Genomic DNA, 227,550 nt, shown 5'->3' on the forward strand with positions numbered 1-227,550 from the left:
GGGTGACCGAACCGCTCTTCACCATTCCGCTCTGGGCGGACCTGCTCGGCGTCGGCCTCGGCGGAGTGCAGGGCGCGATGTTCGCCTCGGGTTTCCAGGGGCAGCGACGACTCGACTGGCTCGGCGTCGCCATCATCGGGATCATGATCGGCATGGGCGGCGGACTCATCCGCGACATCCTGCTCGGTCAGACGCCTGCGACCCTGCAGAGCAACTGGTATCTGCTGACCGCGACAGGCGCCGCGCTGCTCGGGATGCTGCTTGCGGGGCTGTTCAACCGCCTGAACACCGTGATCGTGGTGCTCGACGCCGTGGTCATCGGGATGTTCGGCGCCTTCGGCACGAGCAAGGCGATCGCCTTCGGGATCCCGCCGGTGCCCGCGGTCTTCATCGGTGTCTGCGCCGCCGTCGGCGGCGGCGTGCTGCGCGACATGCTGATGGGCCTGCCGACATCGATCATGCACGTTGGTTCGCTGTACGCGGTCGCCGCCGGTGCGGGCTGCGTGTTCATCTCGGTCGCGAACGGACTCGGGATGCCGATCCCCCTGGCGGCCGTGATCGGCATCGTCGTGACCGCGATCATCCGCGTGCTGGCGGTGAGCTTCGACGTGTCACTGCCAGAGCAGCGCCGCCTCTACCGCCGCAAGGTCGCAGCCGAGACCGGCGCCATCGCGATCGTCAAGCCGTCGGTGGACCGGTAGGCCGAAGCTCGTCGCTGCGCTGCGGACCGCTGCTCGATCACTGAGCCTGTCGAAGGACCGAAGCAACGCTTCGACAGGCTCAGCGACCGACGAGGTCAGACCGCCGCGAGCTCCTGCTGGCGCGTGCGGATCGAACGGTTCACGCCAGACACGATCGCCTTGAGCGATGCGGTCGAGATGTCGCCGTCGACACCGACGCCCCACAGGCGCTGGTCGCCGACCTGCAGCTCGACGTAGGCCGCGGCCTGCGCGTCGCCACCGGCGCTGAGTGCGTGCTCGACGTAGTCGTACACCGTGATGTCGAAGCCCTGACCGCGCAGCACCTCGACGAACGCCGCGACCGGACCGTTGCCGTTCCCGGTCACCGAGACCTGCTGATCGTCATCGCGCAGCACGACGTCGAGCGCCACGTCGCCGGACATGTCGCTGCGGGTCTGCGTCGCGAGCAGCTCGAAGCGGCCCCACTTGGCTGCCGTGTCGGCAGCCGGCAGGTACTCGTCGTTGAAGATCGACCAGATCTGCTCACTGGTGACCTCGCCGCCCTCGGCATCCGTCTTGGCCTGCACCACACCGGAGAACTCGATCTGCAGCTTGCGGGGCAGGTCGATCGCGTGGTCGGCCTTCAGCAGGTAGGCGACACCACCCTTGCCCGACTGCGAGTTGACCCGGATCACGGCCTCGTACGAGCGGCCGAGGTCCTTCGGATCGACCGGCAGGTACGGCACGGCCCACTCGATGTCGTCGACCGTGACGCCCTGGGCCTCGGCGCGAACCGCCATGGCCTCGAAGCCCTTCTTGATCGCGTCCTGGTGCGAGCCGCTGAAGGCGGTGAACACCAGGTCGCCGGCCCAGGGGCTGCGCTCCGGCACCGGCAGCTGGTTGCAGTACTCGACCGTGCGCTTGACCTGGTCGATGTCGCTGAAGTCGATCTGCGGGTCGATGCCCTGCGTGAACAGGTTGATGCCCAGCGCGACGATGTCGACGTTGCCCGTGCGCTCACCGTTGCCGAACAGGCATCCCTCGATGCGGTCGGCACCGGCCATGTAGCCGAGCTCGGCCGCGGCGATCGCGGTGCCGCGGTCGTTGTGCGGGTGCAGCGACAGGATCACGTTCTCACGGTGCGCGAGGTGGCGGCTCATCCACTCGATCGAGTCCGCGTAGACGTTCGGCGACGCCATCTCGACCGTTGCGGGCAGGTTGATGATGACCTTGCGCTCGGGTGACGGCTCGAAGACCTCGATCACCTGGTTGCAGATGTCGACGGCGAACTCGAGCTCGGTGCCCGTGTAGCTCTCCGGCGAGTACTCGTAGAAGACCTGGGTCTCGGGGATGGTCTTCTCGAACGTGCGGCACAGGCGGGCGCCCTCGAGCGCGATGTCGATGATGCCCTGCTTGTCTGTGCGGAAGACCACCTCGCGCTGCAGCACGCTGGTCGAGTTGTACAGGTGCACGATCGCCTGCTTCGCGCCGGCGATCGACTGATAGGTGCGCTCGATCAGATGCTCGCGCGCCTGCGTCAGCACCTGGATCGTGACGTCGTCGGGTATCAGGTCCTCTTCGATGAGCTGACGCACGAAGTCGAAGTCGGTCTGGCTCGCCGAGGGGAAGCCGACCTCGATCTCCTTGTATCCCATGCTCACGAGGAGCTCGAACATGACGCGCTTGCGCTCGGGCGACATCGGGTCGATGAGTGCCTGGTTGCCGTCACGGAGGTCGACCGCGCACCAGCGCGGAGCTTCGGTGATGCGGGCATCGGGCCACGTGCGGTCAGGCAGGTGGACGGTGATCTGCTCGTGGAACGGCCGATACTTGTGGATCGGCATCGCTGACGGGCGCTGAGTGTTCTGCATGATGGGGCTTCTTCTCTTCGTCAAGATAAACGGGCCAACACAAGCGCCGCGACGAGGAAGGCCCTAGCTCTTAGGACTCGTCGCGGCAGCTAAGAAGAAGCAGACCGCCGAAAGGCATGTCGTCATGCTAGCAGGGAAGCCCACCCACGTCAGACTGTGTTGAGACGATCCTGCGACGGCTGACACTCCGGGGTATGAGCACACTGCAGCGTCGCCTCGTCCTCGCCTCGGCATCCGTCGTCGGGCTTCTGGTGCTGAGCGCCTGCGTCGCGGGGCCCGGCGGCTCCCGCGCACCGACGAGCACGAGCGCTCCTGCCGGTCAGGGGATCGAATCGGCAGGACCGGGCCTGCCGGACGGCCGAGTGATCGCGACAGGCACGGTGCTGGACGTCGCCGGCGACGTGCAGCTCTGCCTCGGAGCTGTCGCCGAGTCGTATCCGCCGCAGTGCAGCGGCCTCCCGCTGGACGACTGGACCTGGGACGGCGTTGACGGCAGCGAGACCAGCGGTGAGGTGACCTGGGGAACATATGCCGTGTACGGCACATACGACGGCGATCGCTACACGAACACCGATCCGCCCATCCTGCTCGCGCTGTACGATCCGATCGCGCCGGCTGACCCGACGGGCGGCGTCGACGGCGAAACGGACGATGCCGATCTCACCGGGGTGCAGGACGACGTGACCTCCCGCCTGGGAGCCGATGCCCTGACGGTGCGGACGGATCGCGGCTACGTCTGGCTCCAGGTCGTGTGGGACGACGGCACGATCCAGGATGCTGCGGATGCCCAGTACGGCGATGACGTGGTCGTGGTGACCTCAGCGCTCCGCGAGATTGACTGACTCACGGGATCAGCGCGAGCTTGCCGCCCGGATGGCCGGTCGACAGGAGACGATGCGCTGCGGGTGCGTCGTCGAGCGGGAACGTCCGAGCGACGGGCACGATGAGATCGCCCTTCTGCGCGAGGGCGGTCAACGTTCCGCGGACGTCATCGCGGAACCGTGCGCTGTCGGGCATCGATCCGGCGATGGCTCGGATGCCGGCGGCCGAGGCGCGCCCGAACGCGGCGATCGTCACGATGCGAGATCGGTCGGCGACCAGAGCGAGCGAGACGTCCACGGCTTCGTCCGTGCCGACCGCGTCGAGGGAGGCGGCGATCGGAGCGCCCGCGGCGTCGCGGATGCGCTTCTCCAGACCCGGCCCGTAGACCACCGGGATGCCGCCGAACCGCTCGACCTCGTCGAATCGACGTTCGCTCGCAGTGCCGATCACTCGGATGCCGCGCAGCCGCGCCTGCTGCAGCACGCTCACTCCCACAGCACCCGAGGCGCCGTGCAGCAGAATCGTCTCGCCGGGCGCAGCGCCGGTGACTGCCAGCATCTCGGCGGCCGTCGTGCCGGCGAGCAGCAGGTTCGCCGCCTCCGGATGGGTGAGCGTCGACGGTTTCGCGAACACCTTCGATGCCTGCACCGTGATCTCGGTGGCGTACCCGCCGTACACGCGGAAGGCGATCACCTCGTCACCGATCGCCGCAGCGCCGGAGCCGATCTCCGTGTCAGGACCGATCGCCGTGATCTCGCCGGAGATCTCGTACCCGATCGGCACCGGCAGCTCGAGGTCGGCGCGCGGAGCCGCGACATGCTTGGCGTCCGCGGGATTCACGCCGGCGGCGTGGACACGGATCGTGACCTCTCCCGAATCCGGCGCGGGAACCGCGTCCTCGACGAGCTCCCAGGTCTCGGGCGCACCCCACGTCGGGGCGATCCAGTGTCGTGCGGTCATCACGGTCCTGCTTCCGTCTTCCGGTCAGCGTCGCACGCCGACGTCCACTCCCCACAGTCGATAGCCCGCGAGCGTACGCACCTCGGCGATGCCGACCGTGGTCTCCACGCCGACGATACGCCCGGACTCGGTGGAGATCAGGAGCACGTCGTGCGAGTCGGCATCCGCGGACGGAACCTGCACGCCAGCGACGGCGCGTCCGAACCGGTCGACCGCGTCGCCGACCGCGGTGACACCACCCGCCTCGACGACCAGGCCGAGCATCGCGGCATGCTGCACGTTCGTGAGCGTCCACTGGTCGAGTGCCGCCGTGATCGCGTGGACCACGTCACCGGTGGTCGGATCGTGCGGCATTCCGTACGCGTGGAGCAGCTCGGTCACCCCGGCGAGGGAGTCGCCGGGGAGATCGACGAACGGGCTGTCGAGCCCTCCGACAGCGATCGTCTGCTCCTCCACGACCCCGCCCGAGCGGAATCCGTCGCCGGTCTCGGTCGGAACGCTGGCGAAGCGCAGGAGCTCGCCGGAGAGGTCCTGGTTCCAGGTGAGCTCGGAGATCTCCGGCTCGAGCGTCGCATCATCGGCGGACGCGGCCCAGGCAGCCACCTGCACCGTGCGCACTGGCTCGTCCGGACCAGCGCCGGCCTCGAGGTCGGCTGCGGCATCAGCCATGATCTGCTCGATCGTCTTGGAGCCGGCGAACTCGAGAGGCGCGGCGACAGGCGATGCATCGGTCTCCTGCGGCATCAGCACAGCGGCCGCGAAGACGGCCGATGCGATCAGCGCCGACGCCACCGATGCCCACGCGACCGCCCGGGAGCGCGTGCGCGACGGGGTTCCCGACGGCGAATCCCCATCGGCTCCGTCTGAGCGCGCGCGAGCAACGCTCGCTTCTTCTGCCACCATGATCAGTCGCCCCCTCCAAGGCTCAGCGCATCCCACAGTCGTCCTGATGCGCATCACCGGGACATCCGCGATTCGGTCGGCTTCCGTCGATCCGGTGATCTGGGTTCAGTCTGGCAGAGGCGCAGCACCCTGCACACGCGCACGTCGAACAAACATCGCGCGCATGCTCTGTTCCAGTCGAGAGAACCGACGCGGGGCGGGTCAGAACCCGAGCTTGCCGAGCTGCTTCGGGTCGCGCTGCCATTCCTTCGCGACCTTCACGTGCAGGCCGAGGAACACGCGCGTGCCGAGGAGCTCCTCGATGCCGACGCGCGCTCGCGCACCCACATCGCGCAGGCGCTTGCCCTTGTGCCCGATGATGATCGCCTTCTGGCTGTCGCGCTCGACGACGATCTGCGCGTGCACATCCGTGAGGTTGCTGTTGTCCTCGCGCACCGACACCTCGTCGATGATCACGGCAATCGAGTGCGGCAGCTCATCGCGCACGCCCTCGAGGGCCGCCTCACGGATCATCTCCGCGATGCGATCCTCGTCGGACTCGTCGGTGGTGATGCCCTCGGCGTAGAGCGCTGGGCCCTTCGGCATCAGCGTCAGCAGCTCGTCGGCGAGCACCTCGAGCTGATCGCGGGTGAGCGCGGAGAGCGGCACGACCGCAGCCCAGTCCTCGCGGAGCGCGTCGACCTCGAGCAGGCGCTCGGTGATCTCGTCGCGGCCAGCGGCATCCGTCTTCGTGACGATCGCGACCTTCTTCGCGCGGGGGTATCCGTCGAGCGATGCGGCGATGCGGCGGTCCCCCGGGCCGACCTTCTCGGTGGCCGGCACGCAGAAGCCGATGACGTCGACGTCGCCGAGCACCTGGTCGACCAGGTCGTTCAGGCGCTCGCCGAGCAGCGTGCGCGGCTTGTGGATGCCGGGGGTGTCGACGATCACCAGCTGCCCCGCGGGGCGGTTCACGATGCCGCGGATCGCGCGACGCGTGGTCTGCGGCTTCTCGCTGGTGATGGCGATCTTCTCGCCGACCAGGGCGTTCGTCAGTGTGGACTTGCCCACGTTCGGGCGTCCGACGAACGTCACGAAGCCGCTCCGTGTCTGGTCAGTCATCGCGTCCATCTCCCTCATGTTCAGTTGCATCCGTGTCGATGGCCGCACGTTCGACGAACACCGTGGCGATTCCTCGCCCGCGTCCTCGCGACGCACCCCCGGTCAGGACCAGGCCATCGACGACCGCGGTCGCACCGGGCTGCGGAACCTGTCCGAGCGCCTTGCCGAGCAGTCCGCCGATCGAATCGACTTCCTCGTCCTCGAGTTCGAGGCCGAACAGGTCGCCGACGTCTTCGAGCGACAACCGTGCACTCACGCGGTATCGCCCGTCGCCCAGATCGACGAACTCGGCGGACACCTGATCGTACTCATCGGAGATCTCACCGACGAGCTCCTCGATCAGGTCTTCGAGCGTCACGAGGCCCGAGATCCCGCCGTGTTCGTCGATCACGAGACACACGTGCACGGCGTCGCGCTTCATCTGCTGCAGCAGGGTCTCGGCGCGCATCGACTCGGGAACGAACGTCGCCGGTCGCGAGATCGGCCGGATGGATGCCGTGCGCCAGGCGTTCTCGTCGCGGAACGCGAACTGCACCAGGTCCTTGAGGTACAGCACGCCCACGACATCGTCGGCGTCGTCGTCGACGACCGGCATGCGGGAGACGCCGCGCTGCAGGAACAGCGCCATGGCCTCGCTCGTGGTGGAGGTCGCGTCCACCGTGACCATCTCGGTGCGGGGCACCATGACGGCGCGCACGAACTGGTCGGTGAAGTCGAAGACCGAGTGGATCAGGTCGCGGTCGTCAGCCTCGATCAGGTCGTTCGAGGCTGCCTCGTCGACCATGCTCAACAGCTGCTCCTCCGAGCTGAACGAGCTTCGGCCGGTGCCGGGCGTGACACGGTTGCCGAGCACGACGAGGCCCTGGGCGAGCGGTCCGAGGATCATCCGCACGCCGCGCACGATCGGCGCGTTCGCCCGAAGAATGCCGTCGGCGTGCTGCCGACCGAACTTTCGAGGGCTCGCACCGACCAGCACGAACGAGATACCGGTCATCAGCACTGCTGCGGCGAGCATCGCCCACCAGATGTTGTCGATCAGGAACATGAACGCGACGGTCACGAGCACCGCGGCGGCCGTCTCGGCGAGCACACGGATGAACGCGACCGCGTTCACATGCGCCTCCGGGTCGGCGGCGATGCGCGCGAGCTGGGCCGCGTTGCGACCCTCCGAGCCCATCTCCTCGAGATCGGATCGCGAGTTCACGCCGAACGCTGCGTCGATCGCGGCCATCAGGCCGCCGAACGCGACCAGCAGGACCGCGCCGGCGAGGAGGAAGACTGCTGTCATCGGCGGCGTTCAGCCACAGCGAACCCCTGGATCAGCTCCTTCTGCAGCCCGAACATCTCACGCTCCTCATCGGGCTCGGCATGATCGAATCCGAGCAGGTGCAGCAGCCCGTGCGTCGTGAGCAGGATCAGCTCGTCCATCAGCGAGTGACCGGCGGCCTGCGCCTGTGTCTCGGCGACCTGCGGGCAGAGCACGATGTCGCCGAGCAGGCCGGGAGCGGTCGGACGGTCCTCGGTGCCGGGCCGCAGCTCGTCCATGGGGAAGCTGAGCACGTCCGTCGGACCGGGCTCATCCATCCACTGCACGTGCAGGGCTTCCATCGCACCCTCGTCGACAAGCACGATCGCGACCTCGGCATCGGCGCTGACATGCAGCTGCTCGAGGTTGTGGTCGGTCAGTCGCTGCAGCACTGTCTCGTCGACATCGATGGCCGACTCGTTGTTGATCTCGATCATGAGAGTCCTCGTTTCGGCATCCGGTCACGGGGTCCGGGTCTGGGGGCGCCGCCTCGACGCTCGGCGCGATTGGCGAACTCCGCCGCCTGCTCGCGCTCGAACCGCTGGGCGGTGCGCTGCTCGTCGTACTCGCTGTACGCATCGACGATGCGGCCGACCAGCGAGTGGCGGACCACGTCTGCGCTCGTCAGGCGAGAGAAATGGATGTCATCGATGTCGCTCAGCACCCGGGTCACCGTTCGCAGTCCGGAGGCGCCGGCCGGAAGGTCGACCTGCGTGATGTCGCCGGTGACCACCATGCGCGTGCCGAACCCGAGCCGGGTCAGGAACATCTTCATCTGCTCCGGCGTCGTGTTCTGCGCCTCGTCGAGCACCACGAAGGAGTCGTTGAGCGTGCGCCCGCGCATGTACGCGAGGGGTGCGACCTCGATGGTGCCCGTTGCCATGAGGCGCGGCACGATCTCCGGGTCCATCATCTCGTTCAGCGCGTCGTAGAGCGGGCGCAGGTACGGGTCGATCTTGTCGGTCAGGGTGCCTGGCAGGAACCCGAGCCGCTCCCCCGCCTCGACGGCGGGACGCGTGAGGATGATGCGTGTGACTTCCTTGCGCTGCAGCGCCTGCACGGCCTTCGCCATCGCGAGATACGTCTTGCCGGTACCGGCCGGACCGATACCGAACACGATCGTGTTCTCCTCGATCGCGTCGACGTACTCCTTCTGACCGAGGGTCTTCGGACGGATCACCTTGCCACGTGTGGTGAGGATGGCTTCGCCGAGCACCTCGCTCGGACGAGGCCCGCCTTCCACCCTCAGCATGCGGGCGGAGCTGGCGACATCGCTGGGTGCGAGGTTCTGGCCGGCTCTGGTCATCTCCAGGAGCTCGTCGACCAGCTGCCTGGCCTTCACGACATCGGCGCGTGCTCCGCTCAGCGTGATCTCGTTGCCGCGCACGAGCACCTGCACATCGCCGTGTTCCTTCTCGAGGATCCGCAGCAGACGATCCTGCGGTCCGAGCAGCTGGACCATCGCGACGCCGTCGACGGCGATCCGGTCGACGGCTTCGGGGGCAGGACCGTTCAGCGTGCGCTCCTGCGGCTCACGGACCTCGCCGTCGCCGGTGTCTGGGATGGTGTTCTCCGGCATGTCGTGGTCAGGCACCGACGCTCTTCTCGGTCAGTCCGCCGCCGAGGATGTGGGCGTGGACGTGGAAGACGGTCTGTCCCGCGTTCGCGCCCGTGTTGAACACGAGGCGGAAATCGCCGTCATCGGTATGCTGTGCCGCCAGCTCCTTCGCGAAGGCGATGAGCTCGGCGAGGAGGGCTGGATCGCCGGCAGCCAGCTCGGCGACGTCACGGTACTCGGCGGTCTTCGGAACCACGAGCAGGTGCACCGGAGCCTGCGGTGCGATGTCGCGGATCGCGAAGAGACGCTCGGTCTCGCCGAGGATCTCGGCGGGGATCTCACCGTTCAGGATGCGCGTGAAGATCGAGGTGTCCGTCATGAGTCCAAGTCTACTGACCGGTGCAGACGCACGGCCGTCGAGGATGCTCCGACAGGCTCCGCGAGCCAGTGGCCGGGTCCCTCAGGAACCCGATGCCCGGGTCCCTGAGCCTGTCGAAGGGTCCCAGCCCCGAGCGCACGGGTCACCACCGGCCGAGGGCGACCGAGAGCACCGCGATCGCCGCGGGGCCGGCCGTCGACGTGCGCAGCACGGTGTCGCCCAGGAGGACCCGCTCGGCACCGGCATCCGTCAGCCGGGCGAGCTCCTCCGGCGCGATGCCGCCCTCGGGACCGACGACCAGCACGAGGTCACGGCCGTCCGGCGCGAGCTCCGACAGCCGTGTCTCGGCGGTCGGGTCGAGCAGGAGCAGTCGCTGGGTCGCCGTACGCGTCGCAAGCTGCGCGGTCGACACCGGGGCTGCGACCTCGGGCACCCACGCTCGATGCGCCTGCTTCGCTGCCTCTCGCACGATCGAGGCCCAGCGCTCACGGCCCTTGACGGCCTTCGAACCCTCCCAGCGCGAGATGCTCCGGCCGGCCTGCCACGGCACGATCTCGTCGGCGCCCAACTCGCATGCCGCCTGGACCGCGAGCTCGTCACGATCGCCCTTCGCCAGCGCCTGCACCAGCACGATGCGCGGCTCCGGCGCTGACTGCACCGTGCGTTCGGAGATGCGCACGTCGACCTGCGACGGAGACACCGCCTCTGCGACGCCGGTGAGCCAGACTCCGGCCCCGTCGCCGATCGTGATCGCCTCGCCGACGCGCAGTCGACGGACGACAGCGGCGTGCTTCGCCTCGGCCCCGGTCAGCGACACGAGGTCGCCGACCGCGGCGTCAGACGAGGACTCGACGAGGAAGTGCAGCGCCATGACTCAGTGCGAACGGAACCGGTCGCGGAGCTTCGAGAACAGCCCCTGCTGGAACTGCGCGAGCTGCGGCTCCGGCGCCTTGGCCTTCTTCGCGAAGTCCTCGATCAGGGCACGCTGTGCGGAATCCAGCTTGGTCGGCGTCACGACCTGCACACCCACCCGGAGGTCTCCGCGCTGCGATCCACGCAGCGGCGTGATGCCTCGCCCCTTGATGGTCAGCACGTCACCGGACTGCACGCCGGCGCGGATCTCGAGATCCACAGCGCCGTCGAGGCCCTGGATCTCGGTCTCGGTGCCGAGGATGGCGTCGGTCATCGACACCTCGAGCGTCGCGAGCAGATCGTCGCCGTCCCGGCTGAACGCCGCGTGCGGATTGACCGTCACCTCGACGTACAGGTCGCCGTTGGGGCCACCGGCCTTCCCGACCTCGCCGGAGCCGGGGAGCTGCAGGCGCAGTCCGGTCTCGACGCCGGCGGGGATGTCGAGCGATACGGTCCGACGCGAGCGAACGCGTCCCTGGCCGCCGCAGGTGCCGCAGGGGTAGGGAATCGTGGTGCCGTAGCCCTCGCACGTTCCGCAGGGCTGCGAGGTGACGACGTTACCGAGCAGGCTGCGCACCTGGCGCTGCACGTGACCGGAGCCGCCGCAGATGTCGCAGGTCACGGGCGAGGTGCCCTCCTGGCAGCAGGAGCCCTGACAGGTCTCGCACAGCACGGCGGTGTCGACCTCGATGTCCCGATGCGCACCGAACACGACGTCGCCGAGATCGAGGGTCACGCGCACCAGCGCATCCTGGCCGCGCTCGCGCCGGGAACGAGGCCGGCCGCCGCGTCCGCCGCCCTGTGCTGCGCCGAAGAAGGTCTCGAAGATGTCCCCGAAGCCGCCGAAACCACCGAAGTTGCCTGCGGCGCCGTCTCCGCCGCCCATGTCATAGCGCTGACGCGAATCGGTGTCGCTCAGCACGTCGTACGCGTGCGTGACGAGCTTGAACTTCTCCGCGGCATCCTCTCCCGGGTTCACATCCGGGTGCAGCTGCCGGGCCAGTCGCCGGTAGGCCTTCTTGATCTCGTCGATGGACGCGTCCCGGGACACCCCGAGAACCTCATAATGGTCCGCCACAATCGCCTTTCTGCGTGTGTCTGTCCGGAGAGCCGCGTCAGCGGCTCGCCTCGTCTTCGTCGAGCATCCGCGTCAGGTAGCGGGCCACAGCCCGCGCCGCAGCGAGATTGCTCGGGTAGTCCATGCGCGTCGGACCCATGACGCCGACGCGTGCCATGCCGCTGGGTGCGGCGTAGTTGCTGGTGACGATCGACGCCTCGCCGAGTCCGAACGAGGCGTTCTCGGTGCCGATGCTCGCGGCCAGGCCGTGTTCGTCGGTCACCATCTCACTCATGAGCCGCAACAGGGTGACCTGCTCCTCGATCGCCTCGAGAAGCGGGTGGATGCTGCCGCGGAAGTCGTGTTCGCGCCGTGCGAGGGTGGCGGCGCCCGCCATCACCAGACGCTCCTGCCGGAACTCGCCGAGCTCGTCCATGACGACGCCGGCGAGGGTGCGGAGCGCCCGTTCGCTGGGCAGCTCCTCGCCGTCGAGCAGCGACTGCAGGCGATCGGACGCTTCGCCGATCGCCCGACCGGTGATCATCTCCGACACGCGCGCGCGGAGCTGCGCCAGCCCGCTCTCGTCGACATCGACCCCGAGCTGGGCGACGCGCTGGGAGACGCCGCCGGCATCCGTGACGAGCACGATCAGCAGGCGGTTCGGCGCCAGGGCGACGAGTTCCACATGCGTGACGCGCGCACGCGCGAACGACGGATATTGGGCGAGCGCGACCTGGCCGGTCAACTGGGTGAGCACTCGCACGGTCCGCACCATGAGATCGTCGAGGTCGGCCGGCGTGCCGAGGAACGATTCGATCGCAGAGCGCTGCGCCGTCGACAGCGGGCGAAGCTGTGCGAGGTGGTTCACGAAGACGCGGTAGCCCTTGTCCGTCGGGACTCGACCTGACGATGTGTGCGGCGCGGTGATCAGCTCTTCGTCCTCGAGCAGCGCCATGTCGTTGCGAATGGTCGCCGCGGAGACGCCGAAGGAATGCCGGTCGACGATGGAGCGGCTTCCGACGGGTTCGTGGGTCTCGACGTAGTCCTGCACGATCGCGCGGAGAACCTGGAGTCCTCGATCTGTGACCATCGCCTTCCCTTCCGCTGGCACTCGGACGTTCAGAGTGCCAATCCTACCCCGTACAGCCGCAGAACCTCCGAACTGTGCGCGGCCGACTCTAGGATGGCGCTCATGGCCGACTCCCCCACCGTCACCCTCTCCTCCGGCACGATCAGGGGATCCGCGCACGGCGAGATCGTCCGGTTCCTCGGCGTCCCGTATGCCGCTGCACCGTTCGGGGAGAACCGGTTCCGCGAACCGCAGCCGGTCACGCCATGGACCGGCGTGCGGGACGCGCTCGAGTTCGGCCCGACCGCGCCGCAGGTGCCGTACGCCGGCGCGATCGGCGAGCTTCTCGGCTCAGTGCAGATCGCGGGCGACGACATCCTCACCGCCAATGTCTGGGCACCGGCGGATGCCGCCGGGGCACCGGTGCTGCTGTGGATCCACGGCGGGGCGCTCGAACGGGGCACGGCGGCGCTCTCTCTCTACGACGGAGCGGTGTTCGCTCGCGCGGGCATCGTGTTCGTCTCGATCAACTACCGACTCGGCGCCGAGGGCTTCTCGGTGCTCGAGAGCGCGCCCCGCAACCTCGGGCTGCGAGATGCGGCCGCGGCACTCGAGTGGGTGCACCGCGAGGTGTCGGCGTTCGGTGGAGACCCGGAGCAGATCACGGCGATGGGCGAATCGGCCGGCGGCGCGATCGTCGCCGCTCTGCTGACGAGGGATGACTCACGAGGACTGATCGCCCGCGCGATCATCGAGTCCGGGCCGCTCGAGGCCCAGACACCTGCAAAGGCGGGGCGGGTGACTGCCCAGATGGCGAAGCGGCTCGGCGTCCGTGCGGATCGTGACTCGTTCACGGCGGTCCCGCCGCACCAGCTGCTCGAGACGCGTCGCCAGCAGTCGGCCGGCTCGTCACCGCTCGGCGGCGCACCGGGCTACCAGCCCGCGATCGACGCGGACAGCATGCCGCGGTCGCCGCACGAAGTGCTGGGAGCGATCGACACGCCGCTGCTCATCGGCACCAACACCGATGAGTATCGGCTGTGGTTCCCACCCGAAGCGCTCGAGGGCATCAGCAGGCTCAAGCTCTTCCTCGCGACACTCGCACTGCGCATCCCCCGCAGAGCAGTCGCGGCCTACCGCGCGGAGTGGCCTGACGCCTCCACGGGCGAGATCTTCGGTCAGCTCGCGACCGATGTGCTGCTCCGCCGCGCACTGACGCGGGTCGCCCTGTCGCGGCCATCGACGACCCACGTCTACGAGTTCGCCTGGCCGAGTCCGGTGCGCGACCTGCGCGCGGCGCACGCACTCGAGCTGGGATTCGTGTTCGATCGACTCGACGACCCGGAGACGCAGCGCCTGGCGGGGCCTGATGCACCGAAGGCGCTCGCGGACGAGATGAACGCCGCGTGGATCGCATTCGTCACGACCGGCGACCCCGGCTGGCCGGTCTACGGCCCGTCTCGACTGACGCGGCTGTTCGACGACACCAGCTCGACCGTCACCCAGCGTCGAACCACAGGGCTGGATCTGCTCCCCGGGTGACTGCTGCCATACCGGGAGCTCAGTCGGTGAGTTCGCGCACCACGGCGTCGGCGAGCAGTCGTCCTCGCAACGTGAGCGTGATCCGACCGCGCAGGGCGGCCGCGGGATCGACCAGCCCGTCGGCGATGAGCCCGGCCACGCGCGAACGGTTGGCCTCTGGCAGCTCGGCGATGGCGATGCCCTCGGCGAGGCGGCTCAACAGGAGCACCCGTTCGAGCAGGTGGGCCTCCGGGTCCGGTCGCTCCGTGCCTGCGGCCGGGGATTCGGATGCCGCGAGCCGCTGCGCATAGGCCGCAGGATGCTTCACGTTCCACCAGCGGAGCCCGGCGACGTGGCTGTGCGCGCCAGGACCGAAGCCCCACCAGTCGCTCCCCCGCCAGTAGGCGAGGTTGTGGCGGGAACGGTTGTCCGTGGCGCTCGCCCCGACTCCGGCGCCTGCACCTGTCGAAGGGCGCGCCCAGTTGCTGACCTCGTACCAGTCGAATCCGGCCGCGGCGAGACGCGCATCCGCGAGCTCGTACATGTCGGCCTGCAGATCGTCGTCCGGCGTCGGCACCTCGCCTCGGCGGATCTGCCGGGCGAGCTTCGTGCCGTCCTCGATGATGAGCGCGTACGCGGAGATGTGGTCGGACTCGAGCGCGAGGGCGGCATCGAGCGATGCCTCCCAGTCCGCGAGCGACTCCCCCGGGGCTCCGTAGATCAGATCGACGCTGACCGCGAGACCGGCGTCCTTCGCCGCGGCCACCGCGGTGCGGACGTTCTCCGGCTGGTGCGTGCGGTCGAGGGCAGCGAGCACGTGCGGCACGGCCGACTGCATACCCACGGACAGGCGGGTGACCCCCGCGGCCGCGAGCGTGCGCGCGACCTCCGGCGTCACAGTGTCCGGGTTCGCCTCGACGGTCACCTCGGCGCCGTCGACCAGGCCGAAGGTCGAGACGGCGGCGTCCAGCATCCGAGCCAGGTCGCCGGCCGGGAGCAGTGTCGGGGTGCCGCCGCCGAAGAAGACGGTGTCCATCGGGCGCAGCGCGCCGACCTCGCCGAGCACCCGTCGTGCCAGATCGATCTCGGAGATCAGAGTGGTGGCGTAATCCTCCTGCTTCGCGCCGCGCAGTTCGCTCGACGTGTACGTGTTGAAGTCGCAGTAGCCGCAGCGCACGCGGCAGAACGGGACATGCAGGTATGCCGAGAACGGCACGTTCGTGTCGATCGGCAGATCGCCGGGAAGTCGCCCGTCGGTCGGAGCCGGGTCACCCAGGGGAAGCGGTCCCGCCATCAGACGGGGGTCGCGTACAGCGGGGAGATCGCGCGGAGGTATCGCGCGAAGAGCTCACGCCGCCGGCGCTTCACGAGCGCTGGGACCGTGCGGTAGAGCAGGGATGTGGGCGCGTCGAAGGCGCGCACCGTGAACCAGACCTCGTCGTTGTCCTCGCGCCAGTCCAGGTCGAAGGACTCCTCACCGCTGACGACCGAGCCGCCGACCGTGCCGAGCACGAAGCCGATCCGACGGGTCTCCTCGGTGACCGAGATGACGCGCAGCTCGGCGTCGGCCCGCATGCTGCCGACGCGTCCACGGAGGTGCAGCGTCATGCCGGGTCCGACGAAGGGCATGCCCTCTGCGTCGTAGCGAGGCTCGACCTCGCGCTTGCTCGGAGCGATCGGGTTGCCCTCGGCGTCGAAGCTGACGCCGGCGTAGGCGGGCCCTGGCGCCGGGCGCACGTCTTCCACGCTCAGTCCGGATGCACGCTGCGCGGTCCACGACAGCAGCGCGTCACCGGCGGTCTGGAACCGTTCGAGTCCGCTGCCGATGCGCCACGAGTTCTCCGCCGGGATGCTGCGCTCCGGCGGGTAATGCATCAGATCGGGGGCGTGGGTCGCACCCACGGCCGCATAGTCCACCGTGCCGTCTCGGAAAGTCCCGCGCCGCATGAGATCCAGCCTACTTGGGGTTGCCTGAGTGAACACCCTCACTCGCCGTCCACGGTCACATCGATGCGTTCAGGACGCAGGGAGATGTGCAGGATGCCGGGCGGATGCGGCCGAAACGTCCGGCATCCATCCCTTCTCCCTGCGACGCGCGCCGCCGCATCAGCGGACCGATCCGGCAGCGTCCTCGACGATGCGCATGTACCGCCTGAACACGGACCGCTGCAGGAGTCGCAGCGCCGGGGTACCGCACCGCCAGAACCAGTTCGACGGGCAGGAGACGGATCGGGCGGTGAACACGCCGTGCTCGTCGAGCACGAACGACTCCTCGCCGTACAGCGGATGCCCTGGCCTCGTCTCGTAGCCGAAGCCGCACTCATCCGCCCAGACCACGCGAACCGGCTCAGCGAATCGGATGCCGAGCAGACGCGTCGCGAGCACGCCATCGTCGCCGGGGGACGGCGCCCCGGACGGGACCTCGAATCCGGCACGGCGCTTGAACTCCCAGCTGCTGACGAGCGCCGCGACCGCGGCCCTCGCCTCAGTCGGCACGGTCACCGAGCGCTCGGCTCCGCGCAGTCCGCCCGGGACCGAGACGAGCGGTCGACGCGTCATCCCTCGCTCGTACGCCGGGAACGGCATCCCTACTTCTTGTCCTTGCCCTCGACGTCGCCGGAGAGCGCTGCGATGAACGCCTCCTGGGGGACCTCGACGCGACCGACCATCTTCATGCGCTTCTTGCCCTCCTTCTGCTTCTCGAGGAGCTTGCGCTTGCGGGTGATGTCACCGCCGTAGCACTTGGCGAGCACGTCCTTGCGGATCGCGCGGATGGTCTCACGAGCGATGATCCTGGCACCGATGGCCGCCTGGATCGGCACCTCGAACTGCTGGCGAGGAATGAGCTTTCGCAGCCGCTCGGCCATCATCGTGCCGTAGGCGTAGGCCTTGTCGCGATGCACGATCGAGCTGAAGGCGTCGACCTTCTCGCCCTGCAGCAGGATGTCGACCTTCACCAGGTCCGCCTCCTGCTGTCCGGAGGGCTCGTAGTCGAGCGAGGCGTAGCCCTGCGTCTTCGACTTGAGCTGGTCGAAGAAGTCGAACACGATCTCACCCAGCGGCATGTTGTAGCGCAGCTCGACGCGCTCCTCAGAGAAGTACTCCATGCCGAGCAGCGTTCCTCGGCGGCCCTGGCAGAGTTCCATGACCGTGCCGACGTAATCCTTGGGCAGCAGGATCGCCGTCTTCACCATCGGCTCCGAGACCGAGCCGATGCGGCCGTCCGGGTACTCGCTGGGGTTCGTCACGGTGACCGTCTCGCCGGTGTCCGAGGTGAGCACCTCGTAGATCACGCTGGGAGCGGTCGTGATGAGGTCGAGTCCGAACTCGCGCTCGAGGCGTTCGGTGATGATCTCGAGGTGCAGCAGACCGAGGAATCCGCAGCGGAAGCCGAAGCCGAGCGCGACCGAGGTCTCCGGCTCGTAAGCCAGCGAGGCGTCGGAGAGCTTGAGCTTGTCGAGTGCCTCGCGCAGTTCGGCGTAGTCGCTGCCGTCGATCGGGTAGAGACCGGAGAACACCATGGGCTTCGGGTCGGTGTAGCCCGGCAGCGCCTGGGTCGACGGCTTGCGCGCCGTCGTGACGGTGTCGCCGACCTTCGACAGGCGGACGTCCTTCACGCCGGTGATGAGGTAGCCGACCTCGCCGACGCCGAGCCCCTTGGACGGGACGGGCTCGGGGCTGGAGACGCCGACCTCCAGCGCTTCGTGGTTCGCGCCGGTCGACATCATCTGGATGCGCTCGCGGGGCGACAGGCTGCCGTCGACCATTCGGACGTACGTCACGACCCCGCGATAGGCGTCGTAGACCGAGTCGAAGATCATGGCGCGGGCCGGAGCATCCGCATCGCCGACCGGAGCCGGGATCTCCTTCACCAACCGGTCGAGCAGTTCCTCGACGCCGACGCCGGTCTTCCCCGACACGCGGAGGACATCCTCGGGCTTGCCGCCGATGAGGGATGCCAGTTCCTTGGCGTACTTCTCCGGATCGGCGGCAGGCAGGTCGATCTTGTTCAGCACCGGGATGATGTGGAGGTCGTTCTCGAGTGCGAGGTAGAGGTTCGCGAGCGTCTGCGCCTCGATGCCCTGCGCGGCGTCGACGAGGAGGATCGCACCCTCGCACGCGGCCAGCGAGCGGGACACCTCGTAGGTGAAGTCGACGTGGCCGGGGGTGTCGATCATGTTGAGCGCGAAGGTCTCACCGTCGATCTGCCACGGCATCCGCACGGCCTGGCTCTTGATGGTGATGCCGCGCTCGCGCTCGATGTCCATCCGGTCCAGGTACTGGGCGCGCATGTCGCGGTCCGAGACCACGCCCGTGATCTGCAGCATGCGGTCGGCGAGGGTCGACTTGCCGTGATCGATGTGGGCGATGATGCAGAAGTTTCGGATCTGCTTCGCGGGCGTGGCGGCAGGCTGAAGCGGAGTGAGGGCGCGTGGTGACATGTCCACTCGATTCTACGGTGAGGCGATGCTAATCATCGATTCGCCCGAAGCGGTGATATTCTCCCGAAGTTGCCCGGGAGCAATTCGTGACACCGAATCCCGTGGGCGATAAGACTCCGTCACAGACCAAGTGGGGCGTCGCGTCGCGCAGAACGGCAGATGGTGATTGACTGTCTTCCCCGGCTCAGCGTTGCGTCGGCAGAACCGCGCGCGTCTGTAGAAGAGAAAGAATCATCACCTTGATCAAGTATCTCGTGCGCCGCACATTGGGCTGGCTGCTCATGATCGTGGTCGCGACCAACGTCACGTACTTCCTGGCCTGGTCGTTCCTGGATCCGCGGAGCAACTACGTCGGTCGACGCCCACCGCTCAGCACCGATGAGATCACACGGATGCTCGAGCCGCTGAATCTCAGCGACACGGTCCCGCTCCTGGAGCGCTGGTGGGTGTGGTTCAGCGGGATCCTGTTCCGGTGGGACTGGGGCCAGAGCCCGGTCGGCCAGTCGGTGAACGACCAGATCGCCTATCGGGCCCTGATCTCGGGCGAGCTCGTGATCGGCGCGACGATCCTCGGCGCCGTGCTCGGCATCGGCCTCGGCGTCTACACCGCATCACGCCAGTACAAGCTCGGCGACCGCATCGGCCAGGCCACGTCGATCATCACGATGAACATCCCGATCGTCGTCGCGGCCCTCGGCATCGTCCTCCTCGCGATCTCCTTCAACGAGTGGGTCGGCGTGCGGGTGTTCTACGTGACAGGGGCAGGCAGCAAGGGCGTCGAGGGATTCTTCCCGGTCCTGATCGACAAGCTGCAGCACATCACGCTGCCGACGATCGCCCTCGTGATCACCGGATACGCGAGCTACCACCTGCTGCAGCGGTCGCTGCTGCTCGACAACATCAAGGCGGACTACGTCCGCACAGCGCGCGCGAAGGGCCTGACCAAGCAGCAGGCCATCCGCAAGCACGCGCTGCGCCCCTCGCTGATCCCGGTCGCCACGCAGCTGGCGTTCACGATCCCGACGGTGTTCACCGGAGCGATCCTCACCGAGACGATCTTCGGCTGGAACGGCATGGGCAAGTACTTCGTCGACACCATCGGCAAGAACGACGTGCACGGCGTCGTGGCGATCGCGGCCTTCGGCGCCGTGCTGACCGCCATCGGCGCGATCCTGGCGGACATCGCCGTCGTGGTCCTCGATCCTCGAGTGAGAGTGAGCTGACATGAGCACCGAAATGATCGACCCCACGCTCCACCCGCAGGCGGATGTCGCCGCGCCCGTCATCGCGCAGCGCAAGCGGACCTCGGTGTTCGGGCTCTACTACCGCCGGTTCATGCGCAACCGCCCTGCGGTCTTCGGCGTCTTCATCTTCATCGCCCTGGTCCTGTTCTCGATCATCGGCCCGATGGTGGCGAAGTACGACCACATCTACCTCGACTTCCTGAATCTCGGCACCGGGCCCTCGTCCGAGCACTGGTTCGGCACGACGCCCGCCGGAAACGATCTGTTCGCGCAGGTGTCGATCGGCCTGCAGCGCTCCCTCATGATCGCCGTGACCGTGTCCATCGGAACCACCGTGATCTCGGCGATCGTCGGTACCGCTGCCGCCTACTTCGGTGGCCTCCTCGAGCGCTCGACCCTCCTGATCATCCACTTCCTGATGGTGATCCCGACTTTCCTGATCCTCGCCCTCGTGTCCAACAGCGCGGGCGGCGACTGGCGGGTCATCGCACTCGCACTGATCTTCGTCGGCTGGTTCTTCCAGGCCAGGGTGATCTGGACGATGGCGCTGTCGCTGCGCGAGCGCGAATACGTGCACGCGGCCCGCTACATGGGTGTGCGCGGCATGAGGATCGTGCTCCGGCACCTGCTCCCCAACATCGGCTCGCTCCTCGTGATCAACTTCACGCTCGGCGTCGTCGCTGCAGTGATCACCGAGACCGGGCTCTCCTTCATCGGCTTCGGCGTGAAGATCCCGGATGTCTCACTCGGCTCGCTGATCGGCAGCGGCGCGAACACCATCACGAGCGCACCATGGGTCTTCTACTTCCCCGCTGCCGCGCTCACCCTGCTCACCGTGTCGATGGCGCTCGTCGCCGACGGTCTGCGCGATGCGCTCGATCCCACTTCAGCGGCTGGAGGCCGCGCATGAGCACCACACCTGCATCCACCGTCCTGTCCGTCCGCGACCTCCACGTCAGCTTCCCCTCCGAAGCCGGTCGTGTCGACGCCGTCCGCGGCGTCTCCTTCGACCTGCAGGCGGGCAAGACCCTCGGCATCGTCGGCGAATCGGGGTCGGGCAAGTCCGTGACCTCGCTCGCGATCATGGGGCTGCTCGACGACAACGCGAAGGTCACCGGTTCGGTGGTCTTCGACGGTCAGGAGCTGCTCGGCAAGACCGACAAGCAGATGTCGATGATCCGCGGCAACGGCATGACCATGGTCTTCCAGGACCCACTGACCTCGCTGACCCCGGTCTTCACGATCGGCGACCAGCTCATCGAAGCTCTGACAGTCCATCGCAACCTGTCCAAGAAGGACTCCTGGGATCGCTCGGTCGAGCTGCTCTCCCTGGTCGGCATCCCCGAGCCGGAGAAGCGCATGAAGGCCTTCCCGCACGAGTTCTCCGGTGGCATGCGCCAGCGCGTGGTGATCGCGATCGCGATGGCCAACAACCCGAAGCTCATCATCTGCGATGAGCCCACCACCGCACTCGACGTCACGATCCAGGCGCAGATCCTCGACCTGATCGAGAAGGCGCAGGGCGAGACCGGCGCCGCGGTCATCATGATCACGCACGACATGGGTGTGGTCGCCAGGACGGCCGACGATGTCATCGTGATGTACGCCGGCAAGCCGGTCGAGCATGCGGAGGCCCGCGAGCTCTTCCACCGCACGCGGATGCCGTACTCGATCGGTCTGCTCGGCGCGATCCCCCGCGTCGACAAGGCCGAGAAGCAGCCGCTGGTGCCGATCAAGGGCAACCCGCCGCTGCTGATCGGCCTGCCGGATGCGTGCCCCTTCGCCGATCGCTGCCCGATCGTGATGGATGCGTGCCTGACGAAGGAGCCCGAGCTCCTGCCCGTGTCCACTGGCACCACCGCAGCGCACAGCGCGGCCTGCATCCGCGCGAACGAGATCGAGGACGGCGGCCTGATCGGCGGACTCCCCGTCTATCCGGTCCCGGTGATCCCGGAGAGCGAACTCACGCGGACGCCGCGCGAGGAGCGCCCCGTCACGCTCGAGGTCCGCAACATGACCAAGTCGTTCCCCCTCATGAAGGGCGCGGTGTTCAAGCGCAAGGTCGGCGAGGTGCACGCGGTCAAGGGCATCAGCTTCGACGTGCGCGAGGGCGAGACCATGGCCATCGTCGGCGAGTCGGGCTCCGGCAAGACGACGACGCTGCTGCAGATCATGGACTTCGAGAAGCAGGCGGACGGCGACATCGTCATCGCAGGCACCAGCGTCGGCGACATCACCAGCGGCCGCCAGGAGCGCGCACTCCGTCGCGACATCCAGATCGTGTTCCAGGACCCGATGGCGGCGCTCGACCCCCGCATGACGGTGGCCGACATCATCGCCGAGCCGATGATCGCGATCGGGACCTCGCGCGCCGATGCCTACGTGCGCGTGCAGGAGCTGATGGATCTCGTGGGGCTCAACCCCGCACACCTCGATCGCTTCCCGAGCGCATTCTCGGGCGGGCAGCGCCAGCGCATCGGCATCGCCCGCGCACTGTCGACCAACCCGAAGATCGTGGTGCTCGACGAGCCGGTCTCGGCGCTGGACGTGTCGATCCAGGCCGGCGTGATCAACCTGCTCGATGAGCTGAAGGTCAAGCTGGGGCTGTCGTACCTGTTCGTCGCCCACGATCTGTCCGTGGTCCGGCACATCGCCGACCGCGTGGCCGTGATGTATCTCGGCGAGTTCGTCGAGCACGGCGACGTCGACGAGGTGTTCGACAATCCGCAGCATCCGTACACGAGGGCGCTGCTGTCGGCGATCCCGGTTCCCGACCCTGATATCGAGCGCACGCGCCAGCGTGTCGTCTTCGATGCCGCGACCATGACGACGCAGCCGCTCGTCTCCTGAGTCTCCCTGGTCACCGTCCGGTAACGGTTAAGCGATATTCACTCGCACCCCCGAGCCTTTCGGTCGAAAGCGAACTAACCTCCCCTTTATGACTACGCCGAAAGGCGAAAGGAGCACCATGAAAAGCACCACGAAGCTGACGGGCATCATCGCCCTCAGCGGCGCTCTCGCACTCGTGATCAGCGGATGTGCGGCGGGCGGCGACAACGGCGGCACCGATGGCGGCAACACGCCCCAGGAGACGAAGCAGGCGGACTACAACCCGCAGCCGCGCGAGAACCTGAAGGAGGGCGGCGAGGTCCACTTCGGCATCAACGAGGTCACGCCGCAGATGAACCCGTTCAACGGCAACGCGAGCGCCGACACGACGCGCCTTGCCCAGTGGTACAACCCGCAGGTGTTCCTGATGACGCCCGAGGGCGACGTCTCCGCGAACCCGGCCTACCTCGACGCGTGGGACATCACCACGGAAGACGGCAAGACCGTCATCACGATGAAGGTCAACGAGAAGGCGGTCTGGAACGACGGCACGCCGATCGACTACACCGCGTTCGAGACCACGTGGAAGGCCAACAGCGGCGAGGACGAGGCCTACGAGACGAGCTCCACCGACGGCTACAAGGAGATCGAGTCCGTCACCAAGGGCGCGACCGACAAGGACGTCATCGTCACGTTCAAGGGCGAGTTCGCCTGGCCGAAGATGCCGTTCCTCAACGGCATCCTGAACCCGGCGGTCAACTCGCCGGAGGTCTTCAACACCGCCTACATCGAGAACGCTCACCCCGAGTGGGGCGCGGGCCCGTACAAGCTCACCGACTTCGACGTGAACGGCCAGTCCGTCACGTTCGAGCCGAACGAGAAGTGGTGGGGCGACAAGCCGCTGCTCGACAAGGTGACCTTCACGGGTCTCGACGCAGCCGCGTCGATCAACGCCTTCAAGAACGGCGAGATCGACATCGTCGGCACGAACACGAAGGACCGCCTCGCGCAGGTCGCCGACATGGAAGACGTCGTCACCTACCGCTCGCAGCAGACGGCCAAGACGATCGTGATCCTCGACGCCGAGAAGCCGCAGCTGAAGGACCTCGACGTCCGTGAGGCGTTCTTCATGGCGATCGACATCGACCAGCAGAAGCAGATCGCGTGGAACGGCCTCGACTACGAGGAGGCTCCAGCGGGATCGCTGAACATGTACGACTTCCAGGACGGCTATAAGGACTCGTTCGCCGAGGCCGGACTGAAGTTCGACGTCGACGGCGCCAAGAAGCTGCTCGAGGACGCCGGCTGGACCGAGGGCGAAGACGGCATCCGCGAGAAGGACGGCGTGAAGCTCGAGATCGTCTACCCGGTGCACAGCGATGACCCGACGATCGAGGCCCTGGCCAAGGCGCTGCAGCAGCAGGAGAAGGCCATCGGCATCGACCTGCAGATCGAGAAGCGCGCTCCCGCGGACTTCTCGACCGACTTCAGCACGAAGAACTGGGATGCGTTCTCCCTGCGCTTCACGGACTCCGACCCGTTCGGACCGCTGTACTTCTGCCAGCTGTACTGCTCTGACAGCAGCCTGAACCTCTCCGGTACCGGAACCCCCGAGATCGACGAGAAGATCAAGGATCAGGTCGAGTCGACCACGACGGCCGCTGACTGGACCGCCGCGACGATGAAGCTCGAGCCGGAGATCATCAAGGAGACCTGGGGCGTCATCCCGCTCTACAACGGCCCCTCGATCTTCACGGCGAAGACGGGCCTCGCCAACCTGACCCCGGAGCCCTACGTGGGCCTCGACCTCTTCGGCGTCTCGCCGGTGGAGAACGTGGGCTGGGAGAAGTAAGCACTTCTGTCTCATCCGAAGCGGGGTCGGTGGTTCATCCACCGGCCCCGCTTTCGTATGCTTGGCGCGTGAGTGTTCAGGTCGTTCTCGTCCACGGCATCCGTACATCCGCCACCATGTGGCGGTCGCAGGTCGAGCATCTCGAAGCGCACGGGTACGACTGCACCGCCGTCGACCTCCCCGGGCACGGCACGCGCATGCATGAGGACTTCACGCTGGACGCAGCCCTGCACGCGATCGATGACGCCGTGCGCGCCGCCGCGGAACGTGGTCCGGTGCTGCTCGTCGGACACTCGATGGGCGGGCTGCTGTCGATCGCCTACACCGGCGGTGCTGCGGCGCCGCCGGTCGCCGGCCTGCTCGCCGCGGCATGCACCTCGCTCCCCCGCGGGGCCGGGCTGTCTGCGTATCGGATGCTGTTCCGCGCCGTGAAGTCGCTGCCGGGCAGCGGCATGTGGATCACCAGGGGCATCCTCACCACGACGGTGCCGAGGGAGACGCGGGCCGATTTCGGCGCCGGCGGCTACGCCCTCGACGTGCAGGATCGAGCGCTGGCGAGTCTGGCCGAGCTCGACATCCCGGCGGCGCTGCGACGGATCAGCGTCCCGCTGTGGTTCGTGAACGGCCAATACGATCAACTGCGCGTGAACGAGCGGCTGTTCCAGCGTCTCGCCCCGCACGCGGAACTCGTCATCGTGCCGCGGACGACGCATCTCGTCACCGTCATGCGCCCGCGCATCTTCAACGCCGCGATCCGACTGGGCGTCGCGACGATCGAATCGGATGCCGGATCAGCGGCGGGCGGGTTGCCTCGCGCACGCGGTGAGCGCGCCGCCGAGCACTGAGAGCACCGCCGCTGCGACGAAGACGAGCCAGAATCCGCCGACGAGGGCGACCAGCAGCGCGCCCAGCACAGGGCCGATGAGCTGTCCGAGTGCGGCCGTCACGTTGACGATGCCGAGGTCGCGGGCGTGGTCCTGCTCATCCGGGAGCAGATCTGCCGCGAATGCGAGGCCGACGGTGGAGAAGGCGCCGTAGCCGACGCCCATGAGCGCGGCCGCGACCATCGTCATCTCGAAGGTCGGCACGATCGCGATCGCGACGCCGGAGGCAGCCTGCACGAGCGTGGCCGCGACTGCGAGGCCTCGCCGGTTGCCGGTGCGGTCGGAGATGATCCCGGTGAGCACCGAGGCGATCACCACGAACAGGGTGTAGACGACGATCAGCAGCAGCAGGTTGTCCTGGGCGACGGCGCTCGGCTGACCGAGACCGTGCAGCAGGAAGAACAGGAACAGCGCGGTTCCGAGGGCATTGCCGATGTTCGTGACCAGGCGCCCGGAGAGCATCCAGGCGAAGTCTCGATCCCGCAGCGAGGCGAGTCTGCGACGCTTCACGCTGGGCGGACGCATCGCCGCGGTTCCTGCGGGGTCGGGCAGCAGCAGTGCGGAGGCCGTGCCGATCACCAGGATGATGCCGGCGAGCAGCAGATACCCGGTCTGGATGTCGAGCCCGAGCAGCACGACCAGCCCGACGCCGAGGACGATGCCGACGGCCTGGCTCGATCCGACGGCAGCGGATGCCGCGCCACGCTGCGTCGACGGAAGCTGATCGGCGATGAGTGCAGTGAAGGCGGCGGACGACACGGCCACGCCGATAGACACCCCCACCCAGCCGAGGCCGACGGCCCACGGTCCTTTCGCGAACCCGGAGAGCACGAGACAGACCGCAGTGAGCCAGACGCCACCCAGGGCCCACGGGCGGCGTCTGCGCTTCCCAGCGGCCGCACGGTCGGAGAGGGCGCCGGCAGCTGGCCCGGCGATGACACCGGCGAGGCCGCCGATGCCCAGCACGACGCCCGACGAGACGACGCCGCGGATCCAGTCGTCTTCGGGGGTGTCGAGCTGCAGCGGCAGCAGCAGCTGCACGGGTGTGAGCTGCACGGTCCAGATCGCGAGCCAGGCGAGGGTGAAGATCGACATCCACCTGGCGCCGACCCTGGTGGTGGCCGTCACCGGAACGCTGCCATCGACACCACGCGGTCGATCGAACGGCGACGGGCGCCCTCAGGCAGCCGGAACCTCGGGCAATCAGGGCTCATGTCGCTCCTTGACGTCGATGTCGGATAGACCTGATTCTGCACCCGGTGCCGCCGTCTGCGCGACCGAGTTTCTCGGATCCGCGCATGCAGGCGCCGCACCCTGCAGCCGTTTCGCGGGAACCGGCCGACTGCTGGTAGAGTTGTTTCTTGGCTTGCGTGTGGGTTCTTCCCTCACGATCGCTGAGCAGCAGCCCTCTTCTGCTGCCGGCATTTCCGAATCACTCCTGTACAGAAAGCGTCCACACGTGGCAAACATCAAGTCGCAGATCAAGCGCAACAAGACCAACATCAAGGCGAACGAGCGCAACAAGGCCGTCAAGAGCGAGCTCAAGACCCTCATCCGCTCCACCCGCACGGCAGTCACCGCCGGCGACAAGGCTGCGGCCGAGGCCACGCTGAAGAAGGCGTCCGCCAAGCTCGACAAGGCCGTCAGCAAGGGTGTCCTGCACAAGAACCAGGCGTCGAACCGCAAGTCGGCTCTCGCCAAGCACGTCGCTTCTCTCTGAGTCGCAACAGCTGAGAAAGGCCCGTTCCGGTTCGGAGCGGGCCTTCTTCGTTTCCGAGGCAGTTCGTTTCCGAGGCAGTAAGGGCCCTCCCCGGTTTCGCTCGGGCGCCGGTGTCAGGCGGGCTCTTCGCCGAACGGCTGTCTGGTCGCGATGACCGTGACCATGCGCTCCAGCGCGAAGATCGGGTCTCTGGCGGCACCCTTGACCTCGGCATCCGCCCGTGCGGTCGCCTGTACCGCCATGCCGAGCGAGCGCTCGTTCCAGCCGGCGAGGTCGCGCCGGGCACGGTCGACCTGCCAGTCCTTCATACCGAGGCGCTGGGCCAACTGGCGGCTGGGCTCACGATTGCCCGCGACGCGCGCCATGGTGCGCAGCTTCATGGCGAAGGCCGCCACCATCGGCACCGGGTCAGCGCCGGAGGCCAGTGCATGCCGCAGCGCGATCAGCGCCTCGCCGTAGCGGCCGGCGATGGCGGTGTCGGCGACGACGAACGCCGAGACCTCGACGCGTCCGCCGTAGTACTTCGTGACGATCTCTTCCGAGATGTCTCCCTCGACGTCGCCGATGAGCTGCTGGCAGGCCGCCGCGAGTTCGGTCAGGTCGTCCGCGAACGCCGAGACGAGTGCGCGGAGCGCTGGCGGAGCGATGCGCTTCTTCGCGGTGCGGAACTCCCCCGCTGCGAAGTCGACGCGGTCGCCGTCCCGCTTGATCGCGGGGCAGGCGATCTCGATGCCGCCGCCGGTTCCGGCACGGATCGCATCGAGGAGCTTCTTGCCGCGGACGCTCGCTCCGGTGTGCCGTAGGACGACCGTCGCTCCGTCCTGTGGGTGGTCGAGGTAGGAGACGGCCTCCTGGATGAAGGCGTCGGAGCACCGTTCGACACCGGACACCCGAACGAGACGGGGCTCGCCGAACAGCGACGGCGAGGTGAGCGCCAGGAGCGTGCCGGGCGCGTAGTCGTCGGCTCGCACGTCGGTGACCTCGAGAGCCGGATCCTCGGCGCGCAGATAGTCGCGTACGCCGGCGATCGCACGCTCGGCGCAGATCTCCTCCGGCCCGGACACGAGCACGACGGGTGCGGGACGCGGCTCGCGCCATGACACCTGCGGGACCTTGGTGGGCTTGGCTCCGCCACGGGAGGAGGAACGCGGAGCTGCCATGCTCCAAGACTACCGGGGGCGTCCGACGCTCGCCTCGGTCCAGACCCGCAGCTCCCCGTCTTCCATTCGGACCAGGATCCGGCCCTGTTGGTCCGTTCGGAAGACGTGGGCACCGGTCGCGCCGAGCAGATCGAGCGTCTCCGCCCGAGGATGCCCGTAGTCGTTCTCCATGCCCACGGTGAACAGTGCGATCGTCGGACGGAGCGCCTGATACAGCGCCGGCTCCTGATCGGCACTCCCGTGATGGGCGACCTTGACCACGGCGTAGCCGCCGATCAGACGGGCGGTGCGCAGGAGCATCCGCTGCGGTGCCGCTGACAGGTCCCCGAGGAACATCGACCTCGGCACGTCTCCCCCGCTGAATTCCACGACCACGCTCGCATCGTTCCCTGTCGGGAAGGCGACGGATGCTCGTTGCGGCCACAGCACCCGCCAGCTGGTCGCGCCGAGCTGCCCCCGCAGCCCTGTCTCACCCTCGGTCAGCGCCGCACCCGCTGCGGCCAGCTCGTCGAGCGCCCGTTGATCGTCCGGTCCACCGGGTGGGCCGTGCAGCACGACGCCGACCTTTCCCCGCACAGCGGCCACACCCCCGACGTGATCGAGATCGAAGTGGGTGAGCACGAGCAGGTCGATGCGCTCGATGCCGAGCGAGCGAAGGCACTTCGTGAGCGGTTCGGGCTTTGGTCCCGTGTCGATCAACGCGACGGCGCCCTCCGATCGCACCAGCAGGGCGTCGCCCTGCCCGACGTCGCACGCGGCGATCGACCAGCCTTCGGGCGTGCTCGCCGTCGCGAGGGGACCATCGAGCAGCGCGCGGGACGCACTCAGGGACAGCACGACGATCAGCGCGGCTGCAGCGGCGCGTCGGAGATTCCGCATCAGGGGACGCTCGGGGGTCGCCTCATCGACGCGCGGTCGCAGGATGACCAGCGCGAGCGCGATACTCACCCCCAGGACGAGCAGAGCGCTGCCGATGCCGGCAGGCAGCAGGATCTGCGCGATCGGGAGGTCGGCGGCGGTGGTCGCAGTCGTGGCGATCCAGGCAGCAGGCAGCCATGCTGATGCCGCGAGCAGATCCGCGAGCGGCGGGATGGGAGCCGTCAGGCACGCGAGCAGTCCGATCACCGTCGCGATCGGTGCCGCCGGCGCCGCCAGCAGGTTGGCGGCGATGCCGACCAGCGACTGCTGTTCGGCGAACAGCGCGATGATCGGACCGCAGGCGAGCTGGGCGGCGAGCGGAACGGCGATCGCGAGCGCGACCGGCGCCGGCATCCATCGCCGCATTCCACGCGTCAATGGCGGGGCGAGGAGGATCAGTGCCGCCGATGCCGCCACCGACAGCGCGAACCCCGGAGTCGCAGCCAGCCATGGATCGACGATAAGGATGCCGACGACGCAGAGGGCGAGCATCCCCGCGCCGGCCTGGGGACGGCCGAGCAGGACCGTGAGCATCGCGACGCCCGCCACGACCGCGGCTCTGATCACGCTGGGTTCCGGCGTCACGAGCACGACGAAGCCCGTCAGTGACGTCGCTGCCACGATCACACGCAGCGCTCGGCCGCCGCCGCACAGCGCCGTCAGCCAGAACATCGCGCCGACCACGATCGCGCAGTTCGCTCCGCTGACGGCGGTGAGGTGGCTGAGTCCGGTCGTGCGCATGTCATCGTTCAGCGTCTCGGAGACGGCACGGGTGTCACCGACCGCGAGCCCTGGCAGCAGACCGGCGCCAGGCTCGGGCAGCCGGGTCGAGCGCGCGATGAACGCCCGTCGCGCGTCCGCCGCCACCCCGAACACCCCCGACGCGGGGGCCTCGACTGCCGCGGTGCTCGCGAAAACGACGAGGGCCGACCTCTCCGCCGGATCCGTCGTTGCCGCCTCCCCCGTCACTCTGACGTTCGCGCCGAGATCGAAACCGTCAGCCGGGTCGATGCCGATACGCACGGGCGCCGACGCTGCATGCACCGCCCCCGGCGAGCCGATCCCCGTCAACCGCACCTCCATCCAGAGGCGCCCGTCCCGACCGACCGACGCTGACGAGGTGACCTCCGCCGTCAGCTCGACCACACGGCCGTCCCAGGATGCGGCGCTGTCGCGGGCGGGCAGCGCGTTCAGAACGGCGATCGACACAGCAGCCATCCCGGCGAGCAGGACGACCATGAGCGCGGCACGGGATGCCGCGCGATCAGCACGTCGCAGCACGACCGCAGACACGACTACCGTACCGAGGACACTCACCAACGCACACCATCCCGCTGCAGCAGGCACGAACACGCATACGAGCGCAGCCCCCCACACTCCGCCGGCGATCGGCAGCAGCCTCAGGTCTCGCCTCATTTCCGGCTAGCGTCACAGACCATGCTTGACGTCCGTCGCATACTCCGGCTCGTTGTGGACGCATCCATCCGTCGAACCTAGATCGCGACGACTCGGCATCTGCGCCCCTGCTCCGCACGCTGTGGACAGGAGTGACCGACTTCGATGTGTGGAGGAACGGCGTGCGCAGCCGCTTCCTGTACAAAAGCTCCCGAACGACGCGGAAGCCCTGTGCTCCACCCTCCTCGAGAGCGAGGGAGTCGTATCGGCTTAGAACTGGGCGGTGATCTCCGAGACGCTGCCGAATCGGACGCCTTCCGCGCTGATGGGGAGGTTCACCTGCCAGAGTTCGACGCCTTGCTCGACTGCGGCGTGGACGGCTGCGGCGACCTCGCTGTGGCGGACGCTGGGCGTGACGACGAATCCCGGGTTGTCGTAGAGGAAGCAGGTGAACAGCACCGCCCGTTCATGTGAGGCGAGGCTGGTGGCGAGTTCGCTGACGTGGCGCACCATGCGGTCCGTGGAGTCGAACGGCGTCACCTTCTTCTTGGCAAGCGCAGACGGCATCGGGAGCTGGATCGTCTGCAACGGTGTCTTGACCTCGACGTAGGTGTCGCCGTTCACGAGGAAGTCGAGGCGGGATGATCCGAGCTTCGCCTCCCGGCGCACGTCCGAGACGGGCACGACGTCATCGAGCGCTCCGGCGGTCAGTGCCGCTTCGACGTAGCGGTTCGCCGCGTTCTGATTGATGCCGAACCACTGCGGCTGCGCCCCTGGTTCTCCCAGACCGATGGCCTCGACCGTGTATCGGGTCTTCCGGGTCGTGCTGTGGCTGTCAGAGACGAGACATTCGAGCCCGTCAAGGACGAAGTCACCGATCCGTCCAGTCGTCGGGCAGTGGCAAGCCTGGACGTCACCGTCGATATCCACCTCGATGATGAATCGGTTCGGACGTCGGACGATCCGGGCACGGCGGAGCGGTTCTTCGAAGGTCACGAGCAGGTCGGAGGTCATCGTTGAATATTAGCTGACGTGAATTGTCATCTATCTTCGGCATAATCGACTCATGAGATCCGATCGTCTACTGGCCATGCTGCTGCTACTGCAGACGCATGGGCAGATGTCCGCATCGAAGCTCGCTGAGACGCTCGAGGTGTCGGTGCGCACGGTGTACCGCGACATGGAGTCGCTGTCGTCGGCGGGCGTGCCGGTCTACGCAGAGCGCGGGCGCGCCGGCGGCATCGCGATTCTGCCCGACTTTCACACGGACATGACCGGACTCACCACCGACGAAGCGCGTGCCCTGTTCGTGCTCGTGAACGAGAGCGCTCATAGCGATCTCGGGTTCGGGGATGCGCTGAAGTCCGCGCTCCGCAAGCTCATGGCCGCGTTGCCCGATGCGCACCAGGATCTCGCCGAACGCAGCACCGAGCGGATCATCATCGACGCCAACCGGTGGGGCGAGCGAGCCGCGGCGGTCCCGCACCTGAAGCCCGTGCAGGAAGCCGTGCTGACGGACCGACGTCTTCGCATCGCCTATGAGCAACGTGACAGCGAGCAGCTCGAACAGCTCCCCGTTGTCGATCCACACGGTCTCGTGCACCGCGGAGGCAACTGGTACCTCATCGCCACGATCAAGAGCATCGATCGCCAGTTCCGAGTCGACCGCATTCGTGAAGCCGAGTTGCTCGACTCGACCACTCGAAGGCCGAAAGGCTACCAACTCTCGGCCGCCTGGACGTCCCTCAACGAAGCGTGGCAGCGTGACTACTCCGCTGTCACTGTCACCGTGCGCGTGCACCGTGACGCACTCGGACTCTTCGAACGCACGGTCGCAAGCGAGCTCCTGGATCCGATCGATCGGTTCTCACGAACACCGGAGGAGTGGACGACGCTGCGTGTCCGGATGCGGTCGTTCGGCCACGCGCAAACCCTCTTGAGCTACGGAACCCAGGTGGTGGTGACCGAGCCCGCCGAGCTGGTGGCTCACCTCGCTCAGGTCAGCATGCACCTGGCCGCGCAGTACAACCCGAGCTCAGGCTGACGCTTCCGACCCTTCTCACCTGTCGCGCAAGGAACGCATTGAGGGCGTGGGCGACGTCGTATCGTACCGACTCCGCCGCGCTTATCAATCTCCTCGGAAAGGCCAGTGCATTCCCTGATCCGGTGTCTGCGGCGACGTTACTCTGGGCCTCCGCGGCTCAGGTTTCCGCGTGAATGGAGAGCAATGTTCCTTGTTACAGGTGCTTCAGGACACATCGGACGCGGGGTGGTTTCCGGCCTCGTTGCCGCAGGTCAGAACGTTCGGGCAGTGAGTCGACGCCCGCTCGAGGGCGATGCACAGAAGGCTGTGCACGTCGTCAACGTTGATCTTCAGGAGCCGCTCGCTGACGCCACGCTCTTCGACGACGTCGCAGGGCTCTTCTTGAACTCGAGCGCGACGATGGACCAGACCGGGGGGTTCTTGAAGACCGCTGCCTCGTCGGGGGTGTCGCATGTCGTGCTGGTCTCGTCGGTCTACGTCGAGGACGGTCTCCCGGCCGATGGGCAGCGAGATGCGATCGCGGGCATGCATCGATCGATGGAGGAGTTGGTCGAGAAGTCGGGGATGGCGTGACGCATCTGCGCGCTGAGGAGTTCGCCACGAACACACTGTTCCAGGTCGGTCCGCAGATCGCTCACGGTGATGTCGTCCGCGGGGCATATCCCGACGCTCAGTCGGCCACGATCCACGAACGCGACATCGCTGACTCCGTGGTCGCAGTGCTGCTCGAGGGCCCCGATGCTCATCGCGGCAAGACATATCTACTCACGGGTCCGAACGCGGAATCTGAGCGAGAACGAGTTGAGATCGTTGGAGCCGTCATCGGACGATCCTTGACCTTTGAAGAGGTCACACCTGCCGATGCCGTCTCAGCGATGGTCTCCAGTTACGTGCCGGAACCGATCGCTCTTGCGGCGATGGACGAACTCGCCCGGCGCACCGCCGAGCCGCCCAGGATCACCGACCACGTCACGATGCTCACCGGAAGGCCCGCACGCACATACACGCAATGGGTGACCGATCACGCAGCAGAGTTGGTGACCCGATGACCGCTCCCTCGTCTACGCGCGAGAACAGTCCGCAGGTTGCGATCATCACCGGTGGCGGGCGCGGCCTCGGCGCAGAGATCAGCAGATCACTTGCCGCTACCGGCGCTCAGATCGTCCTCGTCGGTCGAGACTTCCGGACCCTTCAGCGACATGCCTCAACGCTGCCGGGAGCACCCGTGCTGATCGCAGCGGACATGGCAGACGCCTCGGCGCCAGCCATGATCATCGATGAGGTTCTCCCCCAGACCGGGCGGATCGATGCGTTGGTGAACAATGCAGGGCGCGCTCACTTCGGGCGAAGCCAGGATCTCACGACTGTCGAGTTCGATGAACTCATCGGCTTGAACCTTCGTGGACCGCTCATGCTGACAGGTCTCGCCGCAACCCACATGGCGCAGAGCGGCGGCGGCAGTGTCGTCAACATCTCTTCCGTCTTCGGCGCGGTCGGATCCGCACACAGCAGTCTGTACGCCGCGAGCAAAGGCGCAATCGATGCCGCCACTCGAGCTCTCGCAGCCGAATGGGGACCCTCCGGCGTGCGCGTGAACGCGATCCGCCCGGGTCTTACGCGATCAGACGCCACCGCCTTCGCCATGGGCGATGAACGGATCAAGCGATCCTACGAAGCCGGCGTCCCCTTGGGGCGCGTCGGCGAAGGCGCAGACGTCGCGGAGTTGGTCACCTTCCTCCTGTCGACGGCTTCGTCGTACATCACCGGACAGGTCATCAACGTCGACGGAGGGGTGTCCACCACGAGCCCATCGGTCGGTGGGTGATCGAAAACCTCTCTAATACCTGACGTTACTTGTCAACTATGAGGAACGAGAATGGATCTGCAAGCATTCGCAGTGAGAGGAACACCACCATGACCACTTCCACACCGATCTCCATCGCAACGACCTACTTCGAGGCCGGGGCACGCGGCGACCTCGACACACTGATGAGCGTGGTCTCGGATGACGTCACCGCCGAGAGCCCCGTCGGGCCCATCGAGGGAGCAGCGGCGTTCCGCGCATTCTGGGAGAACTTCGGCCGGATGTACAAGCAGATCGACCTCGTCGGAGCCTACGGCGACGACGACACCGCTGCGCTGTTCTACAACGGCACCTCGGACCTGGGTACCCTCCCGTCGAGCGAACGTCAGAGCATCGTCGACGGCAAGATCGCACACGTCGTCTTCATCTGGGACATGGCACCCTTTGCAGGCGCTGGCGGACCCCGCTAGGCAGAGCTCACGTATCGGCGTCGCGCAACTTCCCGAGTTGCACGGCGCCGATTCGCGTACCGACCTCCACTGATCGGGACTCACCTTGCCCCGCCCGGGTGACCGGCTGCGCTCGCCCACCTCCTTCGCGATCTGTGTCTCCGCTGACGGCGGTGAGGTGGCTGAGTCCGGTCGTGCGCATGTCATCGTTCAGCGTCTCGGAGACGGCACGGGTGTCACCGACCGCGAGCCCGCGCCAGGCTCGGGCAACCGCGACGAGCGCGCGATGAACGCCCGTCGCGCGTCCGCCGCCACCCCGAACACCCCGTCAGCCGGACGAACCACCTCCGCCTCGGTCGCGTAGATCACGAGGGCCGCCCGCTCCCCCGCATCCGTCACCGCCGCCTCGCCGACCACGCGCAGCCCGGCCCCGAGGTCGAAGCCGTCGCCAGGCTCGACCCCGATCCGCACCGGCACCGAGACCGGGCGCCCCTCACCCCGGAGCCCGATGCTGGTCGTCTGCGCCTCGAACCACAGGCGCCCGTCCTGCCCCACAGATGCCGACGATGTCACGGTCGCCGCAACCTCCACCACCCGCCCAGCCGACTCCGCCGCCTGCCCCCGCACCGGCATCGACATCCCCACCGTCACAGCCACCGCAGCCATCGCCGCGAACAGCAGCATGACGAGCCCGACTCCCGGCCGCGTTCCGTCCCGCCGCCGACGCACGTCGGCAACAGCGAGCACCACTCCCGCACAGAGCGCGCAGCCCCCTGCGATCCACCACGCTCCCGCCGACCAGAACACGCACGCCAACGCCGCACCCCACACCCCGACAGCCAGCGGAAGCAGCCGCAGATCCTGACGCCTCATGCGCACGCCATCCCGGAGGCCTCGGGGACGCTCGGTCTCTGCAGCAGCGGCATCCGGCCACGCTAGAAGCCACGCGCGGCGCGACAGCACCGACGGAACGGCCACTCGGGAGAACTCCGCTCCAGCCGCCGCCGTGCAAACCAGGCCCCTGAACCGCGCTCACGAACCCGCTTCATCTCGAGGGCTGTCGGTGCAGCGGTGGCGGCTGCGTCGACGCTGCAGCTGATCCGCGGCTCGATCGCCTCCGTCGCCTGGATCGCCTTCTACCCCTGGGCGAAGCTGAAGCGCCTCCAGCAGCTCGAAGCAGACGCCGCGGCCGGCCCGGAGCAGTCCGAGTAGACCCCGAGAAGATCGACTGCGACAGCATCGAGGTCTGCCAAGATATCCTCATGAGCGAGACTCTCAAGGTGCGTCCGAAGGTCTGGATCGGACTCGCGATCTACATCGGCTACGTGATCGTCGTGTTCGTCGTGCAGCGATTGAGCGGCATCCCGTACACCGACCTGGGCGAGAGCGGCGGCAACCTGTTCCTCGGCGCGGGCCTCTCGCTGATCATCGCCGCCGTCCTGCTCGCGATCACCACGACGCTGCTGGGGTGGTGGCGGCCAGCCCTGTTCGAGCAGAAGCGCAGCATCCGGTGGCCGATCATCGCCCCGATCCTGATGGTCATCGCGCTCCTGATCAATCTGGCCTCGACCGACTGGGGATCGTACGACGGCGCCTTCTTCGCCGCATCCGTCGTGCTCATCCTCGTCGGGTTCACCGAGGAGCTGACCACCCGAGGGCTGCTGCTCACCGCCCTGCGTGCCAGGCTCAGCGAAGTCTGGGTATGGTTCCTCACCTCGGCGCTGTTCGCGCTCATGCACCTGATGAACGCGCTGGGCGGCCAGGCGATCCTGCCGACGCTCCAGCAGGTGGGAGCGGCCTTCCTCGGGGGCACCATCTTCTACATCGTGCGACGCACGACCGGCAGCCTGATCTGGGCCATGGCGCTGCACGGGCTCTGGGACTTCTCCACCTTCGCAGTCGCACACGGCACACCAGGACCATTCGCCGGGTTCGGTACGATCCTGTACCTCATCGCCGGAGTGCTCGCTCTTGTCTCCGTCGCGTTCGTCATCCGTGGAACGCACGAGCGGACCGAGGCCGTGCAGGCACCCCAGCGATAGATCCAGAACCTGCGCCGAGGTGCCTTGATCGCGCAGCCGTCGTGAGACGATGCCAGGGATGGATGCCGCGACCGAGGAAGAACTCCGCAGACTCCGTGCCCGCGCGTACGGCCCGACCGCGGATATCCACCAGGATCCCGGAGCGATGCGCCGCCTCCAGGAACTGGAAGCGTTCCGTCGCCGACGCAGCGCCGCCGGCCCCGAGGTCGAGGCGACAGCGGAGGCGGAGCACGATCCGGAGCGCGATGAGACCCTCACCGACCTCGGCCTGCAGCCATCCCCCACGACCGACAGCGAAGACGAATCGCCCGCGCCGTCCGACCGATCCCCGCGCAGGCGAACCGGACGCTGGATCTTCGCGGTCCTCGCGTCGGCGGCGTTGGCGGCGGGAGCCACCGCCGCTGTGATCTGGGTCATCCCCGTCCGTGTCTCAGCGGGAGCGCCGCAGGTGGCCACGTTGGAGCCCAGCCTGACGCTGGAAGTACCACCGCAGTGGTTCGGGGCCGCTCCGGACGCGGCGGTGTTCGAGTTCTACGGGCTGACGCTCTTCGAAAGCGAATACTCTCCGAACTCCGGCATCCTCGGTGGCGAGGACAGGTGCTTCAGCGTCGTCAACAGCGACCAGGTACCCACGAAGGAGGACTTCGACGCATCTTCGTGGAGCGTGGACGGACAGATCTACTCGGACTGCAGCATGGGCTCGTTCCCGGCGACGGTCGAAGTCCCCATCGACGGGGACTCCCCGGACTCGCTTCGGGCACGGTACCCGGAAGGCACCGCAGTGCAGTTCGTGCTCGATGGCGACCGCATCGGCGTCTTCCTCGACAGGTCCTAGCCCTCCGACGGTCCGTCTTTCGCATCGCTGAGAAATCCGATGGACTGGGCGGATGCAGTCCGAGTATCCGATTCCCGGCAACCCATGGCCCCGCGAGATGCTGATCACGGTCGAGGACCGGCCGACGACGCTCCTCGAGCTCCTGTGGATCCGTGAGACGTACGCGCTGCATCCGCCCGGTGACGACCTCCCGCCCATGCTGGAGCTGACCCCTGCTCGTGCCGCGGTCCAGCTGGATGCGGCGACCCGGAACGAATGGGAGAACACCTGGGCGCGGATCTGGCAGGGGGCTGCCGCGCATGCATGTCGCGAGCACGACCCGGCACTGTTCGAGCAGTTGCAGGGCACGCCACCCGGTTCGACGGAGCGAGAAGCACTGCTCCGACAGTTGTTCGGCCCGGACTGGGGCGACGAGATGGGGCGAGGCGCGTTCGATGATGCGTCGTACACTGCCTGGGAACAGACGATGTCCGACGCGCACATGTCGACCAGGCTCGAACGGCTGGAGGACAGCCCCGAGTGGCGAGCCGTCAGCGCGCTGACGACGGCATGGCGCGGCGGACTGACCAGGATCGTGACGATTCCCTGCCGCGGCGAGCACACCCGACGACTCACCCCGCATGGGCTGCTCCTCACTGCTGCGACGCGGACCGACCTCGCTGCGTACGAGCGGGCGCTCGCCCCCTCCTGACGGCCGCTCGACGCTCAGACTCGTGCTGCGTCCCTGATCCCTTCCAACAGCTTCTCCCCGATGCCGGGGACCGCGAGCAGGTCGTCGACGGACTGGAACCGGCCGTTCTCCTCGCGCCACGCGATGATCCGCTCGGCGATCGCCGGTCCGATCCGTGGGAGCGTCTCCAGCGCCGCCTGGTCGGCCGTGTTCAGGTTGATGCGGTCGTCGCCAGGTGCGGCTGCGCCGGGAACGGTTCCGGCCGCGCCCATCACCGGCACCACGATCTGCTCGCCGTCGGTCAGCAGGCGCGCGAGATTCACCGAGGCCAGGTCGGCGTCATCCGTCGTTCCGCCCGCAGCAGCCAGGGCGTCGACCAGCCGCGCGTTGAGGTCGAGCACGTACAGCCCCGGGCGCTCGACCGCTCCGAGCACGTGCACGTACAGCTCGCCCGAGGGCTCCGGAGACGCGGCCGTCCCGGTCACCGGCAGGGACTCGACGGGCGCCGCCTGGCCCCGGAGGATGCCGAGTCCGACCGCAGCCGAGAGCACGACCAGCGCCAGCACCACGGCCGCACCGATGCTCAACGACAGTCGTCGTGAGCGAGGCGGCTCGGCCACAGGAGGAGTGGGCTCGGACGAAGGCATGCCGCAACGCTAGGCCGCACCGGCCGCAGCATCCGACCAGCGCATCGGCGCCAGTGCACAACAGATCTCTCACTGTCCTCGTGCAGAGTCAGTGCCGCATCGCAGAGGCAACGAGAGGCAACGAGAAGGCGGTCGGCCCGTGCGAACACCCTGACCGACCGCCTCCGGAACGTCTGCTCAGCCCTTGACGACGAAGCTCACGATCTTCGGCGCACGCACGATGACCTTGACGATCTCCTTGTCGCCGAGCGCGCGGATCACACGCTCGTCGGCGCGAGCCAGGGCTTCCAGCTCGGCCTCGCCGATACGGGCGGGCACGTCGAGCTGTGCGCGCACCTTGCCGCCGATCTGGACGACGGCGGTGACCGAATCCTCGACGAGCAGCGCTGGGTTCGCCGAGCGCCAGGTGACGAGACCGACGGAGGGCTCGTGACCGAGGATCTCCCACATCTCCTCCGCCGTGTGCGGAGCGATGAGGTCGAGCATCACGGCGATCGTCTCGGCGGCCTCACGGACGGCGGGGTCGGCCGCACCGGCCTGGCCGTCGATTGTCTTGCGGGTGATGTTCACCAGCTCCATCAGACGCGCGACGAGCACGTTGAACTTCGTCTGCTCGACGAGTGCCGGCGCCTCGGACAGCAGCTTGTGCGTGGCGCGGCGCAGCGCGGCATCCCCACCGTCGAAGACGACGTCGACCGCACTCGAGACCTCACCGGCGATGCGCAGTGCGCGTGCCAGGAACTTCTGCGCGCCGGTCGTCGAGACGTCTGCCCAGTCCTTGTCGTCCTCCACCGGACCGGCGAACGCCAGACCGACCCTGAGCGCGTCTGCACCGTAGGCGTCGAGCTCCTCTTCGAACAGCACCAGGTTGCCCTTGCTCTTCGACATCTTCGCGCCGTCGAGCAGCACCATGCCCTGGTTGATCAGGTTCGAGAAGGGCTCGGTGAAATCGATCAGCCCCATGTCGAACAGCACCTTGGTGATGAAGCGCGCGTACAGCAGGTGCAGGATCGCGTGCTCGACACCGCCGATGTAGGAGTCCACCGGCGCCCAACGGTCAGCCTGCGCAGGCTCGAAGGCGACCGTCTCGCTGTTCGGCGACAGGAAGCGCAGGAAGTACCAGGAGCTGTCGACGAACGTGTCCATGGTGTCGGGATCGCGCAGCACCGGATCGCCGGATGCCGGGTCGACGGTCTGCACCCAGCTCTCGGCGGCGCCGAGCGGCGAGGTGCCCTTCGGCTTCAGGTCGAGTCCCTCGACGCTCGGCAGCTTCACCGGCAGCTGGTCCTCCGGCACCGGGATGATCCGGCCGTCCTCGGCGTGCAGCATCGGGATAGGCGTGCCCCAGAAGCGCTGACGCGAGATGAGCCAGTCGCGCAGGCGGTAGTTCTTGGCAGCACGACCGGTACCGGTCGCGACCAGCTGCTCGATCGCGCGAGCGATCGCGTTGCGCTTCGAGAGACCGTTGAGCGGGCCGGAGTTGATCATCCGGCCCTCGCCGGTGAGCGCGACACCGGTGGATGCCGGGTTCTGCTCGTCGAGCGCGGCATCCGGGTCGATCGGCACGCCGTCGTCATCGACCTCGATGACCTGCATCGCTCCGGTGATGGGTGCGGTGGTGTCGACGACGACCTTGACCGGCAGGTCGAAGGCGCGGGCGAAGTCCAGGTCGCGCTGGTCGTGCGCCGGCACGGCCATGACCGCGCCGTGTCCGTAGTCGGCCAGCACGTAGTCAGCCGCCCAGACCGGCAGCTTCTCGCCGTTGACCGGGTTGATCGCGTAGCGCTCGAGGAAGATGCCGGTCTTCGGGCGGTCCGTGGACTGCCGGTCGATGTCGGTCTCCTTCTGCACCTTCGCCAGGTACTCCTGGAAGCGCTGACGCACCTCGTCCGGAGCCTCCGCTGCCAGCTCTGCTGCCAGGTCGGAGTCGGGGGCGACGACGAAGAACGTGGCGCCGTGCAGGGTGTCGGGGCGTGTGGAGAAGACCGTGACCGGCTCCTCGCGTCCCTCGATGCGGAAGTCGACATCGGCGCCGACGGAGCGGCCGATCCAGTTGCGCTGCATCTGCAGCACCTTGTGCGGCCAGAAGCCCTCGAGCTGGTTCAGGTCGTCGAGCAGACGGTCGGCGTAGTCGGTGATCTTGAAGTACCACTGCGTGAGCTTCTTCTTCACGACCTCGGCGCCGCATCGGTCGCAGCGACCGTCGACGACCTGCTCGTTCGCGAGCACCGTCTGGTCGTTCGGGCACCAGTTCACAGCGCTCTTCTTGCGATACGCGAGACCGCGCTCGTGCAGCTTCAGGAACAGCCACTGGTTCCAGCGGTAGTACTCGGGGTCGGACGTGTGCAGCACGCGCGACCAGTCGAAGGAGACACCGTACGACTGGAACGCCTTCTTCTGCTGCGCGATGTTCTGGTACGTCCACTCGCGCGGGTCGGCACCCTGACGGATCGCCGCGTTCTCGGCGGGCAGACCGAAGGAGTCCCACCCGATCGGGTTCAGGACGTTGTGCCCGCGGTGACGCCAGAACCGCGCCACGATGTCGGAGTACAGGTAGTTCTCCGCGTGCCCCATGTGCAGATCGCCGGAGGGATACGGGAACATCGCAAGCACGTAACGACGAGGGCGGGTGTCGTCATCGCCGCCCGTGAGGAAGGTCTCGTTCTCTGCCCAGTACTTCTGCCATTTGGCCTGGATGGCATGCGCCGACGACGACTCGTCCTCGGCAGGAGCTGTGGACAGGTTCTCAGACAACGAACACACGACCAATCTGAAGGAAAAAACGGGATCAGTTCAGGATATCGGAACCCCAGAGCACCGGCAGGACGGCGCCGAGGGCGGCCAGCGGTGCCGCCGCCTTCGTCGCGACCTCCGCGACCTCGGCATCCGGCTCCGATCCCCAGGTGATCCCGCCACCGGCGCCGACCACGGCCCGGTGCTCCTCGACCACGATGCTGCGGATCACCATCGCGAGGTCGAGCGTCCCGTCGACGCCGATGTACCCGAAGCAGCCGGCGTAGATGCCACGTGGTCCGCCCTCGAGCGCGTGCAGCCGGGTCATGGCCGAGAGCTTCGGCGCACCGGTCATGCTGCCTGCGGGGAACGCGGCCTGGAACAGCTCCCCCACCGTCGCGCCGGCGACCGCGGTGCCGCTGACGGTGCTGACGAGCTGATGCACTGCCGGATACGTCTCGACGACCCAGAGACCGTCGACGCGGATCGACCCCGGCACGCACACCTGCGAGAGGTCGTTGCGCATGAGGTCGACGATCATGACGTTCTCGGCGCGCTCCTTCCGGTCCACCGCGAGCTCCGCGGCGAGCGCAGCGTCGTCCGCAGGGGTGGCGCCGCGCGGTCTGGTCCCCTTGATCGGACGAGTCCGGATGACGCCGCCTTCGGCGTGCAGGAACTGCTCGGGACTGGCGCTGAGCAGCGTCCTGTCCCCGATGCGCACGAAGCCTCCATGGTGCGCGGGCGTCGCAGCCCGCAGACGGAGATAGGCGGCGACGGCATCGTGCTGTCCCGGCACGGTGAAGCGCGTGGTGAGACACAGCTGATAGGCGATGCCGGCCCGGATCAGGTCGCGGCACTCCTGGATGAGCCCGGCATACGCCTGCGGGTCGTGCCTGGCCACCGCGATGCTGGTCGGCGCAGCATCGAGGTCGGGAGCCGCTGCAAGGTCGCCATCGACCGCCGACACCCAGGCGTCCAGCTCCGCTGCTTCGGCGAGCGCCCAGACTCGCTGCCCGACATGATCGATCGCGATGACGTGTGTCGCCCGCAGCCAGGAGGGCCGGTCGTCGTCCTCGGCCGTCACGGGTGCCCCGGCGTCGCGCGCTCCGCTCTCATAGTCACGCCAGCCGATCCATCCGCCGCGGAACGGCGGCAGCCCGTCATCCACTGTCGGCCCATCGATCCGCACATCCGTCGGCAGCGCCGACACCGTCCCCGTGCCGATGAAGCTCCACCCCTCGGTGGCGCCGTCACCGGCATCCAGCCAGAAGACATCCGCGGCCCGCGCTTCGAGCATGCGGAACACGTCGAGCGGCTCGACCCAGGCAGGGAGCAGACGGGCGCGCAGATGATCGGGCACCTGCTCAGCCTACGACCGCCGCGCTCCCGTATTCTCGGAGGGGTGGATGACCTGCTGCTGTGGATGTTCGACTTCGTGCAGTCCATCGATCCGGTCACCCGTACGCTGATCGCCGGATTCGCTGTGCTGCTCGAGACGAGCGTGCTGATCGGCCTGGTCGTTCCCGGGGACACGATCGTGATCATCGCCTCCATGGGGGTCACCTCCCTGCTCGAGGGCGTGTTCATGGTCATCGCCGTGGTGATCGGCGCACTCATGGGTGAGAGCATCGGGTTCCTCCTCGGACGCTGGCTCGGTCCGCGTATCCGTCACTCCTGGCTGGGTCGCCGGATCGGCGAGCACAACTGGGTGCGAGCAGAGCGCTACCTGCAGCGCCGCGGCGGTGTCGCGATCTTCCTCTCTCGCTTCCTCCCGGTGCTGCACTCCCTCGTCCCGCTCACGGTCGGCATGAGCCACTACTCCTACCGGCGCTTCCTCGCCTGGACCGCACCGGCGTGCCTGATCTGGGCCACCGCCTACGTCTCGGTGACGTCACTCGCCGCAGGTGGATTCCGCGAGCTCGTCGACCGCGTGCACTTCGCCGGCTACATCTTCGTGGGCGTGATCGCCCTCTTCCTGCTCCTGATCTTCGTCGGCAAGAAGCTGATCACCCGACTGGAATCGCGTCATCTCGACCCGGCCGACACACAGCCCGAGAGCGACGTGAAAGACTGAAGCAATGGCTTCCGCTCCCTCGGCGCCCCGGATTCACTGGTTCGCCCGTCTCGAACACCGCTTCCACGTGTGGCGTGAAGGCCGAGCGCGCCGTCGCGGCCGCAACGCCACGATCGTCCCCTTCCCCGGGTACGGCGGCCCAGGCTGGGTGCGCGTCGTCGGTCGGGTCCTCATCGTCCCCACGCAGCGCCGCACCGAGGACGGCGAGCTCGCGAGCGTGCGCGGCTGGCGCAGCTTCGTCGGCATCCCCGTGAGTTTCGCCTCGGTCGACGTGCACATCGGCGACACGACGCATCACGTGGTCGCCGATCGTGGCGGCGTGGTCGACATCCGCATCGCGGCAGACCTCGAACCCGGCTGGCAGACCTTCCGGATCTCGGTCGACGGCCAGGACCCGGTGGAGGCGCGCGCCTTCATCGTCGCCGAGTCCACGACGTTCGGCGTGCTCTCCGACGTCGACGACACCGTGATGGTGACGGCGCTCCCTCGCCCGTTCATCGCCTTCTGGAACTCGTTCGTCCTCGACGAGCACGCCCGCATCCCGGTGCCGGGCATGGCCGTGCTCCTCGACCAACTGCTGCGCCAGCACCCCGGTTCCCCCATGGTCTACCTCTCCACCGGAGCCTGGAACGTCGCGCCGACGCTCTGGCGCTTCCTCGGACGCCACCTGTTCCCAGCCGGCTCCATGCTGCTCACCGACTGGGGGCCGACGCACGACCGCTGGTTCCGCAGCGGACGCGATCACAAGCTCACGAACCTCCGTCGTCTCGCCGCGGAGTTCCCGAACGTCAAGTGGCTGCTCATCGGCGACGACGGACAGCATGACGAGTCGATCTACACCCAGTTCATGGACGAGCACCCCGAGGCGGTCGCGGGTGTCGCGATCCGTCGACTGCTGCCGGCCGAGGCCGTCATGGCCGGAGGCCGTGCCGGTCGTGAACCCCACTCGCCGGACACCGCGCCATGGGTGAGCGCCGAGGACGGCGCCGGGCTGCGCGACCTGCTCGGTGAAGCCGGCATCCTGCACTGACATGACCCTCGATCGCAGCGACTGGCTGGTCCGCGAGCAGGCGCATCAGGAACGAGCGGATGCACTGACCGCAGAGCACCGCGAACGCGCTCGCCGCGGCGAGAAGCATCCGGTGTGGGACTTCCTCTTCACGTACTACGGCTACAAGCCGGCACAGCTGCGACGCTGGCATCCCGGCGCCGGCGTCGAACTGGCCGATGCCCCGGAGCGCCTGGAGTGGCGCTGGTACTCCCCGGGCACCGAACCGCACGCTGTCTTCCCGGATGCTGCACGATTCGCCGCCGAGAAGTCGGAGCTGGCAGGACTCATCGAGCGGATGCTGCGCCGCACCGCCTCCCGCCCTGGACAGTTCGGCTGCTTCGGCCTGCACGAGTGGGCCATGGTCTACCGGGGCGATGAGCACCGGCATGCCGTGCCGCTGCGCCTCGGCCAGGCCGGCACCGACGCCGTCGTCGAGAATCACGATCTCCGCTGCACCCACTTCGACGCGTTCCGGTTCTTCACGCCAGAGGCGGTGCCGCGCAACCGTTCGCCGCTGACCCGGGACGAGCAGTCGCTCTTCGAGCAGCCCGGGTGTCTGCACGCCGGCATGGACCTGTACAAGTGGGCGACCAAGCTCGGCCCGCTGATCTCCGGCGAGCTGCTGCTGGCATCGTTCGAGCTCGCCCGCGACATCCGCCTGCTCGACATGCAGGCCGCCCCCTACGACCTCAGCGCCTGGGACGTGACGCCCGTCGCGATCGAGACGCCAGAGGGCAAGGCCGAGTATGTGCGTCAGCAGCGCGGGTTCGCCGACCGTGGCGCCGCGCTGCGTGCATCGCTGCTCGAGGCCTGGCTCGGGGAGTCCGCGGTCTCGCACGCGGCCTGAACTCCCGCCCCTGCGATCAGCCTGCGGGTCGGCACTCGGCGCACACGGTCCAGTCCGAGGTCGCGGTGGAGCCTTCGAGACGCAGCGCCAGGACGCGTGTCGCCGCCTCGGCGAGGCGATCCGCCGGCAGCGCGCCGCTCTCGACCGCCGCTGCGATCCCGGTCGCCATCTCCCCGGCTGTCGCCGCCGTGGAGCCTGCGATCATGAGCACGAGATCATTCCCGGCCGCGACCGACAGCACCGCGTTGCGCACCGGGTCGGAGTACTCCGACATGCCGGACGAGAGCAGCATGCCGAGATCGTCCGTCACGGTGACTCCATCGAAGCCCAGCTCGTCCCGGAGTATCCCGTGCCACGTCGGAGACAGCGTGGCCGGCAGCGGGTCGACCGCGGTGTAGGACAGATGCCCCAGCATGACGAGTGAAGCGCCGGCGCCGATGCCGTCGACGAAGGGCACCGCATCGGCCGCACGCCACTCGTCCAGGCTCATCCCGGTGCTCGGGATCGAGCTGTGCGAGTCGCCCGGAGCAGCGCCGTGCCCCGGGAAGTGCTTGAGCGTCGAGGCGACGAAGGGCTCCTGCGCGGCTGTCGCCGCCGCGACGTGTTCACCCGCTCCCGCCGGATCCGTGCCGAGCGCACGACCGTAGATGAAGGACTGCGGGTCGGCCGTCACATCCGCGACGGTGCCGAAGTTCACGGAGATGCCGCCGCGCGCCACGAGCGAGGCGCGAGCCGCGAAGGCCGCCGCCACATCGGCATCCGATCCGTCCTTCAACGACGTGGATGCCGGGAAGTCGTCGCCGTGCAGGCGCGACACGATGCCGCCCTCCTGATCGACCGCGATGAGCGGCGGCAGCGCCGGGTCGATCGTGAGCGCGTCCGTGAGCGCGCGGAGCTCGGCCTCGGTTTCCGGGATGTTGCCGCCCATCAGGATGAAGCCGCCGAGCCCCGACTGCATGTACGCACGGAGCGCCGTGGCATCCGTCCCGCCGATGTGGCCCATCACGATGCTGGTCGCCTGTTCGACCGTGGTCATCTGCGCGACCATCTCGGCGGCCTGCTCGGCCGCCCGCTCGGTGGCCGGATCGGTCGTCGCAGGAGCGGCGGCAGCGACCGCGCCCACCCGGGGTGCGGGGGCAGCGGCGGCCGGGCCGGCGAGCACCGAGACGGAGATGACCGTCGCCGCGCTCGCAGCCCAGACCCGCCGCCACCGCATCCGCCGTCCTTCGATCTCAGCCGGCGAGGGCGTCGGCGATCGGCGCGCTCGAGTCGGCCGTGCCGTTGCCGAAGCGGATGGTCCGCCCGATCGTGCTCGCTTCGGGCAGCGCGGCCGCGATGACGGCGGCGACGTCTGCGCGCGCGACCTCCCCCTTGCCCTCGGGGTCGATCTGGATGCGGCCGGTGGGGTCGTCGAACGTCAGCGTGCCCGGAGCGAGGATCGTGCCCTCGAGGTCCGTGCCGCGCAGGTGCTCGTCCGCCGCCCACTTGGCATCGGCGTACGCGAAGAACGAGTCGTCCGGCGAGACACCGTGATCAGCGGTGGAGCCGATCCACGAGACCAGCAGGTAGCGGCTGACGCCCGCCTTCGATGCGGCATCCATGGTGCGGATCGCCGCGTCGCGGTCGACGGCGTAGGTGCGCTCGGCAGACCCGCCGCCGGCGCCGGCCGACCACACGATCGCGTCGTGGCCGCGGATGATGTCGGCGAGTGCGTCCACATCGAGCTGCTCGATGTCGGCGACGAGCGCGGTCGCTCCCCCCGTCTCGACCTCGTCGACATGGTCGGGGTTGCGGATGACGGCGGTGACCTCGTCACCCCGCTCCACGAGCAACGGGGCCAGGAGCAGTGCGATACGGCCGTGGCCGCCGAACACGATGATGCGTGACATGGTTTCCTCCTCTGTTCGCCCGGCTGTATCTCAGCCGGGCGTCTGCGAGCTGTCGATCACGAATGCCTGCGGGTGTCCCGGCAGGTAGCGCACGACCACCGGTTCCCCGGTGGGGATGGACGCATCGCGATCCGGGTAGACCGCCGGGGTGAAGAAGTTGCTCTCGAGCGTGTACTCCACTCCCTCGGCGGTGGTGAAGGTGACCCAGTCCCCATCGATGGTGCCTGTGGTGGGTCGACCGTTGTCGTGGATGTACGCCCGTGTGACGGGAACGCCGGTCAGGCTCAGGATGCCGATCACGAGCGAGCACAGCATGAGGAACGCGAGCACGCGGAACAGGATCCGCAGGACACGTCCGCCGACCTGCCCGGTGGCGCGCTGACCAGGGTGCAGCAGTCCCTCACGCTCGCGGATGCGTCTCAGCGCACTGCCGGAGGAGCCGACGCCGCGTGCCGACAGCAGGAAGAGCCCGAGGATCGAGAAGCCCGCGATGAACACCATCGCGTAGCCGTGCGCCGCCGGGAAGTTCAGCAGCCAGATGAGCGTGTCCATCGGGTTCATCGCGCGGCTCCCTTCTCCAGCGTCACGGCGATGGTCTGCGGATCCTCACGTCGGTAGAACGCCCAGATCGGTGCCCCGACCTGGAAGCGCGAGATCACATCCGGGAAGACGAACGCGGTCGTCTCGGCCTCCCACGTCGCAGCGCCCTCCGGCGCCATCAGCACACGCAGGGCGAGTTCGCTCTGCCCCTCCTTGCGACGACCGGTCGGCCGCACCTCGAGCACGGATGCCGGCACCGCAGTCCCCGTCGTGCGCGCCCTGACCTGGCTCGGGTGGATCAGTCCTCGGTCGATGCGCCACGCGAGCATGGCGTCGATCACGGCCGGATCGGTCGGGTCGGCCATCTGCACGGTGTCCTGATCCGTGAGGCTGTACCGCACCGGGAGCGGGAGATCGACCTGGAGCGCCCCGACGTCGGTCGGATCGACGAGCATCCGCAACTGTCCGATGAACTCCTCGGCGGCTCGAGGAGTCACGCGAACGAACAGGTCGTACTGCGGCACGTCGTTCACGGTGAGGCCGGTGCGCGAGACCTCGACGATGCGTCCGACGCCGATCTCGGTCTCGCCGCGCAGCTTCCTCCCGCGCCCGAGGCCCGTGAGGCTGCCGCCGAAGGTCAGGAGCAGTCCCCAGGCGACGCCGATCACGATCGGTGCGCCGAGCGTGTCCTCGCCCGAGAACGGGAGGATCGACTCGCGCTGGTTCACACCGAAGAGTCCTTCGCCCACCCAGATCACCAGCCAGGCCGAGAGCAGCAGCCAGATGATCGTGAACAGGATGCGGACCATGTCTTCAGCGTACCGACCGCGACCAGGAGCGAGGAGGGCGCACGTCTCAGACGGTGGTCCGCACGGGCGCGTCGCTGACCGCAGCGAGCGCGCGCTGCACGCCCTTCGCCGCCGAGCGTCCGGCGCGGTTCGCGCCGATCGTGCTGGCCGACGGGCCGTAGCCGACGAGCTGGATCCGCGGGTCCTTGACCGCCGTGGTGCCTCGCCCGTCGCGGTCGAGCTGGATGCCGCCCGCCGCGCTGCGCAGATGCAGCGGTGCGAGGTGACCGATCGCCGGCCGGAAGCCGGTGGCCCAGAGGATGACGTCGACGCGTTCGAACGAACCGTCAGCCCAGCGCACGCCGTCCGGCTCGATCCGCTCGAACATCGGTCGACGTGCGTCGTACGCGCCGAGGCGCTCCGCCTCGCGCTCCTGCGGGCGCAGCATCAGCCCTGTGACGCTCACCACGCTCTGCGGCGGGAGTCCCTGCGCGACCCGCTGCTCGACGAGCGCCACCGCCGCGGCTCCGGCTTCGGGCGTGAAGTCGTCGTTGCGCCACACGGGCTCGCGGCGCGTGACCCACAGCGTGTCGGTCAGCGGGGCGAGTGCGCCCAGGAACTGCACCGCCGACGCACCACCGCCGACCACGAGCACGCGCTTGCCGAGGAAGTGCGCAGGGCCCGGGTAGTCGACGGTGTGCAGCTGCTCGCCGAGGAACGTCTCCATGCCCGGGTAATGCGGCAGGAACGGATGCGTCCAGGTGCCGGTGGCGTTGACCAGCGTGCGGGTACGCCATTCCCGGTCCCCCGCCCGGACCACCAGGATGCCGTCCTCGTCGTCCACCCGGTCCACCGCGACGGGTCGGACCAGCGGCAGCCGATGCTCATGCTCGTAGGCAGCGAAGTACGCAGGAACAGCGACGTTCGCGCGTGCACCGTCCCGGGGCGGCGCAGTGTCGCCGGGCAGCTCGGCGACGCCGTGCACGTCACGCATCGTCAGCGCATCCCAACGATGCCGCCAGGCGCCACCCGGTTCGTCGTCGGCATCGAGCACGACATGCGGGATCCCGAGCCGGGACAGGTGATACGAGGCAGACAGTCCGGCCTGGCCTGCGCCGATCACGATGCTGTCGAGGATGCTCACATCGAGAGGAACGCCGTGCGCCGTTCGGTTGTTCCACGGTCCGTACGGCACGCCCGGGATGCCCGTCCGGATTGGTGCTCACGACGATTCGTGTAGTACTCTTTTCAAGTTGCCCCGCGGTACTGGGGCACAGTTTGGGCCTGTGGCGCAGTTGGTAGCGCACCTGCATGGCATGCAGGGGGTCAGGGGTTCGAATCCCCTCAGGTCCACAACGAAACCCGCGAGTGATCGCGGGTTTTTCGTGTTCTCGCCCCGCGCTTCGTCATGAGCATCCGATTCGGCCTCCTGACCTAGGGTGAGTGGATGCAGTCGACAGGCACCGGCCACCGCAGACGCCGGAGCTGGCTGCTGGTCACGGTGGCGCTGACCGTCGTCGTCGGCCTGACCACCCACGTCCTGGGCAGCGGACCACTGGCAGACCTCGCCGGCGACATGCTGTACGCCGTGATGGTCTACGCCGCCCTCGCATTCGTGTTCCCACGCGCGAGCGTGCTCGTCGTGAGCCTCAGCGCCCTGGGCATCTGCGCGCTGATCGAGCTCTTCCAGCTGACCGGCCTCCCGGCCGTATGGGGCGAGACCTTCTGGCCGATCCGGCTCGTGCTCGGTGCCGGTTTCGACGCCGTCGACCTCATCGCATACGCGGCCGGCGCAGGGCTCGCGGCGGCCAGCGATCTCGCGCTCACTCGCCGCGCACGTGCTTCCCGTCGCGTCTGACGCGGCGCGTGTCAGGCAGATTCGCCGTCACCGGTTGCTAGGTTTGACAGTCACGGCGCGAACGCGTCGTTGATGTGGAAGGGCGCGCAATGGGACTGTTCCGACGACCGGAGTTCATCATCACGAGCCCCGACACCCCCGCCACCCCCGGTCTGTGGTCACGCGGGTTCGGATTCGTGGCGACCCGCAGTCTGCAGACGCTGATCGTGCTCGCCCTCGTGGCGGTCGCGGTGTTCGTCATCACCCAGCTGTCACTGGTGTTCATCCCGGTGACGATCGCGCTGATCCTCGCCTCCGCCATCCACCCGCTCGTCGCGCTGATGCGCCGCAAGGGCATGCCGTCGATCCTCGCCACCTGGATCGCGCTGATCGGCATCCTGGCGATCCTCGGCGGGATCGTGTGGGTCATCGTCCTCACGGTTCGCTCGCAGTGGGACGACCTCGTCGACTCCGCCACCGACGGCATCACGCAGGTGACCGACTGGCTCGACACGCTGCCGTTCGACTTCGGCTCGATCGACCTCGATGACGTCTGGGCGAGCGCCGGCGACTTCCTCACGAGCGCCTCCTTCGGTCAGGGCGCACTGGCCGGCGTCTCGGCCACCGCGAGCTTCTTCACGGGACTCGCCCTGATGATCGTCGTGCTGTTCTTCTTCCTCAAGGACGGCCCGCGCATCTGGGAGTTCCTGCTGCGTCCGTTCACCGGCGAGGGCTACGAGCGTGCACGCCGTGTCGGCGACAAGACCGTCGACGTGTTCGGCGGCTACATCCGCGGCACGTCGATCGTCGCAGCGGCCGACGCGCTCGGCATCGGCATCGGTCTCGCGATCCTCCAGATCCCGCTCGCCATCCCGCTCGCGGTCATCGTCTTCCTCACGGCATTCATCCCGCTGGTCGGAGCCACCGCAGCCGGCATCCTCGCGGCCCTGGTCGCCCTCGTGACGCACGGCCCGGTCGCCGCCCTCATCGTCGTCGGCATCGTCGTGCTCGTCAACCAGCTGGAGGGAAATTTCCTGCAGCCGGTCGTCATGGCCCGATCCCTCAAGCTGCACGCCCTCGTCATCCTGCTCGCTCTGACCGCCGGCACCATCCTCGGCGGTATCGTCGGCGCGGTGCTGTCGGTGCCGCTCGCCGCCGTCGCCTGGGGCATCATCACGGTGTGGGACGGGCCCGACACCCCGGCACGTCCGTTCCGCAAGAAGCGCCCCGAGACCGTCTGAGCGCCGATAGCGCGATCCGACGGCACCGTCAACCGCCTCGTCTCCCCCGGCGTCGTGGACGTAGCGTGAGCGGCATCCGACAGAAAGGATCCGATCATGTCCACACCCATCCCACCGATCGTCCCGTTCCCGGAGGACGACGACGAGACCACGACCGACGGTGTTCCGACGCGCGAGGTCGACGGCGAGCAGACCATCGACCCTGACGCCGACGACAGCCAGATCAACAGCGCCGACGCCGACCGAGTCGCCGCCGGTGACGAGGCGGTCTGAGCGCACCGCACGAACGACGGCCACCTCATCGTCGAGGTGGCCGTTCGTCGTCTCAGCGCCCTTTTCGCGTCGCCGGCATAGGTGGCAGGTGGGGAATCGGCACCGGCCGAGTCGCTCGGCTCGTCGAGAGCAGACGATCGACGTCGGCGATGATCGACTCGGTGCTGTCATAGGAGATCGCGAGCGGGAGATCACGCAACCACGTGACCTCGAACTCCGTCGGAGCGAGCTCGTAGACCCGGGCGACGAAGCGCCGAGAGTCGCCGGGCGGGTATCGCAGGTCGTTGACGACCCACTCCGATGCGCCGACGCGATGCATGGAGCATCGTGGACTCGGTACTTCACCCATCTCGCAGCCCTCCCAGACTTCTCTCCCCTCGGGAGAGTCTGCGGGGGTGGCCCGGATTCCGACAGCCCCTTGACAGGTCGGAGCCGATCGACGAGGCGCTCTAGTTCTCGGTGGCGCCTGCGGTCGCGACCTGCGCCCGCCACCACGGCGTCTCGATGAACCCTCGTTTCATGAACACGAGCTCCATCGCGGCGTTCCACCCTCGCACGCCTTTGAGGTGCGCGATGGTGCCGGTGAGGAAGTCGTGCAACGTCTCGGTCGAGGGCAGGATGATCTCGCAGTAGAGCGAATTCTCCTCCAGCACAGCTGCGAGGAAGCGCACCGAGACATGCTGCGACAGCGTCTTCGCGACCGCGGCGAGACGAGACGGCTCCACACGGAGCATCAGCAGCGTCTCGGCGCTCATCCCCAGCGCGGACGCCGGCACCATCGTGACGGTCGTCAGACAGCCGGCGTTCCGCATCCGCTCATAGCGGCGACGGACGCTGCTCTCGTTCATGTCGAGCTTCGCGGCGATCGAGAGGAAGGAGGCGCGCCCGTTGACGCTCAGCTCCTCGACGATCGCGTGGTCGGCGTCGTCGAAGTGCGTGGGATCGCACGTGTTCGGCGCCGGCATGTACGACTGCGGGTCCGGCGTCGGCTCCGCGTGCGAGTCGTACAGCTGACGACCCCAGTCGAAGCTCACCTTGTAGGTGTGCACGACGAGGTCGCTGCGCCACCGCTCGACACCGGGGATGCCCTGCAGCTCGGTGAGCACGTGCGCGTAGGTCGCCGCGTCCCCGGGGATCACGACCTCCGCGAAGATGTCGAACTTGCCGGTGACGAGCGTGACGAACCGCACGAAGGGCGAGCCGATCAGCGTCTCCGCGACGCTCAGCTGCGATCCGGGCGTGCAGTTGATCCGCACGAAGAAGCTCTCGACGTGCCCGGCACTGCCCAGCGTCGGCACGATGCCCACGCGCACGACGCCCTCGGCCAGCAGCTGCTGACCTCGACGGGTCACGGTCGACACCGATGCCCCGGCGAAGTCGGCGATCGAGGTCCAGCTGGCCCTGCCGTCCTGCTGCAGGGCGACCACGATGCGGCGATCGAGATCGGTCACTTCGCGCGCCGAGCGCATGATGTTCACACCGTCGATGGGTACACCTGATGCAGGAACGTGCGCACGGTCGTGGTCCACGCAGCTGCCTCCTCGATCTGGGGTGAATGTCCGGATTTCTCGAACACCACCATCTCGGAGTCCGGAATGAGATCGGCGATCACCTGGCTACACGATACTGGCGTGATCCAATCCGTCCGTCCCACGGTGATGAGTGTCGGCACAGTGATCTCGTGCAGCCGCGGCTTGAGGTCGTAGTTCGGGAGGTTCACCGAGAAGGCGTAGTTGTGCGCACGGTAGCGGTACGGCGTGGCCTGCACCTTGCGCTCGGTGGCCTCCGGGTCATACACGAAGTCATACAACGGCAGGATCTCGCGCCAGCAGTCCTTGAGGTCCTCGTCGTCGCGGACCTGACCGACGTCGATCCGATCGAACTTCTCCATGTCGATCGTCACGCGATCCGATGCCAGCGCGTTCTCCCGGGCGAGGTGCGCGTTGCCGTTGTCCGGCGACGTGTCACGCAGGACGACGGCAGCGACGCGATCGGGGTAGCGCAGCGCGTACTCCATCGCCATGAAGCCACCGTACGATCCGCCGGCCATCACGATCGTCTCGGCCCCGATCCACTCGCGCAGGCCGTCGATGTCGGCGGCCCACTGCTCATGGCTGTACGTGCCCTCGCCCTCACTCACGCCGCTGCCGCGCGCATCGAACACGACGACGCGGTACTCATCGGCCAGACGCCCGAAGCTCGCGCGGGGCTCGGCTCTCGAGCCGAGGCCCGGCGCGCCGTGGTGCGTGATGATCACCGGCGCACCCTCCGGACCGAGCACCTCGACCGCGAGGTGGTTGCCGTTGATCTCGACCCATTCGTAGTCGCTCGTCGCCGCGGCGAACTCGGGCGATACCGGTGGGGTGGATGTCATGTCGTCCTCTTTCTCGAAATCGGGGTCTGGAACGCCGCAGCGCTCACAGCGCGATGATGCAGTCGTCGAGGCTGCGCTGATAGGTCGTCAGGGCTTCGGCGCCGCTCTCGGTCACCAGCATGCTGTCGCTGATCCTGTAGCCGGCATGGCCCGGCACGTAGATGCCCGGCTCGTTCGAGACGACCATCCCGGCCTCGAGCACCGTCGCATCGCCGTCTTCCAGCCACGGCGCCTCATGCATGCCGAGGCCGATGCCGTGCCCCTGGCGGTGCCGGATGTATTCGCCGAGCCCTGCATCGCGGATGACGTCGAGACACAGCCGGTTCGCCTCGCGGCACTCCACCCCGGCCCTGATCGTCTCGCGACCGAGCTGCTGCGCGTCGCGGATCGTGTCGTGGTAGCGGCGCTGGTCCGCCGTCGGCTCGCCGAGCACGAAAGTGCGCTCCCCTTCGATGAAGCGGCCGCCGACCGCGCACCCGAGCGAGAGCATGAACGTGTCGCCCGCCTCGAGTCGGTTGACCGATGGCAGCCCGTGCGGGAACGCCGAGTTCGCGCCCGAATACACGAGTCCGCCGGCGAGCAGCGAGGCGACGACGACGTTCCGGTGCTCGGCGTACATCAGCCCGGTGCCGGTCGAGGTCACGTGCCGCTCCAGCTCCGCCTCGGTGGGCAGCGCTCCCCCGGCGGCCACCGCGTCCGCCACGAGCTGCACGCCGGCCTCCAGCATCCGATCGGTGATGCGCGCGGCTTCTCGGTGCAGCACGACCTCCTCGGGGAACTTGACGTATCGAGCGCGGGTGACGAGGTCGGAGCCGACGAACTCGGTCGACGCCATCGCGGCTCGCAACGCGCTGAGCCGCTGGAACGTCATGGTCGAGGCGAAGCCCACCCTCCTGGCCGGTCCGACGGCGTCCGCCAGCACGGCGAACGGGGCGACGACGCCCGGATACTCGAAGAAGGCCACGAGCTCTGCGCGCGCGGACTGCGACTCGGCGTATTCGCGTTCGAGCTCCGGCAGCAGCATGCGAACGCGTCCGCTCGCGTCGAGCCAGATGGCGACCGGTCGTTCCGAGGGGTGGTGGAAGAACCCGGTGAGGTACGCGATGTCCTCCGGGCTGTCGGTGACGAAGGCGTCGAAGCCCTCGTCGGCCATGCGCTCCTGCACTCGGGCCTGCACCCGGTCGAAGAACGCGGGGTCGAGTCGCTGATCGAAGTCGGCCATGTCGTCTCCTAGCGGGCGAGGTGACGCGGGTTGCGTGCGTCGTTGTAGGCGATCGAGAGCAGCGTGGCCGAGAGCACCAGGATCAGGATCGCGATCGACGGGAACAGTGTGAGCCACCAGGCGCTGACCATCGCGCCGGCCTGCTGCGCCTCGTAGAGGATGCGTCCCCACGACCAGGTGGTCGGGTCGCCGAGCCCCAGGAACGCCAGACCGGCGGCCGAGAGCACGGCACGGGAGGCGGTCACCACGACCGAGACCACGACCACCGGCGTCACCGCCGGCAGCAGGTGGCGCGTGATGATCCAGAACGGCGACGTCGTCATGAGACGAGCGGCGTCGACGTACGGCAGACCGACGACCGTGAGCGCCTGCGAGCGGACGAGGCGCGTGACCTCCGGCCACGAGAACGCCGCGACCACGAAGATGATGGTCGAGGTGCTCGGTCCGACGAGGGCCGCGATCAGGATCATCAGCGGCAGCACCGGCAGCGAGAGCGTCATGTCGACGATCACGCTGATGAAGCTGTCGAGTCTGCGGAAGTAGGCGCCGATCACGGCGATGATCGTGCCGAACACGATCGCGATCACGGATGCCGCCACGGCGACCAGCACGCTCTGCTGCGTGCCCCAGATGACCTCGGAGAACACGTCGCGGCCGAGCGCATCGGTGCCGAACCAGTGGCCGGCTCCTGGCGGGCGCAGCACGTCGGGTCCGTAGCTCGCCGGGTACGGCGCGATCAGCGGAGCCGCGAGCGCGACCACGACCAGCAGGATCAGCAGCGCCAAGGAGATCATGCCGAGCGGATCCCGACGGAACGCCCGCCAGGTGTGAGCGCTCGCGCGCTCGCTCCCCGCTGCGGTCGGCTCGGTCGGGACCAGGGGCACGGATGAGGGCAGTGGAGCGGTCATGACGTCTTCACTCTCGGGTCCAGGTAGCCGTAGATGATGTCGGTGATGGTGTTCGCGACGACGACGGTGATCGCGAGCATCAGGAACGCGCCCTGCAGCACCGGGAAGTCGAGCTGCGTCACCGCCTCATAGATGCCTCGACCGATGCCGGGATACGCGAACACGGTCTCGGTGAGCACGGCGCCGCCGACGAGGAAACCGAGCTGCAGGCCGATCAGGGTCGTGGTGGGCAGCAGCGCGTTGCGCAGTGCGTGCTTCCAGAGGATGCGGCGGCTGCGCAGCCCGTTGGCCTTCGCGAGCAGGATGTAGTCCTCGCCGAGCGTCTCGATCAGCGTCGAGCGCATCGTCAGCACGTACGAGCCGACTTGGATCAGCATGAGCGAGACGGCGGGGAGCACGAGGTGCTGCGCCACGCTCAGGTACCACTCGAAGCCGTAGGTGTTGTTCGTGTACGCGCCGCCGATCGGGAACCAGCCGAGGTTCAGTCCGAAGACGAACAGGAGCAGGATCGCGACGCTCGGCACGAACAGGGACTGGCCGGTCACACCGACGATCTGCACGGCCCGATCGACGAAGCGGCCCTTGTGCGAGGCGGCGGCGACGCCGAGCGGGATGCCGATGACGATCGTCAGCAGCAGCGCGGTGAGGGTCAGCAGGAGCGTCCAGGGCAGCCGCTGCAGGAGCACGTCGAGCACGGGGATCGACTGGGTGAACGAGATCCCCAGGTTTCCCTGCAGCAGCTGCCACATGTAGAGGCCGTACTGGACCACGAGGGGCTGTTCCAGGCCGTACTGTTCGAGGATGGTCGCCCGGATGGCATCCGTCATGTTCGGACTCGCCAACGCCAGCGCGGGGTCGCCCGGGAGCAGCCGCAGGAGCAGGAACGTCACGGTCACGGCGAACCAGATCGTGAGCAGACCTCGACCTGCGCGACGGAGAATGAACGATGCTCGGGACACCCGGGCGACCTTCCTCGAGATTTCAGTGGTTATTCGACCGGGTGCGCGCTCGCGAGCGAGAGCGGGTTCACGATCGAGAGCAGCTCGCTCGGCTTCGAGATGAAGCCGGCCCATTCGTCGCTGGCTGCGAAGAACAGGTTCTGCGTGTACATGATGTTGTCGTAGACCTGCTCGTGCACGATCTGGTTCGCCTCGCGCATGATCGAGACCTTCTCGTCCTCGTCGAAGGTGACCATGCCCTCTTCGATCAGCGCGTTCAGCTCGGGGTCGTCGACGTGGGTGTAGTTGATCGCACCGCCGGGCAGGTACGACAGGGCGAAGTTGGTGACCGGGTCGTCCATGATGGCGAAGTTGCCCGCATAGATGTCGTAGTCACCTTCGCTCGTCATCGAGAGGTAGGTGTTCCGCTCGGTGCCCTGCAGCTCGATCGTGATGCCGGCCTCAGCCGCACTGTCCTTCACCATCTGCGCCCACTGGCTGGTGACGCTGTCCTGCAGCGAGTAGATCAGGCGGAACGACAGCGGGAACTTCCCGTCTGCGTCTGCCGTGTACCCGGCATCCTCCATGAGCGAGCGAGACTTCTCAGGATCGAAGTCGTACTCGGTCACCGAGTCGTCGTAGTACTTCGCGAGCACCGGCATCAGCGCGCTGGAGCCGGTCGAGACGGCCTGCCCCTGCAGCACGACGGTGCGGATCGCGTCGTAGTCGACCGCATGTGCGAGCGCCTGACGAACCTCGGTCTTGGCGAGGTCCGGCTTCTCCATGTTGTAGACGAGATGCGCGTAGCCGAGTCCCGCCGCCTCGACGACCTGAAGGCCGTCGGTGCTGCTGAGCTGCTCGACCTGTGCCGGCGGCAGCGCGTTCGCGATCACGTCGATCTCGCCGCTCTGCAGCGCCAGGATCTCGGTGTTCACGTCGGGGTACACGCGGTAGACGACCTCCGCCGGACCGGGAACGCCGCCATCGATCAGCGGGTAGTCCTCGACGCGCGCGAGCGTGTAGTGCTGGCCGACCTGGAAGTCGCTCATGATGAACGGCCCCATGCCGACCCAGCCGCCGTCGCTGCCGTCGTTCGCGAACTCCGCGATCGAGCCCTTCGGATCGAACACGTGCTTCGGCACGACGACGCCCCAGAAGCCGATCTCCTCGATGATCGACGAGTCGGGCTGCGTCAAGGTGAGCTCGACGCGGGTGTCGGACACCGCGGTGGCGGTGTCGAGGTTGCCGAGCTGTCCGAAGAACGTGCCAGGAGCCTGGTCGCGCTTGACCGCGTTCAGGGTCCACGCGACGTCCTCGGCGGTGAGCGGCTCTCCGTCGCTCCATGTCAGGTCGTCGCGGATCTCGTAGAACCCGGTCGTGTCGTCGACGTAGCCCCAGTCGGTCGCCACATGGGCTTCCTTGGTGCCGTCGTCGCTGATGCTCAGCAGGTGCGGATACATCAGGTTCGTGATCCACGAGTCGGTGCGGCTGTTGCCGAGCACCGGGTTGAAGTTGACCACGTCGGTCGTCGTGCCGATGCTGAGCGTCTCATCGCTCGGTCCGGTGCTTCCGGACGGCTCCCCCGGCTCCGGTGCGGACGGGGCGCACGCGGCGAGACCGACGGCGAGAGCCGCGGCCGCACCGAGGGCGAGGAACTTGCTGTGCTTCATCAGACCCAAACCTCCTCGAGTACGCGCATGGTGTTGCCACCGACGACGGCGCGAATCTCGTCGTCGGAGTAGTCGTGCTTCACGAGCCAGCCGATGATGTTGTAGAAGGCCTCGGCCGGGTTCTCGATGCCGTCGACGTACGGCTGCTTCTCGTACTCGACGTTGGCGTGCGCCTGGCCGAGCGACAGGTTCGACGAGAACGCGTCGTGCAGGCCGACGTGGTCGCCGAACAGGGTGTCAGGACCGAAGCTCACGTGCTCGAGACCGACCAGGTCCACGCAGTACTGGAAGTGGTCCATCACCGAGTCCAGCGAGTGCTTCGGATGCTGCGGAGAGATCGTCGTGTGCGGCGCAGCCTCGATGCCGATCACGCCGCCGCGCTCTGCGCACTGGATGATCGTCTCGTCGGTCTTCATGCGGTTCGTCGGCCACAGCCCTCGGGCGCCGGCATGCGTGATGAACACCGGCACCTTCGAGTGCCTGACCACGTCGAGGCACGTCTGGTCGCCCGAGTGGGAGATGTCGATCGCGATGCCGAGCTTGTTCATGCGCTCGACCGCGCGCTCGCCGAAGTACGTCAGCCCGCCGTCGCCGCGCTCCTTGAGCCCGCCGCCCAGCATGTTGGCCTCCGAGTACGCGATGCCCATCTGGCGGACGCCGAAGCCGTAGAGCACGTCGAGACGATCGACCTCGTTCTCGATCATGGTGGAGGCCTCGAGCGCGAAGATGTGCGCGACGCGTCCGGTCTCCGCCGCGTGACGGATGTCCTTGATCGACTCGGCCTTGATCACGAAGTCCTGGTGCGCGAGATCGGCCATGCGCACGCCGAGGTCGAACAGCACGTCCTGGTACTTCCAGCCGGCGTCGCTCGAGATGCAGCAGGTGCCGTCCATGCCGTTGTCGAACACAGCGGTGAGCCCCGAGCGCGCCAGCCCCTGGTAGCCGGTGGGTTCCCGGCCCTGACGGATGTGGTCGCGCAGCTCGCCCATGTCCTCGGGGAAGACCTGCACATGCTCGTGCAGGGAGATCACGGTCTCCTCCCGCAGGAGGCGCTCGGTGCGCTCCTGCTGCGCGTCACTGAGGTCGAGTCCCTCGTAGGCCGGCACGCGGCCGATCTGCTTGGCGTAGCGGAACTCGCGGTAGTCCTTGCCTGCTTCCAGGTAGTCGTACGCGGTGTAGCCGGTGTACCGGTCTGCTTTTTCGAGCACGGATGCGCTCCTTCGGTTCGGTGTGCGGATGCCTCTCCCGATCGACGCTGGGGAGATTTCATCGAATCTCGCTGATTTCGGCACATATGTCAACATTGGTGAGGAAATTCGGCTGAGATGTTTCCTGTTCGAAACAATTCAGAGGTAGTCTCCTGGCATGATGAGAATCATGGAGAACACCTCAGCGCCGGAGAACGGCATCGTCCTCGACGTTCACGGGCTCACGGTGACGCTGTCCACCGACGGACGGCCGAATCGCGTGGTCGACGACATCGACATCACCGTGCGCCGCGGCGAGGTGTTCGCGCTGCTCGGCGAGTCCGGCTCGGGCAAGTCGATGACGGCACGCGCGATCATGGGCCTCATCGACACGGGCGACGTCGAGGCGACGAGCATGAGCCTGGGCGGGACCGATCTGCTCACGCTCTCCCCCGAGCAGCACCGCCGACTGCGCGGGGTCAAGGTCAGCCTCGTCATGCAGGATGCCCTCTCCGCGCTCAACCCCGTGCTCAGCATCGGGGACCAGATCATCGACCTCATCCGGGCTCATCGCAGCATCTCCCGCCGCGCCGCCGAGGAACGCGCCGTCGAGCTGCTGACGCTCGTCGGAATCCCGAACCCCACGCAGCGGGTCCGGGACTACCCTCACCAGTTCTCGGGCGGCCAGCGCCAGCGCATCCTGATCGCCATGGCCATCGCCCTCGAGCCCGATCTGATCATCGCAGACGAGCCGACCACGGCGCTCGATGTGACGGTGCAGGCTCAGATCCTCGATCTCCTGCTCTCGCTCCGTGATCGCCTCGGTATGGGCATCCTGCTCATCACCCACGATCTCGGCGTCGTGATGGAGGTCGCCGACCAGGTCGCCGTGATGCGCACCGGTCGCATCGTCGAATCGGGCAGCGCTGACACCGTGCTGACGGCGCCCCAGCATCCGTACACGCTCCAGCTGCTGCACTCGATGCCGCGCGACGTCAGTGCGGCAGCGGAGGACGACGGCTCGGCCCCGATCCTCGAGGGCCGTGGGCTCGAGCGGACGTTCCGCTCCGGCAGCGGGCGTCGTGCGTACCGCGTCGCGGCCGTCGCCGGCGTCGATCTGCAGCTGCGCAGCGGGGAGATCCTCGCGATCGTCGGCGAATCGGGCAGCGGCAAGTCGACGCTGGCCCGGATGCTGGTCGGCCTCGACTCTCCCGACGCCGGCACCCTGAGCTTCCGCGACCAGGATGTGACCCGTGGCCGGCTGCGCGACCGAAAGGTGCTGCGGCGCGGTGTGCAGATGGTGTTCCAGGATCCCTACATGTCGCTGAACCCGCGGATGACCGTGCAGCAGATCGTCGCGGAGCCGCTCGCGGCCACCCGCACCGGCACACCGGCCAGTCGTCGGGAGCGTGTCGCCGAACTGCTCGAGCTCGTCGGGCTGACGCCCGAGATGGGCTCGCGCTTCCCGCATCAGTTCTCGGGCGGTCAGCGACAGCGCATCGGCATCGCCCGCGCTCTGGCCCTGCATCCCGACGTCCTGGTCTGCGACGAGCCGGTCTCTGCGCTCGACGTGTCGATCCGCGCGCAGATCATCGACCTGCTGTGCGATCTGCGGGAGCGACTGGGCATGTCGATCGTCTTCATCGCCCACGACCTGTCGCTGGTGCGTCACATCGCGGATCGCGTCGCGGTGATGTACCTCGGGAACATGGTCGAGATCGGCGAGACCGAGACGGTCTACCGCTCCCCATCGCATCCGTACACGAGATCGCTGCTGTCGGCCATCCCGCCGCAGACTCGTGCCGAGCGTGGGATGCTGCAGCGACGCACGCCGCTCAGCGCCTGATCCGTTTCGCCCCCATACGAGAAGAGCCCCACCGTCTCCGGTGGGGCTCTTCTCACGAGGGGACGTGCGTCGTCACTCCGCTGCGGTGGTCGTGGTCTCCGCCAGCTCGATCGGCACGACCGGGCAGTCCTTCCAGAGGCGCTCGAGGCCGTAGTAGACCCGTTCCTCCTGGTGGAAGACGTGCACGATCAGGTCGCCGAAGTCGAGCAGCACCCAGCGGGCCTCCGCTCGGCCCTCACGGCGGACTCGCTTGTGCCCGGACTCGATGAGCCTGTCCTCGATCTCGTCGGCGATCGCAGCGACGTTGCGCTCGCTGTTCCCGGTGACGAGGAGGAAGATGTCGACGAGCGGAAGCGGCTCGGAGACGTTCAGGGCGATGAGGTCTTCTCCGCCCTTCGAGACGGCGGCTTCTGCGGCGAGCCGCAGCATTTCTTCGGCAGTTTCAGGTGATTGCATCAGAACACATTCGTGGTGATGGCGACGACGAGCACGACGGCCAGCGCGAGTGCGAGACCGCCTGCCGTGATCGCCAGGATGAGCATGAGTTTGCTGCCCTTTTCCGGAGCGGGAGTACGGATGACCTCGCCGGCGGGCTTGATGGTGCTGACCGCGGAGCTCGCGGCGATCGGGGTGGGAGAAGACGCAGGAGGCAGTTCGCCGTCGATGAGCACGGCGTCCACCTCCTTGCCGTCGGTGGTGCCGTGCGCGTGTCCCTGTGAGCCCATGCCTCGCGGCAGCTCGTAGGAACCCGTGACCAGGATCTCGCCTGTCGAGGCGACGGGGCCGGAGAGCGACCCCTCACCGGGCGACGGCGTGAAGATGAGTGCGCTGGGCGCGAGGTGCTGCGAGCCGGTCGAGTCGTTGACCGAGAGCAGGTCGTCGAACGACGGCGTGAACGGCTTCTGCGTCTCGGCTGGATCATTCAGCAGCCCGACGCCGAAAGCGGGGTTGACCGTGGGGCGCTCGCCCTCGTCGATGACGACGTCGTCGCCTGCATCGACATCCGCGAGGACGTCGTCCGGGTCCGTGTCGTCCACCAGTCCGAGTGCGGCGACGTCGTCGTGCTCGTCCGGCGCGACGGCGGACTCCTCGGCGACCTCGACGGGCACGTCGCCGATGGACTCGGCGGCAGCGGCCGCACTCACCGGAACGACGATCTCGACATCGTCCACGGCATCATCGTCGTCTTCATCGACGATGGCCGGCGCGGAGCGTGCGAAGTCGGGCACACCCGACACGACGGGTTCGGCGACCTGCACGGGCTCGTCGACCGGGACCTGCTCGTCGACCTGGACGAGTTCTTCGACCTCGGGAGCAGCCTCGGCGTGTGCTTCGGCGACGTGCTCGTCAGCACGGGCAGCGTCGGCCTCGCCGATCACGGGCACGGATGCGGTGCGGACTCGCTCCTGGGCTCGTGCCTGACGGCGGGTGAGCGGCGCTGCCGACTGGTCGGCGTCGGACTCGTCTGCAGCGACGTCGTCGGCGCGCTCGGACTCGGGGGCGTGCTCGGGCTCCGGGGCCTCGGGAAGCGGCGGCGCCGGCGGGACGACGAGTTCGGCCGCAGCGGCGGCTTCCTCCGCGCTGATGACCGGGGTCGACCCGGTCAGCCGGATCTCCCGCAGCTGCTTGCGTGTGAGCGGACCCTGCTCCTGCTGATCCGATGAACTCATGCCTTGCTCCGATACAGGTGATGCTTCGCGATGTACTGAACGACTCCGTCGGGGACGAGGTACCAGACCGGTTGATCGTCGCGAACACGTTCACGGCAAGCCGTCGACGAGATCGACAGCGCCGGCACCTCCAGTTGGCTGACGTTGTCGCTCGGGAGGCCGTCAGTGCTCAGAACGTGTCCTGGGCGAGAGACCGCGACGAAGTGGGCCAACTCCCACAACTCATCATGGTCCCTCCAACTGAGAATTTGCGCTACGGCATCTGCTCCGGTGATGAAGAACAACTCGGCATCCGGTCGGTCCCGCTGCAGATCGCGAAGGGTGTCGATCGTGTAGGTCGGACCTTCGCGGGCGATGTCGACTCGGCTGACCGTGAACTGCGGGTTCGATGCCGTCGCGATCACGGTCATCAGGTAGCGGTGCTCGCTCGGCGTCACGCCCGACTTCTGCCAGGGGTGGCCCGTCGGCACGAAGACGACCTCATCGAGATCGAAGGAGTGCGCGACTTCGCTCGCTGCGACCAGGTGCCCATGGTGGATGGGGTCGAACGTACCGCCCATCACGCCGATGCGTGGAGCACGCGAGGTCGCTGTGTTCATGGGGGCCTTAGTGGCCGTGTCCCGCCTCGTGGCCGTCCTTGCCGTGCTTCGCTGCCCATGCATCGGCCTTGGCCGAGTGGCGGTTGGCGACGTTCTTGTACGACAGCGTCACCAGTCCGAGGAACCCGAACACCAGCGCCGCGATGACACCGAAGATGAGGGTCTCGAGCTGCACGTTTCCGTGGTGCTCGGTTTCAGCAGCGGCCATCGCGATCTGTGCGATGAGGTTCATCATGACTCCGTTTCGTGACCGGGCGGTACAGCGTCACCCAGTCTAGCCCTCAGGCGCGGGTCTGCCCTGATCCACGCGCGAGCCACTTGGTGCTGGTCAGCTCCGCCAGCCCCATCGGTCCGCGCGCATGCAGCTTCTGCGTCGAGATGCCGACCTCGGCACCGAACCCGAACTCGCCGCCGTCGGTGAACCGCGTGGAGGTGTTCACCATCACGACCGCCGAGTCGACCTCGGCGAGGAAGCGCTCGGCGTTGCGGGAATCGGTCGTCACGATCGACTCCGTGTGCCCTGTGCTGTAGCGGCGGATGTGGTCGAGCGCCTCGTCGAGTGAATCGACGACCTTGATCGCGATGTCGAGGCTCAGGTACTCCGTCGCCCAGTCCTCCTCGGTGGCCGGGATCACGTTCGAGACGAGGCCGGCGACCATGTCGTCGCCGTGGATCGCGACGCCCTCGCTCTGCAGCGCGCTCGCGACCAGCGGGACCAGCCTCGGCGCCGCCTGGCGGTGCACCAGCACGGTCTCGACAGCGTTGCAGACACTCGGGCGCTGCACCTTCGCGTTCACGACGATGTCGCGCGCCCAGTCGTCCGGCGCACTTTCGTCGAGCACGATGTGCACGTTGCCGGCGCCGGTCTCGATGACCGGCACCGTGGACTCCGTGACGACCGTCTCGATCAGGCCGGCGCTGCCGCGCGGCACGAGCACGTCGATGAAGCCGCGGCCGTGCATGAGGGCCTTCGCTCCGTCGCGACCGAAGTCATCGACCGTCTGGATGGCCTCCGCAGTCACACCGGCGCTCTGCAGCGCATCGCGCATGATCTCGACGAGCACCGTGTTCGAGTCACGGGCGGCACTGCCGCCGCGGAGCACGACCGCGTTGCCGGAGCGGAGCGCGAGCGCGGCGATGTCGACCGTCACGTTGGGTCGGGCCTCGTAGATGGCGCCCACCACGCCGAATGGCACCCGCACCTGTTCGAGCGAGACGCCGTTGGGCATGCGGTGCCCGCCGACGACGCGCCCCACCGGGTCGGCGAGAGCTGCGACCTGTCTGACCGCCGCTGCGAGTGCTGCGACGCGACCCTCGTCCAGGCTGAGGCGGTCGATGAGCGACTCACCGATGCCGTCGTCGCGTCCGCGGGCGATGTCGCGCGCATTGGCCTCGATGATCCGGGCCGCCTGCGCTTCCAAGGCGACTGCGATCGCTTCCAGCGCCCGCCCCTTGTCATCGCTGGTGAGAGCGGCGGTCGCGCGGGAGGCATCCTTGGCGCGCTCGAGGCGCGCCTGAGGTGTCTGGTCGGTCATCCGCCCAGTCTAGAACGCAGGTGTGCGCGTCGAGCCGGGTGTGACGCCGGTCTCACCCGGCGCCCCGAGGGCTCAGACGGACGGTTCGAACCAGGTGCCGATCTCGGCGCCGGAGAGCGCCTTGTCGACCAGATCTGCACTCGTGACGAGCACGCCGATGCCGGATGCCGCGGCGAGACGTGCGGCCGAGACCTTGGTCGCCGCTCCCCCGGTGCCGACGCTGTTCACGACGGTCGCTCCGAACTCGAGACCGCTGAGGTCGGCATCGGCCGCGACGATGTCGATCGGCTCTGCACGCGGGTCGGATGGCGGCATCGTGTACAGCGACTCGATGTCGCTGAGCAGCACCAAGGCGTCCGCGTCGATCAGCTGCGCGACGAGCGCGCCGAGCCGGTCGTTGTCGCCGAAGCGGATCTCCTGCGTGGCGACCGTGTCGTTCTCGTTCACGATCGGGAGCACGCGCAGACCGAGCAGCCGCTCCATCGCGCGTCGGGCGTTGCTGCGGGAGGTGGGGTGCTCGAGGTCACCGGTGGTGAGCAGGACCTGGCCGGCGATGATGTCGAACGGCCGCATGGCCTCCTGGTAGCGGTACACCAGGATGTTCTGGCCCACCGCCGCCGCTGCCTGCTGCGTCGCGAGATCGGTCGGACGGGCGTCCAGCCGGAGGAACGGGATGCCGCTGGCGATCGCACCGGACGACACCAGCACGACCTCGACACCGCGCGCGTGCGCCGCGGCGAGAGCCTCGACGATCACCGGGATGCGCCAGGACGAGTCTCCACTGATCGACGACGAGCCGACCTTGACGACGATGCGCGAAGCGGTCGCGAGATCAGCTCGCGACCGTGCGGTCACTCGTCCTCTCCGCGGTAGGCGTTGAGGCGCAGCTCCTCGACCTCCGCACGGGCCGCGGCCTTGGCATCCATGCGCTCGTAGTAGTTCTCACGACGCTCGGACGTGGTGCGGCGGGCGTTCGGTGCGAGACGCGGGTCGGTGCCACGCGGAGCAGTCATGAGCTCGGCAGCGGAGGTCATGGTCGGCTCCCAGTCGAAGACGATGCTCTCGCCCTCGCCGATGACGACGGTGGAACCCTGCACTGCGCCGAGACGGAAGAGCTCGTCCTCGACGCCGACCTTCTCGAGACGATCGGCGAGGTAGCCCACTGCCTCCTCGTTCTGGAAGTCGGTCTGCTGCACCCAGCGCACCGGCTTCTCGCCGAGGATGCGGTAGATGTTGCCGTACGTGCCGCCCTCAACCCGGATCGTGAACTCCTTCTTGGAGCGACGCGGGCGGATGACGACGCGCTCAGGCACCTCGACAGCGGTCTCCGCGCGGTGCTTCTCGACGAGCTCGCCGAGGGCGAAGGTCAGCGGGCGCAGTCCCTCGTGCGAGATCGTGGAGATCTCGAACACGCGGAATCCGCGGGCCTCGAGGTCGGGGCGGACGAGCTCTGCGAGGTCACGCGCCTCCGGCACGTCGATCTTGTTCAGGGCGATGAGCTGCGGACGCTCCAGGAGCGGCGTCTGCCCCTCCGGCACCTCGTAGGCGGCGAGCTCGGCGAGGATGACGTCGAGGTCGGAGATCGGGTCGCGGCCCGGCTCGAGCGTCGCGCAGTCGAGCACATGCAGCAGGGCCGAGCAGCGCTCGACATGACGGAGGAACTCCAGCCCGAGGCCACGACCTTCGCTGGCGCCCTCGACGAGTCCTGGCACGTCGGCGACGGTGTAGCGGGACTCCCCGGCCTGCACGACGCCCAGGTTCGGGTGCAGCGTCGTGAACGGGTAGTCGGCGATCTTGGGCCGGGCGGCGGAGATCGCGCCGATCAGGCTCGACTTGCCGGCGGACGGGTAGCCGACCAGTGCGACATCGGCGACGGTCTTGAGCTCGAGGACGACATCGCCCTCATAGCCGGGCGTACCGAGCAGCGCGAATCCTGGCGCCTTGCGCTTCGGCGAGGAGAGCGCGGCGTTGCCGAGACCGCCCTGACCGCCGGCGGCGACGACGAAGCGCTCACCGGGAACGATCATGTCGATCAGCACGGTGCCGTCGGGGCGCTTGACGACGGTGCCGACCGGAACCGGGAGCTCGAGGTCCTCGCCCATGAATCCCGCACGGTGGTCGCCCATGCCGGGTCCGCCGTTTCCAGCGGTGCGGTGCGGCGAGTGGTGGTACGACAGCAGCGTGCCGGTCTGGGTGTCGGCGACGAGCACGACGTCGCCGCCGTCGCCGCCGTTCCCGCCGTCGGGTCCGCCCAGCGGCTTGAACTTCTCACGGTGCACCGAGACGCAGCCGTTCCCGCCCTTGCCGGCGCGCAGATGCAGCGTCACGGTGTCGACGAAGCTGACCATGTGTCTCGATCTCCTTGGTTCCTGTACCTACTGTGGGCAGATACACGGACGGGGCGAGCCGAAGCCCGCCCCGAACCGGATGATGATGTGTCGTGCGACGATTACTCGCCGGCTGCGACGATGTTGACGACCTTGCGGCCGCCCTTCGCGCCGAACTGGACCGCACCGGCGGCCAGAGCGAACAGCGTGTCGTCGCCGCCACGGCCGACGTTGACGCCGGGGTGGAAGTGCGTGCCGCGCTGGCGGACGATGATCTCGCCGGCGAGGACCTGCTGACCGCCGAAGCGCTTCACGCCGAGGCGCTGAGCGTTGGAGTCACGACCGTTACGGGTTGAGCTTGCGCCCTTTTTATGTGCCATGTCCTAGTCCCCTCGGGCTTACTTGATGCCGGTGATCTTGACGCGCGTGAGCTCCTGACGGTGGCCCTGACGCTTCTTGTAACCGGTCTTGTTCTTGTACTTCTGGATGATGATCTTCGGGCCGCGGAGGTTGCCGATGACCTCAGCCGTGACCTTGACCTTCGCGAGCTGGTCGGCGTCGGTGGTCACAGAGGTGCCATCGACGAGCAGCACTGCTGCGAGCTCGATGTTCTCGCCCGCGGCGGCCTTGACACGATCGAGCTGAACGATCGTGCCGACCTCGACCTTCTCCTGCCGCCCACCGGCGCGCACTACTGCGTAAACCACTTCATACCTGTTTCGTTGGGGAGCACGAGCTCCGAGAATCTCACGGGAAGACTGTTGCTTGCATGCACCGCAGGGCGGCGGGTGCGAACGCAAGGCTCTCCGCTCCAACCGACGAGGAAGGGGCGGCATACGCACCAAGGGACTACTTTACCGGATGCCGGACCATGCCGCAAAGTGAGCCGCGCGGTGTGTCCGGTCATAGGCTGGCTGGATGAGCGTACTCGTCGACGATCCGCAGTGGCCGGCCCACGGACGACTCTGGGCGCACCTGGTCAGCGACGACAACCTCGACGAGCTGCACGCCTTCGCCAGAGCGCACGACGTACCCGCTCGCGCCTTCGATCGCGACCACTACGATGTGCCGGAGGAGATCATCCCCCGGCTCATCATGGGCGGCGCACAGCACGTCGGAGGCAAGGAGCTGGTCCGACGGCTGATCGCCTCAGGACTCCGCGTCCCCGCTCGCGACCGGCGCTGACGACTCGCCGTTCACGGAGACCGGCGTGCCGGTGAGCGCCGCGGTGCTCACTCGACGACGGCCACGACCCTGTCCAGGAGCCTTGGGCTCCGGGAGTGCGTCGAGGACGGAATCGAGCAGCTGCTCGGCCGGAGACTTCGGCCCCTGACGGTCGCCGCCGCGCTTCTTGCGCGGCTTCTTCGGGCGCTCGGCAGCGGGAGCCGCTTCGACCTCGGGGACCTCGACCGGGATATCGGTGGTCTCGGCGCTCGGAACACGGGTGGACGCGGCGATCTGCGCGAGCGCCGACTTGGCGCCCTCGGGGATGCTGTGGGTCACGACGGCCGCGGGCGGGGCGCTCTGGTTCTGGCCCTGGCCCTGGTTCTGGCCGTTGCCGCCGCCGCGCTGACGGCGGTTGCTCTGGCCGTTGCCGTTGCTGTTCCCGTTGCCGTTGCTGTTGCCGTTGCTGCGGTGCTTGACGACCGGGTCGTGGTGCACGATGACGCCACGGCCGGCGCAGACCTCGCAGGCCTCGCTGAAGGTCTCCAGCAGGCCGAGACCGAGCTTCTTGCGCGTCATCTGCACGAGACCGAGCGAGGTGACCTCGGCGACCTGGTGCTTCGTGCGGTCACGGCTCAGGCACTCGATCAGGCGACGGAGCACGAGATCGCGGTTCGACTCGAGCACCATGTCGATGAAGTCGACCACGATGATGCCGCCGATGTCGCGCAGGCGCAGCTGGCGGACGATCTCCTCAGCGGCTTCCAGGTTGTTCTTGGTGACGGTCTCCTCCAGGTTTCCGCCGGATCCGACGAACTTCCCGGTGTTGACGTCGACGACCGTCATGGCCTCGGTGCGGTCGATCACGAGCGAGCCGCCCGACGGCAGCCAGACCTTGCGGTCCAGCGCCTTCTCGATCTGCTCCGTGATGCGGAACGCGTCGAAGGGATCGGTCTCGTCCTCGTAGGCCTCGACCCGCTCGAGCAGGTCAGGGGCGACGCTCTCGAGGTAGGCACGGATGGTCTGCTGCGCATCCTCGCCCTGGATCAGCATCTTCGTGAAGTCCTCATTGAAGACGTCACGGACGATCTTGACGAGCAGGTCGGGCTCGGCGTGCAGCAGTGCAGGAGCCTGCTGGTTCTCGACCTGCTTCTGGATGTGCTCCCACTGGCTCGTGAGGCGCTGCACGTCGCGCGTGAGCTGATCCTCGGTCGCGCCCTCGGCTGCCGTGCGGACGATGACGCCGGAGGACTCGGGGAGCACCTCCTTGAGGATGCGCTTCAGGCGCGCCCGCTCATTGTCCGGCAGCTTGCGGCTGATGCCGTTCATGGAACCGCCGGGCACGTACACGAGGTAGCGGCCCGGAAGGGAGATCTGGCTGGTGAGGCGGGCGCCCTTGTGACCGACCGGGTCCTTCGTGACCTGGACGAGCACGCGGTCGCCCGGCTTGAGGGCGAGCTCGATGCGGCGGGGCTGGTTGCCGGTCTCGACACCGTCCCAGTCGACCTCGCCCGAGTAGAGCACGGCGTTGCGGCCGCGGCCGATGTCGACGAAGGCGGCTTCCATGCTGGGGAGCACGTTCTGCACGCGTCCGAGGTAGACGTTGCCGATCAGCGAGGCGTCCTGGTTGCGGGCGACGTAGTGCTCGACGAGCACGCCATCCTCGAGGACGCCGATCTGGGTACGGCCGTTCTTCGAGCGGACCACCATCATGCGGTCGACGGACTCGCGACGGGCGAGGAACTCGGCCTCGGTCACGACGGGACGGCGGCGTCCGGCGTCACGACCGTCACGACGACGCTGCTTCTTCGCCTCGAGGCGCGTCGATCCCTTGATCGCCTTCGGCTCGGTGATGTACTCGACCACGCGCTGACGCTGGCGCGGCTCTTCGCGCTGTTCGTCGCCGTCGGAGCCGCCACGGCGACGACGGCCACGACGAGCCGAGGTCGACTCCTCCTGCGGCTGCTCGCGCTCGGCGATGCGGTCGAAGATGCGCTCGCGCTCGGGGCGAGCGGGCAGCGGGATGACCTCCGGAGCGTAGAAGTGCAGCTGCGTCGACACCTGCGACACGAAGACCTCGGGAAGCAGACCCAGCGAGACCGCGGTCACCGGACCGGGTGCGGGCTTCTCCTCGGGCTGCTCCTGCTTCTCCTCGGGCTGCTCGGGCTTGTCTTCGGGAGCGGCGTCCGCAGCAGATTCGGCGGGAGCGGCGTCCTGGACGGGAGCATCCTCGGCCGGAGCAGCGTCCTCAGCAGGAGCCTCGACGACAGCCGCTTCCTCAGCAGGAGCCGCTTCCTCAGCAGGAGCCTCGGCGACAGCCGCTTCCTCAGCAAAAGCATCGGCCGGAGCAGCGTCCTCAGCAGGAGCATCCTCTGCAGGCGCAGCCTCGACTGCCTCGTCGCCGACCGGCTCGATTCGCTCGGGCACCGCAGGGGCGCCCTCGGCTTCGGGAGCGATGGGCTCCGTCAGCTGCTCCGCGGCGTCAGCCGGAGCGTCGTGAGTCGGAATGTTGTTGTCATTGTTCTCGTCGGCCATCTCTGGCTTGCTCCTCGTGCGGGGCACTGGGTGCTCCGCGAAATCTCATGCGACACCCGCGGGTGTCGCGAACTCATACGGTGTGCGACCGGCTCATGGCTCTGATCGCGTGGGGCATAGGACCCCGAAGTCTGCGTCACATGCGTGTCGCGGCTGGGCCGTTCATCGCATCACAGGCCATTATCGCACCTTGAGGGCCGGATCACGGCATCTCCGCCGGATCGCGTCGTTTTCTCCGGTGCGCTTTCGCCCGATCCATAGCAGTCACTGAGATACTCCACATATGAGCGAGCAGCGCACCCGCCCCGTCGTCTATGCCGTGTGGTTGATCATCGCGAGCGTCGTCGGGTGGTTCGCCGCCTTCCAGCTCACGGTCGAGAAGTTCTTCCTGCTGGAGAACCCATCCGATCCCCTCGCCTGCGACATCAGTCCGTTCATCCAGTGCAGCAAGAACCTGTCGTCGTGGCAGGGCGAGGTGTTCGGCTTCCCGAACCCGCTGCTCGGCCTCACCGGGTGGATGGCTCCCCTGGTCGTCGGCGTCGCGATCCTGGCCGGGGCGCGCTTCCCCCGCTGGTTCTGGGCTGCGTTCGGTGTCGGCATCACGTTCGCGTTCGGACTCGTGTGCTGGCTGATCGGCCAGAGCCTCTACGACCTCTTCGTCCTGTGCCCGTGGTGCATGGTCACCTGGGCGGTCACGATCCCGACCTTCTTCGCAACGATGCTGCACCTCACCCGCAACGGGACGTTCACGCGGAACGAGAAGGTACAGGCCCGTGCCGAGAAGCTCATCGTGTGGGTGCCGCTGGCCACGATCGTGTCGTATGCGGTCATCATCCTGCTCGCCCAGCTGCAGGGCCTCGACTTCCTCGGCGAGATGGCGAAGATCATCTTCTGATAGGCAGTCCAGACGACGAAGCCCGCCTGTGATCGGATCACAGGCGGGCTTCGTCGTCGGTGCGGCGCTCAGTCGAACCAGATGCCCAGTTCGCGGGCGGCCGACTCGGGGCTGTCCGAGCCGTGCACGAGGTTCTGCTGCACCTTGAGGCCCCAGTCGCGGCCGAAGTCGCCACGGATCGTGCCTGGTGCGGCGGTGGTCGGATCGGTGGTGCCGGCGAGCGAGCGGAAGCCCTCGATCACGCGATTGCCCGCGAGACGGATCGCGACCGACGGGCCGGAGAGCATGAACTCGAGCAGCGGCTCGTAGAACGGCTTTCCCTCGTGCTCCGCGTAGTGCTCGGCGAGCACATCGCGGTCGGGCTCCACCAGGCGGATGTCGACGAGCGCGTAGCCCTTCGCCTCGATGCGGGCGAGGATCGCGCCGGTGAGTCCGCGGGCGACGCCGTCGGGCTTGACGAGGACGAGTGTTTCTTCGGTGGCCATGTCATTCACTCTCTGTGTCTGAGATCTGCGTGGTCTGAGTCTCGGTCGTTGGCGCGGCAGGACGTCGTGCGTCCAATCGGGCCCCCATGATCGTCGCATATCCCCACATGCCGCCGAAAATCAGGACGACGAGGAGGATCGCGGGGACGAGGAAGGCCGAGAGGGCGATGATCACCTGGATCACCCAGCCGGCGGTGATCGCCCACGGCTTCGTGATCATGCCGGCGAGGGCGATGCAGGCGAGGGCGACGACGGCGCCGCCGACGATCCCCCACCACTGCGGGATGCCGGCAGGAAGCGTCTTCAACCCGAAGACCGTGAGGCCGGCGAGGAACACCACGATCGCCTCGAAGCCGAGCACGATCGGTGCGAGCTTCTGCACCAGCGTGCGCTGCGGCCTCGGAGCACGGGCCGGAGCGGCATCCGCACTCATGCGCGCCACCCCGACTTCCAGTCCTCTTCCTCGGACTGCGCGATGGCCTCACCCGCGAGCACCACGGAACCGGCGATCACGACGGCCCGCCGATCGGACGATGACGCCCATTCGCGCGCGGCATCCGCGGCCTCGGCCAGGGTGTGGTGCACGGTCGCGCGGCGTCCGGTCTGCTCCACGAGGTCGGCGATCGCATCCGCATCGCTCGCCCGCTCCGAGTCGGGCGCGGTCGCGAACACATGGGCGACGGCCGGTGCGAGCTGCGCGACGATGCCGGCGGCGTCCTTGTCGGCGAGCACGCCGAGGACCAGCCCCCACTCGTCGAAGTCGAAGCTGTCGCCGAGGGCCTGGGCGAGCGCCGTGGCACCGTGGGGGTTGTGTGCGGCATCGACGACGACGGTCGGCGCGATGCCGATCAGCTGCAGGCGCCCCGGCGAGGTCGTCGCCTGGAGCCCGTCGGAGATGATGTCTGCCGCGATCTTCTGCGTCGCCCCGCCGATGAGCGACTCGACCGCTGCCACGGCGAGGGCGGCGTTGTGCCCCTGGTGCGCCCCGTAGAGCGGCAGGTACTCCTCGACGTACTCCCCCGCCAGTCCGCGGATCGAGAGCAGCTGTCCGCCGACCGCGAGCTTCTGGTCGGTGAGCCCGAACTCGTCGCCCTCGAATGCGATCGTCGCGTTGCGCTCTGCGGCGACGCGGCGCAGGACCTCGGCGGCCTCCGGTGGCTGCTGCGCCGAGACGACGGCAGCGCCCTCCTTGATGATGCCGGCCTTGACCTTCGCGATCTCGGCGATCGTGCCGCCGAGTCGGTCGGCGTGGTCGATGTCGATCGGCGCGAAGACCGCGACGTCACCATCGGCGGTGTTCGTGGAGTCCCACTCGCCGCCCATGCCGACCTCGAGCACCAGCACGTCGACCGGGGCATCCGCCACCGCGACGAACGCGAGCACCGTCAGCAGCTCGAAGAACGTCAGCGGCTCCTCGCCTGCGGCCTCGAGCTCCGCGTCGACGATGCCGACGAAGGGCTCGATCTCGTCCCAGGCCTCTGCGACGGCCTCGTCGGCGATCGGCTCGCCGTCGATCATGATGCGCTCGGTGAAGCGTTCCAGGTGCGGGCTCGTGAACAGCCCGGTGCGCAGATCGTGCGCGCGCAGCAGGCTCTCGATCATGCGGGCTGTCGACGTCTTGCCGTTCGTGCCCGTGATGTGCACGACGCGGTAGGTGCGCTGCGGATCGTCCAGGAACTCGAGGATGCGCGCGGTGCGCTCCTTGCGAGGCTGCACCCATCGCTCGCCTGCGCGACTCAGCAGAGTCTCGTAGACGGCATCCGCCCGGTCCTTGGCGCTCATTCGGATGCTCCGATCCTCGAGACGGCGATCGTGAAGTCGCCGCGGTTGGCGTAGGTGTCGGCAGGGATCGTGGCGGTGAACTCCGCGTCGAGCAGTACGTCGCCCGAGCGATGCAGACCGTGCTCAGTCGCCAGGGTCTCTCCCGCGATGTTCGCCTCGTCGAAGGCCGACCCGACGGCATCCGCATCCTCGGCGCTCGCGAAGACCAGATCCAGGCGGATGCGGTCGCTCACATCGAAGTCCGCGTTCTTCCGGGTCTCCTGCACTGCTCGGATGACGTCGCGCGCGAGTCCTTCGGCCTCCAGCTCCGGGGTCATGCTGGTGTCGAGGAGCACGAATCCACCGGACGGCACGATGGCCAGCGCCTCCCCCTCCGGACGCCCGGTGGTCTCCAGCGCGAGGTCGTACTCGGCGGGCTCCAGCGCGATGCCGCCTGCGGTCACGACGCCATCGGTCTCGGACCAGTCCCCCGCCTTCGCGGCCTTGATCACCGTCTGCACGTTCTTCCCGAGACGGGGACCCGCTGCTCGCGCGTTGACGCTCAGGCGGTGCGTGATGCCGTACGCAGCGGCGGTCGAGTCCTGCTGCGCGACGAGCTCGACCGTCTTGACGTTGAGCTCCTCACGGAGGATGTCCTCGAACTGTCCGAGCGACGCGGCGAGCGGCGACACGACCGTGAGGCGCGCGAGCGGCAGCCGCACGCGCAGCTTCTCCTTCTTGCGCAGCGCGTTGCCGACGCTCGACAGCTCGCGGACGGCATCCATCGCATCGCGGATCTCGTCGGCGGCCGGGAACTGCGTGGCATCCGGCCAGTCGGTCAGGTGCACGCTGCGCCCGCCGGTGAGCCCCTGCCACACGCGCTCGCTGATCAGCGGCACGAGCGGCGCTGCGACGCGGGTGAGCGTCTCGAGCACCGTGTACAGCGTGTCGAATGCTTCGCGGCTCTTGGGATCGTCGGTCACGCCGACCCAGAAGCGGTCGCGCGAACGGCGGATGTACCAGTTCGTGAGCACCTCGGCGAAGTCGCGCAGACGAGCGGATGCCGTGGTCGAGTCCAGTCCTTCCAGGTCGGCGCGCACCTCGCTGACGAGATCACCGAGCCTCGCGAGGATGTAGCGGTCGAGCACGTCAGTGGAATCCGTGCGCCACTCGGCCTCGTACCCGACATTCTGGGTCGCTGAGCCTGTCGAAGCGTTGGCGTAGGTCGCGAAGAAGTACCACGAGTTCCACAGCGGCAACAGGAACTCGCGCACACCGGAGCGGATGCCCTCCTCGGTCACCGCGAGGTTGCCACCGCGCAGCACCGAGCTCGACATCAGGAACCAGCGCATCGCGTCGGAGCCGTCGCGGTCGAGCACCTCCGACACGTCGGGGTAGTTGCGCAGCGACTTCGACATCTTGTAACCGTCGCTGCCCAGCACGATGCCGTGGCAGCTCACTCCGGTGAACGCCGGGCGGTCGAACAGCGCGGTCGACAGCACGTGCATGACGTAGAACCAGCCGCGGGTCTGTCCGATGTACTCGACGATGAAGTCGGCCGGCGAGTGCGAGTCGAACCACTCCTGGTTCTCGAACGGATAGTGCACCTGCGCGTACGGCATCGAACCGGAGTCGAACCACACGTCGAAGACGTCCTCGATGCGGCGCATCGTGCTCTTGCCGGTGGGGTCGTCGGGGTTCGGGCGCGTGAGGTCGTCGATGTACGGACGGTGCAGGTCGATCTCGCCCTCGGGGTTGCGCGGCAGCGTGCCGAAGTCGCGCTCGAGGTCCTCCAGCGAGCCGTAGGCGTCGACGCGAGGGTATTCCGGGTCGTCGCTCTTCCAGATCGGGATCGGCGATCCCCAGTAGCGGTTGCGGCTGATCGACCAGTCGCGCGCGCCCTCGAGCCACTTGCCGAACTGGCCGTGCTTCACGTTCTCCGGCACCCAGGTGATCTGCTCGTTGTTCGCGAGCATGTCGTCCTTGATGTCCGTGACGCGGATGAACCAGCTCGACACGGCCTTGTAGATCAGGGGGTTCCGGCAGCGCCAGCAGTGCGGGTACGAGTGCTCGTAGCTCTGCAGGCGGATCAGGCGGCCGTTGTCGCGGATCAGGCGCACGAGGGGCGTGTTCGCATCCATCCACAGCTCGCCCGCCACGTCGGTGACGTTCGGGAGGAAGCGTCCGCCGTCGTCGAGCGACAGGATCGTGGGGATGCCGGCGGCCCCGGCGACCCGCTGGTCGTCCTCACCGTAGGCCGGAGCCTGGTGGACGATGCCGGTGCCGTCGCTCACCGTGACGTAGTCGTCGACGAGGATGCGCCAGGCGTTCTCGGTGCCGTAGGTCTCGGCATCCGCGTAGTAGTCGAACAGGCGGTCGTAGATGACGTCCTGCAGCTCAGCGCCGCGGATGGTCGCATCCACTGCGGCGAGCGCGTCCGCCGCGCTCTCGTAGCCGAGGTCCTTGGCATAGCCGCCGAGGAGTTCACGGGCGAGCAGGTATCGATGAGCGGATGCCTCGACCGCGGCATCCGTCGTCCCTGCCGCCTGGTGCACGTCTGCTGCACCGGCGGGACCGGCCGGCACCACGACGTACTCGATGTCGGGTCCGACGGCGAGCGCGAGGTTGGTCGGCAGGGTCCAGGGCGTGGTCGTCCAGGCGAGCGCGCGCACACCGGTGAGTCCGAGGGACTCGGCCTTCGCACCCGTGAGCGGGAAGGTGGCCGTGACGGACGGGTCCTGACGCATCTGGTACACGTCGTCGTCCATGCGCAGCTCGTGCGCGGACAACGGGGTCTCGTCGCGCCAGCAGTACGGCAGCACGCGGTAGCCCTCGTAGGCGAGGCCCTTGTCGTACAGGGTCTTGAAGGCCCAGAGCACGCTCTCCATGTATCCGAGATCGAGCGTCTTGTAGCCGCGCTCGAAGTCGACCCAGCGCGCCTGGCGGGTGACGTAGTCCTGCCACTCGTGCGTGTACGCGAGCACCGAGCTCTTCGCCTTCTCGTTGAAGACATCGATGCCCATGGTCTCGATCTCGGCCTTCTCGGTGATGCCGAGCTGCTTCATGGCCTCGAGCTCTGCGGGCAGTCCGTGCGTGTCCCAGCCGAACACGCGGTCGACCTTGTGACCGGTCATCGTCTGGAAGCGCGGGAACACGTCCTTGGCGTACCCGGTGAGCAGGTGGCCGTAGTGCGGCAGGCCGTTGGCGAACGGCGGGCCGTCGTAGAACACCCACTCGGGCGAGCCCTCTCGCTGCTCGATCGAGGCACGGAACGTGTCATCGGTCTTCCAGAACTCGAGCACCTCCTCCTCGATCTGCGGGAAGCGAGGGCTGGGCGCGACGGAGTCGGCGGCGGGGCCGAAGGAGGAGGTCCCTGAGCTTGCGGAAGTGCGGGGGTAGGTCATCGTGTCTCGCAGTGATCGTCGTGGCGGATGCTCCTGCGAGGACGACCCTCGCGGACCGCGGTACCACCTCGCGTGCGTTCCCTTCCCTCTCGGGTCGGTCACACCACTCTCACTGCGGCTGTGACGGGCCTGCCCCGCTCGGTTCTACTGGGCCGCCCCTCCTGCGAGAGACCGGCTGTTCTTCCGAGAGCTCCCCGGTGATGCCGGATCGATGCTCGTGCGTCCCATTGTACGCGCGTGTCGGCTGCCCTCGCCTCCTGTGGCGCGAGTCTCGGCCTTGTGCGCTTGCCGCGGCCTGAATCCGAGAGTACGGCCGAGGGAAGCGCACAAGGCCGAGCAAGCAGCACGGCTCACCGCGCGAGGTGCAGCCCCTGCGCCACCGCACGCATGATCACGTCCTGCACCATCGGCCAGTCGAACATTACCTGCGTGTACGACAACCGGATCACGTGATACCCCATGAGCGTGAGCGCGGCGTCGTGCCTGATGTCCTCTGTGCGTTGCGGCCCGACGTGATGCGAACCATCGATCTGGAGGACGAGTCGACCACCCACCAGTGTGTCGACCCGGTGTCCAGCGATCCAGATCTGCACTCGGATCGGCAACCGCAGCCAGCGAAGACGCTCGCGCAGGTAGGTCTCCAGCCCGGCATCCGCGAACGGCATCGCTCGCTCCATGATGCGACGCGCAGCCGGCTTCCATGCGAATCCCCGCAGCGCGTCGATCGTCACCAGCGATGTGTTCAACGCCGATTCCCATGTCGCCAGTGCGTGTTCGAACGGCTCGCATTCGGCGATGTACGCGAGAACATTCTCGATCGGATCGACCAGGGAGTCAGGATGGCGCGGCACGACCGGGCTCCCCCAGTGGATCTTCCCCGCGATCCGACGCCCACTCGCGGCGTTCGGGAGCACCGCGACATGCGGCGACCTGCTCGACTCATGCAGCCACAGCCCGAGGCGCGCAGCCTGCGTACGACACGTAAGCACGACCCCGTGGCGAGCAGCGCGGACGACCGCCGCATCCGCTGTCTTCAACGCCAGCCAGCCGCGGCGAGGTCGCGTGAGCATCCCGCTCGCGACCGCAGCATCCACCGTTCTGCGTCCGAACCCGCGCTCGACGACTCGCGCCACGCGCGCGACACCGCCGAGCTGCATGATCAACGTGGCAAGGTCATCGATACTCCGCGGCATCGAGTCAGTCTCGACGAGCCACCCCCCGTCGAGAACATGCCTGCCACGGTCTGGGAACACACTTCGCGACAGCAGGCACGTGCAGGACGAGTGCGGCCTCGTCTGCCTCTGGAACCAGCCTCGGCCTTGTGCGCTTCCCTCGGCCCAAGTTCCGGAATCTGGCCGAGAAAGCCGCACTTGGCCGAGCCAACCGCCCCGCGAGTACCCGCAGACCTCCGAGAACCCGCGGGCTGCACGCGGCCGCAGGCACCCATGTCCGCCCCACCCCATACCCTCGAACCATGGCCCGCACTCCCGAATCCCCCGCCGCACCGCGCGTCTCGCCGCCTGACCTGCCCGAGGAGTTCACACCGGGCAGTCCTGCGCGCAACGCCGACCTGATCGCGGCGAGCCTCGAGCTCTCCGGCACCGTCGACCTCGCGTACGCCTCGCTCGAGCAGTGCACCGTCACGGCCGATGCCGACGAGGTCGACCTCACCGGCGCGACGATCCTCGACGTCGAGATGTCGCACCTCCGCATCGCATCGCTCCGGCTGCGCGACGCGGGCATCCGTCGGCTGCGGATCACCGGCGGGCGCATCGGCACGCTCGACCTGAGCACGGCCCGCATCTCCGAGCTCGAGCTCCGTGACGTGCGCGTCGACTACCTCAACCTCGGCGCCGCCCGAGCCGCCGACGTCGAGGTCTCGGACTGCCGCATCCGCACGCTCGACACCCCGCAGGCCGAGCTGACGCGTGTGCGCTTCACCCGGTCGACCTGCGACGAGGTGGATCCTCGAGGGATGCGGGCGACCGATGTCGACCTCCGCGGCCTCGATGCGCTCTCGTTCCTCGACGCGAACAGCCTCCGCGGCACGACGCTCACCGGCTTCCAGGTGCAGCAGCTCGCCCCGGTGATCGCTGCGGGGCTCGGCATTCAGATCAAGGAATGAGGCAGATCACCGAATGAGGCAGATCACGGAATGAGTTCGGCGCCGCTCGCGGCCAGCAGTTCCCGGGTGAACGGATGCCGCGGCGCGGCGAACACCTCGGCGATCGTGCCCTGCTCCACGACGATGCCGTCCTGCATCACGAGCACCTCATCGGCCACTGCTCGGACCACGTCGAGGTCGTGCGACACGAAGACCATCGTCAACCGACGCTCGCGCTGCAGCCGCAACAGGAGCCGCAGCACGCGTTCACGCACCGAGGGATCGAGCGCGGAGACCGGCTCATCGAGCACGAGCAGTTCGGGATCAGCCGCGAGCGCCCTGGCGACCGCGGCGCGCTGACGCTGACCCCCGGAGAGCTCTGCCGGTCGGCGTGCGGCGAAGCCGGCATCGAGATCGACCTCCGCGAGCAGCTCGGCCACACGCTGGGCTCGAGCGGTGCGGGGCACGCCACCCGCGGCGAGCGCCTCCCGCAGCGAGCGGCCGATGGTCCACCGGGGGTCGAACGCACCGAGCGGATTCTGGTGCACGAGCTGTACCCGCCCGCCGCCGCGGAGCTCCCCGCCGTCCGGCCGCTCCACCCCGACGATCATCCGGGCGAGCGTGGTCTTTCCCGAGCCCGACTCCCCCACGATCCCGAGCGTTCGGCCGCGGCTGACCTCGAACGACGCATCGACCACGGCCGGCACCCCGGAGAACGCCTTCGACACTCCCGTCACCCGCAGCACCGGTTCGCGCGCGTCGAGCACCGCCGCACGCGGCTCGTGGATCGTCGCAGCGATGAGCTCGCGCGTGTACGGATGCTCCGGCGATTCCAGCACCTGCGCGACCGGTCCCGATTCGAGCACGATGCCGTCGCGCATCACGAGCACCCGGTCGGCGAGTCGACGCACCGCGGCGAAGTCGTGGCTGATGAACACGACGGCGGTCCCGGCATCCGCGATCTCCCGCAGCAGGTCGAGGATGCGGGCCTGCACGGTTGCATCGAGGGCCGTGGTCGGTTCGTCGGCGACCAGCACGGCGGGCGCCGCGGCGAGCGCTGAGGCGATCAAGGCGCGCTGCCGCAGTCCGCCGGACAGCTCGTGCGGGTACTGCGTGGCACGTCGCTCGGGCTCCGGCATCCACACCCGGCGCAGCAGTGCCTGCACGCTCTCCCTGATGTTCCCATCCAGAACATCCGGATGCAGCCGCAGCGGCTCGGCCACCTCGCTGCCGATCCGCTGCAGGGGGTCGAGCGCGACGAGCGCGTCCTGTGACACGAGTGCGATCCGCGCACCTCGCACCCGTCGCCATGCCGTCTCGCTCAGCCCTCGGGCATCGGTGCCGTCGATGACCAGGCGTTCGGCTGCGACAGCGGCAGACTCTGGCGTGAGCCCGAGGAGAGCGCGGGCCGTGAGCGACTTGCCGGCTCCGGACTCTCCCACGATCGCGACGCACTCCCCCTTCGCCACGGTCAGCGTCACACCATCCACCACCGCGGCTTCCCCGAACCGCACCTGCAGTCCTTGCACGTCGAGCACGATCTCCTGGTTCATCACTCCCGGCCTTCCGCTCTGGCCCGCAGCAGTCGCCCGACGATCGTCGCCGCGATGACCGTGAGCGTGATGGCCGCCCCGGGGAACACCGAGATCCACCACGCCTGGCCGAGCACGTTGCGCCCGCCCGCCAGCATGAGTCCCCACTCCGGTGTCGGCTCGGTCGCGCCGAGCCCGAGGAAGCTGAGCCCGGCTGCCGCGAGGATGGCTGAACCGATGCCGATCGTGGCGAGCACGCTGAGCGACCCGAGCACGCCGGGGAGCACGTGTCGCGTGAACGCCGGGAATGCCGGCACGCCGAGGATCCGCGCGGCTTCGACGTGCTCGGCCACCCGGAGCGTGCGGGTCTGCACCCTGGCGAGACGCACGTACACCGGGATGGCCGCGAGCGTCACGGCGAGGGCGACGTTGATCGGTCCCGGTCCGAGGATCGCGATCACCACGAGTGCGACCAGGAATTCCGGGAAGGCCATCAGCACGTCGTTGACCCGCATCAGGGCGACATCGACGCCACGGGGCGCGCTGCCTGCGAGGGCACCGACCGCGAGGCCGACCACCACGGCGATCGCGGTCGCGAGCAGACCGACCCCGACCGACCGCGCCGCGCCGAACACGACCCGCGAGTACACGTCGCGGCCGCTCTGGTCCGTGCCGAACAGGTGCGCACCGCTCGGCGGGAGCAGCGCACCGCGCACGTCGGTCTGCAGCGGGTCATGCGTGGCCAGCACTCCGGGAGCAGCCGCAGCGAAGGCGATCACCACGAGCACGACGACGGCAGCCCACAGGAGGATGCGCTGCGCGCGCCTCATCGCCGCACCGCCGATACCGGGGCGGCCCGACGCAGACGCGGGTCGATGAGCGGATGCACCAGCTCGACGAGCACGTTGACGATCACGAACACGAGCGCGCTGAGCAGGATGATCCCGGAGATGACCGGGAGGTCACGGTCGCTGATCGCAGCGAGCGTCACGCGACCGAGACCGGGGCGCGCGAACACCGTCTCCACGAGCACCGCACCGCCGAGCACCGAACCGGTCAGATACGCCGTGAGGGTGATGGCTCCGGATGCTCCGTGGCGCAGGCCATGACGCAGAGTGAACCATCCGCGCCCGGCGCCGCGCGCACGGACGGTCTCGGCGAACGGCATCCGCTCGGCCTGGACGAGCCCGTCGCGCAGCACCTGCCCGAGCAGGGCGGCGACCGGAAGCGCGAGCGTCACGGCCGGCAGGACGAGCGTGGCCGGATTGCGTGCGCCGGACACGGGGAACCACCCGAGCCCGAAGGCGAAGACGCTCAGCAGCACGAGACCGATCCAGAACACGGGAGACGAGAGCACCACGAGCTCCACACCGGTGGCGACCGCTCGAGCCACGTGACCGCGCGCCAGCAGCGCGACCACGAGCGCGACGACCGCGGCGATGCCGAGCGCGAGGGCGGAGAGCTGCAGCGTCGCGCCGATCTGGCGGCCGATCACCTCGGTCACCGGGAGGCGCAGCTGGTACGACTCGCCGAGGTCCCCCCGCGCGAGCTGACCGATGTACGTCAGGTACTGCTCGAGCGGCGGCCGGTCGAGACCGAGCTCGGCACGGATGCCGTCCTTCACCGCCTCGCTGACCTGGGCCTGCGGCCCGAGCATCACCGACACCGGGTCGCCGGGGATGACGCGGAATGCGAGGAACGCGACCGTCGCCGCTCCCCAGAGCACGACGAGCACGGTGACGATCAGCTCGGCGATCCGCAGGAGCACAGTCTTCACCGCTCCCCCCTCTACGCCGCGGATTCGCCCCGCGCTCAGCCGACCGTCACATCGTAGAACAGCGGCCGGCCGTACAGGTCGTAGTCCAGACCCGAGATGCGCTCGCCCACGGCGGTGATCGCGGACGGGCTGTACAGCGGCACGATCGCCGTGTGCGTCGCGTTCCACTCCTGCAGCTGCGTGTAGAGCGCGTCGCGTTCTCCCTGATCGCTCACTGCCACAGCCGTGTCGAGCAGGGTGTCGATCTCGGGGTCGGAGACCTGCGATGCGTTCTGGAAGCCGTCGGTGTGCAGGTGACTGCGCAGCAGGTCGGGATCGACACCTGAGAAGCCCCAGTCCGTGAGGTCGAACGTCTTCGGACCGTACTGCGCGTTGTAGGCACCGGGCTCGAGCACCTCTCGAACGACCTCGAAGCCGATCTCCTTGAGGTCGGCCTGGATCGCGTTCGCGAGGGCGGTGCGGTCGTCCGGCACCGGCGTGTACGCGATCCAGCGGACCGACAGTCGCGTGCCGTCCTTGGTGCGGTAGCCCTCGTCGTCGCGGCTCGTCCAGCCGGCCTCGTCGAGCAGCGCGTTCGCGGCGTCGGGGTCGAACGCCCAGGTGCCCTCGATCGCGGAGTCGTAGCCGGGCGTCGTCGACCCGAGGATGCTCCACGCGCGCGGGAACTGGCCGAAGAAGATCTCGTCGACGGCGGCATCGATGTCGATGCCGCGCGCGAACGCCTGGCGCACCTTCTCATCGGCGAAGACGCCGTACTTCTCGTTGAGATACAGCGAGTAGGGCAGGCCCGGGTACTCGATCGAGTCCACCGTGACGCCGTCTCCGAGATCCTTCGCGAGGTTCGGCGGGATGTTGCTGGCGAGGTCGGACTCGCCGCTCTCGATCACTCCGGCGCGCACGGATGCCTCGGGCTGGATCTCGACACGGAGGGTCTCGAATGCCGGTGCCTTCTCGCCGTGGGGTCCCCAGGCGTAGTCGTCGTTGCGGGTGTAGACGATCTCCTGGTCGGGCGTGTACTCGGTGAGCTCGAAGGGACCGGTGCCGACCGTGATGCCGGGACCTCCGGCCTTGAGCTTGTCTGCCGACGTCGACGACAGCACTGCCGGCGAGTAGAAGCCGAGCAGCGGCGTGCTCGCCGCCTGCAGGAACGGTGCATACGGCTGCGTGAAGCTGACCTTCACGGTGTGGTCGTCGATGACCTCGGTGCCCTCGTAGAAGTCGGCGCCGAGCATGCTCGCCGCCTGCGCGGACTTCGTGTCGGGGTCGACGATCCGATCGAAGTTCGCCTTGACCGCGGCGGCGTCGAAGGGCTCACCGTCGTGGAATGTCACGTCATCGCGCAGAGTGAAGGTGTACTCGGTGCTGTCCGACGAGACCTGCCACTCGGTCGCGAGCCACGGCGAGAAGCTGCCGTCGTCCTCCTGGAAGACCAGGGAGTCGAGGACAGCGCGCTGCACCATGCCGGAGACGTCGAGCTGGCTGACCTGCGGGTCCATGTGCCCGGCGGAGAGGTTCGCACCCTCGATCGACCAGACGACCTCGGAGTCGGCACCGGACTCCGAACCGGGTGCGGCGCACGAGCTGAGCAGCAGGGCGGCGGCGGCGAGCGCGGCGAAGGGCAGGAGTCGACGCACGGATCTTGCGGGCATGGGAGTTCCTCAGAACGAACGGGTCGGGATGCCTCCCAGTCTACGGGTGATTCTTGCACCGGGTCGAAGAGTGACGGATCGACACATCTCGCCCGCTCGGTAGACTGGTCGCACACCCCACACTCAGGCACGCTCACACAGTGCCGCATACATCGCGCAAGGAGACCGTCATGTCTATTCCCGACAAGCCCGCCCTCGAAGGTCTCGAAGCGAAGTGGGACACCTCTTGGGCTGAGCAGGGCACGTATCTGTTCGACCGCCTTCGTGCCGCCGAATCCGGCCGCGATGGCGTGTACTCGATCGACACCCCGCCGCCCACGGCATCCGGCAGCCTGCACATCGGGCACGTCTTCTCGTACACGCACACCGACGTGAAGGCCCGCTTCGAGCGCATGCGCGGCAAGACCGTGTTCTATCCGATGGGCTGGGACGACAACGGACTCCCCACCGAGCGCCGTGTGCAGAACTACTACGGCGTGCGGTGCGACCCGACGCTGCCGTACACCGACGACTTCACTCCCCCGTTCGAGGGCGGCGACAACAAGTCCAGCCGCGCTGCCGACCAGGTGCCGATCAGCCGCCGCAACTTCATCGAGCTGTGCGAGCGCCTCACGATCGAGGACGAGAAGCAGTTCGAGGCGCTGTTCCGTCAGCTCGGCCTGAGCGTGGACTGGACCCAGACCTATCGAACGATCTCCGACGAGACGATTCGTCAGAGCCAGCTCGCCTTCCTCCGCAACATCGAGCGCGGCGAGGCATACCAGGACCTGGCGCCGACGCTGTGGGACATCGACTTCCGCTCCGCGATCGCGCAGGCCGAGCTCGAGGACCGCGACCAGCCGGCGGCGTACCACACGATCGAGTTCCCCTTCGCGGACGGCTCCGGCTCGATCGCGATCGACACGACCCGTCCGGAGCTGCTCCCCGCGTGCATCGCGATCGTGACGCACCCCGAGGGCCCGCACAAGCACCTGATCGGCACGAAGGTGCGCACGCCGTTCTTCGGCGCGGAGATCGAGATCCACGGCCACCACCTCGCACAGCCGGACAAGGGCACCGGCGCTGCCATGGTCTGCACCTTCGGCGACGTCACCGACATCGTGTGGTGGCGCGAGCTGCGCACGGTGAGCGGCGATCACCTGCCGAACATGACCACGATCGGCCTGGACGGACGCTTCCTGCCGACCGCTCCCGAGTCGGTCGCGAACGCCGAGGCTGCGGATTGGTACGCGGCGGAGCTCGCCGGCAAGACCGTGTTCAGCGCCCGCAAGGCCATCGTCGAGAAGCTGCAGGAGACCGGCGACATCACCGCGGTCGGCAAGCAGTTCACGCACGCCGTGAAGTTCTTCGAGAAGGGTGACCGTCCGCTCGAGATCGTGTCGACCCGCCAGTGGTACATCCGCAACGGCGCCCGCGACGCCGAGCTGCGCGACGAGCTGATCGGCCGCGGCAAGGAGCTCACCTGGCACCCCGACTTCATGCGCGTGCGCTACGAGAACTGGGTGGGCGGCCTCACCGGTGACTGGCTCGTGTCGCGCCAGCGCTTCTTCGGCGTGCCGATCCCGCTCTGGTACGGACTCGACGAGAACGGCGACCGCGACTACGACCGGGTGCTCACGCCTGACCACGCATCACTGCCGATCGACCCGACGATCGACGTGCCGGCCGGGTACACGGAAGACCAGCGCGGCGTCGCAGGGGGCTTCGACGCCGAGGCCGACATCCTCGACACCTGGGCGACGTCCTCCCTCACCCCGCAGCTGGCCGGTGGCTGGCAGCGCGACGAGGAGCTGTGGAGCCTCACGGCGCCGTTCGACCTGCGTCCGCAGGGCCAGGACATCATCCGCACCTGGCTGTTCTCGACCATGCTGCGATCGACGCTGGAAGATGACCGAGCGCCGTGGCGCAACGCCGCGATCTCCGGCTTCATCGTCGACCCGGACCGCAAGAAGATGTCGAAGTCGAAGGGGAACGTGGTCACCCCGGCGGACATCCTCGACGCTCACGGATCGGATGCCGTGCGCTACTGGTCGGCATCGAGCCGTCTCGGCACGGATGCCGCATTCGACCCGCAGAACCCGACGCAGGTGAAGATCGGTCGCCGCCTGGCGATCAAGGTCCTGAACGCCGCGAAGTTCGTGCTGTCGTTCCCGGTGCCCGAGGGCGCACAGGTCACGCACGCGCTGGACGCCTCGATGCTCGCGACGCTCGACCGCGTGATCGCCGAGGCCACCGCCGCGTACGAGAACTACGACCAGGCTCGCGCGCTCGAGCTCACCGAGGCGTTCTTCTGGACGTTCTGCGACGACTACCTCGAACTCGTGAAGGAGCGCGCCTACAACCAGAACGATGTGGGCCAGGCGTCCGCCGCGCTCGGGCTGCGTCTCGCGCTCTCCGCCCTGCTGCGCCTGCTGGCTCCCGTCCTGTCGTTCGCGACCGAGGAAGCGTGGTCGTGGTTCGAGGAGGGTTCGATCCACACGGCCGCGTGGCCGGAGGCGCTCGGCCTCGACGGCGACCCTGCCGTGCTCGCAGCGGCGAGTGAGGCGCTGATCGGCATCCGTCGCGCGAAGACCGAGGCGAAGGCCTCGCAGAAGACGCCGGTGGCGCGTGCTGCGATCGCTGCTCCCGCCGCGAAGCTCGAGGCGCTGCGCGCAGCGGCAGACGATCTCCGCGCCGTCGGACGCATCGCCGAACTGGAGTTCAGCGAGGCCGAGGCGTTCGCGGTCACCGCGATCGAGCTCGCGCCCGTCGAGGAGTCCTGATGCAGCTCGGAACGCGCTGGGCGACCGGTACCGAGGCACCCGCGTCGGTACCGGCCTCGCTCCGGCCCGCGATCGCCGAGGTCGAGGGGCGGGGCCTGACGGGTCACTGGACGCTCACCTGGCTCGAGGGGCGAGCGATCGCCGAACTCGACGCCGGGTGGGAGGTCCTGCAGACGGCATCCGGAGACGTCGTCGCCCGCCCGTTCGAGGACTGACTCGGCGACGCCGCGGTCGCGACCGCTGCGACGCGGTTCGTGCATCCCGGATCGAGTCACGGTGGCTAGGCTCGGAGGATGACGACCGATGCCTCGAACCCGCTGCTCCAGCCCTCGACGCTCCCCTACGGCATCCCGGACTATCGCGCGATCCGTCCAGAGCACTACCTCCCCGCGTTCCAGGCCGCATTCGCAGAGCATCTGCAGGAGATCTCCCGGATCACGATGGTGCGCTCGATGCCGACCTTCGAGAACACGGTCGAGGCGATCGAGCGCGCGGGCGAACTGCTCGATCGGGTGGCGCACGCGTTCTACACGGTGAGCTCCGCGGATGCGACGCCGGAGATCCAGGCGGTCGACGAACAGCTGGCGCCGCTCATGGCCGCGCACGACGACGCCGTGCGGCTGAACAGCGCGCTGTACTGGCGCGTGGAGCAGGTGCACGCCCAGCTCGACACGCTCGAGCTCGACGATGAACAGCGCTACCTCGTCGAGCGGCACCACCGTGAGATGACGCACGCGGGCGCTGCGCTGGACGACGAGGCGAAGGCGCACCTGACGCTGCTCAACCAACAGCTGTCAACCCTCAGCAACACGTTCGAGCGCAACCTGCTCACCGACACGAACGACCTCGCGGTCGTGTTCGACTCGGCGGAGGAACTCGACGGCCTCGGCGCCGGCGAGCTCTCGGCGGCCGCGCGTTCCGCAGCCGAGCGGGGTCTCGACGGCAAGTACCTCGTCTCGCTCACCCTGTTCACCGGGCACCCGTATCTCGCGCAGCTGCGCGACCGCGCATCTCGTCGGCGCATCATGGAGGCGTCGCAGGCGCGCGGCTCGCGGGACAACGCGAACGACAACCGACCGATCCTCCGCGAGATCGTGCGCCTGCGCGCCGAGAGGGCTGCACTGCTCGGCTACCCGTCCCACGCCGCGTACGTCACGGCCGATGAGACGGCCGGCACCCCGCAGGCCGTGGAGGACATGCTCCGCGCGCTGGCCGCGCCCTCCGCTCGCAACGCACTCGCCGAGCAGCAGTCGCTGCAGGCGATCATCGACGAGATCGAGACGGATCCGTTCCCCGTCGAATCCCACGACTGGGCGTTCTACACCGAGAAGGTCCGCGCTGCGACCTACGACATCGACACGAGCGCCCTCCGCCCGTGGTTCGAAGCAGAGCGGGTCCTGCAGGACGGCGTCTTCTTCGCGGCGACACGCCTCTACGGCGTGACGTTCGTCGAGCGCCACGACCTCACCTCGTACCACCCCGGTGCCAGGGTCTTCGAGGTCAGCAATGCCGACGGCAGCGCGCTCGGCCTGTACATCCTCGACCTCTACACCCGCGACTCGAAGCGCGGCGGCGCCTGGATGAACCCCATCGTCAGCCAGTCCACGCTGCGCGGCACCGCGCCGGTCGTCGTCAACAATCTCAACGTGCCCCTGCCCGGTGACGGCGAGCCGACGCTGCTCACGCTCGACGAGGTCACGACGCTGTTCCATGAGTTCGGCCACGCGCTGCACGGTCTTTTCTCCACCGTGACCTACCCGCACTTCGCCGGCACCAACGTGTTCCGAGACTTCGTGGAGTTCCCCAGCCAGGTCAACGAGATGTGGATCCTCTGGCCCGAGGTGCTCGACAACTACGCCCGTCACTTCGAGACGGGCGAGCCGCTGGATCCGGCGATCGTCGATCGGCTTCGTGCCACTGAGACGTTCGACCAGGGGCACGCCACGAGCGAATACCTCGCCGCGGCGTGGCTGGATCAGGCCTGGCATCGGATCGGGGCGGATGCCGACGTCGACGACGTCGCCGCATTCGAGGCGCATGCCCTCGCAGACATCGGCCTCGACAACCCGAGGGTGCCCACCCGTTACTCGTCGACCTACTTCGCGCACGTGTTCTCCGGCGGATACAGCGCGGGCTACTACTCCTACATCTGGAGCGAGGTCCTCGACGCCGACACGGTCGAGTGGTTCAAGGAGAACCGCGGCCTCACGCGCGACAACGGCGACTGGTTCCGCGAGCGGCTCCTCGGTGTGGGCGGCTCCAAGGATCCGCTCGAGGCGTACCACGACTTCCGCGGCCGCGTCGCTGATATCGAGCCGCTGCTGCAGCGCCGCGGGCTCGAGGCCTGAGCCCCGCCGGGCGAGCCGGGTCAGCGGGCGAGCCGCTCCCGCGCCTTGAACCAGGTCAACTGGTGATAGCTCTGCAGCAGGCGGTCACGCAGATCGTCCATCGGGAGCACGTGCACCGCGATGGTCTCGTTCGCGTCGAGTGATTGCTCGCCGACCCGCTCGCACCCGCGCGCGAGGAAGTGGTGCACACGGGCCGTCTGGCTGCCGAAATTCGCCCAGGTGACCCCGAGGTCGACCATCTCTGCGGCCTCGTAGCCGGTCTCTTCACGCAATTCGCGGATCGCAGCATCCTGAGGGTCTTCGCCGGGCGCGATGCCACCCCCGATGGTGCCGAGCGCGACCACTGCGGCCCCATGACGGTACTCCTCGACCAGGATCGCGTCGCCGTCGGCGTTCAGGGCCAGCACCGACACCCAGTCGCCGTACTCCAGGACGTAGTAGGGCTCGATGCGTCGCCCGTCGACGGTGCGGCAGTCGTCCGCCCGCAGATGCACCCACTGATCCGCCACGACCACCCGACTGGAGACGACCTGCCAGGGTTCGGGGCGAGCGGTCACGCGCTCTTGCGCTTGCGCTCCAGAACGATGGTCGGCGGCGCACCTTCGTCGACCGAGGCGCGCGTGATGACGACCTTCGCGACATCGTCGGCCGAGGGGATCTCGAACATGATCGGTCCGAGCACGTCTTCCAGGATCGCGCGGAGTCCGCGTGCACCCGTCTTGCGCTCCACTGCCAGGTCGGCGATCGACCGCAGCGCCTCCTCGTCGAACTCGAGCTGCACACCGTCGAGCTCGAACATGCGCTGGTACTGCTTCACGAGCGCGTTGCGGGGACCCGTGAGGATCTCCATGAGCGCGTCCTGGTCGAGCGGCGAGACGTTCGTGACGACGGGCAGACGACCGATGAACTCCGGGATCAGTCCGAACTTGTGCAGGTCCTCCGGCAGCACCTCGCTGAAGAGGTCGAGGTCCTTGGTCTTGTCGTGCAGCGGAGCACCGAAGCCGATGCCGTGCTTGCCGACGCGGGACGACACGATGTCCTCGAGGCCGGCGAACGCACCGGCGACGATGAACAGCACGTTCGTCGTGTCGATCTGCAGGAACTCCTGGTGCGGGTGCTTGCGGCCGCCCTGCGGCGGCACCGAGGCGACCGTGCCCTCGATGATCTTCAGCAGCGCCTGCTGCACGCCTTCACCGGAGACGTCGCGCGTGATGGAGGGGTTCTCCGCCTTGCGGGCGATCTTGTCGACCTCGTCGATGTAGATGATGCCCTGCTCGGCACGCTTGACGTCGTAGTCGGCGGCCTGGATGAGCTTGAGGAGGATGTTCTCGACGTCTTCACCGACGTAGCCCGCCTCGGTGAGGGCGGTGGCATCCGCGACCGCGAAGGGCACGTTCAGCCGCTTCGCGAGCGTCTGCGCCAAGTAGGTCTTGCCGCAGCCGGTCGGTCCGATCAGCAGGATGTTGCTCTTGGCGATCTCGACCTCTTCGGCCTTCTGCTCCGCCGTCTGCAGGGTGCCATGGGCGCGGATGCGCTTGTAGTGGTTGTAGACCGCGACCGAGAGCGCACGCTTCGCCGGCTCCTGACCGACGACGTACTCCTCGAGGAACGAGAAGATCTCACGCGGCTTGGGCAGTTCGAACTCGGCCACACCGTCGGCGGAGGACTCTGCCATCCGCTCCTCGATGATCTCGTTGCACAGCTCGACGCATTCGTCGCAGATGTACACACCGGGGCCAGCGATGAGCTGCTGCACCTGCTTCTGGCTCTTTCCACAGAATGAGCACTTGAACAGGTCAGCGCTTTCACCGATACGGGCCATGCGCGTCCTCCTAGGGGGATCCAGAGATCGTCATCCGAGCCTAACCGCTGCATCCGACACCTGGACGCATTGGAACGGACTTGCCGGCGACGCGTCGGAACACGACAGAGGGGCCGGGGCCGCTCGCGCGCACCCCGGCCCCTCCGCATCCGATTCCTCAGACCATGCTCTTGGTGTGCCACACGGTCTTGATCTCTGTGAACGCGGTGATGCGCTCGGGAGACGCGACGACATCGCCAGGCGTGAGCACGCGCTTCAGCGTGTCGGCGGCGGCGATCTGCAGGTCGACCCAATCGAGGCTGCCGGCGCCGGCGAGATCGAGCGCGTTGACGTCCTGGTGCGAGGCGAGCCACGGAGCGATCTCGGCCGGCGAGCCGGTGAGCACGTTCACGACTCCCCCGGGCACATCGCTGGTGGCGAGGACCTCGGCGAGGCTGATCGAGGAGAGCGGATGCCGCTCGCTCGCGACCACAACGACCGTGTTCCCCGCCACGAGGGCAGGCGCCACGACCGAGACGAGACCGAGCAGCGCGGAGTCCTGCGGAGCGATGATCGCCACGACACCGGTCGGCTCGGGCACGGAGATGTTGAAGTACGGCCCGGAGACCGGGTTGGCGTTGCCAGCGACCTGGGCGTACTTGTCGCACCAGCCCGCGTACCAGACCCAGAGGTCGATGGCCTCGTCGACCTGCGACGCCGCGGCGGAGGAGGAGACGCCCTCCTGTGCCACGATCTCGTCGATGAACTGCGCGCGGCGGCCTTCCAGAACCTCCGCGACACGGTAGAGCACCTGTCCGCGGTTGTAGGCGGTCGCTCCCGACCAGCCCTTCACCGCAGCACGCGCGGCGACGACCGCATCACGGGCGTCCTTGCGCGAGCCCTGGGCGGCGTTCGCGAGGAATGCGCCCTTCGGCGACAGCACCTCGTAGGTGCGGCCGGACTCGCTGCGCGGGAACGCCCCGCCGATCGCGAGCTTGTACGTCTTCGGCACACTGAGCCGGTCATTGGCATTGGGTCGCTTGCTCATGATGCGGCTCCCTTGAGGTACGCGGTGAGGCCCTGACGTCCGCCCTCGCGGCCGTATCCGGACTCCTTGTATCCGCCGAACGGGCTCGACGGGTCGAAACGGTTGAACGTGTTGGCCCACACCACGCCGGCGCGCAGACGGTCGGCGACCGCGAGGATGCGCGAGCCCTTGTCCGACCAGATGCCTGCAGAGAGGCCGTACGGGGTGTTGTTCGCCTTGGCGATCGCCTCGGCAGGCGTGCGGAAGGTCAGCACCGACAGCACGGGGCCGAACACCTCGTCGCGCGCGATGCGGTGCGAGGCCTCGACGCCGGTGAAGATCGTCGGGGCGAACCAGAAGCCCTTGTCCGGGATCGCGCAATCCGCGGTCCAGCGCTCTGCGCCTTCTGCCTCGCCGATGTCGCTGAGCTCGCGGATGCGCGCCAGCTGCGCGGCGGAGTTGATCGCGCCGATGTCGGTGTTCTTGTCGAGCGGGTCGCCGAGACGGAGCGTCGACAGACGCGACTTGAGCCGGTCGATGACCTCGTCGTGGATCGACTCCTGCACGAGCAGTCGGCTGCCTGCGCAGCAGACGTGCCCCTGATTGAAGAAGATGCCGTTCACGATGCCCTCGACGGCCTGGTCGATCGGCGCGTCATCGAAGACGATGTTCGCGGCCTTCCCACCGAGCTCGAGCGTGAGCTTCTTGTTCGTGCCTGCGACCGCACGGGCGATGTCGCGCCCGACGCCGGTGGAGCCGGTGAAGGCGACCTTGTCGATGTCGGGGTGGCGGACGAGGGATGCTCCACTGGCACCCGCACCGGTGACGATGTTCACGACACCGGCCGGCAGGTCGGCCTGCTGCAGGATCTCAGCGAAGATCAGCGCGGTCAGCGGCGTGGTCTCGGCCGGCTTGAGCACGACGGTGTTGCCCGCAGCGAGCGCCGGGGCGAGCTTCCACGCCAGCATGAGCAGCGGGAAGTTCCACGGGATGATCTGACCGGCGACACCGAGTGCACGGGGATTCGCCCCGAGGCCCGCGTGGTCGAGCTTGTCCGCCCAGCCCGCGTAGTAGAAGAACCAGGAGGCGACGAGCGGCACGTCGACGTCGCGGCTCTCCTTGATCGGCTTGCCGTTGTCGAGGCTCTCGGCGACCGCGAGCTCGCGGGCGCGCTCCTGGACGAGGCGGGCGATGCGGAAGAGGTACTTGCCTCGGTCGCGGCCGCTCATCTTCGACCAGGTCTTCTCGTACGCACGGCGAGCTGCCGCGACGGCACGGTCGATGTCCTCGTCGCTGGCCGAGGCGATCTCGGCGATGCGCTGCTCGGTCGCCGGCGAGATGGTGGTGAAGCTGTCGCCGGTGCCGTCGACGAACTCGCCGTCGATGAACAGGCCGTAGCTGTCCTTGAGGTTCAGGAGCGCGGTGGACTCGGGAGCCGGCGCGTATTCCAGGAATGACATATGTGCGCTCCTAGTCGATCGTGACGTAGTCGGGGCCGGAGTAGTGGCCGGTGGTGAGCTTCTGGCGCTGCAGCAGCACGTCGTTCAGCAGGCTCGATGCGCCGAAGCGGAAGAGGTGCGGCTGGAGCCACTCCTCGCCGACCGTCTCGGCGACGGTGACGAGGTACTTCACGGCATCCTTCGATGCGCGGATGCCGCCGGCCGGCTTCACACCGATCTTCTCGCCCGTTCCGCGGTACCAGTCGCGTACGGTCTCGAGCATCAGCAGCGTGGTCGGCAGCGTCGCGGCCGGCTGCACCTTGCCCGTGGAGGTCTTGATGAAGTCGCCACCGGCGAGGATGCCGAGCCAGGAGGCCCGCTTGATGTTGTCGTAGGTGTTGAGCTCGCCGGTCTCCAGGATCACCTTGAGCGAGGCGTAGGAGCCGTCCTCACGACGGCATGCGTCCTTGACCTGGGCGATCTGGTCGTAGACGAGTCCATAGCGGCCGGACAGGAACGCCCCGCGGTCGATCACCATGTCGATCTCGTCTGCGCCGGCCGCGACGGCCTCGGCCGTGTCGGCGAGCTTGATCGCGAGCGACGAGCGTCCGCTCGGGAACGCGGTCGCGACGGCGGCGACCGAGATCAACCCGTCGTCCGGGTCGCCGTGCAGCGCACCGAGAGCGGCAACCGCATCCGGCACCATGTCGCCGTACACGCAGACGGCGGCGACCCTGGGGGTCGACGGGTCAGCGGCATCCGGGTTCTTCGCCTTGGCGACGAGCGAACGCACCTTGCCGGGGGTGTCAGACCCCTCGAGCGTGGTGAGGTCGATCAGCTTGATGATCGTGTCGAGGGCCCAGGCCTTCGACGTGGTCTTGATCGACCGCGTGCCCAGGCCGGCAGCGCGCTGCTCCAGCCCGACCGCGTCGACACCGGGAAGTCCATGCAGGAAGCGGCGCAGCGTGGCGTCGTCCGGCTCACCGCCGAGGACATCCACCGCCGTCCTGCGGCTCAGTTCTTGGGTCGTCACTGTTCCTCCAACAATGCTCGTGCTGTGGTCTCATCGGTCACCAGAACGCTGCACAGGCCGCTGGCGACGACCGTACGCGCGATGTCATGTTTGGCCCGGCCGGCCGTGACGAAGATCGCACGCTGCGCTGCGCGCAGGCGATCCAGGCCGACTCCGACCGTGCGGGCGTCGAGTTGCGAGTCGACGATGTTGCCCTCGGCGTCGACGTAGCGTCCGAGGACGTCTCCGACCGCTCCGCGGCGTGCGAGCTCTTCGACATCCTCGACGGAGAGGTAGCCGTTCTCGACATGAGCGGAGCTCGCATCGCTCGGGCCCGCGGTGAACAGGAACGCCTGCGCCTCGGCCGCCTCTTCGAGGATGCCGGCGACGGTGCGATCCGCCTCGATCGCCTGCTTGGTCTCGACGCGCTCCAGGATCGCGGGGCTCGGCAGCAGCGAGACGTGGCCGGACGCCCGCTGGGCGATCGTGACTGCGAGGCCCGCGGCGCCACCGGAGCGGCGGTTGAGGCTCACTCCTCCGTTGAGCTGCACGACGGTGACCCCGCTGGCCCAGCCGTCCGGCAGCGCCTCAGCGACGGCCCGAAGCGTGCGCCCCCAGCTCACGCCGAGCGTGCGGGGAACGGGACGGAGCGCCGTGAGATAGTCGGCGGCCGCCTGGGCGACGCGCTCGAGCGTGCCATCATCGCCGTCCGGTGAGGGCACGACGACGGCTTCAGCAAGGCCGTAGCGCTCGACGAGCAGGCGCTCGAGGCCGAGGCGACGAGCCCGAGGGTGCACGATCTCGATGCGGACGATGCCGCGTTCGCGGGCCTGGGTGAGCAGACGGCCCACCTTCCAGCGCGACACCTTGAGGAGGGCGCCGATCTCGTCCTGGGTCTTGTCCTCGTCGTAGTACAGCTCGGCGATCCGGACCATCAGCAACTCTTCGTTCACGGCATCCTCCTTCCGTGTCCAGCGTACGGCGGATCGCCCTTCCGTGCATCGTTCTGCTCATATGAGCAATCGCCCACATGCGGGGTGCACATCTGCCGCTGGCACGACGAAGGGGCGGCAGTCGTGATGACTGCCGCCCCTTCGCGAAGGTCGCTCAGACGCGCTTGCGCGTCGTGAGCACCTGGTCGACGATGCCGTACTCGAGCGCCTGCTCGGCCGAGAGGATGTTGTCGCGATCGATGTCGCGGTTCACCTTCTCCACCGGCTGGCCGGTGTGCTTGGCCATGGTCTCCTCGAGCCAGGTGCGCATGCGGAGGATCTCCGCCGCCTGGATCTCGATGTCGGATGCCTGACCCTGCCCTGCCTCGCCCATGGCGGGCTGGTGGATCAGCACGCGTGCGTTCGGCAGCGCGAGACGCTTGCCCGGCGCACCGGCCGCGAGCAGCACGGAGGCAGCGGAGGCCGCCTGGCCGAGCACGACGGTCTGGATCTGCGGCGCGACGTACTGCATCGTGTCGTAGATCGCCGTCATGGCCGTGAAGGAGCCACCGGGCGAGTTGATGTACATCGTGATGTCCCGCTCGGCGTCCTGGCTCTCCAGGACGAGCAGCTGCGCCATCACGTCATCGGCCGACGCGTCGTCGACCTGCACACCGAGGAAGATCACGCGGTCTTCGAAGAGCTTGTTGTACGGGTCCTGACGCTTGAACCCGTATGCCGTGCGCTCCTCGAACTGCGGGAGCACGTAGCGGCTGGAAGGCATGTTGCCTGCGGATTGGAAAGTGGGCGTGTTCATGGTGTCCTCTCGAATCCGGATTACTCTGCGTCGTCCGCGGTGCCGCCGCCGCCGGCGACGTCACTGGCGTGCTCGCGGATGTGATCGACGAAGCCGTACTCGAGGGCCTCGTCGGCCGTGAACCAGCGGTCGCGGTCTCCGTCGGCGTTGATCTGCTCGACCGACTTGCCGGTCTGCGACGCCGTGATCTCGGCGAGGCGCTTCTTCATCGAGAGGATGAGCTGCGCCTGCGTCTGGATGTCGCTCGAGGTGCCGCCGAAGCCACCGTGCGGCTGGTGCAGCAGAACACGTGCGTTCGGCGTGATGTAGCGCTTGCCCTTGGTGCCACTGGTGAGCAGCAGCTGGCCCATCGATGCCGCCATGCCGATACCGACGGTCACGATGTCGTTCGGGACGAACTGCATCGTGTCGTAGATCGCCATGCCTGCGGTGATCGAGCCACCGGGCGAGTTGATGTAGAGGTAGATGTCCTTCTCTGAGTCTTCCGCGGCGAGAAGAAGGATCTTCGCGCAGATCTCGTTGGCGTTCTGGTCACGCACCTCTGAACCAAGCCAGATGATGCGATCCTTCAGCAGCCTGTCGAAGACGCTCGTCGCGACAAGGGGTTCTGCAGCCATTTCAGCTCCTGTTTCCGTGTTCGTGCTTCGAATCTACCGGCGACGACGCGGCGCTCAGGCCGTGTTCGCCGTCGGCATATCAGCGTGGCGGACCCGTGAGCTCGCTCGCGTATCCGGTGACCGATCGGGTGTATCGCGGCAGGTGCGGTGCGAGGGCGGTGAGGGCGATCGATGCTCCCTGCACGGCATCGCCGCGCGACACGAGCGCCAGCGCGTAGAACGCCGCGGCGGCATCCTGAAAGGGCCCGCCCCGCTCGTATTCCGCGCGCAGCATCTCGAGCGACTCGTCGACCCGTCCCAGATTGCGGATCGTGCTGGCGAGCTGGATCACCGCCTGGGGGCGATGCTCCTCGTCGAGTCCTGCAGCCAGCGCGGCGCGGTAGAGCGGCTCTGCCTCGGTCTCGATGCCGGCGGAGTCTCGTGCACCCGCGCGCTCGAACAGCGCTCGAGCGTCGTCTTGCGGCCGCTCGGCGGCCACGGCGTCGATCCGCGCGATCCGTTCCTGGTCGGTCAGGGTGTCGTCGGCCCAGATCTCGGCCACCCGGGAATCCCAGTCGTTCATGTTGTCCTCCTCGTGTGACGAAAGAGGGGCGGATGCCGCAGCATCCGCCCCTCTCAGAATCGCTTCGCGATCACTCCGCCGTGTCGGCGGCCTTCTTCGCGGGTGCCTTCTTGGCAGCAGGCTTCTTGGCAGCAGGCTTCTTGGCAGCGGGCTTCTTGGCCGGTGCCTTCTCGGCTGCGGGCTCTTCGGCCTCGGCAGCGTCCGCCTTCTTGGCCGGAGCCTTCTTGGCGGCCGGCTTCTTGGCCGGAGCCTTCTTGGCCGGCTTCTCCTCGGCCGGAGCCTCGTCTGCCGCCTCGGCCTCGTCGTCCGTGACGATGAAGTCGGACAGGTCGACGGGCTTGCCGTTGGTGTCGACGACCTTCACCTTGCCGAGTGCGATCGCGAGCGCCTTGTTGCGCGCGACCTCACCGACGAGAGCCGGGAGCTGGTTCGAGGACTGCAGCGCCTCGACGAACTCCTGGGGAGCCATGCCGTACTGCGCAGCGGACTGCACGAGGTACTGGCTGAGCTCCTCCTGCGAGACCTGCACATCGGCCTGCTCGGCGATCGTGTCGAGCAGCACCTGCGTGCGGAACTGCTTCTCGCTCGCCTCGGTGACCTCGGCGCGGTGCACGTCGTCCTCGAGGCGGTTCTCCCCCTCGAGGTGGTTGTGCACCTCGTCCTCGATGAGCTTCGGCGGCACGGGGATCTCGATCTGCTCGAGCAGTACCTCGACGAGCTTGTCGCGCGCGGCGGAACCCTGCGTGAACACGCCCTGCTGCGCGACGCGCTCCGCCAGGCTGGCACGCAGCTCGGCGATCGTGTCGAACTCGCTCGCGATCTGCGCGAACTCGTCATCGGCCTCGGGAAGCTCGCGCTCCTTGACTGCCTTGACGCTCACGGAGACCTCGGCCTCGGAACCGGCGTGGTCGCCGCCGACGAGAGCCGAGCGGAACGTGGTGTCCTCACCGGCGGTGAGTGACTCGATCGCGTCGTCGATGCCCTCGAGCAGCTCGCCGGAGCCGATCTCGTACGACACGCCCTCGGCGCGGTCGATCTCGGTGCCGTCGATCGTGGCGACGAGGTCGAGCTCGACGAAGTCACCCTTGGCCGCGGGGCGGTCGACGGGGACGAGCGTGCCGAAGCGGGCGCGCATGTTGTCGAGTTCGGCGTCGAGTGCTGCGTCATCCGCTTCGACAGCGTCGACGGTCACGGTGATGCCGTCGTACGAGGGGAGCTCGATCTCGGGGCGGACGTCCACCTCGATGTCGACGAGCAGATCGCCGGAGAAGTCCTTCTCGTTCGGCCACTGCGTGATGTCCGCTGCCGGACGGCCGACGACGCGGAGCTTGTGCTCTGCGCTCGCCTCGCGGAAGAACTTGTCGAGGCCCTCGTTGACGGCGTGCTCGATGACCGCGCCGCGTCCGATGCGCTGATCGATGATCGGCGCGGGGACCTTGCCCTTGCGGAATCCGGGGATCTGGACGTCCTGAGCGATGTGCTCATATGCGTGAGCGATGCTCGGCTTGAGGTCGTCCGGGGTGACCGTGATGCTGAGCTTGACCCGGGTCGGGGTCAGCTTCTCGACGGTGCTGTTCGCCATGCTGGTGTGTTCTCCTTGTGGTTTCCGCGCTGACACGCGGCTTGAAGGCTTGTCGAGCCGTGTCGGGGCGACAGGAGTTGAACCTGCGACCTCCCGCTCCCAAAGCGGGCGCTCTACCAAACTGAGCTACGCCCCGGGGAATCCGCATGCAGATTCAGCCCCACCGAGTCTAACGGACGCGAGCGCCCTCGACAGTCCGCTATGATCGAGAGGTCGGTTTCCACGTCACTCCGGTGGCTCGGATCCGGGGCTGTAGCTTAGTGGTAAAGCCTCTGTCTTCCAAACAGATGATGCGAGTTCGATTCTCGTCAGCCCCTCCACGTTTCGGAAAGCCCTCGCTGTCAGCGGGGGCTTTTCCGCTTCCTGGCTAGACTTCTCGCAAGGTCGGCGCCGGTCCTGCGCGCGGGCCAGGGGGAGGATGCTGTGCCCGACGTGAACCCGAGTCAGAGCCGATTCGACGGTGCGCCTGGAGGTCATGCACTCCCAGCACGATTCTCCGCTTCGGCATCGCCGGTGGCGCGGACACGGAAGAAGCGCCCCGGCCTCCTGTTCGGCATCCTGGGAGCCGTCGTCGCAGCCGTGGCGATCGGTGCGCTCCAGCTCACCGCCAACCTCGGCTACGACGATGCTGAAGAGCAGCTCACCGCGACGGCATCGACTGCATCGGAGGCGAAGTCCACGGTGCGCGATGCGAACGAGGTGCTGGTGAGCAGCACGGATGCCGCGACCCTCATCCTCGACAGCGACACCGGCGCACTCGTCGACCCGGCGTCGCATGAGGCGCTCGCTGCGGCCGGCACCTCCGCATCCGAGGTCGCCGCAGCCGTCGAGCGCACGCTCGCCGAACCGATCCCCTCCCCCGGTGAGAAGCCGACCTGGTTCTGGGAGCTGTACGGCGAGGCGAGCGCTCTCACCGCGGACCGCGAAGAGCTCGACACCCTGACCGCACGTCTCGGCGACGAGTCGGAGGAGATCGACGCAGCCACCACGTCGCTCACCGATGCCGCCATCACGACACTCGGCGTCGCTGCGGCGAATGCGACAGGACTCGAGTCCGCACATGTGTCGGCACGCAACGACAACGTCATCGCTCTTCGCAACGCGGCTGAGGCCGTCTCGACGACGATCGTGATCGACCAGGAGGCTGCCGACAGCTTCAGCAGCCTGCAGACGGCGGCGGCACAGCTCATCGAATCCGAGAACGCCGAGCTCGCCGAGAAGGCAGGGCCGCTGTACAACGCCCGGCTCGAGATCGAGGCGTTCGCCCGTTCCATCGCGCCAGGCGTGCTGCTCGAGTTCGACTGGGCCCCGATCGTGAACGGATACGGCGACGACGGCGGCATGGGCGGATACACCACGTGGTGGTGGGATGAGCCTGGTCGCGCCGTGATCCTGCTCTCCAACTCGGTCGCCGAGCAGTGGCCGGCTGACCGGAGCAAGGCACTCGTCGTGCACGAGGTCGGGCATGCGATCAGCGTCAAGTGCGCCGATATGTACGACGCGTCGACGCAGGACAGCATCGAGAAGTGGGCCACGGCCTGGGCGATCAGCATGGGCTACACCGACGACGCGAACGGCGTCTGGGCCTACGGCTATCCACCGCAGAGCTACATCGACGCGGCAGCCGGCTGCCGCTGAGCGAGAACACAGAAGGGGCCGCCGCGATCACTCGCGGCGGCCCCTTCTCGTGTCAGATGGACGTCACTGACCCCGGCGCTCGCGCAGCTGGGTCAGGGCATCGTCGAGAAGCTGGACGGCTTCTTCGTCGGTGCGGCGCTCCTTCACGTACGCGAGGTGCGTCTTGTACGGCTCCGCCTTCGCGAGAGCCGGAGGATTCGCCTTGTCGCGGCCCGCGGGCAGACCCGACTGCGGGTGGTCGATCGTCTCCGGGATCTCCTCTTCGGGGAGCCCCGCAGCGAAGTAGCGGGTGGTCTCGTTGCCGAGCCCGTCCCAGTACGTCACCGCGATGCGGTCTGCGTGATACCCGTGGTCCTGCTCCCCCATGGGGCCGGAACCGACACGGGTACCTCGGATTGCGTTACCACCGGTAGCCATCAGATCACCTCGAACTTCGTGATGAGGCCCAGTGCCACGATCGCGACGAACCACGCCAGAGCAAGCACGACAGTGAACCGGTTGAGGTTCCGTTCGGCGAGGCCGGACGAACCGACCGCCGAGGTCATGCCTCCGCCGAACATGTCGGATAGACCGCCGCCGCGCCCCTTGTGCAGGAGGATGAGGAGAGTCAGCAGGACGCTGGTGATACCCAGCACCACCTGCAGGACGAACTCAAGAATTGCCACGAGAAAGAGCCTTTCGCTGGGGCAGGAGCGCCCCCGTAACGGTCAAGTATACGGTGCAGCGGGGCCGAAGCCCCGCCGCACTCACACGCCGACGTGCTTCTCGAAGCGGATGATCGCCGCGAACTCGTCGACCACGAGGCTCGCGCCGCCGACCAGTGCGCCGTCCACGTCGGGCTCGCGCATGAAGCTCGCGATGTTCGCGGCCTTCACCGATCCGCCGTAGAGGATGCGGGTGCGTGCCGCCGCCTCGTCGCCGAGGACCTTCGCGACCACGCCGCGCAGCGTGGCGCAGACGTCCTGCGCCTGCTGCGGCGTCGCCGCCTGTCCGGAGCCGATGGCCCAGACCGGCTCGTACGCCACGACGATGTCGGCCGAAGACGGAAGGCCCTTGAGCGCGACCTCGAGCTGACCGACCGGCACCGCGCTGGCGCCGAACTTCTCGAGGTCCTCCGAGGTCTCGCCGACGCAGATCACCGGAACGAGCCCGTGCTTCAGCGCAGCCTGCACCTTCGACGCCACGACCTCGTCGGACTCCGCGTGGTACTCACGACGCTCCGAGTGCCCGATGATGACGTACTTCGCGTCGAGCTTCGCCAGGAACGCGCCCGACACCTCGCCGGTGTACGCACCGGAGTCGTGCGCCGAGATGTCCTGCGCACCGAGCGCGAACGGGATCTTGTCGGCATCGATCAGCGTCTGCACGCTGCGGATGTCGGTGAACGGCGGGAAGACCGCCACCTCGACCGAGCCGTCCTCGTGCTTGGCGTCCTTGAGCGTCCAGTGCAGCTTCTGCACGAACGCGACCGCCTGCAGGTGGTCGAGGTTCATCTTCCAGTTGCCCGCGATCAGCGGGGTACGAGCGGTTACGCCCATCCGAGCACCTCCAGGCCGGGTAGTTTCTTGCCCTCGAGGAACTCGAGGCTTGCGCCGCCGCCGGTCGAGATGTGACCGAACTGGTCGTCGGTGAATCCGAGCTGACGCACGGCCGCCGCGGAGTCTCCTCCGCCGACGACGCTGAGGCCGTCGACGTCGGTGAGCGCCTGAGCGACCGTCTTGGTGCCGGCAGCGAATGCCGGGAACTCGAACACGCCCATGGGCCCGTTCCAGAACACGGTCTTCGAGCCGCGGATGACCTCGGCGAAGGTCGCCGCCGTCTCCGGGCCGATGTCCAGGCCGATCCCGGATGCTCCGAACGCGGTCGACTCGATCGCATCGGCTGCAACGACCTCATGCGCGGCGTCCGCGCCGAACGAGGCGGCAACGACGACATCGGTCGGCAGCACGAGCTCCACGCCGCGCTCTGCGGCCTCCGCGATGTAGCCGCGGACGGTCTCGAGCTGGTCCTCTTCCAAGAGGCTGGATGCCACGGCGTGGCCCTGCGCCTTGAGGAAGGTGAACAGCATGCCGCCGCCGACCAGGATGCGGTCGACGCGCGGCAGCAGGTGCGAGATGACGCCGAGCTTGTCGCTGACCTTCGATCCCCCGAGCACGACCGCGTAGGGGCGCTCCGGGTTCTCGGTCAGACGGTCGAGCACGTCGAGCTCGGCCGCGATGAGCAGGCCGGCTGCAGACGGCAGCAGCTCGGCCAGCTCGTAGACGCTCGCCTGCTTGCGGTGCACGACGCCGAAGCCGTCGGACACGAGCACGTCGCCGAGCTCGGCGAGCTCGGCTGCGAAGGCCGCGCGCGTCGCGTCGTCCTTGGCGGTCTCGCCCGCGTTGAATCGCAGGTTCTCGATGACGACGACTCCGCCGTCCTCGAGGGACTCCACGGCATCCTTGGCGGACTCTCCGACGGTGTCGCGAGCGAACGCGACGGGGGCGCCGAGGAGCTCGGACAACCGCTGAGCCACCGGCTCGAGGCTGTACTGGGGATCGGGCGCACCGTCGGGGCGTCCGAGGTGCGAGCACACCACGACGCGGGCGCCCGCGTTGATGAGTGCGTTGAGGGTCGGCAGCGAGGCGCGGACACGGCCATCGTCCGTGATGATCCCATCCCGAAGCGGGACGTTGAGATCACAACGGACGATGACGCGCTTGCCCTCGAGCGAACCCAGTGAGTCCAGGGTGCGCAGAGTCATGTGTCGGAGCTTAGATGCGCTCGGCGACGTACTCGGTCAGGTCGACGAGACGGTTGGAGTAGCCCCACTCGTTGTCGTACCAGCTGGAGACCTTGACCAGGTTGCCGCTGACGTTGGTCAGCGTCGAGTCGAAGATCGAGGAATGCGGGTTGTGCACGATGTCGCTGGAGACGATCTGGTCCTCGTTGTACTGCAGGAAGCCGGCGAGGCGACCCTCGGCCGCGGCCTTCTTGTACGCCTCGTTGACCTCGTCGACCGTCAGGTTCTCACGGTCCGTGATCAGCGTCAGGTCGACGATCGAGCCGGTGGGAACCGGAACGCGGTACGACGAGCCGCTCAGCTTGCCCTGGAGCTCCGGAAGCACTTCGCCGATGGCCTTGGCGGCACCGGTGGAGGCCGGGGTGATGTTGATCGCGGCGGCGCGTGCACGACGGAGATCGCTGTGCGGGCCGTCCTGCAGGTTCTGGTCTGCGGTGTAGGCGTGAGCCGTCATCATGAACCCGCGGTCGATGCCGAACGCGTCATTGAAGACCTGCGCCAGCGGAGCGAGGCAGTTCGTGGTGCACGAGGCGTTGGAGATGATGTGATCCGTCTCCGGGTTGTACGTGTCCTCGTTCACGCCCATGACGAACGTGCCGTCGACGCCGGTGCCCGGTGCCGAGATGAGAACCTTCTTCGCGCCTGCATCGATGTGCTTGCGTGCGAGTTCTGCCTTGGTGAAGAAGCCGGTCGACTCGATGACGATGTCGACGCCCAGCTCACCCCACGGGAGGTTGGCGGGGTCGCGCTCCGCGAACGCCTTGATCTGCTTGCCGTCGACCGTGATGCTGTCGTCGTCGTAGCTGATCTGCGCGTCGAGGACACCGCCCACGGAGTCGTACTTCAGCAGATGGGCAAGGGTCTTGTTGTCGGTGAGGTCGTTGACCGCGACGATCTCGATGTCCGCTCCCTGCGCGAGAGCCGCGCGGAAGTAGTTGCGTCCGATACGGCCGAAGCCGTTGATACCGATCTTGACAGACACTCAGGTCTCCCTGTTTCTCGTGATGCGCTCCGTACGACATTTCTGGGCGCGGAGCGCGGGGGGTTTTTGGCTGAGATGGCGTCCCGGCGAGCCAGGCTCGCCGGGACGCAACCCGATTACGACAGTACCAGCAGGCCGTTCGTCTGCTGACGGGCGACCTCGAGGCGCTGGGCGACGTTCTCCCAGTTCGCGATGTTCCACGCGGCCTTGACGTAGTCGGCCTTGACGTTCAGGTAGTCGAGGTAGAACGCGTGCTCCCACATGTCCAGCTGGAACAGCGGGATCGTGCCCTGCGCCGTGTTCGACTGCTGGTCGAACAGCTGCTGGATGATCAGGCGCGAGCCGATCGAGTCCCAGCTGAGCACGGCCCAGCCGGAGCCCTGGATGCCGGTGGCTGCGGCGGTGAAGTGCGCCTGGAACTTCGCGAAGGAGCCGAAGTACTCGTCGATCGCGGCCTTCAGCTCGCCCTCGGGCTCGCCTCCGCCGTTCGGGGACAGGTTGGTCCAGAAGATGGAGTGGTTGACGTGACCGCCGAGGTTGAACGCGAGGTCCTTCTCGAGCTTGTTGACGTTCGCCAGGTTGCCGCTGTCGCGGGCCTCTGCGAGCTGCTCCAGCGCGGTGTTCGCGCCGGCGACGTAGGTCGCGTGGTGCTTGTCATGGTGCAGCTCCATGATCTTGCCGCTGATGTGCGGCTCCAGGGCTGCGAAGTCGTAGGGAAGGTCGGGGAGCGTGTAAATCGCCATGTCGCTTTCATCCAATCCGCGCCGCGCCGCGGCGCTTGCCGATCCTCCGCGCCACCGATGTGCGACGCAGAGCGGACTTAACTCATCCTAGTGACGACAACGCGTCAGGGCACTCGAACCTTCCCCCGTATGACGCCGAAAGCCGACCCCCGCGGGGGTCGGCTTCCAAGATGTTCGCGGCAGGTCAGACGTCGAGACCCGCGGGGACGGCTGCCTCGGTGCCGGGAATGCCCTCGTGCTGGGCTCGCTTGTCGGCCATCGCCAGCAGACGGCGGATACGGCCGGCGACGGCGTCCTTCGTGAGCGGCGGATCGGCGTGGTGGCCGAGCTCGTCGAGGCTCGCGTCGCGGTGCGCGAGGCGGAGCTCGCCGGCGACGCGGAGGTGATCGGGCACCTCGTCGGCGAGGATCTCGAGCGCGCGCTCGACGCGGGCGCACGCGGCGACGGCAGCCTGAGCCGAGCGGCGCAGGTTCGCGTCGTCGAAGTTCACGAGACGGTTGACGCCGGCACGGACCTCGCGGCGCTGACGCAGCTCTTCCCAGGCGATGGCGGTCTTGTGCGCGCCCATCTCGGCGAGCACGGTGCGGATCGCCTCGCCCTCGCGCACGACGACCCGCGGCATGCCACGGACCTCGCGGGCCTTCGCTGCGACGCCGAGCCGGTGCGCGGCGCCGACGAGTGCCATGGCGGCTTCGGACGAGGGGCAGACGACCTCGAGCATGGCGGAACGTCCGGGCTCGCTGAGCGTGCCAGCGGCCAGGAATGCTCCTCGCCACAGACCGGCGATCTCCGCGCGGGAGCCGGTGGTGAGGCGGTTGGGCAGACCGCGGACGGGACGACGGCGCTGGTCGAGCAGGCCGGTCTGGCGGGCGAGGGTCTCCCCCGCGCCGATCACGCGGACGGCCCAGCGAGCGCCCTCGTTCGCGGTGCTCGACTGCACCTGAGCGATCTCCGGACGCACGCCGTAGATCTCGGCGAGGTCACGTGCGACGCGGCGAGCCAGCGTCTCGGCATCGACTTCTGCTTCCACGGCCACCCGGCCCGCGATGGAGTGCAATCCACCGGCGAACCGGAGAATCGCAGTCACCTCAGCGACTCGCACCGTGGGGGGTGCGTTGCGGATGCTGACGAGCTCAGCCTTGACGTCGGTGGTTAGTGCCACGACACTCCTTCTGCGTTCACGCGCCGGGTCGCGGCGCAAACCTCCAGCCTACTCGGCCGGGTGGCCTGCTCACTCCCGCCCGAGGTCCCGATGACGGACGTTGACCGCGACACCGGGGATCGCGGACAGCCTACGCGCGAGCTCTTCGGACATCGCCACGGAGCGGTGCTTGCCGCCGGTGCATCCGATCGCGACGGTCGAATGGCTCTTGTTCTCGCGCTGGTAGCCCTCGAGCACCGGGACGAGCGCAGCGGAGTACGCCTCGAGGAACTCGCTGGCCCCCTCCCTGGACAGCACGTAGTCACGGACGGCCTCGTCCTGGCCGGTGAGCCCTCTGAGCTCCTCGTTCCAGAACGGGTTCGGGAGGAACCGCATGTCTGCGACCAGGTCGACGTCGGTGGGGAGCCCGTACTTGAACCCGAAGCTCAGCAGCGTCACGCGGTGTCGCGCCTCGCCCTCTTCGGAGAACAGATCGGAGACCTTGGTCGCGAGCTGGTGAATGTTCAGGGACGAGGTATCGATCACCATGTCGGCGGCCTCGCGGATCGGCGCGAGGCGGTTGCGCTCGGAGCGGATGCCGTCGAGCAGCGTGCCGTCGCCCTGCAGCGGATGCGGTCGGCGCACCGACTCGAAGCGCCGCACCAGCACATCATCGGCTGCGTCGAGGAAGAGCACGCGGAGAGAGCCACGCGCGCGCAGCGCCCTCGCCACCTCCGGGAAATCGTCGAAGAGGTTGCGTCCGCGGATGTCGACGACCGCAGCGACCTTGGGAAGCGCATCGCCACCCATGTCGGTGAGTTCGAGGAGCGGCTTGAGGATCTGCGGTGGGAGGTTGTCCACCACGTACCAGCCGAGGTCTTCCAGCGCGTTGGCGACGGTGGTCCGACCTGCGCCGGACATACCGGTGACAATGAGGAACTGGCCCTTGTCACTGCTGTCAGTCATCGAATTCCTGCTCCTTCTCCCCCTCCGGCCACCAGCCTATCGAGTGGAGAGATGCGCGTGGATGTTCTGTGCAAGCACCGGCCCGATCCCCTGCACCTCTTCGATCTCGCCAGGCTGCGCGGAACGCAGTGCCGTGACGGATCCGAAGTGCTTCAGCAGTACCTTGATGCGTGATGCGCCGAGCCCGGGCACCTCTTCCAGCACGGTCGTGATGTCGTTGCGGCGCCGCTTGCGCTGGTGGGTGATCGCGAAGCGGTGCGCCTCGTCACGCAGCCGCTGCAGCAGGTAGAGCGACTCGCTCGTGCGCGGCAGGATCACCGGGAAGTCCTCGCCGGGCAGCCAGATCTCCTCGAGACGCTTGGCGATGCCGCAGACGGCGATCTCCGAGTGACCGGCGTCCTCGAGTGCGCGTGCGGCCGCCTCGACCTGCGGCTTGCCGCCGTCGACCAGGAGCAGCTGCGGAGGGTAGGCGAACCGCGGCTTCCGCTTCACCGTGCTCTCGACCACCACGTCGGCGGTGACGTCGACGATCTCGCCATCCGGGGTCAACGCCGCGCCTTCGACGAGCACGGCGTCGGTGGCCGCTGCGTCGGACAGCCCTACGCCGGAGACAGAGTCGACATCCGAGACCGCGATGGGGTCAGGACGGTCGAGGTATGCGAGACGACGGCGAAGCACCTGGTACATCGAGTCCGTGTCGTCCGTCGTCTCGGCGATGTTGAACGAGCGGTACTGGTCTTTGCGCGGCAGCCCGTCTTCGAACACGACCATGGAGGCGACCACGTTCGTGCCGCCGAGGTGCGAGATGTCGAAGCACTCGATGCGCAGCGGGGCCTCGTCCATGCCGAGGGCGTCCTGCAGATCGGTGAGCGCCTGTGTGCGGGCGACATAGTCGCTGGTGCGACGGGTCTTGTACCGGATCAGCGCCTGCTGCGCGTTCAGCGTGGCCGTGCGCATGAGGTCGGCTCGCTGCCCCCGCTGCGCGACCGCGAGCTCGACCTTCTTCCCGCGTCGTTCGCGGAGCCAGACCTCGAGTTCCGCTGCGTCGTCCGGCATCGTGGGCACCAGGATCCGGCGCGGCACGTCCTGCGCCTCGCCATATGCCCGCTGCAGCACCTGATCGACGAGCTCACCGGGGGTGATGTCGATCTCCTTCTCGATCGTGAGGGCGCGCACACCGCGCACACGACCGCCGCGGATCACGAAGTGCTGCACCGCCGCCGCCAGCTCGTCCTCGGCGATGCCGAAGAGATCGGCGTCCTCGTCATGGGCGAGCACGAGAGCGCTCTTGCCGAGCACGGCCTCGATCGCGGACAGCTTGTCGCGGTACTTCGCGGCCGCCTCGTAGTCCATCGCCGCGGATGCCGCCTGCATCCGCTTCGTGAGGTCATGCTTGAACCGCTCGTCACCGCCGGCCATGAACGCGACGAAGTCGTTCACCATCGCCCGGTGCTCTTCGATCGTCACCGTCATGGAGCAGGGGCCGCCGCACTTGCCGATCTGCCCCGGGAAGCAGGGGCGCCCGGTCTGCATCGCGCGTTTGTAGCTGGCGTCGCTGCAGGTACGGATCGGGAAGGCCTTGACCATCAGGTCGATGGTCTCGTGCACGGCCCACACCTTGGGGTACGGGCCGAAGTAGCGCGCGCCGGGGATCTTGTGGTTGCGCGTGACGATCACGCGTGGAGCCTCGTCGCCGAGGGTCACCGCCATGAACGGGTACGACTTGTCGTCCTTGTACCGCACGTTGAAGGGCGGATCGAACTCCTTGATCCACATGTACTCCAGCTGCAGCGAATCGACGTCTGTCGGCACGACCGTCCACTCCACCGAGGAGGCGGTGGTCACCATTCGACGGGTTCGCTCGTGCAGCGTGCGCAGCGGCGCGAAGTAGTTCGAGAGCCGCTGACGGAGGTTCTTCGCCTTTCCCACATACAGCACACGCCCGGAGGCGTCACGGAACCGGTACACGCCGGGGTTGGTGGGGATCTCCCCCGGCCTCGGCTTGTACGCGAGCACGTCGGCCATCAACTGGCCTTCCGCGCAGCGCGCCCTTCGCCGAGGATCTCCGCGAGGAACTGGCCGGTGTGGCTCTCCTCGACGCGTGCGATCTGCTCCGGCGTCCCGGTGGCGAGAATCTGGCCACCGCCGGATCCGCCCTCCGGGCCCAGGTCGATGACCCAGTCGGCGGACTTGATCACGTCGAGGTTGTGCTCGATGACGATCACCGTGTTGCCCTTGTCGACGAGACCGTTCAGCACCTCGAGGAGCTTTCGGACGTCTTCGAAGTGCAGACCGGTGGTCGGCTCGTCGAGCACGTAGATGCTGCGGCCGTTGCTGCGGCGCTGGAGCTCTGTGGCGAGCTTGACGCGCTGCGCCTCGCCGCCCGAGAGCGTCGTCGCCGACTGGCCGAGCCGCACGTATCCGAGCCCGACGTCGACCAGCGTCTTCATGTAGCGGTGGATCGCCTGGATCGGCTCGAAGAACTCGGCTGCCTCCTCGATCGGCATCTCGAGCACCTCGGCGATGTTCTTGCCCTTGTAGTGCACGGAGAGCGTGTCGCGGTTGTAGCGCTTTCCGTGGCAGACCTCGCAGTCGACGTACACGTCGGGCAGGAAGTTCATCTCGATCTTGATCGTGCCGTCGCCGGAGCACGCCTCACAGCGTCCGCCCTTGACGTTGAAGCTGAAGCGGCCGGGCTGATAGCCGCGGACCTTCGCCTCGGGGGTCTCGCTGAACAGCGAGCGGATGCGGTCGAAGACGCCGGTGTACGTTGCCGGGTTGGAGCGCGGAGTGCGACCGATCGGCGCCTGGTCGACATGCACGACCTTGTCGAGGTTGTCGAGCCCGGTCACGCGCGTGTGCTTGCCGGGGACGGTGCGCGCACCGTTGAGTCGCGATGCGAGCACCTGGTAGAGGATGTCGTTCACGAGCGACGACTTGCCGGAGCCGCTGACGCCGGTGACAGCGGTCAGCACGCCGAGCGGGAAGTCGGCCGTCACGTTCTGCAGGTTGTTGGCGCGTGCACCCACGACGCTGAGCAGTCGCTTCCGGTCGATCTTGCGACGCTTCTTCGGCATCGGGATCTCGCGGCGTCCTGACAGGTACTCGCCGGTCATCGACGCGCTGTCATCCAGCAGGGCCGAGTACGGACCCGAGTGCACGACCTCGCCGCCGTTGACGCCGGCACCGGGTCCGATGTCGACGACCCAGTCGGCGGCCTCGATGGTCTCCTCGTCGTGCTCGACCACGATCAGCGTGTTGCCGAGATCGCGCAGCTTGATGAGGGTGTCGATCAGTCGACGGTTGTCGCGCTGGTGCAGACCGATCGACGGCTCGTCGAGCACGTACAGCACGCCGGTGAGGCCCGACCCGATCTGCGTCGCGAGGCGGATGCGCTGCGCCTCTCCACCGGAGAGCGAACCGGCCGAACGGCTGAGGTTGAGGTACGAGAGGCCGACCTGCAGCAGGAAGTCGAGGCGCAGCCGGATCTCGCGGAGCACCTGGGCGGCGATCTGCGCCTCACGGTCGGTGAGGCGGAGCTTCTCCATGAACTCGCGCGCGTCGGCGAGACTCAGGTGCGAGACCTCGGCGATCGAGTGGCCGTGCACCTGCACGGCGAGAACCTCCGGCTTGAGCCGGTCGCCGTTGCAGACGGGGCACGGGACCTCGCGGAGGTACTCGCCCCAGCGACCACGCTGCGTGTCGGACTCTGCCTGCAGATACTGGCGCTCGATGTACGGCACGACGCCCTCGAAGCCGGAGGCGTAGCGCATCTCGCGCCCGTAGCGGTTCTTCCACTTGACGGTGACCTTGTAGTTCTCGCCGCGGAGCACGGCGTCCTGCACGTCGGAATGCAGCCTCTTCCACGGGGTGTCGAGCGAGAAGTCGAGGTCGCGGGACAGTCCCTCGAGCAGCCGCTCGTAGTACTGGAACAGTCCCTTGCCCTGCGTGGTCCACGGGATGATGACGCCCTCGCGGATCGAGAGGTCTTCGTCGCCGAGCATCAGGTCGACGTCGACCGACATGCGGGTGCCGAGGCCCGAGCACGCGGGGCATGCGCCGAACGGAGCGTTGAACGAGAACGTGCGCGGCTCAATCTCGGTGAGCGTGAGCGCGTGCCCGTTGGGGCAGGCGAGCTTCTCGGAGAACGTCTGCCACGCGTCGTCGCCTTCGCCGTCGACATAGTTGATCTGCACCACGCCGCCGGCAAGGCCCAGCGCCGTCTCGACCGAGTCGGTGACACGGCCGAGGATGTCGTCGGACGCGACGAGCCGGTCGACCACCACCGCGATGTCGTGCTTGTAGCTCTTCTTCAGCGTCGGGGGCTCGGCCAGCTGGATGAGGTCGCCGTCGACGATGGCGCGCGAGTAGCCCTTGGCTCCGAGCTCGCGGAACAGGTCGACGAACTCGCCCTTCTTCTGCGAGACGATGGGCGCGACGACCTGGTAGCGGGTGCGCTCGGGCAGTTCCATGAGCTGGTCGGCGATCTGCTGCACCGTCTGGCGCTGGATCCGCTCGCCGCACTCGGGGCAGTGCGGGATGCCGATGCGCGCCCAGAGCAGACGCATGTAATCGTAGATCTCGGTGATCGTGCCGACGGTCGACCGCGGGTTGCGGTTCGTGGACTTCTGGTCGATCGAGACCGCGGGGCTCAGGCCCTCGATGAAGTCGACGTCAGGACGGTCGACCTGGCCGAGGAACTGGCGCGCGTAGGCGCTCAGCGATTCGACATAGCGACGCTGCCCTTCGGCGAAGATCGTGTCGAACGCGAGGCTCGACTTTCCCGAACCGGACAGGCCGGTGAACACGACGAGCGAGTCGCGCGGAATGTCGATGTCGACGTTCTTCAAATTGTGGACGCGGGCACCACGAACACTGAGTTTTCCTGGGGTGACGACGGGGACGATAGGCACCGCACAAGTCTACGAGGGGCCACCGACATTGGGGCCGCCCCTCCCTGGGAGCCTCAGCCGAGTTCGGTCCGGCGACCCACGAACGGGCCGAGTCCGTCGCGGAGCGCGGAGATCTCACCGACATCCATTCCGACCGCCGCCATGACCTGTCGAGGCACATCGATCGCCCGCTCACGCAGTGCACGACCGGCGGTCGTCAACGTGATGTCGAGCCTGCGCTCGTCCTCGCTGCTGCGCTGACGAGCGATCAACCCTTCGGCCTCGAGCCGCTTCACGAGCGGCGACGCCGTGGCCGGCTCGAGCGCGAGCTCCGCCGCGAGATCGTTCAAGGTGCGGGGGTCCCGCTCCCAGAGCGCCAGCATCACGAGGTACTGCGGATGGGTCAGCCCGAGCGGCTCGAGGATCGGTCGGTAGATCGCGACGACGTTGCGCGCCGCGGTCACCAGCGCGAAGCAGAGCTGGTTCTCCAGACGGAGGAGGTCATCGGATGCCGTCACGAGGGCAACTATACATTGACACTAATCATTAGTACACTAAGGAACATGTCCAACGATCACACCCGTCCCCCGCTTCGCGTCCGCATCCGCGATGCCGGCGGGTTGTACGCATGGGTGAACACGAACCTGATCCGCTTCGCGGGTCCTGCGTCCGTCGGACCCTACGAGAAGACCCCGCCGCCCACGCCGGCCGAACGCGCAGAGCGCGCCTGCCCGCTGTGCGGCGCGCCCATGAGCGAGCACGAGATCGACCGTTCAGGGCCGAAGCCGCTGATGCACTGCCCCTGAGAACCCTCGAAGAAACACCGCTCTGCACTGACACCGCGTCGATCAGTGCAGGAGCGGGGAATCCTCCCTGGCGATGTCGAGCCACGCCATCAGCAGCTCCTCGTCGGCGATCGCCTCGGGCGACACATCCAGCCATCCGGTGCCCATGGTCCGTGGTCCCATCACCGCAGTCGTGACCCCTGGCCGCGTGACCAGCGCGGCGCCATTCTCGTCCACCACCCGGACGAGGAGCACGCCACCGGCGCGCGCGCCCACCAGGATGTGCCCGTCGATCAGGAACGCACGAGTGCCGAACATGCGCTTCTCCTCGACGTCGTCACCGACGCCGAGCAGCGCACGCACGCGATCGGCGAGCTCCTCCCCCGATGCGTCCATCTCTGCTGCCTCCCGTCCTCAGCTCAGGCGTGCCCCGCGCGCTCCATGGCTCGCAATTCCTTCTTCATGTCCTGCACCTCGTCACGCAGACGCCCGGCGAGCTCGAACTTCAGCTCTGCGGCCGCTGCGAGCATCTGGTCGGAGAGGTCCTGGATCGTCGCCTCCAGCTGCTGAGCGCCTTCGGCAGCGATGCCGGTGCGGCGCAGGTTCGGCGTCGGCGACTTGCCCTTGCCGGTTGCTCGACCGCGACCGGCGAGCATGTCGGCCGTGTCGGCGCCTTCGCGCGCCAGCACCTCGGTGATGTCCGCGATGCGCTTGCGCAGCGGTGTCGGGTCGATACCGTGCTCGAGGTTGTAGGCGACCTGCTTCTCGCGGCGGCGATCGGTCTCGTCGATCGCCTTCGCCATCGAGTCGGTCATCTTGTCGGCATACATGTGCACTTCACCCGAGACGTTTCGAGCCGCGCGACCGATGGTCTGGATCAGCGACGTGCCGGAGCGCAGGAAGCCCTCCTTGTCGGCATCCAGGATCGCCACCAGCGACACCTCGGGAAGGTCGAGACCTTCACGGAGCAGGTTGATGCCCACCAGCACGTCGTACACGCCGGCGCGCAACTCGCTGAGCAGCTCGACGCGGCGCAGCGTGTCGACGTCGGAATGCAGGTAGCGCACGCGCACGCCATGCTCGCCGAGGAAGTCGGTGAGCTCTTCCGACATCTTCTTCGTCAGTGTCGTCACCAGCACTCGCTCGTCGCGCTCGACGCGGATCCGGATCTCCTCGAGCAGGTCGTCGATCTGGCCCTTCGAGGGCTTGACGATGATCTGCGGGTCGACGAGACCCGTCGGACGGATGATCTGCTCGACGATGCCGTCGGCGATGCCCATCTCGTACTTGCCCGGCGTCGCCGAGAGGTAGACGGTCTGCCCGATGCGGTTCTTGAACTCGTCCCACCGCAGCGGACGGTTGTCCATCGCGCTCGGCAGCCGGAAGCCGTGGTCGACCAGGGTGCGCTTGCGCGATGCATCGCCCTCGTACATGGCGCCGATCTGCGGCACGGTCACGTGCGACTCGTCGATCACGAGCAGGAAGTCATCGGGGAAGAAGTCCAGCAGCGTGTGCGGCGGCTCACCGGGCATCCGCCCGTCCATGTGGCGCGAGTAGTTCTCGATGCCGGAGCAGAAGCCGAGCTGCTGGAGCATCTCGAGGTCGAAGGTCGTTCGCATGCGCAGTCGCTGCGCCTCGAGCAGCTTGCCCTGGCGCTCGAACTCGGCGAGGCGCTCTTCGAGTTCGTGCTCGATCGTGCCGATCGAGCGCTGGATGACGTCGGTGCCGGCCACGTAGTGCGAGGCGGGGAAGATCGGCACGGCGTCGAGCTTCTCGATGACCTCGCCGGTGAGCGGGTGCAGCGAGTACAGCGCCTCGATCTCGTCGCCGAACAGCTCGATGCGGATCGCGTGCTCCTCGTACACCGGGATGATCTCGATCGTGTCGCCCCGCACGCGGAAGTTGCCGCGGGAGAAGTCGACGTCGTTGCGGTTGTACTGCATGGCGATGAACTGGCGGATCAGTGCATCGCGGTCGTACCGCTCCCCCACCTGCAGCGCCACCATCGCCCGCAGGTACTCCTCGGGAGCGCCGAGTCCGTAGATGCAGGACACGGTCGAGACGACCACCACGTCGCGTCGACTGAGCAGCGAGTTCGTCGTCGAGTGACGGAGTCGCTCGACCTCGGAGTTGATGGAGGAATCCTTCTCGATGAAGGTGTCTGTCTGCGGGACGTATGCCTCGGGCTGGTAGTAGTCGTAGTACGAGACGAAGTACTCGATCGCGTTGTTCGGCATCAGCTCGCGGAACTCGTTCGCCAACTGCGCCGCGAGGGTCTTGTTGTGCGCGAGGACGAGTGTCGGACGCTGCACCTGCTCGACCAGCCACGCCGTGGTCGCAGACTTTCCGGTACCGGTGGCGCCGAGCAGCACCACATCGGTCTCGCCTGCGTTGATGCGCGCCGCGAGGTCGGCGATCGCCTGCGGCTGGTCGCCGGCCGGGGCGTACTCGCTGATGACCTCGAAAGGGCGGACACTGCGCGTGGGTTGCATGCTTCCAGCGTAGGCCGCCCCTCCGACATCGGGGTCGGTCAGGCGATCAGGGTCGCCGACTTCCCGGAGGACTCGGAGGTCCAGTTGGCGGTCCCGCCGTTGATGAGGCTCATCGTCGCGGTCGAGGTGAGCGTTCCGGACGCGGATCCGACGACGTTGAACGTCAGGCCGCCGCCGAAGCTCGACGGGGTCACCGTGAAGGTGAAGGTCGTCGCCGTGGCGCCGAGAGCGGGGCTCGGAGCCCAGCCGCCGAGCGACGAGCCGGCATCGAGGCGCACCGGCGAATCGAAGGTGACGACGACCACCAGCGATGCCCCGGCCGGCGGGTTCACCCAGGGGTTCGCCCGGTACGCGATCTGGGTGCTGAACGTGGCCATCAGACCACCGGCCGCCGCCGAGAGCGTGGTGTAGTCCCCCTGCGACTCGGCCGCCCAGTAGTAGTTCGCCTCGCTGTTGACGAAACCGCCTGCGCTCGCGGCCGCGAGCGGCACGGCGACCGCCGCGGCGATCACCGGGACGGACCATGCCGCGCCCCTCACCACTGTCCGGCGCGAGAGACCCGATGCGTTCTGTTCCATGCTGCACTCCCCATGGCGCGCGGAACAGCATCCCCCAGCAGACTCTCCCCTGGTGCGTCCCCACGCCCGGTGTCAAGGGTAACGAGCACTCCCTCCACATAGAGTGAGAGCGTGATCGAGTTCGTCGTCGGCTCCAGCCTCGCGGCGGCCGCGGGTCTCAACGCCTGGATGCCGCTGTTCCTGCTCGGGCTCGCAGACCGGCTGCTACCGGCGGTCGAGCTGCCTGGCGGCTGGGCATGGCTGTCCAGCGACATCACGCTGTGGATCATCGGCGCGCTGCTCCTGCTCGAGATCGTCGCCGACAAGGTGCCGGCGTTGGATTCGGTGAACGACATCGTGCAGAGCGTCATCCGTCCTGCGGCCGGCGGCATCGCCTTCGGCGCGGGTGCAGGCGCGCAGACCGTCGCCGACCCCGGGTCGTTCTTCGCCGACGGATCCTGGGGTCCCGTCGTCTCGGGCATCGTGATCGCGCTGGCCGTGCACGTCGTGAAGGCGACCGCGCGCGTCGCCGCGAACGCGACCACCGGCGGTCTCGCCGCGCCGGTCCTGAGCACCGCGGAAGACGGCGCGTCGTTCCTGCTCGCCGCCGCGGCCATCATCGTGCCGATCGTCGCCGGCATCCTGCTGATCGGACTCGCCGTCGCGGCGGTCGTGCTGATCCGCCGACGTGGGCGCCGTCGTCGCGCCAGGGCTCAGTCAGCCGGAGGCGTCCAGACATAGGGCGTGGTCGTGGAGACCTTGATGAGACCCGAGCGCTCCAGGATCGGCCGCGAGAATTCGGTCGAGTCCGAGTGCAGGTAGCGCTTGCCGCGCGCCAGCGCAGAACGCGCTCGCTCAGCCGTGAGTGCGCGGTAGATCCCGCGTCCACGCCAGTCGCCCAGCGTGGCGCCGCCCCAGAGCCCTGCGAACTCCGTGCCACCGACCGGCTCGAGACGCCCAGCGCTCACGATGCGCCCATCCGCCTCGGCGATCCAGAGCTCCACGTCGTCATCCGCCCGCAGCCGCTGCATGGTCGTCTCCGCGCGCACCTTCCAGTGCGGATCGCCGAACACCGCGCCCTGCATCTCCTCCATCGCCCAGACGTCCGCGTCGGTACGTGCGCGACGGATTCGGATGCCGTCGGGCACCGCGACCTCCTGAGCCAGCACCCCAGCCTCGCCGATCATGATCGATTCCGGCTCCTCGGCGACGAACCCGTGCACCGTGAGCGCCTCGACCAGTCCGGGCGCACGATCATGACCTCGGGTCTTCCACTCGACTTCGGTGATCCCCTCCTGCGCGCCGAAGTGTTCGACCACCATCTCGACGAGCGCAGCGATCTGCGCAGCATCCGCGTCCTGCAGGGCGGCGGAGCTGACGAACCCTCGCCCGCCGGGGAACACCGCCATGCGCAGCGGGCCGCTCACCGTGCTCGACAGCGCGTGGGCGGTCTCGGCGTCAGTGCGCAGCTGCGCGTCGTATGCAGCGAGAAGGGGGTGGATCATGCCCCCACTCTTCCAGAGGCCGCCGCTCAGACGCGCCCTGTCTGGGCGGAGCGCAGCCCTGCGACTGCGATCGCGATGGCAGCGGCGCACATCACCGCGATCAGGATCACGAACCACAGCCAGCTCGCACCGCCGAAGACGAGTCCGAGGACCCATCCGAACAGGCTCGACCCCGCGTAGTAGCCGAAGTAGTAGAGCGACGACGCCTGCGCTCTGGTCTCCGGGTCCGACGCCACGGGCGCCCACCCTGAGGCGATGGCGTGCGCGCCGAAGAACCCGGCGGTGAACAGGATGAGTCCGATGATCACCACCGCGATCTGCGGCACGAGCATCAGGATCGCTCCGCCCGCCATGATCACCGTCGATCCGATCAGCACCGGATACCGTCCGTGCCGTGAGGCCAATCCCCCGGCCCAGGGCGACGAGACCGTACCGGCGAGGTAGGCGACGAACAGCAGTGTGACGAGCCAGGCAGGCAGCAGGAACGGTGGCGCTGACAGGTGGAAGCCCAGATAGTTGAACATCGCGACGAACGCGCCCATCAGCAGGAAGCCCTGTGCGTAGACGGCGAGCAGTTGAGGCGAGCGCAGCGGGAGGAGCAGCCTGCGCCACACCCCGCCGCTGCTCTCAGCTCGCAGGCGGTGCGGCACGAAGCCCTGCGACTTCGGGGTCAACCAGAGGAAGAGCGCTGCAGCCAGAGCGCAGGCGATCGCGACCGCCCACACGCCGCTTCGCCACCCGGTGATCTCGCCGATGACGCCGGCCACGACGCGGCCGAAGAGTCCGCCGACCGTGGTGCCTGCGATGTAGCTCCCTGCGGCGGCGGCAGCGTATCTCGGGCGCACCTCCTCGCTCAGATACGCCAGCGCGACGGCCGGCACGGCGCCGAGCGCCACGCCTTCGGCAGCGCGCAGCACGAGGAGCAGCGGGATGTCGGTGCTCAGCGGCGCGCACAGACCGAGCAGTGTGGCGGCGATCACGCCGATCGCCATGGCAGGGACGCGTCCGATGCGGTCCGCGACGATCGACCACGGGATCACGGCTGCGGCGAGTCCGAGCGTCGCGGCGGACACGCTGAGCGCGGCCGTGGCCGGCGAGACGCTGAGGTCGACGGATATCTGCGGCAGCAGCGCCTGCGTGGAGTAGAGCTGCGCGAAAGTCGCGATGCCTGCGAAGAAGAGACCGGCGATCAGTCGACGGTAGCCGCGGGATCCCGGTGCGTGGCCGGTGAAGGGCTCGGTGGTCACCGGGGGCGGATCCGCTCCCAGAGCGCGTCGGTCTGCGCGTGCGTCTCGGCGATCGTGCCGGCGGTGTCGATCACCGCATCCGCGATCGCGAGTCGTTGCTCGTCGGACACCTGCGCTGCGATGCGGGCGTCGGCAGCCGTCGCATCCATCCCGCGGATCTCGATGAGCCGCCGCCGCCGTTCAGCCTGAGGCGCGTGCGCGACGACGATCGTGTCCCACGGGTCGTCCACCCGAGCCTCCACGAGCAGAGGGACGTCGTAGACCACGACGGCTCCCGCGTCTGCGGAGAGAGCCTCCTCGAACCGGCGCTGGGATTCTGCCCGCACGGCCGGGTGCACGATGGCGTTGAGCTGCGCGAGGCGCTCGGGATCACCGAACACGGCGGCGCCGAGCGCAGCACGATCAAGGGCACCGTCTGCGGTGATGACGTCAGCCCCGAACTCCTCGGCGATACGGTGCAGCACGGGCGAGCCGGGCGATTGGACGTCTCGGACGATCTGGTCCGCGTCGACGATGACGGCTCCGTGCTCGGCGAGTCGCCGCGCGATGGTCGACTTCCCCGACGCGATGCCGCCGGTGAGTGCGATGAGAGGCATGCAGCAAGTCTAGGGATGGAACGCGAAACGGGCCGCCACCCGAAGGTGACGGCCCGTTCCAGAGCGTGATGCTTAAGCGTTGCCGCCCGACAGCTTCTCGCGGAGAGCCGCGAGTGCCTCGTCGTCAGCCAGCGTGCCCGCGCCTGCGGCCTCGCTGGTGAAGGACTGGCCGCCGCCGAAGTCCTCGCCTGCTGCTGCTTCTGCCTCGGCCGCCTTGGTGACCTGAGCCTTGTGAGCCTCCCAGCGAGCCTGGGCTGCAGCGTACTCCTGCTCCCATGCCTCGCGCTGAGCGTCGAAGCCGTCCTTCCAAGCACCGGTCTCGGCGTCGAAGCCCTCCGGGTACTTGTACTCGCCGTTCTCGTCGTACTCCGCGACCATGCCGTAGAGGGCCGGGTCGAACTCGGTGCCGTTGGGGTCGACCGACTCGTTGGCCTGCTTGAGCGACAGCGAGATGCGGCGACGCTCCAGGTCGATGTCGATGACCTTGACGAAGACCTCTTCGCCGACGGAGACGACCTGCTCGGCCAGCTCGACGTGCTTGCTGGAGAGCTCGGAGATGTGGACGAGGCCCTCGATGCCGTCTGCGACGCGAACGAACGCACCGAACGGAACGAGCTTGGTGACCTTACCCGGCGTGACCTGTCCGATCGCGTGGGTACGGGCGAAGACCTGCCACGGGTCCTCCTGCGTCGCCTTCAGCGACAGGGAGACGCGCTCGCGGTCGAGGTCGACCTCGAGGATCTCGACGGTGACCTCCTGGCCAACCTCGACGACCTCGGAGGCGTGCTCGATGTGCTTCCAGGACAGCTCGGAGACGTGCACGAGGCCGTCCACGCCGCCCAGGTCGACGAATGCACCGAAGTTGACGATCGACGACACGACACCCTTGCGGACCTGACCCTTGTGCAGGTTGTTCAGGAAGGTGGTGCGCGACTCCGACTGCGTCTGCTCGAGCAGCGCACGGCGGCTCAGCACGACGTTGTTGCGGTTCTTGTCGAGCTCGAGGATCTTCGCCTCGATCTCCTGGCCGAGGTACGGCGTGAGGTCGCGGACGCGGCGCAGCTCGATGAGCGAGGCCGGAAGGAAGCCACGGAGTCCGATGTCGACGATGAGGCCACCCTTGACGACCTCGATGACGGTGCCGGTGACGACGCCGTCGTTCTCCTTGATCTTCTCGACGTCTCCCCAGGCACGCTCGTACTGAGCACGCTTCTTGGAGAGGATCAGACGGCCTTCCTTGTCCTCCTTCTGGAGAACGAGGGCCTCGACCAGGTCACCGACAGCGACGACCTCGTTGGGGTCGACGTCGTGCTTGATCGAAAGCTCGCGCGAGGGGATGACACCCTCGGTCTTGTATCCGACATCGAGGAGGACCTCATCGCGGTCGATCTTGACGATCGTGCCTTCGATGATGTCGCCGTCGTTGAAGAACTTCAGGGTCTTCTCGACCGCGGCCAGGAAGTCCTCAGCAGATCCGATGTCGTTGATGGCGACCTGCTTGGTGGCCGGGGCGGTCGTTGCGGTAGTCATGTAGTGGGTTGTCCTTGTTGAATGGGAACTCAGGCTGGGAGCAACGGCCGCGCACGGCCGACAACTTGCTCATCAGCGAATGGATTGGATTTCTCGTCACGAGCGCATGCGAGTGCACGCCACGAGTGACACTTCAGATTATCAGAAGATCGGATGCCGGTGGGCTCCGTGTCACGGTCGGACATCTGTGGAGAACTCCGGCGCACGCGCGCGCGATTGGCTACCGTATCCGGATGACTCGCCGCAGGCCCCTTCGCCTTCTCACCGTGTGTGCGCTCGCCCTCGCCGCTTCGACGCTGTTCGGATGCTCCCCCGCGCCGACCCCGACGCCGAGTCCGACGGCCGCGTTCGCATCCGAAGAAGAGGCGTTCGCCGCTGCGGAGGAGACGTACAGGGCGTACGTGGACACTGTGAATCTGGAACGCCAATCCGGGGAGACAGAGCAGTCCACAGAGTTTCTGACGGGCGATGTCCTCGAGTCGGAGATCGATGCACGGAACGAGCTCGCTGCATCGGGCACACACCTTGAAGGCGACACGCGAGTCACATCGTTCTCCGGTGAGTCAAGCGAGGCTGACGGCTCGATTGAGGCGAACGCCTGCATAGACATCTCTTCCGTTCGCGCAATCGACAAGACCGGCCAAGACGTGACCACGGCAGGACGCAGCGACATCTACGCCGTGCGATTGCATTTCGTAAACACGTCCAAATCACTTCTACTATCTAGCTACGAAGTGGCCCCAGACATCGCATGTTGATCCCGGCTCTCGTCGTACTCGCTTTCGTGCTGGCCCCCGGCTCTGGTGCTGCTGGCTCAGGTTGCTCTGATACTGCACTCGCGACAAGCGGGTGCGGAGTGTCGAACAACGGCACCAATCTCACAGTCACCGATACCCGAACAACCCCGGGCTCCAAGACCCCGAGCTCGTCACGACCGGGCAGCCCCGAGCCAGACGCCAAACCCGCCCCGTCGCCGCACGACGTCGCGATCGGCGCGTGCATGACCGACTGGGACAGCATGGTCCGCTGCTTCCGTGCGCAGCAGCCGCAGGATCCGACCGCACCGGAGCAGCCGCCCCTCCCCGCGATCACGATGAACGATCTCGCCGCATTCGCGCCGGATCCCGTGACGACGGTCGGGGAACCGGGGAACGTGGGCGTCGCTGGCATGCCGACGAACTTCGTCGCGACGGCATCCGCTCACACTCGAACAGGGACCCTCTTCGGCATCCCGCTCACGGTCCGGTTCACCCCGTCCGGCTACGACTTCCACTACGGCGATGGAACATCCGCGACCAGGGACACGGGCGGTCAGACCTGGACCGCGCTCGGCCAGGCGCAGTTCACGCCCACCACCACCAGTCACGTGTATGCAGAACGCGGGACGTACCTCGCCGATGTCGACGTCCGCTACACCGCCGAGGTCGATCTCGGCCTCGGCTGGTTCCCCGTGGCGGGCGAACTCACGACCGACGGCCCCACCAGCGAGATCCGGATCTTCGAGGCCCACACCGCACTCGTCGCCCACACCTGTGAGCAGCGTCCGTCGTCACCGGGCTGCTGAGGCTCTCATCGCACGACCGTGAGGATGACCGGCTGACCGTCGGCGTCGACATGATCCGCGAGGGTCAACGTCGCATCCGCGTCGACCCCCTCCGCGGGAACGAACGTGATCTGCGGTACGAGGTCCATCGTACAGACGGTGTCCGTGTGGCCGTGCAAGGTGACGACGCCCTCGTTCGCATCGACTGCCCGGAAGTCACCGGAACCGGGCATGCACGTCGACGACCCCCACGTGAGCACTGCCAGCTCGCTGTCGTTGATCCAGGCAGCCGCGGGCACCATCTCCGGCATCCGATCCGCCGGCTGCGGCTCCCCTTCGGCGAGACCGGGCAGCGTGAGTTCGCTTCGGGTTCCGTTCGCCTCGGTCACGATGAGTTCCACCGGACGCGAGGAGTCGAGCCCGGCCGGGAGCCCGACGTAGGTGCCATGTGCCGTCTGCACGCTCGCGCACACCTCGTCCTCGCCGTCGACGAGCACGATCTCGATCGACTGGTCGCCTGCGATGAAGTCGCCGATCTGCGGCGCGCAGGCGTCGCTCCACGTCTTCACGGCGATGGACGACGCGTCGAGCCATGCGGCCTCCGGCGCATACGGCGTGTCCGAGCTCGGCGCCGCGGTGGACTCGGGAGCAGGAGACCCGCCGGCCGCCGTCGCGCATCCCGCCAACGCGGAGGCGAGCAGCGCTCCGCCGAGAACGAACGAGGAGAGTCTGCGCAGTGAAGTCGTCATATCTCTTGGTGTCGACGACAGACGAACCGTCTCAGACCCGGCAGCCGCAGGCCCACACGGTGGCGCGCCAGGTGTCGCGCTGTCGGCGGGCCGTGACAAACTGTGGCCGTGACCGATCGTCTGATGCTGCTCGACACCGCAAGCCTCTACTTCCGCGCCTTCTACGGCGTGCCCGACAAGGTGACTGCGCCGGACGGCTCGCCGATCAACGCCGCGCGCGGACTGCTCGACATCATCGCGAAGCTCGTCACACTGTATGAGCCAACGCACGTGATCGCCTGCTGGGACGACGACTGGCGTCCGCAGTGGCGCGTCGACCTGATCCCGAGCTACAAGGCCCATCGTGTCGTGGAGGTCGTCCCCGCCGGTCCTGATGTCGAAGAGGTCCCCGATCCGCTCGAGGCGCAGATCCCCCTCATCCGCGAGACGCTCGCCGCGATCGGCATCCCGATCATCGGCGTCGCCGAGCACGAGGCCGACGACGTGATCGGCACCCTGGCCACGAACGCCGACATGCCCGTCGACATCGTGACGGGCGACCGCGACCTCTTCCAGCTCATCGACGACGCGCGCGACGTGCGCCTCATCTATACGGCACGCGGCATGAGCAACCTCGAGATCTTCACCGACGCGACCCTGGTCGCGAAGTACGGTGTGCTGCCATCGCAGTACGTCGATTTCGCCACGATGCGCGGCGACGCCTCCGACGGCCTTCCCGGGGTCGCCGGTGTCGGCGAGAAGACCGCGGCGACCCTGCTCAAGACCCACGGCGACCTCGACAGCATCCGCACTGCCGCCACGGCCGGCGAGGGAATGAGCGCCGGCGTGAGTGCGAAGATCCTCGCCGCTGCGGCGTACCTCGACGTCGCGCCGACCGTCGTCGCCGTCGCCACGTCGCTGCCGATCACGGCTCCGGGCACTCCGCTGCGCGCCCTCGACCCTGCTGAGCAGGACGCGGCAGATGCACTCGCAGAGAAGTGGAACCTCGGCGGATCGATGACCCGCGCGATCGCCGCCGTCTCCGCCGCGGCGAGCTGAGTCGCTACTCGGCCCAGGCGAGCAGCCGGTCCAGACCCCACGTCGTCACGATTCGAGCAGCCGGCACGCCGAGACGCTCGGCGCGCTCAGCGCCGTGATCGAGCAGTGAGAGCTGACCCGGCGCGTGCGCGTCGGAGTCGATCGAGAAGAGGCACCCGGCTTCGAGCGCGATCGCGATGAGCTCATCCGGCGGATCCTGGCGCTCGGGGCGGGAATTGATCTCCACCGCCACGCCGTTCTCGGCGCACGCCGCAAACACAGCGGCCGCATCGAACTGCGACTGCGGGCGGGTCCCCCGCTCCCCCTGCACGAGCCTGCCGGTGCAGTGGCCGAGCACATTGACCCGCGGATGCGAGACGGCGGCGATCATACGAGCCGTCATCGGACGCGCGTCCATGCGCAGCTTCGAATGCACCGATGCCACCACGACGTCGAGTTCGCCGAGCAGATCCGGATCCTGGTCGAGCGCGCCGTCCTCCAAGATGTCGACCTCGATGCCGGCCAGCAACGTGAAGCCGTTCCCGGACTCCGCCCGCACGAGCGGGATCTGCTCGCGCAGCCGCTCAGCCGAGAGACCGCGTGCGACGCGCAGCCGCGGCGAGTGGTCGGTGATCGCCTGGTACTCGTGCCCCTGAGCACGGGCAGCCGCGGCCATCACCGCGATCGGCGTCGTGCCGTCAGACCAGTCCGTGTGGGCGTGCAGATCGCCACGGAGCTTCGCCCGCAACGCCGACACCTTCTCCGGCTCGACCTCGCCACGCAGCTCGACGAGGTACTCCGGCACCTGACCGTCCTGCGCCTGGCGGATCACGGCGAACGTCGACTCGCCGATGCCCTTGCTCGCACGCAGACGTGTCGGATCCGTCCGCACGTCATCGGGCAGACCCTGCAGAGTCGCCGCAGCCTGCCGAAACGCCTTCGCGCGATATCGCGACGCCCGCTCGCGCTCCAGCAGCGAGGCGATCTCGAGCAGAGCGTCGACGGGGTCCACGATGCGTCCTATGCGGAGGCCAGTTCGCGGCTCACGCCGATCCACTGGTCGAGCTTGGCGGCGGCGCGACCATCATCGACGGCAGCCGTCGCGCGTTCCAGACCTTCCCGGAGCCGCTCGAGAATGGGGCGCTGCACCTGCGTCGCATCCTGCGAGAGCTCGAAGGCGACGATGCCGGCGGCCGCGTTCAGCAGCACGATGTCGCGCACAGCTCCGCGCTCACCCTGGAGCGTGCGCCGAAGGATCTCGGCGTTGTGCTCGGGCGATCCACCGATCAGGTCGGCGAGATCGGCGATCGGGATGCCGAGGTCACGGGGATCCAGGTCGTGCTCGTGGATGTCACCTCGGGTGACCTCCCAGATGCGGCTGTGCCCTGTGGTGGTGAGTTCATCGAGTCCGTCGTCGCCGCGGAACACCAGTGCAGTCGCGCCACGGGTGCGGAACACGCCGGTGATCAGCGGGACGCGCTCGAGCTGCGCGACACCGACCGCGTTGGCCTCAGCGCGTGCCGGGTTGCAGAGCGGTCCGAGCATGTTGAAGACGGTCGGCACTCCGAGCTGCGCCCGCACCGCGCCGGCGTGCTTGAAACCGGGGTGGAAGGCGCCGGCCCACGCGAACGTGATCCCGGTGCGGTCGAGGATGGACGCCACGTGCGCAGGATCGAGCGAGAGCTCGAGACCGAGGGCGCCGAGCACGTCGGAGGAGCCGGATGCCGAGCTCGCGGCGCGGTTGCCGTGCTTGACGACCGGGATGCCGGTCGCTCCGATGATGATCGCGGCGGTGGTCGAGACGTTGACGGTGCCGACGCGGTCTCCACCGGTGCCGACGATGTCGAGGACGTCAGGCGACACGGGAAGAGGAACCGCGGCCTCGAGGATCGCGTCGCGGAACCCGACGATCTCATCGATCGTCTCGCCCTTCGCGCGCAGTGCGATGAGGAACCCTCCGAGCTGCGCCTCGGTGACGTCTCCCCGCATGATCTGGCGCATCGCCCACGTGGACTCCCAGACGCTGAGATCGCGGCGCTCCAGCAGAGAAGTGAGCACGTCGGACCAGGTCAGGGAATCAGCCATGTGTGCGATCCTATCGGCGCGGGAAAACGTGCAGATCGTTGCTGACGTGTGACCGCCATGACGGCATCCCCTGTTTCCCGCGGATTCACCGAGGATTCGCAGTGTTTTCTTAGGGTTACCTAAGTCATGGACGGGCAAAAACAGGGCGGCCAGTGCAAGAATCACCCCCGCGGATCGGCCATAATGGAAGGGTGACGACCTCAGCGACGTATGCCCCGGCGGCGAGAACCATCAAGCGGCCCAACCCGGTAGCTGTCGGCACCATTGTGTGGCTCGGCAGTGAGGTGATGTTCTTCGCGGGACTCTTCGCGATCTACTTCACCCTCCGCAGCACTTCCCCTGAACTGTGGGCAGCGCGGACCGAACTTCTGAACGTCCCGTTCGCGTTCGTGAACACCGCGATCCTCGTCCTCTCCTCCTTCACGTGCCAGATGGGCGTGTTCGCGGCTGAGGACCTGCAGGCCTACAAGCTCGGCAAGGGCCAGAAGAACGGCGCCGGCCGTCGCCGCCTGTTCGGCTGGGGCATGGTCGAGTGGTTCTTCCTCACCTTCGCGCTCGGCGCGATCTTCGTCTCCGGCCAGGTGTGGGAGTACGCCCAGCTCGTCGCCGAAGGCATGCCGATCAGCGCTGACTCCTACGCGTCGGCGTTCTACATCACCACCGGCTTCCACGCACTGCACGTCACCGGCGGACTCGTCGCGTTCCTGCTCGTCATCGGACGCGCATACGCGGTGAAGAACTTCCGGCACAAGGAGGCGACCTCCTCGATCGTTGTGTCCTACTACTGGCACTTCGTCGACGTCGTCTGGATCGTGCTGTTCGTCGTTATCTACTTCCTGAAATAAGAGCGGAGCTGATCCCCGAGATGGCACGAGAGAAGAAGCGCCGTTCGAACGGTCGTCGCAGCCCCCTGGCTGCGGTCGCCCTCATCGGAGCAGGACTCATGATCACCGGCGCCGTGTACGCCGGTGCGTCTGCCGCGTTCGCCGCGACCGACACCCAGAGCGCTGCGACCACGCAGTTGACCGTGGAGGACGGCGAGAAGCTGTTCCAGGCCAACTGCGCCACCTGCCACGGCCTCGACATGCAGGGCACCGCGAACGGCCCGAGCCTCTACGGCGTCGGCGAGCTCGCGACCGAGTTCCAGCTCTCCACGGGCCGTATGCCGTTGCAGATGCAGGGACCGCAGGCTCCGCAGAAGAAGCCGCAGTTCACGGAAGACCAGATCCTCGCGATCTCGTCCTACGTCCAGGCTGAGGCTCCCGGCCCGACCTTCCCGTCGGAGCGGACCATCGACGGCAAGGGCGACGTGTCCCACGGCGCCGAGCTGTTCCGCGTGAACTGCGCGATGTGCCACAACGTGGCCGCCGCCGGTGGAGCGCTCACCGAGGGCAAGTACGCCCCCGCCCTGACCGAGACCAGCGCGCTGCACATCTACGCCGCCATGGTCACGGGCCCCCAGAACATGCCGGTTTTCGGCGACATGAACCTGTCCGACGAGGACAAGCGCGACATCATCTCCGCGCTCCTCTACCAGCAGCAGTCCGTGCAGATCGGCGGATTCTCGCTCGGTTCGCTCGGACCGGTGTCCGAGGGCCTGTTCGTGTGGATCTTCGGTATCGGCGCACTGGTCGCCATCACCGTGTGGATCACGGCGAAGTCCAACTGACGCTTATTCATCGAAGAGGAACGTACGAGGAGCACCATGGCACACGACGACGACTCGAAGGCTCTCGACAGGGCCTACCAGCCCTCGCCGGGGCTGGGCGTCGCAGTCAGCGATCCCGTGCAGAACCCGGGATTGCCGCCGCACCGCGCGCGGATGACCGACAAGGATCCGCGCGTCGAGAAGACCGCTGACCGCACTGTCTACACGCTGTTCTATCTGTCGCTCGCCGGCAGCATCTGGGCGGTCGCCGCCTACATGCTGTTCCCGATCGAGAGCGGCGCGCTCATCGACATCCGCCAGAACAACCTGTTCATCGGACTCGGCATCGCACTCGCCCTGCTCAGCATCGGCATCGGCGCGATCCACTGGTCCAAGGCGCTCATGTCGGACAAGGAGCACATCGAGTTCCGCCACACGACGCGTGGGACCGATGCGACTCGCGAAGCAGCCATCAAGGCCTTCTCCGATGCGAACGAGGAGTCCGGCTTCGGACGCCGCAGCATGATCCGCAACTCGCTGTTCGCAGCGGTCGTCGCATCGATCATCCCCGGTGTCACGCTGTTCCGTGGCCTCGCACCGCACTCCACGCCGGACGACCCCACTGCGGGCGACCCGGTGCACCTGCTCAAGCACACGATGTGGGAAGAAGGATCGCGCCTGGTGCGCGACCCCGACGGCACCCCCATCCGCGCTGCTGACGTCACCCTCGGCTCCGCGTTCCACGTGATCCCGGCCGAGCTTGTCGAACTCGGTCACGAAGACGGCTACCTCGAGGAGAAGGCCAAGGCGATCGTGCTGATGATGCGCCTGCGCCCCGAGCAGCTCATCGAGGCCGAGGACCGCAAGGACTGGTCGTACGACGGCATCGTCGCGTACTCCAAGGTCTGCACGCATGTCGGCTGCCCTGTCGCTCTGTACGAGCAGCAGACGCACCACCTGCTGTGCCCGTGCCACCAGTCGCAGTTCGACGTCACCGATCACGCCAAGGTCATCTTCGGACCGGCAGCACGTCCGCTGCCGCAGCTGCCGATCACGGTCGACGACGAGGGCTACCTCATCGCACGCAGCGACTTCAAGGAACCCGTCGGCCCGAGCTTCTGGGAGCGCCATTGAGCACCGCAACGCTGTCCAACGAGGACAAGGACACCAAGGCACCGCTCGGCGGTCGCTTCGTCGGTGCCGCGTCGAACTACATCGATGAGCGCACCAGCCTCTCCGGCTTCGTCAAGGAGCTCGGTCGCAAGATCTTCCCCGACCACTGGTCGTTCATGCTCGGCGAGATCGCGCTGTGGAGCTTCGTGGTCGTGTTCCTCTCCGGAACCTTCCTGACGTTCTTCTTCGAGGCCTCCATGGTCCCCACGCACTACACGGGCGCCTACGTCCCGATGCGCGGGATCGAGATGTCGGCTGCGCTCGAGTCGTCGCTGAACATCTCCTTCGACATCCGTGGTGGCCTGCTGGTCCGCCAGATCCACCACTGGGCAGCGCTCGTGTTCGTCGCGGGTATCGGCGTGCACATGCTCCGCGTGTTCTTCACCGGTGCATTCCGCAAGCCGCGTGAGCTCAACTGGGTCATCGGCTTCGTCCTCTTCATCCTCGCGATGGCCGAGGGCTTCACCGGATACTCGCTCCCCGATGACCTGCTCTCGGGCAACGGCCTGCGCATCATCGACGGCATGGTCAAGGGCATCCCGCTGATCGGCACCTGGACGTCGTTCCTGTTGTTCGGTGGCGAGTTCCCGGGTACGGCGATCGTCGGTCGCCTCTACACGCTGCACATCCTGCTGCTGCCGATGCTCGTCATCGCGCTGATCGTCGTGCACCTCATGCTGATGATCATCAACAAGCACACGCAGTTCGCCGGCCCCGGCCGCACGAACGAGAACGTCGTCGGCTACCCGATGATGCCGGTCTACATGTCGAAGATGGGCGGCTACCTGTTCATCGTCTTCGGCACGATCGTGCTGATCGCGACCTTCTTCCAGATCAACCCGATCTGGAACTACGGTCCGTACGACCCCTCCCCTGTATCCGCCGGTACCCAGCCCGACTGGTACATCGGCTTCGCGGACGGCGCCCTGCGTCTGGCACCGTCGAACCTCGACATCGTCTTCCTCGACCACACCTGGTCGTTCGGGATCCTGCTGCCGCTGGTGGTGCTCGGTCTGTTCATCGTGCTCGTCGCGATCTACCCCTTCATCGAGGCGTGGATCACCGGCGACAAGCGCGAGCACCACATCGCTCAGCGTCCGCGCAACGCCGCGACGCGTACTGCGATCGGCGTGGCCGGCGTGGTGTTCTACGCGGTCCTGTGGGCTGCGGCATCGTCCGACCTCATCGCGACGCACTTCATGCTCACGATGGAGGGCGTGATCCACACGCTCCAGGCGCTGCTGATCATCGGACCGGTCCTCGGCTACTTCGTCACGAAGCGCATCTGCATCGCGCTGCAGAAGAAGGACCGCGAGATCGTGCTCCACGGCTACGAGTCGGGCCGCATCGTCCGCCTCCCCGGTGGAGAGTTCATCGAGGTGCACCAGCCGGTCGACCAGTACGACCGCTGGAAGCTCATCGACGTCGACGGATACGAGCCGCTTGTGGTTCGCCCGAACGCCAAGGGCCGCATCTCGTGGACGGAGAACCTCCGTTCCTCGATCTCCCGCTGGTTCTTCGAAGACCGCCTGGCTCCGCTCACGCAGGCCGAGATCGAAGCTGCCGACGCGCACCAGCACCACGTCACGGCACACGCTGACGAGGCTGAGACCGCCGAGATCCAGGGCGCTCACGAGCGTGCCGGCTTCCCGGACGCTCCGCTCACGGTCGATGAGACACACGTCGACGAGACGCCGAACACGCCCAGCACGGTGATCGCGACCGAACCGGTCAAGAAGCCGCGCAAGAAGAAGTCGGAGGATGGCGAGTAACCACCGCCACTCCCCCACGAAGAAGGCCCTGTCCGCGCGGACAGGGCCTTCTTCGTCTGTCCGTGAAAGGATCGAAGCATGACGTCTGCAGTCCGACTCATCCGTTCCTCCGACCTCGCCGAAGCCCCGTACGCCTACGCCGCGACCGCTCCCGCCGGTTCGCGCCTGATCTTCCTCGCCGGATCCTGTCCCCTCGAGGACGACGGCAGCACGACCGCTCCCGGTGACTACGCCGCACAGGCCGCCCGGTGCGTCGAGACGCTGCGCACCGCGCTCGCTGCCGCCGGAGCACAGCTCACGGATGTGATCAGCACCCGCGTCCTGGTCGCCTCCACGCGTCAGGCAGACCTCGTGACGGCCTGGGATGTCATCCACGAGGCGTTCGGGGCGCACGACGTCCCCAGCACCCTCCTGGGCGTCACCGTGCTCGGGTACGACGACCAGCTCGTCGAGATCGAAGCCATCGCCGCCGTCGGAGGCGACGAGCGATGAGCCGGCGGCTGCGCGCAGCCGAGTCCTCCGATGCCGAGGTGATCCAAGCGATCGAGACCGCAGCGGACGCACTCCTCATCGACGCACTCGGCGCGTGGGACTGGCCGCCGGTCGACGCAGGGGCCGGCCGACTCAGCTCCCCCGGATTCGTGCTGATCGCCGAGGACTCTGCCTCGAACTCCCCCATCGGCTTCGTGCATGTGCTCGACATCGACGGCCTCGCACACCTCGAACAGCTCTCTGTGACACCCGCAGCGGCTCGCAACGGGCACGGACGCGCCCTGGTCACTGCAGCGCTCGACGAGGCCCGTGAGCGGGGCTACACGCGCCTCACGCTGCGCACCTACGCCGAGATCCCCTGGAACGCACCGTTCTACGCCTCGTGCGGATTCCTCGAGAGCATTCCCGAGACGGCCTTCCTGCGCGAACTCGTCGAGACCGAATCGGCGCTGGGCCTCGACCGCTATGGACGCCGCGTGCAGATGACGGTCGAGCTCTGACCGGATTCCTGCGTCGGACGACCGAAAGCGAGCGGCGCGCGCCTCGTCGACACTTCTAGGCTGAGGTCATGATGGATCGTGCCGACTTCTATGCCGCCAAGCTCGCCGCCGAGACCGATGCCAGCGACGTCCATGCCGCTCGTACCGCCGGCGAAGACATCGTGGTGATCGACGTGCGCTCAGACGACGCCTGGGCACAGGGACGCGTCGCCGGCGCGACGCACATGCATTACAGCGAGATCGCGACGCGTGCTCCGGCGGAGATCCCGAAGGATGCCGCGGTCGTCGTCTACTGCTGGAGCCCCGGGTGCAACGCCGGCGCCAAGGGCGCCCTGGAGTTCGCCCGGCTCGGCTACGACGTCCGCGAGATGATCGGCGGCTTCGAGTACTGGGTACGCGAGGGATATCCGGTCGAGGACGCGGATGGCATCCACCGCCGCCCCGTGGATCCGCTCACCGGCATCGCACGCATCCGCACCCGCGCCTGACCACGCTCCAGCACATGAAGAAGGCCCCCGGCGAACCGGGGGCCTTCTTCATGTCGTCTCAGCGAGCGAAGTTGCCGCGGTAGTACTCGTACACCCAGCCGACGATCGCGACGACGAAGATCGCGAGCCCGATCGGGAGCAGGAAGTGTCCGACAGCCAGGCCCACCACGAAGACCGCGGCGGAACCGGCGAGGACGATCGGCCACCAGGACCACGGGCTGAACTCGCCGAGCTCGGGGTCGCCGTCGTCGATGTCCGAGGTCAGGATGTCTTCCGGCAGCTCACCGCCCTGCGCGTTGTGCGTGCGGTCGAGGTAGAAGGCCACCATCGCGCCCATGAAGGCTGCGAAGAACAGTGCGACCGTGCCGACCCATTCGATCCGCTCCGCGAAGTTCTCGGACGGTGTCGCCAGGATGTGCCAGCCGGTGTAGACGACGCCGATGAGGGCGAAGAAGGCAGTCAGCACCCACCAGAGGATGACGTTATCGCGCATGGATCAGTGGACCTCTCGCTCGCCGGGAGCCGTCGTGGCGAACTCCGCAGCTTCCGGGTGATTCAGGTCGAACGCGGGCCGCTCGCTGCGGATGCGCGGGATCGACGTGAAGTTGTGACGCGGCGGCGGGCAGGACGTCGCCCACTCGAGCGAAGCACCGTAGCCCCACGGGTCGTTGACCGTGACCTTGGGCGCCTTGCGTGCCGTGATCCAGACGTTCAGGAAGAACGGCAGCATCGAGGCGCCGAGGATCATCGCGCCGATGGTCGACACCTGGTTCTGCCAGGTCCATCCGTCGGCCGCCGAGTAGTCCGCGTAGCGACGCACCATGCCGTCGACGCCCAGCCAGTGCTGGATGAGGAAGGTCATGTGGAAGCCGATGAACAGCATCCAGAAGTGCACGTAGCCGAGACGCTCGTTGAGCATGCGCCCCGTCCACTTCGGCCACCAGAAGTAGAACCCGGCGAACATCGCGAACACCACAGTGCCGAAGACGACGTAGTGGAAGTGCGCGACGACGAAGTAGGAGTCGGAGAGCGCGAAGTCCAGCGGCGGAGCCGCGAGGATGACACCGGTCAGACCGCCGAAGACGAAGGAGACCAGGAAGCCGAGGGCGAACACCATCGGGGTCTCGAAGGTCACGGACCCTCGCCAGAGCGTGCCGATCCAGTTGAAGATCTTCACACCCGTCGGCACTGCGATGAGCATCGTCATGAGTGCGAAGAACGGCAGCAGCACCGATCCGGTCACGTACATGTGGTGAGCCCACACGGCGACGGACAGCGCGGCGATCGCGATCGTCGCGTAGACCAGGGTCTTGTATCCGAAGATCGGCTTGCGGCTGAACACCGGGAAGATCTCGGAGACGATGCCGAAGAACGGCAGCGCGATGATGTACACCTCGGGGTGACCGAAGAACCAGAACAGGTGCTGCCAGAGCAGGACGCCGCCGTTGGCCGGGTCGTAGATGTGTGCGCCGAGGATGCGGTCCGCGGCAGCGGCGAAGATCGCGGCGGCGAGCACCGGGAAGGCCATCAGGATCAGGAGGCTCGTGATGAGCGTGTTCCAGGAGAAGATCGGCATGCGCCACATCGTCATACCGGGAGCGCGCATCGTGATCACGGTCGTGATGAAGTTCACGGCGCCGAGGATCGTGCCGAAGCCGGAGATGCCGAGACCGACCATCCAGAGGTTTCCACCGGCACCCGGCGAGAACGAGGCGCTCGCGAGGGGCTGATAGGCGAACCAACCGAAGGAGGCCGCACCCTGCGGGGTGAGGAAGCCGGCGACGGCGATCGTGGAGCCGAAGAGGAACAGCCAGAACGCGAAGGCATTCAGACGCGGGAACGCGACGTCAGGTGCTCCGAGCTGCAGGGGCAGGATCGCGTTGGCGAATCCGGCGAACAGCGGCGTCGCGAACATCAGCAGCATGATCGTGCCGTGCATCGTGAACAGCTGGTTGTACTGCTCCTTGGTCGGGATGATCTGCATTCCCGGCGCGAAGAGCTCGGCACGGATGACGAGTGCCATCACGCCGCCGAGGAGGAAGAACAGCACCGAGGCGATCAGGTACATGTACCCGATGGTCTTGTGGTCGGTGGAGGTGATCCACTTGACGACGATGTTGCCCTTCTGCTCGACGCGCGAGGAGCTCATGAGAGCAGCCTGGCGGGCGGGCAGGGCGTTGGGTCGGGAGCGAGGGGCCTCGTCGGTGCGGGGGGCTTCAGTGGTCGACATGGCTTACTCCTCTCCTTCCTCGGAGTCGGTCTGGGGCGTGGTGCCCGGGAAGTTCGACAGACGGTCGTACTCGTCCGTGATGTCGCCCGTGTTGCCCTGCTCCTTGAGTGACTGGACGTACGCGTCGTACTCGTCCTGCTCGACGACCTTCACGTTGAAGAGCATCATCGAGTGGTACTCGCCACACAGCTCGGCGCACTTTCCTGCGTACTCGCCGACACGCGTCGGGATGAAGGACCAGGAGTTGTCCTTCCCGATGTACATGTCCTTCTTGTAGAGGAAGTCGATGATCCAGAACGAGTGGATGACATCGCGGGACTGCAGGTTGATCGTGACCTTCTGGTCGACCGGCAGCACCAGCGTCGGCAGCTGCGCCTGGTCGATGTTGCCGTCCTTGTCGGGCTGGGCCTGAATGCCCATCGTCCAGACGGTGTCGTCATCGGAGTCGGCGTCGTACTGGAAGTCCCACGCCCACTGCTTGGCGATCGCGGTGATCTCGACGTCGGGGTTGTCCCACTTCGCCTCGATCTCGGCCTGATCGCGGGCCGTGAAGAAGAACATGCCCAGCACGAGGATGAGCGGCACGATCGTGTAGAAGATCTCGATCGGCATGTTGTAGCGCATCTGGACCGGAAGACCGGTCTGGCCCTTGCGACGGCGGTACGCGATCGCGGCCCAGGCCATCAGGCCCCAGGTGATGACGCCGACGGCGAGGAGGACGATCCAGGAATTGACCCACAGGGACGACACTCGCTCGGTCTGGTTGGTGGCCGCAGGCCCGCCATCCACGAAGCCGGGAAGATAGCCGTTCAACTCGGTGGTGGTACATCCCGCCAGGACCACGGCTGCCACGACTCCCAGGGGGAGAGCGGCCCAACGAAGGCGGTGTTTCGAGGGCACGATGCACCTTTCAGATTGCGGACAGGGCACATCCAAGTCTAGAGCAACCTCACACCTGATTCATGCCAACCACGCAGGTTCACGGACCGGATCAGGCGCTGTCCTGGGCAAAAGACGCCGAGTTCAGCGCCTCCGACGAAGGATCAGTGGAAGCTGTCTCCGCATGCGCAGCTGCCTGCCGCGTTGGGGTTGTCGATCGTGAAGCCCTGCTCCGAGATCGTGTCCTTGAAATCGATCGATGCGCCGTCGAGATACGGCACGCTCATGTTGTCGACGATGACCTCGACGCCGTCGAAGTCGACGGTCTCGTCGCCCTCGAGGTAGCGCTCGTCGAAGTAGAGCTGGTAGATCAGGCCGGAGCATCCGCCGGGCTGCACGGCGACGCGCAGACGAAGGTCGTCGCGGCCCTCCTGCTCGAGCAGGTTCTTGACCTTGACCGCGGCGGCATCGGTCAGGCTGATGCCGTGGGCCTTGGTGCTGGTGGTGTCTGAGGTCAGGGTGGTGTCGCTCATGTCGCTCCTTGTGACGGGCCGCGTCGCACGGCTTTTCCGCAATTCTACCGCCGCATGTCGCGGAGGCGGCGAGATCGGGGAAGAGCCGTGCGCGCGTCGGCGGGTGTCAGGCCTCGCGGCTGTTCATGCGTGCAAGGAGCAGCGCCTCGGTCGCGACCGCGTTGCGGAACGTGTCGAGGTGCAGCGACTCGTTCGGGCTGTGCGCGCGGGAGTAGGGGTCCTCGACACCGGTCACCAGGATCTGCGCCGCCGGGAACTCGCGGACGAGGTCGGCAATGAACGGGATGGATCCTCCCACACCGAGGTCGACCGGCGGAACGCCGTAGCCGTCGCGCATCGCGTCGCGGGTCAGGCCGACCGCCCAGCCGCTCGTGTCGACGAGGAAGCCGTCGCCGAGATCGAGGTCGGAGAAGGTCAGCTCGGCACCGAACGGGGCGTGCGCCCGCAGGTGTCGCTCCAGCGCGTCGTAGGCGTCGGAGGCGGACTGGCCCGGTGCGACACGGGAGCTGATCACGACCGTGACCTCGGGCAGCAGGGTGTTGGATGCCGAAGCGACGCTGGTCGCATCGATGCCGATCACGGTGACGGCCGGCTTGTTCCAGATACGGCTGAGAATCGTGCCGTCACCGACGGGAGAGGTGCCGGGCAGCAGACCGGCTTCGTCGCGCAGCGTCTCCTCGGAGTAGTCGGGCGTCTCCGCGTCGCGGGCGGTCATGCCGTCGACGGCCACGGAGCCGTCGTCGTTCCAGAGCGTCGCCAGCAGCTTCGTGGTCGCCATCATCGCGTCGGGCACCGCTCCCCCGAACATGCCGGAGTGCGAGGCGTGATCCAGCGTGCGCACGCGCAGCGTGAAGCGCGCGTTCCCTCGGAGCGAGACGGTCAGGCCGGGCGTCACGGAGTCCCAGTTGCCGGAGTCGGCGACCACGATGGCATCAGCTCGCAACGCGTCCTTGTTGTCCGACAGGAACTGCGCGAAGGAGCGAGAGCCGTACTCCTCCTCCCCCTCGATGAACATCGCGATGCCGAGCTCCAGGTCGTCGCCGAGCACTTCGGAGACCGCTCGGACGGAAGCGATGTGCGCCATGATCCCGGCCTTGTCGTCTGCGGCACCGCGGCCGTAGAGGCGGCCGTCGCGCACGGTCGGCTCGAACGGCGGCGTCTCCCACAGCTCGTCGTCGCCGGGAGGCTGCACGTCGTGGTGCGCGTAGAGCAGGATCGTGGGCTTGCCGTTGCGGGCGGCGCGTGTCGCCAGCACGGCTGGCTGCCCGTGCTCGTCGGTGCCAGGGATCGCGGCGCGCAGCACGCGCACCTCGTCGAAGACACCGGTGTCCTTCGCGAGCGCGGCGACAGCGTCGGCGCTGCGCTCGAGCTGGGTCTGGTCGAATGCCGGCCACGCCATACCGGGGATGCGTACGAGGTGCCCGAGGTCGGAGAGCGCGGCCGGGATGCCGGTCGCCACGGACTCGAGAACAGCAGAGTCTGAGGAACTGGGGAGAACGGGAGAAGTCATGCGAGTAATCTTAAGGTGATCCACCTTCAGCGAACCGAGGATTCTCGTGGCCACTTCCCCTGTCTCCCCTCCGACGAACGACGACGCCGAGACGACCGGCGTCGGGAAGGGCCGTGCGACGCCGACCCGCGCCGAGCAGGAAGCCGCGCGTCGACGCCCCCTGGTCGCGAACACGAAGGAAGCGAAGGCAGCAGCGCGTGCCGAGCTCAACGAGCGCCGGAACCGCGCGCAGGCAGGCATGGCCGCAGGCGAGGAGAAGTACCTCCCCGTGCGCGACAAGGGCCCGCAGCGTCGCTGGGTGCGCGACTACGTGGATGCCGGCTGGCACCCGGCCGAGTTCGTCATGGCCGTCATGGTCCTGGTGATCCTCGCCTCGCTGGTGCCTGCGGAGCTCGCGATCGCCTTCTACGCGTACCTCGTGATGATGGCGTACCTGATCATCGCGATCGGCGGCATGATCCTGCTGGCCTTCCGCGTGAAGCGCAAAGCCGGTGAGAAGTTCGGCAAGGACCGCCTCGAGCGCGGTCTCGGCTGGTACGCGGCGATGCGTGCCTTGCAGATGCGTTTCATGCGTCTGCCGAAACCGCAGGTCAAGCGCGGTCAGTACCCCGCCTGACACCCTGTCATCGAGAAGGCCCCTCGCTCTGCGGAGCAAGGGGCCTTCTTCGTGCGGTGGCGTGCTGTGTCAGCGCCCGAGGAGTCCGCGGTTGATCTCGCGGCCCCAGAACGGGCCGCGGTACAGGAATGCGGTGTAGCCCTGCACGAGGGTGGCACCAGCATCCAGGCGCTCCTGCACATCGGATGCCGTCTCGACTCCCCCGACCGCGATCACGCAGAAGTCCTCAGGGACCGCGGCGCGCACCACGCGGAGCACCTGCAGCGACCGCTCCTTGAGCGGAGCGCCGGACAGACCACCGGCACCGGCGGCTTCGACCACCGCATCATCGGTCAGGAGCCCATCGCGGCTGATGGTGGTGTTGTGCGAGATGATCCCGTCGAGGCCCTCGGCGACTGCGAGCTGCGCGATCGCCGTGATCTCCTCGTCCGGCAGATCCGGGGCGATCTTCACCAGCAGCGGGGTCTGCCCTGCCGCCGTGCGCACGGCACGGAGCAGCGGAGCCAGGGTCTCGACGGCCTGCAGCCCGCGCAGTCCCGGTGTGTTCGGCGAGGACACGTTGATCGCGAGGTAGTCGGCGAGCGGTGCGAGCCGCACGGCGGAGGCGACGTAGTCGTCGATCGCGTTCTCGACGTCGACCACGCGGCTCTTGCCGATGTTGACGCCGATCACCGTATCGGGTGCACCACGGCGCAGTCGGGCGAGCGTGCGAGCCGCGGCATCCGCGCCCTTGTTGTTGAAGCCCATCCGATTGATCACGGCGCGATCCTCGACGAGCCGGAACAGCCGAGGCTTCGGGTTGCCCTCCTGCGGGATCGCCGTGATGGTGCCGACCTCGACGTGGCCGAAACCGAGCGCGGCGAGACCGCGAACGCCGACCGCGTTCTTGTCGAAGCCTGCCGCGACGCCGAACGGCGAGGGGAAGGTCAGCCCGAGCGCCTCGACCCGCAGTGACGGATCAGGTGCGGTGAATGCACGGGTCACACGGGCGAACGGCGGGACGCCGAGCACTCGAACCACCGCCATGCCGGCGTGATGGGCGAACTCGGGATCGAAGCGCGACAGGACAGCGCGGAAGAGCAGCGGATACATCACTGCCCAGATTACCGGTCGGCGGGCTCCTGCTCCGAGTGGTCGGCACGAAGGTCGGTGATCGCCGCCTCGAAGTCCTCGAGCGAGTCGAACGCCTGATAGACGCTGGCGAACCGCAGGAAGGCGACCTCGTCGAGATCGCGCAGCGGTCCGAGGATCGCGAGACCGATCTCGTTCGTGTCGAGCTGCGACACTCCGGTCTGACGGACGGCCTCTTCCACGCGCTGCGCGAGGATCGCGAGGTCCGCCTCGGTGACCGGGCGCCCCTGGCACGCCTTGCGCACGCCGGAGATGACCTTCTCGCGGCTGAACGGCTCCATCACTCCGGAGCGCTTGATCACGTTGAGGCTGGCGGTCTCGGTGGTGGTGAAGCGTCCACCGCATTCGGGACACTGTCGGCGTCGACGGATCGACAGACCGTCATCGCTGGTCCGCGAATCGATCACACGGGAATCGGAGTGACGGCAGAACGGGCAATGCATCTGTCTAACTTACGCCGTGAAGCGGGCCTCGATCGCCTCGCCGTGCGCAGGCAGCACCTCGGTGTTGGCGAGGGCGACAACGCCTGCCCGCACTTCGGCGAGGGCGGAGCGGTCGTAGGAGATGACCTGCTGGGGGCGCAGGAACGTGTAGGCGCCGAGTCCCGGCGCGTAGCGCGCCTGGCCGCCGGTCGGCAGAACGTGGTTGCTGCCCGCCATGTAGTCGCCGAGGCTGACCGGCGTCTGATCCCCCACGAAGACGGCGCCGGCGCTGGTGAAGGACGCTGCGGCATCCTCTGCGTCTTCGAGGTGGAGTTCGAGGTGCTCCGGCGCATAGGCGTTGCTGAACGCGGTCGCCATGGCGCGGTCGTCGACGAGGACGATCGCGGACTGCGGGCCGGCGAGGGCAGCACCGACACGATCGGAGTGGCGGGTCCTGGCGGCCAGCATCTCGACGTGCTCGGCGACCCGCGCTGCGAGCTCCTCGGACTCGGTCACGAGCACGGCCGAGGCCTGCTCGTCGTGCTCGGCCTGGCTGATCAGGTCAGCGGCGATGAGTCGCGCGTCGGCGGAGGCGTCAGCCACGACGAGGATCTCGGTCGCTCCCGCTTCGGAGTCGGTGCCGACGACGCCGGCCACCGCACGCTTCGCCGATGCGACGTAGTTGTTCCCCGGTCCGGAGAGCACATCGACCGGGTCGAGCCCGACATCGGGGACGCCCCAGGCGAAGGCGCCGATCGCTCCGGCGCCTCCCATGGCGTAGACCTCGGTCACGCCGAGGAGGGCGGCCGCCGCGAGGATCGTCGGGTGGATACGCCCGTCCTGATCGGACTGCGGCGGGGAGGCGAGCGCGATCTGCGTGACACCGGCGACCTGCGCCGGCACGACGTTCATGATGACGCTCGACGGGTAGACCGCCTTGCCGCCGGGGATGTACACGCCGACCCGGTGCACGGGCTGCCAGCGCTGCGTGATGCGCGCGCCCTCACCGATCTGGGTGACCTGCTGGGCAGGGATCTGCGCGGCAGACGCGATGCGCACGCGGCGGATCGCCTCCTCGAGGGCGGCACGAACCTCGGGCGTCAGATTCTCGAGCGCCTCGTCGATGTGCTCCGACGGCACCCGGATCGCGTGGCCGGTGACGCGGTCGAACTGCTCGGCCTGCTCGCGCAGCGCCTGCTCTCCACGTTCCCGCACGTCGTCGACGATCCGCGTCGCCGTGTCGAGTGCTTCGGCGCGTGCCTGGGTCGCCCGCGGAACGGCGGCGAGCATGGCTGCGGGCGAGAGCTTGCGCCCCCGCAGATCGATCGTGCGCACTGTCAGCCTTTCGTGATGTCCGAGATGTCGTGGAGGTAGCCGATCCGGCCGTCGTCATGGCGGACCACGAAGGCACCGCCGCGATCCTCGATCACGAGGGCCCACGCGCTCGGGCCGATTCGGAACAACGGCTCTCCGCGCTCATCGTGCACGTCGCGCTCGGTCGGGGCGAGGATCCAGAACGGCTGCGCCGGGTCGACGATGTGACGAGGATTCGTCGACTCGTCCTCGACGCTGTCGTCGGTCCAATCCGCGGTCTCGGTGAACGGCGCGGCGTCACCTTCGACGGCACCCGTGTGCTCGATCGTCTGCGCCGTCTCCAGCAGGGCTTCGATGCTGGCGGTGTCGGACGCGATCTCCTGGTTGCGGGACCGACGGGAGTAGTTCGGGACGTACTCGTCGTCCGCTGCGGTCTCCTCCGTACCGGTGTCGCCGCCAGAGGCATGCGCGGCGATCGGCACCTGACCGGCGATGTCGAATCGAGCGATCTCGTCGGTGGCCTGCTGCCCGGAGAGCTCGACGTCGAGTTCGGCCGGCGGAGCATAGGCGGTGGTCACAGCTGCTGCGGGCGCTGCGGCGAACCGCCCGTCCTCCGCGGCGACATCGGTCACCGCCTGCTCGCTCGGCTGCTCGGCATCCGCTACGACCTCGTCCTGCGTCGTGTCGGCTGCGGGCGCCGGCTCAGGGCGGGGGCGCGCGATGACCGGGCGCACGGGGTTCGCGTTGCGGTGCGCGAGCGTGACGAGGCGACCGTGGAAGTCTTCCTTCAGTCCGGGGACGATCGGAGCGAAGACCGTGAGCACGACCAGGGCCAGGGATGCCACGAGCTGCACGACTCCGCTCCACGACAGTCCGAAGACACCGAACTCGATGAGTCCGGCGACGGCGCTCCACAGCGTCCCGACCCAGATGACAGCGGAGACGGAGAACGCGACAGACGCGAACTGATCGATGCCCAGCGACCCGACTCGACGGATCCCGTCCGGCGAGAAGCGACGCAGCACCAGGAGGAACACGGCGACGGTCGGCACGCCGATCGGCAGGATCCACTGGATGCCCGCTCCCCAGATCGACGACCCGCCAGCGAGCGGGAAGAACGACACGATGAAGGAGACTGCCCACACGCCGACGATCAGCAGCTCACGCAGCGTGAAGCCGAGGACGCCGTACTCGGGGGTGACGTCGTCGTCGTAGAGCACACCGTCCTCATCGAGGAAGGTGTCGCTCTCGGCATCCGGGATCTCAGGGAGTTCGGTGCTCATCAGTCATCCTTTCGGCGCGGTGCATGGCGGGGAGGGTCGTCATGCTGCCCGACGGCTCACGATCCTACCTGCTCACCCCAGACAGGTCGGTCCGAGCAGCGACTTGAGGTCGCCGAACAGGTCGGCGGACACCTTCACCGGCATCGGCACCTCGAACACCTTCGCGGTGCCGCCGCGGTGCACGCGGAGCACGACCTCGGTGTCGCCGTTGTGGCGTCGGAGCACCTCGGCGAGCTCGGTCATGACGCGTTCGGTGGCGCGCTGCTCGGCGAACACGAGCGACAGCGGTCCTGCGGCGTCGAATGAGCCGACGTCAGGTGCGAACGCGGACTGCGCGTGGAGATTCAGTCCATCGTCACGCCGCGAGACGCGTCCGCGGACGGCGAGGATCGAATCCTGCTGCAGCGTGTGCTGGAACTCCGTGTAGGTCTTGCCCATGAACATCACGGTCACCTCGCCGTTGAAGTCCTCGACGGTGATCATGCCGTAGGGGTTTCCGCTGGCTTTCGCGACACGATGCTGCACGCTGGTGACGAGGCCGGCGACGGTGACCTGGTCGCCGTCCTGGATGTCCTCGGAGTTGTTCAGGTCATGGATCGAGATCGAGGCGTGCTTCGCGAGCGGGACCTCGAGTCCCGCCAGCGGGTGGTCGGACACGTAGAGTCCGAGCATCTCGCGCTCGAACGCCAGCTTGTCCTTCTTCACCCACTCCGGCTTGGCGGGCACCTTGGCCGGCGCCACCTCTTCGGTGCCGTCGTAGAGGCTGTCGAAGTCGAACCCGATGGCGCCCTGCGCCTCGTTGCGCTTGCGGTCGACGGCGGCCTCGACGGCATCCTCGTGGATGTCGTAGAGCGAGCGGCGCGAGTCGCCCATGGAGTCGAATGCGCCTGCCTTGACCAGCGACTCGACCGTTCGCTTGTTCGCGACGTGCAGCGGCACCTTGTCGAGGAAGTGGTGGAACGAGGTGAACCGCTCGTCCTTGCGGGCCTTCACGATGCCCTCGACCACGTTGCTGCCGACGTTGCGCACTGCGCCGAGCCCGAAGCGGATGTCGTCGCCGACTGCAGCGAAGTAGTTGATCGACTCGGAGACGTCTGGCGGCAGCACCTTGATGCCCATGCGACGGCACTCGTTCAGATAGAGCGCCATCTTGTCCTTGGAGTCGCCGACGCTGGTGAGCAGCGCGGCCATGTACTCGGCGGGATAGTGCGCCTTCAGATACGCCGTCCAGTACGAGACCACGCCGTATGCCGCGGAGTGTGCCTTGTTGAACGCGTAGTCGGAGAACGGGAGCAGGATCTCCCAGATGGCGTTGACCGCGCCGTCCGAATAGCCGTTGGCGTGCATGCCGGCCTGGAAGCCCTCGAACTGCTTGTCCAGCTCGGACTTCTTCTTCTTGCCCATCGCGCGACGGAGGATGTCTGCTTGACCGAGCGAGAACCCGGCGACCCGCTGGGCGATCGCCATGACCTGCTCCTGATAGATGATCAGGCCGTAGGACTCGTCGAGGATGTCGGCGAGCGACTCCTCGAACTCCGGGTGGATCGGCGTGATCGGCTGCGCGCCGTTCTTTCGGAGCGCGTAGTTCGTGTGCGAGTTCGCACCCATGGGGCCAGGTCGGTACAGCGCGATGAGTGCGGAGATGTCGCCGAAGTTGTCCGGCTTCATCAGTCGCATGAGCGCGCGCATCGGTCCGCCGTCGAGCTGGAAGACACCGAGCGACTCCCCCCGCCCGAGCAGGTCGTATGCACCGCGGTCGTCGAGCTCGAGATGCTCGAGATCGAGCTCCTCGCCGCGGTTCGTGCGGATGTTGTCGAGCGCATCGGAGATGATCGTGAGGTTTCGCAGCCCCAGGAAGTCCATCTTGATCAGGCCGAGCGACTCGCACGACGGGTAGTCGAACTGCGTGACGATCTGGCCGTCCTGCTCGCGTCGCATGATCGGGATGATGTCGAGCAGCGGCTCGGACGACATGATGACACCGGCGGCGTGCACGCCCCACTGACGCTTCAGGCCCTCGAGTCCGAGTGCGCGGTCGAAGACCGTCTTCGCCTCGGTGTCGGTCTCGATCAGCGCGCGGAACTCGCTGGCTTCCTTGTACCGCGGGTGCGCCGAGTCGAACATGCCGTCGAGCGGCATGTCCTTGCCCATGACGGGCGGCGGCATCGCCTTGGTGAGGCGCTCCCCCATGCTGAACGGGAAGCCGAGCACACGACCGGCATCCTTCAGTGCCTGCTTGGACTTGATGGTGCCGTACGTGACGATCTGCGCGACGCGCTCAGAGCCGTACTTCTTGGTCACGTACTCGATGACCTCGCCGCGGCGACGGTCATCGAAGTCGACGTCGAAGTCGGGCATCGAGACACGGTCGGGGTTCAGGAATCGCTCGAAGATCAGGCCGTGCTCGAGCGGGTCGAGGTCGGTGATGCGCATCGCGTAGGCGACCATCGATCCGGCACCGGAACCACGACCCGGTCCGACGCGGATGCCGTTGTCCTTGGCCCAGTTGATGAAGTCGGCGACGACGAGGAAGTAGCCGGGGAATCCCATCTGCAGGATGATGCCGGTCTCGTACTCGGCCTGCTTGCGCACCTTGTCCGGGATGCCGTTGGGGTACCGGTACTCGAGGCCGGTCTCGACCTCCTTGATGAGCCAGCTGTCCTCGGTCTCGCCATCGGGCACCGGGAAGCGCGGCATGTAGTTCGCCGCCGTGTTGAACTCGACCTCGCAGCGCTCCGCGATCAGCAGCGTGTTGTCGCAGGCCTCCGGGTGGTCGCGGAACAGCTGCCGCATCTCGGCGGCGGTCTTGATGTAGTAGCCGTCACCGTCGAACTTGAAACGGTTGGGGTCGTCGAGCGTCGATCCGGACTGCACGCAGAGCAGTGCCTCGTGCGCGTCGGCCTCGTGCTGGTGGGTGTAGTGCGAGTCGTTCGTGCCGACCAGCGGGATGTTCAGGTCTTTCGCGAGACGCAGCAGGTCGGTCATGACCCGGCGCTCGATCGAGAGCCCGTGGTCCATGATCTCGGCGAAGTAGTTCTCCTTGCCGAAGAGGTCCTGGAACTCGGCGGCGGCCGCGCGTGCCGCGTCGTACTGGCCGAGGCGCAGGCGGGTCTGGATCTCGCCGGACGGGCAGCCGGTCGTCGCGATGAGTCCCTTGGAGTAGGTCTGCAGCAGCTCACGGTCCATGCGGGGCTTGAAGTAGTAGCCCTCCATGCTCGACCGGGAGCTGAGCCGGAAGAGGTTGTGCATGCCCTCGGTGGTCTCGCTCCACATCGTCATGTGGGTGTAGGCACCCGCACCGGAGACGTCGTCGCTCTTCTGATCAGGCGAGCCCCACTGCACTCGCGACTTGTCGCTGCGGTGGGTGCCGGGGGTGACATAGGCCTCGAGTCCGATGATCGGCTTCACGCCCGCAGCCTTGGCCGCTTTGTAGAACTCGAACGCGGCGAACGTGTTGCCATGATCCGTCACCGCGATGGCCGGCATGCCGTAGTCGGCGGCCGCCTGGGTCATCGCGGCGATCTTCGCAGCACCGTCGAGCATCGAGTATTCGCTGTGCACGTGCAGGTGGGCGAAGGAGTCGGATGCCATGCTTCGAGTCTACGGCTGAGCCCCGACACCGGAGGTCGGTGTCGGGGCTCAGCGGGTGCTGCGAGTTACGGTGCGCGCCGGATGTCTGCAGCGCCTCCAGGTGCGCTGACCGGACGTCGGCGGGGGCGATGTTCGACTTGAGCACATCCAGAATCGAGGACAGCACCGGCTCCTCTCAGCCGCTCTGCGTTTGTGCGAAGAAGTCGTACCAGTAGTTCCAGAGCGCCTGCGGATCCCGGGGATGGGCGTCGCAGGAGTTCGGACCTCCGCCGGCGGGTGTTCCAGAGACCGTCGGATGATCTCGCTGTCTGTGCTCACGCTATGTATTGGCCGTGTCCCGTCGAACGGTTCACGGTTTCTTCGGCGGCTTCCGTTTCTTCGCCAGATCGAGCCGCATCAGCACTCGCGGGAACCCGTCGAGCACCGACCCGGTGTCAGCCGCCTTGCGAAATCCGGCGCTCTCGAACAGCGCACGCGTGCCCACATACGCCATCGTCAGGTTCACGCGCTCGCCCTTGTTGTCCACCGGATACGCCTCGATCGCCGGCGCCCCCTGCTGCCTCGCATATGCCACGGCACCATCGATCAGCGCATGGGAGATCCCTTGCTTGCGATGCCCAGGACGCACGCGGATGCACCAGAGCGACCACACCTCGAGGTCGTCCACGTGCGGGATCAGCCGGTTGCGCGCGAAGCTCGTATCGCTCCGCGGATGCACCGCCGCCCAGCCGACGGGCTCTCCGTCGATATATGCGATGACGCCCGGCGGCGGCTCCTGATGGCACAGCTCGCGAACGCGGTCGGCACCTGCCTCGCCTTTCAAGGCGACGTTCTCCTTGCTCCCGATCCGATAGCTCAGGCAGAAGCACACGTTCGACGTGGGCTTCTTCGGCCCGACGAGCGTCGCGACGTCGTCGAACTCGGTTGCGGGGAGAACCTCGATGTCCATGCCTCCAGTGTGACGGATGCCTCGGACGCTTCGACAGGCTCAGCGACCCGAGAGCGGCTCAGCGAGCGACCCAGCGACCCAGCGACCCAGCGACCCAGCGACCCAGCGACCCAGCGTTCCGCTATTCTCCGCGGAGCACGTCGAGTGCGTGCACGAAGTCCGCAGGGTACGGCGACTCGAACTGCACCCACTCCCCCGTGCCCGGGTGCGTGAACGCCAACTGGTGCGCATGCAGCCACTGCCTCGTGAGGCCGAGCCGAGCGGACAGTGTGGGGTCGGCGCCGTAGAGTGGATCGCCGACGCATGGATGCCGGTGCGCGGCCATGTGCACGCGGATCTGATGCGTGCGGCCGGTCTCGAGGTGAATCTCGAGCAGCGATGCACCGGGGAACGCCTCGAGCGTCTCGTAGTGCGTGACCGAGGGCTTGCCATCGGGGACCACAGCGAACTTCCACGAGTGGTTCGGGTGGCGCCCGATCGGAGCTTCGATCGTGCCGACCAGCGGGTCGGGATGCCCCTGCACCACCGCGTGGTAGATCTTCTCGACCGTGCGTTCCTTGAACGCGTGCTTGAGCGCTGTGTACGCGTGCTCCGACTTCGCGACGACCATCAGACCGCTGGTGCCGACGTCGAGCCGATGCACGACGCCCTGCCGTTCCGGTGCTCCGCTCGTCGCGACCCGGAAGCCTGCCGCCGCGAGTGCACCGACGACGGTCGGTCCCTCCCAGCCCAGCGAGGGGTGGGCTGCGACACCGGATGGCTTGTCGACCACGACGATGTCATCATCGTCGTACACGATCCCCAGATCCGGAACCGGGATCGGGACGATCTTCGGCCCCTCCTTCGGCTGCCACTCCACCTCGAGCCAGCCGCCGCCGCGCAGACGATCGGACTTGTCGAGTGTGACGCCGTCCAGCCGAACGCCACCGGCCGAGGCGACATCCGCCGCGAAGGTGCGCGAGAAACCGAGCATCTTCGCGAGTGCTGCATCGACCCTGGTGCCCTCGAGCCCATCGGGCACGGGCAGGGAACGGGACTCCACCGTCAACGCCCTCCGGCGGCTGGTGCTGTGCCATCGGCCGGCGCGTCGTCCGCTGTCTCGGCTGCGTGCGACTCGGCAGCGCGCTGCTCAGCCTCCGCGACTGCGACGGCCTCCGCCTCTTCCTCGGTCTCCACCGTCACGTGGTCGCGCTCGCGCGTGCCATCGAAGCGAAGGCCGAAGACGACGAGCAGGGCGACCGAGATCATGCCGGTGACGATGAAGATGTCGGCGACGTTGAAGATCGCCGGCATCATCCAGGGCATCGAGATCATGTCGACGACGTGCCCGACAGGGAACCCGGGTTCGCGGAACAGCCGATCTCCGAGATTGCCGAGCACGCCGCCCAGCAGGCATCCGAGCACGACGGCCCAGAGACGCGAGCGAAGACCGAAGGCCTTCCAGACGATGACGCCCGCGACGACTGCGAGAGCGATCGTGAAGATCCAGGTGACCTCGGAACCGAGCGAGAACGCGGCACCGGGGTTGCGCACGGAGTACAGCTGCAGGAACTCACCGAGAACGGGCACGGGTTCCTGCAGCGGCAGGTACGTAACGGTGAGGTACTTCACAAACTGATCGGCGGCCAGTACGAGCGCTGCGAGAACCGCAACGAGCGCACCGGCCGCCGACCGACGAAGGGGGCTACGTGTCAAGACCTACGACCTACAGTCCGATCGCGGAGACAGGCGTGGAGTCCGTCGACGCCGACTTCTCGTCGAGGTCGCGGAGCTGACCCTCGATGTAGCCGCGCAGCTGCGAGCGGTAGTCGCGCTCGAAGTTGCGGAGTTCGGTGATGCGGGCCTCGAGCGTGTTGCGCTCGCGCTCCAGACGGGCAGCCTCTTCGCGCTGCTTGGCCTCGGCCTCGCTGCGGATGCGGTTGACCTCGTTCTCGGCGTCGGCGATGAGCTGGTTGCGCTTCGCCTCACCCTCGGCGACGTGCTCGTCGTGCAGGCGCTGAGCGAGCTCGATGATGCCGGCGGTCGCGGTGGCGGAGCCGGACGGCGCGGGCTCGGCCGGCGTCTCGACGACCGGAGCCGGAGCTGCGGGGACCTCGGCGACGGGAGCCTCTGCGGCAGCCGACTCGGCTGCGGGGGTCTCACCCGACTCGTACGCGGCCAGCTTGGCCTTCAGCTCGACGTTCTCTTCGAGGGCCTTGCGCCACTCGATGACGATCTCGTCGAGGAAGTCGTCGACCTCGTCGGGGTCGAAGCCGTCCTTGAAGCGGACGTGCTGGAACTGCTTGGTGACGACGTCATCCGGGGTAAGTGCCATGAGTGGCTCCTCTTTCGATGAGTTCGGTTGCCAGTTTTGTATGGCGTGGTCGTGATGTGGCGCGAACCCGGGGGTCGCGCCTGGGTGCCAGCATAGTCCCCGCGCCTTTGCGCCGCGATGTCACGACACCCGGAGCGGGGAACTCCGGCTCAGATGAACAGCCGGACGATGTTCATGAGGATCAGCACGATCAGCATGGTGATCGCGAACCCGAAGTCCAGCGACAACGTGCCGATACGCAGCGGAGGGATGATCCGCCGGAAGAACCGGATGGGCGGATCAGTCAGCGTGTATGCGGCTTCCGCCGCGACGAGCCCGAAGCCCTTCGGACGCCATTCCCTGTTGAACAGGGGGATGTAGTCGAGGATCAGGCGCGCGAAGAGCACGAAGATGTACAGCAGCAGGACCAGATGGACGATGCTTGCGATGACAGAGACGAACCCCACGGGCTATGACTGGTCGAAGCCCGCAGACTCGGCGTCTGCGCTGGCGATTCCGCCGTGTCCCGACACCGCGATGTTCTCCGGCGAGAGCAGGAAGACCTTGGAGGTCACGCGCTCGATGCGGCCGTACAGCCCGAGGGAGAGTCCGCTGGCGAAGTCGATCAGACGACGGGCGTCCGCATCGCTCATCTGCGAGAGGTTGATGATGACCGGCACGCCCTCGCGGAAGCTCTCAGCGATCAGCTGGGCGTCGCGGTACTGCTTGGGGTGCACCGTGAGGATCTCGTTCACAGCGCCCACCGAAGGCTGGCGGACGGCGACGGGACGGCGCAGCGGCGTGACGGGCGCCGGGGCGGGCTCGTCACGGTCACGGTCGCGATCACGCTCGCGGTGAGCGCGGGCAGGAGCCTGCTGCTCGTCTTCATAGGTCTCTTCCTCGTCGGCGAGGCCGAGGTACACCATGGTCTTCTTCAGCGGGTTACCCATCGTGTCCTCCGGTTCGAACGTGTCGGGTGGTCTGGTTAGAGGTTAACCCCGGTCGGGCCGGGGTCCGGTGATTGCGGAGCCGATCCGCAGGTGTGTCGCGCCTGCGGCGATCGCTTCCACGAAGTCGCCGGTCATCCCGGCGGAGATCCAGGTCGCGTCCGAGTCGACCGTGCGGATGCCGTCGGCCACGTCGCGAAGGCGCGCGAAGGCGGATGCCGGTTCCTCGTCGAGCGGAGCCACGGCCATCACTCCGCGCAGACGCAGGGTGGGAAGCGTGAGCACGTGCTCGGCAAGGCCGACCGCATCCGCCGGCGCGACGCCGCCTCGACCGAGGTCGTCGGTCAGGTTGATCTGCACGAGCACGTCGAGCCGGGTGTCGTCCTCGGCCGCGCGGTCGAGTGCGTCAGCGATCCGGGGGCGATCGATCGAGTGGACGACGTTCGCACTGCGACGGATCGCCGACGCCTTGTTCGTCTGCGCCTGACCGATGAAATGCCATCGCAGATCGAGCACCGCGAGTTCGGCCTGCTTCGCCGACAGCTCCTGCTGACGGTTCTCCCCCACCTCGGCGACACCCAGCTCGTGCAGCTCGCGGACGAGCGATGCCGGGTGGAACTTGGTGACGACGATGCGGGTGATCTCCGCGGGATCGCGGCCGGCGAGGCGCGCGGCGTCGGCGATGCGTGCATCGATCGCCGACAGCCGCGTCCTCAGATCGGTCACTTCAGGAATTCGGGGATGTCGATGTCGTCATCCGCGAACGCCGGCTCGATGCTCGTCGCCGGGACGCGCTGTTGCGCCGGCTCCGGCTCGGCGGCGGGCTTGGATGCCGACTCGTCGGAGAGGGCGACCTCGGGCAGCGTGGTCGCTGCCGCGGGACGCGAGACGACCATCGGGTCGAGGCGCAGCGAGGGTTCTCCGCCGTCGAATCCGGCAGCGATCACCGTCACGCGCACCTCGTCGCCGAGCGTGTCGTCGATGACCGTACCGAAGATGATGTTGGCCTCGGGGTGAGCGGCTTCCTTGACGAGATCTGCAGCGTCGTGGATCTCGAAGATGCCGAGGTTCGATCCGCCCTGGATGGAGAGCAGCACACCGTGGGCGCCCTCGATGCTCGCCTCCAGCAGCGGCGACTCGACGGCCAGCTCGGCCGCCTTGATCGCGCGGTCGGCGCCGCGCGCGGAGCCGATGCCCATGAGCGCGGAACCCGCACCCTGCATGACCGACTTCACATCGGCGAAGTCGAGGTTGATGAGACCGGGGGTCGTGATCAGGTCGGTGATGCCCTGCACACCGGCGAGGAGCACCTGGTCGGCGGTGGCGAACGCCTCGATCATCGAGATGCCGCGGTCGCTGATCTCGAGGAGACGGTCGTTCGGCACCACGATGAGGGTGTCGACCTCTTCCTTGAGCTTCGCCACGCCTTCCTCGGCCTGGCTCTGGCGGCGGCGTCCCTCGAAGGAGAACGGCTTGGTGACGACACCGATGGTGAGTGCGCCGATCGACTTCGCGATGCGAGCGACGACGGGTGCGCCACCGGTACCGGTTCCGCCACCCTCACCTGCGGTGACGAAGACCATGTCGGCGCCGGTCAGCGCCTGCTCGATCTCCTCGGCGTGGTCCTCGGCTGCGCGACGGCCGACCTCGGGGTCGGCGCCTGCGCCGAGTCCGCGAGTGAGCTCGCGACCCACGTCGAGCTTGACGTCGGCGTCGCTCATGAGCAGTGCCTGGGCGTCAGTGTTGACGGCGATGAACTCGACTCCGCGGAGCCCGAGATCGATCATGCGGTTCACGGCGTTGACGCCGCCACCGCCGACGCCGACGACCTTGATCACGGCGAGGTAGTTCTGGTTCTGGCTCATGGCCGGCCTCCGATTAGTCGAGCCTTGGATCAGGTTGAACCTTAAACCTCAACTAGAGGTGTAAAGTGTTTCCCGGTATTGCGTTCTCTTGATCGAAGGTATGCGCCGCGTGAGCGCGTGCGCGCAGCGACACGGGCGTGTCGCTTCATTCCCATCGGAATGCCTCGAAAGTGACCCGAATCGGGTCAGCCGACGACCGCGGTCTCGGCCGAGGAGACGTCGACCGTCGATGCATCCGGCTTCGCCTTCAGGGCCTGCGCGAGCACGAGCGCCTTCGTCGGCGACTTGTCCGTACTCCCCCAGACCACCGTGAGACCCGTGCTGAGCGTGAGCGTGACGTCGTCTGCTGTACTCGCACGGACTCCGGTGAGCTGACCGCGGATGTCGGCGGGCAGCGACCGCACCACCAGACCGGCGCTCTCGAAGGCCGACGAGTCGGTGCCGCCGGTGATGTCGAGGAGCGGCTGACCGGCCGGCTGATCCGTCGTCGTCGCCAGCGCGACCCCTGCAGCGTCGACCAGGGTGTACCCGGCATCCGATCGGATGACGCCGACCGGGGTGCGCTCGACGATCCGCACGGTCAGGTCGTGCGGCGGCTTCGCCTCGAGCGCGTACGTCTCGATGAGCGGGAACGCCAGCAGCGCGGCCTTGACCTCGCTCGAGTCGACCAGAGCCAATGGCGTCCCGACCTGCTCGGCGAGTGCTGCTTCGATCGCGGCAGGGTCGAGTGAGGATGCTCCGACCACGGTGATCTTCTCGACTGCGAAGAGCGGACTGTACGCTGCCGCGACGCTGCCTCCGATGAGCACGACGATCGCTCCGATGGTGCTGAGCCAGATGATCCGGCGTCGACGGGATCGCTGGGTGAACCGGCGGATCTCGCCGCGCAGCGCCTTCCGCCGCGCCCTGGCGGCGCGCCAGACGTCACGCGTCGACGTGGGCTCCGGTCCGGACTCCTCCGTCGCCGTCGAGTCCTCGTCCGTGCGGCCGGCGATCGGCACCGGGCTGACGACCTCGTCGGCCGACGAGCCACGACGAGGTCGCGCGAGTGGCGCGGACTCGTCTTCCCCTGGGCTCTCCCGGGTCGGCAGCGGTGGGGGCCGTCGCATGGGCTACGCCTCGACGGGCCGGCGCAGCGACTCCAGCACCTGCGGGATGATCTGGTACACGTTGCCGCAGCCGAGCGTGATCACGAAGTCGCCCTCGCCGGCCACCGACGCCGTGTAGTCGGCCGCCTGCTGCCAGTCGGCCACGAAGTGCACGTGCGAAGGATCGCGGAACGCCCCGCTCACCAGCTCGCCCGTCACGCCGGGCACTGGGTCCTCACGGGCGCCGTAGACGTCGAGCATCACTGTGTGGTCGGCGAGCTCCTCGAGCACGTCGGCGAACTCCTGGTACATGTGCTGCGTGCGCGAGTACGTGTGCGGCTGCTGGATCGCGATGATCCGCCCACCGCCGGAGATCGTGCGCATCGCCTCGAGTGCGGCACGGACCTCGGTCGGGTGATGCGAGTAGTCGTCGTAGACCGTGACGCCGCGCTCGACGCCGTGCTGCTCCAGGCGGCGAACCGTGCCGGCGAATCCTTCGACGGCGCGAACGGCGTCGGCGAGCGGGTAGCCGAGCGCACGCAGCACCGCCACGGTGCCTGCGGCGTTGATGGCATTGTGCACGCCGGGCACGGCCAGCTGCATCCGCGCGCTCTCGTCGCCGTGCGTGATGGTCGCCGCGACCGGCCCGTCCGCGACGATGTCCGTCACGCGCACGTCGGCGTCCGCCGCCTGTCCGAAGGAGAGCACGTTGGGATGCGAGATGCCGGCTCCGACGCGAAGTGCGCCGGCGTCGTCGCTGGAGATCACGACGGCTTCGCTCGCGGCATCGGCGAAGCGGACGAAGGCGTCGTGGAATGCCTCCTCCGAACCGAAGTGATCGAGGTGGTCCGGATCGACGTTCGTGATGAGCGCGATCGCCGTGTCGTACAGCAGGAAGGTGCCGTCCGACTCGTCAGCCTCGATCACGAAGAGGTCGTCGGAACCAGTGGCGCTCGACATGCCGAGCTGCTCGATCACGCCACCGTTGACGAAGTGCGGGTCGGCGCCGAGCGCGCGCAGCGCCGTGACGATCATCCCGGTCGAGGTGGTCTTGCCGTGCGCGCCGGCGACCGACACCAGGCGGCGCGAGCCGATCAGCCAGTACAGCGCCTGCGAGCGGTGGATGACGTGCAGCCCGCGCTCCTTGGCTGTGACGAACTCGGGGTTCTCCGGCCAGATCGCACCGGTGTGCACGACCGTGTCGGCATCGCCGAGATGCGCGGCATCGTGGCCGACGTGCACCGTGGCGCCTGCGGCGGCCAGCGCACGCAGATTGTCGCTGTCTGCACGGTCGGAACCCGACACGCGGATGCCGGCGTCGAGGAACATCTTGGCGAGTCCGCTCATGCCGGAACCGCCGATGCCGATGAAGTGCGCGGAGGTGATCGTCTCTGGGATCGGGAGGGTGAGGTCGGGTCTGATCATGTCCAGGCCAGTCTAGTTCGGGGTGCCGACGGCACGATCGATGAGCGCGATCACGTTCTCGGTGCCGGTGCGGGTGCCGACGTGCTCGGCGGCCGCAGCCATCCGAGCGATCCGAGCACGGTCGTGGAGCAACGGGATCACGGTCGCCCGCACCGCGTCGCCCGTGAAGGTCTCGTCGTCGAGGAGTTGGGCCGCTCCCGCCGCGACAGCCGAGCCCGCGTTGAGCCGCTGCTCGCCGTTGCCGACGGAGTACGGCACGTAGAGCGCCGGAATCCCGAGTGCGCTGACCTCGCTGACGGTGGCGGAGCCGGAGCGCGACACGATGAGGTCGGCCAGGGCGAAGGCGAGGTCCATGCGGTCGACGTAGCGACGCAGTGCGTAGCCCTCCGCACCGGGATCGGGCAGGTCGCTGCGCTCCCCCGTCACGTGCAGCAGCTGCCAGCCGGCGTCGAGGACATCGCGCCAGGAGTCCGCGAGTGCGTCGTTGAGGCGCTGTGCGCCGAGCGAGCCGCCGAACGCGAGCAGCACCGGCTTCTCGGGGTCGAGGCCGAACGCCGCGGCCGCTTCAGCGCGCGAGCCGACACGATCGAGACCGATCACCTCTCGGCGAAGCGGCATGCCGACGACCTCGCCGCCGCGCAGGGGTGTGCCGGCGAACGCGACGCCGACCGCAGCGGCCCAGCGTGCTCCGAGCACGTTCGCGAGGCCGGGCCTGGCGTTCGCCTCGTGCACGACGAACGGGATCTTCTCCCGGCGCGCCGCGACGTAGGCCGGCGCTGAGGCATAGCCGCCGAATCCGACGACGACGTCGACGCCGTGCTCGCGGATATGCGCGCGCACCTGCGCGATCGCGCGACGGAAGCGGCCGGGGAATGCCAGCGCCTGACGGTTCGGACGGCGAGGGAACGGCACCTTGTCGACGATGAGCAGCTCGTAGCCGCGCTCCGGGACGAGCCGGGACTCCAGGCCCTCGGCGGTGCCGAGCACGAGCACCTCGGCCGCGGAGTCGCGTTCACGCAGGGCGTCGGCGACGGCGAGCAGGGGATTGACATGGCCGGCGGTGCCACCGCCGGCGAGGAGATACGAGGTCACTGAGCGACCCTACCCCGCCCTGCCGAAGGACCCCTGCGAGCAGACGGGCGCGACTCGCGCTGGCCTGATTCCGCCGGGAGCGTGCGGGCGAACGCCAGCAGCACTCCGCAGGCCATCAGCACCGCGAGCAGTGCGGTGCCGCCCTGCGACATGAACGGCAGCGGCACGCCCATCACGGGGAACAGGCCGATCACGACGCCGATGTTCAGGACGGCCTGTCCGACGATCCAGACCGTGATCCCACCGGCGGCGACGCGGATGAACGGGTCGTCGGTCTTGCGGATGACGTGGAAGGCGCCGATCGTGAAGAACGTGAACAGGGCGAGCACGACGATGCAGCCGATCAGACCGAGCTCCTCGCCGACGATCGCGAAGATGAAGTCGTTGCCGGCGGCAGGGAGCCAGCCGTACTTCTCCTGGGAGTTGCCGAGACCGAGACCGAAGATCCCGCCGCTGGCCATGCCCCAGATGCCATGGATGGACTGGTAGCAGTCGGTGTAGTACAGGCTCATGTCGTCGCAGGTGGCGGTGATGCGCCGCATCCGGTCGTCGCTGGACAACGCATAGGCGAGCACCGCGACGACCCCGAGGATCACCGGGATGATGAACAGGCGCAGCTTCACGCCGGAGAAGAATAGGCAGCCGAGCAGGATCAGCACGAGCACCATCGCGGTGCCGAGGTCCTTGCCGCCGAGCACCGTGCCGATGGCGAGGGCGCCGACCGGCACCACGGGGATGAACACCTGATGCCAGGTGCCGAGCATGGCGTGCTTGCGGAGCAGCACATACGCGACCCACAGTGCGAGGGCGAGCTTGAGGAACTCGGAGGGCTGCAGGCTGAATCCGGCGATCGAGATCCAGTTCCGGTTTCCGCCGTCTTCGATGCCGAGCGGGGTGAACACCAGCAGCTGCAGAGCGACCGCACCGAACAGCGCAGGCCACGCCATGCGCTTGAGGAACTTGACCGGCAGACGGCTGATCAGGAACATCAGCGGCACGCCGAGGACGGCGAAGATGCCCTGACGGAGCGCGCCGCTCATCGGGTTCTGGCCGCTCTCGATCGCACCGGCGCTCGTGGCCGACAGCACCATCACGAGTCCGAACAGCGTCAGCAGCAGCGCTGTCGACGTGATCATCAGGAACTCGGACGACACCGGGACGAATCGGCGACCGAGTGAGACGCGTGCCGCGAGGCCGCCTGACTCAGAGCGCGGGGGCCGGGCCACCTGCGTCATGGGCGCTCCCCCGGTCGATCCACTCACGCACCGCTTCGGCGAAACGGTGGCCTCGATCCGCGTAGCTGGTGAACTGGTCGAAGGATGCCGCGGCGGGAGCCAGCAGAACTGTTCCCTCACCGTCGACGATCTCGACCGCGATCTCCACGACGCGATTCATGACGTGTCCAGTCTCGCGAGCATCCACCTCGAACACCGGCACCGTGGGCGCGTGTCGTCGGAATGCCGCCACGACCTCGTCTCGCTCGACGCCGATCACGACCGCGGCGCGCGCCGTCCGCCCGGCGTCCGCGACCAGATCGGAGAGATCGACGCCCTTGAGGTCGCCGCCGACGACCCAGACCGCACCAGGGTAGGCGCGCAGCGAGGAGGCGGCTGCGTGCGGGTTCGTCGCCTTCGAGTCGTCGACCCAGGTGATGCCGCCGTGACGGGCGATCACCTGGATCCGATGCGCGTCGAGCCGGAACTCCTGCAGCGCCGCGTGGATCGCTTCCGGCGCGACGCCGAGCGACCGTGCGATCGCGGATGCCGCGAGGATGTTCTGCACGATGTGCGGCGCTGCGAGCCCGACGGCGTCGAGGTCGGCGACGGTGGTGAGTTCGAGCGCGCTGCGCGAGCGGTCGTCCAGGAACGCCCGGTCGACGAGCAGCCCCTCGACGACGCCGAGGTCGCTCGGTCCAGGGATGCCGAGGTCGAAGCCGATGGCACGAGCGCCCTCGACGACCTCGGCCTCTTCGACCATCCGCCGGGTGGCCTCGTCGGCCTTGTTGTAGATGCACGCGACCCGGGTGTTGCGGTACACGAGCGCCTTCGCGTCGCGGTATGCCTCGGCGCTGCCGTGCCACACGAGGTGGTCGTCGGCGAGATTCAGACACACTGCGGCGTGCGGGAACAGCTCCCCTTCGGCGCTGGACCGGCCCAGATACCAGAGCTGGTGGCTGGAGAGCTCGACGACGAGCACGTCGAATCCCGCGGGGTCTCGGACGGCGTCGAGCACCGGCACGCCGATGTTGCCGCACGGTGCGGCGCGCAGACCGCCCGCAACCAGCAGCGACGCCGTCAGCTGGGTCGTGGTTGTCTTGCCGTTGGTGCCGGTGATCAGCACCCAGTCCGCAGCGGAGCCGTCGTCGCGCGTGACCTTGTCGCGTACGCGCCACGCCAGCTCGATATCGCCCCAGAGCGCGATGCCGGCATCCAGCACCCAGCGGATCACCGGGTGCGAGGGCGAGAACCCCGGCGAGGCGATGACGACCTCCGGCGCGAAGTCCACGAGGCTCTGCGGCACGGCATCGAGCGGCGCGAGTTCGAGCCGCGCGCCGATCACGGGAACCAGCTTGGCGTACTCCTCGTCGGCGGACTCGCTCAGCACCAGCACGTCGGCGCCGAGCTCGGTCAGCGTGTCGGCGACCGAGAAGCCCGTCATCGACAGACCGAGCACCGCGACGCGGAGCCCCTTCCAGTCGGCGTGCCAACTGGTGAGGGTGCGCAGGCGTTCAGCTGACACGCGTCAACCATTCGACGTAGAAGAGACCGACCGCCGACACCGCGAGGAGCCCGGCGATGATCCAGAGCCGCACGACGATCGTGACCTCGGCCCACCCGCGCATCTCGAGGTGGTGGTGGAAGGGACTCATCAGGAAGAGTCGCTTGCCGCGGGTGATCTTGAAGTAGGCACGCTGCAGGATGACCGAGCCGGAGGACAGCACGAAGACGCCGGCGATCACGAGCAGCAGCAGCTCGGTGCGCGTCAGGATCGCCATCGCGGTGATCACGCCGCCGATCGCCATGGAACCCACATCGCCCATGAAGACCTTCGCCTTGGGCGCGTTCCACCAGAGGAATCCGATGAGGCCCGAGGCGAACGACGCGGCGATGATCGCGAGGTTGAAGGGATCGCGGATCTCGTAGCACCCGGCGAGGGCGCCCATGTCGACGCCTTCGCCGACGCAGGGCTGCTTGAACTGCCAGAACGCGATCACGCTGTACGCACCGACCACGATGACGCCGGCGCCTGCTGCGAGGCCGTCGAGGCCGTCGGTCAGGTTCACGCTGTTCGACGTCGCGACACCGATCACCGCGATCCACGCGAGATACAGGATCCAGCCCAGGATCACGCCGAACGCGAAGAGATTGAGCCAGCTGATGTCGCGGAACAGCGAGATCGACTCGCTCGCCGGCGTCTGACCGAACTTGTTCGGGAAGTTGAGCGCGACGATGCCGAACGGGATGATCACGATCAGCTGACCGATGATCTTGCGCCAGCCGGAGAGCCCGAGGCTGCGCTGGCTGCGCACCTTCATGTAGTCGTCGATGAACCCCACGGCGCCGAAGCCGACCATGAGCCAGATCACCAGCAGGGCCGAGAGCGCGGGGACTCCTCCGCCGACGTAGACGCCGGTGAAGTAGCCGACGATCGTGCCGACGATGAAGATCACGCCGCCCATGGTCGGGGTGCCGCGCTTGGCTTCGTGGTTCGGGTTCTCGATGGCCTCCGGGGTGCGGATGACCTGCCCCCAGCCCCACTTCCGGAAGAGCCGGAGGAAGACGGGAGTCAGGAACAGGTTGAAGGCGAGCGAGATCGCGGCCGCCATGATGAGAGACCTCACGAGAACAATTCTCCCAGACGATCGCCGAGATGCCGGAGGCCCACGGAATTGGATGATTTCACGAGCACGCGATCACCGTCGCGGAGCTCGGTGCGGAGGTACTCGAACGCGGCATCCTGATCGAGCAGGTGCACGGCCTCGCTGTCCCAGGAGCCTTCGCCCACCGCCGAGAGATAGAGCCGTCGCGCTTCCTGCCCGACGACGACGATCCGCTGGATGTTCAGTCGCACCGCGAGCAGGCCGATCCGGTCGTGCTCCTCGCCTGCGCTCTCGCCGAGTTCGCTCATCGCGCCGAGCACCGCGACCGTCCGCTCGCCGGGTCCCGTGATCTGCGCGAGCGTGCGCAGCGCTGCCGCCATGGAGTCAGGGCTGGCGTTGTAGGCGTCGTTGATGATGCGCACGCGATCGTTGCCCATCGGCTGCATCCGCCAGCGCTCTGCGAGCTCGACCGTCTCGAGGCGCGCGATCGCGTCTGCCGCGGAGACACCGAGCACACCGGCGGCGGTGATGGCGGCCAGCGCGTTGGTGATGTGGTGCGCGCCGAGCACGCGGAGGTGCAGCGGGTACCGCTCGCCGCGCGCCTCGATCACGCAGTGCGTGCCTGCAGCCGTGACCTCGATGTCGTGCGCGCGGATCTCAGCGGCTGAGCTCTGCCCGAATCCGACGACGCGCATCCCGCGCGATTCGGCCAGTTCCCGCATCGCTGCGACTCTGGCGTCGTCGATGTTGAGCACGGCTGTGCCGTCAGGACGCGCGGCGGCGACCAGTTCGGCCTTCGCCTTCGCGGTCTCCTCGATACCGCCGAAACCGCCGGCGTGCGCCATGCCGACCATCAGCACGACGGAGACATCCGGCTCGACGAGACCGGCGAGACGGGCGATGCTGCCGGGCGCTGCGGCGCCGAACTCGCTGACCAGGAATCGGGTCCGCTCCGTGACGCGCAGCATGGTGACCGGGGCGCCGACCTCGTTGTTGTACGAGTTGATCGGAGCGACCGTCTCGCAATCGTCCTGCAGGATGCGGGCGAGGAAGTTCTTGGTGGTGGTCTTGCCGTTCGAGCCGGTGATGCCGATGACCCGGAGTTCGCCGAGCGCACGCACGCGCGCGACGACCGCTCGCGCCAGGTCTGCGAGCGCGTCGATCACGTCGGCGACGACGATCTGCGTCACCTCGTCCTCGACCACATGCTCGACGATCGCCAGCACGGCTCCGGCCTGCACCGCCGAGCCGACGAAGCGGTGCCCGTCGGTCTCGGCACCGGGCTTGGCGACGAAGATCGATCCAGGTTCCATGACCCGCGAATCGGTGTCGACGATGCCGTCGACGACGGTCTCGACCGAGTCGGTTCCGGCGAGGCGCAGTTCACCGCCGATGATCTCGGCGATCTCAGCAAGCGACAGGGCGATCATGACATCTCCAGGCGCGGCTTTCGCCGGCTATTCGAACTTGGGAAGCAACGCGTCCATCGGTACGGAGGACGGCATCACGCGATAGGTCTTCATCACCTGCGTCATCGCCTTCTGGAAGGCCGATGCGGTCGCGGCGGACGATACAACCTTAGTCGGCTCGTCGAGCGTGACCACGACGACGTACTGCGGATCGTCGACGGGTGCGAAGCCCACCATGCTCGTGTAGTACACGCCAGCCTTGTAGCCGCCGTTGCCGTCGGGGACCTGTGCGGTACCCGTCTTGCTGGTCACGCGGTAGCCGGGAACCTGGATGCGTTCGGCGTTGCCGCCCTGCACCGCGACGTTCTCGAGCATGCGGGTGATGTCGGCCGCGGTCTGCTCCTTGATGATCTGCGTGTGCTCCGGCTTGTCGGCCGCGACGACCGTGCCGTCGGCCTTCGTGCACGACTCGATCAGGGACAGGTCGATCTTCTCGCCGCCGTTGGCGATCGCCTGATAGGCGCCGGCGACCTGAGCTGCAGTGACGGTGAAGTACTGGCCGAAGGTCGTGGTGTAGAGCGACTGGTTGTCCCATTCGCTGACCGGGTGCAGGGTGCCGCCGACCTCCGACGGGATGTCGATGGTCTTCTTGCCGACGCCGAATCGCTGCAGGTAGTCGTAGCGCACGTCCGGGCTCACCATCGTGCCGAACTTCGACAGGGCGACGTTCGACGAGTCGATCAGCCCACCGGCGAGCGTGTAGTTGTATGCGGGGTGTGTGAAGGCGTCGTTGATGACGGCACCGTTGGGGAACTTCTCCCGCGAGGACGCGCTGACGGTGCTCAATGGTGTGAGACCCGCCCCTTCCATGGCCGCGGCAGCCGTGATGGCCTTGAACGTCGAGCCGGGCTCGAAGTCGTGGTGGAAGATCTCGCTCCCCCATCCGTCGCCGGTGATCGTGCTGAGGTCGTTGGGGTCGAGCGACGGCCATTCCGCCGCTGCCCTGATCTTGCCGGTCTTGACCTCGACAACCGTGACGGTGCCGCCCTTGGCACCCTGCTTCTGCGCCTCTTCGGCGATCATCTGCTGCAGGTACCAGTTCAGGTCGCTGTTGATCGTGAGCTGCACGCTGCCGCCGTCGACCGCATCGACGACCCGTTCGCTGCCGGGGATGACGACGCCGTCCTTGCCGGTGCGGTACGTCTGCTCGCCGTTCACCGGCGCGAGGCAGGACTGCTCCATCTTCTCGACACCCGCCTGCGCGGCGCCGCTGCCGTCGAGGAAGCCGACGACATTGCCGGCGACCGCTCCGTTCGGGTAGACCCTGACCTCGCGCGACTCGAAGTGGAGGTAGGCCAGGTTGAGGTCGCGCAACGCGATGTACTGCTCGGTGTCCAGCGACTTCGCGAGCGGCGCGTACTGACTGTTCTCGTCCTTCGCCAGTGCATCGGCGACCAGAGCGCGCACCTCGTCACCGGTCTGGCCCGTGATCGCGGCGATCTGATCGGATGCCTCGGTCCACGGCACCTTGGGATCCTTGTCCTCCAGGGTACGGATCACCAGTGGGCTCAACTGCGCGTCGTAGACCAGCACGCTCGACGCCAGCACGACGCCGTTCGCATCCGTGACCGAACCGCGCTGACCCGCGATCGTGTTGCCCTTGCCGATGTGCACGAGCGAGTCGGTGACGTGCTCGTCGGCGCTCACGACCTGGATGTCGACGAGACGCACGACGAAGGCCCCGAGGACCGCAAGGATCACGGCGAGTGCCACGACGGTTCGGCGCCGCGGTCCGCGGGTGGCTCGTGTCGTCATGGGATTCTCTCCGTCGGATCGTGGGTGGGTCGTGGTTCGGCGGCTAGCGCGTCGTGGGGCTCGGGAGTCCGTCGGTGATGGCCGGCGGAAGGTCCTGCGTGGTGGTCGCGGTGCCGTCCGCATTCACCGGCGTCTCCGCAGGCGGTGCGGTGATGAGGGCGTTGCTCACCGCTCCGGCACCGTTCGGATCGACGGTCGAGGTCCAGTCGGCGCCGGCGCCGACGCCGAACACCATGCCGTCGCTCAGGCGGAGGTAGGAGGGCGAACCTGCGACGACCATGCCGAGCTTCGCCGCCTCGGTCGCCAGCACCTGGGGTGAGTTCAATCCGGTGAGCTCCTCCTGCAGTGCGTGGGCCTGGAGGTTGAGCTCACGCTGCTGCGAGGAGAGGCTCGCGAGCGCGAAGGAGTCCTGGGTGATCGCCAGGGAGAGCGCGATCTGCACCGCGCCGATCGCCAGTGCTCCGCCGAGGGCCACGAGCGCGTATGCGAGCTTCGGCTTCCGGCGCGGCCGTGGCTCCGCGACGGGGCGCAGGCGTCGTTCCGGTGCGCGGGTCGGTGCGAGCGGCTGTGCCGGTTTCCGGACCGTGGCGTTCAGGCTCATGAGGTCTCCCGCAGCTTCTCGGCGGCGCGGAGCCGCACCGGGATCGCCCGGGGGTTGCGGGCGCGCTCGTCGTCGCCGGCGAGTTCGGCGCCCTTGGTCAGGATCTTGAAGCGCGGTGCATGCTCTGGGAGCTCCACCGGGAGCCCTGCCGGAGCGGTCGATGCGGAAGCCGCGGCGAACGCCTGCTTGACCAGACGGTCTTCCAGTGACTGGTAGGACATCACCACGATGCGTCCGCCGACCGTGAGCGCGTCCATCGCGGACGGGATCGCATCGGCGAGCACATTGAGCTCGGTGTTCACCTCGATGCGGAGCGCCTGGAACACGCGCTTGGCGGGGTGACCGGCGCGCTGCGCCGCGGCCGGGGTGGCGGCGATGAGGATCTCGACGAGTTCACCCGAGCGCTCGATCGGCTTCTTCTGGCGCGCCTCGATGATGAACCGGGCGTACCGTCCGGCCAGCTTCTCCTCGCCGTATCGCTCGAAGATGCGTCGGAGGTTGCCCTCGTTGTACGTCGCGATGACCTCGGCCGCGGTGACGCCCTTGGTCTGGTCCATGCGCATGTCGAGCGGTGCGTCCTTCGAGTAGGCGAAGCCGCGCTCGGCCTCGTCCAGCTGCAGCGACGACACGCCGAGATCGAACAGGATGCCCGAGGCGCCCTGGGCGTGCAGGCCGATCTCGTCGTACACGGTGTGCACGAGCGTGACGCGGTCCTTGAAGCGGGCGAGCCGCTCCCCCGCGATGCGCAGCGCATCGGTGTCGCGGTCGAGACCGATCAGTCGGATGTGCGGGAATCGCTCCAGCAGCGCCTCGGAATGGCCACCCATTCCGAGCGTGGCGTCGACGAGGATCGCGCCGTCCGCCTGCAGGGCGGGGGCGAGCAGCTCGACGCAGCGGTCGAGCAGGACGGGGGTGTGAATGTCTCGGAGGTTCATGATCTTTCTCGGGGTGACCTTCGGCTCTGATCCCCCTCCGCTTCGCGACCCGGCACCGGGGAAGTGTGTCGGGGCGGGAGCGGCGGGGCATCACAGCCGTGGTCAGAAGAGTCCCGGAATCACCTCCTGCTCCAGATCGGCGTAGGTCTCCTCGCCGGCGGCGAGGTAGGTGTTCCAGCTCTCGGCATCCCAGATCTCGGCGTGGGCGCCGACTCCGGTGACGATGAGCTCTTTCTGCAGCCCTGCGTACTGACGCAGGTGGGCGGGGATGGTGATTCGGTTCTGGCTGTCCGGCATCTCAGCGCTGGCGCCGGAGAGGAACAGACGCATGAAGTCGCGCGCCTGCTTGTTCGCGAGCGGTGCCTGTCGGATCCGCTCGTGCATGGTCTCGAATTCGGCCGTGCTGAAGACGTAGAGGCAGCGTTCCTGCCCCCTGGTGACGACGATGCCGCCACCGAGATCCTCACGGAACTTCGCGGGAAGGATGACCCTTCCTTTGTCGTCCAGCTTCGGTGAGTGCGTCCCTAGCAACATCGGCCATCACCCCCTCTCCGTCCGGCCAACTCGAGGTGCGCCCCACATTACTCCACTTTCCTCCACATTCATACGGCCAATTGGCCGCAAGCCAGCACACTCCGGGAAAGCGCCCGCAGAGATCCGCGGAAAATCAGGGTGGAGGACAGTGGAGCGCCAGTGGAGGGAAATCCCCATCTCGACCCGCCGCGGAGCGCGAGACCTCAGGACATGCAGAAGGCCCGGATGCTCAGAGCATCCGGGCCTTCAGGAAGAAGCAGTGGAGGTCAGTGACCGTCCTGGCGGCGATCCCATCGATCGTTCATGCGATCCATGAACGATCCGGACTCCTGCCGCTTGGCGGAGGGGCTCGCCTTGGGAGCGACCGGAGTAGTGCGTCGCACCGGCGTGACCGCGAACATGACGCCGGCCAGCATCGCCGCGAAGCCGATCACGCCGATCACGATGCCGAGGACATCACCGAGGATCACTCCCGCGACCAGCCCGCCGACACCGACCAGTAGGAGGAGCGCTCCGTAGACCAGGTTGCGGTAGCTCAGCGCACGATCGCCCGAAGGCGCGCTCACGACGTCGGCGTCATTGTGGAGGAGATGGCGTTCCATCTCATCGAGCAGACGCTGCTCCTGTTCGGAGAGTGGCATTTCGTCCCCCTCGGGTATGGTTCCTCCATTCTACGCGCGCTCAGGCATCGGGGGCTAGCAGTTCGATGCCTCCTTGCTTTACGTATGCTGGGAGTCGTGCCGTCCCCTTCCCCCATCGCCGACGCCGTCGCCGTCCGGCTGGACCTGTTCCTGACGCGGATGCGCGCCGAATCGATCGACTACGGGCCGGATGCAGCCGCGCTCCTCGAGGCCGCCGCCGACACCCTCATCGGAGGCAAGCGCCTCAGGGCCCGCTTCTGCCACGCCGGGTGGCGGACGATCGCCCGGCTCGCCGACCGCGATGCCGTCGAGACCGACACGCTCTGGGACGTCTGCGCCGCGCTCGAGATCTTCCAGTCGGCGGCTCTCGTGCACGACGACCTGATCGACAACTCCGACACCCGCAGGGGCCGCCCCGCGGCACATCGCGCACTGGAGGCATCGCACCGCGCGGCCTCGTGGGCGGGTGACGCCGAGTCGTTCGGGCGCGCGTCGGCCATCCTGCTCGGCGATCTGCTCGTCGCCTGGAGCGATGATCTGCTGGAGTCGGCGCTCGACGACCACCCGCGCGCTCGCGCCGTCCGCTCGGAGTACGCACGGATGCGTCGAGACGTCACGACCGGGCAGTACCTCGACATCGCCGAGGAGTCGGCGTGGCGTGTCAACCCGAACGACACGCACGCGGAGCGAGCACTGCGCGTCGTCTCCCTCAAGTCGGCGCGCTACAGCATCGAGCAGCCGCTGCGACTCGGCGCGGCCATCGCCGGCGCTGACGCAGCACAGATGTCCGCCCTCAGCAGCTTCGGGCTGCCGGTGGGGATGGCCTTCCAGCTGCGCGACGATGTGCTCGGTGTATTCGGCGACTCGTCAGTGACGGGGAAGCCCGCCGGTGACGACCTGCGCGAGGGAAAGCGGACGGTCCTCATCGCGCTCACCAGGGAGGCACTCGACTCCCCGGCGCGGTCGGTGCTCGATGAGCTGCTCGGCGATCCTGAGCTCACCCCGCAGCAGGTGTCGTTCCTGCAGGCGACGATCGTCGGCTCCGGCGCTCTCGACAGGGTCGAGGCGATGATCGCCGAGTACGCGAAGGAAGCTGAAGGGGCGCTCAGCGGGGCACGACTCGAGAACGCGGCTGTCGGCGACCTCCGCGACCTGGCTCGCGCAGCCACCGTCAGATCAGCCTGACGGTCGGCGCTGCGCCGCCGAGCGGGTCAGGCGAGCGTGCGTGCCAGGCGGCGGACGGCACTCTTGTGCCCGTCGAGGAGCGCGGCGATGGGCGAGCGGCCGAGAGACTCCTCCTCCTCGAACAGCCAGTCGATGATCTCGTCATCGGTGAACCCGGCATCCTGCATCACGATGACGGTGCCGCGGAGCGAGCTGAGCGGGTGACCGTCGACGATGAACACCGAGGGCACGGCGAACACGCCGGTGCGGCGCGAGCCGATCAGGTAGTGCTCGTCGATGAGTCGACGCACTCGGCCGAGTGACTCGTCGAGCACCTCGACCAGGTCGGGCATCGTCAGCCACTCGGGCGCGGGGGTTCCTGCAACGTTCTCAGACACGTTGCCAACTATCTCATCTCTGCGGAAGGAGCGCATTTCCGGCACTTCTTTCACATTGTTCACTTCTGTCACTTGCGTTGACTTCTGTTTACTTCCGTGTCAGCGTGTCAGGAGCTCGGAAAGGGGACATCGTGAGGCTCGACACCGCCGCGCGTCGTACGCGCTATCTGCACCTGGGGGTGCCGGCAGCAGTGCTGGGAGCCCTCGCAGGCACCATGGCCGCCGGACCTGCCACGGCCGACACAGCCACCTCGACGCAACCCATCGAACGCCTCAGCGGCGGCGCCACTCGCGTGGTCCCGCTGCAGTCGGCTCCGGCCAGCTACGTGGTGCAGGCCGGTGACACGATCGCGACGATCGCCGGTCGCTTCGGCCTGCGCACGGTCGACGTGCTGACCTGGAACGGTCTCTCGTGGAGGTCCGTCATCTACCCCGGCCAGACGATCACGTTGCAGGCGTCCGGCGCCCCTGCGCCCGTTGCGGCTCCCGCCCCGGCTGCCACAGCCGCGCAGGTTCATACCGTCGTCGCGGGCGATACCGTCTTCGCGATCGCGCAGAAGTACGGCACCTCCGTGGATGCCGTCCTGGCCGCGAACGGGCTCACCCGAGCATCCGTCATCTATCCGGGACAGCAGCTCGCCGTGGCAGGAAGCGCTCCGCAGGCGGCCCCCGTCGCGGCGGCTCCGGCAGCGCAGAGCACTCCGCTCTCCACCGGCTCGCACGCAGTCGTCGCCGGTGACACGGTGTATGCGATCGCGAAGAAGTACGGCACGACCACGCAGGCGATCTTCGGCCTGAACGGCCTGGATGCCTCGTCGATCATCTACCCGGGCCAGACGCTCATCGTCGGCCAAGCTCCAGCGCCTGCCGCTGCGGCAGCCCCCGCAGCCGCCGCAGCCGGTGGCCAGTTGCAGGCGACGCTGACCGCTGAGCAGGCCGCGAACGCGGCACTCATCATCCGTATCGGGCGCGAGCTCGGCGTCTCCGACCGAGGCGTCGCGATCGCTCTCGCCACAGCGATGGTCGAATCCGGCATGCGCAACCTCGACTGGGGCGACCGCGACTCCCTCGGCATCTTCCAGCAGCGGCCGAGCACCGGCTGGGGCGCTCCAGAGCAGATCCTCGATGCCGACCGCAGCACCCGCGTGTTCTACGGCGGTCAGAGCGACCCCAACGGACCGACGACTCGCGGCCTCCTCGACATCCCAGGGTGGGAGAGCATGGCGTTCACGGACGCAGCGCAGGCCGTGCAGATCTCGGCGTTCCCGCAGCGCTACGGCCAGTGGGAGACCCAGTCCTACGCGTGGCTCGCCCAGCATGGGTGACCACCGAGCGGAAAACCAAGAACCCCAAGGGGTGAGGCGTTCCCGAGGCTCCCAGGCAGTTCTCAATAGAATTCTGACGTGACGTCGAATTCGCAAGCCGATCCCCTCATCGGGCGGCTTGTCGACGGCCGGTACCGGGTACGAGCCAGGATCGCCCGCGGTGGCATGGCCACCGTGTACGTCGCGACCGACCTCCGGCTCGAACGCCGCATCGCCCTGAAAGTCATGCACGCCCACCTCAGCGATGACTCGGCGTTCCAGAGCCGGTTCATCCAGGAGGCCCGCTCGGCAGCGAGGCTGGCCGACCCCCACGTCGTCAACGTCTTCGATCAGGGGCAGGACGGCGAGCTCGCCTACCTCGTGATGGAGTACCTGCCGGGCATCACGCTGCGAGAGCTCCTGCGCGAGCAGAAGCGACTCACGATCCCGCAGACCATCACGATCATGGATGCCGTGCTCGCCGGGCTCTCAGCGGCCCACCGCGCCGGCATCGTGCACCGCGATGTGAAGCCCGAGAACGTGCTCCTCGCCGAGGACGGCCGCATCAAGATCGGCGACTTCGGCCTGGCCAGGGCGACGACGGCGAACACGGCCACCGGCCAGCAGCTGCTCGGCACCATCGCGTACCTCGCACCCGAGCTCGTCACCCGCGGCACCGCCGACGCGCGCAGCGACATCTACGCGCTCGGCATCATGCTCTACGAGATGCTCGTCGGCGAGCAGCCGTACAAGGGCGAGCAGCCCATGCAGATCGCCTTCCAACATGCGACCGAGTCAGTGCCGCGTCCGAGCGTGCGCAATCCTGCCGTTCCCGAGCCGCTCGACGAGCTCGTGCTCTGGGCGACGGAGAAGTCACCGGACGAGCGCCCGGACGACGCGCAGCAGATGCTCGAGCGGCTTCGCGAGATCGAACGCGATCTCGGCATCACGCCGGCGCGCGCGGCAGCGACCACGCAGGCGATGCGCTCGCACTCCGATTCGGGAGACCTCACCAAGGTCATGCCCAGCAGCAGCACGATGGTCATGCCCGGCGCGACGGCGCCCTCTCCGCAGGCGATCGACAATGCGACCATCCTGCGCCGTCGCGCCGCCAAGCGGCGAGCACGCGGCGCCTTCCTGCTCACGCTGGTGCTCCTGTTCGCCGTGCTCGCAGGCGGCGTCGGCTGGTGGTTCGGCTCCGGTCCCGGATCTCTGGTGGCAGTACCCGACGTCAAGGGACTCAGCTTCGAGGATGCATCGGCCCAGCTCACGGAAGACGGATTCACGCCGGTGCGAGCCGAGGAGAATTCGATCGACGTGGATGCCGGACTGTCGATCCGCTCCGACCCCGATGCGGGCGAGCGGCTCGACAAGGGCACCGAGGTGACCGTGTTCATCTCGCTCGGGCCGGCTTCGCACTCCGTCGAGACCCTGAACGGGAAGACGGCTGACGAGGCGCGGACGCTGCTCCAATCGCTGAACCTGCAGCTGGCCGACGACGTCCCGCTGTACTCGGATGCCGATGCCGGCATCGTGATCAATGCCAGCATCACGCCGCGCTCCGGCGCCGAGGCCTACACCTGCGGTGAGGGCTGCGATGTGCTGGAGGACGACACGGCGACGCTCGTGGTCTCGCTCGGCGGCCTGCCGAACGTGACCGACATGAGCGTCGACCAGGCCACGCAGGCGCTGACGGACAAGCAGCTCACGGTGGTCGCCGAGCGCATCGAGCAGTACAGCGACAGCATCGCCCAGGGCCGCGTGATCGGCTACGCGGATCGCGCCGAAGAGGGCAACTGGCGTCCAGGCGACAACATCCAGCTCATCGTGTCGCTCGGTCCTGAGCTCTTCCCCGTGCCGGACGTCGTCGATCTGACCCGCGACGAGGCGAAGCGCGCGCTCGAGCGCGCCGGCTTCGCGTTCGACTACAACCGCTTCTGGGACGCGGCGCCCAACGGCATGACGCGCGTCGAAGCACAGTCGGCGACCGGCAACAAGCCCAAGGGCACGACGATCACGCTCACCATCGGCGGAGCGTTCTGACCGCTGGGGCACCGACCGCTTGACGGTTCAGCGACCCGTCACTCACCGGCCGTGTGCTCATCGTTCGACCCTGCCTGCTGACACAGCGCCGCCCTCCCCGATCGCTCGGGAAGGGCGGCGTCGTCAGTCCGATCGGCGCTCAGCGCTTCTCGAGCTCCTCGGCGACCAGGAAGGCCAGCTCGAGGGACTGCATGTGGTTCAGGCGAGGGTCGCACAGGCTCTCGTAGCGGGTCGCGAGCGCCGCCTCGTCGATGTGCTCGGAGCCGCCGAGGCACTCGGTGACGTCGTCACCGGTGAGCTCGACGTGGATGCCGCCGGGGAACGTGCCGACTGCACGGTGGGCCTCGAAGAAGCCGCGCACCTCGTCGACCACGTCGTCGAAACGACGCGTCTTGTACCCCGTGGGCGTCGTGATGCCGTTGCCGTGCATCGGGTCCGTGACCCAGAGCGGCGTGGCGCCGGAGTCGCGGACGGCCTCGAGCAGCGGCGGCAGTGCGTCGCGGATCTTGCCGGCTCCCATGCGCGTGATGAAGGTCAGGCGACCGGGCTCGCGGTTCGGGTCCAGCTTGTCGATCAGCGCCAGTGCGGTGTCGGGCGAGGTCGTCGGACCGAGCTTGACGCCGATGGGGTTGCGGATCTTCGAGAAGTAGTCGACGTGCGCGCCGTCGAGCTCGCGGGTGCGCTCCCCGATCCACAGGAAGTGGGCGGAGGTGTTGTACGGCGTGTCCGTACGCGAGTCGATTCGGGTCATCGGGCGCTCGTAGTCCATGAGCAGGCCCTCGTGACCGGTGAAGAACTCGACGCGCTTGAGCTCGTCGAAGTCCGCGCCGGCGGCCTCCATGAACTTGATCGCGCGGTCGATGTCGGCCGCCATGCGCTCGTAGCGCTGGTTGGCCGGGTTCTGCGCGAAGCCCTTGTTCCACGAGTGCACCTCGCGGAGGTCGGCGAAGCCGCCCTGCGTGAACGCGCGGATGAGGTTCAGCGTCGACGCAGCCGTGTGGTACCCCTGCAGGAGCCGACCGGGGTCGGGCTGCCGAGAGACCTCGGTGAAGTCGTAGCCGTTGACGATGTCGCCGCGGTACGCCGGCAGCGTGACGTCGCCGCGGGTCTCGGTGTCACTGGAGCGCGGCTTGGCGAACTGCCCGGCCATGCGGCCCATCTTGACGATCGGCATCGAGGCGCCATACGTGAGCACGACGGCCATCTGCAGCACGGTCTTGATGCGGTTGCGGATCTGGTCGGCGGTCGCGCCCGCGAAGGTCTCGGCGCAGTCGCCGCCCTGCAGCAGGAACGCCTGGCCGGATGCTGCACGCGCAAGGCGCTCGCGGAGGTTGTCGACCTCTCCCGCGAAGACCAGCGGCGGAAGCCCGGCGATCTGGCTGGAGACGTCGGCGACCCGAGCGGAATCCTGCCACTGCGGCTGCTGCTTGATGGGGAGCGAGCGCCACGCGTCAAGGGCGTCGATGTGGTGCTGGAGCATGACCACCAGCCTAGTGGTCGCGCAGGGGTCCCAGACGCGTCAGGAGCGCTGTGTGACGCGGGTCGGGAGCCGGTCCTTCACGGTCGAGGCGTAGACGTCCTCGTAGTGCTGCTCGCCGAGTCGCTGCAGTGCGACCATGATCTCGTCGGTGACGGATCGCAGGATGTAGCGGTCGTTCTCCATGCCGGCGTACCGAGAGAAGTCCAGGGGCTCCCCGATGACGATCCCGACGCGCACGATGCGGGGCAGGCGCTGGCCGATCGGCATGGCGGTGTCGGTGTCGACCATGATCACGGGGACCACCGGAACACGCGCCTCGAGCGCCATCCGGGCGATGCCGGTGCGGCCGCGATAGAGCTTGCCGTCCGGGCTGCGGGTGCCCTCGGGGTAGATGCCGAGGAGGTCTCCCCCGCCGAGCACCTGAAGTCCGGTGTTGAGGGACGCCTCTGAGGCCTTGCCCCCTGATCGATCGATCGGCAGCTGGCCGGTCGCCTTCATGAAGAACTTCGTCGCCCAGCCCTTGGGGCCGCGGCCGGTGAAGTAGTCGCTCTTGGCGAGGAACGACATCCGTCGATCGATCACCAGCGGCAGGAAGATGGAATCGGCGAAGGACAGGTGGTTGCTGGCGAGGATCGCCGCACCGCTCGCGGGCACGTTGTTGCGGCCCACGATCCAGGGACGGAAGATCCCCTTGACCAGCGGACCGATCACGACGTACTTCATCAGCCAGTAGAACATCGAGGTGAAGTCTAGCGCCGCGCCCGGCATCCGCTTCCGCCGTTCTCGATCAGCACGTCGATCCGCGACTGAGTCTCAACACCCATGCGACCCGGTGCCATACCGTAGACTCGATCGCAACCCGTCCCGACCGGTACCGAAGGAGCTGCCATGGTCCAGTTTGAAGTTCCCGCGATCGTCCCAGCCGACCCCGATGCGAACATCGCCGACCTTCTGGTGAAGCGTGTCGAAGCCACACCCGACCGTGCACTGTTCTCGGTTCCGGATGGCGACGGCTGGCGAGACATCTCCGCCGCCGACTTCCAGACCGCGGTGATCGCTGTCGCCAAGGGCTTCGTCGCCGCCGGCATCCAGCCCGGCGAGAAGGTCGGCTTCCTGGCGCGCACCACCTACGAGTGGACGCTGATCGACTTCGCCCTCTTCTATGCCGGCGCCGTGATGGTCCCGATCTACGAGACGAGCTCTCCCTCGCAGATCCAGTGGATCATGGAGGACTCCGGCGCGAGTGCGCTCATCGTCGAATCCCCGGAGCACTTCGCCCGCGTCGACGAGGTGCGCAGCGAGCTCCCCCTCATCCGTCAGACCTGGCAGCTGCACCTCGGCGCCATCGACACCCTCACGGCGCAGGGCGTCTCGGTCGACGACGCCGAGATCGAGCGTCGTCGCCAGCTCGCCAACGGCTCGGACATCGCGACGCTCATCTACACCTCGGGGTCGACTGGCCGGCCGAAGGGCTGCGTGCTGACGCACAGCAACTTCGTCGAGCTGTCGCGCAACTCGGCCAAGGCGCTCGATGCGGTCGTGCAGACGCCCGGCGCATCGACGCTGCTGTTCATCACGACCGCGCACGTGTTCGCCAGGTTCATCTCGATCCTCGACATCCACGCCGGAGTGCGCACCGGACACCAGCCCGACACGCGGCAGCTCCTCCCCGCGCTCGGATCCTTCAAGCCGACCTTCCTCCTCGCGGTCCCCCGCGTGTTCGAGAAGGTCTACAACTCGGCGGAGCAGAAGGCGGAAGCCGGCGGCAAGGGCAAGATCTTCCGGGCAGCCGCCGACGTCGCGATCGAGCACTCGAAGATCGTGGAAGCGGGCGGCAAGGTCCCCTTCGGCATGAAGCTGAAGTTCGCCCTGTTCAACAAGCTCGTCTACAGCAAGCTGCGAGAGGCCATGGGCGGCAACGTCGTCTACGCCGTCTCCGGCTCTGCACCCCTGGGCTCCCGCCTCGGCCACTTCTTCCACAGCCTCGGCGTCGTGATCCTCGAGGGCTATGGCCTCACCGAGACGACTGCCCCCGCGACCGTCAACCTGGCCGACAAGTCCAAGATCGGCACGGTCGGCCCCGCTCTCCCCGGCGTCGGCGTCCGTCTCGCCGACGATGGCGAGATCGAGGTGCGCGGCGTCAACGTGTTCCGCGAGTACTGGAACAACCCGGAAGCCACGGCCGAGGCGTTCAGCGAAGGCGGCTGGTTCCGCACCGGCGACATCGGCAGCTTCGACCCTGACGGCTTCCTCACGATCACCGGACGCAAGAAGGAGATCATCGTCACGGCCGGCGGAAAGAACGTCGCCCCGGCTGCGCTCGAGGACCCGATCCGCGCAAACCCGATCATCGGCCAGGTGGTCGTCGTCGGCGATCAGCGTCCGTTCATCTCAGCGCTCGTCACGCTCGACCCCGAGATGCTCCCCAACTGGCTGTCGAACAATGGCCTGCCCGCAGACATGTCGCTCGCGGATGCCGCGAAGAACGACGCAGTGCGCGCCGAGATCCAGCGCGCAGTGGATGCCGCCAACGGGCGTGTCTCGCGCGCGGAGTCGATCCGCAAGTTCACGGTGCTCGACTCCGAGTGGACCGAGGCGTCCGGGCACCTGACGCCGAAGCTCTCGATCAAGCGCAACGTGATCATGAGCGACTTCGCAGACGAGATCGCCGCGATCTACGACGAGCCCGTCTCGACCACGAACGTCGCGATCGGGGGCTGACCAGCTCACCCGCGGGCCGACCGGCCCCCTTCTCGCCGAACGGCCCCCTTGTGCACGTGCACAAGGGGGCCGTTCGCGTGAAAGGGGGCCGGTCGGCGGAAGCGGGGCTGAGCGGGGCGGAGCGGGGCGCTCAGAACCAGGCGCTCTCGCGCACTTCGCGCATCGCGGTGCGACGGGTGTCGGCATCGAGACGTGACAGGTACAGCTTGCCGTCGAGATGGTCGGTCTCATGCTGGAGCGCCTGGGCGAGCAGCCCCTCCCCTTCGAGCACGACCGGCTGACCGTCGAGGTCGATGCCCTCGACACGCGCCCACGGATGCCGCAGCGCATCGTGCCACAGGCCGGGCACCGACAGACACCCCTCGCCGGTCGGCACCGGCTCGCCGCGCACCTCGGTGAGCACCGGGTTGAGCACGTAGCCGATGTCGCCATCGATGTTGTAGCTGAAGGCACGCACCGCGACGCCGATCTGCGGAGCGGCCACGCCCGCCCGGCCGGGCAGCTCGACGGTCTCGATCAGATCCGCGACGAGTGCGCGGACGCCGTCATCGATCTCGTCGATCGGGGCGCACACGGTGCGCAGCACGGGGTCGCCGAAGATCCGGATCTCGCGAACCGTCATCAGGCGGCCTTCGCCCGCAGGCCCTCGACCAGCAGCGCCGCGAGCTCACGTGCTGCTGCGCGGGTCTCCGGCTGCAGGTGCGCGAACACGATCGTGCCGCCGCCGGCGATCTGCGCGTCGTACGGCATCCGCACGACATGCTTCGCCCTGGTCGCGAAGTGCGACTGCAGCTCGTTCAGGCGCACCAGTGGCGCGCCTGGCGTCGACTGGTTCAGCACCACGACCGCCTCCCGCGCCTGCTCCTCATAGCCGTTGGTCTCGAGCCACGTGAGCGTCTCCGATGCCAGCCGCGCCTCATCGACGCTGAGGCCGGACACGATCACGATCTGATCGGCGAGGTCGAGCGTCGCCGACATCACGGAATGCACGATGCCGGTACCGGTGTCTGTCAACACGAGCGAGTAGTAGTGCGCGGCGACCCCGGCGACATCCCGGTAGTCGCTGTCGCTGAAGGCCTCGGCGATGCGCGGATCCGGGTCGGAGGCGAGCACGTCCAGCCGCGTGGCGTCGCGGGCGACGATGGCGGAGATGTCGTGGTATCCGCGCACCTCGTCGTGGATGCGCACGAGATCGCGCACGGACTTGGTGTGGTTCGGACGCACGACGCGGTCGGCGAGCGTGCCGCGATCCGGATTGGCATCGACCGCGATCACGCGGTCGTCTCGCGCATCGGCGAGGGCCATGCCGAGCAGTGCGGTGATCGTGGTCTTGCCGACGCCGCCCTTGCGCGACAGCACCGGGACGAAGCGGGCGCCACCGACGAGGGGCGCGGCGATGCGAGCCGACAGTGCCTTGCGGTCTTTGGCGCGGCGTCCGTCGCCGATGTTGATGCGGCGTCCCGAGATCGTGTAGAGGAAGTGACTCCACGCCCCCTCCGGCTCCGGCTTCGTCAGTCGATGCGGGTCGAGCAGGCGATCGGCCGTGAGCAGGTCGGCGCTCTCCCTGCCGGACTCGCTCAGTTCGTCGAGTCGCTTCGAGGTGAGGGTGACGTCGGCGCGCGCGGAGGCACGCGTCACCACCGCCTTCTGCGGGGGTGTGGTCACGACACTGATCTCCTTCTCGCTCGGCACCTCGGCGCCGGATGCTGGCTGCTCGACCGGCTCGACGACAGCATCGGCCTTCGCTCTGGCGAGGAACTCGGCAGCGGACCGCTGCTCGGCCGCAGCTCGCGCGTCGTCAGCAGCACGCTGCTGTTCGGCGGCACGCTGTTCGGCTGCACGCTGTTCGGCTGCACGCTGTTCGGCTGCGGCGCGCTGCTCCTCCGCCGCGCGCTGCTCCTCCGCGGCACGCTGCTCCTCAGCCGCACGCGCTTCCTCAGCCACACGCGCTTCCTCAGCCACACGCGCTTCCTCAGCCACACGCGCTTCCTCAGCCGCGCGCTGCTCCTCGGCATCCGCGCCCGCCACATCCTCTGCGCTCGCGTCGGTGTCCACGACCGCGGCTTCGGGCATCCAGGTCGCCTCGATCACCACAGGCTCCTGGAGTCGGTCCTCTTCGACGAGCACGGCATCGTCGATGCTCTCGTCCTGCGCGGGCGCTGCGGTGGACAGCGTCGACTCAGCGGCATCCTCCTCCAGCTCCGCGTGCACGGCAGCCTCTTCGGCTGCTGCAGGCTCCACGGCCGGAGCAGACGCGAGCGCGGACTTCTTCTTCTTGTGCTTCGACTTCGGCTTCACGGTGGGCGCCATGACCGGCTTCACGATGGGCTCGACGTCCGCCGCCTCTGCATCGACCGGCTCGACCTGGTCCTCGGTCACCACGGGCACGGTGACCGAGATCGCGGCCGGCTTCGCGGCAGGGACCGGTGTCACGACCTCGAGCGGGGCCTCGTCGACGATCAGGTCGACGATGACCTCCCCGTCGAGCACTCCGTCGTCGGCGAGGTCGTCGTCCTCCTCCTGCGGAAGGGTGACGCTGACCTGCGCGGTCCCGCTGAGGATGCCGATGGCAGTCGTATCGATGGATGCGGTGTCATCGAGCACCCCCAGCGAGTCCTCCTCGCGGGGTTCTTCGTTGTTCTTCGAGATCACGATGTCGCTCCAAGCCTGTGCGGGGTCTCGGGTGCGCACTGCGCGACCCTCGCCCGCCCAAGATTAGTGCGCTGGGCGGATGACGAGCAAAAGGTCTCCGGCCTCGACCTGCTGCGTGGCCGAGATCGCGAGCCGCTCGATGACGCCGTCGACGGGGGCCGTGATCGCCGCCTCCATCTTCATGGCCTCGATCGACGCGACCGGTTCTCCTGCTCGAACAGTGCTGCCGACCTCCGACTTCACGGTCACGACACCCGAGAACGGGGCCGCCACCTGACCGGGAACGGAGGTGTCCGCCTTCTCGACCTCGTGCGCATCGACCGAGATGGAGCGGTCACGCACGAAGACCGGACGCAGCTGCCCGTTCAGCGTCGTCATGACGGTGCGCATGCCCTTGTCGTCCGCGTCTCCGATCGCCTCGAGTCCGATGAAGAGCTGCACTCCGCGGTCGATCTCGATCAGATGCTCCTGGCCGGCGACCAGCCCGTAGAGGTAGTCGCCGGTGTCGAGCACCGACAGGTCGCCGAACAGCTCGCGCATCTGCGAGAACTCGCGCATCGGCGCAGGGAAGAGCAGCGTGTTCAGGCGCGCGCGGCGCTCCTGGCTCTCGCCAGCGAGTGCTGCCTCGTCCGCTGCGCTGATGTCGGTGAGTCCGGTGCGCACGGTCCTGCCGGCGAGCACCTTCGTGCGGAACGGCTCCGGCCATCCACCGGGCAGTTCGCCGAGTTCGCCGGCCATGAACCCGACGACCGAGTCAGGGATGTCGTACTTCTCCGGGTTCGCCTCGAAGTCCGCAGGGTCGGCCTTCACCGCCGCGAGGTGCAGGGCGAGATCGCCGACCACCTTCGACGACGGCGTGACCTTCGGCACACGGCCGAGGATGCGGTCGGCAGCGGCGTACATGTCCTCGATGAGCTCGAAGTCGTCCGCCAGCCCCAGCGCCTTGGCCTGCTGGCGCAGGTTCGACAGCTGTCCGCCCGGGATCTCGTGGTGGTACACGCGACCCGTGGGTCCGGGAAGTCCGGACTCGAACGGCGCGTACTGGAGACGGACCGCCTCCCAGTACGGTTCGAGGTCCGAGACGTTGTCGAGGTCGAGGCCGCTGTCCCGCTCGGTGTGCGCGAGCGCTGCGACGAGTGCGGAGAGCGACGGCTGGCTGGTCGTGCCGGACAATGGAGCGGATGCCGCATCGACCGCGTCGACGCCGACCGCGCTTGCGGCGAGGAGCGTCGCCAGCTGGCCGCCGGCGGTGTCGTGCGTGTGCAGGTGCACCGGCAGATCGAAGCGCTCCCGCAGCGCCGCGACGAGCTTCGCCGCAGCAGCCGGCCGGAGGAGCCCCGCCATGTCCTTGATCGCGATGATGTGCGCGCCGGCCTCGACGATCCGATCCGCGAGAGCCAGGTAGTAGTCCAGCGTGTACAGATCCTCAGCGGGGTCGAGCAGGTCGCCGGTGTAGCAGAGGGCGACCTCGGCGACGGCGGTCCCCGTGCGGCGCACCGCCTCGATCGCCGGTCGCATCTGCTCGACATCGTTCAGCGCGTCGAAGATGCGGAAGATGTCGACGCCGCTCGCTGCGGCCTCGGCGACGAAGGCGTCGGTGACCGCCGTCGGGTACGGCGTGTAGCCGACCGTGTTGCGCCCGCGCAGCAGCATCTGGATCGCGACGTTCGGGAGCGCCGCCCTGAGCTTGTCGAGCCGCTCCCACGGATCTTCGCCGAGGAAGCGCAACGCGACGTCGTACGTCGCCCCGCCCCAGGCCTCGACCGAGAGCAGTCCTGGCGTCAGCTGGGAGATGTACGGGGCGGCGGCGACGAGATCCTTCGTGCGCACCCGTGTCGCGAGCAGCGACTGGTGGGCATCGCGGAAGGTGGTGTCGGTGATCGCCAGCGCGGTCTGCTCTCGGAGGCTGCGGGCGAATCCCTCAGGTCCGAGCTCGAGCAGGCGCTGTCGGGACCCGGGGACGGGCTCGGCGGTGAGGTCGACCGTCGGCAGCTTGGTGCGGGGGTCGACCGAACCGGGGTGCGCGCCGTGCGGCTTGTTCACCGTGACGTCGACGAGCCAGTTCAGGATCTTGGTGCCGCGATCCTTCGATACGCGTCCCCGCAGCAGATCAGGGCGCTCGTCGATGAACGAGGTGCTCACATCGCCGGCGATGAACGCCTCGTCCTCGAGCAGCGCCTGCAGGAACGGGATGTTCGTGGAGACGCCGCGGATGCGGAACTCCGCCAGCGCTCTGCGAGCACGGGCGACGGCCGCCGGGAAGTCGCGACCGCGGCAGGTGAGCTTCGAGAGCATCGAGTCGAAGTGCGGGCTGATCTGTGCACCCTGATGCACGGTGCCGCCGTCGAGACGGATGCCTGCCCCACCGGGCGAGCGGTACGTGGTGATCTTCCCGGTGTCGGGCCGGAAGCCCTGCGTCGGATCCTCGGTCGTGATGCGGCACTGCAGGGCCGCTCCGCGCAGATGCAGATTCTGCTGCTGCAGGCCGAGCTCGGCGAGCGTCTGGCCGGCGGCGATGCGCATCTGGCTCTGCACGAGGTCGACATCCGTGACCTCCTCGGTCACGGTGTGCTCGACCTGGATGCGCGGGTTCATCTCGATGAACACGACCTCGCCGGTGCGCTCCCCCGCCGTCTCCAGCAGGAACTCGACCGTGCCCGCGTTCTCGTAGCCGATCGAGCGTGCGAACGCGACCGCGTAGCCGTGCAACGCGCTGCGCACGCTGTCGTCGAGGTTGGGGGCAGGAGCGATCTCGACGACCTTCTGATGACGCCGCTGCACCGAGCAGTCCCGCTCGAACAGGTGCACGGTCTCGCCGGTCTTGTCGGCGAGGATCTGCACCTCGATGTGTCGCGGCCGCACGACGGCCTGCTCGAGGAACATCCGCGCATCGCCGAAGGCACTGGCGGCCTCGCGCATCGCCTCGGCGAGGGCCGGTGCGAGCTCGTCAGCGGTCTCGACTCGACGCATTCCTCGACCGCCGCCGCCGGCGACTGCCTTCGCGAACAGCGGGAAGCCGATGTCCTGCGCCTGGGCGACGAGCGCCTCGACGTCGTCGGATGCTTCGGTCGACCGCAGCACGGGGACGCCGGCCTCGACAGCGTGGCGCTTGGCCTCGACCTTGTTGCCTGCCATCTCGAGGACGTTCGCCGGAGGACCGATGAAGACGATCCCGTTCGCCGCCGCCTGCTCTGCGAGGTCCGGGTTCTCCGAGAGGAAGCCGTAGCCCGGGTAGATCGCGTCTGCGCCGGCCTCTCGTGCGACGCGGATGATCTCGTCCACGCTCAGGTAGGCGCGGACCGGATGCCCCCGCTCGCCGATCTCATAGGCCTCGTCCGCCTTGAGCCGGTGCATCGAGCCCCGGTCCTCGTACGGGAAGACGGCCACCGTCTTCGCACCGACCTCGAATGCGGCACGGAAGGCACGGATCGCGATCTCGCCGCGGTTGGCCACAAGGATCTTCTTGAACATGCACACCTCTGAAAGCTCGATGTGCGGCGCATTCGACGCACATGGGGCGGGGCTGAGTGTTCCCTCAGCCTAGAGGAAGGTAACGTGGAGTCCGTGCACGTACTCAGCGTCAGCTCCCTCAAGGGAGGCGTCGGCAAGACCACGGTGACCCTCGGCTTGGCCTCAGCGGCCTTCGCCAGGGGTGTCCGTACCCTCGTCGTCGACCTCGACCCGCAATCCGACGTGTCGACCGGCATGGACATCCAGGTCGCCGGCCGCCTCAACATCGCCGATGTCTTGGCGAACCCGAAGGAGAAGGTCGTCCGACAGGCGATCACCTCCAGCGGATGGGCGAAGGTGCACCCCGGCACCATCGATGTCCTCATCGGCAGCCCGTCGGCCATCAACTTCGACGGCCCGCACCCGAGCGTGCGTGACGTGTGGAAGCTCGAAGAAGCCCTCGCCGCGGTGGAGGCCGACTACGACCTCGTGCTCGTCGACTGCGCTCCCTCGCTCAACGCACTGACCCGCACGGCCTGGGCCGCCAGCGACCGCGTCATGGTCGTCACCGAACCGGGCCTGTTCTCGGTCGCCGCCGCTGACCGCGCGCTCCGCGCGATCGAGGAGATCCGCCGAGGACTCTCGCCTCGTCTGCAGCCGCTCGGCATCGTGGTGAACCGCGTCCGCCCGCAGTCGATCGAGCACCAGTTCCGCATCAAGGAGCTGCGCGACATGTTCGGTCCGCTCGTGCTCGCACCCCAGCTTCCGGAGCGCACCTCGTTGCAGCAGGCGCAGGGCGCCGCCAAGCCGCTGCACATCTGGCCCGGCGACTCCGCTCAGGAGCTCGCCGCAGACTTCGATCAGCTGCTCGACCGCATCATCCGCACCGGACGCATCGCCGTCCCGGAGGTCGGCGCCCAGAACTGATCATCCACGCGCACAGTGAAACGGCCACTCTCGACATCGAGGGTGGCCGTTCTTCGTGAGGTGTTGGTGCCCGTGGCGTCAGGCGGAGCGCTTGGTACGGCGTGCCGACAGCTCGTCGACAGGATCGGGTGCCGTGGCGTCGAACTCGACGAGCGTGGACTCGACCTCACGCAGGACCTTGCCAACCGCGATGCCGAAGACGCCCTGGCCGCGGCTGACCAGGTCGATGACCTCGTCGTTCGAAGTGCACAGGTAGACCGAGGCGCCGTCGCTCATGAGCGTCGTGCCCGCCAGATCACGGATGCCCGCACGGCGGAGCTCCTCGACCGCGGTGCGGATCTGCTGCAGCGAGATGCCCGTGTCGAGCAGGCTCTTGACCAGCTTGAGCACGAGGATGTCGCGGAAGCCGTACAGGCGCTGCGAGCCGGAGCCGCTCGCGCCGCGGACGGTGGGCTCCACCAGCTCGGTGCGAGCCCAGTAGTCCAGCTGACGGTACGTGATGCCGGCGGCACGAGCGGCGACCGCACCACGGTAGCCGACCTCGTCATCCATCGCCGGCAGACCGTCGGTGAAGAGGAGTTCGGTCACGAACTGAGGGTCTCCCCCGAGCTCATCCGCATTCATCTGAAGTCCTCCCTGGAACGGTTAACTCCACGCTAGAGCAGTGCCCCGACAGCATCAATGACATCTGTGCGAGCACGAAGGTGTGTCGCAATCAGTTCGTTACGAAAGGATCCGCGAAAGCGCATCCTTGATGAAGAGCGAGCGCACTTCATCGATCTTCCCGACCAGTTCCGGGGCCAGTTCGCTGGCCTTCGCCCTGGATGCGGTGTCGGTCCGGCGCAGCAGCGCCGACATCGCGGACTCGATGAGCGCGACCTCCCGCTCCGCCCCCTGACGGAGCGACCTGAGGTGCCGCGGCTCGATGCCGTGGCGGTCGAGCGCGACGAGTCCGCGCAGCAGCGTGAGCACGGTCTCGGGGTAGCTCTCCTGCGCCACGATGACGCCGGTGCTGATCGCGTCGTTGAGCAGCTGAGGTCCGGCGCCCGCCGCGGCGAGCAGCTCGTCCCGGCGGTACCGCCGGGGAGCGGGGGTGATCGACGGCGGCGGCAGCAGCGATGCGGACTCGCCGCGTTCTGCGGCCTCGTCGAGCTGCTCGCGGATGACGCTCAGCGGCAGATAGTGATCGCGCTGGAGCGTGAGTCCGACGCGCAACCGCTCGATGTCGGATGCCGAGAACTTCCGGTAGCCGGACTCCGTGCGTGACGGTGTGACGATCCCCTGCACTTCGAGAAAACGGAGCTTGCTGGACGTCAGATCAGGAAAGTCCGGCGTGAGTCTCGCCAGCACCTGACCGATGCTCAGAAGCCCCGTGGACGCTGAGCGTTCACGGGCGGGGGAAGCCGCCATCAGGCGTTCGTCGCCGGTCGATCGAGCGGAGATGCGAAGAAGTTCAGACGGAACTTGCCGACGCGCAGCTCCGAGCCGTCGATCAGCACGCTGCGATCGACTCGCTCGCCGTTCGCGTAGGTGCCGTTCAGGGAACGCTGATCGATGATCTCGAACGTCGTGCCGCTTCGGGTGATCTCAGCGTGACGACGCGACACGGTCACGTCGTCGAAGAAGATGTCGGCTTCGGGGTGGCGTCCGACGGTCGTCACGTCGGTGTCGAGGAGGTAGCGGGCGCCGGCGAGTGCGCCGGAGCGGACGAGCAGCAGCGCCGATCCCGACGGCAGCGCCGCGATCGCGGACTGCTCGACGTCGGTGAGCTCCACGCCGAACGGCACGAAGGACAGGTCCGAATCGTGTCCGAACGTCTGTGTCACGTCGTGTCGTTGCTCGCCTGGACGATGAATCGCGGCGTCCCCGGCCGATCGGCCTTCGGTGTCTGTCACTTTGTCCTCCTGACTTTCCAGACTAACGGATGCGGAGGCAGTGACGGGAGGCCTGGCCTCACACTCAGAGATCGCATATGGGTTATCCGTAGGCTGAGTGCGTGCAGACCGAAGCCCGTCGCCTCCCCGTCGTCCCGATCGCCCTCGCCACGAGCCTGCTCGCGGCGTTCCTGGTGCTCTTCTCCCCATTGGCCGCGTCGGCCCACGACGGATTGATCGCGTCGTCGCCGGAGGCGGACAGCACGGTCGAGACGCTGCCGACCGAACTCACGCTCACCTTCAGCGCCGATCTCATCACGGGGGAAGGCGCGACCGAGGTCGTGGTGACCGACGCCGCCGGCAACTCGGTCATCGACGGTGCAGCCACCGTCGATGGAGGAGTGGTGACGCAGCCGCTGCTCGCCGAGGCTCCGGCCGGCGCGTATCACGTGATCTGGAAGGTCGTGTCCAGCGACGGGCACCCGACCTCCGACGAGTTCTTCTTCACCGTCAGCACCAGCACCGTCACGACGCCCACGGCCACCCCGACCGCCACGGCAGCGCCCACGACGGAGGCGAGCAGCACGCCGGCGGCGACGACCACGCCCGCACCGGAATCGGATGCCTCGTCCGGAGCATCCGGATGGATCTGGGCGCTGTCGATCGGTGGCATCGCGGTCATCGCGGCACTGATGGTCTGGTTCACCGTTCGCGCCAGGAGGAACGACACCTCGACCGATTCCGACGCCCCCTCGGAGCGATAGGCTTAACCCATGCCTCATTACGACGTCGTCATCCTCGGTGCAGGTCCTGGTGGATACGTCGCTGCGGTTCGCAGCGCGCAGCTCGGCCTGTCCACCGCAATCATCGAGGAGAAGTACTGGGGTGGTGTCTGCCTCAACGTGGGCTGCATCCCCTCCAAGGCCCTCCTGAAGAACGCGGAGCTCGCGCACACGCTGAACCACAAGGCCGACTTCTTCGGCATCTCGGGTGAGTTCACGATCGACTACGGCAAGGCGTTCGATCGCAGCCGCGTCGTGGCCGACGGCCGTGTCAAGGGCATCCACTTCCTGATGAAGAAGAACAAGGTCACCGAGTACGACGGCCGCGGCACCTTCACCGGCCCGAAGGCGATCTCGGTCGCCAAGTCCGACGGCTCGACCGAAGAGGTCACGTTCGACAACGCCATCATCGCCACCGGCTCCCGGGTGCGTCTGCTCCCGGGTGTCGAGCTCAGCGACAACGTCGTGACGTACGAAGAGCAGATCATGAGCCGTGAGCTGCCGAAGTCGATCGTGATCGTCGGCGCAGGGGCCATCGGCATGGAGTTCGCCTATGTCATGACGAACTACGGCGTCAAGGTCACCATCATCGAGTTCCTCGACCGCGCGCTCCCCAACGAGGACGCCGACGTGTCGAAGGAGATCACGAAGCAGTACAAGAACTACGGCGTCGACATCCTGACCTCCACCAAGGTGGAGACGGTCGTCGACAACGGCTCCTCGGTCACCGTCACCTACACCGGCAAGGACGGCCAGCAGAGCTCGATCGAGGCCGACAAGGTGCTCATGTCGGTCGGCTTCGCCCCGAACATCGAGGGCTTCGGTCTCGACAAGACCGGCGTGAAGCTCACCGAGCGCGGTGCGATCGACATCGACGACCACATGCGCACCAACGTCGAGGGCATCTACGCGATCGGCGATGTCACGGCCAAGCTGCAGCTCGCCCACGTCGCCGAGGCGCAGGCCGTCGTCGCAGCCGAGACCATCGGCGGTGCCGAGACCCAGACGCTGGGCGACTACCGCATGATGCCTCGTGCGACGTTCTGCTCGCCGCAGGTCGCATCGTTCGGTCTCACCGAGCAGCAGGCGAAGGACGAGGGTCGCGAGATCAAGGTCGTCTCCTTCCCGTTCATGGCGAACGGCAAGGCGCACGGTCTCGGTGAGCCCGTCGGCTTCGTCAAGCTCATCGCCGATGCGGAGCACCTCGAGCTCATCGGCGCCCACATGATCGGCCCCGACGTGTCGGAGCTGCTGCCCGAGCTGACGCTGGCCCAGAAGTGGGACCTCACGGCGCTCGAGCTGGCCCGCAACGTGCACACGCACCCGACGCTGTCGGAGGCGCTCCAGGAGGGCTTCCACGGCCTCGCCGGCCACATGATCAACTTCTGATCACCAGCTGAATCCACGAAGGCCCGGTCCCGCGCAACGCGGACCGGGCCTTCGTGCGCGTGGCACGGTCGTGATCTCACGTGCTGGCGGGCGCGCCCTCCCATCGCAGCTGGAGACGGGCAGGGAACCCCGATCGCACGGTCCACCCCTCGGGCGCCTGCGCTCGCAGTTCCGCAGCCGTGTAGGAGCGACGGATGCTCAACAGCCCGTCGATGCGGATGAAGGAGCCGGCCAGGACGTTCCGGGCGAACGGCAGTGTCCCTGCGGCGAACAGTCCGTAGGCTCCCCTGCTCCGCGCGATGTCGTGGTGCGCCACGAGCCCGGTCGCCGACACGAGTTGCCGGGTGTCGGAGAGCACCGCCGACAGCTGCTCGGCCGTGAGGTGGTGGAGCAGATGATTGGAGAGCACGACATCGAAGGTCTCCCCGGCCGCCACCAGGTCGTCGGTCGCAGCGCAGCGATAGTGCACACCGGCGCCGCTGTCGTGCGCGGCAGCCCAGCTCATCGCCCGCTCGTCGGGGTCGAGCGCGGTGATCTCGGCGGAGAGTCCATCCCGTCGCAGAAAGGCCGCCAGCGCGCGGCACAGATCGCCGCCGCCGGCACCGACGTCGAGGATGCGCACTCGTCCGGCACGCGCACGCGGGCGGATGTCACGACGGTACAGCGCGCCCGGTCGGGAGACGATCGCATTCACGACGCGGAATCGGCGGTAGGTGTGCTCCAGCATCCGCAGGTCCGCATCGGGCTCGTCCATGAGCTCGCGCAGGTCGACCGCCCTGGCGGAGAGATCGGGCAGCATGCGTCCCTACGCCTCGACCGTCAGGAGTGCGCTCTCGGCGGTGAGACCAGGACCGAACGCCATGGCTGCCACGCGGTCGCCTGGCTCAGCGCCGTGCTGGAGGATGTGCTGCAGCACGAAGAAGACCGTGGCGCTCGACATGTTGCCGTTCTCGCGGAGCACCTCGCGGGCAGGGTGCAGCTGCGCATCGCTGAGGTGCAATCGGTCCTGCACGCGGTCGAGGATGCTGCGTCCGCCGGGGTGGATCGCCCAGTGCGCCACCTGCTCCCCCACAGTGCCGGCATCGAACGCCGCCGAGAGGTCATCCTCCCGCGCGTACAGGGGGCGGATGGCACCGATGATCGTCTCGCCGATGATCTGCGGCACGGCGGTCGACAGGATCATCTCGAACCCGTGGTCGCCGATCGTCCACGCCATGTCCTTCTCCCCCTCCGGTGCGATCGCGGTGTGGAATCCGTCGAGCCGCAGCCCAGGGCCTGTTCGGGGCAGGTCGCGCGCGGACACGAGGGCAGCGGCAGCACCGTCGGCGAAGAGGGACGAGGCGACGATCGTGTCCGGGTCTTCCGAGGAGCGCAGATGCAGGGTGCACAGCTCGACGCTGACGATGAGGACCACGGCATCCTGGTCAGCTGCGCAGAACTGGCTCGCAGCGCGGAGCGCCGGCATCGAGGCGTAGCAGCCCATGAATCCGAAGTGGTAGCGCTGCGCGCTGTCTGGGATTCCGAGAGCGCGCACGATCGCATAGTCCGGCCCGGGCGCGAACGAGCCGGTGCACGAGACCGTGATCACGTGCGTGATGTCGGATGCCGTGATCTCCGGGTCCGCATCGATCACCGCGCGCGCCGCATCCACGAAGAGCCGCGAGGCATCGCGGATGAAGACCTCGTTGCGTGTCTTCGTGCTCGGCGACAGGAGCGCACCTGATCGTCGGTCGAAGAAGACCGGATCCGAGGCCTCGGAGTCGAGCGACAGCTCCTCGATCACGGTATGTCGCGTGTCGATGCCCGAGCCGTTGAACGACGCGGAGACGATGCGCTTCGCCAGCCGACCGAGATCGGGCTGCGAGCCGAAGATGTCACGGACCTTCTCCTGCCGCAGCACCGTGTGGGGAACGATCGTCTGGAGTGATCTCAGCACGGCAGGGCGACTCATGATGTCACTCAAGCACCCCTGAACCCATCGAGGGAAGGGGCTTGCGCCGTGTCGGCTTCCCATACACTCGCGGTGAGGGCGAGTCGCCCGACAGCGGCTTCGGGAGGGGCAGGATGTTCGGTTCGAAGAAGAAGAAGATCGGCCTCAACGAGCTGATGGAGCAGCTCAGGCCCGACCTGACTCGGGAATCGCTCGGCGTCGGACCCGATTTCCCTGGCGTCGCCCCGAACCCGCTCCTGAGCGGCGATGCACGCAGACGCAATGCGGAGCTGCGTGCGGGGGCACTTGCGCTCGGTGTTCTCGTCGACTGGCGGGAGGTCAGTAACGACGGCAGTCCGCGCGTCGTCCTGATGCTCGATGTGGAGACCGCCGACGGCATCGCGTTCCGCGGGATCGCCGACGAAGATCTCACGATCACCGAGCTCGTCCGGCTCGTTCCAGGACAGACGATGCCCGTGCGCTACCGGCCGGCCGTCATGGACCACTACGTCGCCCTCGCGCGGGATGCGGATCCTGCCGATGTGCAGCGGCTCTCCGACCTGATCGCGAACCGCAAGCGGGTCTGAAGCGAAGCCCGTACTCCGGTCAGACGCCCAGGGCGCGTGCGAGCTTGGAGCCGGATGCCGAGTCGCGCCCACCTGCTGCGTGCACCGCACGCTCCACCGCATCGAAGAAGGCCTGACGACCAGCGGGGTCGGCGGGAGCGGCGGGACCGAGCTCCATCTCCCACTCGCGCCATTCGCGCTGCACGTCGGCACGCAGATCCGTCGCACGGACCCGATCGTCGACGAACTCGGCCACGACTCCATCGGGGCCGGTGAGCAGGTAGGCGGTGCGATCGTTCTCGATGCGGGCGAGCGGGGTCAGCGGATCAGTCGTCCACCGCGCGATCGTGGCCGCGACGGCATCCGGAAGGCCGGCGCCCTCGCCGAGCGGCCAGCCGAGCTCGAGCCGACCGTCGCCCTCTCGGGGCCCCTTCACGTGCCAGCCCTCGTCCGGGCCGCCGGTGCGTCGTCGCAGTGCCACGCCCGAACGGGCGAGCGTTCCCCCGGCGGTGTCGAAGTACTGCGCGTCCAGCGCGCGTGCCTCACCCGTGGAGACCGACTCGACTCCGGGAACGCCATCCCACACGGGGAGCGGCGTCACATCGTCGACGTCGTACTTGCGCTCGACCTCGACCGTTCGAGAGGGTTCAGTCATCCGACGGGGAGATGTCCTCGAGGGACTCGTCGAACCAGTAATCGATCTCGGTGGGCCCGTCGGACTCACCGGTGTTCTGCTCTTCGCCGCGGCGGTGGTACACCACCTGCGTCTCGCTGTAAGGGACGATCAGCTTGTCGTCAGCGTCGCCCAGAGGGATGATCTGCCCGTCGAGCGGGCCGCCGTGAAGTCGTGCGAGTGCCATGAGCCCACCCTAGTCCTGTCCCTCCGACATGACCTGAGGGCGGTGTTCAGGCGAGCAGGATGCCGAGCGTGGCGCCGACGATCATCCACGGTCCGAACGCGATGCGGGTGGAGGCGTCTGCCCGCCGCAGGAGCATCAGGATCGCCGCATAGAGCGCTCCGAGCACGAAGGCGGATGCCGCGCCGACCGCCAGCGCCTGCCATCCGTGCCAGCCGAGGACCAGTCCGATCACGGCGGCGAGCTTCACGTCTCCCCCGCCCATCCCCGCGCGGCTGAGCAGACGCAGTCCCGCGTAGAAGCCGCCGAGGATCAGCATCCCCAGGAGCGCCCTGACGAGCGCCTGCATCTGCCCTGTCGCGATGGTATCGGCGACCACGAGCACGAGCAGTGCCGCGAGGGTCGGCAGCACGATCCGGTTCGGCAGTCGATGCGTTCGGGCGTCGATGACGAGCAGCCATCCGCCGATCCCCGACAGCACGAGATGCACGATGACGACGAGCCAGTCCCTCGGATCCATCACCGCAGGCTAGGAGGTCCGGCGGCACCTCCCGAAAGGCCTGTGGACAACGATGCCGATCGCGATGTCGGATGTACGAATTACCGTGAGCATCTCCACTTGCTTTACTAGAACATATCTTCGAGGATGGACGAATGGGGATCGGGCTCGATGCGGTGACCGCGCTCTCTCCGACAGGCGACTTCCGCGCCGGAGAGGTGCTTCGACTGCGCCGTGAGATCAGCCGGATGCAGCGGCGGCGCAGCGAGCATTCGCTCCTTCCGCTCGATCCGGCCTTCACCTCCCTGCTGCCGGAGGAGGGACTGCAGACCGGCACCGCCTACACGGTCTCCCCTTCCCCGGCCCTGGTGCTGGCGCTGCTCAGTGCCGCTTCCAAGAAGGGGCACTGGTGCGCCGTGGTCGGCATGCCGACCCTGGGTGTCGAGGCGGCGGCGGCCTTCGGCATCGACCTCTCCCGGCTGATCCTCGTTCCCGACCCTGCCGAACGCTGGCTCGCGGCGACCTCCGCCCTCGCCGAGGTCGTGCCGCTGATCGTCGTGCATCCGGGCTCTCGCGCCCGAGACGCCGACGTCTCCCGACTCAGCGCCCGCCTGCGCGACCGCGGCTGCACATTGCTGGTCGCCGAGAGCTTCACCGATGCCTGGCCGCAGAGCGAGGGGTCGATCCGTATCCATGATCCGCAGTGGCACGGTCTCGGCACCGGGTGGGGGCTGCTCTCCGACTGCACCGTCACAGTGACCGCCCGGACGCGGCACGCCCCGATGCCCTCGAGCGTGCGGGTGCAGCTGCCAGGACGCAGCGGACTCGTCGAGGCGGCCTCGTCCGATCGGGGCACCAGGGAGCGCAGTGCCGGGATCACCGCACTGCCCGCCTTCTCAGCCACCCCGCCCCCTCGCGACGATGCTGCGAGCGCCGAGCTCTCCTTCTGGGCGGAGGCAGGATGAACGACCCGCTGCGCGTCCTCGTCCTGTGGTTCCCCGACTGGCCGCTGCGCGCCGCCCTCGGTGGCGCTCCCCCGTATCCGCCGACCGCGCTGGTGCAGGCGAACACGGTCATGGCGTGCACCGCCTCTGCGCGCGCGCACGGCGTTCGCGCAGGGCAGCGCCGCCGTGTCGCACAGGGCCATCTCTCCTCGCTGCAGGTGCTCCCCCACGATCCGTCCCGCGACGAGCGCTCATTCCTGCCGGTGCTGCAGCTCATCGAGAAGCATGCGCCTGGGGCCGCGCTGCTGCGCCCTGGGCTGGCCGTGCTGCGCGCCAGGGGCATCTCCCGCTATCACGGCGGTGAGGCGGAGGCCGCAGACGCCCTCGCCGCGATCCTGACCGAAGGCGGATTCCCCGAGGTGCGCATCGGCGTCGCAGACGGCCCGTTCACGGCGGAGATCGCGGCGCGCGCTCCCCGTCCCCGCACCGTGGTGCCCGCCGGCGGCTCGAAGGAGTTCCTGGCGCCGTACCCGGTGCAGGTGCTGCGTGACGAGCAGCTCCCCGATCTCCTCGTGCGGCTCGGGGTGCGGACGCTCGGCGAGTTCACCGCGCTGCCGGCACTGGAGGTGCGAGATCGCTTCGGCGAGCGCGGAGCGCGGCTGCACGCCCTCGCGGCGGGGGCGGATTCCCAACCCGTCGTCCCTCGCCCTCCCGATCCGGAGCTGGTGCGGAACGTCGAGTTCGAGACGCCGCTGGCCGGTGCAGATCAGGTCGCCTTCGCCATCCGGCAGACAGCGGATGCCGTGCTGCTCGCGTTGGGCGAGGCATCTGTGGTCTGCACCGAGGTGAGAATCGACCTGACCGATGACAACGGCGAGGTGTACTCACGCACGTGGCTGCATCCGACCTGCTTCGACGCGAGCGATCTCGTCGACCGCGTGCGCTGGCAGCTGGAGGCTCTGGCTGCGCGGAACGCGAAGGAGCCGGTCGACGAGGCAAGAGCCTTCGGCGGCATCGCCGCAGTGCGCATCGTCCCCTCCGCGGTCGACGACGCAGCCCACCATCAGCCGGGGCTGTTCGGCTCCGGCACCGATGAGCGCCTGCACCATGCCGTCTCTCGCGTGCAGACCATGCTGGGGCATCAGGGCGTGGTCACCGCTGCGGTCTCCGGTGGCCGCTGGCTCGCCGACCGGCAGGTGCTCACCCCCTGGGGAGAGCGCACCGTCCCACCGCGGGATCCTGAGCGTCCATGGCCGGGGAGTCTGCCCGATCCTCTGCCGGCCGAGGTCTTCCGCCCGCCGCGGCGGATCGCAGTGGATGCTGCGGACGGCGCCACCATCAGCATCGACGACCGCGGGGCGCTCACCTCCGTTCCTGCGCGCATCGACGGCAGCCGGGTGCAGGGGTGGGCGGGCCCCTGGCCCATCCATGAGCATCGCTGGACGTCCGGCGGCGGCAAGCGAGGACATCGGCTGCAGATCGTCGACGACCGGGATCGCGCCTGGCTGGTCTTCTGCACCGGCGAGCGCTGGTGGGTCGAGGGGAGGTATCGCTGATGGGCTGGCACAACCCACCGCAGACCTGGCGTGAGCTCGAGCGAACCCTCACCGGAGAGGACTCCCCGAGTCCGGCCGTCGCCGAGCCTCGAGGCGCCCGTGTCGATGAGGGGCCGATCAGCCGGCGCCGGAAGCGGACACCGCCCCCGACCGTCCGCCCGGACGACGCGGTCCCCTACGCCGAGCTGCACGCGCACTCCTCGTACTCCTTCCTCGACGGTGCCTCCTCTCCGGAGGATCTGCTCTCCGAGGCGGAGCGCCTCGGGCTCACGGCGCTCGCCCTCACGGACCACGACGGCTTCTACGGCGCAGCGCGCTTCGCCGAGCTCGCCGAGCTCATGGACGCACGGGTGCAGACCGTCTACGGCGCCGAGCTGTCACTCGAGCTTCCGGCTCCGCAACGCGGCAATCCCGATCCGCTGGGCGATCATCTGCTCGTGCTCGCCGGTGGGATGGAGGGGTACCACCGTCTCTCCGGCGCGATCACGACGGCGCAGCTGCGGGGCGCCGAGAAGGGTCGCCCCGTCTACGATCTCGACGAGCTCGCGGCGAGCGCCGGCGGCCACTGGACGATCCTCACCGGCTGCCGCAAGGGCAGCGTCCGGCGCGGGCTGGAGCTCGGCGACCCCGAGACACCGCTGCGACACCTGGTCGATCTGTTCGGCGCGGATCACGTCGCGGTCGAGCTGATCGATCACGGCGACCCGCAGGACACTCGTCGCAACGACACCCTGGCCGAGCTCGCCGCACAGCTGCGCCTCCCGGTGGTGGCGACGAACAATGTGCACTACGCGACCCCCGCTCGCGCGCCCCTCGCCGAGGCAGTGGCCGCAGTGCGCGCTGTCCGCAGCATGGACGACCTCGACGGCTGGCTCCCCTCCCATGGCGGCGCGCATCTGCGCAGCGGCGCCGAGATGACCGCCCGCTTCCGGCGATACCCCGGGGCGATCTCCCATGGACTCGAGCTGGCCGCGGCATCCGCCTTCCCCCTTCGGAGAGCCCGCCCTGACCTGCCGCGGCAGGAGGTGCCGGAGGGGCACACGCCCATGAGCTGGCTGCGCACCCTCGTCTGGGACGCCGTGCCGACGAAGTACCCCCGCCTCGACGACGAGGGCCGGCATCGCATCGGGCGAGAGCTCGACGTGATCGAGGAGAAGGACTTCCCCGGGTACTTCCTCATCGTGCACGGCATCGTCGCGGAGGCTCGGCGGCGCGGCATCCTCTGCCAGGGTCGTGGGTCCGCTGCGGCGAGCGCTGTCTGCTACCTGCTGGGCATCACCGCGGTCGACCCGATCCTCTACCGACTCCCCTTCGAGCGCTTCCTCGCGACCACCCGGCAGGAGGAGCCCGACATCGACGTGGACTTCGACTCCCGACGACGCGAGGAGATCATCCAGTGGGTGTACGCGAAGTACGGGAGGCAGCGTGCGGCACAGGTCGCGAATGTCATCCAGTACCGCCCGAAGAACGCCGTGCGGGACATGGCCAGGGCGCTCGGGTACTCGCCGGGACAGCAGGATGCCTGGTCCCGCCAGGTCGACGGCTGGAGCGCCGGCCTCGAGATCGCCGACGAGCACGACATCCCCGAGAACGTGCTCGAGTATGCGGGTGAGCTGCTGAAGGCACCTCGGCATCTCGGCATCCACTCCGGGGGCATGGTGCTGACCGCGCGTCCGGTCGGCGAGGTCGTGCCGGTCGAGCACGCCCGCATGGAGGACCGCACCGTCATCCAGTGGGACAAGGACGACGCCGCCTTCATGGGCCTGGTGAAGTTCGACCTGCTGGGACTCGGGATGCTGGCAGCGCTGCAGCACTGCTTCGACATCATCCGCGACGCCACCGGCGAGGAATGGACGCTGGAGAGCATCCCCAAAGAGGAGCCGGCCGTCTTCGACATGCTCTGTCGCGCCGATTCGATCGGGGTGTTCCAGGTGGAGTCCCGCGCCCAGATCGGGCTGCTCCCCCGCCTGCAGCCACGGAGCTTCTACGACCTCACGATCCAGATCGCGCTGATCCGCCCCGGGCCCATCCAGGGTGGGGCCGTGCATCCGTTCGTACGGCGGAAGATCGCGAAGGACAAGGTCGACGAGGAGAACCTCGAGCGCGTGGCGCGCGGCGAGGAGCCGGTGGAGTTCCCCATCCCCTACCCGCACAGCGATCTGCAGGACATCCTGGAGCGCACCCTGGGGGTTCCGATCTTCCAGGAGCAGCTCATCCAGATGGCGATGGCCGTCGGCGACTGCACCGCCGACGAGGGCGACCTGCTGCGCCGCGCCATGGGATCCAAGCGCGGGCTCGAGAAGATCGAGAAGGTCAAGGCGAAGCTCTACGCGGGGATGGCGAGGCGGGGGCTCGTCGGCGACGCCGCCGACCGCATCTACGCGCAGATCCAGGCATTCGCGAACTTCGGCTTCGCAGAGTCGCACTCCCTGTCGTTCGCCCTGCTCGTCTATGCCAGCTCCTGGGTGAAGCTGCACTATCCGGCAGCCTTCCTCGCCGGACTCCTGCGTTCGCAGCCGATGGGCTTCTACTCCGGCGCGACGCTCACCGCCGACGCGAGGCGCCATGGCGTGGAGGTGCGCCGCCCTGACCTGCACGCCTCAGGGGCGACCGAGACCCTGGAGCCGCTCGACCCGGACTCCCCGTCCACCGCGCCGACCGGTATCGATGCCTGCCTCGCCGATCCCCAGCCCGCGGTGCGGCGCTTCGACCGGGATGCTCCGGACGAGTCAGCGGCACATCGCCGAGACGGGACGCATGCCGTGCGGCTCGGACTCGGCGGCATCCGCGGGATCGGTGCCCCGATGGCCGAGCGGATCGTCGCAGAGCGGGAGGCGAACGGTCTCTACCGCGACCTGCACGACCTGGTCAGACGCACGGATGCCACCGCGGCGCAGCTCGAGTCACTGGCCACCGCCGGAGCGTTCGAGTCGCTCGGGCTGGAGCGACGCGAGGCGATCTGGCTCGCCGGTGCCGCCGCCGAGGATCGAGCGCGGTTCCTCCCGGGCACCACCGTCGCCGTGCAGCCTCCGCTGTTCGCGGATCAGACCAGCTACGAGCGGCTCTCCGCCGATCTCTGGTCGACCGGGGTCTCGACCGACGATCACCCGATGACGCACTTCCGCAGCGCGCTGCAGGAACGCGGGGTGCTGACCTCCGTCGATCTGCAGGCGCACGAGTCCGGCCGGCGCATCGCGGTCGCCGGTCTCGTCACGCACCGTCAGCGACCGGCGACCGCGTCCGGCATCACCTTCGTGAACCTCGAGGATGAGAACGGACTCGTCAACATCGTCTGCTCGGCCGGAGTGTGGAACCGGTACCGCCGTATCGCCAGGGATTCTCCTGCACTCATCGTCCGCGGCATTCTGGAGCGCTCGACCGAGGGCGTCGTGAATGTGCTCGCCGATGCCTTCGAGGATCTGCGCACCGGCCTCGCGCACCGGTCGCGGGACTTCCGATGAACGGGACTTCCGACGAACGGGGCCTCCGATGAGCTCCTGGGTCCCTGAGCCTGCTGAAGGGCCCGGCACCATCACCTGACCGGGGTCACCAGAACCGTTCGGTCTCCTCAGCCTGCTGACGGTCGCTGCCGCCCCAGCGGTCGGCCTCGGCCTTGGCGGCATCCGCAGCAGCATCCGCATCCCGCAGCGCGACCTTCGCGCCCGTCGAACCAGGGCCGATCGGATCGACCGTGAGCGTCGTGCGGGCACTCTGCGCGCCGATCGTCACGGTGCAGTCGAGCACTCGCCCCAACCAGCGCGAGAACTCGCCGTAGGCATCGTCTGCTCGCCGATAGCGGATCCCCGTGTCGAGGTCGGTCAGTGACAGCAGGACCGGCTCATTGGTGAGCGGATCGGCCTGCTCGGTCACCTCGATGCGGTGCCCTCGTGCGATGGCGATCTGGGCTGCGACGACGATGGTCCTGTCCATGTCTCCACCTTAGGAAACAGCGTCCGAGAAGCCCAGGGCTCTGTCTCCCAGAAATATTTCAAGAAATCTTGTCCCCCAAATGGTGGACAAGACAAAATGCGGGTACTCTGCTAAACGTAGCGGGGGCTACCGGCTGGATACTGGGGTAATCAGCCATCGAGCGCAGCGACTATCGCCGCCTCCCCTGCCGTCCGGGATGGACGGTGGCCCTCTCGAGATCCGTTGGGGCGGAGCACTCGAGAGGGCAAACCCCGCTGTCTCCAACGGGCGATCCTTCCGGCCGTCGAGGGTCCGACTCAGCGAGAGCCGATTATCGACGCCGCCTCCGCCTGGGACTGCGCCGCCGGGCGAGCACGCCCCTCGCTCACGAGCACGGCCACCACCCCCGCGCCGCACAGGGCGAATCCGATGAGCGTCACGACCGTGAGCGGCTCGCCGAGGAGGAGGGCACCAGCGGCCGCGGTCGCCGGCGCGACCAGGAAGAGCAGCGCGTTGAGCGCCGTGATGCCGACGCGACGCAGCAGCCACCAGTAGAGGCCGTACGCCGCGAGGGTCGGGAAGACCGCGGAGAACACGACGGCGAGCCAGAACGAGACGGATGCTGGTGGCACGAGCTGGCCGGCGATCGCGGTGATCGGGATGAGCGCCAGCGCGGTCACCGAGACATGGATGGCCAGCGTCACCAGCGTGCTGGTTCGCGGTTCGGAACGGCGCTGGAGGAACGTGCCGACGATCAGGCAGACCATCGCCACGGCCGGCCAGAGATACGCCGCAGGGTGCGCGGTGGAGTCATCGAGCTGCGACCGGACGACCAGGAAGACACCTGCCGCTCCGACGACGAGTCCGGCCCACTGTGCGCCGCGAACCTTCAGTCCGAGCAGTGGCCCCACGAGCATTGCGACCACGAGCGGCTGCACCGCGTCGATCAGCGCGGTCGTGCCGGTGGCGACGCCCGATGCAACCGCGGCGTACACCGCGGTGCAGTACCCGAACTGCGCGAACAGGCCGATCAGCGCCTGCCGCCGCACGTCCGCTGCAGTGACGCCTTTCGCTGCCCGCGTGAGCGAGACGATCGCGAGCAGCACCACCGCGAGCGGCACGAACCGCCACACCAGCAGGGTCAGCGGCGCGACATCGACGGTGGCGATCGCCGGCACGAGGAATCCCGAACTCCAACTCGCCACGAAGGCCGCTGACGCGAGGACCGTCACGCCGACGCGAAGTACACCGATCTGTTTACTCATGCGTCCGACTATACAGGTTGGTATAGTCGGGTCATGGCCGTTCTCGTTCCCGAACTCGCCCCGCTCACCCCTGGCGCGACGCGCGTGCTCGATGCCGCGTCGCAGCTCTTCTACGAGCGCGGCATCCACGCCGTCGGTGTCGACACGATCGCCGAGGCGGCCGGCGTCACGAAGAAGACCCTGTACGACCGGTTCGGCTCGAAGGAAGCGCTGGTGGTGTCATACCTCCAGCACCGTGACGCGAAGTGGCGCGCGCACCTCGATGGACATCTCGCACGGGTGCCGGAGCCCGGACCCGAGCGTGTGCTCGCAGTCTTCGATGCGGCCATCACGTGGTCAGACGAGTACAGCCCGAAGGGATGCAGCGCCATCAACGCCCGCGCCGAGATCGGCGACGGACACGACGGGCATCCGGTGTTCCCCGAGGTCGCGCGCCAGAAGGCCTGGCTGCTCGATGTCTTCGCCGGGCTGTGCCGGGAGGCCGGAGCATCCGACGCGAATTCCCTGGCGCAGGCGATGATGCTTCTCTACGAAGGCGCCATCGTCACGGTCGGGATGGAGACCTTCGCCGAGCCGTTCGAGGTCGCTCGGCGGCTGGCGGGACGGATGCTGGAGCTGGAACTGCGCTGAGCCTCGGCGGAGCCAGAGGCTACCCGAAGGTGAACGAGTAGACCTCGACGCCAGGACCGACCGAGAGGTCGATCGTGCCCGACGAGGCTGCGTCCTTGACCAGCTCGTACGAGTTCGGCGTGCCCGTGACGTCGGTGGTCTGCTTCTTCCCACCGTCCACCGTGAAGGTGACCGTTCCCGCACCTGCCAGAACGATACGTGCCTCCGCAGCGTTGTAGGTCAGGCGGATCTTCGCCGCATCCGCGGTCGGTGTCGCGAACTGCGTCTCGATCGTCCAGTCCCCGTCGAGCGCGAACGTGTTCGTCGGCTGGTCCTTCGGGAAGGTGAACGTCGCCTCCCCACCGCTGTACTCCGTCTGTCCGGCGTAGTTGATCTGCTTGGTCCATCCGAAGAAGGTCTCCGGCGTCAGGTTCTCCACGTCAGGAGTGTCATCCTTCACGTCGGTGGCCGCCGGCAGCTGGACCCCCGGGTCGGCATCCTCGAGGAGTTCGCGGATGAGCTTCTCGGTTGCCGCGTAGTGTCCCTCGCCGAAGGAGATGTGTCGGACCGTCCCCTCCGCATCGATCAGGTAATGCGCGGGCCAGTAGCTGTTGCGGTAGTTCGTCCAGGTCGACAGGTTGTTGTCGAGCGCGACCGGGTAGTCGATGCCGAAGTTCTCGGCACCGGCGCGCACGTTGTCGGCGTTCTTCTCGAAGGCGTACTCGGGCGAGTGGATGCCGATGACCTGCAGACCATCGTCGCTTTAGGTCTTGTCCCACTCGACCACGTGCGGCAGGCTGCGCTGGCAGTTGATGCACGAGTAGGCCCAGAAGTCGATCAGCACGACCTTGCCGCGGAGCGATTCGAGGTCGATCCCCTGCCCGTCCGGCGTGTTCAGCCAGGACTCGATGCCACGGATGCTGGGGGCGGTTCCGCAGGACTGGAGTTCGGATGCTCCGTTCGTGCACTTGTCGAGATCCTTGTTCTCGTCCGTGACGATGCCGCCGAGCTCCACCGCGTCCTGCAGGTCGTCGCTGTCGGCGAGCTGCTCCTGCAGAGTGGAGGTGTAGTCGGGAAGCAGCCGCTGCAGCGCGGCCGGAACGTTGAACACGAGGCCCGATCGCCAGGGCGATCATCGCGACGCCCGCTGCGATCCGCAGTCCGCGCTCCTTGCCGCGGAACGCGCGGATGCGCTCCACGAGACCGCGGCCGGCGACCGCGAACACCAAGAGCGGGATCGCCACACCGATCGCGAAGGAGAGGGTGAGGGCGATGATCTCCGGGCCGATGCGCCCGGTGGACCCTGCCACGATGATCGCGGCGAGCATAGGGCCGGCGCATGGCACGAACACGGCGCCGAGTGCGAGTCCGACCGCGAAGCCGTTGCGCTGGTTCGAGACCTGCTTCTGCGGGATCCAGGAGAACGGCTTCTCGAGCAGCCGCTCGACGGCCGGGATGAGCAGGCCGACGCCGATGAGGATCAGCACCGCGATGCCGACCCAGCGGATGATGTCCTGCGGGAGTCCGAGCGCCCCGAGGATCACGGAGCCGACGAGCGTCACGAGCGTGAACGAGGTGACGAGTCCGAGGATCACCAGATAGGGGCGCCATCTGGATGCAGGCGGTGGGCCGTCTTCGCCGGTCGAGGTCCGCGCGGACTGCGCGCCACCCGTCAGGAAGATGACCGGCAGCACCGGAAGGATGCACGGCGAGATACCGGTGATCAGTCCTCCGAGAAAGCCGATGACGATGAGAGCAAGCATGGGATCCCCGTTTGGTCGATACCAGCTGTTCGTCACGATCTGCGGAACGGATTGAGTTGAAAGAGCGCAGATGCGGAGATACGTGCAGGTAGCTCGGAGTCGGAGCAGAGACAAAGCCCGCAACCCAGGAGCGCGACTCAGCGCATACCGAGAAACGCACTCGCAGCATCAGTCGATCGTCCCGCAGCGAAGCGCGGGCCGCTGCAGACGCTCACAGACCGCGAGCTCGAAGTGCGCGAGCAACCTGTCACCATCTACCCACAAGCCGAAGCGCGTGCGCGCGTGGGTCCGGTTCGGGTCGGAGGCCGTGCGCGTCAATGCGAAGCTGATCCGTTCCCCTCACTCGCCGCCGGCATCGACTGAGCGATGATCGAAGAACGGGCGGCCTGATCAGCGAGACGCGGTCGACGCGAACGCAGGTGTGCCCCCGCGCTCACGCGCGGGGGCACACCTCGATCTTCTCCTGCGTTGGGAGACCTAGCTACCGCTGCCGGAGGGCACTGCCCCTGGTTCTCCGGCTTTCTGAGCCGCTGCGCGCTTGCCTGCGCGGCTGGCACGGATCTTGTGCACGGCGGTCCAGACCGCGAAGGAGATCGCCGCCACCAATACGATCGCAGCGATCAGATACCACACAAGCAATTCTGTCCCGAACATCACTGCCTCCCAACTGGATTTATGAAACTCAACGATACGTGGTTGCCGAGGTGTTGAGGACCCGAATGCCGAAGGCCCCGTTCACGGCTTCGACCGGCCCGATCCAGGCCTTGAAGGACAGTTCAGCCCACGCAGCTGCGGTGCCGCTCTGCTTGGCGCGCTTGACGCCACCGCCGTATACCTGGCAGCTGCCGACCGAGTTGATGCAGCTCCCTCCCCGGAAGTCGCGAACCTCGGCGGCACCGCTGGCCAACCGGTAATCGATTCGGAAGTATGCCGCTGAAACGGCATCCTCGATCCTCACCTCACAGTTGAGCCGCCAGCTTCCCGACGTGGAGCAACCTCCGATCGTCGGGTTCGCCCTCGTCGTGATGCCGGATGCGTCCGGGACTTCCACGGACACAACGCTGCGCGAACCATCCGCGTAGATATTCAGCGTTCGATCGACGCCCCCGACTGTGCCCTTGATCGTTGAGATGGGCGTTGATCCAGCTGTCGACTGCGGGAGGATGCCACGCTCGATGTTAGTGATGAGCGCGTCCTGTGTCTCGACGGGAACTGCGACTCCTGTCCACCACTGACGCATGTCTGCCTCTTGCTGGGCTGTGAGCGACACCACCGGCGTCGGTTCCGCTTCAGTCGCACCAGCGACTGAGGGACTTCCCACAACCATCATCGCCGTGGCGAGGAGCCCTAGCGTGATCTTGCTGAGCTTACCTCGACGCACCCGTGTCACTGCACTCATCTTCTTTTCTCCGAACATATGTGGCCCCGATCGGAGCGAATTAGATACAGCATCGCCGCGGAGCGCAGGCGGGGCCACCTTGGACGAGAGTCAGGCGCGATCTCTGTACTCAGTGCTCGAGTCGGTGCCGGTGTCAGCGCCATGGAGCATTGCGCGCCACTGGCGGCGTGTGAAGCCGGTGGCGTTGCCGTCGATCTGGGCCACGACGAACTGTGAGGGTGCGGCCCCTGCTACCGAGGCCGCCGACATCGCGAAGCGCTCCGAGCGCACGATACGCAACTGGGTCCGGGACGGCGTGCTGAGGCCCGCCCTCCCGGGTATCTTCGACAGCCACGCCGTGCTCGCCGCCGCGAAGTTCATGAAGAACCGTCGCGGGCGGCCGACAGCGACGGAACCCCGCATCGTGCAAGCGACGCCCGGCACCTGGATCAAGCTCACCGCGTGCGGCGCCCACCTCGCCGCGCGCACATCTCAAACAGAAGACTCTCGACGGGTACGAGATCGCACTGCGCGTGCACGCTTACCCTGCGTTCGGGAACCGTCGCATCTCCACCGTGAAGGCCGCGGACATCGATGATTGGCTCGCGGCCGTCCGTGCCAAGCCGAAGGCAAACGGCGAGCAGCGCACCGAGACGAGCGTCCTCGGGACGTACAAGGTGGTGCGAAAGGTGTTCTCCTACGCCTACGCGCACCGGCTGATCCCGTTCAACCCCTGCATCGCTGTGACGAAGCCGAAGGCTGACACTGGCGAAGCGCGCTTCCTGTCGGTGGAAGAGGTGAACCGGCTCGCCGCCGAACTGACGGCCCAGCCACCGTACGATCTGTTGGTGCGCTTCGGCGCTCTGACCGGGCTGCGCATTGGCGAGGTAGCTGCGCTGCGTATCCGCGATGTCGATCTGCGCCGTGGCGAGGTGCAGGTGCGTCGGAACATGACACACACCAGCAAGGGCTACGTCCTCGGCACCCCGAAGACGGCGCGGGCGGTTCGCGACGTGCCGATCCTGGACGACGGGCTGTTCCGCGATCTCGGCGTCTATCTGCGCCAGCACCCGCACCGCGACAACCTGGAAGCCGGGCTATGGCCGGGCAAGGTGCCAGGCCACAACAAGCTCAGCTACGAACGCACCTTCGACCCCAAGGGCTTCTACCGGTACACGTTCAAACCTGCCGCCACGCGGGCTGGACTTGACGGGCTGCACTTCCACGAGCTGCGCCATACCTTCGCCACGCTGGCGCTGGAGTCCCGGGCGCTCGACATGCATGAGCTATCCCGGGCGATGGGCCACGCGAGCTACGCCATCACGGACAAGGTCTACGCCCACGTCCGGCCGCGCGACTACAGCGCGCACCGCGCGGCATTCTCTGCGCACATCTCGGCTGCGAGCGCGCCGGTCGCTCCTGTGGTCGCTATCGGCGGCTGATCCAGTCGCTAGTCTCCGATGATCTGGCGGCCGACATTCTTGAAATCGTGGTCCCAGCCCGAGCCTCGGTCACCAAGCACACCCTGCACACCAGCCATCGCGACCAAGTCCCAGTAGCGTTGCAGACTGTCTGCCATCCGCTCGTTTAGCCGTCTGTAGAACTCGTCCGAGAGCGAGTAGTCGGCGATCATCCGATGGAAAAGCGCTTCGAGTTCAGGCTCGTTCTCGAGGGCGATGCGCTCGGCCGCGTCCCAGAACACCTGCGGACTTTCCTCTCGTTGCGGATTCTCGGCTAGCGCGTCCAAGTAGTAGAAGCGGCCCTCTTGCCCGTACCGATTCAACGCCGCCACGAGCGGAAGCCAAACAGGATCGTTCTCCACTGCGGCAAGCGCCTCATCCACCCAGTAGCGGTTGGTTGCCCGTCCGACATTGTCTCTGATCGCCTCTCGTAACAGCGTCTCCATCTTGACGATGTTGTGGCGGTACTCGTTCTTGAGCACGTTCAGAGGCAACCAAGTGCGACTCTCCGCGATGTGGTTTAGGCCGAGGCCGAGCTTCAGCATCTTCTCGACGCCAATGGAGAGCATCGTCATGATTGGGTCGCGCGTCGTTTCGATGAATGCTGCGGTTCGAAGCGCCCGAACGCCGTACGCGAGCAAGTGCTTCGCAGAATCAGACTCCTGGATGAAGTTCAGGCCTTGGAGAGTCGATAGGTCGTCGTCATAGGGGTTCGGCACGGGATCATCCTGGCAGCGGCTGTGGACAACCGGAGCCCTTTTGGAGCCCTTGGCGGTTCCCGGACATGCAGAAGGCCCGGAGACTCTTGCGAGTTTCCGGGCCTTATCTGGTCGGGCTGACAGGATTTGAACCTGCGACCCCTTGACCCCCAGTCAAGTGCGCTACCAAGCTGCGCCACAGCCCGTTCCCTGCGCTTTCGCGAAGGCAACTCCACTATCTTAGCCGCACCGGACGGCGTCCGCGAAACCAGCGCGTTGCCGAGTGTCGGATGCCCGGCGTAGCGTTCCGGCATGGCGACGATCACGACAGAGGTGGCGACGACTGCCCGATGGGATGACGTGCAGCATGCACTCACCGGCGGCGGAGACGGCGCCAGCTGTCAGTGCATCTGGCCGATGCTCAGCAACAAGGACTGGAACGAGACGACCACGCCGCAGCGCACCGAGCTGTTCCGCGAGGAGATCGCCGAGGGGCCACCGCCCGGCATCATCGCGTACGTCGACGGCGACGCCGCAGGCTGGATCCGCATCGGCCCCCGCACGAAGCAGGCGCGCCTCCCCCGCACGCGCATCATCGCGGCGGCCACCACCGAACCCCTCGACGACGAGTCGGTCTGGGCCGTGACCTGCTTCGTGGTGCGCAGGGAGCACCGCGGCGCAGGGCTGAACCATGCGCTGCTCGACGCTGCCATCGACTATGCCCGGTCGTCCGGCGCGCGGCTGATCGAGGGCTATCCGGTCGACACCGGCGGCGAGAAGCAGCGGACGAACGAACTCTTCCACGGCACCCTGGGCACGTTCCTGGCGGCGGGCTTCGAGTCGCAGGCGCAGATGAAGCCGGGGCGCACACTCGTGGCGCTGGCACTCGGCAACTAGCGTGGAGACATGACCGACGAGCATCCGACCATCGACGACGCCCAGCTGGGCACCCTCACCCGCGCCATGACTGAGCTGACCGACGGCGAGATCTTGACGCACGACTGGTTCGTGGGCACACTCGCCACCGGCGGCGGCGAGCTGGAACTCATGCTCGAGGGCACGACGGTCGACGAGGTCGCACCAATGCTCCCCCGCCTGCGCGCGGTCGTCGACGACCTCGGCTCGCTCCGCCGCAGGGCCTCGGATGCGGTCGTGACCAGGTTCAGCCAGGGCGATCCCGAACCGCACGAGCTCGTCGAGGCGGCATCCGACCTCACCCTCGACACGATCGAGGCATCCGCAGACGGAACGATCGTGCTGCACTTCTCCGACGACTGCGGCGATCACTTCCCCGAAGGATATTGGCCGGCCGTGCACCTCTCGCCGGACGGCGCCGTCATCGACGTGACCGTCGAATCCTGACGGCGAAGCTGAAGCGCCCGGCACGACCGTACGATGAGAGGATGCAACGCCGCGCCCCGATGACTCCCCTGGTGTGGTGGTTCGCCCCCTTCATCGCGGTCTCAGCGGTGCACGTGGTTCTGCTCGGGGTCGGCAGCGAACTCGCAGGGCCGACGAAGATCGCCCTGATGCCACTGCTCGCACTCCCGGTCGCCGCAGTCGCTCGACGTCTTCGGCCGCGCGCCGCCGCCGTCCTGCTGTTCGTGGCGCTGCTCTTCTCCTGGCTCGGCGACAGTGCGGGCGCGTTCTTCCCGAGCGCGCCGGAGCTTCCGCTCATGCTCGGCTTCTTCGGCCTCGCCCACATCGCCTACATCGTGCTGTTCGCCCGGCACCTTGCCCGCCGCCGAATGCCGCGGTGGGCGCTGGTCTACGCCGCGTGGTGGATCGCGATGCTGATCACCCTCGGACCGCACACCGGAGGACTCTTCATCGCGGTCGCCGTCTACGGGATGGTGCTCGCCGGCACGGCGGCGTTCGCGGCACGCTGCCACCCGGTGATCGCAGTCGGCGGGGCGTTCTTCCTCGCGAGCGACACGATCCTCGCGCTGCGCCTCTTCCTGCCAGGCGGCCTGCCAGGCTGGAGCGACCCGGCGATCATGTTCACGTACACGCTCGGGCAGGGCCTGATCGTCGCCGGAGCACTGCTCGCGCTGCACGCGAGGAGCACAGATGCCTGAATCCGTGCGGGTCGACAGCTGGCTCTGGGCGATTCGCATCTACAAGACGCGGTCTGCCGCGACGACCGCATGCCGTGCAGGGCATGTACGCCTGAACGGCGAAAAGGTGAAGGCAGCCCAGGCCGTTCGCATCGGCGACGAGCTGCGAATCCGGATCGCCGGATTCGACCGCATCCTGTTCGTCCGCCAGCTGCTCGTGAAGCGCGTCGGCGCCCCCATCGCCGCGGCGGCATACGAGGATCGGACGCCGGAGCGCGAGCCGCAAGCCGCCCTCGGCCTGCGCGATCGAGGCGCCGGGCGTCCGACGAAGCGCGAACGGCGGGACATCGACCGCCTCCGCGGACGCGACGAGCATGACGGCGAGTTCTCCACAGACTGAACTCCGAATGTCGTACATATGTTCTACACTCTGACTATGCCCGACACCGCAGATCTCGCCCTCGATCTCGAGGAGCGCCGCCGCCTCCTCGACGAGTGGGTGCAGACGCGAGCCGAGATCGCTCGGCTCGAGGCACGCGCATCGGCGCTCATCTCGGAGCGCATCACCGTCCACGATGCCGATGTGGCTGCGAACCCGTTCCAACGCGACTCGATCTACCGATCGATGATCGCCGAGTACTCCGCTGCAGGACGCCTTCCCATGGGCTCGGTGGAGTTCGCCTTCGCGGACGCTCTCGCGATCGGCTCCTCGTTCACTGCCGTGCGTGCGGCATTCGAAGCGGGCGCGATCACCGCGGCGCATGTCCGAGAGATCTGCCGTGCAGGGGCGGTCGTGTCCGAAGCGGTGCGGAATCAGAAGACGGATGCCGAGACGCTCCGACTCTACGAGACGGCGGCGCTCGTGGTCGCTGAACACGACACCGCAGCGCGCACGCGAGTCCAAGCCCGCCAGATCGCCGCCGCATTGGTCGGCGAGACGATCCGGGAACGGCATGAACGGGCTGCGGAGGAGCGCTGCGTGACCGTTCGATCCCTCGATGACGGGCTGGCCCTGCTCACGGCGGTGCTCCCGGAGCATCTCGCGGTGGCGATCCGAGATCGGCTCACGCAGATGTCTCGCCACATCCTGCGCACGCGCGACGACCGCGAGCCGGTGCTCCCGTCCGAACCGCTCGACGATGGCCCTGATCCGATCTTCCCGTTCGACATCTCGCCCGAGGGTCCAGACGAACTCGTCGACGACTCCGTGATCTTCGGGAGCTCGGTCATCTTCGGCGACTCCGACACGTTCACGACCGACCCACTTCGCGGACTCATCGATCCGCTCACCGATCCGCTGCACTCCCCCGACGTCGTGCACGTTCCGGCCGATCGGCGCACCGCCGACCAGATCCGCGCAGACCTCTTGGTCGACCTGCTGCTCGCATCCGACCCGAGCGAGGCACACGGATCGGGGCTCGACGGCATCGAGGCGCGGATCCAGGTGACGGTTTCCGCCACGACACTCGCAGGAGTCGACGATCGACCGGCGGAGTTCGACGGTCACGGCCCGCTGCACCCCGACATCGCGCGGAGCTTGGCCGGACGCAACAGCGGATGGAGCCGCCTCTTCCTCGACTCGTCCGGCATGGTCATCGAAACCGACACATACACACCGACCGAGGGCATGCGTCGGCATCTTCGCGCCCGAGATCAGCACTGCCGCTTCCCCGGGTGCCGCATGCCCGTGCATCGCTGCGACATCGATCACAATCATGACCATGCGAAGGGCGGCCGCACCCGCCTCGACAACCTCAGTCACTTCTGTCGCGGCCATCACACGCTGAAGCATCCCGACATCGACGACCGACATCGGTGGACTGCGCATGCGCTGCCCGGCGGTGAGATCGAATGGATCAGTCCGCTCGGTCGCTCGTACCGGGATCACCCGTCACGACGCGTGATGTTCGTCTGAGGGGCTGGGACCGTCTCAGTGAGCTCAGCCGTCGATGAGACCGCGGAGCCAACCTACGGAGGCGACGTTCGCGCCGACACCCTCGACTCGCGCGCGGAGCTCACGGTCGCTCGTGACGACGAAGACCTTCTGTCCGTCCGTCACCCGGCGGGCGGCGTCTTCCACGATGGCGTCATCGCCGGAGGCCGGGGCTCGCACCACTGCCACGGCGGCAGTCGGGATGGTCAGGGTGCCGGTCGTCGGCGCGTGGGCCGCGGAATGGGCAACGTCAGCAGCCGCAACGCCATAAGCCGCATCGTCAGGAGCCGCAACGTCAGCAGCCGCAACGGCATCAGCAGCTGCGGCGGCCAGCACGGCCGAGCCCGCACCGGCATCCGTGACATCTGCGATCGCAGCCTCCGCTGCGACGGCGACGGCGACGGCGACGCCGTCATCCGCGTCGTCCAGCGAGCGAGCTTTGCCCTCAACGACAAGCGAGACCTCGGGGAACCAGCGAGTCCCGCCAAGGCCGAGATCCTCGGCAGGCACGGCGAGGTCGGCGAGGTCCGAGCGCAGCCTCGCAGCGGCACCGGCGCGGTCCTTCCACCAGCCGTCCGGCACGGAGCCCACGACGTTCGCGGCATCGACGACCACCGAGGGACGCACCGACAGCAGCTCTCGCAGCGCTGGCCAGGACGCCCCGAACCCGGGGTGCAGCGGTCGGTCGGCGACTTCCTCGATCGGCACCCATTCCAGGGCGACGCTCTCGGGGTCACTGATCACGGGCTCGAACGGCTCATGCACATCGGCGATGACCGTCGTGTACGACCAGATCCCGAGGTCGAGCACGCTGGTGAATCGGGCGCGGGCGGCGCCGTCCGGAACGCCCGCTTCCTCCTGCGCCTCGCGCAGCGCACCGACGATCGCGCTCTCGCCCTCGTGCAGTGCTCCCCCGGGAAGGCCCCAGGTGCCGCCGAAATGGCTCCACGCGACTCGGTGCTGCAGCAGCACGCCACGATTCGGGTCGACCGCGAGCAGACCGGCCGCGCCGAAGCGACCCCAGTACTTCTCGCCGGTCGGGGCGACCACCCAGGCGTCCCCTGGGTTGCGCGGCCCCACGGGGCGACGCGGCTCACCGGGGGCTGGAGGAACGATCGTCACCCCTTCAGCCTTTCACAGCCGAGGCGGATCGGCACTCGATCGGTCATACATCGGAACAGGACGCGGTCCGGACGGAACCGTTGACACCGCAACAACCAGACAGGGCGCCCGCATCGCGAAGCGACACGGACACCCTGCGGCGGCGATCGGGATCAGCGCTGGCGCTTCTCGCGGACTCGCATGTTGATGACGATCGGGGTGCCGTCGAATTCGTACAGCTCGCGCAGGCGACGCTGGATGAATCGGCGGTAGCCGGGGTCGAGGAAGCCGGTCGTGAACAGCACGAAGGTCGGCGGACGCGTCGACGCCTGCGTGCCGAACAGGATGCGCGGCTGCTTGCCGCCCCGCAGCGGGTGCGGGTGCTCGGCCACGAGCTCGGCGAGGAAGGCGTTGAACTTACCGGTCGGGATGCGGCGATCCCAGTTCTCGAGCGAGGTCTCGAGCGCGGGCACGAGCTTGTCGAGGTGACGACCGGTCTTCGCCGAGATGTTCACGCGCGGAGCCCAGGCGACGTGCGCCAGGTCCTGCTCGATCTCACGCTCGAGGTAGCGACGACGATCGGCGTTCTCGAGGTCGGTGTCGTTCAGACGGTCCCACTTGTTGAACGCGAGCACGAGCGCACGGCCCGACTCGAGCACCAGGTCGATGATGCGGACGTCCTGCTCGCTGATCGTCTCGGACACATCGAGCACGACCACGGCGACCTCGGCCTTCTCGAGCGCGGCAGAGGTGCGCAGCGAGGCGTAGAAGTCGGCGCCCTGCGCCATGTGCACGCGACGACGGATGCCGGCGGTGTCGACCAGGCGCCACAGCTTGCCGCCGAGCTCGACGATCTCGTCGACCGGGTCACGCGTGGTGCCCGCGAGCTCGTTGACGACGACGCGCTCCTCGCCGGCCGCCTTGTTCAGCAGCGACGACTTGCCGACGTTCGGACGACCGAGGATCGCGACGCGGCGCGGTCCGCCGATCTCGGCCTTCGCGACAGCGGAGACGTCGGGAAGCTTCTTCAGCAGCGCGTCGAGCAGGTCGGCCACGCCACGGCCGTGGATGGCCGAGACCGGGTGCGGCTCGCCGAGGCCGAGGTTCCAGAGGGCAGCCGCCTCGGGCTCCTGGCGAGCGTCGTCGATCTTGTTCGCGACGAGGAAGACGGGCTTGCCGCTCTTGCGCAGCAGCTTCACGACGTGCTCGTCGGTCGACGTGGCGCCGACCATCGCGTCGACCACGAAGAGCACGACATCGGCGAGGTCGATCGCGACCTCGGCCTGCATGGCGACGGAGCGGTCGATGCCGCGCGCGTCGGGCTCCCAGCCGCCGGTGTCGACGAGCGAGAAGCGACGGTCGGCCCATTCGGCCTTGTACGTCACGCGGTCGCGGGTCACGCCCGGGGTGTCCTCGACGACGGCCTCACGGCGGCCGAGGATGCGGTTCACGAGCGCCGACTTGCCGACGTTCGGGCGTCCGACGATCGCCACGACGGGCAGGGCCGGGAAGAACTGGATGCCGCCTTCGCCGGTCGTGATGCCGGCGAGGAGCGCGGCATCCTCATCGTCGAGGTCGTAGTCCGCGAGTCCCTGACGGAGGGTCTCCGCGCGCGCCTCGGCGAGCTGCTCATCGAGCTGCTCCATCTTCTCTGCGAGACGGTCGGGGCCGCCTTCGTATTCGTCGTCAGCCATGGTGTACTCCTCGGGTTCTCTCGATCACCGCGAGAACGGCGTCGATGGTCTGTGGAAAATCGAGCGCGGTCGAATCGACGACCTCGACGCCCTCTGCGGCGTTCAGGAAGTCGACGACGGCGCTGTCTGATGCATCGCGCCTGTGCAGCGCAGCTGCGACGGCATCCGCATTCTCGCCGGCGAGTTCGCCGGCGCGTCGAGCGGCGCGCACCTCGGGCGCCGCGGTGAGCAGGATGCGCACCGGCGCATCGGGAGCGACGACGGTCGTGATGTCACGGCCCTCGACGACGACTGCGGGGTACGGCGACTCGGAGACGAGCGCTCGGAAGAGCTCGTTCACCTGAGCGCGCACCTCTGGGACGCGGGCGACGCCGCTGACGGCGCCGGACACACGGGACTCACGGATCGCGTCCGTGATCTCGATATCGCCGACGCGCACGGTGCGATCGTCGGGGTCGAGCCCCAGCCGCACCGGGAAGTCGGATGCCGCGGCGAGCACGGCATCCGAATCGGCGGTGTCCGCACCGCGCTCGAGCACGTGCCACGCGAGTGCGCGGTAGGCCGAGCCCGTATCGAGGTAGCCGAAGCCGAGGCGACGGGCGACCGCCTTGGAGACGCTCGACTTCCCGGAACCAGCCGGACCGTCGATCGCGATGAACTTCGTTGCGTCAGTCATTCGTGTTCCCCGCGATCCGCCATCCGCGCTCCTGCAGGCCGGTGATGGCCCCGTGCAGGGCAGCGGGCTCGACACTGATCTCCGCCAGGCCGAACTGGGCGCCGGGCGAGTGCTCGAGACGGAGGTCCTCGACGTTGACGCCGATCTCCCCGAGCTCGCCGAACAGACGTCCCAGCTGGCCCGGGGTGTCATCGATCATGACGACGAGCGACTCGAAGCGCTGATTCTGGCCGTGCTTGCCGGGCAGGCGGTCGACGCCGTCGTTGCCCTGGCGGATCGCCTCGGCGACCACGCGGCGCGCGCCGGGGGCAGCTGGTTCGCGGAGCGCATCCGAGACCTCGCGGAGGTCGGCGGCGAGGGAGTCCAGGATCTCGACGACCGGACCGGCGTTCGCGCCGAGGATCTGCACCCAGAGCTCCGGGGCGGATGCCGCGATGCGGGTGGTGTCGCGCACGCCCTGCCCTGACAGGCGCAGGGCGCCCTCGTCGGCCTCGGCAAGACGGCCGGCGAGCAGGCTCGCGACGACCTGCGGCACGTGCGAGGTGAGTGCGACGGAGCGGTCGTGCTCTTCCGGCGTCATCTCGAGCGGCATCGCTCCCACGTCGAGCGCGAGCGCTTCGACGAGCGCGAGATCCGCAGCCTTGGTCTCACCGTCGCGGCAGACCACCCAGGGACGGCCGATGAACAGGTCGGCGCGCGCCGAGATCGCTCCCCCGCGCTCACGACCTGCGAGCGGGTGCGAGCCGATGTAGCGGGCGAGGTCGACCCCCCGCGACTGCAGCGCGCGGAACGGCTCGAGCTTCACACTCGCGACGTCGGTGACGACGGCATCCGGGAAGCGCTCGAGCTCGGCCTGGATGACGTCAGCGGTGACATCAGGCGGAACAGCCACGACGATCAGCGTCGGGCGGTCGTCATCCGCTGCGACGCGGCCCGCGCCGTAGTCGACGGCGAGGCGCAGCTGCGCTGGCGAGGCATCGGTGAGCACGACGTCGGTGCCCTTCGCGCGCAGCGCGTGACCGATGCTGGAGCCCAGCAGGCCGGCGCCGACGATGCGGACGGTGCCCGACAAGCGGGGCGCGACGGATGCCGACTGCCGCCCCGTGGGCACACTCGTATCGGTCACTCGTTCTCCTGCTGCTCGCCTGGCGCCTCGGCGGCACCGGAATCACGGCGCGACAAGGTGAGAAGCGCGCCGAGTTCGATTTTACCCAGTTCACGGGTCTTCCCCGCCGGGAGCGTTCCCAGGTGCAGTGGACCGAACTGCCGACGCACGAGCTCGGTTACCGGGTGGCCGACGGCGGCGAGCATACGGCGGACGATGCGGTTGCGTCCGGAGTGCAGTGTGAGCTCGACCAGGCTCGACCCTCGGGAGGTGTCGAGCAGGCGCGCCTTGTCGGCGGCGATCACGCCGTCCTCCAACTCGACGCCCTTCGTGAGCGTGTTGATCGTCTGCGCGGTGACCGTGCCCTCGACCTTGGCGATGTACACCTTCGTGACACCGAACGACGGGTGCGCGAGCACGTGCGCGAGCTCGCCGTCGTTCGTCAGGATCAGCAGACCACTCGTCTCGGCATCCAGTCGACCGACGTTGTAGAGACGCTCCTCGTACTTCTCGGTGAAGAGGCGCAGATCGGGCCGGCCGTTCTCGTCCTTCATGCTGCTGACGACGCCGGTGGGCTTGTTGAGCATCACGTAGCGCTTGGACACGTCCAGCTGCACCGCGGTGCCGTCCACATCCACGAGGTCGGTCTCCGGATCGATGCGGCGGCCGAGCTCGGTGACGGTCACGCCGTTCACCTTGATACGCCCCTCGACGATGTAGTCCTCGACCACGCGGCGCGAGGCGACGCCAGCGGCCGCCAGCACCTTCTGCAGTCGGACGCCCTCGGGCTGGGTGGAGTCGGTGGAAGCGTCGAAGCCGCTCATCGGGTGGTCCCTTCATGGAAACTGCAGTGCTGTGGCGCGCGGAGGGTGTGGCCCGCGGGAAGATCATGGGTCATCGGATCGTGCTCTCGTCGAAGCAGCACGGTCGCGCAACCGCTGAGCCGCCGGGAGGAATCGAGCACATCATCGGATCGTGCTCTCATCGAAGCAGCACGGTCGCGCAACCACTGAGACGCCGGGAGGAAGCGAACACGTCATCGGATCGTGCTCTCGTCGAAGCCGTCTGCGCCGTCGTCGAGCAGCGGGGAGATCGGCGGGAGGTCGTCGAGCGAGTTGATGCCGAGGTGCTGCAGGAGCGCATCGGTCGTGCCGTAGTTGATCGCACCGGTCTCGGAATCGGCGAAGAGCTCGGTGATCAGCCCGCGAGCGAGCAGCGTGCGGACGACCGAGTCGACGTTCACGGCTCGGATCGAGGCGACCTGGCTGCGCGTCACCGGCTGCTTGTACGCGATCACGGCGAGGGTCTCGAGCGCGGCCTGCGAGAGGCGTGCCGGTGCCTGTCCGCCCACGAACTCGGCGACCAGGTCGTCGTGATCGTCGCGCACGTAGAGGCGCCAGCCGCCACCGACCTCTCGGAGCTCGAAGCCGCGCCGCGGACCGTGCCCGTTGCCGTCGTAGTCGTCGACGAGCGTCTCGACGGTCTGCCGGACAGCAGGCACGGGCGCGCCGACTGCCGCAGCGAGGGCGATGAGGCCGATCGGCTCGTCGATGATGAGCAGGATCGCCTCGACGCGCTCCGCGAGCGGGGTGTCGCGCACGACCTCTTCGGCAACAGTCTCTTCTGCCGCGGGGGAAGTGTCATCGGTCATAGTCGGCTCCCAATGTCGCCAGTGTCTCGTCCGACCAGGAGTCGGCTGCCCAGCGGAGCGTCAGCTCGCCGAGCGGTTCCAGTTGTTCGAAGGAGAGCGCCGCGTGGCGGTAGAGCTCGAGCACCGAGATGAAGCGTGCGACGACGATGCCCGGCTCTCGGACGCCGGCGACGAGCTCGCGGAAGCTCAGCGATTCGGTGCCCCGCAGCAGCGTGACGACGATCGCCGCCTGCTCGCGGATGCTGACCAGCGGCGCGTGCAGGTGATCGAGGCCGACGTGCGGGATCTCCTTCGGAGCGAACGCCAGCAGCGCGAGCGCGGCGAAGTCATCGGCCGTGAGCGACCACACCAGCTCTGGTGTCTTGCGACGGTGCTTCTCGTCGAGCCGTACTGCGCGAACGTGTCGTCGGTCCTCGCGCTGCAGGCAGCGGGCGAACCAGGCAGACACCTCCTTGAACGCGCGGTACTGCAGCAGTCGCGCGAACAGCAGATCACGGGCTTCTAGCAGCGCCACGGCCTCGGCATCGACGAGCTCGCCCTGGGGCAGCAGGCCGGCCACCTTCATGTCCAGCAGCGTGGCCGCGACGACCAGGAACTCCGACGCCTGGTCGAGCTCCTCATCGTCGTCGAGCTCCTTCAGATACGCGATGAACTCATTGGTGACCGCGCTCAGCGAGACCTCGGTGATGTCCATCTCGTGCTTCGAGATGAGGTTCAGCAGCAGGTCGAATGGTCCGTCGAAGTTCGACAGGGAGACGCGGAAGCCGTGCTCCTCGGTCTGGATGATCGGCGCGGCATCGCTCGTGGGCGCCACGACAGAGGTCACGTCGGACGACGCGTCGGCGGGTATCTCGTCAGGCGACGGCGCCACGGGCGACCAGCTCCCGCGCCAGCCGCAGGTACGCCTGCGCCGCGGCGTGCTCCGGCGCGAACTCGGTGATGGGCACACCCGAGACCGAGGCATCGGGGAACTTCACGGTGCGACCGATCACGGTCTCCAGCACGTCGTCGCCGAATGCCTCGACGACGCGCTCGAGGACCTCGCGCGAATGCAGGGTGCGCGGGTCGTACATGGTGGCGAGCAGTCCGTCCATCGTGATCGACGGGTTGAGCCGGTCGCGCACCTTGTCGATCGTCTCGATCAGCAGGGCGACGCCGCGCAGGGCGAAGAACTCGCACTCGAGCGGGATGATCACGCCGTGCGCCGCGGTCAGCGCGTTCACCGTGAGCAGGCCGAGCGACGGCTGGCAGTCGATCAGGATGACGTCGTACTCCCCCGTGACCTGGCGCAGGACACGAGCGAGGATCGTCTCGCGAGCGACCTCGTTGACGAGGTGCACCTCGGCGGCGGAGAGGTCGATGTTCGCGGGCATCACGTCGAGCCCGTCGACGCCGGACGGCACGATCGCATCGTGCGCGTCTCGCTTGGTGTCGAGCAGCAGGTCGTAGATCGTCGGCACGTCGTGCGTCTGGATGCCGAGCCCGGCCGACAGCGCACCCTGCGGGTCGAAGTCGACGGCCAGCACCTTGCGGCCGTACTCCGCGAGCGCGGCGGCGAGGTTGATCGTGGTCGTCGTCTTGCCGACGCCGCCCTTCTGGTTGCAGAGGGCGATGATGCGCGCGGGGCCGTGGGATTTCAGCGGCTCTGGAGTCGCGAACCCGTGATACGGGCGGCCGGTGGGTCCCATGGGAATGTCGTCGGCTTTCTGTGCCTTCGCCCTGGACTTCGCTCTCTCAGCCACCGATTCTCCTGCTCCCTCGTGCTTGATCGATTGTAGCGGCCAGCCTCTTCCTCGGCGTCCCGGCGCGCGGCGTGCTGCCGCGCAGCATCCGTCAGCACCGGTCGATCCGACCGGTCGACCCACACGATCTCGACGTGAGCGATCAGGCTCCGCGCAGCGCCGCCACTGGTTCGATGCGCGCCGCACGACGAGCCGGATACCACCCGGACGCCCAGCCGACCACCGCGCCGAGCACCGCGCCCGCGATCGCGACGAGCGGATCCGTCACCGGCGCCCAGCCCTGCACGGCCGCCACCACGATGACCGCGACCACGCCCACCGCGGCCCCGATGATGCCGCCGATGAACCCGATCACGATGGACTCGATCATGAACTGCGAGCCGATCTGACGGCGGGTCGCACCGAGCGCTCTGCGCAGGCCGATCTCGCCGATCCGCTCCATCACCGAGAGCAGCGTCACGTTCGCGATGCCCAGCCCTCCTGCGAGCAGCGCGATCACACCCAGGATCAGGAACACGACGTTCACGTCAGCCTGAACGTTCTGGCTGAGGTCTGAGGAGGATGCCGGTGCGCGAGCCTCGAGCGACTCCGGATCATCCGGTTGCAGTGCGATCACCGACTGCTTCGCCACCTGCGGCCCCGCGCCGACCGCGATATGGATCGCGAGCTCCGATGGGGCGGCGAGTCCGAAGTCCGCTCGCGCAGCTCCCTGCGGGATGATCACCGAATCCACGAGCTCCGAGCGTCTGTCCATGCCGTCGACGATGCCGATCACGGCATATGCCACCCCGGCGATGAACACCGAGGGCTGGGAGTCGATGCGGTTGATGCCCATCCGCTCGGCAGCGCGCGCGCCGAGCACCGCCACGCGGTCCGCGCGCGCATCGTGTCCGTCGTCGAAGAAGCGACCGGTGACCAGTGCTCCGTCGACGGCGTCGAGGAGATCCTGGGTCGTGGCGAACAGGCGAGGCGATGCCGTGCTCGCCGCGGAGGGGTCGTTCACCGGCACGGCCGTGATCGTCTCACCCTCCGCGAGCTCGACCTCGCCGATGAGCGCTGCGCTGTCGACGCCGGCGAGCAGCTTCACCCGCTCCGGCGAGTCCCACGGCAGGCGTCCTGCCGCCACCGTCGTGTTCTGCTTGCCCGACTGCGCCTTCGCCGCGGTGACGACGACCTGCGTCGCGGCCACACCGTCGAACTGTCGCGCGATCTGCGCCGCCGCGGTCTGCGCGAACCCGAGGGTGGCGACCAGCGAGGCGATGCCGAGCACGGTCCCGAGGATGGTCATCACCAGGCGAGCAGGGCGGGAGCCGATGTCGGCGGTCGCCTCGGCCACGAGATCCTGGAAGGTGAACCGGTCGGCGTGCTTCACAGCCGGCAGCAGCGCCGTCGCCGGATTGAGCGCGGTCTCCGCGCCGTCCTCGGTCGTCGTGTCGGCATCGGGCACCGCGGCATCGTCGTCCTCCGGCAGCGCCGCTTCGACGGCCTTCGACGTCGTTCGACGCCAGGGAATGAGGTTCACAGTTCGCTCAATCTGCCGTCGGTGATGCGGATGCTGCGCCGCGCCCGCTGCGCCACCGCGTCGTCGTGCGTGATCACGATGAGGGTGAGCCCGTCGTCGTTCAGCTCCTCGAACAGCTCCATGACCTCACCGGACGTGCGCTGGTCGAGGTTGCCGGTCGGCTCGTCGGCGAGCAGCAGCTGCGGGCCGCTGACGACCGCGCGTGCGACGGCGACGCGCTGACGCTCGCCGCCCGAGAGCGAGTTCGGGAAGAAGTCGATGCGATGCGCGAGGCCGACGCGTGCGAGTGCCTCCCGCGCCCGGGATTCGCGCTCGCGCCGCGGCACGCCGCTGTACAGCATCGGCAGCAGCACGTTGTCGAGCACCGTGCGCCGCGGCAGCAGATGGAAGGACTGGAACACGAAGCCGATGAACCGCGCTCGCACTGCGGCGCGTTCGTCATCGGAGAGGTCACCCGTGAGAGCGCCGGCGAGCCGGTACTCCCCCACGCTCGGACGATCCAGCAGGCCGAGGAGGTTGAGCATGGTGGACTTGCCCGAACCGCTCGGTCCGACGATCGAGATGTAGTCGCCGGGCGCGACGCTCAGCGTCGCGGCCTTCAGCGCCTGCACCTCGGGCGGACCGGGGAACGACCTCGTGACGTCACGGAGCTCGACGAGCGGTGCGACCGGGGTCACCGGCCCACCACCACCAGATCGCCCTCGTCGAGCTTCTCGTCCACCGGAGTCACCTCGACGGCGCCCTTCGCTGCGAGTCCCGTCTCGACGACGACGATGCGCGTCTTCGCATCCTTGCCGTCACGCGGATCGGATTCGACGACCTCGATCCGGGATTCGCCTCCGGGGCCGGCGGTGAGGGCCGCGAGCGGCACGGAGAGCACATCGCCCTCCGTCGCGCCGACCGCGATCCGCACGCGCACGTTGTTGCCCTGCAGCTGCGTGATCTGCTCCGGAGTGAGCGGATCGGGCTCCAGGAGCACCTCCCAGCGCGCCTTGTTGTCCTTCCCGGGCTTGAGCTCGGAGATCGCGGCGCGATGCTCGGTGCCGTCTGCGAGGTCGAAGGTCGCCTCGGCGCCCACCTGGAGCAGACGCGCATCCGCTTCGGCAGCCGCACCGGTGAGCCGGACCGTCGCACCCGAAACCGTCATCGCAGCGCCGGACAGGATGGCTCCTCGCTCCACGCTCACCGCATCCACGCGCCGCGGAAGCTCGGTGAGGTACAGCACCTCGCTCGACGGCAGGTACGGGAGCACGTTCCGACGCGCCTCCTCGAGTGCCTGATTCGCCGAGGTGACCTGTGCGCGCGCCGCATCGAGTGCAGATCGCTCGGCGCCGGTGTCCTTCGCGGCCCAGAGCTGATCGCGCTCCAGACGGGCCGTCTGGAGGTCCCACTCGGCCTGCTGCACGCCCTCGCCGGACGCCTTCGCCGCGGCCAGGGCCTGCTCGGCCTGAGCGATCTTCACGTCTGCCTGCCAGCTGTCCACCTTGCTCGGACCCGCGCCGGCAGCATTCAGCGCCTGTTGGGCCTGGGATACGCCGCTCTGCGCGGAGCGCACGCCCTCCTCCGCGCCGCGGACGGCCTCAGCCGCTCCCTCTTCAGGAGACGGCGCGGGATAGCCGACCTGCGCGTACAGCTGGCCGACGCCGTTCGCCGTGGCCTGGTCGAAGACATTCGAGTTCACGTCGCCCACGTCGATGCCGAGACCGGCGAGCGCCTGCTTGAGCTGGATGACGTCGGGGCCGGAGACGCCGAAGCGCAGCGTCCGATACGCCGGAAGCTCGCCGGGGAGCACGATCACCGGGCGTCCGACGACCTCCAGCGCCACCGAGAGCGGGTTCAGCGTTGCACCGACCTCCGGCACCTGTCCGGTCACGACCGCCGCGCCGGCGACGGCCGACGTGTCGAGCTTGACCTCCACAGCATCCGCGTAGCCGACGTCGGCCCGAAGCGTCACGTCGTTGCTCAGCGGCCCGAACTCCACCGGCACCGTCACGAGACCGGGGTCCGGCGCGTCGGCGCTCGATGCGTCCGGCGAGATCAGGAAGCGTCCGATGAGCAGCCCGGCGACGAGGCAGATCACGGCGCCGAGCGCCACGATCCACAGTGTGCGATTGCCGCGCAGCACGCGCCGCCATCCGCTCACCCGCGACGTGTCGACCTCGGCTCCGGTCTCCGGCGCGTCGAGATCGTCCCGACCCTCGAGCAGATCCGCCGGCAGCTGTGTGGTGGGGGTGTCGTCCTCCCGCATCACTTGCTCTGCTCGGCAGCGGCCTTGAACGCGTCGAGTTCGGCCTTGTTCTCGGCGATGAACTTCTCCTCGAGCGCGAACTGGATCTTCAGCGACTCCTCCATGTACGAGGTCTTGTTCCGGCAGTCCAGGTCCACCAGCGCGAGCTCGATCTCCCGCTCGCCCAGTGCCTTCATCTCCGGGCTGTCGCTCGGATCGACGAAGTCCGGGGACTCGGTGTCGACGGGCTCGGAACCGTCGCCGTACGCGGTCTCGTACAGGGCATTCTGCTCATCGACGATCGACTGGGTCGCCTCGGACTGCTTCGTGAAGCCGGGCTCGCCGCCGTCTGCCATGCACGCGGCCCATTCGGCGTTCAGATCCGCGAGCTCAGGCGATTCCTGCGTCGTGGTCCAGAACTCCTCCATCTTCGTGCGGATGCCGGAGAACTCATCGCTCTGCCAGACGTCGTCGCCGTCGACTTCGTGCTGCGCCGCACCCTGGCAGCCGCCATCCTCCCAGCGGTACTCGTAGCTGCCGTCCTCGTTGAGCTCGTCCTCCTCGGGAGTGGCGCCGTAGAGCGTCTCGTAGAACGCGGTCTGCTCCGTCTCGGACAGCGTCTCCACGTAGTCCTGATTCGGGTCGACGTACTCCTCGCCCGGGTCCTCCTCCTGCCGCTCGTTGAAGGGACTGTTGACCATGCCGTAGCCGTACTTCTCGACCCACTCGCGCTTCTCCGGCTCCCAGTCGCCGTCAGCGCTGGAGATCATCCCGCCGTTGTCCGTGTTCGGGGTGTACTCGAACCCTTCGTCCGCCATGCATTCGGCGACGAGCTCCTCGACCTTGCGCTGGTTCTCCTCCGACTGCTTCTCCTGCTCCTCGGGAGACAGATCGCCGCCCCATGCGGCTGCCACGTACTTGTTCAGCGGCGAGTCCTCGTATGTGAGGCCATCATCGCCGGGGGTGCCGGTGCATCCGGCGAGGACGAACACCATTGCGGCCGCCGCGAGCGCGGCAAGAGGACCGGTGGAACGCATGTGAGGACTCCTTTGTGCGACCGATTGCAGTCGGAAGCTCTCACAGTAGGGAATCGCAGCACGAGCGCGCGTCCCCCGAAAGGATGACCTCAGTGGATTCGGAGGAATCGGTCCGAGAACCTGGAGTCCGCGGTCGGCGTCACCGCGCGCGGGGGTGCGAGGTCGCGTAGACGTCGCGCAGGGTGTCGACCGAGACGTGAGTGTAGATCTGGGTCGTCGCGACCGAGGCATGCCCGAGAAGCTCCTGCACGACGCGCACATCCGCACCGCCCTGCAGGAGGTGCGTGGCGAACGAGTGACGCAGCGTGTGCGGCGAGACCTCTGTCGTGATCTGCGCCCGTTCGGCCGCAGAACGAATCACCAGCCAGGCGCTCTGTCGGGAGAGCGGCGCTCCGCGCAACCCCAAGAACAGACGGGCGGACGCGCGCCCGTTCGCCGCGAGCTGCGGCCGCACCCTCGTCAAGTAGGCGTCGACCGCGGCGCGTGCGTACGAGCCGATCGGCACAATGCGCTCCTTCGAGCCCTTGCCGCGCAGGCGCAGCACGTCGCCGTGCGCCAGGTCGTCGACGTCGAGTCCGACGGCTTCCGACACGCGCGCACCCGTCGCGTACAGGAGCTCGAGCAGCGCCCGATCACGGATGCCGGCCGGCTCCTCCGCAGAAGGGGCGGCGAGCAGTCGCTCGACCTGGTCGATGGTGAGCGCCTTCGGCAGACGCTGCGGGGCCTTGGGCGGGCGCAGCCGACCACTCGGATCGTCGGCCTCGATGCCTTCGCGCACGAGGAAACGGTGCCAGCCGCGCACGGAGGACTGCAGTCTCGCAAGACTCGTCGCCGCCGGTGCCGGCACCGAGCCCGCACGCTCGGCGATGAACCGCCCGATCACGACCGGCATCACCTCGGACGAATCGGTGAGCCCCTCCGCCCGCAGCCACTCGACGTAGCCGCCGAGATCACGGCGATACGCCGAGACGGTGTGGATGCTCAATCCGCGCTCGATCGTGACGTGACGCAGGTAGGCATCGAGCGCGCGTTCGAGCTGCATCGGCTAGCTCCGGTCGCGCTGCCTCAGCGAGGTCGCGAGCACTCCGATGCTGAGGATCCCGTTGCGCATGCGTCCGGCGAGCACCGCCTCGACCGCCTCCTCGAGCGGAACCCACTCGACGCGGATGTCGGCCTCTTCATCCTCGCGAGCGTGTGCCGCAGGAGCTGGAGCGACGCCGGTCGCGAGGAACAGATGGATGACTTCGTCGTTGCCGCCGGGAGTCGTCCAGGAGGAGACCAGCGGTTCCCAGTGCTCGGCGACGAGATCCGCTTCCTCAGCGAGCTCGCGACGGGCCGCCTCGAGCGGCGCCTCCCCCGCGATGTCGAGGAGCCCAGCGGGAAGCTCCCAGTCACGATGACGGATCGGATGCCGGTACTGCTGGATCAGCAGCACACGGCCGTCGTCGTCGAGTGCGACGATCGCCACGGCACCGGTGTGCGCGACGTACTGGCGACGGATCTGTCCGTCGCCGTAGCGCACCAGGTCGTCACGGACGTCCCACACTGCTCCCTCGTAGACGAGGTCGCTGCGGAGCACGTCCGGCCGGAACGGCTCGTCGCGGAGCTGCTCGCCGGAACCGGACTCAGGCATCTGCGCTGACGTCGAACAGCTCGCTCGACCGGTGACGGTCGATTGCGGCGCCGATGAGTCCGCGGAACAACGGGTGCGGATCTGTCGGGCGCGAACGCAGCTCCGGGTGCGCCTGCGTTGCGATGTAGTACGGGTGCACGTCGCGCGGCAGCTCGACGTACTCGACCAGGTCGAGCTCGGGGTTCAGTCCCGAGAACACCAGGCCGGCTGCCGAGAGACGGTCGCGGTAGGCGTTGTTGACCTCGTAGCGGTGGCGGTGACGCTCGGATGCCTCAGGCGCGCCGTAGAGCTCGCGGGCGATCGAGCCCTCGGCGAGTGCTGCCTGGTACAGGCCGAGACGCATCGTGCCGCCGAGGTCTCCGCCGTCCAGGATCTCGATCTGCTCGGCCATCGTGGCGATGACCGGCTCAGCCGTCTCCGGGTCGAACTCGCTCGACGATGCGCCGACGATGCCGGCCACGTCGCGGGCGTACTCGATGACCATGCACTGCAGGCCGAGGCACAGACCGAGCGTCGGGATGCCCTGCTCGCGGGCGAACTTCAGCGCGCCGAGCTTGCCCTCGATGCCACGGATGCCGAAGCCGCCGGGCACGCAGATGCCGTCGAGCTCGGCGAGCTGCTCCTGAGCCCCCTCCGGCGTCTCGCACAGGTCTGACGGGATCCAGCGGATGTTGACCTTGGTCTCCTGCGCGAAGCCACCGGCTTTGAGCGCCTCGGTGACCGAGAGGTAGGCGTCGGGCAGATCGATGTACTTGCCGACCAGCCCGATCGTGACCTCGTGCTTGGGGTTGTGCACGGCGTGCAGCACCTTGCTCCATCGGGTCCAGTCGACCTCGGGCGCGGCCTTCTGGTCGAGACCGAGGCGTCGCACGATGTACGAGTCGAGACCCTGATCGTTGAGCGTCGACGGGATGTCGTAGATGCTCGGCAGGTCGACCGTGTTGATGACGCCCTCGACGTCGACGTCGCACATGAGCGCGATCTTGTTGCGGTTGCTCTCGCTCACGGGGCGGTCGCTGCGCAGCACGAGCGCGTCCGGCTGGATGCCGACCTGGCGGAGGGCTGCGACGGAGTGCTGCGTCGGCTTGGTCTTCTGCTCGCCGGACGCCCCCATGAACGGGACCAGCGAGACGTGCACGAAGAACACGCTGTCGCGGCCGAGCTCGTGACGGAGCTGGCGAGCGGATTCGAGGAACGGCTGGGACTCGATGTCGCCGACCGTGCCGCCGACCTCGGTGATGATCACATCGGGGCGCGGCTCCTCGGAGGCCTGCAGGCGCATTCGACGCTTGATCTCGTCGGTGATGTGCGGAATGACCTGCACGGTGTCGCCGAGGTACTCCCCACGGCGCTCGCGAGCGATGACCTGCGAGTAGATCTGGCCGGTCGTGACGTTGGCCGCCTCGGACAGATTGATGTCGAGGAAGCGCTCGTAGTGGCCGATGTCGAGGTCGGTCTCGGCGCCGTCGTCCGTGACGAAGACCTCGCCGTGCTGGAACGGGTTCATGGTGCCCGGATCGACGTTCAGATACGGATCGAGCTTCTGCATCACGACGCGGAGACCGCGGGCGGTGAGCAGATTTCCCAGGCTGGCGGCGGTGAGCCCCTTACCCAAAGACGAAACGACACCACCAGTCACGAAGATGTGCTTCGTGGTGAAAGAGCGCTGGTTCGTGTCGTTTTCAGGTCCCGCAGAAGAAGAGTTCATCACGGGCTTCAATCCTAACAGTTCGGTCAGACCCCGAGGCTGAGAAGTTCTCGGGCATGGGTGAGTGCGGCATCCGAATCGGTCAATCCGGACAGCAGTCGGGCCATCTCGGCTTCCCGATCTGCACCCTCGAGACGACGGACGCTCGAGGCGGTGACCGCTCCGTCATTGGCTTTCACGACGGAGAGGTGGTTGGTGGCGAACGCGGCCACCTGCGCGAGATGTGTGACGGCGATGACTTGCGATTTCTCTGCGAGCCGGGCGAGTCGCCGTCCGACCTCGATCGCGGCGGCGCCGCCGATGCCGGCGTCGACCTCATCGAACACGAAGGTCGGAACAGGATCGGTTCCGGCGATGACGACCTCGATCGCGAGCATCACGCGTGAGAGCTCTCCACCGGATGCTCCCTTCGCGACCGAACGCGGCTCCGCCCCCGGATGCGGGGCGAGCAGGATCGACACGTCGTCGCGTCCGCGCGTGCTCTCTGCGCCCTCCGTGACGGCCACGACGAGCTTCGCATCGGGCATCGCGAGGGCGCGCAGCTCTTCGCTGACCGCCGTGCCGAGTCGCTCGGCCGCACTGGTGCGAGCTGCGGTCAGTGCCTCGGCATCGGCGTCGAGCTCTGCGCGTACCCGGTCGCGCTCCTCGATCAGCCGGTCGACCCGCTCGCCGTCGTCATCGAGTTCGGCCAGCCGCGCCGACCCGGTCTGCCAGACCTCGAGCGCCTCGTCGAGCGACCCGTGGGCACGGATCAGCACACCGAGCGCCGCCCTCCGCTCCTCGACCGCTGCGAGCTCATGCGGTCCGGTCTCGTCGAGGTCGGCGAGGTATGCGGAGATCTGCCCTGCGGCATCCGCGATCCGGTAGCCGATGTCGGCGACCACGGTCGCGATCTCGGCGAGCTTCGGGTCGGCCGCGCGCTCGAGTGCGCGGCGCGCTTCAGCGACCAGCACCGTCGCGTCCGGCTCGCCCTCTTCGTTCGAGAGGGCGCCGTGGGCGAGCGATGCGGCGAGGCGCAGTTCCTCGGAGTTCGCGAGTCGCTCTGCTCGAGCGCTCAGCTCCTCGTCCTCGCCGGCTTCCGGTGCTGTCGCCTCGATCAGGGCGAGTGCCTCGCGCAGTCGCGATGCCTCCTCGGCCCGGCGGTCGCGGTTCTCGGTGATCTCGGCGATCTCGGCGTCGAGCTCGCGCCACCGTGCGAACGAGGCGGCGTACGCCGTCGACGCCGTCGCGATCGGTGCACCGCCGAAGCGGTCGAGCGCATCTCGCTGTGCGGCTGCCGAACGCAGCCGCAGCTGCTCGGACTGACCGTGCACGACCACGAGCTCCTCAGCGAGTGCCGAGAGCACGCCAGCCGGGGCAGCCCGTCCACCGACGCTCGCTCTGCTGCGCCCTTCAGCGCTCAGCGTGCGTGACACGTAGAGTTCCGCGTTGCCCGCACCGGCGGGCTCGAGCTCTCCCCCGGCATCCGCCACGATGTCGGCGACATCGCCGGTCTCCGGAACGATCCAGACACCGGCGACCGAGGCCTGTGCCGAACCCGCGCGCACTGCTCCGGAGTCGGCGCGCTGCCCGAGCAGCAGGCCGAGGCCCGTGACGACCATGGTCTTTCCCGCGCCGGTCTCGCCGGTGATCGCGGTGAACCCTGGGCCGAGGGGCAGCACGGCATCGGCGATCACGCCGAGCCCCTGCATCCGCATCTCCTCGATCATGGCTGCTTCCCCTGTTCCTGTCCGCGCCATCCCTCGACCGGCAGCTGGAACTTGCGCACCAGACGATCGGTGAAGGCGCTGGGATGCAGGCGTGCGAGGCGCACGGGACGAGAGGAGCGCCGAACCACCACACGCGCTCCCGGCGGAAGCTCGTGAGAACGCCGGCCGTCGCACCAGAGGATTCCCGACCCGTCGGTCCGCTCGAGCATCTCGATCGCGACCGCGGCGTCCGGACTCACGACGAGCGGCTTCGCGAACAGCGCATGAGCGGAGAGCGGCACGACCGCGATCGCCTCGACGGAGGGCCAGATCACCGGTCCACCGGCCGAGAAGTTGTACGCGGTCGATCCGGTGGGCGTCGAGATGACCATGCCGTCGCACCCGAAGCTCGACAGCGGACGTCCGTCGACCTCGAGCACGATCTCGATCATGCGCTCACGGCTGGCCTTCTCGACCGTGGCCTCGTTCAGGGCCCAGGTCTCGTAGATGACGGCGCCATCGGCGTCCTTCACCCGAACGGACAGAGCCATGCGCTCCTCGACGCCGTAGTCGCGGGCGATGACCCGACGCACAGCGTCGTCCATGTCGTCGCGCTCGGTCTCGGCGAGGAAGCCGACGTGGCCCATGTTGATCCCGAGGACGGGCGCATCGCTGCCGCGGACCAGTTCCGCCGCGCGCAGGATCGTTCCGTCACCGCCGAGGACGATCGCCAGCTCGAGGTCATCGGTGCCGACCGATGCCCCCAGCACGTCCACATCGGCGAAGATGCCGTCGACGGCGGAGAGCTCGGTGCGGTCGTCGGCCGCGAGCACCGGACGGGCTCCGGCGTCGCGCAGCGCCTCGACGACGCGACGTGCGGCCTCGACCGTTTCGGCGCGGCCCGCATGGGCGACGACCAGGATGCAGCGTTCGTTCATCGTCCTCCTGCCAGTGCGTTGATGCGGTCCAACCATTCTGTCGGATTGGTACCGCGGCCCGGCGCGAGATGCACGAGATACTCCGCATTCCCGTGCGTCCCGAGAATCGGGGACGGAAGGATGCCGAGCATTCCGAGACCGGCGTC

At 67.9% G+C, this 227,550-nt stretch carries 217 protein-coding genes, 4 tRNA genes and 2 pseudogenes (1 of these 223 only partly in view); 65 read left to right on the forward strand and 158 right to left on the reverse strand.

What is annotated here, in order from left to right; translation table 11 throughout:
- Positions 1–2: 2 nt before the first annotated feature.
- On the forward strand, positions 3–701 hold the full coding sequence (locus V7Z82_RS12535; protein ID WP_334151888.1) for a trimeric intracellular cation channel family protein: 699 nt from the start codon (positions 3–5) through the stop codon (positions 699–701).
- 95 nt (positions 702–796) lie between these two features.
- Here V7Z82_RS12535 and leuA read toward each other — a convergent pair whose 3' ends face one another.
- Positions 797–2,551, reverse strand: a complete 1,755-nt coding sequence (leuA, locus tag V7Z82_RS12540) for a 2-isopropylmalate synthase (protein WP_334151889.1) — start codon at positions 2,549–2,551, stop codon at positions 797–799.
- Positions 2,552–2,745: 194 nt separating this feature from the next.
- Here leuA and V7Z82_RS12545 point away from each other — a divergent pair, with 194 nt between their 5' ends.
- A complete protein-coding gene (locus V7Z82_RS12545) occupies positions 2,746–3,393 on the forward strand; it encodes a hypothetical protein (protein ID WP_334151890.1) in 648 nt (215 codons plus the stop codon).
- 1 nt (position 3,394) lies between these two features.
- Here V7Z82_RS12545 and V7Z82_RS12550 read toward each other — a convergent pair whose 3' ends face one another.
- The 10 genes from V7Z82_RS12550 to hrcA all read right to left on the reverse strand — a co-directional run bounded on the left by V7Z82_RS12550 (position 3,395) and on the right by hrcA (position 12,639).
- Entirely contained in the window at positions 3,395–4,333 is a 939-nt protein-coding gene (locus V7Z82_RS12550; protein ID WP_334151891.1) for an NADP-dependent oxidoreductase, read from the reverse strand.
- 24 nt (positions 4,334–4,357) lie between these two features.
- Positions 4,358–5,236: a hypothetical protein gene (locus tag V7Z82_RS12555; RefSeq protein WP_334151892.1), complete on the reverse strand. Its 879-nt coding sequence runs from the start codon at positions 5,234–5,236 to the stop codon at positions 4,358–4,360.
- A 201-nt stretch (positions 5,237–5,437) separates the two neighbouring features.
- Positions 5,438–6,337 carry a GTPase Era gene (gene era, locus V7Z82_RS12560; protein ID WP_334151893.1) on the reverse strand — a complete coding sequence of 300 codons (900 nt, stop codon included), beginning with the start codon at positions 6,335–6,337 and terminating at the stop codon, positions 5,438–5,440.
- Positions 6,330–7,625 (reverse strand): hemolysin family protein, encoded by a 1,296-nt coding sequence (locus V7Z82_RS12565; protein WP_334151894.1) that lies wholly within the window; start codon positions 7,623–7,625, stop codon positions 6,330–6,332. The genes era and V7Z82_RS12565 overlap by 8 nt, the downstream gene beginning before the upstream one ends.
- Complete coding sequence (ybeY, locus tag V7Z82_RS12570; RefSeq protein WP_334151895.1) at positions 7,622–8,080, reverse strand: rRNA maturation RNase YbeY; 459 nt, start codon at positions 8,078–8,080, stop codon at positions 7,622–7,624. Before ybeY ends, V7Z82_RS12565 begins: the two co-directional genes overlap by 4 nt.
- Positions 8,077–9,105, reverse strand: coding sequence for a PhoH family protein (locus V7Z82_RS12575; RefSeq protein WP_334152079.1), 1,029 nt, complete (start codon positions 9,103–9,105; stop codon positions 8,077–8,079). Before V7Z82_RS12575 ends, ybeY begins: the two co-directional genes overlap by 4 nt.
- 124 nt (positions 9,106–9,229) lie before the next feature.
- Positions 9,230–9,580 carry a histidine triad nucleotide-binding protein gene (locus V7Z82_RS12580; RefSeq protein WP_334151896.1) on the reverse strand — a complete coding sequence of 117 codons (351 nt, stop codon included), beginning with the start codon at positions 9,578–9,580 and terminating at the stop codon, positions 9,230–9,232.
- A gap of 142 nt (positions 9,581–9,722) precedes the next feature.
- Complete coding sequence (locus V7Z82_RS12585) at positions 9,723–10,451, reverse strand: 16S rRNA (uracil(1498)-N(3))-methyltransferase (protein WP_334151897.1); 729 nt, start codon at positions 10,449–10,451, stop codon at positions 9,723–9,725.
- Positions 10,452–10,454: 3 nt separating this feature from the next.
- A complete protein-coding gene (gene dnaJ, locus V7Z82_RS12590; RefSeq protein WP_334151898.1) occupies positions 10,455–11,570 on the reverse strand; it encodes a molecular chaperone DnaJ in 1,116 nt (371 codons plus the stop codon).
- A 37-nt stretch (positions 11,571–11,607) separates the two neighbouring features.
- Positions 11,608–12,639: a heat-inducible transcriptional repressor HrcA gene (hrcA, locus tag V7Z82_RS12595; RefSeq protein ID WP_334151899.1), complete on the reverse strand. Its 1,032-nt coding sequence runs from the start codon at positions 12,637–12,639 to the stop codon at positions 11,608–11,610.
- Positions 12,640–12,741: 102 nt separating this feature from the next.
- Between hrcA and V7Z82_RS12600 the strand changes: the two genes are divergently transcribed.
- On the forward strand, positions 12,742–14,160 hold the full coding sequence (locus V7Z82_RS12600; RefSeq protein WP_334151900.1) for a carboxylesterase/lipase family protein: 1,419 nt from the start codon (positions 12,742–12,744) through the stop codon (positions 14,158–14,160).
- Between the two features lie 19 nt (positions 14,161–14,179).
- Here V7Z82_RS12600 and hemW read toward each other — a convergent pair whose 3' ends face one another.
- The 4 genes from hemW to lepA all read right to left on the reverse strand — a co-directional run bounded on the left by hemW (position 14,180) and on the right by lepA (position 18,581).
- The gene (gene hemW / locus V7Z82_RS12605; protein WP_334151901.1) at positions 14,180–15,433 is read right to left on the reverse strand and encodes a radical SAM family heme chaperone HemW; all 1,254 of its coding nucleotides are present in this window, start codon (positions 15,431–15,433) and stop codon (positions 14,180–14,182) included.
- On the reverse strand, positions 15,433–16,086 hold the full coding sequence (locus tag V7Z82_RS12610; RefSeq protein ID WP_334151902.1) for a DUF1990 family protein: 654 nt from the start codon (positions 16,084–16,086) through the stop codon (positions 15,433–15,435). Before V7Z82_RS12610 ends, hemW begins: the two co-directional genes overlap by 1 nt.
- A 159-nt stretch (positions 16,087–16,245) precedes the next feature.
- Positions 16,246–16,698, reverse strand: coding sequence for a DUF1990 family protein (locus V7Z82_RS12615; protein ID WP_334151903.1), 453 nt, complete (start codon positions 16,696–16,698; stop codon positions 16,246–16,248).
- A gap of 29 nt (positions 16,699–16,727) precedes the next feature.
- Positions 16,728–18,581: a translation elongation factor 4 gene (gene lepA / locus V7Z82_RS12620; RefSeq protein WP_334151904.1), complete on the reverse strand. Its 1,854-nt coding sequence runs from the start codon at positions 18,579–18,581 to the stop codon at positions 16,728–16,730.
- Between the two features lie 239 nt (positions 18,582–18,820).
- On the opposite strand from lepA, the gene V7Z82_RS12625 reads away from it, so the two are divergent.
- From V7Z82_RS12625 to V7Z82_RS12645, 5 genes are all read left to right on the forward strand, one after another.
- Positions 18,821–19,804 carry an ABC transporter permease gene (locus tag V7Z82_RS12625; RefSeq protein ID WP_334151905.1) on the forward strand — a complete coding sequence of 328 codons (984 nt, stop codon included), beginning with the start codon at positions 18,821–18,823 and terminating at the stop codon, positions 19,802–19,804.
- A 1-nt stretch (position 19,805) separates the two neighbouring features.
- Complete coding sequence (locus V7Z82_RS12630; RefSeq protein WP_334151906.1) at positions 19,806–20,735, forward strand: ABC transporter permease; 930 nt, start codon at positions 19,806–19,808, stop codon at positions 20,733–20,735.
- Complete coding sequence (locus V7Z82_RS12635; protein ID WP_334151907.1) at positions 20,732–22,675, forward strand: ABC transporter ATP-binding protein; 1,944 nt, start codon at positions 20,732–20,734, stop codon at positions 22,673–22,675. Before V7Z82_RS12630 ends, V7Z82_RS12635 begins: the two co-directional genes overlap by 4 nt.
- A gap of 118 nt (positions 22,676–22,793) precedes the next feature.
- Positions 22,794–24,506, forward strand: a complete 1,713-nt coding sequence (locus V7Z82_RS12640; RefSeq protein WP_334151908.1) for an ABC transporter family substrate-binding protein — start codon at positions 22,794–22,796, stop codon at positions 24,504–24,506.
- A 68-nt stretch (positions 24,507–24,574) separates the two neighbouring features.
- Positions 24,575–25,351 (forward strand): alpha/beta fold hydrolase, encoded by a 777-nt coding sequence (locus tag V7Z82_RS12645; protein ID WP_334151909.1) that lies wholly within the window; start codon positions 24,575–24,577, stop codon positions 25,349–25,351.
- On the opposite strand, the gene V7Z82_RS12650 is transcribed toward V7Z82_RS12645, so the two are convergent.
- Positions 25,298–26,518 (reverse strand): MFS transporter, encoded by a 1,221-nt coding sequence (locus tag V7Z82_RS12650; protein ID WP_334151910.1) that lies wholly within the window; start codon positions 26,516–26,518, stop codon positions 25,298–25,300. The genes V7Z82_RS12645 and V7Z82_RS12650 overlap by 54 nt on opposite strands.
- Before the next feature lie 331 nt (positions 26,519–26,849).
- Here V7Z82_RS12650 and rpsT point away from each other — a divergent pair, with 331 nt between their 5' ends.
- On the forward strand, positions 26,850–27,110 hold the full coding sequence (gene rpsT / locus V7Z82_RS12655) for a 30S ribosomal protein S20 (RefSeq protein ID WP_334151911.1): 261 nt from the start codon (positions 26,850–26,852) through the stop codon (positions 27,108–27,110).
- A gap of 113 nt (positions 27,111–27,223) precedes the next feature.
- Here the strand turns inward: rpsT and holA are convergent, their stop codons facing one another.
- The 3 genes from holA to V7Z82_RS12670 form a co-directional block, all read right to left on the reverse strand.
- Positions 27,224–28,270, reverse strand: a complete 1,047-nt coding sequence (gene holA / locus V7Z82_RS12660) for a DNA polymerase III subunit delta (RefSeq protein WP_334151912.1) — start codon at positions 28,268–28,270, stop codon at positions 27,224–27,226.
- A gap of 9 nt (positions 28,271–28,279) precedes the next feature.
- Positions 28,280–30,481, reverse strand: coding sequence for a ComEC/Rec2 family competence protein (locus V7Z82_RS12665; RefSeq protein ID WP_334151913.1), 2,202 nt, complete (start codon positions 30,479–30,481; stop codon positions 28,280–28,282).
- Positions 30,482–30,853: 372 nt separating this feature from the next.
- Positions 30,854–31,597, reverse strand: coding sequence for a DNA/RNA nuclease SfsA (locus tag V7Z82_RS12670; RefSeq protein WP_334151914.1), 744 nt, complete (start codon positions 31,595–31,597; stop codon positions 30,854–30,856).
- A 76-nt stretch (positions 31,598–31,673) separates the two neighbouring features.
- Between V7Z82_RS12670 and V7Z82_RS12675 the strand changes: the two genes are divergently transcribed.
- From V7Z82_RS12675 to V7Z82_RS12695, 5 genes are all read left to right on the forward strand, one after another.
- Positions 31,674–32,627 (forward strand): helix-turn-helix transcriptional regulator, encoded by a 954-nt coding sequence (locus V7Z82_RS12675; RefSeq protein WP_334152080.1) that lies wholly within the window; start codon positions 31,674–31,676, stop codon positions 32,625–32,627.
- A 183-nt stretch (positions 32,628–32,810) separates the two neighbouring features.
- Positions 32,811–33,200 (forward strand): NAD(P)H-binding protein, encoded by a 390-nt coding sequence (locus tag V7Z82_RS12680; protein WP_334152081.1) that lies wholly within the window; start codon positions 32,811–32,813, stop codon positions 33,198–33,200.
- A complete protein-coding gene (locus V7Z82_RS12685) occupies positions 33,197–33,676 on the forward strand; it encodes a hypothetical protein (protein ID WP_334151915.1) in 480 nt (159 codons plus the stop codon). Before V7Z82_RS12680 ends, V7Z82_RS12685 begins: the two co-directional genes overlap by 4 nt.
- Positions 33,673–34,452 carry an SDR family NAD(P)-dependent oxidoreductase gene (locus V7Z82_RS12690; protein ID WP_334151916.1) on the forward strand — a complete coding sequence of 260 codons (780 nt, stop codon included), beginning with the start codon at positions 33,673–33,675 and terminating at the stop codon, positions 34,450–34,452. Before V7Z82_RS12685 ends, V7Z82_RS12690 begins: the two co-directional genes overlap by 4 nt.
- Positions 34,453–34,541: 89 nt before the next feature.
- The gene (locus V7Z82_RS12695; RefSeq protein ID WP_334151917.1) at positions 34,542–34,901 is read left to right on the forward strand and encodes a nuclear transport factor 2 family protein; all 360 of its coding nucleotides are present in this window, start codon (positions 34,542–34,544) and stop codon (positions 34,899–34,901) included.
- Between the two features lie 7 nt (positions 34,902–34,908).
- Here V7Z82_RS12695 and V7Z82_RS18130 read toward each other — a convergent pair whose 3' ends face one another.
- Positions 34,909–35,094 (reverse strand): hypothetical protein, encoded by a 186-nt coding sequence (locus V7Z82_RS18130; RefSeq protein ID WP_442927637.1) that lies wholly within the window; start codon positions 35,092–35,094, stop codon positions 34,909–34,911.
- Positions 35,091–35,753, reverse strand: coding sequence for a hypothetical protein (locus V7Z82_RS12700; protein ID WP_334151918.1), 663 nt, complete (start codon positions 35,751–35,753; stop codon positions 35,091–35,093). The genes V7Z82_RS18130 and V7Z82_RS12700 overlap by 4 nt, the downstream gene beginning before the upstream one ends.
- A 198-nt stretch (positions 35,754–35,951) precedes the next feature.
- On the opposite strand from V7Z82_RS12700, the gene V7Z82_RS12705 reads away from it, so the two are divergent.
- From V7Z82_RS12705 to V7Z82_RS12720, 4 genes are read left to right on the forward strand one after another with little or no spacing between them, the layout of a single operon-like run.
- Positions 35,952–36,092: a hypothetical protein gene (locus V7Z82_RS12705; RefSeq protein ID WP_334151919.1), complete on the forward strand. Its 141-nt coding sequence runs from the start codon at positions 35,952–35,954 to the stop codon at positions 36,090–36,092.
- Between the two features lie 50 nt (positions 36,093–36,142).
- The gene (locus V7Z82_RS12710) at positions 36,143–36,922 is read left to right on the forward strand and encodes a CPBP family intramembrane glutamic endopeptidase (protein ID WP_334151920.1); all 780 of its coding nucleotides are present in this window, start codon (positions 36,143–36,145) and stop codon (positions 36,920–36,922) included.
- A gap of 58 nt (positions 36,923–36,980) precedes the next feature.
- Positions 36,981–37,757, forward strand: coding sequence for a hypothetical protein (locus V7Z82_RS12715; RefSeq protein WP_334151921.1), 777 nt, complete (start codon positions 36,981–36,983; stop codon positions 37,755–37,757).
- Between the two features lie 52 nt (positions 37,758–37,809).
- Entirely contained in the window at positions 37,810–38,448 is a 639-nt protein-coding gene (locus tag V7Z82_RS12720) for a hypothetical protein (RefSeq protein ID WP_334151922.1), read from the forward strand.
- A 14-nt stretch (positions 38,449–38,462) separates the two neighbouring features.
- On the opposite strand, the gene V7Z82_RS12725 is transcribed toward V7Z82_RS12720, so the two are convergent.
- The 3 genes from V7Z82_RS12725 to V7Z82_RS12735 all read right to left on the reverse strand — a co-directional run bounded on the left by V7Z82_RS12725 (position 38,463) and on the right by V7Z82_RS12735 (position 43,167).
- A complete protein-coding gene (locus V7Z82_RS12725; protein ID WP_334151923.1) occupies positions 38,463–39,074 on the reverse strand; it encodes a ComEA family DNA-binding protein in 612 nt (203 codons plus the stop codon).
- A gap of 177 nt (positions 39,075–39,251) precedes the next feature.
- Positions 39,252–41,828 carry a leucine--tRNA ligase gene (gene leuS, locus V7Z82_RS12730; RefSeq protein ID WP_334151924.1) on the reverse strand — a complete coding sequence of 859 codons (2,577 nt, stop codon included), beginning with the start codon at positions 41,826–41,828 and terminating at the stop codon, positions 39,252–39,254.
- A 34-nt stretch (positions 41,829–41,862) separates the two neighbouring features.
- Positions 41,863–43,167, reverse strand: a complete 1,305-nt coding sequence (locus tag V7Z82_RS12735; protein WP_334151925.1) for an anthranilate synthase component I family protein — start codon at positions 43,165–43,167, stop codon at positions 41,863–41,865.
- Positions 43,168–43,209: 42 nt separating this feature from the next.
- On the opposite strand from V7Z82_RS12735, the gene V7Z82_RS12740 reads away from it, so the two are divergent.
- From V7Z82_RS12740 to V7Z82_RS12750, 3 genes are read left to right on the forward strand one after another with little or no spacing between them, the layout of a single operon-like run.
- Positions 43,210–43,881, forward strand: a complete 672-nt coding sequence (locus tag V7Z82_RS12740) for a DedA family protein (RefSeq protein ID WP_334151926.1) — start codon at positions 43,210–43,212, stop codon at positions 43,879–43,881.
- 4 nt (positions 43,882–43,885) lie between these two features.
- Positions 43,886–44,911 carry an App1 family protein gene (locus tag V7Z82_RS12745; RefSeq protein WP_334151927.1) on the forward strand — a complete coding sequence of 342 codons (1,026 nt, stop codon included), beginning with the start codon at positions 43,886–43,888 and terminating at the stop codon, positions 44,909–44,911.
- A gap of 1 nt (position 44,912) precedes the next feature.
- Positions 44,913–45,779: a 3-methyladenine DNA glycosylase gene (locus tag V7Z82_RS12750; protein ID WP_334151928.1), complete on the forward strand. Its 867-nt coding sequence runs from the start codon at positions 44,913–44,915 to the stop codon at positions 45,777–45,779.
- A 16-nt stretch (positions 45,780–45,795) separates the two neighbouring features.
- On the opposite strand, the gene V7Z82_RS12755 is transcribed toward V7Z82_RS12750, so the two are convergent.
- The 5 genes from V7Z82_RS12755 to V7Z82_RS12775 are packed head-to-tail and all read right to left on the reverse strand — an operon-like array spanning position 45,796 to position 50,140.
- The gene (locus V7Z82_RS12755; RefSeq protein WP_334151929.1) at positions 45,796–46,995 is read right to left on the reverse strand and encodes a glycoside hydrolase family 3 N-terminal domain-containing protein; all 1,200 of its coding nucleotides are present in this window, start codon (positions 46,993–46,995) and stop codon (positions 45,796–45,798) included.
- 16 nt (positions 46,996–47,011) lie between these two features.
- A complete protein-coding gene (locus V7Z82_RS12760) occupies positions 47,012–47,668 on the reverse strand; it encodes an SDR family oxidoreductase (RefSeq protein WP_334151930.1) in 657 nt (218 codons plus the stop codon).
- Between the two features lie 30 nt (positions 47,669–47,698).
- A complete protein-coding gene (locus V7Z82_RS12765; protein WP_334151931.1) occupies positions 47,699–48,229 on the reverse strand; it encodes a hypothetical protein in 531 nt (176 codons plus the stop codon).
- On the reverse strand, positions 48,226–49,017 hold the full coding sequence (locus V7Z82_RS12770; RefSeq protein ID WP_334151932.1) for a hypothetical protein: 792 nt from the start codon (positions 49,015–49,017) through the stop codon (positions 48,226–48,228). The genes V7Z82_RS12765 and V7Z82_RS12770 overlap by 4 nt, the downstream gene beginning before the upstream one ends.
- Positions 49,018–49,063: 46 nt before the next feature.
- Positions 49,064–50,140: an NAD(P)-binding domain-containing protein gene (locus V7Z82_RS12775; RefSeq protein ID WP_334151933.1), complete on the reverse strand. Its 1,077-nt coding sequence runs from the start codon at positions 50,138–50,140 to the stop codon at positions 49,064–49,066.
- 136 nt (positions 50,141–50,276) lie between these two features.
- Between V7Z82_RS12775 and V7Z82_RS12780 the strand changes: the two genes are divergently transcribed.
- From V7Z82_RS12780 to V7Z82_RS12795, 4 genes are all read left to right on the forward strand, one after another.
- A tRNA-Ala gene (locus V7Z82_RS12780) sits at positions 50,277–50,349 on the forward strand.
- Between the two features lie 94 nt (positions 50,350–50,443).
- Positions 50,444–50,854, forward strand: a complete 411-nt coding sequence (locus V7Z82_RS12785; RefSeq protein ID WP_334151934.1) for a ribosomal maturation YjgA family protein — start codon at positions 50,444–50,446, stop codon at positions 50,852–50,854.
- Between the two features lie 89 nt (positions 50,855–50,943).
- Complete coding sequence (locus V7Z82_RS12790) at positions 50,944–52,074, forward strand: AI-2E family transporter (RefSeq protein WP_334151935.1); 1,131 nt, start codon at positions 50,944–50,946, stop codon at positions 52,072–52,074.
- Positions 52,075–52,170: 96 nt separating this feature from the next.
- Entirely contained in the window at positions 52,171–52,347 is a 177-nt protein-coding gene (locus tag V7Z82_RS12795; RefSeq protein ID WP_334151936.1) for a hypothetical protein, read from the forward strand.
- 52 nt (positions 52,348–52,399) lie between these two features.
- Here the strand turns inward: V7Z82_RS12795 and V7Z82_RS12800 are convergent, their stop codons facing one another.
- The 8 genes from V7Z82_RS12800 to V7Z82_RS12835 all read right to left on the reverse strand — a co-directional run bounded on the left by V7Z82_RS12800 (position 52,400) and on the right by V7Z82_RS12835 (position 60,667).
- On the reverse strand, positions 52,400–52,666 hold the full coding sequence (locus V7Z82_RS12800) for a hypothetical protein (protein ID WP_334151937.1): 267 nt from the start codon (positions 52,664–52,666) through the stop codon (positions 52,400–52,402).
- Between the two features lie 130 nt (positions 52,667–52,796).
- Positions 52,797–53,798: an Lrp/AsnC family transcriptional regulator gene (locus V7Z82_RS12805; RefSeq protein ID WP_334151938.1), complete on the reverse strand. Its 1,002-nt coding sequence runs from the start codon at positions 53,796–53,798 to the stop codon at positions 52,797–52,799.
- Between the two features lie 23 nt (positions 53,799–53,821).
- On the reverse strand, positions 53,822–54,721 hold the full coding sequence (locus tag V7Z82_RS12810; RefSeq protein ID WP_334151939.1) for an alpha/beta fold hydrolase: 900 nt from the start codon (positions 54,719–54,721) through the stop codon (positions 53,822–53,824).
- A gap of 43 nt (positions 54,722–54,764) precedes the next feature.
- A complete protein-coding gene (locus tag V7Z82_RS12815) occupies positions 54,765–55,943 on the reverse strand; it encodes a M24 family metallopeptidase (protein ID WP_334151940.1) in 1,179 nt (392 codons plus the stop codon).
- An 8-nt stretch (positions 55,944–55,951) separates the two neighbouring features.
- Entirely contained in the window at positions 55,952–56,851 is a 900-nt protein-coding gene (locus V7Z82_RS12820; protein WP_334151941.1) for an ABC transporter permease, read from the reverse strand.
- Entirely contained in the window at positions 56,848–57,810 is a 963-nt protein-coding gene (locus V7Z82_RS12825) for an ABC transporter permease (RefSeq protein ID WP_334151942.1), read from the reverse strand. The genes V7Z82_RS12820 and V7Z82_RS12825 overlap by 4 nt, the downstream gene beginning before the upstream one ends.
- Before the next feature lie 29 nt (positions 57,811–57,839).
- Positions 57,840–59,459: an ABC transporter substrate-binding protein gene (locus V7Z82_RS12830; protein ID WP_334151943.1), complete on the reverse strand. Its 1,620-nt coding sequence runs from the start codon at positions 59,457–59,459 to the stop codon at positions 57,840–57,842.
- Complete coding sequence (locus V7Z82_RS12835; RefSeq protein WP_334151944.1) at positions 59,459–60,667, reverse strand: dipeptidase; 1,209 nt, start codon at positions 60,665–60,667, stop codon at positions 59,459–59,461. The genes V7Z82_RS12830 and V7Z82_RS12835 overlap by 1 nt, the downstream gene beginning before the upstream one ends.
- 169 nt (positions 60,668–60,836) lie before the next feature.
- Between V7Z82_RS12835 and V7Z82_RS12840 the strand changes: the two genes are divergently transcribed.
- Entirely contained in the window at positions 60,837–62,492 is a 1,656-nt protein-coding gene (locus V7Z82_RS12840) for an ABC transporter ATP-binding protein (RefSeq protein ID WP_334151945.1), read from the forward strand.
- 72 nt (positions 62,493–62,564) lie between these two features.
- Here the strand turns inward: V7Z82_RS12840 and rsfS are convergent, their stop codons facing one another.
- The 9 genes from rsfS to rplU form a co-directional block, all read right to left on the reverse strand.
- Positions 62,565–62,948 carry a ribosome silencing factor gene (gene rsfS, locus V7Z82_RS12845; RefSeq protein ID WP_334151946.1) on the reverse strand — a complete coding sequence of 128 codons (384 nt, stop codon included), beginning with the start codon at positions 62,946–62,948 and terminating at the stop codon, positions 62,565–62,567.
- A complete protein-coding gene (locus V7Z82_RS12850) occupies positions 62,948–64,162 on the reverse strand; it encodes a hypothetical protein (protein ID WP_334151947.1) in 1,215 nt (404 codons plus the stop codon). The genes rsfS and V7Z82_RS12850 overlap by 1 nt, the downstream gene beginning before the upstream one ends.
- Complete coding sequence (gene nadD / locus V7Z82_RS12855) at positions 64,159–64,761, reverse strand: nicotinate-nucleotide adenylyltransferase (RefSeq protein ID WP_334151948.1); 603 nt, start codon at positions 64,759–64,761, stop codon at positions 64,159–64,161. Before nadD ends, V7Z82_RS12850 begins: the two co-directional genes overlap by 4 nt.
- A 7-nt stretch (positions 64,762–64,768) precedes the next feature.
- Positions 64,769–64,993, reverse strand: coding sequence for a hypothetical protein (locus tag V7Z82_RS12860; RefSeq protein ID WP_334151949.1), 225 nt, complete (start codon positions 64,991–64,993; stop codon positions 64,769–64,771).
- Positions 64,994–65,042: 49 nt separating this feature from the next.
- Entirely contained in the window at positions 65,043–66,296 is a 1,254-nt protein-coding gene (locus tag V7Z82_RS12865) for a glutamate-5-semialdehyde dehydrogenase (RefSeq protein WP_334151950.1), read from the reverse strand.
- A 72-nt stretch (positions 66,297–66,368) separates the two neighbouring features.
- Positions 66,369–67,151: a glutamate 5-kinase gene (gene proB / locus V7Z82_RS12870; protein ID WP_334151951.1), complete on the reverse strand. Its 783-nt coding sequence runs from the start codon at positions 67,149–67,151 to the stop codon at positions 66,369–66,371.
- Entirely contained in the window at positions 67,148–68,644 is a 1,497-nt protein-coding gene (gene obgE, locus V7Z82_RS12875; protein WP_334151952.1) for a GTPase ObgE, read from the reverse strand. The genes proB and obgE overlap by 4 nt, the downstream gene beginning before the upstream one ends.
- A gap of 101 nt (positions 68,645–68,745) precedes the next feature.
- Positions 68,746–69,003: a 50S ribosomal protein L27 gene (gene rpmA / locus V7Z82_RS12880; protein WP_045280029.1), complete on the reverse strand. Its 258-nt coding sequence runs from the start codon at positions 69,001–69,003 to the stop codon at positions 68,746–68,748.
- Between the two features lie 18 nt (positions 69,004–69,021).
- Complete coding sequence (rplU, locus tag V7Z82_RS12885) at positions 69,022–69,330, reverse strand: 50S ribosomal protein L21 (protein WP_197072134.1); 309 nt, start codon at positions 69,328–69,330, stop codon at positions 69,022–69,024.
- 211 nt (positions 69,331–69,541) lie between these two features.
- Here rplU and V7Z82_RS12890 point away from each other — a divergent pair, with 211 nt between their 5' ends.
- Positions 69,542–69,808 carry a DUF4031 domain-containing protein gene (locus V7Z82_RS12890; RefSeq protein ID WP_334151953.1) on the forward strand — a complete coding sequence of 89 codons (267 nt, stop codon included), beginning with the start codon at positions 69,542–69,544 and terminating at the stop codon, positions 69,806–69,808.
- Here V7Z82_RS12890 and V7Z82_RS12895 read toward each other — a convergent pair.
- Complete coding sequence (locus tag V7Z82_RS12895) at positions 69,773–72,322, reverse strand: Rne/Rng family ribonuclease (protein WP_334151954.1); 2,550 nt, start codon at positions 72,320–72,322, stop codon at positions 69,773–69,775. The two genes, V7Z82_RS12890 and V7Z82_RS12895, sit on opposite strands and share 36 nt — an antisense overlap.
- A gap of 283 nt (positions 72,323–72,605) precedes the next feature.
- On the opposite strand from V7Z82_RS12895, the gene V7Z82_RS12900 reads away from it, so the two are divergent.
- Positions 72,606–73,217: a vitamin K epoxide reductase family protein gene (locus V7Z82_RS12900; protein ID WP_334151955.1), complete on the forward strand. Its 612-nt coding sequence runs from the start codon at positions 72,606–72,608 to the stop codon at positions 73,215–73,217.
- A gap of 68 nt (positions 73,218–73,285) precedes the next feature.
- Here V7Z82_RS12900 and ndk read toward each other — a convergent pair whose 3' ends face one another.
- The 5 genes from ndk to V7Z82_RS12925 all read right to left on the reverse strand — a co-directional run bounded on the left by ndk (position 73,286) and on the right by V7Z82_RS12925 (position 80,060).
- On the reverse strand, positions 73,286–73,702 hold the full coding sequence (gene ndk / locus V7Z82_RS12905) for a nucleoside-diphosphate kinase (RefSeq protein ID WP_105672032.1): 417 nt from the start codon (positions 73,700–73,702) through the stop codon (positions 73,286–73,288).
- 1 nt (position 73,703) lies between these two features.
- Positions 73,704–74,135 carry a DUF4233 domain-containing protein gene (locus V7Z82_RS12910; RefSeq protein WP_334151956.1) on the reverse strand — a complete coding sequence of 144 codons (432 nt, stop codon included), beginning with the start codon at positions 74,133–74,135 and terminating at the stop codon, positions 73,704–73,706.
- The gene (locus V7Z82_RS12915) at positions 74,132–75,484 is read right to left on the reverse strand and encodes a bifunctional folylpolyglutamate synthase/dihydrofolate synthase (protein ID WP_334151957.1); all 1,353 of its coding nucleotides are present in this window, start codon (positions 75,482–75,484) and stop codon (positions 74,132–74,134) included. Before V7Z82_RS12915 ends, V7Z82_RS12910 begins: the two co-directional genes overlap by 4 nt.
- Entirely contained in the window at positions 75,481–78,867 is a 3,387-nt protein-coding gene (ileS, locus tag V7Z82_RS12920; RefSeq protein ID WP_334151958.1) for an isoleucine--tRNA ligase, read from the reverse strand. Before ileS ends, V7Z82_RS12915 begins: the two co-directional genes overlap by 4 nt.
- A 350-nt stretch (positions 78,868–79,217) precedes the next feature.
- Positions 79,218–80,060, reverse strand: coding sequence for an endonuclease domain-containing protein (locus tag V7Z82_RS12925; protein ID WP_334151959.1), 843 nt, complete (start codon positions 80,058–80,060; stop codon positions 79,218–79,220).
- Positions 80,061–80,341: 281 nt separating this feature from the next.
- Between V7Z82_RS12925 and V7Z82_RS12930 the strand changes: the two genes are divergently transcribed.
- The gene (locus V7Z82_RS12930) at positions 80,342–80,992 is read left to right on the forward strand and encodes a pentapeptide repeat-containing protein (RefSeq protein ID WP_334151960.1); all 651 of its coding nucleotides are present in this window, start codon (positions 80,342–80,344) and stop codon (positions 80,990–80,992) included.
- 23 nt (positions 80,993–81,015) lie between these two features.
- On the opposite strand, the gene V7Z82_RS12935 is transcribed toward V7Z82_RS12930, so the two are convergent.
- Genes V7Z82_RS12935 through V7Z82_RS12950 form a run of 4 tightly spaced genes read right to left on the reverse strand, consistent with a single transcriptional unit; the run spans position 81,016 to position 85,929 of the window.
- On the reverse strand, positions 81,016–82,524 hold the full coding sequence (locus V7Z82_RS12935) for an ABC transporter ATP-binding protein (RefSeq protein ID WP_334151961.1): 1,509 nt from the start codon (positions 82,522–82,524) through the stop codon (positions 81,016–81,018).
- Positions 82,524–83,333 carry an ABC transporter permease gene (locus V7Z82_RS12940; RefSeq protein ID WP_334151962.1) on the reverse strand — a complete coding sequence of 270 codons (810 nt, stop codon included), beginning with the start codon at positions 83,331–83,333 and terminating at the stop codon, positions 82,524–82,526. Before V7Z82_RS12940 ends, V7Z82_RS12935 begins: the two co-directional genes overlap by 1 nt.
- On the reverse strand, positions 83,330–84,280 hold the full coding sequence (locus V7Z82_RS12945) for an ABC transporter permease (RefSeq protein WP_334151963.1): 951 nt from the start codon (positions 84,278–84,280) through the stop codon (positions 83,330–83,332). The genes V7Z82_RS12940 and V7Z82_RS12945 overlap by 4 nt, the downstream gene beginning before the upstream one ends.
- A 35-nt stretch (positions 84,281–84,315) precedes the next feature.
- Positions 84,316–85,929, reverse strand: coding sequence for an ABC transporter substrate-binding protein (locus tag V7Z82_RS12950; protein ID WP_334151964.1), 1,614 nt, complete (start codon positions 85,927–85,929; stop codon positions 84,316–84,318).
- A 170-nt stretch (positions 85,930–86,099) separates the two neighbouring features.
- Here V7Z82_RS12950 and valS point away from each other — a divergent pair, with 170 nt between their 5' ends.
- From valS to V7Z82_RS12965, 3 genes are all read left to right on the forward strand, one after another.
- Positions 86,100–88,691, forward strand: a complete 2,592-nt coding sequence (valS, locus tag V7Z82_RS12955; protein WP_334151965.1) for a valine--tRNA ligase — start codon at positions 86,100–86,102, stop codon at positions 88,689–88,691.
- Positions 88,691–88,906: a hypothetical protein gene (locus V7Z82_RS12960; RefSeq protein ID WP_334151966.1), complete on the forward strand. Its 216-nt coding sequence runs from the start codon at positions 88,691–88,693 to the stop codon at positions 88,904–88,906. The genes valS and V7Z82_RS12960 overlap by 1 nt, the downstream gene beginning before the upstream one ends.
- Before the next feature lie 78 nt (positions 88,907–88,984).
- A complete protein-coding gene (locus V7Z82_RS12965) occupies positions 88,985–91,039 on the forward strand; it encodes a M3 family metallopeptidase (protein WP_334151967.1) in 2,055 nt (684 codons plus the stop codon).
- A 20-nt stretch (positions 91,040–91,059) separates the two neighbouring features.
- Here the strand turns inward: V7Z82_RS12965 and V7Z82_RS12970 are convergent, their stop codons facing one another.
- The 11 genes from V7Z82_RS12970 to V7Z82_RS13020 form a co-directional block, all read right to left on the reverse strand.
- Positions 91,060–91,596: an NUDIX hydrolase gene (locus tag V7Z82_RS12970; protein WP_334151968.1), complete on the reverse strand. Its 537-nt coding sequence runs from the start codon at positions 91,594–91,596 to the stop codon at positions 91,060–91,062.
- Positions 91,593–92,861 carry an ATP-dependent Clp protease ATP-binding subunit ClpX gene (gene clpX / locus V7Z82_RS12975; RefSeq protein ID WP_045280014.1) on the reverse strand — a complete coding sequence of 423 codons (1,269 nt, stop codon included), beginning with the start codon at positions 92,859–92,861 and terminating at the stop codon, positions 91,593–91,595. The genes V7Z82_RS12970 and clpX overlap by 4 nt, the downstream gene beginning before the upstream one ends.
- Before the next feature lie 157 nt (positions 92,862–93,018).
- Positions 93,019–93,888, reverse strand: coding sequence for an aldehyde dehydrogenase family protein (locus tag V7Z82_RS12980; protein ID WP_334151969.1), 870 nt, complete (start codon positions 93,886–93,888; stop codon positions 93,019–93,021).
- Positions 93,885–95,327, reverse strand: coding sequence for an aldehyde dehydrogenase family protein (locus tag V7Z82_RS12985; protein WP_334151970.1), 1,443 nt, complete (start codon positions 95,325–95,327; stop codon positions 93,885–93,887). Before V7Z82_RS12985 ends, V7Z82_RS12980 begins: the two co-directional genes overlap by 4 nt.
- Positions 95,328–95,337: 10 nt before the next feature.
- Positions 95,338–96,306: a deoxyribose-phosphate aldolase gene (gene deoC / locus V7Z82_RS12990; RefSeq protein WP_442927638.1), complete on the reverse strand. Its 969-nt coding sequence runs from the start codon at positions 96,304–96,306 to the stop codon at positions 95,338–95,340.
- A gap of 29 nt (positions 96,307–96,335) precedes the next feature.
- A complete protein-coding gene (locus V7Z82_RS12995; protein WP_334151972.1) occupies positions 96,336–97,271 on the reverse strand; it encodes a sugar-binding transcriptional regulator in 936 nt (311 codons plus the stop codon).
- Positions 97,272–97,425: 154 nt separating this feature from the next.
- Entirely contained in the window at positions 97,426–98,067 is a 642-nt protein-coding gene (locus V7Z82_RS13000; RefSeq protein WP_334151973.1) for an ATP-dependent Clp protease proteolytic subunit, read from the reverse strand.
- Positions 98,068–98,087: 20 nt separating this feature from the next.
- A complete protein-coding gene (locus V7Z82_RS13005) occupies positions 98,088–98,684 on the reverse strand; it encodes an ATP-dependent Clp protease proteolytic subunit (protein ID WP_334151974.1) in 597 nt (198 codons plus the stop codon).
- A gap of 79 nt (positions 98,685–98,763) precedes the next feature.
- Positions 98,764–99,246: a tetratricopeptide repeat protein gene (locus V7Z82_RS13010; protein ID WP_334151975.1), complete on the reverse strand. Its 483-nt coding sequence runs from the start codon at positions 99,244–99,246 to the stop codon at positions 98,764–98,766.
- Positions 99,247–99,316: 70 nt separating this feature from the next.
- On the reverse strand, positions 99,317–100,828 hold the full coding sequence (tig, locus tag V7Z82_RS13015) for a trigger factor (protein WP_334151976.1): 1,512 nt from the start codon (positions 100,826–100,828) through the stop codon (positions 99,317–99,319).
- A gap of 62 nt (positions 100,829–100,890) precedes the next feature.
- A tRNA-Pro gene (locus V7Z82_RS13020) sits at positions 100,891–100,964 on the reverse strand.
- 110 nt (positions 100,965–101,074) lie between these two features.
- Here V7Z82_RS13020 and V7Z82_RS13025 point away from each other — a divergent pair.
- A tRNA-Gly gene (locus V7Z82_RS13025) sits at positions 101,075–101,148 on the forward strand.
- Positions 101,149–101,341: 193 nt separating this feature from the next.
- Positions 101,342–102,466: a hypothetical protein gene (locus tag V7Z82_RS13030; RefSeq protein ID WP_334151977.1), complete on the forward strand. Its 1,125-nt coding sequence runs from the start codon at positions 101,342–101,344 to the stop codon at positions 102,464–102,466.
- A gap of 63 nt (positions 102,467–102,529) precedes the next feature.
- Here V7Z82_RS13030 and V7Z82_RS13035 read toward each other — a convergent pair whose 3' ends face one another.
- From V7Z82_RS13035 to V7Z82_RS13085, 11 genes are all read right to left on the reverse strand, one after another.
- A complete protein-coding gene (locus V7Z82_RS13035) occupies positions 102,530–102,883 on the reverse strand; it encodes an RNA polymerase-binding protein RbpA (RefSeq protein WP_045280005.1) in 354 nt (117 codons plus the stop codon).
- A complete protein-coding gene (gene secG, locus V7Z82_RS13040; protein WP_141871692.1) occupies positions 102,883–103,131 on the reverse strand; it encodes a preprotein translocase subunit SecG in 249 nt (82 codons plus the stop codon). Before secG ends, V7Z82_RS13035 begins: the two co-directional genes overlap by 1 nt.
- Before the next feature lie 81 nt (positions 103,132–103,212).
- Positions 103,213–104,004, reverse strand: a complete 792-nt coding sequence (gene tpiA / locus V7Z82_RS13045; RefSeq protein WP_334151978.1) for a triose-phosphate isomerase — start codon at positions 104,002–104,004, stop codon at positions 103,213–103,215.
- Complete coding sequence (locus V7Z82_RS13050) at positions 103,995–105,209, reverse strand: phosphoglycerate kinase (RefSeq protein WP_334151979.1); 1,215 nt, start codon at positions 105,207–105,209, stop codon at positions 103,995–103,997. Before V7Z82_RS13050 ends, tpiA begins: the two co-directional genes overlap by 10 nt.
- Positions 105,210–105,219: 10 nt before the next feature.
- Positions 105,220–106,230 carry a type I glyceraldehyde-3-phosphate dehydrogenase gene (gene gap / locus V7Z82_RS13055; RefSeq protein WP_334151980.1) on the reverse strand — a complete coding sequence of 337 codons (1,011 nt, stop codon included), beginning with the start codon at positions 106,228–106,230 and terminating at the stop codon, positions 105,220–105,222.
- Positions 106,231–106,346: 116 nt separating this feature from the next.
- A complete protein-coding gene (locus V7Z82_RS13060) occupies positions 106,347–106,973 on the reverse strand; it encodes a superoxide dismutase (RefSeq protein WP_045280001.1) in 627 nt (208 codons plus the stop codon).
- Between the two features lie 184 nt (positions 106,974–107,157).
- Complete coding sequence (gene whiA, locus V7Z82_RS13065) at positions 107,158–108,135, reverse strand: DNA-binding protein WhiA (RefSeq protein WP_045280000.1); 978 nt, start codon at positions 108,133–108,135, stop codon at positions 107,158–107,160.
- Between the two features lie 69 nt (positions 108,136–108,204).
- A complete protein-coding gene (gene rapZ / locus V7Z82_RS13070) occupies positions 108,205–109,080 on the reverse strand; it encodes an RNase adapter RapZ (RefSeq protein WP_334151981.1) in 876 nt (291 codons plus the stop codon).
- A gap of 36 nt (positions 109,081–109,116) precedes the next feature.
- Entirely contained in the window at positions 109,117–111,105 is a 1,989-nt protein-coding gene (gene uvrC, locus V7Z82_RS13075) for an excinuclease ABC subunit UvrC (protein WP_334151982.1), read from the reverse strand.
- Complete coding sequence (gene uvrA, locus V7Z82_RS13080; protein WP_334151983.1) at positions 111,105–113,993, reverse strand: excinuclease ABC subunit UvrA; 2,889 nt, start codon at positions 113,991–113,993, stop codon at positions 111,105–111,107. Before uvrA ends, uvrC begins: the two co-directional genes overlap by 1 nt.
- A 53-nt stretch (positions 113,994–114,046) precedes the next feature.
- Complete coding sequence (locus tag V7Z82_RS13085; RefSeq protein WP_334151984.1) at positions 114,047–114,490, reverse strand: MarR family winged helix-turn-helix transcriptional regulator; 444 nt, start codon at positions 114,488–114,490, stop codon at positions 114,047–114,049.
- 45 nt (positions 114,491–114,535) lie between these two features.
- Here V7Z82_RS13085 and V7Z82_RS13090 point away from each other — a divergent pair, with 45 nt between their 5' ends.
- A complete protein-coding gene (locus V7Z82_RS13090; RefSeq protein ID WP_334151985.1) occupies positions 114,536–114,778 on the forward strand; it encodes a hypothetical protein in 243 nt (80 codons plus the stop codon).
- 42 nt (positions 114,779–114,820) lie between these two features.
- Here V7Z82_RS13090 and V7Z82_RS13095 read toward each other — a convergent pair whose 3' ends face one another.
- The 3 genes from V7Z82_RS13095 to V7Z82_RS13105 are packed head-to-tail and all read right to left on the reverse strand — an operon-like array spanning position 114,821 to position 117,827.
- Positions 114,821–115,153, reverse strand: coding sequence for a TfoX/Sxy family protein (locus V7Z82_RS13095; RefSeq protein WP_334151986.1), 333 nt, complete (start codon positions 115,151–115,153; stop codon positions 114,821–114,823).
- A gap of 23 nt (positions 115,154–115,176) precedes the next feature.
- Positions 115,177–117,249 (reverse strand): excinuclease ABC subunit UvrB, encoded by a 2,073-nt coding sequence (gene uvrB / locus V7Z82_RS13100; RefSeq protein WP_045279993.1) that lies wholly within the window; start codon positions 117,247–117,249, stop codon positions 115,177–115,179.
- A gap of 38 nt (positions 117,250–117,287) precedes the next feature.
- Complete coding sequence (locus V7Z82_RS13105) at positions 117,288–117,827, reverse strand: hypothetical protein (protein ID WP_334151987.1); 540 nt, start codon at positions 117,825–117,827, stop codon at positions 117,288–117,290.
- 111 nt (positions 117,828–117,938) lie between these two features.
- Between V7Z82_RS13105 and V7Z82_RS13110 the strand changes: the two genes are divergently transcribed.
- Positions 117,939–118,547: a DUF4126 domain-containing protein gene (locus V7Z82_RS13110; protein ID WP_334151988.1), complete on the forward strand. Its 609-nt coding sequence runs from the start codon at positions 117,939–117,941 to the stop codon at positions 118,545–118,547.
- On the opposite strand, the gene V7Z82_RS13115 is transcribed toward V7Z82_RS13110, so the two are convergent.
- The 4 genes from V7Z82_RS13115 to rpsA all read right to left on the reverse strand — a co-directional run bounded on the left by V7Z82_RS13115 (position 118,520) and on the right by rpsA (position 122,684).
- A complete protein-coding gene (locus V7Z82_RS13115; protein WP_334151989.1) occupies positions 118,520–119,311 on the reverse strand; it encodes a GNAT family N-acetyltransferase in 792 nt (263 codons plus the stop codon). The genes V7Z82_RS13110 and V7Z82_RS13115 overlap by 28 nt on opposite strands.
- Before the next feature lie 26 nt (positions 119,312–119,337).
- Positions 119,338–120,558, reverse strand: a complete 1,221-nt coding sequence (locus V7Z82_RS13120; protein ID WP_334151990.1) for an MFS transporter — start codon at positions 120,556–120,558, stop codon at positions 119,338–119,340.
- Positions 120,555–121,154 carry a dephospho-CoA kinase gene (gene coaE, locus V7Z82_RS13125; RefSeq protein ID WP_334151991.1) on the reverse strand — a complete coding sequence of 200 codons (600 nt, stop codon included), beginning with the start codon at positions 121,152–121,154 and terminating at the stop codon, positions 120,555–120,557. Before coaE ends, V7Z82_RS13120 begins: the two co-directional genes overlap by 4 nt.
- Before the next feature lie 72 nt (positions 121,155–121,226).
- Positions 121,227–122,684, reverse strand: coding sequence for a 30S ribosomal protein S1 (gene rpsA, locus V7Z82_RS13130; RefSeq protein WP_045279988.1), 1,458 nt, complete (start codon positions 122,682–122,684; stop codon positions 121,227–121,229).
- Positions 122,685–122,917: 233 nt separating this feature from the next.
- Between rpsA and V7Z82_RS13135 the strand changes: the two genes are divergently transcribed.
- Both V7Z82_RS13135 and V7Z82_RS13140 read left to right on the forward strand, forming a co-directional pair.
- Complete coding sequence (locus V7Z82_RS13135) at positions 122,918–123,442, forward strand: hypothetical protein (RefSeq protein ID WP_334151992.1); 525 nt, start codon at positions 122,918–122,920, stop codon at positions 123,440–123,442.
- Between the two features lie 242 nt (positions 123,443–123,684).
- Positions 123,685–124,248: a hypothetical protein gene (locus V7Z82_RS13140; protein WP_334151993.1), complete on the forward strand. Its 564-nt coding sequence runs from the start codon at positions 123,685–123,687 to the stop codon at positions 124,246–124,248.
- Between the two features lie 5 nt (positions 124,249–124,253).
- Here the strand turns inward: V7Z82_RS13140 and V7Z82_RS13145 are convergent, their stop codons facing one another.
- Complete coding sequence (locus tag V7Z82_RS13145; RefSeq protein ID WP_334151994.1) at positions 124,254–124,976, reverse strand: hypothetical protein; 723 nt, start codon at positions 124,974–124,976, stop codon at positions 124,254–124,256.
- Positions 124,977–125,084: 108 nt separating this feature from the next.
- On the opposite strand from V7Z82_RS13145, the gene V7Z82_RS13150 reads away from it, so the two are divergent.
- The gene (locus V7Z82_RS13150) at positions 125,085–126,014 is read left to right on the forward strand and encodes a 5'-3' exonuclease (protein WP_334151995.1); all 930 of its coding nucleotides are present in this window, start codon (positions 125,085–125,087) and stop codon (positions 126,012–126,014) included.
- A 4-nt stretch (positions 126,015–126,018) separates the two neighbouring features.
- Here the strand turns inward: V7Z82_RS13150 and V7Z82_RS13155 are convergent, their stop codons facing one another.
- Both V7Z82_RS13155 and trpD read right to left on the reverse strand, forming a co-directional pair.
- A complete protein-coding gene (locus V7Z82_RS13155) occupies positions 126,019–127,005 on the reverse strand; it encodes a PHP domain-containing protein (RefSeq protein WP_334151996.1) in 987 nt (328 codons plus the stop codon).
- 8 nt (positions 127,006–127,013) lie between these two features.
- Positions 127,014–128,078 carry an anthranilate phosphoribosyltransferase gene (trpD, locus tag V7Z82_RS13160; RefSeq protein ID WP_334151997.1) on the reverse strand — a complete coding sequence of 355 codons (1,065 nt, stop codon included), beginning with the start codon at positions 128,076–128,078 and terminating at the stop codon, positions 127,014–127,016.
- Positions 128,079–128,269: 191 nt separating this feature from the next.
- Here trpD and ctaE point away from each other — a divergent pair, with 191 nt between their 5' ends.
- The 7 genes from ctaE to V7Z82_RS13195 all read left to right on the forward strand — a co-directional run bounded on the left by ctaE (position 128,270) and on the right by V7Z82_RS13195 (position 134,151).
- Complete coding sequence (ctaE, locus tag V7Z82_RS13165) at positions 128,270–128,923, forward strand: aa3-type cytochrome oxidase subunit III (RefSeq protein ID WP_334151998.1); 654 nt, start codon at positions 128,270–128,272, stop codon at positions 128,921–128,923.
- 20 nt (positions 128,924–128,943) lie between these two features.
- The gene (qcrC, locus tag V7Z82_RS13170; protein WP_045279983.1) at positions 128,944–129,747 is read left to right on the forward strand and encodes a cytochrome bc1 complex diheme cytochrome c subunit; all 804 of its coding nucleotides are present in this window, start codon (positions 128,944–128,946) and stop codon (positions 129,745–129,747) included.
- Between the two features lie 36 nt (positions 129,748–129,783).
- Entirely contained in the window at positions 129,784–130,860 is a 1,077-nt protein-coding gene (gene qcrA, locus V7Z82_RS13175) for a cytochrome bc1 complex Rieske iron-sulfur subunit (RefSeq protein ID WP_334151999.1), read from the forward strand.
- Positions 130,857–132,671, forward strand: coding sequence for a cytochrome bc1 complex cytochrome b subunit (gene qcrB / locus V7Z82_RS13180; RefSeq protein WP_334152000.1), 1,815 nt, complete (start codon positions 130,857–130,859; stop codon positions 132,669–132,671). The genes qcrA and qcrB overlap by 4 nt, the downstream gene beginning before the upstream one ends.
- 78 nt (positions 132,672–132,749) lie before the next feature.
- Entirely contained in the window at positions 132,750–133,163 is a 414-nt protein-coding gene (locus tag V7Z82_RS13185) for a RidA family protein (RefSeq protein ID WP_334152001.1), read from the forward strand.
- The gene (locus V7Z82_RS13190) at positions 133,160–133,663 is read left to right on the forward strand and encodes a GNAT family N-acetyltransferase (protein ID WP_334152002.1); all 504 of its coding nucleotides are present in this window, start codon (positions 133,160–133,162) and stop codon (positions 133,661–133,663) included. The genes V7Z82_RS13185 and V7Z82_RS13190 overlap by 4 nt, the downstream gene beginning before the upstream one ends.
- 68 nt (positions 133,664–133,731) lie before the next feature.
- The gene (locus tag V7Z82_RS13195; protein WP_334152003.1) at positions 133,732–134,151 is read left to right on the forward strand and encodes a rhodanese-like domain-containing protein; all 420 of its coding nucleotides are present in this window, start codon (positions 133,732–133,734) and stop codon (positions 134,149–134,151) included.
- A 58-nt stretch (positions 134,152–134,209) separates the two neighbouring features.
- Here the strand turns inward: V7Z82_RS13195 and V7Z82_RS13200 are convergent, their stop codons facing one another.
- The 5 genes from V7Z82_RS13200 to V7Z82_RS13220 all read right to left on the reverse strand — a co-directional run bounded on the left by V7Z82_RS13200 (position 134,210) and on the right by V7Z82_RS13220 (position 139,303).
- The gene (locus V7Z82_RS13200) at positions 134,210–134,644 is read right to left on the reverse strand and encodes a cytochrome c oxidase subunit 4 (protein WP_334152004.1); all 435 of its coding nucleotides are present in this window, start codon (positions 134,642–134,644) and stop codon (positions 134,210–134,212) included.
- Between the two features lie 3 nt (positions 134,645–134,647).
- The gene (gene ctaD, locus V7Z82_RS13205; RefSeq protein ID WP_045279976.1) at positions 134,648–136,381 is read right to left on the reverse strand and encodes an aa3-type cytochrome oxidase subunit I; all 1,734 of its coding nucleotides are present in this window, start codon (positions 136,379–136,381) and stop codon (positions 134,648–134,650) included.
- A gap of 3 nt (positions 136,382–136,384) precedes the next feature.
- On the reverse strand, positions 136,385–137,281 hold the full coding sequence (ctaC, locus tag V7Z82_RS13210; RefSeq protein WP_334152005.1) for an aa3-type cytochrome oxidase subunit II: 897 nt from the start codon (positions 137,279–137,281) through the stop codon (positions 136,385–136,387).
- A gap of 143 nt (positions 137,282–137,424) precedes the next feature.
- On the reverse strand, positions 137,425–137,793 hold the full coding sequence (erpA, locus tag V7Z82_RS13215; protein WP_045279974.1) for an iron-sulfur cluster insertion protein ErpA: 369 nt from the start codon (positions 137,791–137,793) through the stop codon (positions 137,425–137,427).
- A 106-nt stretch (positions 137,794–137,899) separates the two neighbouring features.
- Positions 137,900–139,303 (reverse strand): dipeptidase, encoded by a 1,404-nt coding sequence (locus V7Z82_RS13220; RefSeq protein ID WP_334152006.1) that lies wholly within the window; start codon positions 139,301–139,303, stop codon positions 137,900–137,902.
- 46 nt (positions 139,304–139,349) lie between these two features.
- Between V7Z82_RS13220 and V7Z82_RS13225 the strand changes: the two genes are divergently transcribed.
- Positions 139,350–139,919 carry a DUF3043 domain-containing protein gene (locus tag V7Z82_RS13225; RefSeq protein WP_334152007.1) on the forward strand — a complete coding sequence of 190 codons (570 nt, stop codon included), beginning with the start codon at positions 139,350–139,352 and terminating at the stop codon, positions 139,917–139,919.
- Positions 139,920–139,988: 69 nt separating this feature from the next.
- Here V7Z82_RS13225 and V7Z82_RS13230 read toward each other — a convergent pair whose 3' ends face one another.
- The 25 genes from V7Z82_RS13230 to V7Z82_RS13350 all read right to left on the reverse strand — a co-directional run bounded on the left by V7Z82_RS13230 (position 139,989) and on the right by V7Z82_RS13350 (position 167,074).
- Complete coding sequence (locus V7Z82_RS13230) at positions 139,989–141,011, reverse strand: quinone-dependent dihydroorotate dehydrogenase (protein WP_334152008.1); 1,023 nt, start codon at positions 141,009–141,011, stop codon at positions 139,989–139,991.
- An 11-nt stretch (positions 141,012–141,022) separates the two neighbouring features.
- On the reverse strand, positions 141,023–141,493 hold the full coding sequence (gene nrdR, locus V7Z82_RS13235) for a transcriptional regulator NrdR (RefSeq protein WP_045279970.1): 471 nt from the start codon (positions 141,491–141,493) through the stop codon (positions 141,023–141,025).
- A gap of 9 nt (positions 141,494–141,502) precedes the next feature.
- Entirely contained in the window at positions 141,503–142,807 is a 1,305-nt protein-coding gene (gene hisD / locus V7Z82_RS13240; RefSeq protein ID WP_334152009.1) for a histidinol dehydrogenase, read from the reverse strand.
- Positions 142,808–142,809: 2 nt separating this feature from the next.
- Positions 142,810–144,069 carry a hypothetical protein gene (locus tag V7Z82_RS13245; protein ID WP_334152010.1) on the reverse strand — a complete coding sequence of 420 codons (1,260 nt, stop codon included), beginning with the start codon at positions 144,067–144,069 and terminating at the stop codon, positions 142,810–142,812.
- A gap of 72 nt (positions 144,070–144,141) precedes the next feature.
- On the reverse strand, positions 144,142–147,660 hold the full coding sequence (dnaE, locus tag V7Z82_RS13250) for a DNA polymerase III subunit alpha (protein ID WP_334152011.1): 3,519 nt from the start codon (positions 147,658–147,660) through the stop codon (positions 144,142–144,144).
- A 349-nt stretch (positions 147,661–148,009) separates the two neighbouring features.
- The gene (locus V7Z82_RS13255; RefSeq protein ID WP_334152012.1) at positions 148,010–148,609 is read right to left on the reverse strand and encodes a GNAT family N-acetyltransferase; all 600 of its coding nucleotides are present in this window, start codon (positions 148,607–148,609) and stop codon (positions 148,010–148,012) included.
- A gap of 121 nt (positions 148,610–148,730) precedes the next feature.
- Positions 148,731–149,651 carry an RluA family pseudouridine synthase gene (locus V7Z82_RS13260; RefSeq protein WP_334152013.1) on the reverse strand — a complete coding sequence of 307 codons (921 nt, stop codon included), beginning with the start codon at positions 149,649–149,651 and terminating at the stop codon, positions 148,731–148,733.
- Between the two features lie 2 nt (positions 149,652–149,653).
- On the reverse strand, positions 149,654–150,304 hold the full coding sequence (lspA, locus tag V7Z82_RS13265) for a signal peptidase II (protein ID WP_334152014.1): 651 nt from the start codon (positions 150,302–150,304) through the stop codon (positions 149,654–149,656).
- Positions 150,305–150,314: 10 nt separating this feature from the next.
- Complete coding sequence (locus V7Z82_RS13270) at positions 150,315–150,923, reverse strand: DivIVA domain-containing protein (RefSeq protein ID WP_334152015.1); 609 nt, start codon at positions 150,921–150,923, stop codon at positions 150,315–150,317.
- A gap of 149 nt (positions 150,924–151,072) precedes the next feature.
- Positions 151,073–151,369, reverse strand: coding sequence for a YggT family protein (locus V7Z82_RS13275; RefSeq protein WP_045279960.1), 297 nt, complete (start codon positions 151,367–151,369; stop codon positions 151,073–151,075).
- 3 nt (positions 151,370–151,372) lie between these two features.
- Positions 151,373–151,852, reverse strand: a complete 480-nt coding sequence (locus V7Z82_RS13280; protein WP_045279959.1) for a cell division protein SepF — start codon at positions 151,850–151,852, stop codon at positions 151,373–151,375.
- A gap of 42 nt (positions 151,853–151,894) precedes the next feature.
- The gene (locus tag V7Z82_RS13285) at positions 151,895–152,575 is read right to left on the reverse strand and encodes a YggS family pyridoxal phosphate-dependent enzyme (RefSeq protein WP_334152016.1); all 681 of its coding nucleotides are present in this window, start codon (positions 152,573–152,575) and stop codon (positions 151,895–151,897) included.
- Entirely contained in the window at positions 152,572–153,714 is a 1,143-nt protein-coding gene (gene ftsZ / locus V7Z82_RS13290) for a cell division protein FtsZ (protein WP_334152017.1), read from the reverse strand. The genes V7Z82_RS13285 and ftsZ overlap by 4 nt, the downstream gene beginning before the upstream one ends.
- A 185-nt stretch (positions 153,715–153,899) precedes the next feature.
- Positions 153,900–154,823, reverse strand: a complete 924-nt coding sequence (locus V7Z82_RS13295; RefSeq protein ID WP_334152018.1) for an FtsQ-type POTRA domain-containing protein — start codon at positions 154,821–154,823, stop codon at positions 153,900–153,902.
- Between the two features lie 3 nt (positions 154,824–154,826).
- Positions 154,827–156,227, reverse strand: a complete 1,401-nt coding sequence (murC, locus tag V7Z82_RS13300) for a UDP-N-acetylmuramate--L-alanine ligase (protein ID WP_334152019.1) — start codon at positions 156,225–156,227, stop codon at positions 154,827–154,829.
- Positions 156,228–156,239: 12 nt separating this feature from the next.
- The gene (locus tag V7Z82_RS13305; RefSeq protein WP_334152020.1) at positions 156,240–157,319 is read right to left on the reverse strand and encodes a UDP-N-acetylglucosamine--N-acetylmuramyl-(pentapeptide) pyrophosphoryl-undecaprenol N-acetylglucosamine transferase; all 1,080 of its coding nucleotides are present in this window, start codon (positions 157,317–157,319) and stop codon (positions 156,240–156,242) included.
- The gene (gene ftsW / locus V7Z82_RS13310; protein ID WP_334152021.1) at positions 157,316–158,554 is read right to left on the reverse strand and encodes a putative lipid II flippase FtsW; all 1,239 of its coding nucleotides are present in this window, start codon (positions 158,552–158,554) and stop codon (positions 157,316–157,318) included. The genes V7Z82_RS13305 and ftsW overlap by 4 nt, the downstream gene beginning before the upstream one ends.
- Positions 158,523–160,058, reverse strand: a complete 1,536-nt coding sequence (murD, locus tag V7Z82_RS13315; RefSeq protein WP_334152022.1) for a UDP-N-acetylmuramoyl-L-alanine--D-glutamate ligase — start codon at positions 160,056–160,058, stop codon at positions 158,523–158,525. Before murD ends, ftsW begins: the two co-directional genes overlap by 32 nt.
- On the reverse strand, positions 160,048–161,160 hold the full coding sequence (gene mraY, locus V7Z82_RS13320; protein WP_334152023.1) for a phospho-N-acetylmuramoyl-pentapeptide-transferase: 1,113 nt from the start codon (positions 161,158–161,160) through the stop codon (positions 160,048–160,050). The genes murD and mraY overlap by 11 nt, the downstream gene beginning before the upstream one ends.
- Positions 161,157–162,569 carry a UDP-N-acetylmuramoyl-tripeptide--D-alanyl-D-alanine ligase gene (locus V7Z82_RS13325; RefSeq protein ID WP_334152024.1) on the reverse strand — a complete coding sequence of 471 codons (1,413 nt, stop codon included), beginning with the start codon at positions 162,567–162,569 and terminating at the stop codon, positions 161,157–161,159. Before V7Z82_RS13325 ends, mraY begins: the two co-directional genes overlap by 4 nt.
- Before the next feature lie 27 nt (positions 162,570–162,596).
- Positions 162,597–164,363: a peptidoglycan D,D-transpeptidase FtsI family protein gene (locus V7Z82_RS13330; protein WP_334152025.1), complete on the reverse strand. Its 1,767-nt coding sequence runs from the start codon at positions 164,361–164,363 to the stop codon at positions 162,597–162,599.
- 43 nt (positions 164,364–164,406) lie between these two features.
- Positions 164,407–164,964 (reverse strand): hypothetical protein, encoded by a 558-nt coding sequence (locus tag V7Z82_RS13335; protein ID WP_334152026.1) that lies wholly within the window; start codon positions 164,962–164,964, stop codon positions 164,407–164,409.
- Positions 164,961–165,899, reverse strand: a complete 939-nt coding sequence (gene rsmH, locus V7Z82_RS13340; RefSeq protein ID WP_334152027.1) for a 16S rRNA (cytosine(1402)-N(4))-methyltransferase RsmH — start codon at positions 165,897–165,899, stop codon at positions 164,961–164,963. Before rsmH ends, V7Z82_RS13335 begins: the two co-directional genes overlap by 4 nt.
- Before the next feature lie 102 nt (positions 165,900–166,001).
- On the reverse strand, positions 166,002–166,433 hold the full coding sequence (mraZ, locus tag V7Z82_RS13345; protein WP_045279946.1) for a division/cell wall cluster transcriptional repressor MraZ: 432 nt from the start codon (positions 166,431–166,433) through the stop codon (positions 166,002–166,004).
- Positions 166,434–166,699: 266 nt separating this feature from the next.
- The gene (locus V7Z82_RS13350) at positions 166,700–167,074 is read right to left on the reverse strand and encodes a DUF3040 domain-containing protein (RefSeq protein ID WP_334152028.1); all 375 of its coding nucleotides are present in this window, start codon (positions 167,072–167,074) and stop codon (positions 166,700–166,702) included.
- A gap of 84 nt (positions 167,075–167,158) precedes the next feature.
- Here V7Z82_RS13350 and V7Z82_RS13355 point away from each other — a divergent pair, with 84 nt between their 5' ends.
- Positions 167,159–168,259: a polyprenyl synthetase family protein gene (locus tag V7Z82_RS13355; RefSeq protein WP_334152029.1), complete on the forward strand. Its 1,101-nt coding sequence runs from the start codon at positions 167,159–167,161 to the stop codon at positions 168,257–168,259.
- A gap of 26 nt (positions 168,260–168,285) precedes the next feature.
- On the opposite strand, the gene V7Z82_RS13360 is transcribed toward V7Z82_RS13355, so the two are convergent.
- Positions 168,286–168,636, reverse strand: coding sequence for an Rv2175c family DNA-binding protein (locus tag V7Z82_RS13360; RefSeq protein ID WP_334152030.1), 351 nt, complete (start codon positions 168,634–168,636; stop codon positions 168,286–168,288).
- Between the two features lie 131 nt (positions 168,637–168,767).
- On the opposite strand from V7Z82_RS13360, the gene V7Z82_RS13365 reads away from it, so the two are divergent.
- The gene (locus tag V7Z82_RS13365) at positions 168,768–169,961 is read left to right on the forward strand and encodes a LysM peptidoglycan-binding domain-containing protein (protein ID WP_334152031.1); all 1,194 of its coding nucleotides are present in this window, start codon (positions 168,768–168,770) and stop codon (positions 169,959–169,961) included.
- 78 nt (positions 169,962–170,039) lie between these two features.
- Positions 170,040–171,983, forward strand: a complete 1,944-nt coding sequence (gene pknB / locus V7Z82_RS13370; RefSeq protein ID WP_334152032.1) for a Stk1 family PASTA domain-containing Ser/Thr kinase — start codon at positions 170,040–170,042, stop codon at positions 171,981–171,983.
- Between the two features lie 139 nt (positions 171,984–172,122).
- On the opposite strand, the gene V7Z82_RS13375 is transcribed toward pknB, so the two are convergent.
- Together V7Z82_RS13375 and V7Z82_RS13380 are read right to left on the reverse strand one after the other, a co-directional pair.
- Positions 172,123–173,463 (reverse strand): class II 3-deoxy-7-phosphoheptulonate synthase, encoded by a 1,341-nt coding sequence (locus V7Z82_RS13375; RefSeq protein ID WP_334152033.1) that lies wholly within the window; start codon positions 173,461–173,463, stop codon positions 172,123–172,125.
- Positions 173,464–173,502: 39 nt separating this feature from the next.
- Positions 173,503–174,201 (reverse strand): lysophospholipid acyltransferase family protein, encoded by a 699-nt coding sequence (locus V7Z82_RS13380; protein WP_334152034.1) that lies wholly within the window; start codon positions 174,199–174,201, stop codon positions 173,503–173,505.
- A 150-nt stretch (positions 174,202–174,351) separates the two neighbouring features.
- On the opposite strand from V7Z82_RS13380, the gene V7Z82_RS13385 reads away from it, so the two are divergent.
- Complete coding sequence (locus tag V7Z82_RS13385) at positions 174,352–176,184, forward strand: AMP-dependent synthetase/ligase (protein WP_334152035.1); 1,833 nt, start codon at positions 174,352–174,354, stop codon at positions 176,182–176,184.
- Positions 176,185–176,314: 130 nt separating this feature from the next.
- On the opposite strand, the gene V7Z82_RS13390 is transcribed toward V7Z82_RS13385, so the two are convergent.
- From V7Z82_RS13390 to V7Z82_RS13400, 3 genes are read right to left on the reverse strand one after another with little or no spacing between them, the layout of a single operon-like run.
- Positions 176,315–176,806 (reverse strand): peptide deformylase, encoded by a 492-nt coding sequence (locus V7Z82_RS13390; RefSeq protein WP_334152036.1) that lies wholly within the window; start codon positions 176,804–176,806, stop codon positions 176,315–176,317.
- Positions 176,806–178,875, reverse strand: a complete 2,070-nt coding sequence (locus tag V7Z82_RS13395) for a MinD/ParA family ATP-binding protein (protein ID WP_334152037.1) — start codon at positions 178,873–178,875, stop codon at positions 176,806–176,808. The genes V7Z82_RS13390 and V7Z82_RS13395 overlap by 1 nt, the downstream gene beginning before the upstream one ends.
- A gap of 24 nt (positions 178,876–178,899) precedes the next feature.
- A complete protein-coding gene (locus V7Z82_RS13400) occupies positions 178,900–182,307 on the reverse strand; it encodes a pyruvate carboxylase (RefSeq protein ID WP_334152038.1) in 3,408 nt (1,135 codons plus the stop codon).
- A gap of 93 nt (positions 182,308–182,400) precedes the next feature.
- On the opposite strand from V7Z82_RS13400, the gene V7Z82_RS13405 reads away from it, so the two are divergent.
- A complete protein-coding gene (locus V7Z82_RS13405) occupies positions 182,401–183,213 on the forward strand; it encodes a ParA family protein (protein ID WP_045280814.1) in 813 nt (270 codons plus the stop codon).
- Positions 183,214–183,291: 78 nt separating this feature from the next.
- On the opposite strand, the gene V7Z82_RS13410 is transcribed toward V7Z82_RS13405, so the two are convergent.
- The 3 genes from V7Z82_RS13410 to V7Z82_RS13420 form a co-directional block, all read right to left on the reverse strand.
- Positions 183,292–183,837: a MerR family transcriptional regulator gene (locus tag V7Z82_RS13410; RefSeq protein WP_045279938.1), complete on the reverse strand. Its 546-nt coding sequence runs from the start codon at positions 183,835–183,837 to the stop codon at positions 183,292–183,294.
- Between the two features lie 99 nt (positions 183,838–183,936).
- Positions 183,937–184,623: a transcriptional regulator FtsR gene (gene ftsR, locus V7Z82_RS13415; RefSeq protein WP_334152039.1), complete on the reverse strand. Its 687-nt coding sequence runs from the start codon at positions 184,621–184,623 to the stop codon at positions 183,937–183,939.
- Entirely contained in the window at positions 184,623–185,108 is a 486-nt protein-coding gene (locus V7Z82_RS13420; RefSeq protein WP_442927635.1) for an FHA domain-containing protein, read from the reverse strand. Before V7Z82_RS13420 ends, ftsR begins: the two co-directional genes overlap by 1 nt.
- 101 nt (positions 185,109–185,209) lie before the next feature.
- Here V7Z82_RS13420 and V7Z82_RS13425 point away from each other — a divergent pair, with 101 nt between their 5' ends.
- Positions 185,210–185,851 carry a copper resistance CopC family protein gene (locus V7Z82_RS13425; RefSeq protein ID WP_334152040.1) on the forward strand — a complete coding sequence of 214 codons (642 nt, stop codon included), beginning with the start codon at positions 185,210–185,212 and terminating at the stop codon, positions 185,849–185,851.
- Between the two features lie 9 nt (positions 185,852–185,860).
- Positions 185,861–187,258, forward strand: coding sequence for a dihydrolipoyl dehydrogenase (lpdA, locus tag V7Z82_RS13430; RefSeq protein WP_334152041.1), 1,398 nt, complete (start codon positions 185,861–185,863; stop codon positions 187,256–187,258).
- Positions 187,259–187,334: 76 nt separating this feature from the next.
- On the opposite strand, the gene V7Z82_RS13435 is transcribed toward lpdA, so the two are convergent.
- Both V7Z82_RS13435 and V7Z82_RS13440 read right to left on the reverse strand, forming a co-directional pair.
- Positions 187,335–188,057: a methyltransferase domain-containing protein gene (locus tag V7Z82_RS13435; protein ID WP_334152042.1), complete on the reverse strand. Its 723-nt coding sequence runs from the start codon at positions 188,055–188,057 to the stop codon at positions 187,335–187,337.
- A 6-nt stretch (positions 188,058–188,063) separates the two neighbouring features.
- Positions 188,064–189,209, reverse strand: a complete 1,146-nt coding sequence (locus tag V7Z82_RS13440) for a type III polyketide synthase (protein WP_334152043.1) — start codon at positions 189,207–189,209, stop codon at positions 188,064–188,066.
- Positions 189,210–189,322: 113 nt separating this feature from the next.
- On the opposite strand from V7Z82_RS13440, the gene V7Z82_RS13445 reads away from it, so the two are divergent.
- Positions 189,323–189,775: a hypothetical protein gene (locus tag V7Z82_RS13445; RefSeq protein ID WP_334152044.1), complete on the forward strand. Its 453-nt coding sequence runs from the start codon at positions 189,323–189,325 to the stop codon at positions 189,773–189,775.
- A 19-nt stretch (positions 189,776–189,794) separates the two neighbouring features.
- On the opposite strand, the gene V7Z82_RS13450 is transcribed toward V7Z82_RS13445, so the two are convergent.
- Genes V7Z82_RS13450 through V7Z82_RS13460 form a run of 3 tightly spaced genes read right to left on the reverse strand, consistent with a single transcriptional unit; the run spans position 189,795 to position 191,131 of the window.
- Positions 189,795–190,409 carry a CYTH domain-containing protein gene (locus V7Z82_RS13450; protein WP_334152045.1) on the reverse strand — a complete coding sequence of 205 codons (615 nt, stop codon included), beginning with the start codon at positions 190,407–190,409 and terminating at the stop codon, positions 189,795–189,797.
- On the reverse strand, positions 190,402–190,614 hold the full coding sequence (locus V7Z82_RS13455; protein WP_334152046.1) for a response regulator: 213 nt from the start codon (positions 190,612–190,614) through the stop codon (positions 190,402–190,404). Before V7Z82_RS13455 ends, V7Z82_RS13450 begins: the two co-directional genes overlap by 8 nt.
- 46 nt (positions 190,615–190,660) lie before the next feature.
- Positions 190,661–191,131, reverse strand: coding sequence for an A24 family peptidase (locus tag V7Z82_RS13460; RefSeq protein ID WP_334152047.1), 471 nt, complete (start codon positions 191,129–191,131; stop codon positions 190,661–190,663).
- Positions 191,132–191,265: 134 nt separating this feature from the next.
- Here V7Z82_RS13460 and V7Z82_RS13465 point away from each other — a divergent pair, with 134 nt between their 5' ends.
- The 3 genes from V7Z82_RS13465 to V7Z82_RS13475 are packed head-to-tail and all read left to right on the forward strand — an operon-like array spanning position 191,266 to position 197,071.
- Entirely contained in the window at positions 191,266–192,075 is an 810-nt protein-coding gene (locus V7Z82_RS13465) for a hypothetical protein (RefSeq protein WP_334152048.1), read from the forward strand.
- Positions 192,072–193,610 carry a DNA polymerase Y family protein gene (locus V7Z82_RS13470; RefSeq protein WP_334152049.1) on the forward strand — a complete coding sequence of 513 codons (1,539 nt, stop codon included), beginning with the start codon at positions 192,072–192,074 and terminating at the stop codon, positions 193,608–193,610. The genes V7Z82_RS13465 and V7Z82_RS13470 overlap by 4 nt, the downstream gene beginning before the upstream one ends.
- Positions 193,610–197,071 (forward strand): error-prone DNA polymerase, encoded by a 3,462-nt coding sequence (locus V7Z82_RS13475; protein ID WP_334152050.1) that lies wholly within the window; start codon positions 193,610–193,612, stop codon positions 197,069–197,071. Before V7Z82_RS13470 ends, V7Z82_RS13475 begins: the two co-directional genes overlap by 1 nt.
- A gap of 85 nt (positions 197,072–197,156) precedes the next feature.
- On the opposite strand, the gene V7Z82_RS13480 is transcribed toward V7Z82_RS13475, so the two are convergent.
- Both V7Z82_RS13480 and V7Z82_RS13485 read right to left on the reverse strand, forming a co-directional pair.
- The gene (locus tag V7Z82_RS13480) at positions 197,157–197,540 is read right to left on the reverse strand and encodes a hypothetical protein (protein ID WP_334152051.1); all 384 of its coding nucleotides are present in this window, start codon (positions 197,538–197,540) and stop codon (positions 197,157–197,159) included.
- A gap of 296 nt (positions 197,541–197,836) precedes the next feature.
- Entirely contained in the window at positions 197,837–198,784 is a 948-nt protein-coding gene (locus tag V7Z82_RS13485) for a DMT family transporter (protein ID WP_334152052.1), read from the reverse strand.
- A gap of 33 nt (positions 198,785–198,817) precedes the next feature.
- On the opposite strand from V7Z82_RS13485, the gene V7Z82_RS13490 reads away from it, so the two are divergent.
- A complete protein-coding gene (locus V7Z82_RS13490; protein WP_334152053.1) occupies positions 198,818–199,414 on the forward strand; it encodes a TetR/AcrR family transcriptional regulator in 597 nt (198 codons plus the stop codon).
- 19 nt (positions 199,415–199,433) lie between these two features.
- Here V7Z82_RS13490 and V7Z82_RS13495 read toward each other — a convergent pair whose 3' ends face one another.
- From V7Z82_RS13495 to V7Z82_RS13510, 4 genes and pseudogenes are all read right to left on the reverse strand, one after another.
- On the reverse strand, positions 199,434–200,087 hold the full coding sequence (locus V7Z82_RS13495; RefSeq protein ID WP_334152054.1) for a hypothetical protein: 654 nt from the start codon (positions 200,085–200,087) through the stop codon (positions 199,434–199,436).
- Between the two features lie 69 nt (positions 200,088–200,156).
- A complete protein-coding gene (locus V7Z82_RS13500) occupies positions 200,157–200,504 on the reverse strand; it encodes a hypothetical protein (protein ID WP_334152055.1) in 348 nt (115 codons plus the stop codon).
- 67 nt (positions 200,505–200,571) lie between these two features.
- Positions 200,572–201,156, reverse strand: a pseudogene (locus V7Z82_RS13505) (cytochrome c biogenesis CcdA family protein); the annotation flags it as partial.
- A gap of 682 nt (positions 201,157–201,838) precedes the next feature.
- Positions 201,839–202,573 (reverse strand): hypothetical protein, encoded by a 735-nt coding sequence (locus V7Z82_RS13510; protein WP_334152056.1) that lies wholly within the window; start codon positions 202,571–202,573, stop codon positions 201,839–201,841.
- Positions 202,574–203,109: 536 nt separating this feature from the next.
- Here V7Z82_RS13510 and V7Z82_RS13520 point away from each other — a divergent pair.
- Positions 203,110–203,976, forward strand: coding sequence for a tyrosine-type recombinase/integrase (locus V7Z82_RS13520; protein WP_442927636.1), 867 nt, complete (start codon positions 203,110–203,112; stop codon positions 203,974–203,976).
- A gap of 8 nt (positions 203,977–203,984) precedes the next feature.
- Here V7Z82_RS13520 and V7Z82_RS13525 read toward each other — a convergent pair whose 3' ends face one another.
- A complete protein-coding gene (locus V7Z82_RS13525) occupies positions 203,985–204,713 on the reverse strand; it encodes a hypothetical protein (protein ID WP_334152057.1) in 729 nt (242 codons plus the stop codon).
- A gap of 108 nt (positions 204,714–204,821) precedes the next feature.
- A tRNA-Pro gene (locus V7Z82_RS13530) sits at positions 204,822–204,898 on the reverse strand.
- A 106-nt stretch (positions 204,899–205,004) separates the two neighbouring features.
- Here V7Z82_RS13530 and V7Z82_RS13535 point away from each other — a divergent pair.
- The 5 genes from V7Z82_RS13535 to V7Z82_RS13555 are packed head-to-tail and all read left to right on the forward strand — an operon-like array spanning position 205,005 to position 208,664.
- Entirely contained in the window at positions 205,005–205,589 is a 585-nt protein-coding gene (locus V7Z82_RS13535; RefSeq protein WP_334152058.1) for a GNAT family N-acetyltransferase, read from the forward strand.
- A gap of 9 nt (positions 205,590–205,598) precedes the next feature.
- A complete protein-coding gene (locus V7Z82_RS13540) occupies positions 205,599–206,054 on the forward strand; it encodes a hypothetical protein (protein WP_334152059.1) in 456 nt (151 codons plus the stop codon).
- A gap of 41 nt (positions 206,055–206,095) precedes the next feature.
- Positions 206,096–206,770 carry a lysoplasmalogenase gene (locus tag V7Z82_RS13545; RefSeq protein WP_334152060.1) on the forward strand — a complete coding sequence of 225 codons (675 nt, stop codon included), beginning with the start codon at positions 206,096–206,098 and terminating at the stop codon, positions 206,768–206,770.
- Complete coding sequence (locus V7Z82_RS13550; protein ID WP_334152061.1) at positions 206,763–207,149, forward strand: RNA-binding S4 domain-containing protein; 387 nt, start codon at positions 206,763–206,765, stop codon at positions 207,147–207,149. The genes V7Z82_RS13545 and V7Z82_RS13550 overlap by 8 nt, the downstream gene beginning before the upstream one ends.
- Before the next feature lie 36 nt (positions 207,150–207,185).
- Positions 207,186–208,664, forward strand: coding sequence for an HNH endonuclease signature motif containing protein (locus V7Z82_RS13555; RefSeq protein ID WP_334152062.1), 1,479 nt, complete (start codon positions 207,186–207,188; stop codon positions 208,662–208,664).
- Positions 208,665–209,096: 432 nt separating this feature from the next.
- Here the strand turns inward: V7Z82_RS13555 and V7Z82_RS13560 are convergent.
- The 18 genes and pseudogenes from V7Z82_RS13560 to V7Z82_RS13645 form a co-directional block, all read right to left on the reverse strand.
- Positions 209,097–209,804: pseudogene (locus V7Z82_RS13560) on the reverse strand (NUDIX domain-containing protein); the annotation flags it as partial.
- Between the two features lie 152 nt (positions 209,805–209,956).
- Positions 209,957–211,477 carry a ribosome biogenesis GTPase Der gene (der, locus tag V7Z82_RS13565; RefSeq protein ID WP_334152063.1) on the reverse strand — a complete coding sequence of 507 codons (1,521 nt, stop codon included), beginning with the start codon at positions 211,475–211,477 and terminating at the stop codon, positions 209,957–209,959.
- The gene (cmk, locus tag V7Z82_RS13570) at positions 211,470–212,153 is read right to left on the reverse strand and encodes a (d)CMP kinase (protein ID WP_334152064.1); all 684 of its coding nucleotides are present in this window, start codon (positions 212,151–212,153) and stop codon (positions 211,470–211,472) included. Before cmk ends, der begins: the two co-directional genes overlap by 8 nt.
- Positions 212,146–213,279, reverse strand: coding sequence for a prephenate dehydrogenase (locus V7Z82_RS13575; RefSeq protein ID WP_334152065.1), 1,134 nt, complete (start codon positions 213,277–213,279; stop codon positions 212,146–212,148). Before V7Z82_RS13575 ends, cmk begins: the two co-directional genes overlap by 8 nt.
- A complete protein-coding gene (locus V7Z82_RS13580) occupies positions 213,276–214,082 on the reverse strand; it encodes a pseudouridine synthase (protein WP_334152066.1) in 807 nt (268 codons plus the stop codon). The genes V7Z82_RS13575 and V7Z82_RS13580 overlap by 4 nt, the downstream gene beginning before the upstream one ends.
- Positions 214,083–214,294: 212 nt before the next feature.
- Entirely contained in the window at positions 214,295–214,909 is a 615-nt protein-coding gene (gene scpB / locus V7Z82_RS13585; protein ID WP_334152067.1) for an SMC-Scp complex subunit ScpB, read from the reverse strand.
- Positions 214,899–215,735, reverse strand: a complete 837-nt coding sequence (locus V7Z82_RS13590; protein WP_334152068.1) for a segregation and condensation protein A — start codon at positions 215,733–215,735, stop codon at positions 214,899–214,901. The genes scpB and V7Z82_RS13590 overlap by 11 nt, the downstream gene beginning before the upstream one ends.
- Positions 215,736–215,763: 28 nt before the next feature.
- The gene (locus tag V7Z82_RS13595) at positions 215,764–216,597 is read right to left on the reverse strand and encodes a ParA family protein (protein WP_334152084.1); all 834 of its coding nucleotides are present in this window, start codon (positions 216,595–216,597) and stop codon (positions 215,764–215,766) included.
- 196 nt (positions 216,598–216,793) lie between these two features.
- Positions 216,794–218,035, reverse strand: a complete 1,242-nt coding sequence (locus V7Z82_RS13600; RefSeq protein ID WP_334152085.1) for an ABC transporter permease — start codon at positions 218,033–218,035, stop codon at positions 216,794–216,796.
- 134 nt (positions 218,036–218,169) lie between these two features.
- Complete coding sequence (locus V7Z82_RS13605; protein ID WP_045279900.1) at positions 218,170–218,850, reverse strand: ABC transporter ATP-binding protein; 681 nt, start codon at positions 218,848–218,850, stop codon at positions 218,170–218,172.
- Positions 218,847–220,421 (reverse strand): hypothetical protein, encoded by a 1,575-nt coding sequence (locus V7Z82_RS13610; RefSeq protein ID WP_334152069.1) that lies wholly within the window; start codon positions 220,419–220,421, stop codon positions 218,847–218,849. The genes V7Z82_RS13605 and V7Z82_RS13610 overlap by 4 nt, the downstream gene beginning before the upstream one ends.
- On the reverse strand, positions 220,421–221,437 hold the full coding sequence (locus V7Z82_RS13615) for a hypothetical protein (RefSeq protein WP_334152070.1): 1,017 nt from the start codon (positions 221,435–221,437) through the stop codon (positions 220,421–220,423). Before V7Z82_RS13615 ends, V7Z82_RS13610 begins: the two co-directional genes overlap by 1 nt.
- 139 nt (positions 221,438–221,576) lie before the next feature.
- On the reverse strand, positions 221,577–222,479 hold the full coding sequence (gene xerD, locus V7Z82_RS13620; RefSeq protein WP_334152071.1) for a site-specific tyrosine recombinase XerD: 903 nt from the start codon (positions 222,477–222,479) through the stop codon (positions 221,577–221,579).
- A 3-nt stretch (positions 222,480–222,482) separates the two neighbouring features.
- Entirely contained in the window at positions 222,483–223,070 is a 588-nt protein-coding gene (locus V7Z82_RS13625; RefSeq protein WP_334152072.1) for an NUDIX hydrolase, read from the reverse strand.
- Positions 223,063–224,778 carry a CTP synthase gene (locus tag V7Z82_RS13630; RefSeq protein ID WP_334152073.1) on the reverse strand — a complete coding sequence of 572 codons (1,716 nt, stop codon included), beginning with the start codon at positions 224,776–224,778 and terminating at the stop codon, positions 223,063–223,065. Before V7Z82_RS13630 ends, V7Z82_RS13625 begins: the two co-directional genes overlap by 8 nt.
- A 26-nt stretch (positions 224,779–224,804) precedes the next feature.
- Positions 224,805–226,487: a DNA repair protein RecN gene (gene recN, locus V7Z82_RS13635; protein ID WP_334152074.1), complete on the reverse strand. Its 1,683-nt coding sequence runs from the start codon at positions 226,485–226,487 to the stop codon at positions 224,805–224,807.
- Complete coding sequence (locus V7Z82_RS13640; protein ID WP_334152075.1) at positions 226,484–227,404, reverse strand: NAD kinase; 921 nt, start codon at positions 227,402–227,404, stop codon at positions 226,484–226,486. The genes recN and V7Z82_RS13640 overlap by 4 nt, the downstream gene beginning before the upstream one ends.
- On the reverse strand, positions 227,401–227,550 hold the final stretch of the coding sequence (locus V7Z82_RS13645; RefSeq protein WP_334152076.1) for a TlyA family RNA methyltransferase. Its footprint extends 648 nt past the window's final position; only the last 150 of its 798 coding nucleotides appear in the window; the start codon falls outside the window, past its right edge; the stop codon is at positions 227,401–227,403. The genes V7Z82_RS13640 and V7Z82_RS13645 overlap by 4 nt, the downstream gene beginning before the upstream one ends.

This window comes from Microbacterium sp. (assembly GCF_036823965.1).
Taxonomy (GTDB): Bacteria; Actinomycetota; Actinomycetes; order Actinomycetales; family Microbacteriaceae; genus Microbacterium.

Bases quoted from the DNA above. Each gene is read 5' to 3' on its own strand.
- leuA (WP_334151889.1), bottom strand. From the start codon at position 2,551: ATGCAGAACACTCAGCGCCCGTCAGCGATGCCGATCCACAAGTATCGG.
- V7Z82_RS12545 (WP_334151890.1), top strand. From the start codon at position 2,746: ATGAGCACACTGCAGCGTCGCCTCGTCCTCGCCTCGGCATCCGTCGTC.
- V7Z82_RS12550 (WP_334151891.1), bottom strand. From the start codon at position 4,333: ATGACCGCACGACACTGGATCGCCCCGACGTGGGGTGCGCCCGAGACC.
- V7Z82_RS12555 (WP_334151892.1), bottom strand. From the start codon at position 5,236: ATGGTGGCAGAAGAAGCGAGCGTTGCTCGCGCGCGCTCAGACGGAGCC.
- era (WP_334151893.1), bottom strand. From the start codon at position 6,337: ATGACTGACCAGACACGGAGCGGCTTCGTGACGTTCGTCGGACGCCCG.
- V7Z82_RS12565 (WP_334151894.1), bottom strand. From the start codon at position 7,625: ATGACAGCAGTCTTCCTCCTCGCCGGCGCGGTCCTGCTGGTCGCGTTC.
- ybeY (WP_334151895.1), bottom strand. From the start codon at position 8,080: ATGATCGAGATCAACAACGAGTCGGCCATCGATGTCGACGAGACAGTG.
- V7Z82_RS12575 (WP_334152079.1), bottom strand. From the start codon at position 9,105: ATGGTCCAGCTGCTCGGACCGCAGGATCGTCTGCTGCGGATCCTCGAG.
- V7Z82_RS12580 (WP_334151896.1), bottom strand. From the start codon at position 9,580: ATGACGGACACCTCGATCTTCACGCGCATCCTGAACGGTGAGATCCCC.
- V7Z82_RS12585 (WP_334151897.1), bottom strand. From the start codon at position 10,451: ATGGCGCTGCACTTCCTCGTCGAGTCCTCGTCTGACGCCGCGGTCGGC.
- hrcA (WP_334151899.1), bottom strand. From the start codon at position 12,639: ATGGTCACAGATCGAGGACTCCAGGTTCTCCGCGCGATCGTGCAGGAC.
- V7Z82_RS12600 (WP_334151900.1), top strand. From the start codon at position 12,742: ATGGCCGACTCCCCCACCGTCACCCTCTCCTCCGGCACGATCAGGGGA.
- hemW (WP_334151901.1), bottom strand. From the start codon at position 15,433: ATGGCGGGACCGCTTCCCCTGGGTGACCCGGCTCCGACCGACGGGCGA.
- V7Z82_RS12610 (WP_334151902.1), bottom strand. From the start codon at position 16,086: ATGCGGCGCGGGACTTTCCGAGACGGCACGGTGGACTATGCGGCCGTG.
- V7Z82_RS12615 (WP_334151903.1), bottom strand. From the start codon at position 16,698: ATGACGCGTCGACCGCTCGTCTCGGTCCCGGGCGGACTGCGCGGAGCC.
- lepA (WP_334151904.1), bottom strand. From the start codon at position 18,581: ATGTCACCACGCGCCCTCACTCCGCTTCAGCCTGCCGCCACGCCCGCG.
- V7Z82_RS12630 (WP_334151906.1), top strand. From the start codon at position 19,806: ATGAGCACCGAAATGATCGACCCCACGCTCCACCCGCAGGCGGATGTC.
- V7Z82_RS12635 (WP_334151907.1), top strand. From the start codon at position 20,732: ATGAGCACCACACCTGCATCCACCGTCCTGTCCGTCCGCGACCTCCAC.
- V7Z82_RS12640 (WP_334151908.1), top strand. From the start codon at position 22,794: ATGAAAAGCACCACGAAGCTGACGGGCATCATCGCCCTCAGCGGCGCT.
- holA (WP_334151912.1), bottom strand. From the start codon at position 28,270: ATGGCAGCTCCGCGTTCCTCCTCCCGTGGCGGAGCCAAGCCCACCAAG.
- V7Z82_RS12670 (WP_334151914.1), bottom strand. From the start codon at position 31,597: ATGACCTCCGACCTGCTCGTGACCTTCGAAGAACCGCTCCGCCGTGCC.
- V7Z82_RS12675 (WP_334152080.1), top strand. From the start codon at position 31,674: ATGCTGCTGCTACTGCAGACGCATGGGCAGATGTCCGCATCGAAGCTC.
- V7Z82_RS12680 (WP_334152081.1), top strand. From the start codon at position 32,811: ATGTTCCTTGTTACAGGTGCTTCAGGACACATCGGACGCGGGGTGGTT.
- V7Z82_RS12690 (WP_334151916.1), top strand. From the start codon at position 33,673: ATGACCGCTCCCTCGTCTACGCGCGAGAACAGTCCGCAGGTTGCGATC.
- V7Z82_RS12695 (WP_334151917.1), top strand. From the start codon at position 34,542: ATGACCACTTCCACACCGATCTCCATCGCAACGACCTACTTCGAGGCC.
- V7Z82_RS12700 (WP_334151918.1), bottom strand. From the start codon at position 35,753: ATGAGGCGTCAGGATCTGCGGCTGCTTCCGCTGGCTGTCGGGGTGTGG.
- V7Z82_RS12710 (WP_334151920.1), top strand. From the start codon at position 36,143: ATGAGCGAGACTCTCAAGGTGCGTCCGAAGGTCTGGATCGGACTCGCG.
- V7Z82_RS12715 (WP_334151921.1), top strand. From the start codon at position 36,981: ATGGATGCCGCGACCGAGGAAGAACTCCGCAGACTCCGTGCCCGCGCG.
- V7Z82_RS12720 (WP_334151922.1), top strand. From the start codon at position 37,810: ATGCAGTCCGAGTATCCGATTCCCGGCAACCCATGGCCCCGCGAGATG.
- V7Z82_RS12725 (WP_334151923.1), bottom strand. From the start codon at position 39,074: ATGCCTTCGTCCGAGCCCACTCCTCCTGTGGCCGAGCCGCCTCGCTCA.
- V7Z82_RS12745 (WP_334151927.1), top strand. From the start codon at position 43,886: ATGGCTTCCGCTCCCTCGGCGCCCCGGATTCACTGGTTCGCCCGTCTC.
- V7Z82_RS12750 (WP_334151928.1), top strand. From the start codon at position 44,913: ATGACCCTCGATCGCAGCGACTGGCTGGTCCGCGAGCAGGCGCATCAG.
- V7Z82_RS12755 (WP_334151929.1), bottom strand. From the start codon at position 46,995: ATGCGGTGGCGGCGGGTCTGGGCTGCGAGCGCGGCGACGGTCATCTCC.
- V7Z82_RS12760 (WP_334151930.1), bottom strand. From the start codon at position 47,668: ATGTCACGCATCATCGTGTTCGGCGGCCACGGCCGTATCGCACTGCTC.
- V7Z82_RS12765 (WP_334151931.1), bottom strand. From the start codon at position 48,229: ATGAACCCGATGGACACGCTCATCTGGCTGCTGAACTTCCCGGCGGCG.
- V7Z82_RS12770 (WP_334151932.1), bottom strand. From the start codon at position 49,017: ATGGTCCGCATCCTGTTCACGATCATCTGGCTGCTGCTCTCGGCCTGG.
- V7Z82_RS12785 (WP_334151934.1), top strand. From the start codon at position 50,444: ATGCAGTCGACAGGCACCGGCCACCGCAGACGCCGGAGCTGGCTGCTG.
- V7Z82_RS12790 (WP_334151935.1), top strand. From the start codon at position 50,944: ATGGGACTGTTCCGACGACCGGAGTTCATCATCACGAGCCCCGACACC.
- V7Z82_RS12795 (WP_334151936.1), top strand. From the start codon at position 52,171: ATGTCCACACCCATCCCACCGATCGTCCCGTTCCCGGAGGACGACGAC.
- V7Z82_RS12800 (WP_334151937.1), bottom strand. From the start codon at position 52,666: ATGCATCGCGTCGGCGCATCGGAGTGGGTCGTCAACGACCTGCGATAC.
- V7Z82_RS12810 (WP_334151939.1), bottom strand. From the start codon at position 54,721: ATGACATCCACCCCACCGGTATCGCCCGAGTTCGCCGCGGCGACGAGC.
- V7Z82_RS12815 (WP_334151940.1), bottom strand. From the start codon at position 55,943: ATGGCCGACTTCGATCAGCGACTCGACCCCGCGTTCTTCGACCGGGTG.
- V7Z82_RS12820 (WP_334151941.1), bottom strand. From the start codon at position 56,851: ATGACCGCTCCACTGCCCTCATCCGTGCCCCTGGTCCCGACCGAGCCG.
- V7Z82_RS12830 (WP_334151943.1), bottom strand. From the start codon at position 59,459: ATGAAGCACAGCAAGTTCCTCGCCCTCGGTGCGGCCGCGGCTCTCGCC.
- V7Z82_RS12840 (WP_334151945.1), top strand. From the start codon at position 60,837: ATGGAGAACACCTCAGCGCCGGAGAACGGCATCGTCCTCGACGTTCAC.
- rsfS (WP_334151946.1), bottom strand. From the start codon at position 62,948: ATGCAATCACCTGAAACTGCCGAAGAAATGCTGCGGCTCGCCGCAGAA.
- V7Z82_RS12850 (WP_334151947.1), bottom strand. From the start codon at position 64,162: ATGAGTTCATCGGATCAGCAGGAGCAGGGTCCGCTCACACGCAAGCAG.
- nadD (WP_334151948.1), bottom strand. From the start codon at position 64,761: ATGAACACAGCGACCTCGCGTGCTCCACGCATCGGCGTGATGGGCGGT.
- V7Z82_RS12860 (WP_334151949.1), bottom strand. From the start codon at position 64,993: ATGAACCTCATCGCACAGATCGCGATGGCCGCTGCTGAAACCGAGCAC.
- V7Z82_RS12865 (WP_334151950.1), bottom strand. From the start codon at position 66,296: ATGACCGACCAGACACCTCAGGCGCGCCTCGAGCGCGCCAAGGATGCC.
- obgE (WP_334151952.1), bottom strand. From the start codon at position 68,644: ATGGTCAGCTTCGTCGACACCGTGACGCTGCATCTGCGCGCCGGCAAG.
- rpmA (WP_045280029.1), bottom strand. From the start codon at position 69,003: ATGGCACATAAAAAGGGCGCAAGCTCAACCCGTAACGGTCGTGACTCC.
- V7Z82_RS12890 (WP_334151953.1), top strand. From the start codon at position 69,542: ATGAGCGTACTCGTCGACGATCCGCAGTGGCCGGCCCACGGACGACTC.
- V7Z82_RS12895 (WP_334151954.1), bottom strand. From the start codon at position 72,322: ATGGCCGACGAGAACAATGACAACAACATTCCGACTCACGACGCTCCG.
- V7Z82_RS12900 (WP_334151955.1), top strand. From the start codon at position 72,606: ATGAGCGAGCAGCGCACCCGCCCCGTCGTCTATGCCGTGTGGTTGATC.
- ndk (WP_105672032.1), bottom strand. From the start codon at position 73,702: ATGGCCACCGAAGAAACACTCGTCCTCGTCAAGCCCGACGGCGTCGCC.
- V7Z82_RS12910 (WP_334151956.1), bottom strand. From the start codon at position 74,135: ATGAGTGCGGATGCCGCTCCGGCCCGTGCTCCGAGGCCGCAGCGCACG.
- V7Z82_RS12915 (WP_334151957.1), bottom strand. From the start codon at position 75,484: ATGAGCGCCAAGGACCGGGCGGATGCCGTCTACGAGACTCTGCTGAGT.
- ileS (WP_334151958.1), bottom strand. From the start codon at position 78,867: ATGACCTACCCCCGCACTTCCGCAAGCTCAGGGACCTCCTCCTTCGGC.
- V7Z82_RS12925 (WP_334151959.1), bottom strand. From the start codon at position 80,060: ATGCCGCGGAGTATCGATGACCTTGCCACGTTGATCATGCAGCTCGGC.
- V7Z82_RS12930 (WP_334151960.1), top strand. From the start codon at position 80,342: ATGGCCCGCACTCCCGAATCCCCCGCCGCACCGCGCGTCTCGCCGCCT.
- V7Z82_RS12935 (WP_334151961.1), bottom strand. From the start codon at position 82,524: ATGAACCAGGAGATCGTGCTCGACGTGCAAGGACTGCAGGTGCGGTTC.
- V7Z82_RS12940 (WP_334151962.1), bottom strand. From the start codon at position 83,333: ATGAGGCGCGCGCAGCGCATCCTCCTGTGGGCTGCCGTCGTCGTGCTC.
- V7Z82_RS12950 (WP_334151964.1), bottom strand. From the start codon at position 85,929: ATGCCCGCAAGATCCGTGCGTCGACTCCTGCCCTTCGCCGCGCTCGCC.
- valS (WP_334151965.1), top strand. From the start codon at position 86,100: ATGTCTATTCCCGACAAGCCCGCCCTCGAAGGTCTCGAAGCGAAGTGG.
- V7Z82_RS12960 (WP_334151966.1), top strand. From the start codon at position 88,691: ATGCAGCTCGGAACGCGCTGGGCGACCGGTACCGAGGCACCCGCGTCG.
- V7Z82_RS12965 (WP_334151967.1), top strand. From the start codon at position 88,985: ATGACGACCGATGCCTCGAACCCGCTGCTCCAGCCCTCGACGCTCCCC.
- clpX (WP_045280014.1), bottom strand. From the start codon at position 92,861: ATGGCCCGTATCGGTGAAAGCGCTGACCTGTTCAAGTGCTCATTCTGT.
- V7Z82_RS12980 (WP_334151969.1), bottom strand. From the start codon at position 93,888: ATGAGCAAGCGACCCAATGCCAATGACCGGCTCAGTGTGCCGAAGACG.
- V7Z82_RS12985 (WP_334151970.1), bottom strand. From the start codon at position 95,327: ATGTCATTCCTGGAATACGCGCCGGCTCCCGAGTCCACCGCGCTCCTG.
- V7Z82_RS13000 (WP_334151973.1), bottom strand. From the start codon at position 98,067: ATGAACACGCCCACTTTCCAATCCGCAGGCAACATGCCTTCCAGCCGC.
- V7Z82_RS13005 (WP_334151974.1), bottom strand. From the start codon at position 98,684: ATGGCTGCAGAACCCCTTGTCGCGACGAGCGTCTTCGACAGGCTGCTG.
- V7Z82_RS13010 (WP_334151975.1), bottom strand. From the start codon at position 99,246: ATGAACGACTGGGATTCCCGGGTGGCCGAGATCTGGGCCGACGACACC.
- tig (WP_334151976.1), bottom strand. From the start codon at position 100,828: ATGGCGAACAGCACCGTCGAGAAGCTGACCCCGACCCGGGTCAAGCTC.
- V7Z82_RS13035 (WP_045280005.1), bottom strand. From the start codon at position 102,883: ATGGCTACCGGTGGTAACGCAATCCGAGGTACCCGTGTCGGTTCCGGC.
- tpiA (WP_334151978.1), bottom strand. From the start codon at position 104,004: ATGGGCGTAACCGCTCGTACCCCGCTGATCGCGGGCAACTGGAAGATG.
- V7Z82_RS13050 (WP_334151979.1), bottom strand. From the start codon at position 105,209: ATGACTCTGCGCACCCTGGACTCACTGGGTTCGCTCGAGGGCAAGCGC.
- V7Z82_RS13060 (WP_045280001.1), bottom strand. From the start codon at position 106,973: ATGGCGATTTACACGCTCCCCGACCTTCCCTACGACTTCGCAGCCCTG.
- rapZ (WP_334151981.1), bottom strand. From the start codon at position 109,080: ATGACTGACAGCAGTGACAAGGGCCAGTTCCTCATTGTCACCGGTATG.
- uvrC (WP_334151982.1), bottom strand. From the start codon at position 111,105: ATGGCCGACGTGCTCGCGTACAAGCCGAGGCCGGGGGAGATCCCCACC.
- V7Z82_RS13090 (WP_334151985.1), top strand. From the start codon at position 114,536: ATGTCCAACGATCACACCCGTCCCCCGCTTCGCGTCCGCATCCGCGAT.
- V7Z82_RS13095 (WP_334151986.1), bottom strand. From the start codon at position 115,153: ATGGACGCATCGGGGGAGGAGCTCGCCGATCGCGTGCGTGCGCTGCTC.
- uvrB (WP_045279993.1), bottom strand. From the start codon at position 117,249: ATGCAACCCACGCGCAGTGTCCGCCCTTTCGAGGTCATCAGCGAGTAC.
- V7Z82_RS13105 (WP_334151987.1), bottom strand. From the start codon at position 117,827: ATGGAACAGAACGCATCGGGTCTCTCGCGCCGGACAGTGGTGAGGGGC.
- V7Z82_RS13115 (WP_334151989.1), bottom strand. From the start codon at position 119,311: ATGATCCACCCCCTTCTCGCTGCATACGACGCGCAGCTGCGCACTGAC.
- coaE (WP_334151991.1), bottom strand. From the start codon at position 121,154: ATGCCTCTCATCGCACTCACCGGCGGCATCGCGTCGGGGAAGTCGACC.
- rpsA (WP_045279988.1), bottom strand. From the start codon at position 122,684: ATGACTACCGCAACGACCGCCCCGGCCACCAAGCAGGTCGCCATCAAC.
- V7Z82_RS13135 (WP_334151992.1), top strand. From the start codon at position 122,918: ATGACTCGCCGCAGGCCCCTTCGCCTTCTCACCGTGTGTGCGCTCGCC.
- V7Z82_RS13140 (WP_334151993.1), top strand. From the start codon at position 123,685: ATGACCGACTGGGACAGCATGGTCCGCTGCTTCCGTGCGCAGCAGCCG.
- V7Z82_RS13145 (WP_334151994.1), bottom strand. From the start codon at position 124,976: ATGACGACTTCACTGCGCAGACTCTCCTCGTTCGTTCTCGGCGGAGCG.
- trpD (WP_334151997.1), bottom strand. From the start codon at position 128,078: ATGGCTGATTCCCTGACCTGGTCCGACGTGCTCACTTCTCTGCTGGAG.
- qcrC (WP_045279983.1), top strand. From the start codon at position 128,944: ATGGCACGAGAGAAGAAGCGCCGTTCGAACGGTCGTCGCAGCCCCCTG.
- qcrA (WP_334151999.1), top strand. From the start codon at position 129,784: ATGGCACACGACGACGACTCGAAGGCTCTCGACAGGGCCTACCAGCCC.
- V7Z82_RS13185 (WP_334152001.1), top strand. From the start codon at position 132,750: ATGACGTCTGCAGTCCGACTCATCCGTTCCTCCGACCTCGCCGAAGCC.
- V7Z82_RS13190 (WP_334152002.1), top strand. From the start codon at position 133,160: ATGAGCCGGCGGCTGCGCGCAGCCGAGTCCTCCGATGCCGAGGTGATC.
- V7Z82_RS13195 (WP_334152003.1), top strand. From the start codon at position 133,732: ATGATGGATCGTGCCGACTTCTATGCCGCCAAGCTCGCCGCCGAGACC.
- V7Z82_RS13200 (WP_334152004.1), bottom strand. From the start codon at position 134,644: ATGCGCGATAACGTCATCCTCTGGTGGGTGCTGACTGCCTTCTTCGCC.
- ctaD (WP_045279976.1), bottom strand. From the start codon at position 136,381: ATGTCGACCACTGAAGCCCCCCGCACCGACGAGGCCCCTCGCTCCCGA.
- erpA (WP_045279974.1), bottom strand. From the start codon at position 137,793: ATGAGCGACACCACCCTGACCTCAGACACCACCAGCACCAAGGCCCAC.
- V7Z82_RS13220 (WP_334152006.1), bottom strand. From the start codon at position 139,303: ATGACTTCTCCCGTTCTCCCCAGTTCCTCAGACTCTGCTGTTCTCGAG.
- V7Z82_RS13230 (WP_334152008.1), bottom strand. From the start codon at position 141,011: ATGTATCCGCTGCTCTTCCGCGCTGTCCTGTCGCGCTTCGATCCCGAG.
- nrdR (WP_045279970.1), bottom strand. From the start codon at position 141,493: ATGCATTGCCCGTTCTGCCGTCACTCCGATTCCCGTGTGATCGATTCG.
- V7Z82_RS13245 (WP_334152010.1), bottom strand. From the start codon at position 144,069: ATGAGCACCGAACTCCCTGAGATCCCGGATGCCGAGAGCGACACCTTC.
- dnaE (WP_334152011.1), bottom strand. From the start codon at position 147,660: ATGGCATCCGACTCCTTCGCCCACCTGCACGTGCACAGCGAATACTCG.
- V7Z82_RS13255 (WP_334152012.1), bottom strand. From the start codon at position 148,609: ATGGACATCGAGGTTCTCCCCGCAACCGAGTTCGACGACGTCGCGACG.
- V7Z82_RS13270 (WP_334152015.1), bottom strand. From the start codon at position 150,923: ATGGCACTTACCCCGGATGACGTCGTCACCAAGCAGTTCCAGCACGTC.
- V7Z82_RS13280 (WP_045279959.1), bottom strand. From the start codon at position 151,852: ATGGGTAACCCGCTGAAGAAGACCATGGTGTACCTCGGCCTCGCCGAC.
- ftsZ (WP_334152017.1), bottom strand. From the start codon at position 153,714: ATGAGCCAGAACCAGAACTACCTCGCCGTGATCAAGGTCGTCGGCGTC.
- V7Z82_RS13295 (WP_334152018.1), bottom strand. From the start codon at position 154,823: ATGCGACGGCCCCCACCGCTGCCGACCCGGGAGAGCCCAGGGGAAGAC.
- murC (WP_334152019.1), bottom strand. From the start codon at position 156,227: ATGATCAGACCCGACCTCACCCTCCCGATCCCAGAGACGATCACCTCC.
- ftsW (WP_334152021.1), bottom strand. From the start codon at position 158,554: ATGACGCAGGTGGCCCGGCCCCCGCGCTCTGAGTCAGGCGGCCTCGCG.
- V7Z82_RS13325 (WP_334152024.1), bottom strand. From the start codon at position 162,569: ATGATCGCCCTGTCGCTTGCTGAGATCGCCGAGATCATCGGCGGTGAA.
- V7Z82_RS13330 (WP_334152025.1), bottom strand. From the start codon at position 164,363: ATGACGACACGAGCCACCCGCGGACCGCGGCGCCGAACCGTCGTGGCA.
- V7Z82_RS13335 (WP_334152026.1), bottom strand. From the start codon at position 164,964: ATGAGCCTGAACGCCACGGTCCGGAAACCGGCACAGCCGCTCGCACCG.
- rsmH (WP_334152027.1), bottom strand. From the start codon at position 165,899: ATGAACCTCCGAGACATTCACACCCCCGTCCTGCTCGACCGCTGCGTC.
- mraZ (WP_045279946.1), bottom strand. From the start codon at position 166,433: ATGTTGCTAGGGACGCACTCACCGAAGCTGGACGACAAAGGAAGGGTC.
- V7Z82_RS13350 (WP_334152028.1), bottom strand. From the start codon at position 167,074: ATGCCACTCTCCGAACAGGAGCAGCGTCTGCTCGATGAGATGGAACGC.
- V7Z82_RS13355 (WP_334152029.1), top strand. From the start codon at position 167,159: ATGCTGGGAGTCGTGCCGTCCCCTTCCCCCATCGCCGACGCCGTCGCC.
- V7Z82_RS13375 (WP_334152033.1), bottom strand. From the start codon at position 173,463: ATGCTCCAGCACCACATCGACGCCCTTGACGCGTGGCGCTCGCTCCCC.
- V7Z82_RS13380 (WP_334152034.1), bottom strand. From the start codon at position 174,201: ATGTTCTACTGGCTGATGAAGTACGTCGTGATCGGTCCGCTGGTCAAG.
- V7Z82_RS13385 (WP_334152035.1), top strand. From the start codon at position 174,352: ATGGTCCAGTTTGAAGTTCCCGCGATCGTCCCAGCCGACCCCGATGCG.
- V7Z82_RS13390 (WP_334152036.1), bottom strand. From the start codon at position 176,806: ATGACGGTTCGCGAGATCCGGATCTTCGGCGACCCCGTGCTGCGCACC.
- V7Z82_RS13400 (WP_334152038.1), bottom strand. From the start codon at position 182,307: ATGTTCAAGAAGATCCTTGTGGCCAACCGCGGCGAGATCGCGATCCGT.
- V7Z82_RS13410 (WP_045279938.1), bottom strand. From the start codon at position 183,837: ATGAATGCGGATGAGCTCGGGGGAGACCCTCAGTTCGTGACCGAACTC.
- ftsR (WP_334152039.1), bottom strand. From the start codon at position 184,623: ATGGCGGCTTCCCCCGCCCGTGAACGCTCAGCGTCCACGGGGCTTCTG.
- lpdA (WP_334152041.1), top strand. From the start codon at position 185,861: ATGCCTCATTACGACGTCGTCATCCTCGGTGCAGGTCCTGGTGGATAC.
- V7Z82_RS13435 (WP_334152042.1), bottom strand. From the start codon at position 188,057: ATGCTGCCCGATCTCTCCGCCAGGGCGGTCGACCTGCGCGAGCTCATG.
- V7Z82_RS13440 (WP_334152043.1), bottom strand. From the start codon at position 189,209: ATGAGTCGCCCTGCCGTGCTGAGATCACTCCAGACGATCGTTCCCCAC.
- V7Z82_RS13445 (WP_334152044.1), top strand. From the start codon at position 189,323: ATGTTCGGTTCGAAGAAGAAGAAGATCGGCCTCAACGAGCTGATGGAG.
- V7Z82_RS13450 (WP_334152045.1), bottom strand. From the start codon at position 190,409: ATGACTGAACCCTCTCGAACGGTCGAGGTCGAGCGCAAGTACGACGTC.
- V7Z82_RS13455 (WP_334152046.1), bottom strand. From the start codon at position 190,614: ATGGCACTCGCACGACTTCACGGCGGCCCGCTCGACGGGCAGATCATC.
- V7Z82_RS13460 (WP_334152047.1), bottom strand. From the start codon at position 191,131: ATGGATCCGAGGGACTGGCTCGTCGTCATCGTGCATCTCGTGCTGTCG.
- V7Z82_RS13465 (WP_334152048.1), top strand. From the start codon at position 191,266: ATGGGGATCGGGCTCGATGCGGTGACCGCGCTCTCTCCGACAGGCGAC.
- V7Z82_RS13470 (WP_334152049.1), top strand. From the start codon at position 192,072: ATGAACGACCCGCTGCGCGTCCTCGTCCTGTGGTTCCCCGACTGGCCG.
- V7Z82_RS13475 (WP_334152050.1), top strand. From the start codon at position 193,610: ATGGGCTGGCACAACCCACCGCAGACCTGGCGTGAGCTCGAGCGAACC.
- V7Z82_RS13480 (WP_334152051.1), bottom strand. From the start codon at position 197,540: ATGGACAGGACCATCGTCGTCGCAGCCCAGATCGCCATCGCACGAGGG.
- V7Z82_RS13485 (WP_334152052.1), bottom strand. From the start codon at position 198,784: ATGAGTAAACAGATCGGTGTACTTCGCGTCGGCGTGACGGTCCTCGCG.
- V7Z82_RS13490 (WP_334152053.1), top strand. From the start codon at position 198,818: ATGGCCGTTCTCGTTCCCGAACTCGCCCCGCTCACCCCTGGCGCGACG.
- V7Z82_RS13510 (WP_334152056.1), bottom strand. From the start codon at position 202,573: ATGTTCGGAGAAAAGAAGATGAGTGCAGTGACACGGGTGCGTCGAGGT.
- V7Z82_RS13535 (WP_334152058.1), top strand. From the start codon at position 205,005: ATGGCGACGATCACGACAGAGGTGGCGACGACTGCCCGATGGGATGAC.
- V7Z82_RS13540 (WP_334152059.1), top strand. From the start codon at position 205,599: ATGACCGACGAGCATCCGACCATCGACGACGCCCAGCTGGGCACCCTC.
- V7Z82_RS13545 (WP_334152060.1), top strand. From the start codon at position 206,096: ATGCAACGCCGCGCCCCGATGACTCCCCTGGTGTGGTGGTTCGCCCCC.
- V7Z82_RS13550 (WP_334152061.1), top strand. From the start codon at position 206,763: ATGCCTGAATCCGTGCGGGTCGACAGCTGGCTCTGGGCGATTCGCATC.
- V7Z82_RS13555 (WP_334152062.1), top strand. From the start codon at position 207,186: ATGCCCGACACCGCAGATCTCGCCCTCGATCTCGAGGAGCGCCGCCGC.
- der (WP_334152063.1), bottom strand. From the start codon at position 211,477: ATGGCTGACGACGAATACGAAGGCGGCCCCGACCGTCTCGCAGAGAAG.
- cmk (WP_334152064.1), bottom strand. From the start codon at position 212,153: ATGACTGACGCAACGAAGTTCATCGCGATCGACGGTCCGGCTGGTTCC.
- V7Z82_RS13580 (WP_334152066.1), bottom strand. From the start codon at position 214,082: ATGAGCGGCTTCGACGCTTCCACCGACTCCACCCAGCCCGAGGGCGTC.
- scpB (WP_334152067.1), bottom strand. From the start codon at position 214,909: ATGACCGATGACACTTCCCCCGCGGCAGAAGAGACTGTTGCCGAAGAG.
- V7Z82_RS13595 (WP_334152084.1), bottom strand. From the start codon at position 216,597: ATGGGACCCACCGGCCGCCCGTATCACGGGTTCGCGACTCCAGAGCCG.
- V7Z82_RS13610 (WP_334152069.1), bottom strand. From the start codon at position 220,421: ATGCGGGAGGACGACACCCCCACCACACAGCTGCCGGCGGATCTGCTC.
- V7Z82_RS13615 (WP_334152070.1), bottom strand. From the start codon at position 221,437: ATGCGTTCCACCGGTCCTCTTGCCGCGCTCGCGGCGGCCGCAATGGTG.
- xerD (WP_334152071.1), bottom strand. From the start codon at position 222,479: ATGCAGCTCGAACGCGCGCTCGATGCCTACCTGCGTCACGTCACGATC.
- V7Z82_RS13625 (WP_334152072.1), bottom strand. From the start codon at position 223,070: ATGCCTGAGTCCGGTTCCGGCGAGCAGCTCCGCGACGAGCCGTTCCGG.
- V7Z82_RS13630 (WP_334152073.1), bottom strand. From the start codon at position 224,778: ATGAACTCTTCTTCTGCGGGACCTGAAAACGACACGAACCAGCGCTCT.
- recN (WP_334152074.1), bottom strand. From the start codon at position 226,487: ATGATCGAGGAGATGCGGATGCAGGGGCTCGGCGTGATCGCCGATGCC.
- V7Z82_RS13640 (WP_334152075.1), bottom strand. From the start codon at position 227,404: ATGAACGAACGCTGCATCCTGGTCGTCGCCCATGCGGGCCGCGCCGAA.